Genomic DNA, 230,686 nt, shown 5'->3' with positions numbered 1-230,686 from the left:
GACCCGGCCGACCCGGTACGCGGGGGCCTGACGCTCGTCGCAGTGGAAGCGGGACATCCAGCGGGCGTCCCGCATGCCGTAGTCGCGGCCGAGCGCGAGCCGGGTGATCTCCCTGACCTCGTCGAGGTCGAGCGGCTCGCTGTCGGGGACGTCACGGCCCCGGTGCCAGCCGATGACCCGGTGGTAGCCGTCGCCGAAGGGCGCGATGAAGGCAAAGGCGTCGCCGACGGCGTTCGCGGTCAGCACCTCCTCCGGCTGTTCGTCGAGCCGTACGTCCGCGAGAACCACGGAACGGATGACGGACTTCCCCGGGAACGGCAGCCCCACCGCCTCGCGGACCGCGCTGCGGTGCCCGTCCGTCCCGACGACGTACGCGGCGGTCAGCCGGTCGGTGCCACCGTCCGCCGTCCGTACGTCGACCGCGACACCGTGCGTGCTCCCGGCGCCGCCCGCGCCCTCGCCTTCGCCTTCGCCTTCGCCCTGCTGGATCGCCGTCACCTCCGTCTCGTACCGGAACCGCACCCCGGCCTCCACCGCCCGCCGCTCCAGGACCTCCTCGACCTCGTACTGCGGGATCACCAGGAGGTGGTTGAAGCGGGAGGGGAGGGTGTCGAGGCGGACGGAGAGGCGCCCGAAGAGGGCGATGCGGTCGAGGCGCCGGCCCCTGGCCTCCAGCTCGTCGGCGAGGCCCCGGGCGTCGAGCTGCTCCAGGGTGCGGGCGTGTGCGACGAAGGCCCGGGAGAGGTTGCTGATCCGGTGCTCGCGCTTCTCGACGAGGGTGACGGGGACGCCGGCGGCGGCGAGGTCGCCGGCGAGCAGCAGTCCGGTGGGACCGGCGCCCACCACGACGACGCCGCGGGGGTCGTGAGCGTCCTGGGCGACCTGGGCTTTCTGGGGGCGAAGGGTGCGGGTGGTGGTGTCGTCGTCGCGCTTGCCGTTCATGGCGGCCTCCTGCCAACACGTGTTGGTCAACGGTTGTTGGCCAACGCTTGTTGTCAAACGTAGGGACGCGACCCTGGACTGTCAACAGCTGTTGGCCTACGTTTGTTGGCATGAACGACACGGCACCACCCGCACCCCGCCGGTCCGACGCGACCCGGCACGCGATCCTCCGGGCGGCGCGCGAGCGGTTCGCGGCCGACGGGTACGACGGGGCCACCATCCGGGCGATCGCCAAGGACGCGCGGATCGATCCGTCGATGGTCATGCGGTACTACGGCTCGAAGGAGGGGCTGTACGCCGCCGCGCTCGACGTCGACCTGCGGCTGCCGGACCCGGGCGCGTTCGACGCGCGGGAGGTGGGCCGGGTGCTGGTGAGCCATTTCCTCGACCTCTGGGAGGAGAACGAGATGCTCACCGCGATGCTCCGGGTCGGCACCACGAACCAGGCGGGCGCCGAGCGGATGCAGGGGGTCTTCCGGGACCAGTTGCTGCCGCTCGCCCGGCATGTGTGCCCGCGCCCCGAGGAGGCGGGGACCCGGGCCGCGCTCTGCGCGTCACAGGTGCTGGGGCTGGCTCTGACGCGTTACGTCCTGCGGTTCCCGCCGACCGTGGCACTGAGCCGCGAGGAGATCGTGGAGTGGATGGGGCCGACCGTGCAGCGGTATCTCACGGCTCACCGGGCGTAGAACGCGACGAGGGCACCCTCGGCGCACTGGTGTGCGGAGGGTGCCCTCGGCGATACGTGTTGAGGAAGGTGGGGCGGAGGCGGTCAGGCCTTCGCCTTGGCCTTCGGCTGACGGTCCGTGGACCCGTCCAGGACCATGACGAGGCCGGTGATCACCGCGAACAGGGCGAGCGGCGCGACGACGAAGAGGCCGAGCGTCTCGATCACGCTGAGGCCCGGGCCCGGGTCGTCGCCGTCGTCGGGCACCAGCGCGAGGGCGGGGGACGACATGAGCAGCATCATCAGCGTCGTACCGGCAGCCAGGGCGCCGGCGCGCAGGGCGTTCTTCTTGTCCACGCGCTAAAGGTAACGAACGCGGGTGGGCCGCGCGCGGGCGGGGGGGCGCCTTCTGACTCGGGCAGGGGGCGCCTAGTAGCTCGGGGGTACCGGTTTCGTGTGCGGGTGCGGGTGCGTCGTGGTTGCTCGCGCAGTTCCCCGCGCCCCTGGAAAAGCAGGGGCTGCGCCCCGTGCTTTTCCCCCACGGCCCCGGCGCCTTCCAGGCCCGCAGGGCCTGGTCCTTTAGGGGCGCGGGGAACTGCGCGAGAAGCCCCACCGGAGCCGCACCCGCCGACGAACCCGGCCCCCGAGCTATGAGGCGCCCCCACCCACCCCCCGCAGCACATCCACCAACGCGTGCAACCGGGGCGACGCAGCCAGTTCCTCCAGCGTCACCGGCCGCCCCGCCGCGTCAGCGATCGGCAGACGCCAGTTCGGATACTGATCCCACGTCCCCGGCAGATTCTGCGGGCGCCGGTCGCCGAGCGCGTCGGGGAGCCAGAGACCGATCATGCGCGCGGGGGTCCGGAGCAGAAAGCGGTGGAGGGCCTGGATCTGCGCTTCCTCGGAGGTCGTGGAGATACCCCCGCCGGCCCCGTCCAGCAGCCCCAGCCGGGCGAGGAGGGCCAGCCACTCCCCCGCGTCGGCGGCCGCCTCCGCCCGCTCCTCGTCCAGGGAGCGGGTCAGCAGACCCAGACCGTGGCGGAGGTCGACGTGGTCGCAGGTCAGCCGGGAGGCGGTCGGCGGCAGGTCGTGCGTGGTGGCGGTGGCGAGACAGTTCGCGCGCCAGCGTTCGGGCGGGAGGGGGCGGCCCGTGCCCTCCCAGTCGCGTTCGAACCAGAGCACGGACGTGCCCAGCACCCCGCGGGCGTCGAGGGCCTCGCGGACGCCGGGTTCGACCGTGCCCAGGTCCTCGCCGATCACCAGGGCGCCGGTCCGCTCCGCCTCCAGGACCAGGATCGCGAGCATGGCGTCGGCGTCGTAGCGGACGTACGTGCCCTCGGTCGGGGCCTCGCCCTGCGGGACCCACCAGAGGCGGAACAGGCCCATGACGTGGTCGATGCGGAGGGCGCCCGCATGGCGCAGCAGGGCGCGCAGGAGGCGCCGGTAGGGGGCGTACCCGGACTCGGCGAGGCGGTCGGGGCGCCAGGGCGGCAGGCCCCAGTCCTGGCCCCGGGAGTTGAAGGCGTCGGGGGGCGCGCCGACGGACATGCCGGCCGCGAAGTACTCCTGCTGGGCCCAGGCGTCGGCACCGCCGGGGTGGACCCCGACCGCCAGGTCGTGCACCAGGCCGATGGGCATGCCGGCGTCGCGCGCGGAGCGCTGCGCGGTGCCGAGCTGCGCGTCGGTGAGCCAGGCGAGGCGGGTGTGGAAGTCGACGCGGTCCATCAACTCGCCGCGCGCGCGGGCGGTTTCGGCGGAGCGCGGGTCGCGCAGGGCTTCGGGCCAGCGCGACCAGTCGGAGCCGTGGACCTCGGCGAGCGCGCACCAGGTGGCGTGGTCCTCCAGCGCCTGGCCCTCCTCGGCGAGGAAGTCCCAGTACGCGGCTCTCCGCCCGGGACCGAGCGGGACGGCCCGCACCAGCTCCAGGGCCTCCCGTTTGAGGTCCCACACCGCGTCCCGGTCGATCAGCTCACCCTTGGCGAGCACGGAGTCCCGCAGGCGCGCGGCCCGCTCCGACAGCGCGCCGAGGCGGTCGCGGTCGTCGGGGGACGAGGCGGCGGCCTCCGCGAGGGCGTAGGGGTACTCGGGGACGTCCTCGACGCGCAGGTGGACGGGGTCCGGGTAGCGGCGGGAGGAGGGGCGGTACGGGGAGGGGTCGGTGGGGGCGCCGGGTACGGCCGCGTGCAGCGGGTTGACCTGGACGAATCCGGCGCCGAGGGCGCGGCCGGCCCAGGCGGACAGCTCGGCGAGGTCACCGAGGTCGCCCATGCCCCAGCTGCGCCGCGAGAGCAGGGAGTAGAGCTGGACGAGGAGGCCGTAGGTGCGGCCGGGCGGGGCGGGCAGCCGGGCCGGGGCCACGACCAGGTGGGCCTCGGCGGTGCGGCCGTCGGGGGCGGTGGCGCGCAGGGCGTGCACGCCCGGGGGCAGCTTCTCCGTCGTCGAGCGGAGTTCGCCCTGTTCGGTCTCGACGCGCAGCCGGGTGCCCTCGGGGAGGGCGGCCAGCGCGGCCGGAGGCCCGCCGTCGGCCCACTGGACCAGGGTCGGCGGCAACAGCCGTGCGGACAGCTGCCGTTCGCGTGCGGCGAGGGCGGTGCGCACGGCCTCGGGGGTGCTCGCGTCGACATCGAGCGCGGCGAGGACGGCCACGACCGCGCCGTCCGAGGCCGCGACCGTACGGTCCGGTGAGGGGCTGTAGGAGGTGGCCACGCCGTGCAGGGCGGCTAGCCGGGCCAGCGGGGTCTCGGGCGCCGGGCCCGAACCCCCTGGGTCTTCTGTCATCTAGACCCCCGATGCGGCGCCGTGGGACGTGGGTTCACTGGTGAGGGGAGCCGCGTCGGCGAGGGGCGGCTCGCTGGTGAGGGGAGCCGCGTCCGGGAGCGGCGGTTCGCTGGTGAGCGGGACGTCGGCGCAGGGCCCTTCGGCGCTGAACACACAGACGTGCGGCTCGTGGAGCTCGTAGGGCTCCGCCTCGCGTTTGGAGCGGGCCTGGGTCGGCAGGGGGGTGGTCGTGGCCACGGGGGCCTCCTAGTCGTCGTACGGCGATGGGGTGCGGGTCCGGGGTACTCCAGCCCTACCCAGCGCGCGCCGCCGCAGACGTGGGCGGGCGGACATCGTGGGGTTGTTCACTTCCTCGCCGGATCCGGAACATACTCCGGGGCCGCTCCAGGGCCAGCTATTCACTCAGTACATATACTCAGTGCATACTGGGGGCATGAGCACCCGTCACATCCTGTTGGGGCTGCTCGCCGGCGGGCCGAGCCATGGCTACGACCTCAAGCGACGCCACGACGAACGCTTCCCGCAGGCCCGTCCGCTGGCGTACGGGCAGGTCTACACGACCCTGCAGCGGCTGGTCCGCGACGGGCTCGCCGAGGTCGACGGCACCGAGGCGGACAGCGGCCCGGAACGGACGATGTACCGCTCGACGGACGAGGGGGCGCGCGAGCTGGCCAGGTGGGCCGGGGAGATCACCGCGCCGGCGCCGTTCGTGACGAACGAGATCTTCGCCAAGCTCGTCGTCTCGATCCTCACCGACGGCGACCCGGCCGCCTACCTGCGGGGGCAGCGCACGGCGCACATGGCGCGCATGCGGGAGCTGACCGCCGTGAAGACCGCGCCGGGCGCCGACCTCTCGACCGTGCTCGCGGCGGACTACGCCCTCAACCACCTCGACGCCGACCTCCGCTGGATGAACACCACCGCGGCCCGGCTGACCACCCTGACCGCGGAGGTCGACGCAGCATGACCGAGAAGAACACCCGTCCCTCGCCGGTGCTCACGGCCCGCGGACTGGTCAAGGAGCACGGCAGGACACGGGCGCTGCGGGGTGCCTCGCTGGAGCTCCGGGAGGCCGAGATCCTCGCCGTCACGGGGGCCAGCGGCAGCGGGAAGTCCACTCTGCTGCACTGTCTGGCGGGGATCGTCCGGCCGGACGAGGGCTCGGTGGCGTACGCCGGGAAGCGGCTCGACCAGCTCCCCGAGAAGGAGCTGAGCGAACTGCGCCGGACGGACTTCGGGGTCGTCTTCCAGTTCGGCCAGCTGATACCCGAGCTGACGGCCGTCGACAACGTCGCACTGCCGCTGCTGCTGGCCGGCACGGATCGCCTGACCGCGCGGGAGCGGGCCGGCGAGTGGCTGGAGCGGTTCGGGGTGCGGGGGCAGGAGGACCAGCGGCCCGGAGAGATGAGCGGCGGCCAGGCGCAGCGGGTGTCGCTGGCGCGGGCGCTGGTGACCGGGCCGAGGGTGGTGTTCGCGGACGAGCCGACCGGGGCGCTGGACTCGCTGGCGAGCGAGCAGGTGATGGCGGCGCTGACGCACGCGGCCCGGGAGTCCCGCACGGCGGTGCTGCTGATCACGCACGACGCGCAGACCGCGGCGTACGCGGACCGCGAGGTCACGCTGCGGGACGGGGTCGTGGTGTCGGAGGCGGACGCGGGCACGAGCGCGGGCGCGGGCGCGGGCGCGGGCGCGGGCGCGGAGCTGGAGGTGTCCCCGTGAAGGGGCTGGTGAGCGATCTGCGGCTGGCCCTGCTGCTGACGCGGGGTTCGGACCGGCGGGAGTGGTGGCGGACGGCCCTCACGGGGGCGGGGGCGGCGCTCGCGACGGGCTTCGGCCTGGCGGCGGGAGCGCTCGCCTCCCTGGCCGGTCACCATCGGTTGGGCCTGGCCGCCGGGCTGATGGACAACCCCGGTGAACGCGCCGGGGTGATCACCACCCTGCTGCTCCTGCTGGTGCCGGTCCTCGGGTTCCTCGGTCAGTGCGCCCGCGTGGGGGCCGTCCACCGGGACCGGCGGCTCGCCGGGCTGCGGCTGGCCGGCGCCTCGGCGGGCCAGGTGCGGCGGATCGCGGCGCTGGAGACGGGGGTGGCCTGTCTGGCGGGTTCGCTGGTCGCGACCCTCGCCTTCGTGGTGTTCCTGGTGAGCCGGTGGCACAGCCCCGGCCCGGTGACGTGGCTCGTGATCGTGCTGGTGGCGCTCGGCGTGCCCGCGTCCGGCGCTCTCGTGAGTGTGCTGGCGCTGCGCCGGGTCGTGGCCTCGCCGCTGGGCTGGGTACGACGGGTGCGGCCGGGCTCCGGCCGGGGGCCGATGTGGGTGTTCCTGGGTGCGATCGGAGTGCTGGTGCTCGCGGCCCTCCTCGCCGTCGCCGGCACCACCCGGAACATGCCCGACCAGAAGGCCGGGCAGGCCCCGCTGACACTGTGCGGCGCGCTGCTCGCGGTGGGCGCGGGCGCGGTGCTGCTGTCCGGCGCCGTCTCCAGGGTCACCGGCCGGCTGCTCGCCTCGCGCACCGGGAACCCGGCGGTACTGATCGCCGCCGAGCGGCTGCGCGACGACCCCTGGGCGGCGGCCCGCACCCATGCGGCCGTCCTCCTGGGGGTCGTGGTCGGCAGCGGGTACCTCGGCGTACGGCAGGCGCTGCTCGCGCACATCGAGGGACCGGCCCAGCTGGCCGGGAGGGACGACTTCTACCTCGCCGGTCTGAACTTCACCGCCGCAGCCATCGTCGTCGGCTTCGCCATCACCCTCTTCGGTCTGGCCGTCGGCACCGCCGAGTCCCTCGCCACCCGCCGCCGGGGCCTGGCCGCGCAGGTCGCCGCCGGGGTGCCGTACGAGGTGCTGCGCCGGGCCCTGCTGCTGGAGACGGCCCTGCCCCTGGCGCCGTCGATACTGGTCGCCGGCCTGGGCGGCACGGCGATCGCCGTCACGTACGCCACCTACGTGGGCGGTGCCCTGTCCATCCCCTACGGCGCACCCCTGGTCCCTCTCGCGGTGTACGGCGCCTGTCTGCTCGCCGCGGCCACCACCCTGCCTCTGCTCCACCGCACGATCCGGCCGACGGAACTGCGGTACGTGTAAGGCCGAAGGAACGGCGTCCCAGGAGACACGGGGGTGCTCCTGGGGAACCGGAGGAGGCAGGAAGAAATGGGGGCGTCCGGAGAGATCCGGGCGCCCCCGCAGTCACGCACGCCCCCCCCCCGCGCGCCCTCGCTCTACTTGGGCACGGCCGAGGGCGCGATCGGTGTCGCCCGTTCCGACTGGGGCGAGGTCGTGTTGGCGTAGACGGACGGGGCCGACACGCCGGCCGTCGGGTCGGCGTCCTCGTCGGCCGCGGGGGCCGGGCCGCCGCCCACGATGCGGATGTCGGCGGCGTCGAAGGCCTTCTTGATGCGCCAGCGCAGCTCCCGCTCGACCGTGAGGGCCTTGCCCGGCATGGTCTTGGCGGAGACGCGGACGACCATCGAGTCCAGGAGCACGTCGTCGAGGCCGAGGACCTCGATGGGGCCCCACAGGAGCTCGTTCCAGGGCTCCTCCTTGCTCATCGCCTCGCCGACCTCGGCGAGGGTGCGGCGGACCTTGTCGAGGTCCTCGTCGTAGCGGACGGTGACGTCGACGCCGGCCGTGGCCCAGCCCTGCGACAGGTTGCCGATGCGCTTGACCTCGCCGTTGCGGACGTACCAGATCTCGCCGTTGTCGCCGCGCAGCTTGGTGACGCGCAGGCCGACCTCGATGACCTCGCCGGAAGCGACGCCCGCGTCGACGGTGTCGCCGACGCCGTACTGGTCCTCCAGGATCATGAAGACACCGGAGAGGAAGTCCGTGACCAGGTTCCGGGCGCCGAAACCGATGGCGACGCCCGCGACACCGGCGGAGGCCAGCAGCGGGGCCAGGTTGATCTCGAAGGTGGCGAGGACCATCAGGGCGGCCGTGCCCAGGATCAGGAACGACGCGACCGAGCGCAGCACCGAGCCGATGGCCTGGGAGCGCTGGCGGCGGCGCTCGACGTTGACCAGCAGACCGCCGAGGGTGCCCCCCTCGACGCCCGGCACGGAGCGGTTCATCCGGTCTATGAGCTTGGTGATGGCCCGCCGGACCACCACTCTCAGCACCGCCGCTATCACCACGATCAGCAGGACACGGAGACCGATGGCCAGCCATGTGGACCAGTTCTCCTCCACCCAGCTGGCGGCGTTGGTCGCGCTCTCCTGTGCGTCCTCCAGCGACGGCACGGCCGGTGTCGTCGCCGTCTCCGAGGGGGACGGCGACGGCGCGGCGGCGGCCAGGAGGAGGGACAGGGAAGAAACGGACGGCACGGCAGGAACCTCCAAGGTGCGTTATCTGCCCTCCGGCACGGCGGTCAAGATCCGTCGGGTCACGGAAAGGTCACCGGACGGGCAGGTCCACCACACTAACGGGGCATTGTGTGGAGGTCGCCGCCATGTTCGAGGGAGACAAGGCGCTCACCAGGGAGTGAAGGGCGCACACGGCGGGGGATGAATGAGGTGTGGTCGAAAACACTCCCAGCCCGTTACCGGGACATGGTGGCGCTTCCACCAGGCCTGAGGGGAGACTGACTACGGATCGTCCACGGCGCGAGCCACGCGCCGCCGGCGTACAAGGAGGCATCCGTGCCGCACGTCCTGGTCCTCAACGCGTCGTACGAGCCGCTCGGCGTCGTACCGCTCCGCCGCGCGCTCGTCCTCGTCCTGGAGAACAAGGCCGTCTCCCTGGAAGAATCCGGCGCCTATCTGCACAGCGCGACCGTCACAGTCCCCGCACCCAGCGTGGTCCGGCTCAAGCGATTCGTCCGGGTTCCCTATCGGGGGCCCGTTCCTCTGACCCGTCGGGCGCTGTTCGCCCGCGACGGGGGCCGGTGCATGTACTGCGGTGGCGTCGCAACCAGCGTCGACCACGTCATCCCGCGCAGTCGCGGGGGCAAGCACGTCTGGGACAACGTCGTCGCGTCGTGCCGCCGCTGCAACCACGTCAAGGCCGACCGCCATCTCGTCGAGATCGGCTGGCGGCTCCGCCACAAACCCGCACCGCCCACCGGGCTGGCCTGGCGCATCATCGGCACGGGGCACAGGGACCCACGATGGCTGCCCTACCTGCAGCCGTTCGGCGCGGACGACGCGTTGGCCCGGATCGACGGCATCTCCGCCTGACGGTCCGGGTTTTTGCATGGCCGGGTGCCCTCGCCGCAGGGGCACCCGGTACGCGTCGCAGGGGCACCTGGCACGTATCTCTGGGGGCGCCTGGAACGCTCACATCCGCTTGACCTGCGCCTTCGGAACTGTCTTCACAGGTACCCCGCATTCCCTTCGCACACATGATCGCTTAGTGTCACCCCCACAGCGGGCCCTTGTTCTGGAGCGCAACGCCCAGGGGCCCGCCACGAATGTGGGGACTCATGCGCAAGCTCGCCATAGGCGCCGCCGTGTCCGGCGCCCTGGCTCTCACCGGCCTCGCCGCGCCCGCCGCGCTGGCCGAATCGCCGGCTCTGACCTTCGGCACCATCACGGTCAACAACGGCAAGCCGATCACGGTCGGCACCAAGGCCGCGGTGACCGTGCCGGTGACGTACAGCTTCACCCGGCCGACCGATCTGGTCATCGACTACAAGAACAACTTCCTGATCGTCGCCCTCTACCGGGGTTCGCTGGCGGAGACCGACAACGCCATCGAAGCGAACTCGATGCCCGTCTGCACCACGACCGCGACGACCGACACCACGGTGACCGAGTCCTGCGCGGCGAAGCTCACCATCGACCCGCGGGACAACCTCTACACCGCCGCGGACGCCACCACCTGGAAGGCCGCCGCCCTCTACAGCGAGACGGCGATCGACCTCGACGAATCCGACGACCACATCAGCGCGCACACCGGCCTCGACATCTGGGGCAGCCTCGGCACCGCCAAGCTCCAGCGGGTCTCCAAGGTCACCGTGAACGCCACCCCCGAGCCGGTCGTCAAGGGCAGGACCCTGACCGTCAAGGGCGCGCTCACCCGCGCTGACTGGAACACCGGCAAGTACGCCGGCTACAAGGGCCGGCAGGTCACCCTCCAGTTCAAGGCGAAGGGCGCCGCCGCCTACACCGACGTGAAGACGGTGACCTCCGGCACGGGCGGGGCTCTCGCCACCACCGTGAAGGCGTCGAAGGACGGCTCGTACCGCTACAAGTTCGCCGGTACGTCCACCACCGCGGCGAAGACGTCCGCGGCGGACTTCGTCGACGTGAGGTAACGGCACCGCAGCCCGGCCCCCGGACGGTGACTCCGCCGCCCGGGGGCTTTTTTCATGGCCGGTTATTGACGCTCGCCTGGTCTAGTCCTATCGTCCTGGCATCCGATAGGAAACTTTCCTAACAGTTGGGCAGGTGGCGGACCCATGGCAGGAACCCCTCGCGTACTGCGCGCCATGAACGACCGCGCCGCACTCGATCTGCTGCTGGAGCACGGCCCGCTCTCCCGGACCCGGCTCGGCAGGCTGACAGGGCTGTCCAAGCCGACCGCCTCCCAGCTCCTGGCGCGCCTCGAAGCCGCCGGCCTCGTGGTCGCCACCGGCACCGGCGCGGACGGACCCCGCGACGGCGACCCCGGCACCGGCGGGTCCGGTACGGGCCGACCCGGCCCCAACGCCCAGCTCTACGCGGTCGACCCGACCGCCGCGTACGCCGCCGGCCTCGACGTCACCCCCGAACGGGTCCTGGCCGCCGTCGCCGACATCACCGGCCGCACCGTCGGCGAGCACGCCGTCCCCACCCCCGGACGCCGTGCCGCCCAGCCGGTCGTACGGCAGGTCACCACCGCCCTCGACGGGGCGGTCAAGGCCGCCGGACTCACCCGGTCCGACGTGCACCGGCTGGTCATCGGCACACCGGGCGCCTTCGACCCCACCACCGGACGACTGCGGTACGCCTCGCACCTGCCTGGCTGGCACTCCCCCGCACTCCTCGACGAACTCGCCGCCGCGCTGCCGATGCCGGTGGAGTACGAGAACGACGTGAACCTCGCCGCGCTGGCCGAACAGCGACTGGGCGCGGCCAAGGGCCACGCCGACTTCGTACTGCTGTGGAACGAGGGCGGTCTCGGCGCCGCGGTCGTCCTCGGCGGACGGCTGCACCGGGGGTTCACCGGGGGCGCCGGCGAGGTCGGCTTCCTGCCGGTCCCGGGCGTGCCCCTGGTCCGCCATGTCACCAAGGCGAACAGCGGCGGCTTCCAGGAGCTCGCCGGCTCGCAGATCATTCCCCGGCTCGCCCGCGAGCTGGGGATCTCTCCGGTGCCGGAGGGGCCGTACGCCGAGGTCGCGGCGGCGCTCGTGGCCCGGGCGGCCGAGGTCGACTCCGGGGCCCACCGGCAACTTCTGGCCACGTACGCCACGGGGCTCGCGACAGGTATCGCCTCACTCGTGGCCGTACTCGATCCCGAACTCGTCGTCCTCAGCGGTACGGCACTGACCGCCGGCGATGAGCCGCTGCGGGCGCTCGTCGAGGCCGAGTTGGCCGAGCTGGCGGCTTCCCGGCCGCGGCTCGTGCTCGGTGACGTGCGTGAACACCCTGTGCTGCGGGGCGCGTTGGAGAGTGCGCTCGCGGCGACGCGTGACGAAGTCTTCAACACGTTGACGCTCCGCTGAGTTCGGCCGTCTTTCAGGTCGTTTGAACACTGCCGGCCCGTCGTGGCTGGTCGCGCAGTTCCCCGCGCCCCTGGGGTTGCCCGGGCGCGCCCCATTCCTCGCAGATCCCCATTCCTCCCTCAGGAGACCCTGCCATGTCCGGAATATCCAAGAACGCGGCGGTCGCCCTCGCCGCCACCGCCTCCCTCGCCCTGCTCGCCACCGCCTGTACGGGGCAGTCCGGGGCCACCGCCTCCGACGACCCCAACGCCAAGACGACGATCACCTTCTGGCACGGGTGGAGCGCGCCCGGCGAGGTGAAGGCGATCCAGGCGAATGTGGACCAGTTCGAGAAGGAGCACCCGAACATCACGGTGAAGGTCGTCGGGAACATCAACGACGACAAGCTCAACCAGGCGCTGCGTGCGGGCGGTTCGAAGGGGCCGGACGTGGTGTCCTCGTTCACCACGTCCAACATCGGCAAGTTCTGCTCCTCCGGGGCCTTCGCCGATCTGAAGCCCTTCGTCGAGAAGTCGAAGCTCGACCTCGACAAGATCATCCCGAAGCCGATGCTCGACTACACGCAGTTCGAGGGCACCCGGTGCGCGCTGCCGCTGCTCGGGGACGCGTACGGGCTGTACTACAACAAGGACGCGTATCGGAAGGCCGGCATCGAGGCGCCGCCGAAGACGTGGTCCCAGTTCGCCGAGGTCGCGAAGAAGCTGACCAAGTCGAAGGGCGACAGCTACTCCCAGCTGGGCTTCATGCCGAACTACCACGGCTACGAGACGGTCGTGGACCACTACATGTCGCAGTGGGACCACGCCTACTTCGACGCGGACGGCAAGTCGAACATCGCCAAGGACCCGGCGTTCGCGGAGATGTTCACGTACCAGAAGAAGCTGGTGGACTCCCTCGGCGGCTTCGCGAAGCTGGAGAAGTACCGCAACACCTTCGGCGACGAGTGGGGGGCCAAGCACCCGTTCCAGACGGGTCAGGTGGCCATGCAGCTGGACGGCGAGTGGCGGCTCGGAATGGCGAAGGCCGCCGGGACCGACTTCGAGATCGGCACCGCGCCGATGCCCGTGGCCGACGACGAGGTGGACGAGTACGGCAAGGGCTTCCTCTCCGGCACGATCATCGGCATCGCCCCGCAGAGCAAGAAGCAGAACGCGGCCTGGGAGCTGGTGAAGTACCTGACGACCGACACCGAGGCCGTCGTGTCCTTCGCCAACGCCATCCACAACGTGCCGTCCACGTTCGCGGCCCTGAAGTCGCCCGACCTGAAGGTGGACGAGGGCTTCCAGACCTTCCTGGACATCGCGCAGAACGAGCACTCGAACACCCCGCCGGCCTCCGTCAACGGCTCCACGTACCAGACGACGCTGCAGGACTTCGGCTACCAGTACGAGTCCGGCAAGGTGACGGACCTGCGGAAGGGGCTGGAGAAGACCGCTCAGCAGATCGACACCGACATCGCGCAGGCGAAGTAGCGGCAGCGGTATCCGTCGGATGTCCACGCACTCTCTGCGCGTGCCCTCGCACACGCTCCGTTCGAAGCGCCGCCGGTCGGCGCTTCGGACGGTGGCCTTCCTGTCCCCCTGGCTGATCGGGTTCGGCGTCTTCTTCGCCTACCCGCTGGTGTCCACCGTGTACTTCTCGCTGATGAAGTACGACGGATTCGGCACCCCGGTCTTCCGCGGCCTCGGCAACTGGTCCTACGTCTTCGACGACTACCCGATGTTCTGGCCCGCGCTGCGCAACACCCTCTGGCTGGTGCTGGTCATGGTCACCTGCCGGGTGCTCTTCGGGCTCGGCGTCGGTCTGCTGATCACCAAGATCAAGACCGGGGCGGGGGTCTTCCGCACCCTCTTCTATCTGCCGTACCTCGCCCCGCCGGTCGCCGCGACCCTGGCCTTCGTCTTCCTCCTCAACCCCGGGACGGGCCCGGTCAACGCGATCCTGGGCGACCTGGGTCTGCCGACGCCCGGCTGGTTCACCGACCCCGCGTGGTCCAAGCCGGCGCTCACCGCGCTGGCGCTGTGGGGCGTGGGCGACCTGATGGTGATCTTCATGGCCGCGCTGCTCGACGTACCGAAGGAGCAGTACGAGGCCGCCGAGCTGGACGGGGCGTCGGCCTGGCAGCGGTTCCGGTACGTGACCCTGCCGAGCATCTCGCCGATCGTGATGTTCGCCGTGGTCACGGGCGTGATCCAGACCATGCAGTACTACACGCAGCCCCTGGTGGCCGGGAAGGTCGCCTCCGGCATCATCGGCGGCTCCGGGCAGCAGTTCGAGCCGGGCTACCCGGACAAGTCGACCCTGACCCTGCCCCAACTCGTCTACAACCTGGGCTTCCAGCGCTTCGACTACGGCTCCGCCTGTGTGGTCGCCCTCGTGCTGTTCGCCCTGTCGATGCTGTTCACGGCGCTGCTGATGCGGCGCCGGGGCGGACTGATCGGAGCGGGTGACTGATGACCCAGGTACTGGACGTGCGCGAGGAACCCCTCGCGACGGTGGCCGCACCGGACAGCGGGCGTACCGCCCGCCGCCGGGCCCTGCTGGAGTGGATCGCCGTCCACTCGCTGGGCGTCGCCGCCGCGCTCTTCTTCACCCTGCCCTTCGTCTTCGTCGTGCTGACCTCGCTGATGAGCGACCAGCAGGCGCTCACCCGCGATCTGCTCCCGGACACCTGGGAGTGGGGCAACTACCGCCAGGTCCTCGACACCCCCGGTTTCCTGACCTGGTGGCGCAACACCCTGGTCTACGCGGGGCTCGGCACGGTCCTCACCGTCGTGTCGTCCGTCCCCGTGGCGTACGCGCTCGCCAAGTTCCGCTTCCGCGGCCGTAATCTGGCGCTGATGCTGGTCATCTCGATGATGATGCTGCCGCCGCAGGTCGTGGTGATCCCGATGTACCTGTTCTGGGCCAAGCAGATGGACCTGTCCGGTTCGCTGTGGCCGCTGATCATCCCGATGGCGTTCGGGGACGCGTTCTCCATCTTCCTGCTGCGGCAGTTCCTGATGACCATCCCCAACGAGTACCTGGACGCGGCCCGGGTCGACGGCTGCGGCGAACTGCGCACCCTGCTGCGGGTCGTCCTGCCGATGGCGAAGCCCGGCATCGCGGCCGTCGCGCTCTTCCAGTTCTTCTACGCCTGGAACGACTACTTCGGACCGCAGATCTACGCCTCCGAGAACCCGGCCGCCTGGACGCTCAGTTACGGCCTGGAGTCCTTCAAGGGCGCGCACCACACCGACTGGAACCTGACCATGGCCGCGACCGTGCTGGTCATGGCCCCGGTGATCCTCGTGTTCTTCTTCGCCCAGAAGGCGTTCGTCGAAGGCGTCACCCTGACCGGAGTAAAGGGTTGATACGGCTATGAAGCTCACTGTGGTCGGCGGAGGCTCGACCTACACACCCGAACTCGTCGACGGGTTCGCCCGGCTCAGGGACACGCTGCCGATCGAGGAGCTGGTGCTCGTCGATCCGGCCGCCGACCGGCTGGAGCTGGTCGGCGGCCTGGCCCGGCGGATCTTCGCCCGGCAGGGACACTCCGGCCGGATCGTCACCACCGGTGACCTGGACCGGGGCGTCGAGGGCGCGGACGCCGTGCTCCTCCAGCTCCGCGTCGGCGGCCAGGCCGCCCGTGAGCGGGACGAGACCTGGCCGCTGGAGTGCGGCTGCGTCGGACAGGAGACCACCGGCGCGGGCGGCCTGGCCAAGGCGCTGCGCACGGTCCCGGTCGTCCTGGACATCGCCGAGCGGGTGCGCCGGACCAACCCGGACGCCTGGATCATCGACTTCACCAACCCGGTGGGGATCGTGACCCGCGCGCTGCTCCGGGCCGGTCACAAGGCGGTCGGTCTGTGCAACGTGGCGATCGGCCTGCAGCGGAAGTTCGCCGCGCATCTCGGCGTGGCCCCGGCCGAGGTCCACCTGGACCACGTGGGCCTCAACCACCTCACCTGGGAGACCGGGGTCCGCCTCGGCGGCCCCTCCGGCGAGGACGTCCTGCCGAAGCTGCTGGCCGACCACGGCGACACCATCGCCGCCGACCTGCGGCTGCCCCGCCCGGTCCTGGACCGGCTCGGCGTGGTCCCGTCCTACTACCTGCGCTACTACTACGCCCACGACGAGGTCGTACGCGAGCTGGGCACCAAGCCCTCCCGGGCTGCCGAAGTGGCCGCGATGGAGCGGGAGTTGCTGGAGATGTACGCCGACCCGGCGCTCGACGAGAAGCCCGCGCTGCTCGCCAGGCGGGGCGGGGCCTTCTACTCGGAGGCGGCCGTCGACCTCGCCGCGTCGCTGCTGGGCGACGGGGGCAGCCCGTATCAGGTGGTGAACACCCTCAACGGGGGCACGCTGCCGTTCCTGCCCGCCGACGCGGTGATCGAGGTGCAGGCGGCCGTGGGTCCGGACGGCGCGGCCCCGCTGCCGGTCCCGACCGTGGACCCGCTGTACGCGGGCCTGATGGCGAACGTGACCGCGTACGAGGACCTGGCCCTCGACGCGGCCCTGCGCGGCGGCCGGGACCGGGTGTTCCGGGCCCTGCTCTCCCATCCCCTGATCGGCCAGTACGAGTACGCCGAGGCCCTGACCGACCGGCTCCTCGCCCACAACCGGGAGCACCTCGCGTGGGCATGAGCGACGGCGTGCGCGAGGGGTCGACCGCGGGTGCCCAGGCCGATTCGGGCGCGGGCGTGCGCGGGCATGGCGCCGGGTCCGGCAGTGTGCTCGCCGTCGACGCGGGCAACAGCAAGACCGACGTCGCGGTGATCGCGCCCGACGGGGAGGTGCTGGGCGCGGCGCGCGGCGGGGGGTTCCAGCCGCCGACGGTCGGGGTGACCACGGCGGTCGACGGCCTGGCGGAGGTCGTACGGCGGGCGTTCGCCGAGGCCCGGGTCGCCTCGGTCGACCATGTCTCGGCCTGCCTCGCGAACGCCGACTTCCCCGTGGAGGAACAGGGCCTGGCGGCGGAGTTGCGCACGCGCGCGTGGGGCACGACCGTCGAGGTCCGCAACGACACCTTCGCGATCCTGCGGGCCGGTGTGGCCGAGCCCCGGGGCGTGGCGGTGGTGTGCGGTGCCGGCGTGAACTGCGTCGGCATGCGCACCGACGGCCGCACCGCCCGCTTCCCCGCGCTGGGGCGCGTCTCCGGTGACTGGGGCGGCGGTTGGGGCCTCGCCGAGGAGGCGATGTGGCACGCGGCCCGCGCCGAGGACGGCCGGGGCGGCCCCACGGCACTCGCCCGGACGCTGCCCGCGCACTTCGGCCTGGACTCCATGTACGCCCTGATCGAGGCCCTGCACCTGGGGCACATCCCGGCGGTCCGCCGGCACGAGCTGACCCCGGTCCTCTTCGCCACGGCGACCGGCGGCGACCCGGTGGCCCGCGCACTGGTGGACCGGATGGCCGAGGAGGTGGTGGCCATGGCGACGGTCGCCCTGACCCGCCTGGACCTCCTCGGCGAGGAGACTCCCGTCCTCCTCGGCGGCGGGGTCCTCGCCGCCCGGCATCCCCTCCTCGACGCCCGGATCCGCGAGGCGCTGGCCGCCGCCGCGCCCAAGGCCGTCCCCCGGGTGGTCACGGCCGCCCCGGTGCTGGGCGCGGCGCTGCTCGGCCTCGACCACGTGGGCGCGCCGCGCGACGCGCACGCGCGCGTGCGGGCGCACTACGAAAGAGGCTGACCCCGCCCCGCGCCACCCCCGGATCTCCCCCTCGAACGCGTTCGAACCCCCAGGGAACCGAACCCGAACCAACCGCGTATTCATGGGCAGGGGGTGGTGCGGGAAGCCTTGTGCTACGCCGGAATTCGACCCGCACGGTGCCTACGGACACGATCGGGGAACAAGATCGAGTCAGGGTCTGTGCGTCGTCAGTCCCGACGGCGATACTTGCGGCCGTGCACCTCTGTCCGCGCGAGCGGGCGGTAGCGATGGACGGATGACCAGGGGGAGGTCAGGTGACATTCACGCCGGAGGGCAGCGCGGCACCGACGGCACCACCCACGGGCCCGGGCCCCGCCGTGCCGTCGCAGGCCGCACCCGTACCGAGGTCCCCCGAGCCGGCCCCGGCCCCGGACGGCGGGCCGCCGCGCCGGACGGCGTTCGCCGAGGGCGTCGACCAACTGCGCGCGGCCGCGACGACCGAGCCCGGCCGGCTGCGCATCATCGGCGCCGTCCTCGCCCTCCTGGTCGTCGCGTTCGGCTCGGTCACCGCCTGGCAGATGAACGACCGCGCGGCCGCCGCCGACGACGTCCTCCACGGCAGCCAGCCGCTCAGCTCTGCGGCGGCGGAGATCTACAGCTCCCTGGCCGCCGCCAACACGGCGGCCTCCAGCGGGTTTCTCGCGGGTGGGCAGGAGACCCCCGAGTCGCGCAAGGTGTACGAGCGGGAGATGAGGGACGCCGCGAAGAAGCTGGCCTTCGCCGCGACCGCGTCTGAGTCCGGCTCCGACTCCGAGCAGCGCATCGCCAAGCTGAACGCCCTGCTGCCCGAGTACAAGGGCCTGGTCGAGCGGGCCCGCGCCAACAACCGGCTGGGCTACCCGCTGGGCGGCGCCTATCTGCGCTACGCGAACGACAAGATGCAGAACATGCTCGGCGAGGCACAGAGCATCTACGACAACGAGAACGAGCGGCTCCGCGACGACTACGCGGACGCCACGGCGTATCCGTGGGCCGCGCTCGGCCTCGGCGCCCTCGCCATCGGCGGCCTCGTCTGGGCCCAGCGGCGCAACTACCGGCGTACCAACCGGGTGTTGAACCACGGCCTGGTCGCAGCGACGGCCGCCTCCACCGTGGTCCTGTTGTGGCTGGCCGGGGGCCACACCCTCGCCCGTGCGGGGCTGAACGACTCCTACGAACACGGCGTACGGTCGCTGACCGTCCTCAACGACGCCCGCATCGCCTCCCTCACCGCCCGGGGCAACGAGAACCTGACGCTGATCAGCCGGGGTGCTCAGTCGATCAAGATCATGGTCGACGGCGAGGAGACGAGCGTGGACGAGTTCGACCACAACTTCAAGAAGGAAATGCGCAACCTCGAGGACCGGTTGGCCGCCGCCGAGCGGCTGGCCGACGACAGCGGCGGTGCGAAGCCCGTGCGGGCCGCGGGCCTCGCCATGGAGGAGTGGAAGGCGCGGCACGACAAGGCCCGCGACGCCGATGACAGGGGCGACTACCAGTGCGCTCGGGACCAGGTGATCGGCGGCAAGGCCACGGACGACTGCCCGGACGGTGACAGGCCGACAGGGCAGTGCTTCGACCAGGTCGACACGAATCTGGGCCTCGCGAGCGCTTACGAGTGGAACGAGTTCAAGACCGCTGCCCAGAGTGGCCGTGCCGCCATGCTCGGACTCCCGGTGGGCGCCGCCGTACTGGCCGTGCTGGGCGCGGCCGGCGCGGTGCTGGGGATCGGACGCAGGCTTTCGGAGTACCGGTGACGGCGGCGGGAGGAGGCACGGTGGAAGGGCTCGCGACACATGCGGTACGGCGCCTGCGGGCCGGCCTCAGGGGCTGGGGCGGCGTGGGCGCGATGGCGGTCCTCTGCGCCCTGACCCTGGTCTTCGCCCTGGTGCTGCCGGTGAAGAGCACACGCGGGGACGGCGGAACGGGCACCGGAGGTCAGGGCATGGCCCGGGGTACACAGGTGCGGGCCGACGACTGCAAGACCATGAAGGACCCGGAGAACAAGAGCCTGCGGCCCTCCTCCGACGCGTCCGACAAGGCGATCGAGCGCATCGAGAGGAACGACTACATCACGGTCGGCGTCGACCAGAACAGCTACCGCTGGGGCTACCGCGACCCGAACAGCACGAACGACGACGCCCAACTGGAGGGCTTCGACATCGACATCGCGCACCGCATCGCCGAGGAGATACTCGGCGACCGGGAGAAGGTGCGATTCAAGGCGATTCCCACCAGCCGACGCATCCCCGCGCTCCAGGAGAAGGAGGTCGACATGGTGGTCCGCACGATGACGATCAGCTGCGACCGCATGCAGCAAGTCGCCTTCTCTCAGCCGTACTTCGAGACCGGGCAGCAGATCCTGGCCCCCAAGTCGACGACGATCGAGGGCTACGGCAAGACGCTGGCGGACAAGAAGATCTGCACGGCGGACACTTCCACCGCCTGGTCCACCCTGAAGGCGGGGAAGGAGTCGGGCAAGCTGCCCGACTCCACCGACATCTCCCTGACCGTTCCCAACCAACTCGACTGCCTGGTAAGGCTCCAGCTCGGCCAGGTGGACGCCGTGGTCACCGACGGTGCCCTCGCCGCGAGCCAGGCGGCGCAGGATCCGACCGTGAAGCTGGTGGGCGAGCCGTTCACCACCGAGTACTACGGCGTGGCGATGCACCAGGAGGACACGGATCTGGTACGCCGGGTCAATCAGGTGCTGGTGGAGTACCTCAAGGGCGGCTGGCAGGACTCCTACGACAAGTGGTTGTCCGAGACCCTCGGGCCGGACTTGGCGCGGTCCAAGCCACCCGCCCCCCAGCAGTACCGAGACTGACGTGCCGGGACCGACGTACAAGGACCGCATTCAACTGACGGACACCGACAGCAGCGAGAGGTGATCGATGGGCGTCGCGGGATCCACCGGGCCGGTGATGGACCGGGACGAGGTGGACCGTGCGCTCGCGCGGCTCGGCGCGGAGCACGAGGCCATCGAGACCTCGCTGCTCGCCCTCCAGGACCACGCGGGCCGCAGGCTGCTCGAAGGCGCCGAGCTGACCGGCGTCACCAAGGAGCGCTGGACCGCCGCCGACGCGTCGATCACGCTGCTGTGGGCGTACTTCGACGCGTACACGGACGCGTTGCACAGCGCCCGGCAGATCCGTTCGCGGCGCCGCTGGTCCAGCCGTGAGGACCTGGTGGAGCTGACCGAACTGCTGCGCGGCGAGGCGGTCACGGTCGCCGGCTCCGCGACGGCGATGGCGAACGCGCCGACACTGCAGGGCACGAACCGGCTCAGCGAACAGTTCTCGCTGGTCACGCTCGTGGACCGGATGAACGACCTGTACGCGTCCTCGCTGGACATGGTCGTGGCCGCCGACGCGGTGTGGTCCGCGCTGCCCGCCAGAATCGATCTACTGGCCGCCGAGCTCCAGCGCACCCGTCAGCTCGCGCACTCCGTGGGCGTACGCCCCGGCGAGCATCCGGCCGGGGACGACCTGGAGCGGATCACCCGCACCCTGACCCGGCTCCGTGAGCAGGTCGTCTCGGACCCGCTGGCCTTCTGGGTGCCCGCGCCGGGCAGTTCGGCGCCCGGTGGCGGCCGCCCGGACACCTCCACGTACGACCGTGAGGCACGGGCCCTGGAGGACGTGCGGCGGGAGATCGAGGCCGTGCTGACGGTCCGGCAGGACGCGGAGGCCCGGTTGGTGAAGCTGCGGGACGTCCTCAGCCGTGCGGACCGCACGCTGGCCGAGGCGCGCAGCGCGCGCGGTGAGGTGCTGGCGAAGATCGCCGCGACGGAGGTGCCCGTGGTGAGCGGCCCGCCGACGGTGCTGCAGGAGCAGTTGGCGATGGCGGCCGAGTACCGCAGACACGCGCAGTGGCACCGGCTCTCCCCGCTCCTGGAGTCGTTGGAGCAGAAGGCGGACGACGAACTGCTGCGGGCCCGCGAGTCGTTGACGGCGGTCACCGCGCCGCTGGCGGTCCGCGCGGAGCTGCGCGGCCGCCTCGACGCCTACAAGGCGAAGGTCGCGCGGCACGGCTTCGCGGAGGACTCGCTGCTGGTGGAGCGATACGACGCGGCACGCCGCATGCTGTGGAGCGCCCCGTGCGACCTGCGGGTCGCCGAGATGGCGGTGCTGCGCTACCAGCAGGCGGCCACCGAACTGCTGGGCCAGTCGGTGCCGGTCCCACGTGCGCCGCAGGACCGGAGGGAGGAGCAGTCGTGAGTCAGACGCAGGAGAGCCCGGCGGGTGAGGAGACGCCGCGGCAGTCGTGCCAGCGGCCCGGTTGCTCGGGTGCGTACGAGGACGTGGGCGGCGGCGAGCTGTACTGCGACGAGTGCGGTCTCGCGCCGGTCGTCTCGGCGAGCGGCATGGTCAACTCCCCGCCCACCGGCATCACCGGGGGCGGGCGCGGCTCGCGCGGCTCCGGTTCCAGCAGTTCGCGCTCCTCGCGCACGTCCGGGCGCTCCTCGCAGTCCCGGCGCTCGGTCTCCGGGCGGCTCTCCCGTGCCCTGTCGGGGCGGTCGACGGGCCGTTCGGTGTCGGTGCGCAGCTCCGGCAAGACCTCCGGCACCTCGGGGCGGGCGCGGCTCGGCGTGGGTCTCGTCCAGGTCCCGGACGTGCCGCGTCCCGACCCGCGTTCGATGGTGCTGGAGACCGCCGAGGTGCCCGAGCGGAAGCGGTTCTGCTCGCGCTCCGACTGTGGGGCCCCGGTCGGCCGGTCGCGCGGTGACCGGCCCGGGCGCACGGAGGGCTTCTGCACCAAGTGCGGCCACCCGTACTCCTTCGTGCCGAAACTGCACGCGGGCGACATCGTGCGCGGCCAGTACGAGGTGGTCGGCTGTCTCGCGCACGGCGGTCTGGGCTGGATCTATCTGGCCATAGACCGGGCGGTGTCGGACCGCTGGGTCGTGCTGAAGGGCCTGCTGGACACGGGCGACCAGGACGCGATGGCCGCAGCGATCTCCGAGCGCCGCTTCCTCGCCGAGATCGAGCACTCCAACATCGTCCGCATCTACAACTTCGTCGAGCACCTCGACCAGCGCACCGGTTCGCTGGACGGGTACATCGTCATGGAGTACGTCGGCGGCAAGTCGCTGAAGGAGATCGCCAACGGCCGCCGCACGGCGGACGGGCGTCGCGACCCCCTCCCGGTGGAGCAGGCGTGCGCGTACGGCATCGAGGCCCTGGAGGCGCTCGGGCACCTGCACAGCCGGAACCTGCTGTACTGCGACTTCAAGGTCGACAACGCGATCCAGACCGAGGACCAGCTCAAGCTGATCGACATGGGCGCGGTGCGCCGGATGGACGACGACGAGTCGGCCATCTACGGCACTGTCGGCTACCAGGCTCCCGAGGTCGCCGACGTGGGCCCGTCGGTCGCCTCCGACCTGTACACGGTCGCCCGCACGCTGGCGGTCCTCACCTTCGACTTCCAGGGCTACACGAACGTGTTCGTGGACTCCCTGCCCGACCCCGACAACATCGAGGTCTTCCGTCAGTACGAGTCCTTCTACCGGCTGCTGGTACGTGCCACCGACCCCGACCCGGCCCGCCGGTTCGCCTCCGCGCAGGAGATGTCGGAGCAGCTGACGGGTGTGCTGCGGGAGGTCGTCTCCCTCCAGACGGGCCGGGCCCGGCCCGCCCTGTCGACGATCTTCGGGCCTGAGGTACGGGTCACGGACACGGAGTTGTTCGCGAAGCTCGACGGGGACGTGTCCCGGCTGGGGGTGCGGCGCGACAAGGTCACCGGGAAGAACGGCGGTTCGCCTTCCGGTTCCCTTGCCGGGAACGGCGGTTCGCCTTCCGGTACGCCCGCCCTGCTGACCGGCGGCGCGGCCGTCCCCGCCCGGCTCACCCGGCAGCTCGACACCGCCGCCGCGGCCCTCGCGCTGCCCGTGCCGCGCGTGGACCCGGGGGACCCGAACGCCGGGTTCCTGGCGGGACTGATGACCTCCGCCCCGACCGAGCTGATCACGGCGCTGCACGCGGCCCCCAGCGGCTCGCTGGAGCTGCGGCTGCGCGAGCTGCGGGCCCGGCTGGAGATGGCCGAGTTCACGATCGCCCTGGCCACCCTGGACGCCCTGGAGCGGGACCACCCCGACGACTGGCGGGTCGTCTGGTACCGGGGCGTGGCCGCGCTCGCCACCGGCGACCACGAGAACGCCGCGCTGTCCTTCGACGCGATCTACGACGCCTTCCCGGGCGAGCCGGCCCCCAAGCTGGCCCTCGGCCTGTGCGCCGAGGTGCTGGGGCAGTTGGACAACGCCGCCGAGTACTACCGCCTGGTGTGGACGACCGACCCCAGCTTCGTGAGCGCCGCGTTCGGGCTCGCCCGGGTGCGGCTGACCGCCGGGGACCGGCAGAACGCCGTGCGGACCCTGGAGTCCGTACCGGAGGCGTCCATCCACTACACCGCCGCCCGGGTCGCCGCCGTACGGGCCCGCCTCAGACACCGCGCCGAGGCGACGCTCGGAGCGGGGGCCGGGGCGGTCGGAACCTTGGCGGGCGGAACCGTGGCGGCGGGGACGGTGACGCCGGGGACCGTGACGGCCGGGACCACGCCTCCTGGGGCCGACCCGTCCGCAACCGCCCGGTCTGCGGCCGGAGCGTCCGGAGCCGTCCCGACCGGGGCCGTGCCGACCGGAGCCTCGCCCGAAACGGCCTTCCTGGACGACCTGACCGCGGCCGCCGGGCAGGTCGAGGCGCTCGGCGGGTACGGTCTGGACGCCGTGCGCCGCGAGCAGTTGTCCACAGAGGTCCTCGGCTGCGCCCTGGACTGGGTACTCTCCGGAGGCCAGGGCGCCCGCCCCCCGGCCGGCGAGCGGGTGCTGCTGGGCAGCACGCTGGACGAGCGCGGCCTCCGCTTCGGACTGGAGCGGTCGTACCGCACACTGGCCCGGCTCGCCCAAGGCGGCGAGGAGAGGATCGACCTGGTGGAACGTGCCAACCGTTACCGCCCCCGGACGTGGGTGTAGTTGATGTCGCAGATGCCCCAGCCGACCGCGCTGACGAAGTGCCCGATCTGCGAGTGGCCCCTCGCATCGGACGACCGCTTCTGCGGTGCGTGCGGCCATGACCTCTCGGCGGCCCCCGCACGGCCGCAGGACCAGCCGACCCTCACCATGAACGGGACGTCGGGCGCCGCGCCCGACGAGGTGGCGCCCGTGGACTGGCCCGTCGCCTCCGAACCCAGCACCGACACACCCCCGCCGGTGGTCCGCCCCACCGACATCCAGGGCACCGACTCCGGCGGTGGCGAACTGCCCGGACCGGGACGGGGCGTACGGTTCGACCGGCCCCGCGAGCCCGACGAGTACCCGCTGGCCGCGCCCCAGCCGCCGGACCCGCGCACCACCGACCTCGCCACCCCGCCGGCCGGCATGAAGGTGTGCGTGGCCTGCCGCGCGGGCCACGTCGACCGGGACGGCTACTGCGAGAACTGCGGCCACGCCCAGCCCCGCGAACGCGACCACATGGAACTGGAGTTGGGCGCGGTCGCCGCGGTCAGCGACCGGGGCCTGCGCCACCACCGCAACGAGGACGCGTTCGCGATCTCCTCGACCGCGCTGCCCGACGGCTCCCCCGCGGTCGTCGCGATCGTCTGCGACGGCGTGTCCTCCGCGACCCGCCCCGACGACGCCTCGCTCGCCGCGGCCCGCGCCGCCAACGAGACGGTCCTGGAGTCGCTGCCGCGCGGCACCCACCCGCAGCAGGCCATGCACGACGCGATCGTCGCCGCCGCGAGCGCCGTCAACGCGCTCGCGGAGGAGCCGGAGACAGCCCAGGAGCATGCCCCGCACCAGAACGCGCCGGCCTGCACCATCGTCGGCTCGATCGTCACCCCGAGTCTGCTCGTCGTCGGCTGGGTCGGCGACAGCCGCGCCTACTGGGTGCCGGTGGACCGCAGCGCGCCCCCGGCCCGGCTCACCGAGGACGACTCGTGGGCGGCGCAGATGGTGTCCGCGGGACTGATGAACGAGGCCGAGGCGTACGCCGACGAGCGCGCCCACGCGATCACCGGCTGGCTCGGCGCGGACGCGTACGAACTGGAGCCGCACACCGCTTCCTTCAAACCGGACCGGCCGGGTGTAGTGGTGGTGTGCACCGACGGGCTGTGGAACTACGCGGAGGCCGCCGAGGAGATGGCCCAGGCCGTGCCGCTGGACGCGGCCGCGCGGCCGTTGCGCTGTGCGCAGGTCCTGGTGGGCCGTGCTCTCGACGGAGGTGGCCACGACAACGTAACAGTGGCGATCCTGCCGTTCCCGGCCCCTCCTCAGGGGGCAGGATCGGCCTGAGGGTGCGCGCGGGCCGGATGTTCGCGGGCGCCCCGGTGGCCGGACGGGAAGGGCCGACGGACCGGAGGGGACCGGTCCGGGTATGGGCACGCACGATCATCACCCCACGTGCTGTGGGGCCGCTAGGGGGATCAGAGTAGGCATGGCCAATTTCTCGAAGTCGAACGTGCCGCAGTTCTCGGTCGAGGTGTACCAGAACGAGTACCTGCCCGAGGGCGGCCGCGAGGTGAACGCCATCGTGACGGTCAGCGCGACCGGCGGCGGCACCATCGGCAGCGCGGTCGCCGCGCCGCACCTGTACTCGCCCGGGCAGGGGCCCTCCGCCGCCGTGGCGCTCATGGTCGACTGCTCGGGGTCGATGGACTACCCGCCGACCAAGATGCGCAACGCCCGGGACGCCACGGCCGCCGCGATCGACACCCTGCGCGACGGCGTCCACTTCGCGGTGATCGACGGCACCCACGTGGCCCGGGAGGTCTACCCCGGCGGCGGCCGACTCGCGGTGGCCGACTCCGCCACCCGGGACCAGGCCAAGCAGGCTCTGCGCAGGCTCAGCGCGGGCGGCGGCACCGCCATCGGCACCTGGCTGAAGCTCGCCGACCGGCTGCTCGCCTCGGCGGACGTCGCCATCCGTCACGGCATCCTGCTCACCGACGGCCGCAACGAGCACGAGTCGCCCGAGGATCTGAAGGCCGCGTTGGACGCCTGTGCCGGACGGTTCACGTGTGACGCGCGTGGAGTGGGCACCGACTGGGAAGTGAAAGAGGTCACGGCCATCGCCTCCGCACTGCTCGGCACCGCCGACATCGTGGCCGACCCGGCCGCCCTGTCCGCGGACTTCACACAGCTGATGGAGGCGGCCATGGGCAAGGAGGTCGCCGACGTCGCTCTCCGGGTCTGGACCCCGGTCGGGACGAAGATCAAGTTTGTGAAGCAAGTGGCTCCCACGGTCGAGGAGTTGACCGATCGTCGCACCGAGGCGGGACCGCGTGCCGGGGACTACCCGACCGGCTCGTGGGGGGACGAGTCCCGCGACTACCACGTGTGCGTCGAGGTCCCGGCCGCCGACCTCGGCCAGGAGATGCTGGCCGCCCGGGTCTCCCTCGTCATTCCCCAGCCCGACGGAAGCGCGCAGAACCTCGGCGCCCAGGGTTTGGTGAAGGCCGTGTGGACCGACGACATGGTCGCGTCCACGTCGATCAACCCCCAGGTCGCGCACTACACGGGTCAGGCCGAACTGGCACAAGTCATCCAGCAAGGTCTGGATGCCCGTAAATCCGGCGATTTCGACGGAGCAACGGCCAAGCTGGGGCGGGCCGTTCAGCTCGCCAGCGCCTCGGGGAACGCGGATACTGCGAAACTGCTTGCGAAGGTGGTGGACGTGGTCGACGCGGCGACAGGTACTGTGCGACTGAAGGCGAAGGTCACAGAGGCCGACGAGATGACTCTCGAGACACGGTCGACAAAGACTGTTCGTGTAAAGAAGTAGCTGCAAGCAAACAGGAAACACCCGGAAACACCGCTGCCCAGAGCCTGGCTCCCCCACCGGGGATCCGGACGGAAGCGGCCACACCGGCCCGTCGCGGCCACAGGAACCGGCCGTGAGGCCGGAAAGGAGAGGGGGAAGCGCCGACATGCCGACCTGCCCGAACGGACACCAGTCGGGTTCCGACGACTGGTGCGAGGTCTGCGGTCACCGTATGGCCGGTGCCGTACCCCCGCCGCCTCCACCGCCGCCCCCGGGCGCCGGTTACGGTTACCCGCCGCCCGGCTCCCCTCCCCCGCCTCCCGGCGCGGGCGGCCCGGGGGGTCCCGGCGGCTCGGGGGGTCCCGGCGGCCCGGGACCTGGCGGTCCAGGGGGCCAAGGGGGTCCCGGTGGACGCCCGCACCTCGCCGCCGAGCCGGAACTCTGCCCGCAGTGCCGCACGCCCCGCGAGGGCGGCGCGCCCTTCTGCGAGGAGTGCCGGTGGAACTTCCTGACCAACACGGCGACGACGTACACGCCTGCCGCCCCGAGGCCCCCGGCTCCCGGGCCGGGTCCTGGTGCCGGCGGTCCCGGTCCCGGCGGTCCCGGCGCCGGTGGGAACCCGGCGCTCCGCTTCCAGCAGCCGCCTCCGCCCTCCTACGGCGGCGGTGACGGGTACGACTACCAGAGCTCCCGCCCCTCCCAGGTGAACCGTCCCGCCGAGCCGATCCCGCCGGGACCGCCGTTCGGCGGCGAGCCGTCGGGCCAGGGTGGGCACGGCGGGCCCGGCGGGCACGGCGGGCCCGGCGGGCACGCCGGTCAGGGTCCCGGTGGACCCGGACGACCGGGTGGTCCCGGTGGACCGTCGGGGCCGGGAGGCCCCTCCGGGTTCGGCGGCGGGCCTTCGGGCCAACCGGGTCCCGGCCAGGGCGGTCCGTCCGCGTTCGGCGGGGACCCGTCACGCCCCGGGGCCTCGGCCTTCGGTGGTGACCCCTCGCGGCCCGGCCCCTCGGGCTTCGGCGGCGATCCCTCCCGTCCCGGGCCCTCCGGCTTCGGCGGCGACCCCTCACGACCGGTTCCGCCGCCGCCCGGGCCCACGCCGGGTGGCCCCGGCGGACCTGGCGGACCTGGCGCTTCCGGTTTCCCCGGCGGCCCGGGTGGTCAGGGGCCCGGTGGCGGTCAGGGCCCCGGTGGCGGTCCCGGCGGCGGCGCGCCGCAGGCGTTCCAGCAGGCAGGAGCCACCGCTCCGCCCGCCTTCCCGCAGGAGACCCGGCGCCCTCAGCCCGGCGGCCCGGGTTCCGGTGGCGGCCCCTCGTTCGGCGGTGACGACGACTGGGTGATCTCCCCGCCGTCAACCGGCCCGGGCGGATCCGGCGGCCCCGGCGGTGCGGGTGGCCCCGGCGGTCCCGGTGGCGCAGGTGCCCGTCCGGGTGGCTACGGCTATCCGCAGCCCGGTGCCACCCAGGCCCCGCCCGGCCCCGCGTACCCGCAGGCGCCGACGACCTGGAGCGCGACCATCGGCCCCGACCGCGACTACTTCATGGCGATGATGCAGCGCTCGGGCCCGGAGGCCGCGGGCCTGAACCTGCCCGCGTACTCCCCGGAGCAGCGGCGCGCCCTCACCGGCAACCAGATCACCATCGGACGGCGCCGCCACTCCACCGGCGACACCCCCGACATCGATCTCTCGGTGCCGCCGGAGGACCCGGGCGTCTCCCACCAGCACGCGGTACTGGTGCAGCAGCCCGACGGCAGCTGGGCCGTCGTCGACCAGAACTCCACGAACGGCACCACGGTCAACGGTTCCGAGGACCCCATCCAGCCCTTCGTCCCGATCCCCCTCCAGGACGGGGACCGGGTCCACGTGGGCGCGTGGACGACGATCACGATCCGCCGGGGCTGACCCGCCCCACCGACAGTGCGACACCGCTCAGGGCCGACCGGACACTTCGGTCGGCCCTGAGCCGTCTGCGTCGACCCGGCGACGGCCACCGGCCGTCGCCGCCCCCCGGGATGCCGGTCAGGGCAGCGGCCAGGCGTACGGGCCCTCCGGGTCGTCCAGCCAGGCCCAGGCACGGTCTCCGCGCACCGTGATGCCGTACCGCTCGCGGGACGGCATCCCCTCGCGCTGCCACAGGGCGAGTGCCTCGTGCGGGTCGAGGCTGGCCGCCGTGAGGGCCAGCAGGAACCGGAAGAGCTCGTGGTCCCTGGCCCGGTGCGGCAGGCCGCCCAGATGCGGATGGACTGCTTCCGGTTCACTGCTGCCGCGCAGGGGCACGAAGTACGCGGAGGTGTGCAGGAAACGCCCCTCCGCGGTCTCGGCGTCCTCGACCCGAAGCCGCACCAGCCCCGTGGCCAGCGGCGACAGGATGCGCGCGCCGGGGGTGCACTGGGCGAGCCAGGCGCGCGGGATCGAGTGCAGCGTGCAGGTCGCGATGATCCGGTCGTACGGCGCCCGCTCGGGCACTCCGCGTGCGCCGTCCCCGGTGACGACGGTCGGGTGGTAACCGGCGGCGTCCAGGTGCCTGCGCGCCGCCTCGGTGATGTCGGCGTCCAGATCGACGGTCGTGACCCGGTCGTCCCCGAGCCGGTGCGCGAGCAGGGCGGCGTTGTAACCGGTGCCGGCGCCGATCTCCAGCACGCGGTCGCCGTCCTCCACCTCCAGCTCGGCCAGCATCTTCGCCATCAGCGACGGCTGGCTGCTGGAGGAGATCAGCTCCCCGTCCCGCACCCGCGTGGCGAGCGGCGTGTCCGCGTACGCGCCCCGCACCCAGCGCTCCCGCCGCCTGGGGTCGCGTTCCTCGCCCCACAGCCGCTCGAAGCCGCCCAGGGCACCCACGTAGTAGTACGGGACGAAGAGATGCCTGGGGACGCTCTCGAACGCCTTCCGCCACTGAGGGTCGGCGTCCCAGGCCCCGCTCGCCTCGATCTCCCGCACCAGCGCCGATCGGGCCTCGGCGGCGAGGCGTTCCAAGTCGTGGTCCACAGTGTGCGTGCCCATAACTCCACTGTGCGGCCGGACGCCCCCGGAGGCGAGCACCCCGGCGCTTCGGACCGGAATCAGCCGGTCCGCGCCCTTTCGGGATGGTCCTAAGCCTCAAGACCTCCGCCGCCGCGTCTGAGACCATGGGGAGCGTGAATGAGATTCGGCGCGGCACGCTGCAGGAGCAGACCTTCTACGAGCAGGTCGGTGGCGAGGAGACCTTCCGGCGCCTCGTGCGCCGTTTCTACGAGGGTGTCGCCGAGGACCCGATCCTGCGGCCCATGTACCCCGAGGAGGACCTGGGCCCCGCCGAGGAGCGCCTCACCCTGTTCCTGATCCAGTACTGGGGTGGCCCCACCACGTACAGCGAGAACCGGGGCCACCCCCGGCTCCGCATGCGCCACGCCCCCTTCACCGTCGACCGCGCCGCCCACGACGCCTGGCTGAAGCACATGCGCGACGCCGTCGACGACCTCGACCTCTCCGAGGAACACGAGCGCACCCTGTGGAACTACCTCACCTACGCGGCCGCCTCGATGGTGAACGCCCCGGGCTGAGCGGGTTCAGCGGACGCTGACGCCCAGCGTTCCCAGTCCCGCCCTGCGCACGGCGATCGACCCGTACGGTGTGCGCAGGCGGAGCCACGCGCCGGACGAGAACAGTCCCGGTGTCGCCATCCCGGTCGTGCCGGCCGCGCGCGGGGGGCGGAGGAAGCCGAGTGACTGTGCCGCGTGCACGGCCCGCACCGGCAGCGGCGTGTCCCCGACCGTCCGGGACCAGATCTCCCGCCCGATGGCGTCCAGCTCGGCCCTTGTACGGCGCTCGGGCGGCAACTCCTCGGTGCGGGACCGGAATTCACGTACCGCCGCGGAGACCATCGCCGCCAGCGCGTCCGGTGCGGGCAGGCCCGCCTCAGGCCGCCAGCCGCCGCGCGGGGGGAGCACCCCGGCCCACGGCGGTCCGGTCACCGCTGCCGGGACGACCGCCGTGGCGCCCGGCTCGTCGATGGACTCCAGGAGTTCACCGGCCGACACGGTCACGTCGAGGGTGACGTCGAGCCCGCTCTCGTAGGGCTTGGCGAGGCGCACGGCCCGGATCGCCAGGACCTCGAAGGACGGTGGCCGACCGAAGACGGCCAGGGCGGTGCCGGCGGCCTGGAGGCGCACCGCGGCTCCACGGTCGTAGTGGAGCAGCCGGGAGAGGAAGGCCGCGAGATCCGCCGCCTCCCCCTCGTCGGCGAGGTGGAGCACCGTCATGCGGCGACGGCCTCCTCCTCGTCATCCCTGTACCCCTCCAGGAACTCGCGTTCCTCGGAGGTGATCCGGCGGGGCCGCTGCGTCGCGAAGTCGAACGGCACGATCACCGTGGAGGCCCGGACGTAGACCTGGTCCGGGTCCTTGACCTCGTAGGTGATCGTGAACGACGCCGCTCTTATCTCCGTGACCCACAGCTCGATGTCCACGGGCTGGTGCCGGTGGACCAACTGCCGCTTGTAGTCGATCTCATGGCGTGCCACCACGGACCCCTGCTTGAAGTCCCTCTCCGGACGGAACAGGAAGTCGATACGGGCTTCCTCCAGGTAGCGGAGGAAGACCACGTTGTTGACGTGGCCGTACGCGTCCATGTCCGCCCAGCGCAGTGGGCAGCGGTAGATGTGCCGCAAGATCGATCAGCCCCGGGTCAGCTTCTTGTAGGTGGCGCGGTGCGGACGGGCGGCGTCCGGACCGAGACGCTCGATCTTGTTCTTCTCGTACGACTCGAAGTTGCCCTCGAACCAGAACCACTTGGACTCGCCCTCGTAGGCGAGGATGTGCGTGGCCACCCGGTCCAGGAACCAGCGGTCGTGGGAGACGACCACGGCACAGCCGGGGAACTCCAGGAGCGCGTTCTCCAGCGACGACAGGGTCTCGACGTCGAGGTCGTTGGTCGGCTCGTCGAGGAGCAGCAGGTTGCCGCCGAGCTTGAGGGTGAGCGCCAGGTTGAGGCGGTTGCGCTCACCGCCGGAGAGCACCCCGGCCGGCTTCTGCTGGTCCGGGCCCTTGAAGCCGAACGCGGAGACGTAGGCGCGGGAGGGCATCTCGACCTGGCCGACGTTGATGTAGTCCAGTTCGTCGGAGACGACGGCCCACAGCGTCTTCTTGGGGTCGATGTTCTCGCGGCTCTGGTCGACGTAGGAGATCTTGACGGTCTCGCCGACCTTGATCGAACCGGAGTCGGGCGTCTCCAGACCCTGGATCATCTTGAACAGGGTCGTCTTGCCGGCGCCGTTAGGGCCGATGATGCCCACGATGCCGTTGCGCGGCAGCGTGAAGGAGAGGTCGTCGATGAGGACCTTCTCGCCGAAGGCCTTGCTGAGGTTGTTGACCTCGACGACCACGCTGCCCAGGCGGGGGCCCGGCGGGATCTGGATCTCCTCGAAGTCCAGCTTCCGCATCTTGTCGGCCTCTGCCGCCATCTCCTCGTAGCGGGCCAGACGCGCCTTGGACTTGGCCTGACGGCCCTTGGCGTTGGAGCGGACCCACTCCAGCTCTTCCTTGAGCCGCTTGGCGCGCTTGGCGTCCTTCTGGCCCTCGACCTTGAGACGGGTCTGCTTGGTCTCCAGGTACGTGGAGTAGTTGCCCTCGTAGCCGATCGCGCGGCCGCGGTCGAGCTCCAGGATCCAGCCCGCGACGTTGTCGAGGAAGTACCGGTCGTGGGTGACGGCGACGACGGTGCCGGGGTACTTCGCGAGGTGCTGCTCCAGCCACTGCACGGACTCGGCGTCCAGGTGGTTGGTGGGCTCGTCGAGCAGCAGCAGGTCGGGGGCCTCCAGCAGCAGCTTGCACAGGGCGACGCGGCGGCGCTCACCACCGGACAGGTTGGTGACGGGCCAGTCGCCGGGCGGGCAGCCCAGGGCGTCCATGGCCTGCTCCAGCTGGGTGTCCAGGTCCCAGGCGTTCGCGTGGTCCAGGTCCTCCTGGAGCTTGCCCATCTCGTCGAGGAGCGCGTCCGAGTAGTCGGTCGCCATGAGCTCCGCGACCTCGTTGAAGCGCTTGAGCTTGCCCATGATCTCGGCGGCGCCGTCCTGCACGTTCTGCAGGACCGTCTTGGACTCGTCGAGCGGGGGCTCCTGCAGGAGCATGCCGACGGTGTAGCCGGGCGACAGGAACGCGTCACCGTTGGACGGCTGCTCCAGGCCCGCCATGATCTTGAGAACGGTGGACTTACCGGCACCGTTCGGGCCGACCACACCGATCTTCGCGCCGGGCAGGAAGCTCAGCGTGACGTCGTCAAGGATCACCTTGTCGCCGTGCGCCTTGCGTGTCTTGCGCATCGTGTAGATGTACTCAGCCAAGAGAAACCGTCCGGCAACTTGAGATCTGGCAGTGGGCAGTACCACCCATCTTGCCGCACGGCCAGCCCTCGACGGAAACCGGATGGTGAGCCCCCCTCATGAGCGACGCGGCCCCGGCGCCTGGGAGGCGTACCGGGGCCGCGTAGAACGCACGTGTCACCGCGCGGTCACTCACTGTCGAGTTGTCAAGGAGCTCTCTTTCTCCGACAGACCGCTCGCCGTTCCGCGACAGACCGCTCGCCGTTCCGCGACAGACCGGCCGCCGTTCCGCGACGGGCCTGCCGCCGTTCAGCGTCCGGCGACCCCTCAGGGGTTCCGCTTGCGGATGAGGATCATCACAGCGCCGCCGATCACGACCAGCCCGATCGCGATGCCGCCGATCACCGGCGTCGCGCCGGAGCTACCGGTCTCGGCGAGGTCGTTCCCGGTGTCGGTCACCGTGCCTCCCCCGACAGTCGCCGGGCTCGGCTCGCTCAACGTCTGGACCGAGTCGCCGCCCACCCCGGCCTCGGTCTCGGTGCGGCAGTCGAGCACACCCCGGAACTGCTTCGCGTAGCCGTTGGGGCCCTCGATCGTGAAGTCGTACGCCTGGTCCTCCTGCAACGGGATCGTCACCGTCCGGGTGCCGCCCGCCTCGATGGTGTACGTGATTCCCATCAGGTCGAAGGTGAAGGGCTTGTCGCCCTCGTTGGCGGCCGTGATGTCCAGGCCGCCCTCGGCGCAGTTCTTCTCGGCGGACAGTGCGGGTATCGCGCCCTTCTCGGCCCAGTGCGCGGTCGCCGTCGCGGAGACCGTGGACTCGCTGGAGCCCGCGAGGATCTGGGTCTGGCTGCGGGTCTCGGACGCGAAGGCACGGCCGACCGGGACGGTCGTGGAGGCCTCCACGGTCAGCTCGGCCGTTCCGTCCGCGGTGTCCTCGGGAACCTCGAAGTACAGCTCGCTGCCGTCCCCGGCCGAGGTCACGGCCTCACCCTCGGCGTCGACGACCTTCACACCGTCCGCCGTCGCGTCCGAGGGCGGGGTCACGGTCACGCCGTCGGCGTTGGTGTGCACCGTGACCGGGCCGAGCCGCTCGCCGGCCCGACCGGAGACCGCCGGCGGGTCGAGGGTGAGGGAGGCGGTCGGCTCCTGCAGGTTCCGCGCGTTCTTCTGCAGATAGTCCGCGAGCTTCTCCGCCTCCGGGTCCAGGGCCGTCACATCGGCTCCGTCGGAGTACCGCCAGATCGCCACCTGGGTACCGGTCGCGGCGTCCTGTTCCGTGAGGCCCTTGGCCCCCGCCTTGTCGGCGAGCGCCGCGAGGTCGTTCACCTGTGGGTAGGAGTTCTGCAGGATCCAGCGGATTCTGCCCGCGTCCTTGTTGACCCCCAGCGAGGTGCCGCTCCAGGGGGTCTCCTGGTACTTGGCGTCCTTCTGGGTCGGGTTCTGGACGTCGACGCAGTAGGTCTGCAGGGTGCCGCCGCCGTCGACGAACATCTCGAAGAGCCCTGCGGGGAGCTGCTGTTCCTGGCCTTCGTCGGTACGGAGCACGGCCGTCCCGTACGTCTTGAGGCCGCCTATGGTCGCGGTCGCCCCACCGGAGCTCTGCGGTGTCTCGTCGGCGGCGGCCGGGCTCGTGGTGGCGATCGCGCCCGCGACGACGAGGCCGGACACGAGCGACACGGCGGCGATTCGGCCGGCCTTTCGCCTGCGTGCGGCCCGCCCGGACCCACCGGAGATCGACGCCGAGAACCAAGAAACCACAGAAATTCCCTTCGAGCAGGACCCGTTGACGTGGGGGGTGTGGTCCCACCAGCAGAATCAGAAGCCCCGTGAGCTATGCCCGGCATCCTAGGGATGCGGCGCACCACTCTTCCCAGTCGTATCGCCGGACAACCGATCCGAATCGGAATCGTTATCGGTCGCACAGCTCGCGAACAGCATTTGTCGACAAGTCGATGAGAGGTGCACACAGGCTCTTCACAGCGTGTCCGTCGATGGACGACGGGACCGATGTACCGACCCGCCACGCCTGTTCCGCGAGTGCGATCCGACGTCACGTCACCCCTGCGGGTTCCGGGCGCAGTTCGGTGGCTGCGTCGAGCACGCTGCCGGGCGGCGGGGTCTCCCAGGCCGGCTCCGGCCGGGACGGGGAGTGGGCCGCGATCGCCACCTCGCCCCTGACCGTCCGCCGGAACGCGGACGTCCCCCGCGACAGATCGTGGCCGACTGCGACCGCGTCGACATCCGCCGAGACCCGGCTCTGCCCGTCGCGCTGTTCGGTGCGCACCTTCAACCGGCCGTGCACCACGACCGGATCACCCAGTGCGACGGACGACGCCACGTTCGCGGCGAGCGCCCGCCGGGTCCACACCGTGAAGAAGTTGGTGTGCCCGTCGGTCCACTCGTTCTTCTCCCGGTCCCAGTGGCGCGAGGTCACCGCGAGCCGGAAGCGGGCCGACGATCCCGTCGCCAACTCCTTGCAGACCGGCTGGGTCGCCACGTTCCCCACCACGCACACCATCGTCTCGTTCATCTCGCGAACCCCTCCTTCACACCGGCGTCGGACGCCGCCGGCATCGGACACGCGTACGGGCCCGTCCCGTACGGCTGCTGCGTCCGTCGTGCGGCGGTCCTGCGATCGCCGCGAATCCAGACTGCCGCCGCCGGGTCGAGCCCGCTGAGCCCTGTGTGCTACTCGCCGGTTGTGGAAAACTCCGTCACCCGAGGGGGTGAAACGCCGAGCTCGTCTCACCTCACCTCACAGGCGCCGCCCCCAACACCCGTCCGTACTGCTCCCGTACCTCCCGATACCGCAGCAGTTCGGCGGCCACCGGATCCAGCACCCGGGCCCGGCCGCACCCGGCGGCGGCCTCCCGCAACCGCCGTTCCGCCTCATCGCCGTAACGCCGTGCCGGACCGCGTGCCGCCAGCCGGCATCCCCACTCGACGGCCGGACCGCCGACGATGCCGATCACCATCAGCAGCACCGGCACCCCGAGATTCGGTGCCATGAACCCAATGATCTGCCCCAGCAACCACAGCCCTCCCACGACTTGGACCAACGTCATGGAGGCCTGTGCGAGCACCGCCGCCGGCCACCAGCTCGGCCGCGGCGGCCGCTCCGTCGGAGCCCCGGCCCGCACCGCCAGCTCGTCCAGCGCCTCGGGCAGCCCCTGCGCCCCCCGTACGGCCGCCTCGCGCACCGCCTGGGCCCAGGGCTCGGGCAATCCCGTCGCCGCGCGCTCGGACAACGTACGTACGGCCTGTTCGACGCGCTGTCGGGCGGTGGCCTCCTCGTCCACGGGCGTCTTCAGGGCGAGCCGCCCCGTCGGGGGTTCGCTCAGGTCCTGGTACCAGCGCCACAGCCGCAGCCAGGGCGTCCCGCATGCGCGGTTGGCGTTGCGCAGCCAGGCACGCTCGGCGGCCTCGCCCGCAGCGGTGGCGCCGACAGCGTCCGCGAGGCGCCCGGCGAACTCGTCGCGCGCCCTCTCGCTGAGCCCTGCGCGCCGCTGATTGGCGTACACCGGCCACAGCCGCGCCGCCGCTGCGTCCAGATCGGCGCGGACCCGGCGGGCGGGGGCGCCCCGCTCGGCCACGAACTGCTCCAGCGCGTCCCGCAGTTCGCCCACGCCGTCCCCGGTGAGCGCGGACAGCGCGAGCACGGTGGCCCCGGGTTCGCCATGTTCCCCCAGTGCGACGCCGTCCTCGTCGAGCAGGCGCCGCAGATCGTCGAGCACCTGGTGGGAGGCCTCCCCCGGGAGCCGGTCCACCTGGTTGAGGACGACGAACATGACCTCCGCGTGCCCGGCCAGGGGCCGCAGGTAGCGCTCGTGGAGGACGGCGTCGGCGTACTTCTCCGGGTCGACGACCCAGATGACGGCGTCCACCAGCGCCAGGATCCGGTCGACCTGTTCGCGATGCTGCACGGCCGCCGAGTCGTGGTCGGGCAGATCCACGAGGACGAGGCCGCGCAACTGCGCCTCCGCCTCGGCGCTCTGCAACGGCCGCCGCCGCAGCCGTCCCGGAATCCCCAGCCGGTCGATGAGGCTCGCCGCTCCGTCGCTCCAACTGCACGCGATGGGCGCGGCCGTGGTGGGCCGCCGGACGCCCGTCTCCGAGATCGCCACTCCCGCGAGCGCGTTGAACAGCGTCGACTTGCCGCTGCCGGTGGCGCCCGCGATGGCGACGACCGTGTGCTGCCCGGAGAGCCTGCGCCGCGCCGCCGCCTCGTCCAACACCCGCCCCGCCTCCGCGAGGGTGGCGCTGTCCAGCCGGGTGCGGGACTGTCCCACCAGCTCGCGCAGCGCGTCGAGCCGCGACCGCAGTTGCCCGTCGTAGGCGAGTGGGACGACCGATTGCGCGACCGGGACCCTGGTCTCCACTGCCGTGATCCGCTCGGCGGGCCCCGCCTCGGTCGCACGCCGGGCGATGAGCCCGTCGTCCCAGGGGTCACCGGACTCCGTAGGCACGGCGCCCGATTCCGCACGCGCGGACGCGCCCCGGAACCCGTCACCGGGCGTTCCGGGGAGTTCACGGCGGGACGCGCCGCCACCGGAACGGTCGTCCACGCGCGCGTGGAGGTCGTTCTCGCCGTCCCCCGGACGCGGCTCACGGTGCGGGCGCACCGACGGAGCGGCGGTGGTCCTCTCCCGCCCTCCGATCGCGCCCCGTTCCCCGGCCCCCTCCGAACGCTCGGCCCCGGCGGCAAGGCCGTTGGCCCGGTCCTCGCCCTTCTCATCGACCATCTTGCCGACCTTCTTGCCGAACTCCGCGCCGACGTCGTAGCCGAAGTCCTTGCCGAACTTCCCGTCGATCTCCTTGCCGAACGCCTTGCCGAACTCCCTGCCGGGCTCCTGACGGGCCGGTCTGACGTCACCCTTCTCGGGAAGGTCGTCCCCGGTCTGATCCGTGTGATCAGTGACGGCGGTCACGACGGTCACCTCTCCTTCTGCAGTACGGACAGGGCGGCGATGAGTTCGGCCTGCGGGTCGGGGTGCACCTCGAGGGCGTCGAGCGGGGCGAGCCGGCGGTCGCGCTCGGCATCGAGCGCCCGTTCGAGGTAATCGGTGAGCAGCCGTCCACCGCGGTCGCGCAGCCGCAGCGCGCCGTGCGCCCCGATCCGTTGTGCGAGCCCCTCCCCGGCGGACCGGGCCCGCCGGCCGCCCAGCAGGGCCGTGGCGCCCAGGGCGGCCACCACCTCCGTGTCCGGGGCGACGCTCCGGTCGAGGTCGCGCACCTCTTCCTCGGCGTACTCCTCCAGGACGCGCCGCCAACGCCGTACGGTCATCCCGATGCGGTGCTCGACGCTCTCCCCCGTCGTGTCACGCTCCGTCAGTCCAGCTGCCACGGCCGCCGGTTCGCGGCTCCATGCCTCGCTGATGCGTTCGTCGGCGGCGGTGACCGCGCACAGCAGCAGGGTGCCGAGGCTCTCGCCCAGGGCGTCGAGCAGTTCGCCGGCGGTGCAGTCGAGGGGGTAACTGCGCCATCGTTTGAGGGCGTCACCCGCGAGCACGGCCCCCGCCTGCAAACGGCCCTTCACGCGCGTGTGCTCGCTGTCGTACGCCGTGTCGACGGCGGCGGTGAGCCGGAGGGCGGCGGAGTACTGCTGGGCCGCCGCGCTCGCCAGCTCGGGCATCCGGGACCGCAGCGAGTCGAGGACCCCGTGCGCGGTGCGGGCCATGGCCTGGTGACGGGCCGCCGGATCGGTCGCCTGCTGGATGAGCCAGGTCCGCAGCGGCGCGACGGCGGTGCCCGGCAGCAACCCGCCGCCCCAGGCGGACTCGGGGAGTTCGGGGACGGTGAAGCGGGGTACGTCGCCGAGTCCGGCCTTGGTCAGCAGCGCCCCGTACTGGCGGGAGACCTCGGAGACGACCTGGTGGGGCACCCGGTCGAGCACGGTGACCAGGGTCGCCCGGTGTTCCTTCGCGGTCCGCAGCAGATGCCACGGCACGGCGTCGGCGTAGCGGGAAGCCGTGGTGACCATCACCCAGATGTCGGCGGCGCAGATGAGTTCGGCGGCGAGGACCCGGTTGTCGGCGTCCAGGGAGTCGACGTCGGGTGCGTCGAGGAGGGCAAGACCGGGCGGCAGGCTGTCGGCGGTCTCGATGCGCAGGAAGCGCTCGCCCCTCTTGCCGCCGCCACCGTCGCCGTCCGGCGGGAACGCGTCGTCGTTCGAGTCCTGACCGGGGTCCCGCGGCGGCGCCCAGGCGCGCGTGAGGTTCGGCAGGACCCGCATGCCGCTGAACCAGTGATGGTCCTCGGGATGGCAGATCAGGACGGGCGTGCGGGTCGTCGGCCGCAGTACGCCGGCCTCGCTCACCTTCCGTCCCACCAGGGAGTTCACCAGCGTGGACTTGCCGGCTCCGGTGGACCCGCCGACCACCGCCAGCAACGGTGCTTCGGGTTGTCGCAACCGGGGCACCAAGTAGTCGTCGAGTTGCGCGAGCAGTTCGTCGCGGTTGGCACGCGCGCGCGGGGCTCCTGCCAGGGGCAGCGGGAAGCGCGCGGCGGCGACACGGTCGCGCAGGGCGGAGAGCGCGTCGAGCAGCTGAGGCCGTACGTCCAAGGTCACCACATGCGAAGAATGCCCAATTTTGTGGACTTTCTGAAGCATATAAGTACGTCTGCGCGCCGACAGGACACACGGGACGGACGGGACGAGAGGGGCGCAGGCATAACGAGTGCACAACACCCGGGGTCCGAGGCGGCAAAAGAGGTGCACGATTCGTACCTGCCTGCGATTATCAGGACCGCTTCACCGAACCTCCACATTGAGCCACGGAGGCGAAGCAACAGGGACAAGGACTCGGGAGCCCTATCCTTGTCCCCGGCAACGTCACGGATCAGCCCACACCCGGGCACCAAGACAGAGGCCACCACACCCGGCCCCCGTAGCTCAGTGGATAGAGCAGGCGCCTTCTAAGCGCTTGGCCGCAGGTTCGAGTCCTGCCGGGGGCGCCCACACCCCGCCCTCCTCCGGGAGGGCGTTTTTGCTGGTCAGACGCCATACCGGGATCCGACAGAAAGCCCCGGAGACCCCTGCATGGCCGAGGGTGGGATTCCGGGGCTGTACGGCTGTCAACGGGATTCTGCGGGTTGCCGTGTCGAATACGTGTCGAAGTTCTGGGCTCCGATCAGGACGACTTCCGGCGAGCCCCAGGGGAATCAGCGCACTGATCTTCGACAGGATCCGGCAGGTCTCCAGAGGTTTCGAGCCGCCGTTTCAGGTCAGGCAGCTGCCCGTCGACGCACCGGGCGTAGGTGGCCAGCAACACGGGCACGCTGTTGCCGGCCCACTCGGCGACCTGAGCGGGCGGTATTCCGCCGTTGAGCCACTTGGTGAGGCGTGTGTGGCGATTGTCGTAGACCCGCCTGCCCGTCGGCGAGTCGAAGACGTGCGGTGGCAGCACGGCTTGCCGAGCGCCGCGCCAGGCCCGGCGGATGACGGATCCCGCGAGGATGCCGCCGTTCTCCCCTGGAAGAGGAGGCCGGGCTTCAGCTGCGCGTCCTCGATGTGCTGGCGCAGAATGCGGGTCAGGGCGGGGTGCCCCGGCACCGTGCGTGTCTCACCTTCGGCCCGGCCCTTGAGGTCGCGCCGTTCGTGGATGTCCCCCTTGTCCGTCCACTGCTTGCCGACTTCCGGAGTCGCGCTGTGGATCACCAGTTCGCTCCACTGGTCGGCGGCATCGCTACCGGGCAGCTTCACATCGGCCACGCGCATGGCCACGGCCTCTTCCGGACGCGGCCCGCAGTAGTACAGCGTCGCGAAGAACGCGTGCAGCCGCTTGCCTCCCCGGGACCGCTTCCAGACGTGGCCGAGGAGTGCCGGCGCTTGATCGGCGTTGAGGAGGCAGCGCTTGTCCACGGCATAGCTCGTCCTGGTGACGGCCTTCGCCTCCTTGCCCTTGGGTAGAGGGTTGTCCCGGAGGAGGCCGCGCCTGATCGCGTGCTTCATGGCGAGGTCGAGGATCCTGCGGTGCCGCTTGCGGGGCCAGGCCGCCGCCCTCAGCCCCGTTACCGCGACAAGCCGTCCCCGGTGGCCGCGCTCGTGGCGGGCCAGGGGCGGCAGGCCTTCACCGAGGTGACCTGGCGGGAAGGCTCCTGCGGGCCGATGCGTTCGCATTTCCTGATCCCTGCGGGTGCGACCGGCCGGGGTCAAGTCCCGACGCCTGGCCCAGGCCGGCGCCACAGACGAAGACTGCTGGGACGGCGTCCTGCCCGACGTCAGGCTGCTGGTCGAATGACCTGCCGGCGCCGAGGCGCACACCGGCTACTGGCTGTCCAACCTGCCCGACACACTCTCCCTCGCCGAACTGGTCCGACTGGCGAAGATCCGCTGGCGCATCGAACACGACTACCGCGAACTCAAGCACGGCCTCGGCCTGGACCACTTCGAAGGCCGCTCCTGGGCGGGCCGGCATCACCACGTCACCCTGGTCACCGCCGCCCACGCCTTCCTCACCGAACAGCGCCTGACCCCAAAGGCCTATACAGCAGGCTCACCCTCTACCAGATCCTCGACACCATCCAGGACCTGCTGAACTGCTGGACCGGCACCTGCACCACCTGCCACCGCCCCATGCCCAGAACGTCCACCACCAACCCGAACCCAAGGGCCAGAGCAACTTAACGAAGTCCTACTAGAACCCGCGAATTACGTCGAACCCGGGACAACCTGACGAGACAGAACACTCGTCGGGTGCCGTGGCGTTGCCGGCTTCGTTCCGCTCGACAGACCCCGGCGCGGGCCACGGCGCGCCATCGGCCGCGCCTTGGATGACGCGGTTGTCACCACCCCGTCCGGCCTCGCGCGAAGCGGAGCCAGGACAGATCAGGCCCGTGAGAGGCCCACCCGCAGGCGGTCGCGTCTGCTACACGTAGCGGTAGACCGCGCTGTGATCCTCCAGTTCGTCCGGAGTCACGTCCCACGGCGGCATCCTCTCGTGCCGCGCGACGATCCGGCCGTGCTGGGCGTCCTTCGGGCCGGGGGGCTTCGCGGGGAGATAGCGGGCGTTCCGGTGCCGCCGCTGCCAGCGGGACCACACCAGGTCGACGAAGGCGTGGTGCATCCAGAAGACGGGGTCGTTGACGGAGGCGCCGCTCACCATGTGGCCGCCGACCCACCGGTGGACCCGGTTGTGGTTGCGCCAGGACACGGCGCCGCGCCCCTGCCCCCACCCCTCCAGCTTGTTGCGGAACCCCTTGGCGGACGTGGAGTTCCAGGGGGCGGTGTCGTAGACCGGGTCCGCGAGCGCGTCCTCCACGTCCCGGGCCGTGGGCAGGGCCATCGGGTCGCGTGGACGGCCCAGGTCCCGCATGAGGTACTCGACGTCGGTGATCCCCTCATTGATGGTCCACCGGCCGTGGCGATAGGCGAAAGGACCGGTCATGACCTGCCGGTCGGAAGGCCGCCCGGTGCCGCCGAGAAGGTCCTCGGTCCACGGCACGGCCGTCGAGGCACGGTCGCGTGTCCAGTCCCAGTACGGCACGGTCACCGACTCGTCCACGCGACGCAGCGCCCTCTCCATGTCCAGCACGAACCTGCGGTGCCAGGGCAGGAAGGAGGGTGCCATGTGAGCCGTGCGCGGGCCGTTCTCACCGTCGGGAAGGAAGTACTCGATGTGCATACGGACGAACTCGTCGTACTCACCGCGGCGTTTGACCTCGATCAGCGCGGCGACGAACCGGCGCCGCTCGGCAAGGGTGAGTGTGCCGACGTCCCTACGCGTGTACACCATGTCGGTGCTCCCCCTCGATTCCCTGGCCGCCGTGCGGCGTACCGCCGGCGTCCGTGCGGCCGGCGGTTGCGTTTGCCGCGCCCAACTGCGCGGTGGGGCCGAGTTCGTCCACGGCGGCGCGCGCCGCGGCGAGTGGCGTCGGATACGACTGGTAGTGGTCGACCATGGTCATCCAGCTGCCGTCGACACGGCGCATGAGGTGAAGCGGCCGCCCGTCCACGGTGACGTGCCACCCGCCGGAGGTGTCGTCGCCCAACAGCCCGGCGCCGTCCGGGACGACGACGATGCGCCGTCCGCGATACGTCTCCCGGAAACTTGCTCTCTCCGGCCCGGCCGTCCCCGAGGCCACCAAGAAGGGAGCAAGTGCCATCCCGGCCACTGACGCGGACAACCCCCGCAGCATGTGCCTCCGCCCGGCGAACTCCGTGGAGTCGACGGCGAGCGACGAGCAACCGGCCGCGGTGTCCACCGACCCGGTCACGGCCTTTTCGGGGACTCTGTCGGAGATTCTCATTCTGGACCTCCTGCTCGACTTGCACGTCGGCATCAAAATTCTCCACCACATCCAATTCTCCCCGGGCTCCTTGCACATCACCTGAACAAGAGATTTCAGCATCGCGATTGCAGTCACACGGGCAACACGGAGGCCGACACCGCACGCGCGGAATCGGCCTCTGTTGAGCAACCACCGGGTAATGCCAGAAACGCCGGTCAAGACGCGGCCAGCATCGCGGCTGGAGACGTTCTCACTTCTGCTGCGGCAGACCGCCCAGCAGTGGGGTGCCGTTTCCCAGGGCGGTGGACGTGCGCTCGACCGTGGTCAGCAGTGCCCCCTTCTTCTTTCCCTTCCCCTTGGGGTCGAGCGCGCCCCCCCTCAGCGGCTGCGTCTGGACGGGGCCCTTGTCGAGCGTCCTCACCGCATCGTTGAGGTTCTTGTGCACCACCTCGGTGGCGCTCTGGGCGAACGCGGGCGCGGCGGCACCGGCGATGATCAGGGACCCAGTGACGACGGCAGCAGCTTTCAGCGACTTCATGTGCGTTCCTTCCTTCGGCAACCTGGGTAGCCGGGGTGGATTCTGACATCGAGCACAACGAGCGCCGACCGGTCTGGAAACCCGCGTGCGGGAGATCGCCGAGTACTCATATGAAACCTCTGAAGGATTTGCCTCCGAAAGCCGGGAGGGGCCACCAGTAAGAGCGGAAACCTGCGCCGACGCGGTTCGTCCGGTGGCCCCCACCCGCGCCACCGAACCTGCCGAACTGCCGAGGCGTGCGGACGCGACACGCCGTGGCTTCAGGCCATGCGCCCAGGGCCCGTCAAGCGGCAGGGCCGCTCCGGCGGGGTACCCGACGTCGCGTCGGACACGGCGCGTCCCGGGGGGTACGGCCGGTGAAGAGAAACCAGAAAGCTCCCTACTTCACCAATCCGACACACTTGCACCATTTGATTAGTTTATGTCCCACGAAGGCTAGAGTTTGCGCACGCCTGGACGCGTCCCGACAGCACGCACATCGCTTCTGGCTCCCCCTGGCACTTCCGCCTTCCCGAAAGGACAGCGCCGGTCATGCGCTACTCCCTAGCCCTTCTGCTGCGCCGTACGACGGTGGGCGCCCTCGCGCTCGCCGGGATGTGGGCTCCCACCGGTGCCCTGGCGCTCGCGCCTGTGGCAGCCTCCTCGCAGGAGGCCGGCAGTATCCCCTTCGCCCAGCGGTACCACGCCCTCCAGCACGGCGGGATCGTCCGTGCGGCCAACGTCTCCATCACCTGCCGTTCACCACTGCCGAGCCACCGGTTCCCGCCGTCCACAGCACCTTCCTGCCCAGCCGCCCGGGAGGGCGCGACCGGGGTGAACGGTGACTTCGACATGACGTACGTCGACGTCGACAAGGACCCGAACACCTACAACTCCTCCCGCGCGGAGGTCCGTGTACCCGAGGGCTCACGGGTCAGCTACGCACGGCTGTACTGGGGCGGCAACCTGCGCGTCGGCGAACAGAAGCCGCCCAAGGACAATGGACGGGTGCTGGTCGCCGAACCAGGCGGTGAGTACAAGGAGGTCCTCGCGGACACGGTCGTCGGCCACCGTGTGGCACACGGTGCGGACGCCTTCCAGGCCTCGGCGGACGTCACGAGACTGGTGCGGGAGAGCGGGCCCGGTCTGTACACCGTGGCACAGGTCAACGTGGCGATGGGAAGGTCGACGGCCGGTGCGTGGGGTGGCTGGACACTGGTGGTGGCGTACGAGAACCCGGAGCAGCCGTTGCGACACCTCGCCGTCTGGGACGGCTTCGACGAGCTGAAGTCCGGTGCGGGGCAGGAGATCCGGCTGCGCGGGATGCGTTTCCCGGCAGGGGCGGGCGGCCGAGCGGGCCTGGTGACGTACGACGGCGACCAAGGCGCGACCGGCGACACCCTCACCCTCACGACCGCCCGCGCGTCCTCCGCCCCACACCGCACCGAGGTCACCGCCCTCACCGACTCCGCCAATCCCCGCGACGACGTCCTGAACTCCACGATCAGTGAACCGGGAGCGTCAGGGCCGAAGCGGGTGCCGGCGTACGCCCGCACCCTCGGCTACGACTCCGATGTGTTCAATCTCGGAACTGGCCTACGCCGCGGCGGCGATCAGCTGACCTTCCGAGTCGTGTCACAGCGGGACCGGGTCTGGGCCGGCGTGCTCTTCGTCGCCGTCGACGCCCTGCGGTAAGGCGCCTTCCTCCCGTCCCGAGCGTCCCGCGCGCGAGGAGATCACGCATGCACACGTCAACAACTGCCTGTCGGCCGCGGGTCCTGCACCTCACCCAGCCCGTGGAGGCCGGAGTCGCCCGCGTCGTGACGGACCTGGTGCGGGCGCAGCTCACGGCCGGCCTGGCCGTCACGGTGGCCTGCCCCGACGGGGCACTCACCACAGGCCTCCGGCAACTGGGGGCGGACGTACGGCACTGGCACGCGACGCGGTCACCGGGTCCGGCGCTCGTGCGGGAGGTACGACATCTCGCACGCGTGATCGATGACGTACGCCCTCACCTGGTGCACGCGCACAGCGCGAAGGCCGGGCTCGCCGGACGGCTCGCCGTCCGGGGGAGGATCCCCACCGTGTTCCAGCCGCACGCCTGGTCGTTCGAGGCCACCGGCGGGGCCGCCTCGGCGCTCGCGCGGGCCTGGGAGCGGTGGGGGGTGCGTTGGGCCTCCCAGGTGGTGTGCGTGAGTGAGGCGGAGCGCATGACCGGCATGCGCGCCGGGATCAGCGGACGGTGGTGCGTCATCCCCAACGGCGTCGACCTACAGCGCTTCCGCCCCGCGTCCGCCGGTACCGTACGGGCCGGCCTGAGGCCGTTGCGCGAGGTCGATCCCGCCGCGCCGCTCGTGGTCTGTGTGGGGCGGCTGTGCCGGCAGAAGGGCCAGGCCGTACTGCTGAGAGCGTGGAGTTCCGTCGCCCGGCGGGTGCCCGGCGCGCGTCTCGTCCTGGTCGGCGACGGGCCGGACCGCGACCGGCTTCGGGCGTGCGCGCCGGAATCCGTGCTTTTCACGGGTGCAGTCGCCGACGTCGTCCCCTGGTACCAGGCCGCGGACCTCGTCGTCCTGCCGTCCCGTTGGGAGGGCATGGCGCTGGCCCCGCTCGAAGCGATGGCCTGCGGCCGGCCGGTGGTGACCACAGACGTCGACGGTGCCCGCGAGAGCCTGCCCCTCTCCCTCGCACCCCACTGCCTGGTCCCGCCCGAGAACCCGGCGACGCTTGCCAGGGCACTTGCCGACCTTCTGCTCGACCCGCCGCTGCGCGCATCGCTCGGCCGCCAGGGGCTCCAGTACGTCCTGTCCTCGCACGACGTGCGGCACACCGCCGAGGCAGTTACGGACGTCTACCGCCATCTGATCGGCGTGCGACCCGATCCCCGCGTCGCACCCCCGCAGCATAGGGAGTCCATCCACTCGTGACCGCGGACAGTACCATCTCCTCCCCCGCCACACACCCCCACGAACACGGAGCCCCGCCCGTCTCGGTCATGCCGACGCGCGAGGCCGTCCCGAGCGCCCTGCGACCCGCCGGCAGGCCGCGGCCCCCGGGGTCGGCGTCGCCGGTATCCCTGCTCGTCGCGGACGGCACGGCCGCCCTGCTGGGTGTCCTGACCCTGACCGGGCCTCAGCTCCATCCGCTCGCCTTGGCCTTGCTGGCCGCGTTTGTGCTGCTGCGCCCACATCGCACGTGCCTGCCGCTACCGGGCGTCCTCGACGAACTGCCCGCTCTCTGTGGCCGGACCGCGGTGGCCTGGCTGGCGCTCGCCGCGCTGGCGGCGGCCCACCGGCCGGAGCACGCATTGTCCGCCGGCACCCTGTTGGTGGGCTTCGCCGTGCAGGCCGCGGCGAGTTGCGCGCTACGCGGCATCGTGCACGCGTGGTGCCGCTCCGCGCTGCTGCGCAACCCCGGCGCCGCGCTCGTCATCGGCCCGGCGGCGACCGCGCAACGCGTGGCCGCCGCCCTGCTGCGCCACCCCCGGTGCGGGCTACGGCCGGTGGGAGTCGTGGCCGAACAGCAGGACGGCGCCGGGGGCCTGCCGGTTCTGACCACCGGTGAAGAGGTCGCGAGGGCGGTCGTCCAGAACGGCGTTCGGGCGGCGCTGGCCGTCGACCCTTCCGTACGGTCCCAGCAGGGACCGCTGCTGAGCGCGCTGGCCGAGTGGGGCTGCGCGGTGTGGGAGGTGGACGCGGACTCTCCGTCGTACGCGACGAAGGAGCAACTGGCCGGGTTCTCCTGTCGGCTTCTGCAGAGGTCCGCGACCCCACTCGCCAGTGCGGGCAAACGGGCATTCGACGTCCTTGTGTCGGCGACGCTGCTGCTGCTGGTCAGTCCCCTGTTGCTGGTGTGCGCGGTGGCACTGCGGATCAGCGACGGGCCGGGCGTGGTGTTCCGGCAGGAGCGCATCGGCAAGGACGGAAAGCCGTTCACGCTGTTGAAGTTCCGCACCCACCGTCCCCTCGACGAGCACGAGGCGGCGACCCGGTGGAGCGTGGCGAACGAACACGAGATGCGCGGTTTCTGCCGCATGCTGCGGCGCACCTCGCTCGATGAGCTCCTCCAGCTGTGGAACGTGCTGCGGGGCGACATGAGTCTGGTAGGGCCTCGGCCGGAGCGCCCCTACTTCGTCGGACAGTTCAGCGAGTCCTACCCCGGCTACGCGGCTCGCCACCGTATGCGGACCGGCATCACCGGCCTCGCCCAGGTCCATGGACTGCGTGGCGACACGTCCATCGAGGACCGCTTCCGGTTCGACAACGTCTACATCGACAACTGGTCGCTGTGGCAGGACGTGTGCATTCTGTTGCGCACCGTGGGCACGCTCACGCGCCCGACAGGAAGCTGAGCGCATGAGCCTCGCAGTGGCACCGCTCGCGCGCCGCGGCGCCGTCCTGACGCCGGTCCTTCCCGTGGTGGCCGTGCTCGCCCTGCTGGCCTTGCCGCTCGACCCGAGCGGCGAGGGCGGCCCTGGTCCAGCCGACGCGATGTCCGGATTCCTGGTGCTCTTCTGTGTGATCCGCCTCGTACGCGACCGGCGACGCCCCTTGCCACGTACGGCCGCCGTGGTGCTGGGCCTGCCGGTCCTCGGGCTGGCCGTCGCTGCCCTGGGGGCATACTCACCCGAGGCCGGGGTCACCGGCATGGGCCGGTATCTGCAGATCTTCGTGCTCGTCCCGGCGGCGGTCCTGCTGCTGATCCGCGGCCTGGGCGACTTCCGGCTGCTGGCCTGGTCGTTCGTAGCGCTCGCGGGCTGGCAGGGGGCCGTCGGGGTGCACCAGTACGTCACCCGGACCGGCGCCTCCTTCCAGGGCGAGCAGATCCGGGCCGTCGGCACGTTCGGGCCGCAGGACGTGATGGGGATGGCAACGGTGGTGGGCCTCGGCCTCGTGTGCGCGTTCGCCCTCGCGCTCGGGCGGACCTCCGTACGAGAACGGGCAGTCGCCCTCGCGTGCGCGTTGGCGCTGCTGCTGCCGCTCGCGCTGTCCTTCAGCCGGGGCGCCTGGATCGCGACGGCTGTGACCTGCACGGTGCAGCTGATCCTGGCCGGGTTGCGGCGCGCGCTCAAGGTGGCTGCGGCCGTAGTCGCGGCGGGCGTGGTCCTGGTGGGCGGACTCGGTGTCGGCACAGCGCTGCTGGAGGAGCGGATCGAGAGCATCACGCAGGTCGCCGACGCCCCCGACCAGTCCGTCGCCGACCGGTACACGATGTGGGCGGCCGCGACCGACATGTGGCGCGAACACTCACTGACCGGCGTCGGGTTGAAAGGGTTCCCCGAGTACCGGGACACGTACGCCTCGCTGACGCTGTCGTCGGGCAGCGACACCGACGGCGCGGGGGCCGCGTACCGGAGGCAACCGCTGCTGTCACCGCACAGCATGTACCTGCTGGTGCTGAGCGAACAGGGCCTGCTCGGGCTGACGGCGTTCGCCGGAAGCTGGCTGACGCTGCTGGTGTGTGCGCTGCGGGCGACCGTGCGGGCACGCGCGTCGGGGCCGCACGGCCTCGGCTGCGGGCTGGTCGCCTGCGGACTGCTGGTCTGGCAGCTCACCGACTTCGCGTACGCCGACATCGGCGGCCCCTCCACCGTGCTGGCCGCCGTGGCCCTCGGGATGGTGGCGTGGTGGGCGCTGGCCGGGAACGGCAAGGCGCAGGCCGCCCCGGCGGTTCCGGTACGCGCGAACGCGCCTGAGAGCGTGACGCGATGTCCATGACGCCGCAGACTCCGCCTGCGCCCGTTTCCGGGACCGACGCGGCGGCCGTACCCGCGGCACGGGCGGCCACGCAGGGCGCGGTCGGCACCGACTCCCCTGCGGCCTCGGGGAAGTTCATCGCGAGGGCCACCCTGATCACGGCGTCGCTGTCGGTCGCCGGGGCACTGCTCGGTCTGGTGCGGGATCAGGCACTGGCCCAGCTCTTCGGAGCGGGCATCGAGACGGACGCCTTTCTGGTCGCGTGGACCGTACCGGAGTTCGCCGCCACGCTCCTCATCGAGGACGGCCTGGCCATCGCGATGATCCCGGCTTTCAGCCTGGCCCTGGCCCGGCGCGCCCAGGGTGTCTCCGGCGACCCGGTCCGCTCTCTCGTCACCGGCACCCTGCCCCGCCTGGCCCTCGGCTTCGTCGCCGTATCCGCGCTGATCATCGTGGGAGCCCGCTACCTGGTCGAGGCGCTGGCACCCGGGCTCCCCGACCCCGGTCTCGCCGCCGACTGCACCCGGCTGACAGCGACCTGTGTACTGAGCTTCGGGCTCGCCGGGTACTGCAGCGCGGCTCTGCGGGCGCACCGTCGCTTCCTGGCCCCGGCCACGATCTACGTGGCGTACAACACCGGCATCATCACCGCGATGTTCCTGCTCGGCGAGCGCTGGGGCGTGCGATCGGCGGCGGCCGGTGTGGCGATGGGCGGCTGCCTGATGGTCGCGGCCCAGCTGCCCTCCCTGCTGCGTCTGTTCAGGACTCGCGGCCCGGCCGCTTCCGGCAGCGGCGTCGAAGTATGCCCGATGAACCTCGCCCTGATCAGCAGCGTTCTCATCTTCGCCATGTGCCGCCAGTCCCAGGTACTGATCGAACGCCTCCTCGCCTCCACCCTTCCCGCCGGGGCCATCTCGCACCTCAACTACGCGCAGAAGGTGGCCCAGATCCCGATGACGCTGTCGCTGATGCTGTGCACCGTCACCTTCCCGGTGATCGCGCAGGCGCTCGCCGACGGCGACACGGAGCGGGCCCGCGCCCGCGTGGAGCGGGACCTCGCCCTGGCTTGCCGCCTGGTGCTCTTCGGCGCGGCCACAGTGGTCGCCTGTGCGCCGCAGATCATCGAGATCCTGTTCCAGCGGGGTGCGTTCACCGCACAGGACACGGTGGCGACAGCGGAGGCCCTGCGTGTGTACGCCCTCGGGCTGCTCGGCCAGACGTTGGTGGGTGTACTGATCCGCACGTACTTCTCGGCGGGGCGGCCCACCTGGTATCCGATCGGCGCCATGACCGCGGGTGTCATCGCGACCACCTGGATCGGGGTGGCGACCGTGGACTCCGGAGGTGTGCTGGCGATCGCCGGCGCCAACGCCGCCGGCATCACCGTCACGGCCGTTCTGCTGCTCGTCGGCCTCGCCCAGAAGCGGGACGGGTGCGCCCGTCCCGAGAGCACACGGCGAGCCGGAAGCGCCACGGGACCGAGTTCGTTCGCCTTCTCGACTTGGACCGCGGCCCGTCGGCGTCGGCCCGCGCAGCACGGCGGGCCACTCGGGGTCCGCCTCCGTACCCGGCACGTGCTGTCCGACCTGGGCGGGCCGCTGCGGGCGGCGGTGACCGCCACTGCGGCGGGCTGGTACGCCTCCGGCGTGCCGGGGTCCCCGATGCTCGGTCTCGCGGTCGGCTGCGTGACCGTGACCGCCGTCTTCCTCCTGCTCGACCTGGCCATGGACACCCAGGGCCGCACATCCGCGCTCCATTCCGTAGGTGCCGTCACTCGGAGGCTGAGGCATGGTCGTTCCAGTTGAATCAATCGGCACGGGCAGACGCTCGGCCGGGCGCCCCCGTCCCGTCCCGTGGGTGGCGATGTACCACTCCGTGGGCGACTGCTCCGACGACCCGTACCGCATCACGGTCACGCCCGAACGGTTGGAGCGGCAGCTGGCCTGGCTGCGCCGGCACCGGCTGCGCGGTGTGTCGCTGCGCGAACTGCTCGCCGCCCGCGCCCGGGGCAAGGGGAGGCGCCTGATCGGTCTCACCTTCGACGACGGGTACGCCGACTTCCTGGGGCACGCGCTGCCGGCGCTGCGCCACTGGAACTGCGGTGCCACCCTCTTCGTCCTGCCCGCCCGCCTCGGGGGCGTCAACGAATGGGACCCGCTCGGCCCGCGCAAGCCGCTGCTGTCAGCGGACGGTGTCCGGCGGGCGGCCGACGCCGGCGTGGAGATCGGTTCGCACGGGCTGACACACGTCGATCTCACCCGGGTCGACGATGCCACTCTGCAGGCCGAGGTCAGCGGCAGCAAGGCACTGCTGACGGAGCTGATCGGTGCTCCGGTCGACGGCTTCTGCTACCCGTACGGCACGATCGACCGCCGCGCCGTGGCCGCCGTACGCGAAGCCGGATACACCTACGCCTGCGCCATCGATCCCGGCCCCCTGACCGGCCCGCACGCCCTCCCCCGTCTGCACATCGGTCAGAACGACACAACCTGGCGGCTGCACCTCAAACACCGGCTGCATCGGCTGCGCCGGCGCCGAGTGGAGGGTGTGTGACATGAAAGCGCTGCACGTCATCACCGGTCTGGGCGTCGGCGGCGCCGAACAACAGCTCCGCCTGCTGCTGCGGCACCTCAGCATCGACTGCGAGGTGGTGACCCTCACCAACCCGGGCGCCGTCGCCGACGGGCTCGCTGCCGACGGAGTGCGCGTGCACCACCTCGGTATGGGCGCCAACCACGACCTGTCCGCACTCCCCCGCCTGACCCGACTGATCCGCACCGGTGGCTACGACCTGGTCCACACCCACCTCTATCGCGCCTGCGTCTACGGCCGGTTGGCCGCCCGACTCGCCGGCGTCCGGGCCGTGGTCGCCACCGAACATTCCCTCGGCGACTCCCAGATGGAAGGCCGGAGGCTGACGGCGGGCGTCCGCGCGCTCTACCTCGCCAGCGAGCGCCTCGGCTCCGCCACCGTCGCCGTCTCCCCCGCGGTGGCCGACCGTCTCGAACGCTGGGGCGTGCCCTCCCCACGCATCGAGGTCGTTCCCAACGGGATCGACCTGGCTCGTTTCCGCTTCGACGCCTCCCAGCGCCACCACACCCGCCGACGCCTCGGACTGCCGGAGGACGCCTACGTCGTCGGCGGGATCGGCCGCCTCACCGCGGGCAAGCGCTTCGACGTCCTCATCCGGGCGATGGCCCTGCTGCCGGCCGACCACTGGCTGTTGCTGGTCGGTGGCGGCCCGGAGGACAACGTCCTGCGCCGTACCGCCCACGAGGCGGGCGTGGCCGACCGCGTCCTGTTCACCGGCGAGCGCCCCAACGTCCCCGACGCCTCCTCCGGCCCCGACGTGCCCTCACTCGCGTTCGCCATGGACCTGCTCGCCTCACCGTCCCCGGAGGAAGCCTTCGGGCTGGCGGTCGTGGAGGCCCTGGCGGCCGGCCTGCCCGTGCTCTACACATCCTGCCCGGCGATGGAGGACCTGCCCGCGCAGGCCGCCACCGGTGCCCTACGCGTGCGTGGCGGCCCCGTGGCGTACGCCCGTGCCGTCGCCGCAGTGCGCGCGGCCGGCCCGCGGCCCCGTACGGCTGCGGAGGCCGCGCACCACTACAACATCTCCCACAGCGCCGCACAGCTGATGAACGTGTACACGGCAGCGATGTCCCACTCCATGCCCACCTCACTCCAGGAGGCCGGTTCGTCATGACCGACAACCCCACTCGATTTCGCCGGCAGCCCGGCCAAGCGGGCCGCGCCGGCCTCCTGCGGCCCTGGTTGCTGCTCGCGACCGGCATGCTCGTCGGCGGCCTGGCCGGCGGTGCCTACGGCGCGCTCAAGGCCCCGACCTACACGGCGACCAGCTATGTCGTCGCCGTACCCAGCAAGAATTCCGACCCGACCTCCACACTCGGCTTCGCACAGGCGTACGGCCGTGCCTCCACGCAGCTCGCGGTGCTCGGGGACGCGCAGTCGTCGGCGGGCGTGTCGGCACGGACACTGCGGCGGAATGTGCGGGCCGCCACCTCGCCGGACGCGCCGATGATCGCCGTCTCGGCCACCTCTCCTCGACCCGGCCTCGCCTCCGGCATGGCCAACGCGGTCACCAGCGCGCTGACCCGCCACGCGAACAGGACCAAGGACAGCACCCACGTCGAACTCGTCCCGTTCTCACCGGCAGTGCGGCCGACCGAGCCGTCGTCCGCGTCACCGGTGGTGACCGGTCTGGTCGGCACGAGCGCGGGCGGCCTGCTGGGCGGCCTGGCGCTGCTCGTGCGGCCGAAGCGGACGGAAAGCGACGACACCCCCATCCTCCCCGCGGCGGTGCCCGGCCCGGCCGTCGCCGCCGACGTACACGGACAGCTGTGACGACGCCGTACACCACGGAACTCGTCACCGACGCGCGTGCCTTCGCCGAAGTGGCCCCCGGTTGGGGGCGACTGTACGAGCGGTGCGGTGCGGCGACCCCGTTTCAGAGCCACGCCTGGTTGCACTCATGGTGGCTCTCGTACGGCAGGCCCGGCCGGCTGCGTCTTGTGCTCGTGCGCGAGGGCAGCGAACTCGTGGCCGCCGCGCCCTTGATGCTCCGGCGCGGCCCGGTGCCCAGGCTCGTACCGCTCGGCGGGACGATCTCCGACTACGGGGACGTCCTCATCGACGACGAACGCGCGGACCGGGCGGCCGCCGTGCTCGCCAAGGCGCTGTCGTCCGCGGCCCGCACCGCGCTCATCGACTTCCGCGAGGTGCGGCCGGGCGGAGCGGTCGAGCACGTCTACGAGCGCTGGAGCGGGCCGCGCCACCGGCTCCAGGACTCGCTGTGCCTGGAGCTTCCCGCCGTGCCCATGGACGAACTGGTGTCCCGGCTGGCGTCCGGCAAGGCCCAGCGGATCCGCGCCAAGCTGCGCAAGCTGAGGTCGCTCGGCGTGGAGCGGCACGTCGTAACGCCGGACCGGGTGGGCCCGGCGCTTCAGCGGCTGCTCGAACTCCACCGGCTGCAGTGGCAGGACCGGAACGTGACGCCGGAACACCTGCAGACACGCTTCTGCGAGCACCTGACGCGCTCCGTGGGGCCGATGGTGAGTTCCGGCGACGCCGTGGTCACCGAGTTCCGGCTCGACGGCGACGTGGTGGCCGTGGACCTGACACTGCTGTCGCGCCGACTCGCGGGCGGCTACCTGTACGGCGCCCACCCACGCCTGCGGGAACGCAAGGCCGACGTGGCGGTGATACTCCTCGACGCCTGCACTCAGCACGCGGGTAACCGGAGACTGCACACACTGAGCCTGCTGCGCGGCGACGAGCCCTACAAACACCACTGGCGCCCCGAATCCATCACCAACCGGCGGCTGCTGCTGGCCCGGCGGCGCACGGCCCCGCTGATGTCGGCGGTGGTCGGCGACGTGGCCGTGCGGCGGCGGGGCAAGGAGTTGCTGCGTCGCTTCCGATAGCGACCACGGACGGCGGGGCCCGCGTGGGTCCCGCCGCCAGTGGTCACTAGCGAGCCCTCCACCACAAGTCGAGACGCAGGCACAGCCGTCCGCCGAGCCAGTACTCGCCCCAGTCGCCGAGGCGCAGCGGCGGGCAGTTCCTGTGGGGCGACGGCGCGGTGGGCGCGGTGGGCGCGGTGGGCGCGGTGGGCGCAGTGGGCGCAGTGGGCGCAGTGGGCGCGGTGGGCGCGGGCGGCACGGACGGCTCGGGCAGGGTCGCCGGTTCGTCCGCACGGCCGAAGAGGGCGGACCGGTAGACCAGGGAAGATCTGGGATTGCCCGCACACTGCCAGACTCCGTGCGGGCAGTAGTCGGTCAGCGTGTTGTACAACGGCTTGTGCTCGTCGATCCAGGCGAGCATCCGCCGCATGTATTCGGCGTTGTCACCGTTGCGGAAGAGTCCCCATTCGGGATAGGAGATGGGCTTGTTATGGGATTTCGCGAAATCCACCTGCGCTTGCAGCCCGTACGGTTCTTTCACCTGCTCGTCGAAGGTGACTCCTCGAGGCTGGTCGTACGAGTCCATTCCGATGATGTCGACCGTGTCGTCCCCGGGGTAGCACTGCGTCCAGGGAACGGCGTCCCGGCCCCGGCTCGGCGTGAAGTCGAACCGGAATTCCTGGCCCGGCACCGAACGCATGGTGGTGACGATCCTGTTCCAGTACGACTTCCATGCCGTCGGGTCGGGTCCACAGCGATGGGTGTAGGTCGTGCCGTTCATCTCCCAGCCGAGCACCAGTACCGTGTCCGGCACGTCCAACGCGACCAGCCGCTCGGCGAGTGCACGGAAGTGATGGTCGAAGTGCCCGGCCGCGCCCTGCCGCAGCAGCGACCTGACCTCGGCGTCGGAGACGCCCTCCTCGTTGCGCTCCTGCATGGGCACGTTGAGGACGAAGATCCGGTCGTCCTTCGCCGTGCGCCAGCGCGCCCACGGCGCGAGGAAGCGGTGCGTGCCCTCGATGTTGCTCCAACGGTCCCCCGGCAGATAGGTGTGGCCGACGCGCAGTTCGGCGCCACCCAGCCACCTGCTGAGTCCCGTCATGGCGTACACGCCCCGGACTCCGGAGTCGAGGAAGGCGCCGAAGGCGGGGCGCTCACTGCCGGGCGACGAGGTCGTCGGCGCGGCGGCCGAAGAACTCGACGGGGCCGGCTTCGACGGCTCGGTGAGAGGTGCGGGCGTGAGGTCCGGAGCGACCGCGGATGTCTGCGGTGACTTCGGCGACGACTGCGCGGCCGGTGGGTCGACCGGCAGCGTCGACACCGTCGGTGCCGGGGTGGCCGCCATCGGAGCGGGAGGACCGGCGATGGGCCCCGTCCCCGCTGCGAAGCCGGTACCGGAGGCCAGCGCGGCCGAAATGGCCACCACCGCCGCGACGACCGCCGGCCGCCTGGTCCGGGCCCGACATTGCTGTAGAAACATGTCTGCTCCGCTCTCCGCACTCCTGCTGTTTCAGCCCTGGTGTTCCCGCTGCCGCTGTTGGTCTTCTGCGTCGCTTTCCGTATTACTGACACTCCGTATTACTGACATCCAGTCACATGAAATGGCGTGACGCCACTGTGGTTACGACTTCCGAGTGCCTCGCTCGCCCGCACGGGTGAGCCGATCCGAAGGAGTGAGGTCCGTGCAGCTGCTCGACACCCGCGTCCCCGCCGTTGTGCTGCGGATCGACCGGAATATCTTTCACCACGGAACGCTGGGTGCTGTTCGTTCGCTCGGCAGAGCGGGAGTGGAGGTGCATGTAGTCGCCGATTCCACGGGAAGCCCCGTAGCCAGATCGCGATTTCTACGGGAAATGCATCCCCCGCCGCCGCCCGGGTCGTCCCCCCGCGAGATCGCCGCCGCGCTGCGCCGGGTGGCCACCCGGATCAGGCGCCCCGCCGTCCTGGTGCCGATGGACGACGCAAGCGCGGTCGCCGTGGGCCGTATGCGTGAGGAACTCGCCCCCTCCTATCTGCTGCCCTCGCCCGGCACTCTGCCCGAACGCGCCGCCGACAAGGCCGACCTGGCCGCCCTGTGCGCGTCCTTGGACATCGCGCACCCGGTGACCCTGGTCCCGGACAGCCCGTCGGAGGCCTCCGACGCCACCCGGCGGCTGGGACTTCCGCTGGTGGCGAAGTGGAGCCGGCCCTGGCTGGTGCCCGCCGGCAGCACGCTGCGCAGCACGGTGCTGGTGAACTCCGCTCAGCAGGCCCGGGAGCTGTATCTGCGCACCGAGGAGGCCGGCAGCCCGCTGCTGCTGCAGGCGTATCTGCCGCCGGGTCCGGACCGCGACTGGTTCTTCCACGGATACGCCGACCGCTCCGGTGCTGTGCGCGCGGGCGGGTCGGGCCGCAAGCAACGGGCGTGGCCACGCGGGGCGGGCCTGACCGCCGTCGGCTGCTGGACGGCCAACCCGCAGGTGCAGGCACTCGCCGAGCGGCTCACCGGTGAGCTCGGCTACCGCGGCATCCTCGACCTCGACTTCCGCCGTTGCGGTGCGACGGGCCTCTACCACCTGCTCGACTTCAACCCGCGCCCCGGCGCCCAGTTCCGGCTCTTCTCAGACTCCGCCGGGCTGGACGTCGTACGCGCCCTGCATCTCGACCTGACACACCGTCCGCTGCGGGCGGCCGCACCTCTGTTGGGGCGGTCGTTCGTGGTGGAGAACTACGCGCCGCTGGCCGTGCTGCGGCCCGCGCCGCGCGGACGCGAACTGGCCTGGCACGACACGGACGATCCCGCTCCCGGCAGGGCGATGTGGTCCCTTTGGTGCCGCCACGTGTCCCGTCGACTGGGGGAGCGGCTGCGCGCGGTCCGGTCGGCACCCGCATCGGCACGCGTGGCCCGTCAGGCGGCCGCACAGCCCCTCATCGACGAAGAGAAAGCGAGCAGTTGCTGATGCACGACCTGCTGGTGGTGGGCGCAGGCCCATACGGCCTGTCCATCGCGTCGCACGCCGCGGCCGCCGGGCTGGACCTGCGCGTCCTCGGGCGGCCCATGGCGTCCTGGCGGGCCCACATGGCTCGCGGCATGTTTCTGAAGTCTGAGCCATGGGCCTCCAACCTCGCCGCCCCTGAGGGCCGTTGGCGTCTGGACGCGTACTGCGCGGCCTCGGGGCTCACGGCGCGTCATGCGGAGCCGATCCCGGTGGAGACGTTCGCCGCGTACGGCCTGTGGTTCGCGCGCAACGCCGTGCCCGAGGTCGACGAGCGCATGGTGAGCCGGGTGTCGGCCGGTCCGGTCGGCTTCGAGGCGGTCACCGAGGACGGACAGGTGCTGCGCGCCCGGACGGTGGCACTGGCGGTCGGCGTCATGCCCTTCACGCAGGTGCCTTCCGTCCTGCGCGGCCTGCATCCCGCACTCGTCACGCACAGCAGCGACCACCGTGACCTCGGCCGTTTCCGCGGCATGGACGTCACGGTGATCGGTGGTGGCCAGGCAGCCCTGGAGACTGCGGCGCTCCTCGCCGAACAGGGCACGCGCGTACGGCTGCTGGCTCGGGCACAACGACTGCGCTGGAACGACGTACCGCCGCCCTTGCAGCGCCTGTGGTGGCAGTCGGCCCGCACCCCGCACAGCGGTCTCGGCTGCGGCTGGCGCAACTGGTTCTACGCCGAGCGTCCCGACCTCTTCCGTCGCCTCCCCGAGGCGACCCGCACCCGTATCGCGGCCACGGCGCTGGGGCCGGCGGGTGCCTGGTGGGTGCGGGACCGGGTCGAGCCGGTGGTGGAGACGATGCTCGGCCGCGAGGTCGTCGCGGCCCGCGCGGTGCCGGGTGGCGTACGGCTGGAGACGATGAGCCGGGCTGGGGAGCTGAGCTCCGTGGATACCGAGCACGTGATCGCGGCCACGGGGTTTCGCGCGACCCGCGACCGGCTCGGCCTGCTCTCCGAGGAGCTGCGCGCGAGTCTCACCACGACATCCGACGGGTCCCCGGCTGTCGGCCGGACCTTCGAGTCCTCGTGTCACGGACTGTTCCTGGCAGGCCTGTTGACGGCCTCCACGTTCGGCCCCGCCATGCGCTTCGTCCACGGAGCGACCTTCACGGCGACAACGCTCGTACGAGGAGTACGCCACCGACTGCGCACCGCCGCCCCGCCCGCCCGGGCGATCCCCGTACCGGTGGGCCGCGGGCACGCGGAAACACCCTGAGAGACGCACCGTCGCCGAAGGGGATGCCGGGTGCCGGAGGTACTTCCTCCGGCACCCGGAGCGGGACGCTATCGGCCGGACCCGGCCCGGCCCCGTCGATACAGGATGGCGCCACTCGTCAGCAGCAGCGCGGCGATGCCCGATGCCGCCAGTACCTGCTCACCGGCGCCGGTCTCGGGGAGGGCGGGCGGTCGTGCCGGGGGCGAGACCGGTGGCTTCCGTGGCGGGACGCCGACCGAGGGGGGCTGGTGCGGTGACCCAGGCGGTGACATCACCGGCGGCGTGGTGGCGGGCGGTGACGTCGGCGGCGTGGTGGGTGGCTTCGTAGGAGGTGTGTCGCCGTCGTCACCGTAGCCGCCGTAGCCGCTGTCGTCGTCACCGTAGCCGCTGTCGTCGTCACCGTAGCCGCCGTACCCGGCAGCCTCGCCATGACGCCAGTGGTCGACGACGCCGCCATCACCGCCGTCGTCGCCGTACCCGGCAGCCTCGCCATGACGCCAGTGGTCGACGACGCCGCCATCACCGCCGTCGCCGTCACCGTAGCCGCCGTCGTCGCCGTACCCGGCAGCCTCGCCATGACGCCAGTGGTCGCCGTGCTGACGGCCGTCAGCCGGGGCGAACTCACGGGCCGCAGCCCGCGTCCCGCTGAGGTCGGGGCCGCTGATGCGGGACTTCACGGTGGACAGGTCGGGCGCGGTGCTCTTGTCGCTGTGCTTGGGGCTGGCGCTTGCGGGACCGCCCTCCTGGGTGCGGAGGGCACTGTCGCCGGGCAGAGCAGCAGGCGCGCCGGGTGAGCCCCCCGGGGTCTTCTCGGAGGGCGCGTCCGCGAGGGCCGGCGTGCCGTACAGGGACAGAATGCTCGTCGCGGCGGCGGCCACGACCATTCCCCTGCTCAGGTTCTGTCGCAATCTCTTGTCTTCCTGGTCGAGCCATGTGGAAATGCCCGCTCTGGAACCGGAACGGGTCCAGAGCCGGCCCGTGCCGCAGCCGTTCCGCTGGTGGTGCGCGGCTCCTGTTCGAGTCGTCGCACCGGACGCGCCGACGCCGACCGCGGGACCGCGGCGGGACGAGGTCCGGCGACGACTGCACACGTGGGCGACGCCGACCGCGTACGCGTCAACTCCTCTCCCTCTTCCCGCGACTGCGTCGGGGAGCGGCTTCACGCCTGCCGTGGTTTCTCCGCCGCTTGATTTTCTGACTGGTGAGATGATGGGATCCTGTGAAGTGCCAATACCGACAGCCGGGGCACCGGTAGATCCGGTCCGGAATCTTTTCGATCAGCGGTTGCCTGACAATCCAGAGACGCGCCTCACCCTCACTACGAAATGAGGCTTTCCCTGTATCCGGACAACGCGGCAGGACGCTCATGTCACTCATTCCGCTCCGATGGACACGATTTTCCGATCACCTGCGGTATGACTATTTTTCGATGATCGAATCTGAATCAGAGAAAGAGAAAGCGCCTCTCCCGTGGTGGATGAGAATGTTTCCTCATCCGCCCTTCAGGGAAAGACGCTTTCAGGATGGAACACGATCCCTCAGGGAATCGAGAACGGGTACCCCTGACTGCCGCACCGGATTTGGACGGTCACGAAGCGGAACCGGGGACTCCGTTCAGTCCCTCGATGTCAGGCGACGGGAAGGATTTCCTCGATGGCGTCCCCGAGGAGAGAGAGGTCCCCACCCTCGTTGTCGTCGCTCTCCGAGTTGTTGTTGTAGATGTTGGTGTAGCCGACCTGGCAGTTCGGCACCGGGCCGTTGCCCGTCGCCGACGCCTGCGCGTCCGGGCCCTCAGCCCCGGTCTCGGCCACGGAGTTGCCGCAGATGTACGGGTCGTCCGGGTGGCCCCCACCGAAGGCGGTCGCAGCCGTGGCGGAACCCGCAACCAGGGCCACCGCAGCGAGGGTCGAGGCGGCGCCCAGCTTCATGGTCTTGCGCATTTATATCTCCGTTTCTCGGTTCTTTCCGTTCGGAAGAACGGGACCGATACTGCCCCAACCACCCGAGCCCGCACCACTTGAGAGGGCTCCGGCCCCGGATATTCATCCATACGGCCCCGAATGGCGATTGATATGAATTACAGAATGCCCAGGTCAGGCCGGACCGGCCATCGAGTGGAGTAATGGCACAGCACCTGGGAATCGAGCTGAACAACCATTCAATCCCGATCCCCCGACCGAATATGCATACAAACGAGCGCCGCCGCCCGTCCGGGTCCCGACATTGGGGGGACGGGCGACGGCGGCCGTTTCGGTCAGGCGGGTGCCGGCAGACGAACTGCGGCAGGGACGCAGACGGTGGTGGTCTGGCCGTTGGCCAGCAGCGCGGCACAGACCTGGGGGACCCTGGGCACCGTGACGGTGACCGCCTGCCGGACATCCGCCTGAACGGTCTGCTGCAGGCTTGCGAGCTCGACGCCATTCGCGGTGATGCTCACACCGACGGTCTGCGTCTCCTGGCAGTGGACGCTGACGGTGATCGCACTGGTCGCCGCGTCGTCGACCTTCTGCAAGCCGACCGAGCAAGGGAAGGCTGACTGCTGTGCGGCGGCCTGAGCCGGCGCGGCGGCGAAGAGCGAAGCGGACGCCAGCAGCACGGTGGCCGCTGAGCTGAGCATGCGGTGAGACAAAGGTCCTCCCAGGTACTGGGGCAGCCGCCAACGGGCAGCCGGCCCTTGATCGCGGCACCTGAATGCCCTTTAGGTGCCTTTCCTGGATGATGCGACCATAGGGCCCTGAACCACGCAAAGCGGGTGCTCCGGTCAGCCGAAGAGCCGACGCCGGTCCCGAGGGTGTCAGCCGCGGTAGAGCGCCTCGATCTCCTTCGCGTACGCCGCCGTGACCGCGTGACGCTTGACCTTCATGGACGGGGTGAGCAGTCCGTTCTCCTCGCTGAACTCGCCCTCGACCAGCTTGAACTCACGGATCGACTCGGCGCGGGAGACGGCCCGGTTGGCGTAGTCCACGGCCTTCTGGACCTCGGCGCGCATCCCGGGGTCGGCGACGACCTCGGAGAGCGGGGTGTCCGGGGACATCCCGCGCACGTGCAGCCAGTGGCTGACGTCCTCGGGATCGAGGGTGATCAGGGCGGCGACGAAGGGCCGGTTGTCGCCGACCACGATGCACTGGCCGACCGGCGGGCGGCTGCGGAGGCGGTCCTCCAGGACGGCCGGCGAAACGTTCTTGCCGCCGGAGGTGACGAGGATGTCCTTCTTGCGGCCGGTGATGGTGAGGTAGCCGTCGTCGTCGAGGGCGCCCAGGTCACCGGTGGCGAACCAGTCGTCGGTGAGGGCGGCGTCGGTGGCGACCGGGTCGTTCCAGTAGGCGCCGAAGACGATGCCGCCCTTGATGAGGACCTCACCGTCGTCGGCGATGCGGATCGCGGTGCCGGGCACCGGCCGGCCGACTGTGCCGGGGCGGGGCCCCAGCGGCGGGACGATCGTGGCGGCCGCGGTGGTCTCGGTGAGGCCGTAACCCTCGTAGATGATGATCCCGGCGGCGTAGAAGAAAAGGTTGAGGTCGCGGTCCAGCGGGGAGCCGCCGCTGATGGCGTAGCGCATACGGCCGCCCAGCTCGCTCCGGATGCGACGGTAGACCAGCGTGTCGTACAGGGCCCAGGCGGCGTACAGGCCGGGCGTGGGGCCGGGGCCCCGGTCGAGGAACTTGTCCAGGTAGGCCTTGGCAAAGCGGACGCCGACGCGGTGGGCGCGGTCGAAGGAGGCGCCACGGCCGATGCGTTCGGCGGTGGCGCGGCCGGTGGCGCGGATCCGCTCGAAGAGGTACGGGACGCCCACCAGGAAGGTGGGCCGGAACTTCTTGAGCGCGGGCCGCAGTTCGTCGGGCGTGATGCTCGGGCAGTGGCCCAGCTCGATCCGGGCCAGCAGGCAGGCGATCTGGATGGTGCGGCCGAGGATGTGGGCGAGGGGCAGGAAGAGGAGCGTCGAGGCGACCTGGCCGGTGATCTCCTTGAAGATCGGGTGGAGCAGCTCGACCGTGTTGGCGGCCTCCGCGTACAGGTTGGCGTGGGTGAGGACGCAGCCCTTGGGACGGCCGGTGGTGCCGGAGGTGTAGCAGATGGTCGCGGCCGTGTCCGGGGTCAGGGCGGCGCGGCGCTTGGCGACCTCGTCCTCGGGGACGCTCCGGCCGAGGTCGGCGAGGACGTCGAGGGCGCCCTCGTCGAGCTGCCAGACGTGCGGGGGCCGGGAGTGGCGGGCAGTGGCGGTGGCGACGGCGGCCGCGTTCTCGGGGGTCTCCACGATCACGAAGTGGGAGCCGGAGTCGCGGACGATCCACTCGATCTGTTCCGGTGAGGACGTGGCGTAGATCGGGACGGACTGGCCGCCGGCCGCCCAGACGGCGAAGTCGAGGACGGTCCACTCGTAGCGGGTGCGGGACATGACCCCGACCCGGCCGCCCGGTTCGAGGCCGGCCGCTATCAGCCCCTTGGCGGTCGCGGTTACCTCGCGGGCGAAGTCGGTCGCGGTGACGGGGTGGAACGTGCCGTGGGCGTCGGCGCGGCGCAGGATCACCGCGTCCGGGGCCTCGGTCGCGTTGCGGAAGGGGAGGTCGGCGGCGCTGCCGCCGGCCTGCCGGGGCGCGAGGGCGGGGGTGTGGGCCTCACGGACCACGCCCTGTGCGTCCCTGATCACCTCGACCGTGACGCGGTCGGCGAGGTCCGCGCGCCGCTTCGCCTGGTTCAAGTCCTTGCGTACACCCATCACGGCTCCCCGAGGCCGGCCACCGATTCATTACCGACGAGTCAACTTACCGGTAAGTAAGGATTTTTCAATGGTTCGGATTTACTTCGGTGAACCGTCGGGTTCGCGTGGTAGGCGTGGATCATGCGCCCCCACCGCCTCAGGTCCGTCCTGATATCCGTCTGTGTCACGTCCGCAGTGGCTCTCTCCGGTGCCGTACCGGCCGCCGCCCGGTCACCCGACGCTCCCCCTCGTACGGTTGCGGGGGCCCGGTCGCTCACCGTGCTGACCGATCTGTTCGCCGAACGGCTGCTCGTCGCTGACAAGGTCGCGGCGGCCAAGTACGGCACGAGCACGCCGATCGACGATCCGGTGCGGGAGAAGGCGATCCTCGACGACGTGGCCGCACGGGCGGTCGGGCTCGGCCTCGATCCGGACGCGGTGACCGCGGTGTTCCGGGACCAGATCGAGGCGAACAAGCTGGTGCAGCGCGGCCTGTACGCCCACTGGGACGCGCACCCGGAGGAGCGGCCGACCGAGCGGCCGGACCTCGTGAAGGAGGTACGGCCGGTCCTCGACCGGATCACCACGCAACTGCTGACCGCGCTGGCGGACACGGAACCGCTCCGGGCCGGGGCCTCCTGCGAGCCCCGGCTGCGGCTCGCCGCGATCCGCTCGACGTACACCCACCACCTGGACCTGCTCCATGGGGAGGGACTGGTCCGGGCGCTGCCCTCGGTGTGCGGGGAGCGGTCCTAGCCCATCAGGGTGCGGGCCGCCGCTATCGCCTCGGACAGGTCGTTGAGCTGCTTGTCCTCCTTGTGCCTGTTCAGTTCGCGGACGCGGGAGGACAGTTCACCCAGAGTGGGGGCGGCCGGGAGGTCGGTCCAGCGGGTGTCGTCGCGGCGCAGGGCGTCGGCGAAGTAGGCGGCCGCAGCGGCGACCTTGAGGCCCCGCGGGGCGGTGGACCACAGGTCGCCGTGGAGGGCCGACGCCTCGATGTCCGCGGACTCCTCGTGCGGGGTGCGGCTGTCGGGGTCGAGCCAGCGGACGGTGGCCGTCGCGAGGTGGCCGGCCTCGGTGCCGGCCCGGGTGCGGACGGCGTAGAGGGCGGTGACGGTGTGGCCGGGGCCGACCTCGCCGCCGTCCACGCTGTCGTCGCGGAAGTCCTCGTCGGCGACCTGCCGGTTGTCGTAGCCGATCAGGCGGAACTCCTCCACCGTCGCCGGGTCGAAGGAGACCTGGACCTTGGCGTCGCGGGCGGTGAGGTCGACGTGGCGCGGGAGTTCCTCGCAGAAGACCTTCTCGGCCTCCTCCTCGGTGGAGACATAGGTGGTGTGGCCGTCGCCCCGGTCGGCGAGCTGTTCCATGAGCTCGTCGCCGTAGTCGCTGCCGACACCGACGCCGAAGAGGGTGATGCCGTGTTCGCGGCGCTCGCCGGCGATGCGTTCGAGGATGGTGTCGGCGTCGGTGGCGCCGGTGTTGGCGAGGGCGTCGGACAGCAGTACGACCCGGTTGGTGGCGCCGTCGCGCAGGCCGTCGACGGCGGTCTCGTAGCCGGTCTCGACGCCCGCCGCGAGGTTGGTGGAGTCGGTGGGCTCCAGACGGTCGACGGCGTCCAGGACCTCGTCCCGGTCGTCGTCGAGGCGGGTCATCGGCAGGACGGTCTCGGCCTCGTCGCTGAAGGTGACGATGGCGACCGAGTCGTCGTCGCGCAGCCGGTTCGTCATCGTGCGCAGGGCGTCCTGGGCGAGGTCGAGGCGGCCCGGTTCGGCCATGGAGCCGGAGACGTCGATGACGAAGGTGAGGGCGGCGGGCGGGCGTTCGCTGTCGCCGCCCGCGGCCCGGGTGGCGAGTCCCACGCGGACCAGGGACCACGCGTCGTCGCCGGTGCGGGCGCCGTCGACGGACACCGAGAAGCCGTCGCCGTCCGGGCGTGCGTAGTCCTGGCGGAAGCTGTTGACGAATTCCTCCGGGCGGACGGTCGACGGGTCGGGCAGGCTGCCGTCGTCCAGGGTGCGGCGGGCGTAGCCGTAGGAGGCGGTGTCGACGTCGAGGGCGAAGGTCGACAGGAAGTCGTCGGGCGTCGGGGCGATGTCCCGGGACTCCTCGTCCGTCTGCCCCTCGCGCTGCTCCCGGGGGCCGGTGCCCTCGGGTGCGGGAGCCGGGAAGCCGTCCTCGGGGCGGCTCTCGCCCCTGCCCCGGTCGTACGAGGAGGAGTCGCCCTGCCCGTCGGCGCCGCCGCTGCACCCGGCGAGGAGGAGGGCGCCGGCCGTGCCCAGGGCGAGGAGCGCGGTGCCGAGTCGTCTCCGGGGTCGTGGTGTCGTCGGCCGCGGCCTCGTCGTCGGACTGGTCCTGCGATACGTGTGCATCCGGGCCCCCTAGCCACGTCATCCGTCGCCTTTCCGTGGGCGACTGTTGTGACTGTGACGGCGCGGGGGGCCCGGATGTGCGCTACGGGGAGTTGCGGATGCGTCTCGAAGCGGCCACGGCGGGGGCCCGTCGAGACCGGTGGGTGATCTTCCGTTGACCTAGGAGACGACGTCCTTGCGGCCGAAACCCCGGAAGGCCAGGGCGAACAGGATGAGGGCGTACGTTATGGAAATCGAGACGCCCTGGATCATGTCGGTGTACTCGGGCTGCGGGCGGACGACGTCCAGCCAGGCGTACTGCCAGTGCGTGGGCAGGAAGTGGCGCCAGTCGCCGAGGGCGGTCACCTCGTCGAGGACGCTGCCGACGATGGTGAGGCCGACGGCGCCGCCGACCGCGCCGAGCGGCGCGTCGGTCCTCGTGGACAGCCAGAACGCCATGCCGGCGGTGACCAGTTGGGACACGAAGATGTACGCCACGGTGATCACCAGGGCCTGCGCGGCGGCACCGGCGGCGAGTTCGCCGCCGGTGGGCAGCTCCAGCGGGCCCCAGCCGTAGGCGGCCGTGCCGACGGCGAGGGCGACGACCGGCAGCAGCACCAGCGCGGCGAGGCTGAGGGTGAGGCCGACGACGAGCTTGGACCACAGCAGCCGGGCGCGGGGCACGGGCGCGGCGAGGAGATAGCGCAGGGAGGACCAGCTGGCCTCCGAGGCGACCGTGTCGCCGCAGAACAGCGCGATGGGGATGACCAGGAGGAAGCCCGCCGCGGCGAAGAGGTTCACCGCGGCGAAGTTCGCGCCGGACGCCGTCGCCGTGTCCATCAGGTTGACCCGGGTGTTGCCCTCGCCCGGTGTGCCGCCGACCTGGAAGGCGATCAGCAGCACCAGCGGCAGGGCGAACAGGATGCCGAACATGACCATCGTGCGGCGGCGCTTCAGCTGGCGGACCAGCTCGACCCTCAGGGGGAGGGTGCGGCCGGCGCGGTAGCCGTCGGCGACCTCGACGGGCCGCGTGGTCCCGGGTTCTGCGTGCTCGGCACGCTCGGTCAGCGTGCTCATGCGTGCTCTCCGATCAGGGTGAGGAAGGCGTCTTCAAGGCGGCGGTGGGGGCCGACCGACGACACGGGGACCTCCAGCCGTACGAGTTCGGCGACCAGGCGCTGGGCACTGCCGTCGGCGTCGAGGCGGACCACCAGGCCGTCGTCGGTGCGGACGGCCGAGTCGACGCCCGGCAGGGCGGCGATCTTCTCGACGACCGGCTCGTCCACGGGCTCGTCCGTGCCGACCAGCAGCGTGTCGCCGGAGCCGACGATCTCGCTCACGGGGCCCGCCTGGACGAGCTGTCCGTGGTCCATGACGACCAGATGCGTACAGGTCTGCTCGACCTCCGCCAGCAGGTGGCTGGAGACGATGACCGTGCGGCCGGCGGCCGCGTACCGGATCATGACCTCGCGCATCTCGCGGATCTGTGGCGGGTCGAGGCCGTTCGTCGGCTCGTCGAGGATCAGCAGGTCGGGCAGGCCCAGCATGGCCTGGGCGATGGCCAGGCGCTGGCGCATGCCCTGGGAGTAGGTGCGGACCGCGCGGGCCAGCGCGTCGCCGAGGCCGGCGATCTCCAGGGCCTCGTCGAGGTGCGCGTCCTCGGCGGGGCGGCCGGTGGCGGCCCAGTACAGCTCCAGGTTCTCGCGGCCGGACAGGTGCGGGAGGAAGCCCGCGCCCTCGACGAAGGCGCCGACCCGGGAGAGGACCGGGGCGCCCGGCACGATCGCGTGGCCGAAGACCCGGATCTGGCCGCCGTCCGGCTGGATGAGGCCCATCAGCATGCGCAGAGTCGTCGTCTTGCCCGCGCCGTTCGGTCCGAGCAGACCGAGAACCTGGCCCTTCTCCACGCGGAAGGAGAGGTCGCGGACGCTGTAGCGGTCGCCGTTCTTGTACTTCTTGCTCAGGTCGGTGATCTGGAGGGGGACCTCGGCGAGCACCGGGTCGGGGGCCGGGGTGACGATCCGGCGTCGGCCGGTGACCAGCAGGATCGCCGCGATCACGGCGCCGGCGATCGGCAGGTACCAGACCCAGGCGGGCAGCACGTCGCCGCGGTCGGCCCGGCCGAGCGGCGTGGGCACCGCCAGGTCGCTCTTGAGGGAGACGGTGTACGTCGCCGGCGTGGTCGGGGAGGCGTAGCCGAGGTCGGTGGAGGCGAGGACCAGGCGGAGGCTGTGACCGTCGTCGAGTTCGTGGTCGACGGCGGGGAGGGTGAGCGTCACGTCCTTGCCGGACTCGGCGCCCTCGACGCGCAGCGGCTCGACCAGCTGGGACGGGAGGACCTGGGACCTGCCGTCCGGGCCGACGTCGTACACCTTGGCGAAGAGGACGGCGTCCTCGCTGGTCGACTTCACATGGACCGTCGCCGTGGGCGAACCGGTGATCTGGAGGTCGTCGGTGACGGGCTTCGACTGGAACGCGGCGAACTGGCCGGGGAAGTCCAGGGAGATGCCGACGCCGAGGGAGGAGAGCTGGGCGAGGCCGCCGGCCGCACCGAGGCCCGGCAGGGCCGAGATGCCGGGCGGGTTGGCACCGGCCGGGTTCTCGAAGCTCTGCTCACGGCCGGCGAGGGCGATCTTCGTGGGGTCGTCCTCCAGGCCCGGGTAGGTGTCGTCGGTGGTGCCGGCGAGACGGGGTTCGCCGTCGCCGGAGCCGGTGCCGAGGGTGCGGGTGACGCGGAACGCGGAGCCGGTGTCGACACCCTTGTCGTCCTTGAGGTAGCGGTCGAACCAGGCCTCCGTCCGGGCCTGGATCCGGCTCGTCTCCATGTCGCCGCCGTCGTGGCCGCCTGCGATCCAGTCGACGTCCACGGGCGCGCCGTTGGCCTTGATCGCCTTCGCGGCGGCGTCGGCCTGGCCGAGCGGGAAGAGGGAGTCGGTCTGGCCCTGGCTCAGCAGGGTGGGCACCTTGATGCGGTCGCCGACGGCCTCGGGGCTGCGGGCGTCCAGCAGCTTCACGGCCTCCGCGTCGGGCTCACCGGACTCGGCGACCCGCTGGTACATCTCGCACAGCTGGGTCTCGAACTTCTCGCAGCCGCCGCCGGTGTTGACGAAGAGCCCGGCCCACAGCTTCTTGAAGACGCCGTTCGGGAAGAGGGCGTCCGCCAGGTTCCAGTACGTGATCGCGGGCGCGATGGCGTCGACGCGGTCGTCGTACCCGGCGGTCAGCAGCGCGATCGCCCCGCCGTAGGAGGCGCCGGCCATGCCCAGGCGGGGGTCGCCCTTCTTGTCGAGCTGTACCTCGGGGCGGGTCGCGAGCCAGTCGATCAGCTTCGAGACGTCGGCGACCTCGCCCCGGGGGTCGTTCAGACCGATCTTGCCGGTCGATCTGCCGAAACCGCGGGCGGACCAGGTCAGCACCGCGTAGCCGTCGCGGGCGAGGTCCTCGGCCTGTGCACGGACGTCGTTCTTGCTGCCGCCGAAGCCGTGACCGAGCAGCACGGCCGGGCGACGGCCGTCACCGCCGGAGGTGAAGTACGAGGTGTCGATGCGCACGCCCTCGGCCGTCCCTATGGCCCGGTCGGTGCGTTTCACCGGCGCCGCTTCGTCCGAGGCGGTGGCCGTCCAGGTGCCGGCCCCGGCGAGCACGACGACGGCGGCCGCGGCCGCGACGGTCCGCCGCGGCCTCCGCCGCAGCGCTCCGCGCAGGCGCGGGCCGGTCAGTCGAAGATCCATGCGTCAACGGTACGGGGCCCTGCCGGTGCCCCGAGGCCCTCTCAGGGGGGAGGAGTGGGGCATCCCACGGTCGTACGGGAGGAATTCGGCATACAGCGGGTGCGGTACGTCGTTGGCTGACAGCAACCTGATAAGTCGCCCCCTGCCGCCCCTACCCGTCCCTTCCCCCAGGAGCTGCGCCCCTTCGACCCCCTTTCGCGCTCCGCGCGGGGTGGGTGGGGACGTGCGGGTTCGGTGGGGGCTTGTCGCGCCCACGCGGCGGAGCCGCACGTCGACAACAGCCCCGCGCCCCTGAAAAGCGGGGGCTGCGCCCCTCGCTCTTCAAGGACCGGTGTGCGGCTCAGTGGTTGCGCGGGAAGCCCAGGTCCACGGCCGACGGGCCGTCGGCCGGGTCGGGCCAGCGGGTGGTGACGACCTTGCCGCGGGTGTAGAAGTGGGTGCCGTCGTTGCCGTAGATGTGGTGGTCCCCGAAGAGGGAGTCCTTCCAGCCGCCGAAGGAGTGGTAGCCGACGGGGACCGGGATCGGGACGTTGACGCCGACCATGCCCGCCTCGACCTCCAGCTGGAAGCGCCGGGCGGCGCCGCCGTCACGGGTGAAGATCGCGGTGCCGTTGCCGAACGGGGAGGCGTTGATGAGGGCGATGCCCTCGTCGTAGGTGTCGACGCGCAGGACGGTCAGCACCGGGCCGAAGATCTCGTCCTGGTACGCCTTCGCCGTGGTCGGGACCTTGTCCAGCAGCGAGATGCCGATCCAGTGGCCGTCCTCGTAGCCGTCGACCGTGAAACCGGTGCCGTCGAGGACGACCTCGCAGCCCTCGGCCGCCGCGCCCGTGACGTAGGACGCCACCTTGTCGCGGTGGACGGCCGTGATCAGCGGGCCCATCTCGGAGGTCGGGTCGTTGCCGGGGCCGATCTTGATCTTCTCGGCGCGCTCGCGGATCTTCTCGACGAGTTCGTCGCCGATCGCGCCGACGGCGACCACGGCGGAGATCGCCATGCAGCGCTCGCCCGCCGAGCCGTACGCCGCCGAGACCGCGGCGTCCGCCGCCGCGTCGAGGTCGGCGTCCGGGAGGACCAGCATGTGGTTCTTGGCGCCGCCGAGGGCCTGGACGCGCTTGCCGTTCGCCGAGGCCGTGGTGTGGATGTAGCGGGCGATCGGCGTCGAGCCGACGAAGGAGACCGCCTTGACGTCCGGGTGCTCCAGGAGGCGGTCGACGGCCACCTTGTCGCCGTGGACGACGTTGAAGACACCGTCCGGCAGGCCCGCTTCCGCGAGCAGCTCGGCGATCTTGATGGAGGCCGACGGGTCCTTCTCGGACGGCTTCAGCACGAAGGTGTTGCCGGTCGCGATGGCCATCGGGAACATCCACATGGGGACCATCGCCGGGAAGTTGAACGGCGTGATGCCGGCGACGACGCCCAGCGGCTGGCGGATGGAGGAGACGTCCACGCGGCTCGCGACCTGCGTGGACAGCTCGCCCTTCAGCTGCACGTTGATGCCGCAGGCCAGCTCGACGATCTCCAGGCCGCGCGCGACCTCGCCGAGCGCGTCGGAGTGCACCTTGCCGTGCTCGGCGGTGATCAGCTCCGCGATCGCGTCGCGGTTGGCGTCGAGCAGCGCGCGGAACTTGAACAGGATCGAGGTGCGCTGCGCCAGCGAGGACTGCCCCCAGGTGAGATACGCCTCCTTGGCGGTGCGGACCGCCGCGTCGACCTCGTCGACGGTCGCGAAGGCGACCTTGGTGGTGACCGCGCCGGTCGCCGGGTCCGTGACCGGCCCGAACGTACCCGACGCGCCCTCGACGGTCTTGCCGCCGATCCAGTGGTTGACGATCTTCGTCATTCCAGAAACTCCTTGCTTACAGATGGCGGCGTCGGGTTGAGACGTGCCGGTCGTACTCCTCGCGTGCCTTGACCGCCGACGCGCGGGTCGCGGTCTCGGCCACAGGTACATCCCACCAGGCCTGCGCGGGAGGCGGGCCCGACACTGTGTCTGCCGTTTCGGTCTCCACGTAGACACAAGTGGGAGTGTCGGCCGCCCGTGCCTCGGCGAGGGCGGCGCGCAGGTCACGGACCGTCTTGGCGCGCAGGACGCGCATGCCGAGACTGGCCGCGTTGGCGGCGAGGTCCACGGGCAGCGGGGTGCCCGTGAACGTGCCGTCGGCGGGGTTGCGGTGCCGGTAGGCGGTGCCGAACCGCTCACCGCCGACCGACTCCGAGAGGCCCCCGATGGAGGCGTACCCGTGGTTCTGCACCAGCAGCACCTTGATCGGGACGTTCTCCTGGACCGCCGTGACGATCTCGGTCGGCATCATCAGATACGTGCCGTCGCCGACCAGCGCCCACACCGGGCGCCCCGGGGCGGCCAGCCGGACACCGATGGCGGCCGGGATCTCGTACCCCATGCAGGAGTAGCCGTACTCCAGGTGGTACTGGTCCCGCGACCGGGTCCGCCACAGTTTGTGCAGGTCACCGGGGAGGGAACCGGCCGCGTTGATGAGGATGTCGGACTCGTCGACGATCTCGTCGAGGAGGCCGAGGACCTGGGCCTGGGTGGGCCGGGTGTCCGGTTCGTCGGCCTCGTAGCAGGCGTCGACGCGGTGCTCCCAGCGCTGCTTGTCCTCCGCGTACTCGGCGGCGTACGCGTCCGCGACCCGGTGGCCGTGCACCTCCAGCGCCTCGGCGAGCGCCTCCAGACCCGACCGCGCGTCCGCGATCAGCGGCAGGCCGGAGAGCTTGTGGCCGTCGTAGGGCGCGATGTTGAGGTTGAGGAAGCGGACACCGTCGGCGGCGAAGAGGGTGTTCGAGGCCGTGGTGAAGTCCGTGTAGCGGGTGCCGACGCCGATCACCAGGTCGGCGGTGCGGGCCAGTTCGTTGGCGGTCGCCGTGCCGGTGTGGCCGATGCCGCCCACGTCCTGCGGGTGGTCGAAGCGCAGCGAGCCCTTGCCGGCCTGGGTGGAGGCGACGGGGATGCCGGTGGCGTCGGCCAGCTCGGCGAGCGCCTCCTCCGCGCGGGCGTGGTGGACGCCGCCGCCGGCGACGATCAGCGGGCGGCGGGCCGCGCGGATCGCGTCGAGCGCGCCGGCCAGTTCGGCGACGTCGGCCGCCGGGCGGCGCACGTTCCAGGTCCGCTCGGCGAAGAACTCCTCCGGCCAGTCGTACGCCTCCGCCTGCACGTCCTGCGGCAGGGCGAGGGTCACGGCGCCCGTCTCCACCGGGTCGGTGAGGACGCGCATCGCCTGGAGTGCGGCCGGGATCAGCGCCTCGGGGCGGGTGATCCGGTCGAAGTACCTCGACACCGGACGCAGGGTGTCGTTGACGCTGATGTCGCCCGCGTACGGCACTTCGAGCTGCTGGAGGACCGGGTCGGCCGGCCGGGTGGCGAAGATGTCGCCGGGGAGCAGCAGCACCGGCAGGTGGTTGATGGTGGCGAGGGCGGCGCCGGTGACCAGGTTGGTCGCGCCGGGGCCGATGGATGTCGTCACGGCGTGCGTGGAGAGCCGGTTCGACTGCCGGGCGTAGCCGACGGCCGCGTGCACCATCGACTGCTCGTTGCGGCCCTGGAGGTAGGGCATGTCGTCGGCGTACTCGACCAGCGCCTGACCGAGGCCCGCGACGTTGCCGTGGCCGAAGATGCCCCAGGTGGCGCCGATCAGCCGCCGCCGCTCGCCGTCGCGCTCGGTGTGCTGGGCGGAGAGGAAGCGGACCAGCGCCTGGGCGACCGTGAGTCGGGTCGTGGCCGGGGTCCTGTTCGAGGTCGGGGTCGTGTTCGAGGTCGGGGTCGTGTTCGAGGTCGGGCTCATCGGTACCCCTCCGTGTGGTCGGGGTGGAAGCAGATCTGCCACTTCCGCTCGGGGCCGGGGCCCGCCATCACGTTCAGGTAGTACATGCTGTGGCCGGGCTGCGCGATGGACGGGCCGTGCCAGCCGTCGGGGACCAGCACCGTGTCACCGGAACGGACCTCGGCGAGCACCTCGGAGCCGCCCTCGCGGGAGGGCGACACGCGCTGGTAGCCGAAGCCGTTCGGGCCGTCGATCTCGAAGTAGTAGATCTCCTCCAGCTCGGTCTCCTCCCCCGGCCGGTTCTCGTCGTGCTTGTGCGGCGGGTAGGAGGACCAGTTGCCACCGGGGGTGATGACCTCGACGGTGATCAGCTTGTCGCACTCGAAGGCATCGGCGGAGGCGAAGTTGCGCACCTGGCGGGCGCAGGTGCCGCTGCCCCGGTCCTCGACGGGGACCTCCGGCGCGGGGCCGTAACGAGCGGGGAGTCGTCGCTCGCACTTCGCTCCTGCCAAAGCGAAGCGGCCTCCCGCGCCGGAGGCGATCTGTACCCGGGCGTAGCGGGGCGCGTACACGAAGTCGGAGACTCCGGCGAACACGCTCTCCCTGCCCAGGATCTGAAACTCCGTGACGCCGCCACCGTCTGAATTGCCCGGTTCCTCCGACACCTGAACCGTACAACCGCCGCCCAGGGACAGCACGATCCACTCACTGTCCCCGGTCGTGAACGTGTGCGAGCCGCCCGGCTCCAACTCCACGATCCTGAGGCTGCTGTGGGTCCATCCGGCCCGCTTCGGGTCGATGTCCACGGCGTATCGGGCGTTCGCGGTGGCGCCCTTGGGTACGTACAGCTCGGTCTTCTGTGTCATGCGGCCCTCACAGCAGTCCTACGGCGGTGTCCACGGCGGCGGTCACGTCGTCGTCCGCCGGGTAGAGCAACGAGCGTCCGACCACCAGGCCCTGCACGGTGGGCAGTTGCAGCGCGCCGCGCCACTTCTCGTACGCGCCCTCCTGGTCCTCGCCGACGTCTCCGCCGAGCAGCACGGCAGGCAGCGTCGCGGTCTCCATCACCTGGGCCATGTCGTCGGGGTTGTCGGTGACGGGCACCTTCAGCCAGGTGTACGCCGAACTGCCGCCCAGCCCGGCGGCTATGGCGATCGACTTGGTGACCGCCTCGGCGCTCAGGTCGTTCTTGACCTTGCCGGTGGCCGGGTCGCGGCGGCTGATGAACGGCTCGACGAACACGGGGAGTCGGCGCTCGGCCATGGCGTCCACGGCACGGGCGGTGGACTCCAGGGTGGTGAGGGAGCCCGGGTCGTCGTAGTCGACGCGCAGCAGGAGCTTGCCGGCGTCGAAGCCGAGGCGCGCCATGTCCTCGGGGCGGTGGCCGGTGAAGCGGTCGTCGAGCTCGAAGCTGGCGCCCGCGAGGCCGCCCCGGTTCATCGAGCCCATGACGACCTTGCCGTCGAGCGCGCCGAGGAGCAGCAGGTCGTCCAGGATGTCGGCGGTCGCGAGGACGCCGTCCACGCCGGGGCGGGACAACGCCAGGCACAGCCGTTCGAGGAGGTCGACGCGGTTCGCCATGGCGAGCTTGCGGTCGCCGACGGAGAGGGCGCCACGGGCCGGGTGGTCGGCGGCGACGATCATCAGCCGGCCGGAGTCACCGATCAGGGGGCGCCGGGTACGACGGGCGGCGGCCTCGGCGATCGCCTCGGGGTGGTGCACCCGGGTGCGGACGAGGGCGGAGACGTCGACGGGGCCGAGGGGGCTCGCGCTGTCGGACATGGGGTGCGTGGGCTGCGTGGGGGTCACAGGACCGCTCCCGCCGCGACCGCGGTCTCGATCTCGTCGACGGTCGGCATCGCGGAGGAGCACTCCAGGCGGGAGGCGACGATCGCCCCGGCCGCGTTGGCGTGCCGCATGATCTTCTCCAGGTCCCAGCCTTCGAGCAGGCCGTGGCAGAGGGAGCCGCCGAAGGCGTCACCGGCGCCGAGGCCGTTGAGGACGTCGACGGGCAGGGGCGGGACCTCGGCGGACTCACCCTTGGCGTTGAACGCGAGGACGCCCTTGGGGCCCTGTTTGACGACCGCCAGTTCGACGCCGGCGTCGAGCAGCGCGCGGGCCGCGGCCTGCGGTTCGCGGACGCCGGTGGCGACCTCGACCTCGTCCAGGTTGCCGACGGCGACGGTCGTGTGCCGCAGGGCCTCCTCGTAGAACGGGCGGGCCTCGGCCGGGTCGTTCCAGAACATGGGGCGCCAGTCGAGGTCGAAGACCGTCGTGCCGGCCTTGGCCCGGTGGGCGAGCGCCGCGAGCGTCGCCGTACGGCTGGGCTCCTCGCTCAGGCCCGTGCCGGTCACCCAGAAGATCCGGGTCCCGGCGATGGCGTCGAGGTCCAGCTCATGGGCGTCGATCTCCAGATCGGGCGCCTTGGGCCTGCGGTAGAAGTACAGCGGGAAGTCGTCCGGCGGGAAGACCTCGCAGAACGTGACCGGGGTCGCGAGGCCCGGGACCGGGGTCACCCAGCGGTCGTCCACCCCGAAGTCGCGCAGAGCCTGGTGCAGGTAGTCGCCGAAGGGGTCCTCGCCGGTGCGGGTGATGACGGCGGTGGAGCGGCCGAGTCGGGACGCGGCCACCGCGACGTTCGTCGCCGATCCGCCGAGGAACTTGCCGAAGGACGTCACCTGCGGCAGCGGGACCCCCGTCTGCAACGGGTAGAGATCCACACCGATCCGCCCCATGGTGATCAGGTCGTACGCCATCGAGTTCCCTTCACGCGCCGGTTCCCGTCAAGGTCTAGTCCCGTCGGAGCGACCCTGTCAATACTTTGTCCAGACATTCGGACTACCTATTGACACCCTCCACTTCGAGGCTGAAGCTGACTCCCATGACGTCGTTGTCACCTCAGTCTCAAGTTTCCGGGGTCTCGCGCATCCGAGTCGGCTCGGCGCCCGACTCCTGGGGCGTCTGGTTCCCCGACGACCCCCAGCAGGTCCCCTGGCAGCGCTTCCTCGACGAGGTCGCCGCTTCCGGCTACGAGTGGATCGAGCTGGGCCCGTACGGCTATCTGCCGACCGACCCGGCGGTCCTCGCCGAGGAGACGGCCAAACGTGGCCTGAAAGTGTCGGCCGGCACCGTCTTCACCGGCTTGCACCACGGTCCGGACGTCTGGGAGAAGACCTGGGCGCACGTGGCCGACAACGCGGTTCTCGCGCAGGCCATGGGTGCCAAGCACCTCGTCGTCATCCCGTCGTTCTGGCGGGACGACAAGACGGGCAAGGTGCTGGAGCCCAGCGAACTGACCGTCGAGCAGTGGCGTCACCTCACGCAGCTGACCGAGCGGCTCGGGCGGGAGGTGCGGGAGAAGTACGGCCTCCAGATCGTCGTCCACCCGCACGCCGACACCCACATCGACAGCGAGGAGAACGTCGTCCGCTTCCTGGACGGCACCGACTCCTCGGTGGTCTCGCTCTGTCTCGACACCGGGCACTACGCCTACTGCGGCGGCGACAGCGTCAAGCTGATCGAGACCTACGGCGAGCGCATCGGCTATCTGCACCTCAAGCAGGTCGACCCCGAGATCCTGGCCGACGTCCGCGCGAACGAGATCCCGTTCGGGCCGGCCGTGGCCAAGGGCGTCATGTGCGAGCCGCCGAAGGGCGTGCCCGAGCTGGGGCCGGTGCTGGCCGCTGCCGCGAAGCTGGACGTGGATCTGTTCGCGATCGTCGAGCAGGACATGTACCCCTGCGAGCCGGACGCTCCGCTGCCGATCGCTCAGCGGACGCGGGCGTTCCTCAGGTCCTGCGGGGCGTAGCCGCTCCGCCGAGAACCGCACCGGGAAGCGTCGGGGAACTGCGAGTCGCGGCGGGCCGCGGGTGGTTCGTGGCTGGTCACGCAGTTCCCCGCGCCCCTTTTTGGGGCGCGGCTGCCCGACTTTTTGGGGCGCGGCTGCCCGACCCCGGTTACAGGGCGCTCCAATTCATCACCGGTGTCACAAAAGTCACCCTTCTGTCACGTGCGTCACGCGTACGCGGGCCTTCCGTCACACGTGATCCACAGGGCCTCGCGGCGATCGCTGAGGGTCGTTGACCGGTCACAGCTTTGTGATCGCCAGCGCAGTGCCCGGCTCCCCCTGCGGTCTTCCCGGCCGCCGCCGTGGTGCGCGCGCAGGGAGGTGCCACAGATGACGACCGACCGGCTTCTCTGGTCGTACAAGGACATCGCGGCGCACATCCGTGTGCAGCCCGACACCGTCCGCTCGTACCGCAAACACGGGCTGCTGCCGTCGCCCGACCACGTCGAGAGCGGCAAGCCCTACTGGTACGCCGACACCATCCGCACCTGGGTCGCCTCCAGACCGGGCAACCGGGGGCGCAAGATGGAGTGACCCCCCTCTCTCACCACGCCTAGCTCCACGGTTCGATGACCGTCACCCCACCGCCCGGGGCCGTGCCGAGCGCCGCGAGTGCGGACGGGGCCTCGTCCAGCCCGATCGTCGAGGACACCAGGAGGTCGGGGCGGAGGACGCCCGCCTCGACCAGCTTCAGCATCGTGGGGTAGGCGTGGGCCGCCATGCCGTGGCTGCCCAGGAGTTCGAGTTCGAGGGCGATCGCCCGGGCCATGGGGACGGGGGTGGTGCCCGCCTCGGAGGGGAGCAGGCCCACCTGGATGTGGCGGCCCCGGCGGCGGAGGCCGTTGACGGAGGCCGCGCAGGTGGCCGGTGAGCCGAGCGCGTCCAGGGAGAGGTGGGCTCCGCCGCCGGTGAGGTCACGGACCGCTTCGGCCGTGTCGTCGACCGCCAAGGCGTCCACGCACTCCACCGCCCCGAACTTTCGGGCCAGGTCCAGGGCCCGGGCCGATACGTCGACGGCGATCACCCGGGCCCCGGAGGCCGCCGCCACCATCACCGCGGACAGGCCCACACCTCCGCAGCCGTGGACGGCGACCCACTCCCCCGCCGCCACCCGGCCCTGCGCGACCACCGCGCGGAACGCCGTGGCGAAGCGGCAGCCGAGCGAGGCCGCCGTGCCGTACGACAGCTCGTCGGGCAGCGCCACGAGGTTCACATCGGCGTGGTCCAGCGCGACGTACTCGGCGAACGAGCCCCAGTGCGTGAAGCCCGGCTGGGTCTGCCGCTCGCACACCTGCTGGTCGCCGGCCGCGCAGGCGGCACAGGTGCCGCAGGCACAGACGAACGGGACGGTGACCCGGTCGCCGGGGCGCCAGCCCGTCACCGCCGCGCCGGTGGCCTCCACGACCCCGGCCAGTTCATGGCCGGGGACGTGCGGGAGCGTGATGTCCGGGTCGTGGCCCTGCCAGCCGTGCCAGTCGCTGCGGCACAGGCCGGTCGCCTCGACGCGGACGACGACACCGTGGGGGGCGGGCGTGGGTGGAGGAAGCTCCTTCACCGTGGCCGGCTCTCCGAACCGCTCGAACACCACCGCGCGCATGTGTCGCCCTCCGCTCCACTCATCGGCCTACGGCCTACGGACCGTCTTCTGCCTACGGTCTACCGACCGCCTGCTGCCCACGGCCTGCCGACCGTCCTCTTCGGAGCGAACGCTAGCCAGAGATCTCCACCTTGTCGTCGTCGCGCTGCTTGCCCGGAGCAGGCACGTCGGGTGTGGCGGTCTCGGAGTCCGTACTCCCCGTCGCGTTCGCCTTCGCCGCGGGCGCCGACTCCCCCTCGCTCAGGCCGAACCTCTCGTGGAACCTCCTCAGCGGAGCCGGGGCCCACCACGTCGCGCGGCCCGTCAGGCGCATGACCGCCGGGACCAGGAGACTGCGGATCACCATGGCGTCCATGAGGACGGCGAGGGCTATGCCGAGGCCGAGCATCTTCGTGTTGGTGACCCGGGAGGTGCCTATGGCGATCATGACGACGGCGAGGATGACGGCGGCGGCGGTGATCAGGCCACCCGTGCGCTGGAGCCCGAAGCGGACCGAGGCTATGTGGTCGCCGGTGTGGTCGTACTCCTCCTTGATGCGGGAGAGCAGGAACACGCCGTAGTCCATGGAGAGCCCGAAGGCCACGCAGAACATCAGGACCGGGAGTGTCGTCTCGATGGAGCCGGGGCTGGTGAAGGCGAGCAGGCCCGAGAGATGGCCGTCCTGGAAGACCCAGACCAGCGCGCCGAACATCGCCGTCAGGCTGAGGGCGTTCAGCAGGACCGCCTGGAGCGGGATCAGCACGCTGCCGGTGAGGAGGAAGACCAGGATCAGGGTGACGATCGCGATGAAAGCGAGGGCCCAGGGAAGGCCGTCCCCTATCGCCGCCTTGGTGTCCACCAGGACGGCCGCCGTGCCCGTCACCGAGGTGTCGAAGGGAGCGTCCGTCGCCCGGATCTCCTTCACCAGGCGTTGGGCGCCCTCGTCGACCGCCTCGCCCTTCGGCTGCACTGTGAAGTAGGCCCAGTCGCCCTTGACCAGGGGTCCTTCCACCCGGAGCACCTCGGGGAGGTCCGCCAGCCGCTCCTTGTAGGCGGCGTACTCCGCCTTCGTCGCCTCGCCCTCCGCCAGGACCTCAAGGCCGCCTCCGGGAGTGCCCGGGAAGCCCTCGCGCAGGTGCTGTTGCACGACGTGGGACTCGGCACTGGCCGGGAGTTGGCGGTCGTCGGCCGTGCCGAACTTCACCCCCAGGAAGGGGAGGCCGAGCAGGAGCAGACCGGCGGTCGTGGCGACGGCGAAGAAGGGGGCTCGGCGCATGACGAGGGCCGCCGTACGGCCCCAGGCCGCGCCCTCCTCCACGGCCGGCGAGCCGTCGCCCGTGGTCTTCGCCTTGCGACGCTTGAACAGTTTGCGCAGGTCCAGGGAGTTGACGCGGTCGCCCAGGAGGACGAGCGCGGCCGGGAGGAGGATCAGGGCGGCTGCCGCCGCCAGGAGGACCACGGCGATGCCCGCGTAGGCGAACGACTTCAGGAAGTACTGCGGGAAGACCATCATCGCGGCCAGGGAGACGGCGACCGTGAGGGCGGAGAAAAGGACCGTGCGGCCGGCCGTGCGCAGGGTGGTGGCGACGGCCTTCAGGGAGTCGGCGCCGGTGGACAGCTCCTCGCGGAAGCGGCGCACGATGAACAGGGCGTAGTCGATCGCGAGGCCCAGACCCATGGCCGTGGTGAGGTTCAGGGCGAAGACCGAGACGTCGGTGACCTCGGTGAGGCCGCGCAGGATCGCGTTGGTGCCGAGGATCGCGACGACGCCCACGCCGAGCGGCAGCAGGGCGGCGACCGCGCTGCCGAAGACCATGACCAGCAGCACGAGGGTCACCGGCAGGGCGATCATCTCGGCCCGCAGCAGGTCCTCCTGGATGATCGTCTGCATCTCGTGGCGCACGGCGAGGATGCCGCCGACCTTGACCTCGACCGGACCGTGCGTGCCGCGCAGTTCGGGGGCGATGCGGTCCAGGGTCTTGTTCACGGCCGTGTCGTCGCCGGTGAGGCGGGCCGCTATCAGCGCCTCGCTCCCGTCCTCCGAGCGCAGGGTCGGTGTTCCGGTCCGCCAGTAGGAGCCGACGCCCGTGACGCCCTTCTCGGCGGCCAGCCGCTCGGTCAGCTTCTTCGCCTCGGCGGCGACGGCCGGGTCGTCGACCGAGGCCTCGCCCGCGTCGACCAGCAGCAGGAAGTTGGGCTGGGAGTCGGGGAACTCGCGCTCCAGGGCCTTGGTCGCGTAGGTGGACTGGGCGGCCGGATCCTCCCAGCCGCCGCTGCCGAGACGATCGGCGACATCGCTGCCCGCGACGACCGCCAGGGCGGTGAGCACCAGGGCGACGAGCAGGGTGAGCCGGGGGCGGGCGGTCACGAACCGGGTCCAGCCTCCCCGGCGGGGCGGCTGGTTGACTTCGGTCATGGTGCGGTGTCCCCTTCACTCTGATCACTGTGGTCCGTGCTGTGCGCGGCCGGGCAGCATGGAAGCGCCAAGCCATACACTGGCAAACACGAGAGATCGCTCGCGTTTCTCCAGAATGCGAGCGACCACTCGCGTTTGTCAATCACGTCCGGAAAGCTGGGGATAACCGCGTGCCCACCCACCAGGAGAAGGAACAGCCCCAGGCCGCAGAGCAACCCCCGCCCCCGGCCGGTGAGCAGCCCCAGACCAAGGAGCAGCCGCGCCGTCGCCAGGCCCGTGGCGAGCGCCGTATCGCCCAACTCCTCGAAGCGGCGGCCTCCGTGTTCTGCTCGACCGGGTACACCGCGGCCAGCACCAACGCCATCGCCCGCGAGGCAGGGGTCTCGCCGGGCACGCTCTACCAGTTCTTCCCGAACAAGGAAGCGATCGCGATCGAGCTGAGCGAGCGGCTCATGCTGGAGATGCGCGAGACGTACGGCGAGGCGCTCGCCCCGGTGGACCCGGCGACCCCCCTGGAGACGGCCGTGTCCGCCGCCGTCGACCGTTTCATCGACTTCAACTGCCGCCACCCCGTGGTCTACACGCTGATGCACGGCCCGGACGCCCCCGGCCGGATCGCCGAGCAGCACGACGCCCTGCAGACGGCCCTGGTCACCCGGATCGAGGCCCTGCTCACCCCGCTCCTGCCCGGCGCACCGGCCGCCGACATCACCCGCACCGCACACGTCTGCATGGCCATGTACAAGGCGGGCCTGGAGCTGACCCTCGGCCGCGAGGGCGAGGAGCGCGAGGCCTACGTCCAGGAGCTGAAGAACGTCCTGCTCCGCTACCTGGAACCCTTGGTGGGCGACCGCCCGCCGGTGGACCCCTAGCGCCCCCGGCGCCCCACCTCCCCACGCGGACCCCTCTTGGATTTATACCCCTAGGGGGTATAAGATGGATGCCCTGAAGGGGTACCCGACCCCGACGCAGTCCCCACACGCCCCGATGAGGAGTACGACATGACCACCGACACCGACACCCAGGGCTCCGTCACCGCCGTCTACAAGGTGAGCGGCATGAGCTGCGGGCACTGCGAGGGCTCCGTCTCGGGCGAGATCAACCAGCTCGACGGCGTGTCCTCGGTGAAGGCCGTCGCCTCCACCGGCGAGGTCACCGTGGTCTCGGCCGCCCCGCTCGACGAGGAGGCCGTACGCGCCGCCGTCGACGAGGCCGGCTTCGAGTTGGTCGGCAAGGCCTGAGACCAGGCACGGCCACGGACGTACGGGCACGGACATGACGAGCACCACCGCGGCAGCCGCCACGAGCGACACCGTCCACGAGGTCGAGCTGACCATCGGCGGGATGACCTGCGCCTCCTGCGCGGCCCGCGTGGAGAAGAAGCTCAACCGCATGGACGGGGTCACCGCCTCGGTGAACTACGCGACGGAGAAGGCGAAGGTCACCTACCCCTCGGGGACGGAGGTCGCCGACCTCATCGCCACCGTGGTGAAGACCGGCTACACGGCCGAGGAGCCACCGCCCCCGGCCCCGCCGCGGTCCGAGCAGGCAGCCGTCGCCGCGGAGGAGACGGACCCCGAACTCGCCTCGCTGCGGCAACGGCTCACCGTCTCGGCGCTGCTCGCGGTACCCGTCGTTCTCATGGCCATGATCCCCGCCCTCCAGTTCGACAACTGGCAGTGGCTCTCGCTGACGCTGTCCGCGCCGGTCGTCGTCTGGGGCGGGCTGCCCTTCCACCGGGCCGCGTTCACCAACCTCCGGCACGGCGCGGCCACGATGGACACCCTCGTCTCCGTCGGCACGCTCGCCGCCTTCGGCTGGTCCCTGTGGGCTTTGTTCTTCGGGCACGCGGGCATGCCGGGCATGCGGCACGGCTTCGAGTTCACCGTCTCCCGCACGGCGGGCTCGTCGACGATCTATCTCGAAGTGGCCGCAGGGGTGGTCGCGTTCATCCTGCTCGGCCGCTATCTGGAGGCCCGCTCCAAGCGCCGCGCGGGCGCCGCGCTCAAGGCGCTGCTGAGGTTGGGCGCCAAGGACGTCTCGGTGCTCCGGCAGGGGCGGGAGGTGCGCGTCCCGGTCGGGCAGCTGGCCGTGGGCGACCGTTTCGTCGTGCGCCCCGGTGAGAAGTTCGCCACCGACGGCACCGTCGTGGAGGGCGCCTCCGCCGTCGACGCGTCGATGCTGACCGGCGAGTCGGTGCCGGTGGACGTGACCGTCGGCGACGCCGTCACGGGCGCGACCGTGAACGCCGGCGGGCGGCTGGTCGTCGAGGCGACCCGGATCGGCGCGGACACCCAGCTGGCGCGGATGGCGCGGCTGGTGGAGGACGCGCAGAACGGCAAGGCGGAGGTGCAGCGGCTCGCCGACCGCGTCTCGGCGGTGTTCGTGCCGGTCGTCATCCTGATCGCGATGGCCACCTTCGGCACCTGGCTCGGCGCCACGGGCGACGCCACCGCCGCGTTCACGGCGGCCGTCGCGGTGCTGATCATCGCCTGCCCGTGCGCGCTCGGCCTCGCCACCCCGACCGCCCTGCTGGTCGGCACCGGTCGCGGCGCCCAGCTCGGCATCCTCATCAAGGGCCCCGAGGTCCTGGAGTCCACCCGCCGCGTCGACACCGTCGTCCTCGACAAGACCGGCACCGTCACCACTGGCCGGATGACGCTCCAGCGGGTGTACGTCGCCGGGGCCGGCATCGACACCGAGGCCGAGGCCGGCCTCCTGCGTCTCGCCGGCGCCGTCGAACACGCCTCCGAACACCCGGTGGGCCGGGCGATCGCCGCGGGCGCCGAGGAGCGCGTGGGCGCCCTGCCGCCCGTGGAGCGCTTCGAGAACGTGCCCGGGAGGGGCGTGCGCGGCCTGGTGAAGGGCTACGACGTCCGGGTGGGCCGATTCCACGACGAGCCGCTCCCCGAGGCCCTGCGGCGCGCCAAGGAGGCCGCCGAGGACGAGGGGCACACGGCGGTCGTCGTCCTCCGCGACGGTGTGGCACTCGGTGTCGTCACGGTCGCCGACGCGATCAAGGAGACCAGCGCCGAGGCGGTACGGCGGCTGCGGGCGCTCGGACTCACCCCGATGCTGCTGACCGGGGACAACGAGCGCGTGGCCCGGTCCGTGGCCACGGCGGTCGGCGTCGCCCCCGAGCATGTGATCGCCGAGGTGCTGCCCGAGGACAAGGTCGACGTCGTACGCCGCCTCCAGGGCGAGGGCCGTACGGTCGCGATGGTCGGCGACGGCGTCAACGACGCCGCCGCGCTGGCCGTGGCCGATCTGGGGCTCGCCCTGGGCACGGGGACGGACGCGGCGATCGAGGCGGGCGACCTGACGCTGGTGCGCGGGGACCTGCGGGTGGCCGCCGACGCCATCCGGCTGTCGCGGCGGACCCTGTCCACGATCAAGGGCAATCTGGCCTGGGCGTTCGGATACAACGTGGCCGCGCTGCCGCTGGCCGCCGCCGGATTGCTCAACCCGATGATCGCGGGGGCGGCTATGGCCTTTTCGTCCGTTTTCGTGGTAACGAACAGCTTGCGACTCAGGACATTTTCGTGACCGCCGGGCAAAAGTCCCTCTAGAGTCCGGAAGTAGCCTCACATAAGCTCTTCACAAGGCTCGCGCATCATCCTTACGCTGGGGCCTCGGTCGCTGAATCAGGTCTCTTGCGCATCTTCAGGACATTTCGCAGGAGACGCAGATCACAGTGATGTGAACGTAACCACTGAAGGGGTTCGTGAGTCTAAGTTGGCGATGTCAGAAGCGTCTTGGGGGGCGTGACTGGCATCTGGGGATGTCTTGGGGGACGTTCCCGGAATTGCGTTGCCGGGGCACGTGCACCGGGGAGCTTTGAGCGGCCCTCCCGTACGTACGCGTCCCGGCAGACCGCACACCGCCGCTCTTCAACCGCATACAGGTAGGACGACGAGTTCTGCTCGTCGAGCTCAGCGATTCAGGCGCTGTGCCCACCAGACGCCCGGCCGGATCCCGTGGGGGGAATCCGTACCGGGACATGGGAAGGCGCCCTGCTCGCCGGCCCGTGGGGGGACCAGCGGCGCAGGGCGCCTTCTCGCTATTTTTTTGGGCTCGGTTCGCCTCCGGGGCGCTTGTGCCTGTGTCGAGAGCCCGACCGTGCTCGACCCTTCGGGCCTCCGCGCGGTCGGGCTCTCGACACAGGCGCGCCCCTTCGGCTCACTCGCCGCAGGGCGCCCTCTGCTGCCGTGAGGCAGTGAGGAGGCCCAGAGGCAGAAGCCGTGCGGCAGTGAGCGGGCCCCAGAGGGAAAAGCAGTGGGCCCGTGCGGACGGCTCTCCGTACGGGCCCTTGCTACGCGTACTCGGTCAGCGCGCCTCGACCGGGACGAAGTCGCGCTCGACGACGCCCGTGTAGATCTGGCGGGGGCGGCCGATGCGGGAGCCCGGCTCCTTGATCATCTCGTGCCACTGGGCGATCCAGCCCGGAAGGCGGCCGAGGGCGAAGAGGACCGTGAACATCTCGGTCGGGAAGCCCATGGCGCGGTAGATCAGACCCGTGTAGAAGTCCACGTTCGGGTAGAGGTTGCGCGAGACGAAGTAGTCGTCGGAGAGCGCGTGCTCCTCCAGCTTCAGCGCGATGTCCAGCAGCTCGTCGGACTTGCCGAGGGCCGAGAGGACGTCGTGCGCGGCGGCCTTGATGATCTTGGCGCGCGGGTCGAAGGACTTGTAGACCCGGTGACCGAAGCCCATCAGGCGGACGCCGTCCTCCTTGTTCTTCACCTTGCGGATGAAGGAGTCGACATCGCCGCCGTTGGCCTGGATGCCCTCCAGCATCTCAAGCACGGACTGGTTGGCGCCGCCGTGCAGCGGGCCCCAGAGCGCGGAGATACCGGCGGAGATCGACGCGAACATGTTCGCCTGGGACGAGCCGACCAGGCGGACCGTCGACGTCGAACAGTTCTGCTCGTGGTCGGCGTGCAGGATGAGGAGCTTGTCGAGCGCCGAGACCACGACCGGGTCGAGGTCGTACTCCTGGGCCGGGACCGAGAAGGTCATGCGCAGGAAGTTCTCGACGTAACCGAGGTCGTTGCGCGGGTATACGAACGGGTGACCGATCGACTTCTTGTACGCGTACGCCGCGATGGTCGGCAGCTTGGCGAGCAGGCGGATCGTGGAGAGGTTGCGCTGCCGCTCGTCGAACGGGTTGTGGCTGTCCTGGTAGAACGTCGACAGGGCGCTGACCACGGAGGAGAGCATCGCCATCGGGTGGGCGTCCCGGGGGAAGCCCCGGTAGAAGTTCTTGACGTCCTCGTGCAGCAGGGTGTGCTGCGTGATCTCGTTCTGGAACGTGGAGAGCTCGTCGACGGTCGGAAGCTCACCGTTGATCAGCAGGTACGCCACCTCGAGGAAGGTGGAGCGCTCGGCCAGCTGCTCGATCGGGTAGCCGCGGTACCGAAGGATGCCCTGCTCACCGTCGAGATAGGTGATGGCGGATTTATAGGCAGCGGTGTTGCCGTAGCCGCTGTCCAGGGTGACCAGACCGGTCTGGGCCCGGAGCTTCCCGATGTCGAAGCCCGTGTCGCCGACGGTGCTGTCGATCACCGGGTAGGTGTACTCGCCGTCGCCGTACCGCAGTACTACAGAGTTGTCGCTCACGTCATCCCTCACCGACGTAGTGCCTCTTCTTCGAGGTGCCCTGACTGTCTCTACCATCCCCCAATTGGCTCTGGAGAGTGCACTCGGGGTCGACCATCGGGCCCATCGGCGGCACTCAGTGCCGCCAACTTGCTCATCCTGCCCCCTCCGTCCGACATCTGGAAGGGCTGTGTGACCTTTACGACTCATTTGATCGATCAAATTTCACTCACGAGCCGCCGGAACGACGCGAGAGGTTCCCCCGAAGTGGGCCCTGGACCTACAAAACCCGTGGTGCGAGCCGGAAGTCGAGGGCCGTGCACCGGCGGCCGGCGGAGACCGTGCGGACCGCCTGGCCGATCGCCTTGCGGGAGCCGACCAGGACCACCAGTTTCTTCGCCCTGGTCACGGCCGTGTAGAGGAGATTGCGCTGGAGCATCATCCAGGCTCCGGTGGTGACCGGGATCACCACGGCCGGGTACTCACTGCCCTGGGACCGGTGGATCGTCACCGCGTAGGCGTGCGCCAGCTCGTCCAGTTCGTCGAACTCGTACGGCACCTCCTCGTCCTCGTCGGTGAGGACCGTCAGCCGCTGGTCGACCGGGTCGAGCGCGGTGACCACGCCGACGGTGCCGTTGAAGACGCCGTTCTCGCCCTTCTCGTAGTTGTTGCGAATCTGGGTGACCTTGTCTCCGACGCGGAAGACCCGGCCGCCGAACCGCTTCTCGGCGAGGTCGGGGCGGGCGGGGGTGATGGCCTGCTGGAGCAGACCGTTGAGGGTGCCCGCGCCGGCCGGGCCCCGGTGCATGGGCGCCAGCACCTGGACGTCCCGGCGCGGGTCGAGCCCGAACTTGGCCGGAATACGACGGGCCGCGACGTCGACCGTGAGCCGCCCCGCCTCCTCCGTGTCGTCCTCGACGAAGAGGAAGAAGTCCTTCATGCCGTCGGTGACCGGGTGCTGCCCGGAGTTGATCCGGTGCGCGTTGGTCACCACACCGGACTGCTGGGCCTGGCGGAACACCTTGGTGAGACGGACGGCGGGGATCGGGCTGCCGTCGGCCAGGAGATCGCGGAGGACCTCGCCGGCGCCGACGCTGGGGAGCTGGTCGACGTCCCCGACGAAGAGGAGGTGCGCGCCCGGCGGCACCGCCTTCACCAGTTTGTTGGCGAGCAGGAGGTCCAGCATGGAGGCCTCGTCGACGACCACCAGATCGGCGTCCAGCGGGCGGTCCTTGTCGTAGGCCGCGTCGCCGCCGGGCTTCAGCTCCAGGAGGCGGTGGACGGTGGAGGCCTCGGCGCCGGTCAGCTCGGCGAGACGCTTGGCGGCCCGGCCGGTGGGGGCGGCGAGCACGACCTTCGCCTTCTTGGCGCGGGCCAGCTCCACGATCGAGCGGACCGTGAAGGACTTGCCGCATCCCGGGCCACCGGTCAGCACGGCCACCTTCTCGGTCAGCGCGAGGCGTACGGCCGCCTCCTGCTCCGGGGCCAACTCCGCGCCCGTGCGCCCCCGCAGCCATGCCAGTGCCTTGTCCCAGGCCACGTCGTGGAAGCCGGGCATACGGTCGCCGTCGGTGCGCAGGAGGCGCAACAGCTGGGCGGAGAGGGAGAGTTCGGCGCGGTGGAAGGGGACGAGGTAGATGGCCGTGACAGGGTCTCCCCCGTCCTGGCCCGGCACCTTCTCGCGTACGACGCCGGGTTCGCCGGACTCCTCGTCGGGCAGGGCGAGTTCGGCCAGGCACTCGATGACCAGGCCCGTGTCGACCTGGAGGAGCTTGACCGCGTCGGCGATCAGACGTTCCTCCGGGAGGAAGCAGTTGCCCTGGTCGGTGGCCTGCGAAAGGGCGTACTGCAGGCCCGCCTTGACGCGCTCCGGGCTGTCGTGGGGGATGCCGACGGACTGGGCGATCTTGTCGGCGGTGAGGAAGCCGATGCCCCAGACGTCGGCGGCGAGCCGGTACGGCTGGTTCTTCACGACGCCGATCGAGGCGTCGCCGTACTTCTTGTAGATGCGGACGGCGATGGACGTGGAGACCTCGACCGTCTGGAGGAAGAGCATGACCTCCTTGATCGCCTTCTGCTCCTCCCAGGCGTCGGCGATCTTCTTGGTGCGCTTGGGGCCGAGACCGGGGACCTCGATGAGGCGCTTCGGCTCCTCCTCGATGATCTGGAGCGTGTCCAGGCCGAAGTGCTGGGTGATGCGGTCGGCGAAGATCGGACCGATGCCCTTGACGAGGCCGGAGCCGAGGTAACGGCGGATGCCCTGGACGGTGGCCGGGAGGACGGTGGTGTAGTTCTCCACCGTGAACTGCTTGCCGTACTGGGGGTGCGAGCCCCAACGGCCCTCCATCCGGAGGGATTCGCCGACCTGTGCGCCGAGGAGGGCACCGACGACGGTCAGAAGATCGCCACCGCCCCGGCCGGTGTCCACGCGCGCGACCGTGTAGCCGTTGTCCTCGTTGGCGTACGTGATCCGTTCCAGGACGCCTTCGAGCACGGCTAGTCGCCGTTCACCGGGGGGACTGCCCGCCTGTTGAGCCATGATCCGACGGTACCGGGGAGGTATGACAGGCCACCGCCTGCCGAAGAGATGCTAATGTCACTGATCGCATATATATGGTCTCAGGCAGTGAAGTCGGCTGCCGCGGCACGTCGATGACAGGAGCCGACTTGACGCCTCGTAAGCGAACCGGCCGGTGCGCCGCCCTTCTGTTGACTGCCGCGCTGGCGACCGGAGCGCTCACCGGGTGCCGGCCTCTCGCGGATGCCGCCTCCGCCTCGTGCGAGGACACCGGGAGCCGCGTCGATGCGCTGAAGTCGTACGACGTTCTCGATTCCCGGCCCCCGGGGACGATCGTGCCCCAGGGCTTCGAGGACCTCCAGGCAGGCTGCTGGGAGGACAGCGGCGAAGCGTGGCTGTACGCCGACCGGACCTACGTCTTCCCCGGCGACAAGGCCGAAGTGATCCAGTACTACGAGGCCGCGGCGGAGCGCGAGGGGTGGAAGCCGTCCAAGGCCACGCGACAGGCGCTGAAGGAGAACCGCTCCGCGAGCCTGTGCTTCACCCGTGGCAAGACGGACGACGCCACGACGCTGGACGTCTACTTCCTGACCAAGGAGATCCTGGACGCGGAGGAGACGAAGACCGGGCCCGACTTCGACGCCGGGTTCGGCTACCGCGTGGCCGTCAACTCAACGGCCGACGGCTCCGCGGCCAGTTGCTCGGACTGAGGCCGCCCGGACCGAGTGGCGATGGCTGGTAGCCGGTAGCTGGTAGTCAGCTCACTTGCTTTCCGCCAACTTTGGCTGGAAACAAGCGCTTTGCATGCGGCGGATTGACTTCCGTGAGGACCTCATGAAGATCTTCAGGTTCTTGCGGGAAGATTCCGCACCGTTGCAAGGAGTGAGCTTGATAGCCACCTTCCTCAGACAAGGGTGGAGATCGGACAGACCGTCCGTCCAGCCCTTCCTCCCACCGGCCCGGCGAAGACGCCTGCGCTCGGTGGCGGCGACCGTCGTCCTGGCGATGGCGTTCGAGACCGCCGTGATCGTGGGAACCACCAACGTGGCAGTGGCCTCGGGCCGCGAAGCCCCGGCTGCCGACCGGAACAAGCCGGCGAAGGACCTCGGGTCCGCGACCGCCGGATCGGTGGCCGCCGCCCGACTGAAGGCGAAGATCCAGAACCGTCGGATCGAGGCGCTGGACGCCCGCACGGAGACGTCCACGACCTACGTCAACCCGGACGGTTCGGTCACCCAGACCGCGTATGCGGGACCGATCCGGTTCCAGGACGACCAGGACCGGTGGCAGGACGTCGACGTCTCCCTGCGGAAGCTCTCGGACGGCTCGCTCGGCGCCCGGCGGCATCCGCACGGACTGCGCCTCGCCGGAAAGAGCAAGGCCCCCAAGGGGCTGAAGGATGTCGGGGAGAGCACCGGTTCGGCCGGCGTCCCCCTCGTGACCCTGGAGGGCCGGACCGGGCAGCGGATGGAGCTGGGCTGGTACGGGACCCTGCCCACGCCGGAGATCGAGGGCGCGGAGAAGAACATCGCCCGCTACCGGAGCGCTCTGCCCTCGACGGACCTCCTGATCGAGTCGACCCGTACCGGCTACGAGCAGTTCCTGGAGCTGAAGGATCGTTCCGCCGTCGACGCGAGCGGGGCGATCGCCTACAGCCTGACCGCCAAGGGGCTGACCGCGAAGGAGAAGGCGGACGGCTCGGTCTCCTTCTCCGACGCCAAGGGCAGGACCGTGGGGGTCCTGCCCGCGCCGGTGATGTGGGACGCGCAGGTGGACGCCAGGTCCGGTGAGCACAAGCGCACCGCGCCCGTCGCGGTGAAGGTGGCCCAGGACGGCGACACGGTCACCCTGACCCTGACACCGGACGCGAAGTTCCTGGCCGACGACGCGACGCGGTTCCCGGTGACGATCGACCCCGCGATCAACGTGGGGGCCAGCTTCGACGCCTTCGTGCAGGAGGGTCACACCGCCGACGAGTCCGCCTCCACCGACCTCAAGCTCGGCAACAACGGTTCTTCTCAGGTGGCGCGGTCGTTCCTGTCGTTCCCGATGAAGAACATCACGGGCAAGCAGGTCTCCGCGGCGAAGCTCAATCTGTTCGCCTACCACTCGTGGTCCTGCACCCCGAAGAGCTGGGAGGTGTGGTCCACCGGAGCCGCGAGCACCGCCTCGCGCTGGACCTCGCAGCCGGCCTGGGAGACGAAGCACGCCACCAGCACCCAGACCAAGGGCTTCTCCAGCGCCTGCAACGACGGGTGGGTGTCCGCCGACGTGACCTCCCTGGCGAAGGCCTGGGCGAGCAGCGGCAACGGCACCAACCACCTGGGCCTGCGGGCCACGGACGAGACGGACCCGTACGGCTGGAAGCGCTTCAACTCCGGCAACGCGGCCTCCAACACCCCCTATCTGTCGGTCACCTACAACTCGATTCCCGAGCAGCCGACTCTGCTGGCCCCGCTGAGCGCGGCGGCCACCAACGACACCACGCCGACCCTGTCGGCGAAGGCCCTGGACGGTGACGGCTCGCAGGTCACCCTCGACTACGAGGTGTGGACGTCCACCGGAACCTCCGCTCTGCGCACCGGTTCCAGTGCGGCGGTCGCCTCCGGAGCACAGGCCAACTGGACCCCGGCCGCGCTCGCGGCGGGCTCCTACAAGTGGCGGGTCCGCGCGGGAGACGGCTCCGCCACCAGTGCCTGGTCGGCTTTCCGCACCCTGACGGTGGACACCACGTCCCCCGCCGCGACCTCGATCGCCTCCGGCGACTTCCCCGCCGGGCAGTGGTCCGGCGCTCCCAACGGCAGCGGCGACTTCACCGGAAGCTTCACCCTCACCCCGCCGTCGGCGGACGTGAAGGAGGTCCAGTGGCAACTGGACGGCGGAGCCTGGCAGACGATCGCCACCGCCGGCGCGGCGGTGACGGCCAAGCCGGTGTTCCGCGCGGGCAAGCACATCCTGACCGCCCGCACGAAGGACGCCGCCGGCAACGCCTCCGCCCAGACCACCTTCACCTTCTACGCGGGCTCGGGCGCCGCACTGCTCTCCCCGGCCCAGGGGGACCGCCCCGCGCGGCGGACCGTCCTGTCCGGCCAGGGCAAGACCGCCGACACGGGGGTCCGCTACCAGTACCGGCGCGGTGAGACCGACACCTGGAAGGACGTTCCCGTCGCCGATGTGCGACGCAAGTCGGACGACACGGCCGTCGCCACCTGGCCGGTGAAGGTGACCGGTGGCGTGCCGGACGAACTCGTCTGGAACATCACCGGCACCCTCGGCGAGGACGGTCCGCTGGACCTCCGCGCGGTCTTCACCGACGGCTCCAGCACCGACGCCTCCCCGGCCACCTCCATCACCGTCGACCGCGACGCGGGCGCCGCGCCGACCCAGGCCGCCGGCCCGGGCGACGTGAACATGCTCACCGGTGACTACACGGTGTCCGCGACGGACAGTTCGTCCTTCGGGCTGACCGCGAGCCGCACCGCCTCCTCACGCCGTCCCACTGCCGGTGGGCAGCAGGAGGGGCAGGTCGCCATCTTCGGTCCGCAGTGGACCGCGGGTACCGCCGCGGAACTCAGCGACTCCCAAATGCTGTACATCCGCAAGACGTCGAGCACCTCGGTCGCGTTGGTGGACGTCGAAGGGGAGGAAACCGGGTTCACCGCGACGAGCGGCGGCGGGTGGAAGCCCGAGGAGGGGGCCGAGTCCCTGACCCTCACCGGCAGCCTGACGGGCTCCTTCACCCTGAAGGACACCGAGGGGACCACCTCGCAGTTCACCAAGATCGACACGGCCGCGACGACCTGGCAGCTCTCCAAGAGCTCGCTGTCGACGGAGAACTCCACCACCTCGCTGATCTCGGAGAAGGTCACCGTGGGCGGAGCCGTGCTGGCCCGGCCGAAGTACGCGATCGCTCCCTCGTCCGCCGTGAGCAACGAGACCTGCGCGAACGCCCCTTCGACCAAGGGCTGTCGGATCCTGGAGTACCAGTACGCCACCACGACCACGGCGACCGGCAGCACGCTGGGCGACTACGCCGGGCAGGTCTACCGCATCCGCCAGTGGTCCACCAACCCGGGCGCGGCGAACGCCACCGCCACCGTGGTGTCCAGTTACGCGTACGACGCCTCGGGCCGCCTGCGTGAGCAGTGGGATCCCCGGATCTCCCCGGCGCTGAAGACGACCTACACCTACGACAGTGCGGGCCGGGTGGTCACCCAGACCCCGCCGGGCGAGTTGCCGTGGACGTTCGAGTACGGCAAGGCGGGCGCCAGTTCGGTGGCCGGTGACGGCATGGTGCTGTCCGTGTCGCGGCCCACGCTGAAGCCGGGCAGCAAGGACGAGCCGGACGGCGGCAGGGCGACGCTCTCCCTCGTCTACGACGTTCCGCTCTCCGGCACCAAGGCGCCGAACCAGGTGGCCCCGGTGGACACCAGGACCTGGGCGCAGACGGACGCGCCCACGGACGCCACCGCCATCTTCCCCACCGATCAGGTGCCCGCCTCGCACAGCGGGAACGATCTCGCCGCGGGGGACTACGACAAGGCGACCACCACCTACACCAACGCCTCGGGGCTCCAGGTCAACACCGGTCTGCCCGGTCGGCACCTGACCACCACGCAGTACGACGCGTTCGGCAACATCGTCTTCGAACTGGGGGCCACCAACCGCGAACTCGCTCTCGGCAGCGAGGAATATCAGGTCAACACCCAGAGCGAACTCGGCATCCGCTCCGATTCGACGGCCGAGCGTGCCCAGAAGCTGGCCACCGTCGCGAAGTACTCCAGCGACGGCAGGCGGATGGTGGACCAGCTCGGACCGCTGCACCTGGTCACCCTGACCAAGCAGCTCCAGGGCGACGCCGACAGCCCCGACATCCCGGCCCGCACCCTGGTGCCCGCGCGGGAACACACCGTCACGCGGTACGACGAGGGCCGCCCCACCGACGGGTCCGCTCTGGTCATGGACCAGCCGACCACGACGTCGACGGGTGCTTTCGTCGAGGACTACCCGGCCGACGGCGACGTGCGTACCAGCACGACCGCCTACGACTGGGCCAAGGGCCTGCCGGTCAGCAGCGTCACGGACCCGACCGGGCTCAAGCTGACCCGGGCCTCCGTCTACGACGCCCAGGGGCGCATCACCAAGAACAGCCAGCCCAAGTCCAACGGGTCCGACGCCGGAACGGTGGTGTCCCAGTACTGGTCCGCCGGCGGGACCGGCGCGTGCGCGGGGCGCCCCGAATGGGCCGACCTGCTGTGCTCCAGTGGCCCGGCAGGAAAGATCACCGGGGGCGGCTCGAACCCCGACGAGCTGCCCACCAAGACCCTCGAGTACGACCGCTGGGGCAACGCCACCAAGGTCACCGAGACCGCCAACGGGGTGACACGCACCACCGTCACCACGTACGACGCGGCCGGCCGGGGCAAGCAGATCCAGATCAGCGGGGGCGTCGGCACGGCCGTACCCACGCAGACGATCACCTTCGATCCCGCCAACGGCCAAGTGGCCACCATGTCCGACGGCGCCACCACGATCCGCCACGGCACCGACAAGCTCGGCCGCGAGATCTCGTACGACGACGGCGCGGGCAACGTCACGCGCACCGAGTACGACGCCCGCGACCGTGTCACCAGGCGATCCGACTCGGCTCCCTCGGAGACCACGTACGACTACGACAGTCTGACGGGCCTGCCGACCCGGATGCACGACTCCGTCATGGGCGGCATCGGCGACGTCACCGGTTCCTACGACTCCGACGGGCGCCTCTACAAGCAGAAGCTGCCCTGGAACATGGACGTCGAGTTCAACCTGGACCCGACGGGCAGTGAGACCTCGCGCTACTGGCACTGGGAGTCCGGCTGGACGGTCCAGGGCGAGTCGATCAGTGAGAACATCCACGGTCAGGTCGTCTCCCGCACCACGTACACGGGCGGTGGGGCGTACCAGGAGTACTCCTACGACGCGGCCGGTCGCCTGACCAAGGCCGACGACACCCAGACGGGTGTCACGACCCACCGCGGGTACGGGTTCGACGACAACACCAACCGCACGTCCCTGGTGACCACCGTCGACGACGTGGACGGGGGTGCCCCCACCAGCAGGACGGTCAACTCCACCTACGACAGCGCCGACCGGCTGATCGGGACCGGCACCGCCTACGACGCCTTCGGCCGCACGACCACCCAGTCGAGCGGCGCCCAGTACTCCTACTACGCCAACGATCTGGTCCGCCAGATCACGGCGCGTGGCGAGCGCACCACCTGGAGCCTCGACGCGGCCGGGAGGCTCGCCTCGTCCACGACCGAGAGTCAGGACGAGGGCGGGACCTGGGCCACCACGGCGACCGTCCGCAACCACTACGGGGCCGACGGGGACAATCCCACGTGGTCCGGCGAGAGCAACAACAAGATCACCCGCAACCTGTCGGACCTGACGGGGAGCCTGATCGCCACCACCGGCGCCGCAGGTGACGTGGTTCTCCAACTCACCAATCTCCACGGCGACATAGCCACCCAGATCCCCCTGGCGGACGCCACCACTCCCGTGGTCAACACCTACGACGAGTACGGCAAGCTCCTGCCGGGAACGGACGCGTCCCGCTACGGCTGGCTCGGCGGGGAGCAGCGCTCGTCCGAGACGCCCAGCAGCGTCACGCTCATGGGGGTCCGCCTCTACGACGCGGACACGGGGCGGTTCCTCTCCGTCGACCGGATCGTCGGAGGCAACGCCAGTTCGTACGACTACTGCTTCGCCGACCCGGTGAACTGCTACGACATCAGCGGGAACTACAGCATCAACGGCCTCGTGCCGGAGGCCGCGATCTGCGCCCTGTTCCTGCTGTGGTGCGCGGACATGGCCTACATCACCTACTGGGCCCTGGGAGAGGCGAAGAAGCGGTACTCGCACGGGGCGAAGCAGAACGCCTACCGCCACTGCATCTGGCAGGCGATGCTGACCTGGGCCGTCGGTTCCAGCCTGGCCAAGGCCCTCGGGAACGCCCATGAGAGGAACGCGGGAAGCTCCGCGGCGGCGAAGCGCGACTCCAAGGCCGACCAGTACAACAACAAGATCGGAAGAAGTCTGGGAGGGAAGATCACGGCCTGGACGTACAAGAAGGCGAAGGAGACCGCCTGTCGCTTCTGCAAGGACAAGGTCAAGAAGCACAAGCTGAAGTCCAACGCGGCAGGCAAGACCTGGGTCTAGGCCGTCTCTGACGGCTCCTGGACCCCTGCCCGGACGGATCGGGGTCGAGCGGGGTGGTGCGCGGGTCGCGCGCCACCCCGCTCGGCGCGTCTCGGGTCGGCCCCGCGGTCACGTGGAATTTCGGCCACTGCCCCCTCCTTGCCCGGGCGGCGATGGCGGGCATCAAGGATGTCGCGGCCGAGGCGGGAGTGTCCGCCGCCACCATGTCGCGGATCGATGCCTTCAGGGACGCCCTGGGCGAGCACGGGCTGCCGCTGCCGGACGACTGCACAGGGGCAGGGCGACATCCAGGCCGAGAACGGGCACCGGGTGACCGAGGGGTTCCTCGACCTGGCCGAGCCGCCCGAGGTCGTCTTCGCGGCGGACAACCTGATGGCGCTGGGTGCGCTCGACGCCATCCGCGCGAGAGGGATGCGGGCTCCGCAGGACGGTGCGACGACGCGAAGCGGGCAGCGTCGGGGGACGCGCATAACTGGGGGCTCGTCCCCCATGTCCCTTCACCGCCTGGCGCGGACGCTGAACCCATGCGCCGCCGCTTCGACCAGCGGTCGGCACGAGCGTTCCAACGACAGGAGCAGCATGGCTATGTCAACCCGCAGGGGATTACAGGCGGCAGCGGCGGCAGCGGGTGCCGCGCTGCTGGTGTCCACCGGCCCGGCGTCTGCCGCAACGGGGGCGGTGCAGGCAAGCGCGACGGTGGTGCAGGCCAACGACGCGTTCATCTTCGTCAACGCGGCGGCCGGGGAGAGGAACAGGATCTTCATCAACCCGTCCGGGAGCACCGTCACCGTCATCGACACCGGGGCGTCCACTTCCGCGGGAGTGGGGTGCACGCCCAACAGTGACGGTTCCGTCTCCTGCCCGGCCGGCACCCGGACGATCCTCGTCGTGGCCGGCGACCAGCAGGACACCATCGCCCAGAGAACCGGCCTGCGTGCCTCGCTCGACGCCGGACCGGGCAACGACACGGTGTACGCCCAGGACGCCACCGGCCGTCAGTCCATCGCGGGCGGAGAAGGACGGGACACCCTGTTGAGCGGCAGCGGCGCGGACGTCCTCGTCGGGGGACCGGGCGTCGACCTTCTGAGCGGCGGGGCGGGCAACGACATCCTGGACAACGTCGATCAGGCTCCGGGCGACTCCGCCCAGGGAGGGGACGGCAGCGACAGCTGCACGTCGGACTCCGGAGACCAGGAGCTCGGCTGCGAGTCCTGACCTGGCCTCCGGCCGGTCCGGACCCGCGCCTGTGACAGCACCTGACGGCATTCGCTGAACCCGCCGTCAGGCCTCATGCCCTGCCCGAGATGGGCCGTCCGCTCCGGCTGGCGGCCCATCTCGTCGGGGCGTCTGCGGGGCGGCGCGCCGCGGTACGACGGAACTCGTTGACAAGGGCCCGCTCCGGCACCCCTGGCCAGGCTGAGGCCCACCCTTGTCCGGGGGGGGCCTACACGCTCCTTGTCGACCTCTTGAGGGCACTGATGAACGCGGTGAAGGAGGGGGCGAGGAAGGTGAGGGTGGCCCGCGCTGGAGCCTTGGAGTCTCGGACCGCTGTGTGGGTGGGGGTGACGGCTATCTCCACGCAAGTGTCGCCGTCACCGTCGCCGGAGTAGGACGACTTTCGCCAGTTGCTGGGGTCGGTCATGAAGTGCCTCACAGCTCCTTTGCCAGACGCCTGATGAATTCGTGCGACTGCTCGGGGTCGAGCGCCCTCGCGCTCACCTGTCGGAAGCGAGCGCGATATGTGGCCAGTTGGTCCTCCGCATCAATGTGGAGCGCACCCGTGGGGCCGTCTCGGATCACCGTGTCCAGTCTGGTCACGCTGCCGCCCACGTAGGTCATCGAGCTGCCGGCCCAGGAGAAGCCCTCCATGTCGAAGGGGACGACCCGCACACCGATGTGCTCCGCTTCGGACACTTCCAGGAGGTGGGTGAGCTGTCCTCGTGCTGTGGCACGAGTGCCGACCATGATGCGGAGCGCCGCTTCATGGACAACGGCGTCGAGGCGGATCGGTGAGGGGCCTTCGAGGATCGCACGACGTGCCATACGGTGGCGCACACGCAACTCCAGCGCCTCTTCCGTCAGTTCGGGAATTCGTGTGGCGTATACGGCACGAGCGTAGGCCTCGGTCTGCAGGAGACCCGGCGCATACAGGATGGCCAGGTTGTGCTGGAACCGGGAGTGATGCTCCAGCTCAGCCAGGTCCAGGAACGACGCGGGCAGCAGATCCCGGTACTCCTCCCACCATCCACATGTCCGTTCCGTGGCCATCTTGACCAGAGCTTCGATGAACTCCTCATCGGTACAGGCGTAGTGGGATGCGAGGTGCCGGAGTCGTCGCTCACTGACGCCCGTGAGTGCGGACTCGATGTGGCTCAGCTGGACGCGTCCCACACCGAGCCGCGCCGCCGCCTCGGTCGCACTGAGCCCGGCCGCATCACGAAGCCTGCGCAGTTCGGTCGCCAGGCGCATCTGACGTGCGGTTGGCTCGCGCCTCAGAACCACTGCTCACTCCTTGGTCCAACTCCCGCCGAGGCGGCTCGTTCGGAGCCAGATTACGCGATCAGGTTGCTTGGGATGAATTGTTAGGCCTACTGTCGGTGACGCAGAGAACACGCTACGGAAGCGCACCGCCCCGTCCCGCCATGACGGCGCCGGCAATGCCACCGTGCGCGAAATCCCCCCTCAGCCAACGGAGTTGACGACCCGTGCCCGAAACCTGGGACTACACCCTCCTGATCCCCAACGACCTCAGAGCCGTGACCATCTGCCGTCGCACCCTGCGGCTGATCCTCACCATGCACGGTCTCATCGGGCTGGTGGACACGGCGGAGTTGCTCGCGACCGAGCTCGTCTCCAACGCCGTACGGCACACGAAGGGGCCCGCCGCTCTCCGGGTACGGCGGTCGGCGGAGGGAGTGGTGTGGATCGGGGCATGGGACGCCGATCCCGAACCGCCGCAACCGCCACAGCCGCTGGAGTCGGTGGGCGAGCAGGAGGACGGACGCGGCCTGGGTCTCGTCGTGGCCTGCACGAAGTACTGGGGGTGGATGCCGTCGGCCAGGTTCGGCGAGCGGGGCAAGTACGTGTGGTGCGAGCTGGCGGCGGCGTAGGGCCATCGGCGCCCGCACCCTCCATCACGCGGCCTGTCGACCCCACCACCCTCCCGGTCACGATTGGATTTCGGCCACTGCCGACCCCTTGCCCCACCCTCGTGTAATCGATTCCAATCCTCCCGTACACATCGATGTAATCGATTCCACGAGGAGGTGGGCCGGCGATGGCGAGCATCAAGGATGTCGCGGCCGAGGCGGGGGTGTCCGTCGCCACCGTGTCCCGGGTGCTCAACGACCATCCGTCGGTCAGCGCGGAGGCGCGGGCGCGGGTGATGGCCGCCGTCGAGACGCTGGGGTACCGGCCGAACGCCGTCGCGCGGTCGTTGCGTACGGATCAGACCCACACGCTCGGGCTCGTCATCAGTGACGTGATGAACCCGTACTTCACCGAGCTGGCGCGGTCCGTCGAGGAAGAGGCGCGGGCGCTCGGGTACAGCGTGATCATCGGGAACGCCGACGAGCGGCCCGAGCTTCAGGATCACCATGTGCGGAATCTGCTCGACCGGCGGATCGACGGCCTGCTCGTGTCGCCGACCGACGGTGGTTCGCCGTTGATGCTGGACGCCGTGCGGGCCGGGACGCCGATGGTGTTCGTGGACCGGTGGATCCCGGGCGTGGACGTGCCGGTGGTGCGGGCGGACGGGCGCGCGGCCGTGCGGGATCTGGTCGCTCATCTGTACGGGCTTGGGCACCGGCGGCTCGCGATCATCGCCGGGCCGGCCGCGACCACGACCGGCCGGGAGCGGGTCGAGGTCTTCCGGGAGGCGCTCGCCGAGCACGGGCTGCCACTGCCGGACGCGTACATAGGTCAGGGCGACTTCCAGGCCGAGAGCGGGCGGCGGGTGATGGAGGGGTTCCTCGATCTGTCCGAGCCGCCGCAGGTCGTCTTCGCCGCCGACAACCTGATGGCTCTCGGTGCGCTGGACGCCGTCCGCGCGCGCGGGATGCGGGTTCCTCAGGATGTCGGGCTGGCCGCGTTCGACGACATCCCGTGGTTCGTGCACACCGATCCGCCGATCACGGCGGTGGCCCAGCCGACGGGCGAGCTGGGGCGGGCCGCCGTGCGGGCTCTGGTCGACCGCATCGAGGGGCGGCCCCCGCAGTCGGTCACCCTCCCCGCCCGTCTCGTCGTACGCCTCTCGTGCGGCGAGGAACACGCACAGAACAGGAGCACGTCGTGAGCGACCCTGACGAGTTGCTGCGCATCGAAGGCATACGCAAGACCTTTCCCGGTGTGGTCGCGCTGGACGGCGTCGACTTCGAACTGCGCCGGGGCGAGGTGCACGTCCTGCTCGGTGAGAACGGCGCGGGCAAGAGCACGCTCATCAAGATGCTCTCCGGCGCCTACACGCCCGACGCGGGGCGGGTCCTGGCAGCCGGCGAGGAGGTGCGCATCCATGGTGCGCAGGACTCCGAGCGGCTCGGGATCGCCACCATCTACCAGGAGTTCAACCTGGTGCCCGATCTGACCGTCGCCGAGAACATCTTCCTGGGGCGGCAGCCGCGCCGCTTCGGGATGATCGACCGGAAGCGGATGGAGGCCGACGCCGCCGAGCTGCTGGAGCGGGTGGGGGTCAACGTCTCGCCACGCGCGCGCGTGCGTGAACTCGGGATCGCCCGGCTGCAGATGGTCGAGATCGCCAAGGCGTTGAGCCTCGACGCGCGTGTGCTGATCATGGACGAGCCGACCGCCGTGCTGACGACCGAGGAGGTCGAGAGGCTCTTCGCCATCGTGCGACGGCTCCGCGAGGACGGGGTCGGGATCGTCTTCATCACCCATCACCTGGAGGAGATCGCCGCCCTGGGGGATCGCGTGACCGTCATCCGGGACGGGAAGAGCGTCGGGCAGCTGCCCGCCACCACCCCGCAGGACGAGCTCGTACGCCTCATGGTCGGGCGGTCCATCGAGCAGCAGTACCCGAGGGAGCGGGCGGACTCCGGCGAGGCGTTGCTCGTCGTCGAGGGACTCACACGGGACGGCGTCTTCCACGACGTCAGCTTCGAGGTGCGGGCCGGTGAGGTCGTCGGCATCGCGGGGCTCGTCGGGGCCGGTCGTACGGAGGTCGTGCGGGCCGTGTTCGGCGCAGATCCGTACGACGAGGGGGCTGTGCGGGTCGGTGGCTCCGCCGTGCCCAAGGACGACGTGGTCGCCGCCATGGCCGCCGGGATCGGGCTCGTGCCCGAGGACCGCAAGGGCCAGGGGCTGGTGCTGGACGCGTCCGTGGAGGAGAACCTCGGCCTGGTGACGCTGCGGGGCGCCACCCGGGGCGGGTTCGTCGACCTCAAGGGGCAGCGGGCGAACGCGGCCGGGGTCGCCGAGCGGCTCGGGGTACGGATGGCCGGGCTGCACCAGCACGTCCGCACCCTCTCGGGCGGCAACCAGCAGAAGGTCGTCATCGGCAAGTGGCTGCTGGCGAACACCAAGGTGCTGATCCTCGACGAGCCGACGCGCGGGATAGACGTCGGCGCGAAGGTCGAGATCTACGAACTGATCAACGAGCTGACGGCCGCCGGTGCCGCCGTGCTGATGATCTCCAGTGACCTGCCCGAGGTGCTCGGTATGAGCGATCGGGTGCTGGTCATGGCCCAGGGGCGGATCGCGGGTGAACTGCCCGCCGCCGAGGCCACCCAGGACGCGGTGATGGCACTCGCCGTCTCCCACCCCACCACCCCTGCGACGGAAACGGAGGCCCCCGATGGCCGCTGACACGCTCAAGAGCACGACGGGCGCGAGTGGCGCCTCGGGAGCATCGGGGCTGCGCCGGCTCCTGCTCGACAACGGCGCGCTGACCGCGCTGATCGTCCTCGTCGTCGGGATGTCGGTGCTGTCCGGCGACTTCCTGACGACCGACAACCTGCTCAACATCGGTGTCCAGGCCGCCGTCACCGCGATCCTCGCGTTCGGTGTGACCTTCGTGATCGTCTCGGCGGGCATCGACCTGTCGGTCGGCTCGGTGGCGGCGCTGTCGGCCACCGTGCTGGCCTGGAGCGCGACCTCGGAGGGCGTACCCGTCCCGATAGCCGTGCTCCTCGCCATCGTCACCGGCATCGCGTGCGGTCTCGTCAACGGCTTCCTCGTCTCGTACGGGAAGCTGCCGCCGTTCATCGCGACGCTCGCCATGCTGTCGGTGGGCCGCGGTCTGTCGCTGGTGATCTCGCAGGGCAGCCCGATCGCCTTCCCCGAGTCGGTGTCGCACCTCGGTGACAACCTCGGCGGCTGGCTGCCGGTGCCGGTCCTGGTGATGCTGGTCCTCGGTGCCGTCACGGCCGTGATCCTCGGGCGTACGTACATCGGGCGTGCCATGTACGCGATCGGTGGCAACGAGGAGGCGGCCCGGCTCTCCGGGCTGCGGGTGAAGCGGCAGAAGCTCGTCATCTACGCGCTGTCCGGGCTGTTCGCCGCCGCCGCGGGCATCGTGCTCGCCTCCCGGCTCTCCTCCGCGCAGCCGCAGGCCGCGCAGGGCTACGAGCTGGACGCGATCGCGGCGGTCGTCATCGGCGGTGCCTCGCTGGCCGGCGGTACGGGCAAGGCGTCGGGGACGCTGATCGGCGCGCTGATCCTGGCGGTGCTCAGGAACGGCCTCAACCTGCTGTCCGTGTCCGCCTTCTGGCAGCAGGTCGTCATCGGTGTGGTGATCGCGCTGGCGGTGCTGCTGGACACGGTGCGGCGGAAGGCGGGGGCGACCCCGGTGGCGGCCGGTGCGGGCGGCTCCGGGGACCGGAAGAAGCAGGCGGTGACGTACGTGCTGGCCGCGGTGGTCGCGGCGGCGGTCGTGGGCGCGACCTCGTTCCTGCACACCGGGTCCTCGGCGGCGAAGAGCGAGAAGATCGGGCTGTCGCTGTCGACGCTCAACAACCCCTTCTTCGTGCAGATCCGGGCGGGCGCCCAGGACGAGGCGAAGAAGCTGGGCGTGGACCTGTCGGTCACGGACGCGCAGAACGACGCCTCGCAGCAGGCCAACCAGCTGCAGAACTTCACCAGTGAGGGCCTCGGCACGATCATCGTGAACCCGGTGGACTCCGACGCGGTGACCCCGGCGGCCAAGGCCGTCAACAAGGCGGACATCCCGCTGGTGGCCGTCGACCGCGCGGTGAACGGCGCGAACACGGCCGCGCTCGTGGCCTCCGACAACGTCAGCGGCGGCGAGCTCGCCGCCAAGTCGCTCGCCGAGAAGCTGGGCGGCAAGGGCGAGATCGTCATCCTCCAGGGCCAGGCGGGCACCTCCGCCAGCCGGGAGCGCGGCGCCGGCTTCGCCGAGGGGCTGAAGGCCTACCCGGGCATCAAGGTCCTCGCCAAGCAGCCCGCCGACTGGGACCGCACCAAGGGCCTCGACGTGATGACGAACCTGCTCCAGGCCAACCCCGACGTCGACGGTGTCTTCGCGGAGAACGACGAGATGGCGCTCGGCGCGATCAAGGCGCTCGGTGCCAAGGCCGGGAAGTCGGTCCAGGTCATCGGCTTCGACGGCACCGCCGACGGGCTGAAGGCCGTCGAGGCGGGCACGCTGTACGCGTCGGTGGCGCAGCAGCCCGCGGAACTCGGCAGGATCGCGGTGCGCAACGCCGTCGAGGCCGCCAAGGGCGAGAAGGTCGAGAAGTCGGTGATGGTGCCGGTGAAGGTGGTCACGTCGGAGAACGTGGCCGAGTTCAGCGGCTGACGGCGGCGGCGAGCCGGCCGCGCATACGGTCGAAGGCCGCGTTCGGCGGCTGACGGCGGCGGCCGGATCCGCGGTTGACCACGAGGACGCACGAAGGAGCACGCATGTACGACTACGACCTGCTGGTCGTGGGATCGGCCAACGCCGACCTGGTGATCGGTGTCGAGCGGCGGCCGGGGGCCGGGGAGACCGTGCTCGGCTCCGACCTGGCCGTCCACCCCGGCGGCAAGGGCGCCAACCAGGCGGTGGCGGCGGCCCGGCTCGGGGCGCGTACGGCGCTGCTGGCGCGGGTCGGCGACGACGGCAACGGCCGCCTGCTGCTGGACTCGCAGCGGGCGGCCGGGGTCGACACGGCCGGGGTGCTGGTCGGCGGGGCGCCCACCGGGGTCGCGCTGATCACGGTGGACCCGTCGGGCGACAACAGCATCGTGGTGTCGCCCGGCGCCAACGGGAAGCTGACCCCCGGGGACGTACGCGCGGCGGAGGGCCTGCTGCGCGCGTCCCGGGTCGTCTCCGCGCAGTTGGAGATCCCGTTGGAGACGGTCGTGGAGGTCGTGCGGCGGCTGCCGGAGGGGACCCGTTTCGTCCTGAACCCGTCGCCGCCGAGGGAGTTGCCCGCGGAGGTGCTGGCCGCCTGTGATCCGCTGATCGTCAACGAGCACGAGGCCCGGGTCATCGTCGGGGGCGAGCTCGCGGGGTCGCCGTCGCCGGAGGACTGGGCGCGGGCACTGCTGGCGCTCGGGCCGCGTTCGGTGGTCGTGACGCTGGGCGCGGAGGGGGCGTTGGTCGCGACCGCCGAGGGAAGTGCGCGGGTGGCGGCCGTGAAGGTGGACGCCGTGGACACCACGGGTGCCGGGGACGCGTTCACGGCGGCGCTGGCGTGGCGGCTGGGGGCGGGCGCGGAGCCCGCCGAGGCCGCCGCGTACGCGGCCCGGGTGGGGGCCGCCGCCGTCACGAAAGCCGGGGCGCAGGTCTCGTTCCCGACCGCCGAGGAGGTCGCGGCGCTGTGAAGCGGGCCGGGATACTCAACCGTCATCTGGCGGGCGCCATCGCCGAGTTGGGGCACGGGCACGGGGTGCTGGTGTGCGACGCGGGGATGCCGGTGCCCGAGGGGCCGCGCGTGGTCGACCTGGCATTCCGGGCCGGGGTGCCGTCCTTCGCGGAGGTGCTGGACGGGCTGCTCGACGAGATCGTGGTCGAGGGGGCGACGGCCGCGTACGAGGTGCGTGAGACGAATCTGGAGGCGACGGCGCTGCTGGAGGACCGCTTCCCCGAGCTGGAGCTGGTCCCCCACGAGGAGTTGAAGGAGCTGTCGGCGGGCACGCGGCTGGTCGTACGGACCGGGGAGGCGCGGCCGTACGCGAATGTGCTGCTGCGGTGCGGGGTGTTCTTCTAGCGACCCTTGCGGGTGTTCTGCCAGCGACCCTGCCGGCGAGTTCTGGCGATCCTGTCGGCGAGCACGCCGGAATGTTTCGAGGGGCCCGGTCCAGTGGACCGGGCCCCTCGGGTTTTCCCCTCCGTACCAGAACCCCCGCGATCCCCCCAGATCCCCCTCCGAGAAGTCCTGATGCCAAGTACGACCCGCGAGGTGGGGGGAGGGTTGCACGGCGGTTCAGGAATTTTTCTCGGCAGCGGTGAGGCGCCACAAGGGTGTTCGAGTTGTGTTCCGATGGTGTCACCGGCCCGGCAAGCGCGTTGCGGGTGCAACGCGTTGTGGGAGACCATGTTCGAGACGTAGGTGACCCAGACACACGGGGGTGGACACGACGTGAAGTTCGACATGGGGGCGACGACCCTGGCGGAGCTCGGGAAGAGCACGCTCGGTTCGAGCGACGACCTCGGGACGCTGATCCAGCTGCTGATCAGCGCGGCGGAGCCGCTGGAGGGCAAGTTCAACGGCGCGGGCAAGGTGGCGTTCGACTCGTTCAAGAACCGCGCGGACGAGATCACCGCCGACCTGAACGGCTCGCTCGCCGCGATCCTGGGCGGCCAGTCGGGCATGGACAACGCGTTCGGCACCGGTGACGTGGAGTCCCAGGACAACGCCAACCAGAACATGGGCCTGGCCAACTTCGACGCGGCCCGCTTCGGCGCCCGATAGGCAGCGACGAGCAGGAACGAGTAGGAACGAGGGGGAAGTACTCATGGCTCAGAACCAGGACCGCCGTTCGTACGACACCGGGGCCTCCGGCGAGGTGCAGACCGCGCTCGGCACGATCGTGGGGCAGCTGGAGCGGGTGCTCGGCGACCGTGACGCCGCCGTCAAGGCCGCGATGACCGAGTTCCAGGCGGACGGTGTCTCGGACGACTACCACGGCAAGGAAGAGCGCTGGAAGAAGGCGGCGGGCGAGGTCCGCGAGATCATCCGCCTGGTGCGCACCACGCTCGAACAGAATGACGGCACGGCCCAGTCGACGCTGGCCAAGGCCCGCGCGGCGGTCGACCAGATCGGCTGACGGGCCGGCTCCGAGAGACGAAGTGAACGGGGTCCCGTAGCCGTGGCAGCGCAGGAGTACGACAGCCAGTTGCTGGAGTCGGTGTCGGTGCGGCGTCGACGGCTGCGGGACGCCCTGCTGTTCGGGGCGCAGCGGCAGCGGCGCTCGGTGGACGAACGGGTCGGGAAGGTCTTCGCCGGGATCGTCATCGCGGCGGTGTTGTGCGCGGGGTGTGTGGGGTGGTCGTTCGTGTCGAACCGCATCATCGGCAAGAGTCCGTACGGGGGTTCGGTGCAGCCGTCGTTCACCCCGTCCGCCACCCCGTCCTCCACGTTTTCCACAGGGTTTTCCACAGCCCCGACCGGCAAATCCACCCGGTGATAGGTTCGATCACGTGATGGCTACGGGGACGTTGGGGCAGGTCACGGGTGGTGCGCGGACGGCGCTCAGCCGGGTCACGCTGGTCGGTGAGCGGCGGCGGGTGGACCTCGTGCTGCCGTCGCGGGAGCCGGTCGGGCTGCTGCTGCCGGAGATCATGCGGCTGCTCGACGACCGGGTGGGCGAGCGGCCCGAGTTGCGGCATCTCGTCACGGCGGACGGATCGGCGCTGGCGCACGACAGCACCCTGGAGACGGCCGGAATACCGGACGGCGCGGTACTGCGGCTCGTCCGGGCCGAGGACGCGCCGTCGGCGCCCGTCGTGCACGACGTCACGGACGAGGCCGCCGAAGATCTCGATGCCCGGGGCCTGCGCTGGGGGCCGGCCACACGCCGGATCACCGCCGGGCTCGCCACGGTCGGCTGGGCCGTCGCCGCCGGACTGTTCGCACGGGACGCGTACGAGCCCGGGGTCGTCGCCGGCACGCTCCTCGCTGTTGCGCTGGTGGTGGCGCTCGCGGGCGCGCTGCTGGGGCGGGCGGGGAAGCGGGGGCTCGCCACGACGCTGATCGTGACGGCCGGTGCGCTGGGGCTGCTGGGTGCGTCGACGTGGGCGGAGGCGGAGCGGTGGACCGGGATGCCGCAGGTCGCGGCCATGGCTGCCACCGGGGTCGGCACGCTCGCGCTGCTCGGGCCGTTCACGCCGCTCGGGCGGGGCGGGCTGGTCGGGGCGGGGGCGCTGGCCGGGGTCTCGGTGTGCTGGCTGGGGGTCGCCGTCGCGGTGTCGGGGACGGTGTCGTCGTCGGTGCCGGAGCAGGCCGAGGTGGGGGCCGTGCTGGCCGTGGTCTCCGTGGTCGTGCTCGGGCTGCTGCCCAGAATGGCGCTGATGGCGTCGGGGCTCTCCGGGCTCGACGACCGGCGCTCCGGGGGTGCGTCCGTGAGCCGCTTCCAGGTGTCGGCGGCCCTCACCGCCACGCACCGGGGGCTGGCGCTGGCGACGGTCACGATGGCCGTGTCGGCGACCGCCGCCGGAGTTTTCGCGCTGCGGGCGCCCACCAAGTGGACCGTGCTGCTGGCCGTCGTCACCATGGTCGTCCTCGCGTTGCGCGCACGGGCGTTCCCGCTGGTCGTCGAGGTCGTGGTGCTGCTCGGTGCGGCGGCCGTGCTCGCCGTGCGGCTGGTGTCGGCGTGGCTGGACCACTCCGGCGAGGCGGCCGGTCCGCTCGCCGTCCTCGTCCTGCTCGCCGCCCTGCCGCTGCTGGTGCTCGCCGTGCAGCCCGCCGAGCACGTCCGCGTACGGCTCCGGCGCTTCGGCGACACCCTCGAATCGATCGGCGTCATCGCCCTGTTCCCGCTGCTCATCGGGGTGTTCGGCGTGTACGGACGACTGCTCGACACGTTCGCTTAGGAGCTGGGGGCCGCACATGGCGCAGGCAGGGGACTGGCAGCGGGATGTGCTGCGCGAGCTGGGCCGAGAGGAAGCGGTCGACGGGGGCGACCAGGCAACCCCCGAGCCACCACACCCACCGACCCGCCGGGCCGAGCCGACGCTGAGGTTGGTGCGCTCGGTACCGTCGGAGCCGGCGGGACCTCCGGAGCCTCCGGAACAGCCGAGCACAGCGGGCACGCCGGGCACGCCGGAGGGCGGCATGCCTGTGGGCAGGCCTGAGGGGCCCGAGGCGCCCGCCCAGGGCATGCCGGCCGCGCAACCGCCGGTGCAGGCCGTGCCCGGAGCGCAGCCGCCGGTGCAGGCAGCACCCTTCGGGCAACCGCCGGTGGAGCTCACGTCCGGCGCGCAACCGCCCGGCGTAGGGCCGGCGGTGCCGCACGCCCTCACGGTGGATCCTCGGACCGGGCTCCCCCTGGCGGCTGCCCCGTCGTCGGCAGGCGCGCCCGGTGGGTGGGCCGGTGACGCGGCTGGACCAGGGCTGCCCGGTGGAGTGGCCGGGCCGGGCCGTCCCGGTGTATCGGCCGGGTCCGGACAACCCGGCAGTCAGCCTCGCTTCGCAGCCGAACCCGCCGGGGCCCGGCGCCCCGCCGAAGACCCCTACCCGATCCCCGGGACCTCCCCCGCGCCCGGAGAGCACACCGCACCCGGGGGCTCCCCTGCCCCCCGGACCCCTCACACCCCGCAGACCCCCCTGCACGCCCCCGATTCCGTGCCCACCATCGATCCTCGGCTGGCGCATGCGCTCGGGCGGCCTCAGCACGGGGAGTCCGTGGCCCGGCGGACGGGGCGGTCCCTTCGGAAGCTGGCCGGGTCGGCCGCGCAGGACGTCGCCGAGGAGACGCGGATCGCGCGGGAGTTGCAGCAACCGGTGACCACCGGGCGGGTGATCGCGGTGACGTCCATCCGGGGCGGCGTCGGGAAGTCGACGATGGCCGCGCTGCTGGGCCGGACGTTCAACCACTACCGGCACGACCCGGTGCTGACGCTGGAGGCCGACGCCGCGCTGGGCACGCTGCCGGTGCGGATGGGCGCCGACTCGGTGCGCTGGGCGGCGGCCGACCTCGCGCGGATCCTCAACCCGGCCATGCAGCTCACCGATGTCACCGGTTACCTCGTGCCCGTCTCGGACGGCGGCTGGCTGCTGCCCGCCAGCCAGGGCCGGGTCGGGGCCCCGCTGGACATCCGTACGTACCGCACGGTGACCCTCGCGCTGCGGCGCTACTTCGCGGTGACCGTGGTGGACTGCGAGACCCTGCCGGGCGAGGTGGCCCGTACGGCGATGGACACCGCCCACGCGCGGGTGGTCGTCGCGCCGATGACCGCCGAGGGTGTCAACGGCACCCGCCAGGTCCTGGACTGGCTGGGCCAGTTGCCGCACTCCGCGCTCTCCTCGACCGTCGTCGCACTGACCGCCAACTCCCCCGACGTCACGCTGGACCGCGCCACGGCCGTCGCCCACCTCAAGGAGTCCGGCGTCCATGTCGTCACCGTCCCCTACGACCGTCACCTCGCCCAGGGCGGCCCCATCCGCACGGCGCTGCTGGGCCAGGAGACCCGCGCGGCGGCGATCACCCTGGCGGCGGAGGCGATGACCCGCGCGGTGAGGATGCGATGAACGACCAGTCGTGTGCGGAAGGGGCCCGTCCGTGACCCAGGAGTTGATTCACCGGCCCGCTCGCAGCACCCGGCCGCTCGGTGCCGCCGGTGCCCGCACCATCGAGCCACCGCCGAACCTCCCGGAGGGCAAGGCGGGGACGGCCGCCACGGCGCTGCTGCCGATGGCGGGGGTGATGGGCTCCGTCGTGATGATGACCGTGATCCGCAACAGCCAGTTCGCGGCCATCGGCGCGATGGTGCTGGTCATCGCGCTGCTCGGCGCGGTCGCCCTGTTCCTCTCCCAGCGCGGCAAGGCCCAGCGCACCCGGCGCACCCAGCGCGAGCGGTACCTGGAGTATCTGGAGGAGCTGCGCGAGGAGTTCGGGGCCGAGGAACGGGAGCGGCGGGCACTCGCGCGCGTGCTGAATCCGCCCCCGGAGGCACTGTACGACCTGGTGCGCGACCCCGCCCGGCTCTGGGAGCGGCGGCGGCAGGACGTGGACTTCCTGCGGGTACGTGTCGGCACCGGTGACGTACCCGTGGCGGGTGTGGCCATCGGGCAGAACCAGGGCGGGGTGATGACCCCGCCGGACCCGTTCATGCTGAACGAGGCGCGGGCACTGCTGGCTCGCTACTCGGTCGTGGGCGGCTGCCCGATCACCGTGCCGTTGGACCGCGCGGGCAACGTCAGCGTGGTCGGCGACCGGGAGGGTGTGCTGCGGGTGGCCCGCGCGCTCCTCGTCCAGGTCGCCGTCTCGCACGCGCCCGACGACGTGGCGGTGGCGCTCGGTGTGCCGGGTGAGCGGCTGGCGGACTGGGAGTGGGCCAAGTGGCTGCCCCATGTGCTGGACGGACAGGAGCACGACGGCCCGGTGGCAGCCCGCCGGATCGCGCCGAGCCTGCCGCAGCTGGCCCGGCACTTCCGGCACGAGCTGGGCCGGCGCGCGTCGTACGCGGCGGAGGTGCGCCGGGGGCTCGCCGACCGCAAGGCGCTCGGGCTGGCGTCCCGGATGCTCGTCGTGAGCGACGAGTACGGGGAGACGGCCGTCGAACTGCCGCGTCCGGACACGGCGGTGGGGCTCGCGGACATGGGCGTCACCGTGCTGCACCTGCTTCAGGAGCAGGTGCACGAGCCCGATCAGGTGTCGGTGCGGATCACCGTGCGGGGCGACCGGGTCGTGGTGGAGGACCTGCGCGCCCCGGACCCCTTCGCGACGGCGGAACCGCACACCGTCCCGGCCGCGCACGGTACTTCCGACCAGGTCACCGCCGCCGGTGCCGAGGGGATCGCCCGGCTGCTCGCGCCGCTGCGGCTGTCCGCCGAGTCGGCCGCCGAGGGCACCCCGGTCACCGGGCCCGTCGACTTCCCGGGCCTGCTCGGCATCGACGACCCGGCCCTGCTGAACCTGCACGACCTGTGGGCGCCGCGCGGCGAGCGGGAGTTCCTGCGGGTGCCCATCGGGGTGACGGACCGTCATGAGCCGGTGCTGCTGGACCTCAAGGAGTCCTCGGAGCTGGGCATGGGCCCGCACGGCCTGTGCGTCGGCGCGACCGGCTCCGGCAAGAGCGAGCTGCTGCGCACCCTCGTGCTGGCGCTGGCCGCCACCCACTCCCCCGAGGACCTGGCCCTGGTCCTGGTCGACTACAAGGGCGGCGCGACCTTCGCCCCGTTCACCGAACTCCCGCACGTGGCCGGTGTGATCACCAACCTGGAGAACCAGGCGGGGCTCGTCGAGCGCGTGCACTCCAGCCTCGCGGGCGAGGTCAAGCGGCGGCAGCAGGTGCTCAAGGACGCGGGGAACGTGGCCGACATCGGGCACTACGCCGCCCTGCGCGCCACCCGGCGGCCCGACCTCGAACCGCTGCCCCACCTCTTCGTTGTGATCGACGAGTTCGGTGAACTCCTCACCGCCAAGCCGGACTTCATCGACCTGTTCCTCTCCATCGGGCGCATCGGCCGGTCCATCGGCGTGCACCTGCTGCTGTCCAGCCAGCGCATCGAGGGCGGCAAGCTGAAGGGGCTCGACACCTATCTCTCGTACCGGCTGGGGCTGCGCACCTTCTCCGCCGACGAGTCGCGGACCGTCCTCGACACCACCGACGCCTTCCATCTGCCGCCGCTGCCGGGCTTCGGCTATCTGAAGGTGGACACCTCGACGTACGAGCGGTTCAAGGCGGGGTACGTGTCGGGCGCGTACCGGGGTCCGGCGCCGGCGGCGCAGGACGACGACACGCCGCTCGCCTGGCCGTATCCGACGTACAACACGCTGGAGAGCGCACCCCCCGCCGGCGAGGTCGCCGACGAGCCGAAGGCGACGAAGCGGGAGACCGGGCCGACCGTGATGTCGGTGATGGTGGACCAACTGGCCGCCGCCGCCCGCCCGGTGCGGCGGATCTGGCTGCCGCCGCTGCCGGACGCGATCACGCTGGACGCGGCGGCGGGCCCCGTACGGGTGGACGAGCGGGGGCTGCGACTGGCCACCGCGGAAGGCCCTTTGCGGGTGCCGCTCGGCGTGCTGGACGACCCGGCGAAACAGTGGCAGGGGCACTGGGTGCTCGACCTGACGGTCGCGGGCGGGCACGCGGCGGTGATCGGCGGCCCGCAGTCCGGCAAGACGACCCTGCTGCGGACGCTCGCGCTGTCGCTGGCCACGACGCACACCCCCGCCGAGGTCGGCATCTACGGCCTCGACCTGGTCGGTGGCGGGCTCTCGGCCCTTTCCGGGCTGCCGCACGTCGGCGGGATCGCGGGGCGGGCGGACCGGGAGCGGGCCGCGCGGACGGTCGCCGAGGTGCGGACGATGCTGATCGAGCGGGAGGAACTGTTCCGCGAGCACGGCATCGACTCCGTCGACCAGCTGCGGCAGCTGCGCCGGCAGGGCCGGCTGCGGGAGCTGGGTTCGACGGACATCGTCCTGCTCATCGACGGGTTCGGCGCGCTGCGCGACGAGTTCGCCGAGCTGGACGACACGGTCGTGGAGCTGCTCAAGCGCGGCGGCGGGTACGGCATCCATGTCGTCGGGGGCATGCTGCGCTGGAACGACGTGCGGATCGCGACGCAGTCGATGTTCGGGACACGGGTGGAGCTGCGGCTCAACGACCCGAGCGATTCGAGCGTGGACCGCAAGCTCTCCGAGACGCTGTCGCCGGACACCCCGGGGCGCGTGCTGACCGACGGCAAGCTGTTCGCGCAGGCGGCCCTCCCCCGCCTCGACGGGCGGCCGTCGACGGGTGATCTCGCCCCGGCGCTGGAGGACGCGGCCCGCACGATCCGCTCGACCTGGCACGGTGAACTGGCTGCTCCGGTACGGGTGTTGCCGACCAGGCTGCCCTCGGACCGGCTGCCGTCGGTGGTCGCCGAGCCGCACCGGGTGCCGATCGGGGTGGACCAGGACGCGCTCGCGCCCGCGCTGCTCGACCTGTTCGGCTCGGACCAGCACCTGCTGATCCTCGGCGACAACGAGTGCGGCAAGACGAACCTGCTGAAGCTGGTCGCGGCGCGACTCGTCGAGCGGTACTCGGACGAGGAGCTGGTCTTCGGGGTGTTCGACCCGAGGCGCGGACTGCGGGGCGTGATCCCGGAGCCGTACCGGGGCGGGTACGCGCACAACGCGAAGCTCGCGGCGGGGCTGTCGAACGGGATCGCGAGCGAGCTGGAGAAGCGGATGCCGGAGAGCGCCGACCCGGACGCGCTGACCGACGAACCCGCGTTCCAGGGCCCGCGGATCGTGATCCTGGTCGACGACTACGACATCCTGACCACCGCCGGGCAGCAGCCGCTGGCCCCGTTCCTGCCGTATGTGTCGTCGGCGCAGGACATCGGGCTGCACTTCGTGATCACGCGCCGGGTGGCGGGCGCCTCCCGGGCGATGTACGAGCCGCTGCTGCAGACCCTGCGCGAGACCGGTACGGCCGCGCTGCTGATGACCGGCGAGCGGAGCGAGGGCCAGCTCTTCCCAGGCCTGTACGCCTCGGCGCAGCCGACCGGGCGGGGCACGCTGATCCGCCGGGGCCGGCCGCACCAGCTCATCCAGACCGCGCTCGACAGCGCTTCCGACAGCGAGGAGGGCCACCGCCCGTGACCAGGGACGTCATCGCCCTCACCCCGAAGATGCCCGACGTCTGGGCCCTCATGGCGAGCCTGTACGCCGGCGGCTCCGACCTGGACCTGTCGGCGGCGGCCGAGGGCGCGGTCGTCCAGTTGCACGGGCCCGGTGGCCGCCCGCTGGTGTCCGTGGAGTCGCCGGTGCTGGTCCAGGTCCCCGGTGAGGCGGAGCGGCTGCTCGGGCAGAGCGCTGCGCCCCCGTACTGGTGGACGGAGGCGCGGGCCTCCACGGCCGTCCCGGAGGCGGAGCGGCTCGCGGGAGTGGTGTGCGGGCGGCTCAACGCCCTGCTGGGCGGCTCGACCTGGCCGCCCGGGGCGGCGAGCACGAAGGTGGTCGACGTGTCCGCCGTGCCGTCGGCGGGGTCGGGGCAGCCCGCCGTGGACGTGGTGACGGAGAACGCGGCCGTCGTCCTCATCGACCGGCCGGTGGTGGCGCTGACCAGCTGGCTCGCGGAGATCATGCGGACGGCGGTGGTGTCCCGGAGGTCCCTGCAGATCGTCACGCCGGGCGGCGTACGGCTGACCCCCGCCGCCCGTACGACGCTGGCGCGCGTCCCCAACCGCTGGGTGGTCCAGGACCCGGAGTGCGGGTACTACGACGGGCTGTCGGGGGCGGTGCTGCGCTGGCGGGACGGCGCGTTCTCGCCCGCGTTCGCGGAGGACGGGACGGCGGCGGTGGCGGCGGCGTTCACGCGCGGGACCCGGGGCGCGGCGGGCGCCCCGGCGAACCGGACGGCGGACGACCGGACGGGAGGCCCGACAGGAAACACGAGCGACGCGACGGCAGTGGCCCCCCACAACGCCCCGGCGGACGAGGACGCTCCCGGCCGACAGCTGATCGTCGCCCTCCGCACCGTGCACCGGGCCGACGAGCATCTCCTGCTGGGCGGCGCCCTGGAGGCGGCCTGGAAGGCGTTGACCGGCACGGCACCGGCGGGCTGGGGCACGGCCGAACCGGTCAACCTCCCCTGGTCGCCACGGCAGTTGACGGATCTGGCCCGGGAGCGGGCGCCCGAGCCCTCGCAGCTGCTCGTGGTCGGCACCCCGGACCGGCCGGCGATGGCGACGGTCCGGGTGACCCGGACGACGAAGGGCGTGGAGGAGGACACGGTCCTCACCCTCGGATACGCCGCCGACGAGGACCCGCCGCTGGACCGGATCGAGGCGCTGGCCGACACCCTGGTCCGCGAGCACGGGCTGCGGACCATGCTGACGTCGGTGCGCGCGGCCCGCGCCGACCTGACGACCGCGCCCCGGTTGGAGGGCCCGCCGATCCCGCACGCCTTCACGCTCGGCCCGGACGATGTCCACACCATCGGCCTGGACCGTGCGCGCCGGCCACCGGTCCAGGTGCTCCCGAAGCACCTCGGCCCGACGACGCGTCCGGCGTTGCACTACCCCCTCGGGGACGGGACGGACCCCGGGGCCTGGGAGCGGCTCCAGCAGCTCACGGCACATCTCAAGGGCGATCATTCTCGGCCAGCCACCCCTGCTCAGCGAGGGTGACTCGCGTCACTAACTCAACGACCAATACGAGCAGTAAGAGCTCTGACGGGTGAAGGATTTACCGGCCTGACCTGGATCCCTAACCTCCCGGCAACAGCTGCCACACGGCACGCGCCAGGAGGAGAACCATGGCCAGATCCAGCCAGACCAGCACTCGACGCATCGTCGTCACCGCGTGCGCCGCGACGCTCGCCCTCGGCACCCTGGCCGCCTGCGGCGGTGGCGAGACCGACGCGCCGAAGGTGGCGGAGAACAAGATCTCCGCGGGCAAGGTGCCGGACTACTACCCGGCGGACTACGCCGACCTGATCGCGGCCGCGGAGAAGGAGGGCGGCAAGCTCACCGTCTACTCCAACCTCGGCGACGAGAACATGGCGCCGATCGTCCGGGACTTCAAGAAGAAGTACGACTTCATCAAGACCGTCTCCGTCAACGAGCTGGACAGCGACGAGCTGTTCCAGAAGACCCTGTCGGAGAACGCGGCCGGTTCCTCCCCGGCGGACGTGCTGATCTCCAGCGCGGCGACCGCGTGGTCGAACTTCTCGGCCCGCAAGGACACGGTCCTGGAGTACAAGTCGCCCGAGCTGGAGGAGCTGGGCGAGAGCGCCGAGCTGCTGCCGAGCGTGTACTCGCTGTCGCAGGACCCGATGACCATCGCGTACAACACCTCGCTGATGGAGACGCCGCCGACCACCCTGACGGACTTCGCGAAGATCGTGACGGGGGACGAGGCCAAGTACAAGAACAAGGTGACGGTCCGCGACCCGGAGGGCTCGTTCGGCTTCACCATCACGCGGGCGCTCACCGAGGGCAACCCGGAGGCGTGGAACGACCTGGAGAAGATTCTTCCGCTGACCCGCCCGGAGACCTCCTCCGGCACCCAGCTGGAGAAGATCGTCGCCGGTGAGTACACGGCCGGCTTCCTGATCAGCGCCTCCCCCGCCTACCCGGTCGTCGAGGACAGCGCGGGCCTGGTGAAGATCGTCTTCCCGAAGGACGGCACGGTCGTCCTGCCGCGCGGCATGGGCATCTCCGCCGAGGCGCCGCACCCGGCCACCTCGAAGCTCTTCATGGACTTCGCCCTCTCCGAGGAGGGTCAGCGCGCGGTCGCCGAGGGCGGTCTGGCCTCGTACCGCGACGGCGTGAAGGGCGAGGGCCTGCACACCTACCAGGAGGTCGTGGACGCCGTCGGCGAGGAGAACATCATCCACGTCAAGTACGAGCAGGTCTCCAAGGACGACGCCGCGGCCTGGCTGGAGCGCTTCGACGGACTCCGCAAGTAGCCGGACTCCGTAGGCAGGCAGCTTTCAAGGACGATCGGAGTCAGCTCAGATGTCAACCCTCACCCAGCAACCCCGCACACCGGCGGACGAGACACCCGCGGAGACGTTCCGGCCACCGCGCTACCGCCGCCCCTTCGGCATCGGACGGGACACGGCCGTCCAGTACGCGGTCCTGGCGTTCCTCGCCGTGCTGGTGCTGGCCCCGATCGTCCCGACCCTCTACCAGAGCATCCGCAACCGCCCGCTCTACGAGGCGGGCGGGGCGTTCACCCTCAGCGGCTACACCGACCTCTTCACCAAGGCCGGCTTCGGTGAAGTCGCCCTGAACACCCTGCTGTTCGCGTCGCTGACCACCATCCTCAGCCTGGCGATCGCCATCCCGATGGCGATCGTGGTGGTCCGTACGAAGCTGCCGGGCGGGCGGCTGATCGCCCTCGCCATGCAGTGGCCGTTCTTCATCTCGTCGCTGATCCTCGGCTTCGGCTGGATCATCATGTACGGCCCGGCCGGGTTCGTCAGCGTCAAGGTGCAGCAGCTCTTCGGCTCGGTGCCGTGGAACCTGTACTCGATCCCCGGCATGGCGCTGACGGAAGCCGTGGCGCTCGCCCCGATCGCGTACGTCTTCTGCGCCAACGCGCTCAGGCAGTCCGACGCCTCCCTGGAATCGGCCGCCCAGGTCTGCGGGGCGGGCCCCTTCCGGATCCTCGCGCAGGTGATCGTGCCGCTGCTGCGGCCGCCCATCGTGTACTCGGCGATCCTCGTCTTCTCCGTCTCCATCGAGACGCTGAGCGTGCCGCTGCTCTACGGCCAGCCGGTCAGCATCGACGTCTTCTCAACTTTCCTCTACCACAACGGACTTCAGTCCGTGGACCCCGACTACACCATGCTGGGCGCCGCCTCGACCGTGATCCTCGTGGTCACCCTGAGCCTGGTCGCCGTGCAGGCGAAGCTGCTGAAGGACGCGGCCCGGTTCGTGTCCGTGCGCGGCAAGGTCACCCGGCCGCGCAAGCTGGACCTGGGCTGGCTGAAGTGGGTCAGCATCGCGTGCATCTGGTTCTACGTGATCGTGGGCGCGCTGGTTCCGATCGCCGGCCTGGTGATGCGGTCCTTCACGCTCGTCTTCACCCCGCTCCAGTCCCCGTTCCGGACGGTGACGACGAAGAACTACGAGATCGTCTTCGACTCCGACAACTACGTGCAGTCGCTCTACAACAGCATGATCGTGGCCGGTGTCGGCTCGGTCGTCGTCTCCGCCCTGGCCGTGTTCGCGGTGATGGTGGCCCGGCGCTCGACGTTCCGCTTCGGCCGCGCGGTGGAGTACCTGGCCCTGATCCCGCAGTCCCTGCCCGGCATCATCATCGGTATCGGCTTCTTCTGGGCCTTCGCGCTGGCGCCCTTCGGGATGGGATCGGTCCTCCAGGGCACGATCTACGCCGTCATCATCGCCTTCGGCATGCGGGCGCTGCCCAGCGCGTTCGGCTCGGTCGCCCCGGCGATCATGCAGATCGGCGGTGAGCTGGACAACGCGGCCCGCGTCTCCGGCGCCGACTGGCTGATGACGTTCTTCCGCGTCCTGCGGGCCCTGATCACACCGGCGTTCGCGGGCGCGCTGATCCTCACCTTCGTGATCATGCTCAAGGAGTACTCCCCGGCCGTCTTCCTCTCCTCGGCCGACAACAACATCCTCGGCACCACCATGCTCAGTCTCTGGACGCAGGGCAGGGCCGGATCCGTCGCCGCGCTGGCCACCCTCCAGATCGGCATCACCGCGGTCTTCGTCGCACTCGCTGGACTGCTCATGAAGGGAAAGCACCATGCCTGAGGTGACCGTCAAGAACCTCGCCAAGACGTTCGGCGACAACTCCGTCCTGCGGGACGTCACCTTCACCATCAAGGACGGCGAGTTCTTCACGCTGCTCGGCGCGAGCGGCTGCGGCAAGTCGACCACGCTGAACTGCATAGCGGGCCTGGAGCAGCCGACGGAGGGTTCGATCGCGGTCGGCGGCCGGCCGTTCGTGGACGCCGCCGCCGGGGTCTTCCTTCCGCCCGAGGAGCGCAACCTCGGCATGGTCTTCCAGTCGTACGCGCTGTGGCCGCACATGACCATCGCGAAGAACCTGGCCCTCCCCCTCAACATCCGCAAGGTGCCCAAGGAGAAGCAGAGGACGCTGATCCACGACGCCCTGGACAAGGTGGGCCTCGCCGCGCTCAGCGGCCGCTACCCCCACCAGCTCTCCGGCGGCCAGCAGCAACGCGTCGCCCTGGCACGGGCGTTGGTGTACTCCCCGACGGTCCTGCTCCTCGACGAGCCCCTCTCCAACCTGGACGCCAAGCTGCGCGAGCAGGCCCGTGCCTGGCTGAAGCGGCTCCAGGAGGAGCTGGGCATCACCACCGTCTACGTCACCCACGACCAGGACGAGGCGCTCGCCCTCAGCGACCGGATCGCCGTGATGGAGGGCGGCAACATGATCCAGATCGGCACGCCGCACGAGATCTACGAGAAGCCCGCCGCGCCCGCCGTGGCCGCGTTCGTCGGCCGCTGCAACTTCCTCACCGGCAAGGTGGTGAGCGTGGACGGCACCCGGCACACCGTGCTCCTCGACGCGAGCGGGGAGGTCGTACGGGTCGACAGCGACCGGCGCGTCCCGACGGGCGACTCGGTCACGGTCGCGGTCCGCCCCGAGCGCCTGGAGGTGGTGGCCTCCACCGAGACCCCGGCGGGCATGAACCGCCTCGACACCCAGGTCATCACCAGCTCCTACGTCGGCTCCCGCTACGAGTACGACGTCCGCCTCGGCGACCAGGTGGTGCAGGTGCTCAGCTCCAACGGCGGCCTGGCGGGCGAGGTGGCCCTGGTCTTCGACCCGGGGCACGCGCTGCTGTACGCGGACAAGGTCGAACTTCCGGAGGACCAGCGGGACTTGCTGACGGTGACGTCGTAGCCGCCTGCTCCGTGCTTCGCTGCCGGACCCCCGCAGCGAAGCACGGAGCGAGGCTGCCCGACGCCTCCGTTGTCTGCCCGGTCGTCGCCGCGTGAAGCTGTGGCCATGAGAATCGGCGCGACACTGCTCACGTTGTCCCTCGCCCCGTTGCTGGCCTGCGTCCTGGTGTTCACCGTGTGGCTGCCCCGGGACAGGGATCGCTACGAGGCGTACGGGGCGGCCGTGCCGTGTGCCGCCGGGGTCCCGGCGGCGGCGTGGGAGGACTGTCTGCGGACGCTCCCGTTCACCGTCGACGGCACCCGCAACAAGCCGGGCAGAGGCAGCAGTTACGAGGCGACGCTGTCCGGCGCGCCCTTCTGGAACGGAACCGTGGCATTCGGCGACCCTGACCCCCTGCTGGAGCGACTGCGGCCCGGGGACCGGGTCACCGGCACCGTCTGGCGCGGGGACGTCGTGGTGCTCAGCCGCGGAGACAACCGGCAGAGCACCTCCGACGAGCCTCGCGACGAACCCCAGATGACGGCCGCGATCGGCACGTTCGCGGGACTGCTGGCGGCCCTGGGGTTCTGGCTCGGCGCGATGCGGCTGACCGGCGCCCGCGAGCACCGTACGTGGGCCGCGTACGGCAAGCCGCTGCTCCTCGCGCTGCTCGTCGCGTGCTTCGGTGTGGGGCTGCCGTCCGTGTGGCTCGGCCTCCCGTGGTGGCTGGTGCCCGCCGTCGTCGTCCCCGTCATGGTGTACACGTCCTGGCAGCTCCACCGGTACCGCGTCGCTTCGGCGGCCGGCGCTCCGGAAGGCGCTTGACCAGCGTCAGCCAGCGCGGCAGGTCGATCTCCACCAGCACCGTCTTGCCGGGCGGCACACGGTCCTGGACCTCCCAGCGGTCGGCGAGGGCGTCGACGAGGATCAGGCCGCGCCCCGATGCGGCGAGGGGCCGGGGCGGCGGTACGGCGCCGGGGCCCGGCGGCAGGCGTTCCGCCCGGGTGTCGGTGACCTCGATGCGGAGGGAACCGGTGGGCAGGGACAGGCGGAGTTCGAAGTCCCGGCCGGGGACGCGGCCGTGCGTCACCGCGTTCGCCGCCAGCTCCGCCACGACCACCGCCGCCCGCTCCGACGCCTCCGAGCCGTAGCGGATGCCCCAGGCGTGCAGCTGGTTCAGGGCCAGATGTCTCGCGAGGCGCGCGCCCAGCGGGGTCGAGCTGAAGCGTTGCGTGAACGTCGGTGCCGTGAGCGGGTGTCGCGCGGCGGGCGGTGCAGTCATGCCGCCAATGTGACCTGCGAGGACGCCCGTTCGCCAGCTCCGCGCCGCGTACGCTGCGCGAGCGTACGTGGTTACGCACTGGATACGGTACTGGTTACGTGCCGTAATCATGAGCGTTGAACGGTGTGGTCCGGTGGGCGGGTGCGCGGGAGGTGGCCGATGGCGGCCGACAGCGGCGGCGTGGTGGGGATCGGCGGAGTTGCCGGGGGCGGCGAGCCGGAGTCGTCCGACAGTCTGCGGACCTTCGGGGCGATGGTCCAGGCGTTGCGGGAGCACGCGGGGCTCAGCCGGGAGGAGTTGGCCGAGGTCATCGGCTACTCCAAGCACATGGTGGCCTCGGTGGAGCTGGGGAGGAGGATGCCGGACGCGGCGTTCGTGGAGGGGGTGGATCGGGCGCTGGGCGGTACGGGTGCACTGCTTGCGGCGGCTCAGCATCTGGGACGCCAGCCTGGGTTGGCGGCTTGGTTCCGGAAGTGGGCGCGGTTGGAGGCGGGCGCGATCGTGCTCTATACGTACGAGTGCCGCCTCATTCCTGGGCTGTTGCAGACGGAGGGCTACGCCCGAACGTTGTTCAGGAACCAGCTGCCGCCGCTGGGGGACGAGCAGATCGAGGCGCAGTGGGCGGCGCGGTCGGAACGACAGCGGCTGCTGAGGGAGCGACCGAACACGGCGTTCGGGTTCATCCTGGAGGAGGGCGTGTTCCTTCGGCGAACGGGCGGGGCGGAGATCACGAGGGAACTCATTGATCACGTACTGGAACTTGGCGAGTTGCGGAACGTCGAGATTCAGATCATGCCGCAGATGCAGGAGACTCACTCCGGCCTCGACGGCCCCATGCAACTACTGGAAACACCAGAAAATCGCCACCTCGCCTACTGCGAGGGGCAGGAAAGCGCCCAGCATCCCTGACCGCAAAGTGGTCAGCATGCTGCAGATGCGGTATGCCAGGATGCGCTCACAGGCTCTCACTCTCACAGACTCCAAGAGCCTGTTGCAGCGGATGCGAGGGGACCTATGAGCACCACCGAACTGGCATGGTTCAAGAGCAGCTACAGCAGCGGCGGCTCCGGTGACTGCGTCGAGGTTGCCTGGTCCAAGTCCAGCCACAGCAGCAGCGGGGACGGCGACTGTGTAGAAGTAGCCGCCGCCCCCTCCGCCGTCCACGTCCGCGATTCAAAGAACGTGGCCGGGCCTCAGCTCACCCTCTCCCCCGGGGCCTGGGCCGACTTCATCCCGTACGCCTCCCGGGGCTGATCCCGCGCCGGCGCATCCACCACACCAGCCCGCCGCCCACGGCGGCCAGCGCTGCCGCGAGCGCCGCGAAGAGGCCCACCGGGGTGTCCGAGCCGGTGTCGGCGAGGTCGCCGCCCGGGGGCTTCGGCTTGTCGCCGGTGTCGCCTGGGCCCGGGTCCTGTGACGGCGTCGGGTCCGGCTTGCCCGGGTCGGTGGGCTTGTCGGTCGGAGTCGGGTCGGGGTCCTGGGTCGGCGGCGGCTCGGGGGTGTCACCACCACCGGAGCCGGTCACCTTGCCGCCGCCGAGATAGAGCGTGTCGGTGTCCCGGTAGGACGTGTCGTCGGACTTCCGGGAGTTGACGGTGGTGTTGTCGAGGTCCCGGTTCTCGACGTTGAACTGCGTGCGGGTGATGTTCCGCTTGGGCTGCTTGGAGAAGTCCACGCCGCCGACGATGTAGACCCGGACGCCCTGCGCGGTGTCCACGTCGTACGTGAACTCGCCCTCGGTGTAGATCTTCCGGTACTTGCGGAACAGCTCGTCCTTGTCCCAGTTCTGGTGGGGCTCGCGCAGCGGCCACGCCTTGACGTCGTCGCTGTTGATGATCGACCGGAAGTCGGTCGGGTTCTTCGCGTCCTGCTGCCGGATGTACTCGGCGGCGACCCGTGAGGTGTAGACGCGGCGCAGGTCGGCGTACTGCGGGGCCGTGTTGATCTGCTTCTCGACCTCGGGGACGATCATCGAGTCGATGACCGCCTGGGCGGCGGCGATCTCGGCGTCGTTCGGGTCGCAGATCGGCTCGCCCGGCCCCTCGGTGACGGTCTCCTGCGCGGTCGACTTCAGCGCGAGGGGGGCGTCGAGGATGTAGATGCCGCCGTCCTGCTCGCGCACCTGCGCGGGCTTGGGCTCGATCCAGTTGCGCAGGCCCGGCATGCACGGGTTGCCGTTCTGCTTGGGCAGGGCCGCCCAGTACCGCCTGCCGAGGTCGGTCTCGGGGTCCATGGCCTTGTAGAAGTCGTGCTTCATCTGCAGGTCGGCTTCGAGCAGGATGCGCCCGGCGTCGGTGGAAGCGAACTTGGAGTCCATGACGCGGTCGGGCTCGTCCGGGTTGAGGTTCACCCAGAACTTGTCCGGCGTGAGCGCGAGCCAGGTGAACATGGCGTCGGAGGCGAGCTGCATCTTGGCCTCGCCGCCCCAGCCGGGGTTGTTGTCCGGGTCGGGCATCTGGTCGGCGCGCATGCTGTACTGCATGCCCTTGCCCTTGCCCAGGCCACCGACGTAGCGCAGTTCGAGGCTGGTGAAGTCGATGCCGCCGGGGCCTCCCCTGGGGAGGGTGCCGCGGGTGTCGAGGCGGCGGGCCTCGGCCTGGATCTGCTTGGCCTCCGCGGGTGTGCGGCCTGATTGCAGGGCCCGCTGGTTGGCCGGGCCCCGGGTGCCGCAGCTGTTGGCGGAGGCGACCATGGTCTGCGCGCCGCCGCCTGTCTGGCAGCCGGGGGCGAACCAGCGCTGGTGGTCGGAGTACCCCTTGATGGGAGTGGTCCTACCGACCGGGTTGTAGATGCGCTGGTTGCCGCGTACCTGGTTGGGCTTGCCCCGCTCGCGTTCGAGTTCGCGGTTGAAGTCGTCTACCAGCCCCTGCTGGCCGGTGGTGAACTTCTTCGCGCCGGTGAAGCGGAAGGTGTGGTCAGGCATGGAGCGGGCGACGACCCGGTCCTTGGCGATCTGGTCCGCCCTCGGCTTGGAGTTCGACTTGAACTCGTTGAACTCCTTGGTTCGCTTGTTGTAGGCGTCGTAGCGGCGCTCGCCGACCTTGTCGCCATTGGCGTCGAAGAGCTCGACGTAGACCTCACACAACCAGTCGGGGCCGACGAGCTTGTAGTCCCGCACGAGCTGGCGCTCGAACCCGGCGCCCTTGTTCACGTTGGTCTGGTTGCGGATGTAGACCTTGTCGAACCACGTCTTGAAGGGCCGCTTCTTGCCGGTGTTCAGCCAGCGGGCGTAGATCTCCATCGCCCGGTCGGCGGGCTTGCCGGAGGCGTCGGCGATCTTCCGCCAGGCAGTGACGTTCTTCTCCGTGTCCCCCGGGACCTTGGAGAGGGCCTTCTCCTCCTCGGCCGCCGTGGGGGCCTGAAGCCCGTCGTACGCCAGGCCGGGAAGGTCGAACTCGTAGTTCCTCGGAAGGTCGTCGGCCTTGTGGAAGTTGCCGAGCGGGCTGTTGGGGAAGCCGGAGTTCGCCGGAGTGCTGCCGGCGGCAGGCAGCTTGTTGCGGACGTCGCAGCGGCGGTCGCGCTTGTCCCAGCCGGGCTTGAGTTTGGCCGACACCGCCGGACCGGCGGAGGCGGTGTCGACGGGTATGCCGGGCAGGCCGGTCAGGGTGACGGCAGCGGCCAGACCCGCGGCGGCCGTGAAACGCGCAGTGAGCCGCCACCGTCTGGGCATCTGGAGAGCTCGATTAAAGATGACGTCTTCCCTCGTTGTGGGGGGCACTGAGGGGGTGTGGGTGGCGCGCGAGGCCCCCGTGACGTGTACGCGCCGGGGCTCACCATAGGACCCGAAGTCGGCGTAATCAGGGGTTTGTTGGCGTTGACGGCGTTGATGATGTTGTCAGCGGAGCGTCAATTGTGAGCGAAGGGTGGGGAGTTGACTTCACCGGACGTTGTGGTCCGGCAAGAGGTGCCTCGTCAGGGGCATCCGCCCGGTGCATCGGGTGAATACACCGGGCATCACAGCTGCCACACAACACTCTTACAGGACCGGACTGCCGCAGGGCCCCGACTACTGACCGTCGACGAAGTACAGCTCTTCCATCCTGGACGTGGCGGACTCGCTGTGCCGTACGCGGAAGGCCGTGATCCCCAGGTGCTTCTTGCCCCAGGGGTCGGCCTTGCCCAGGGCCAGGGCGGCGAAGCCGGACCATTCGATGTCGGCCGGGTCCTCCTCGTCCAGGCCGAGTTCCTCCAGCGTCTCGGCGGGGATGCCGAGGGCGGCGGCGATCACGGCCGGGTCGCCCGTCACCTCGAACGGATCGTCCCCGGGCCAGCCGGTGGCGTGGAACAGGGCCCCGTCCGGCAGCCAGACGAGGTCCTCGGTGTGGTCCGCGCCCCCGTGGAAGTGGGCGCGGCCGACGATACGGGCCTCGGGATGGCGCTCCCGCAGGCGGCGGGCCTCGCGCAGGACGGGGGTGTCGTTGCCGTTGTCGGCCAGTGCCGGGCCGCTGAAGCCGAGGACGTGGCCCCACGCGCCGGCGTGCACGATGTCCAGGTCGGCCCGGGTGTCCGTATAGGGCGGCACTTCGATGACGGGCCGGGGCCCGATCTCCTCCAACACCTCGTCGACGGTGCCGAGGGAGGCGGCGAACTCGGCTGCCCGGACCGGGTCGTTGACGGGCAGCGTGAGCGCGTCCACGTCGAACGGCGGGAGCAGGACGGTGATGTCGCAGTGGCCCATGGATCCGCGCACCACTCGGTCGGGCGGGAGGGTCCAGAAGCTGTCGTCGGTCATGCGGGCCACCGTAGAGGGTGCGCGGGACGGGCTTCGCAGGTGCACCCGGAGGTGAACCGGACCCGCTCGTGGGGCGCTGTGCCAGGATGCGGGCATGCGCGCCGACGAGCTGAACCGGGGGCTGCGCCCTTGACTCGACCGGGAGTCGGCCCCGCACGATCGGAACGGAGTTCCGGAGCGACGACGTGCCGGTGAAGCACCGGTTCGACTCCTGGTGCGAGTTGATGCACCGGGCGATCCCGCCCAGCCTCATGAGCAGCGAGTTCGCGGACGACTTCTGGGCGCGGCAGCGGCTGATGGAACTGGGGCCGGTGCTGGTGGGCGACGGCGCATCTGGCGACGGGGTTCCGGCGCACCGAAAGCTGGTGCGGCAGTCCGACCCGGAGATGTACCACCTGTCGCTGGTGCTCGGGGGCGGGCGCTGACCACCCGGATACGGGCGTTCGTCCGGCAGAACCTGCACGACCCGGAGCTGACGCCGCCGGTGATAGCGGCGGCGCACCACATCTCGCTGAGCTATCTGCACCGGCTGTTCCAGCAGGACAGCCCCGGGGAGACGGTCGCGGCCTGGATCCGCGCCCAACGCCTCGAAGGCGCCCGCCGCGACCTGGCGGACCCGGCCCTCGCCGCCACGCCCGTCCACACCATCGCCGCCCGCTGGGGGATGCCCCGCCCCTCCGACTTCACGCGGGCGTTCCGGTGGGCGTACGGGGTGTCGCCGACGGGGTACCGGGTGCGGGAGCGGGCGTCCCGGGGGCCGGACCGGGCCCACCCGCCTGCATGATGCGCCACCACATCCGCCGGTCAGCGTCTCAGGTCCATGACCCCGACACCGAGTCCGTCGTACGCGTGCGGCTCCACTGTGGCGATCAACGCCCCCGCCGGAATCATCTGGTTCGGCTTCGCGGCGTGAACGGCGGCCGAGGCGTCCTGGCTGACCCCCGCTCGTCCCAGTTCGGCCACCGTCACGGCCATGGCGTAGTCGTCGTCGATCACGGACAGCACGTCGACCAGGACACCCACGTGGTCGACCATGCCCGGACGACGGCGCTCGGCCTCCAGCAGACACAGGACGGGCACCCACAGACGTACGTCGTCGCTCGCCGCCGCCGCGTGGATGAGGCCGGAGACCTGCTTGTCACCGCCCAGCGCCACGAGGGTGGGCGCGTCGAGGACATAGTGTTCGATCTGGCTCAAGGTGACGGCTCCACCTGCGCGAGGGCGGCCCTGTGGGCAGCCGTGGCCTCCCGCATCTTGCGCCGCATCTCCGCCGACTCCTCCTTGGACACCTCGTGCCCGAAGCGTTCGGCGAGCAGGGCCCGGGTGCGGTCGGCGCGTTCCCTGATCTGCTCGGGTGTCAGTGTCTGAGCGGCTATGTCCTGCATGAGGGCGCGAAGACTCGTCCCCCGGGCCTCGGCCACGGCGGCGAGCTGGTCACGGACTTCGGCGGGCACACGGATCATGACGTCGGACATACAGCGAGTATACGTGACGTATACGCCCACGTTCGTCGGCGGCGAGCCGGGCGCCGACCTACCACCCGGCTCGCCGCCCGGGTGTCAGGCCGCGTGCTCCACGAACCGCTGTGCCGTCTGCGCGAGCAGCTCCCGGCCGTCGCCCGCCCACAGCTCGTCGTTGAACAGCTCCACCTCGATGGGGCCCGTGTAGCCCGCCGCCTCGACGTAGGACTTCCACTCGCGCATGTCGATCGCGCCGTCGCCGATCTGACCCCGGCCGGTCAGGACGCCATGGGGCAACGGGGTGATCCAGTCGGCGAGTTGGAAGGTGTGGATGCGGCCGGCGGCGCCCGCGCGGGCGATCGCGGCCGGGGCCGTGTCGTCCCACCAGATGTGGTAGGTGTCCACGGTCACGCCCACCTGCTCCGCCGGGAAACGTTCCGCGATGTCCAGCGCCTGCGAGAGCGTCGACACCACGCAGCGGTCCGAGGCGAACATGGGGTGGAGGGGTTCGATGGCCAACCTCACCCCGTGCTCCGCCGCGTACGGGCCCAGCTCCGCCAGCGCGTCCGCGATGCGCTCCCGGGCGCCGTGCAGGTCCTTCGAACCCTCCGGGAGGCCGCCCGAGACCAGGACCAGGGTGTCCGTGCCGAGCGTTGCCGCCTCGTCGATCGCCTTGCGGTTGTCAGCCAGCGCCGCCGACCGTTCGGCCGGGCCGATCGCCGTGAAGAAGCCGCCCCGGCAGAGGGTGGTGACCGACAGACCCGCGTCGCGGACCAGCTTGGCCGTCGCCTCCAGGCCGTGCTCGGCCACCGGCTCACGCCAGAGGCCCACACCCGGGATGCCCAACTCCCCACAACCATTGACCAGTTCGGGGATCGACAGCTGCTTGACGGTCATCTGGTTGATGGAGAAACGCTCAAGTCCGGTACTGGGACTCGTACTGGTACTGGTGCTCACTGGGCCACTCCGTACAGGGAGAGCAGGTTCTTCATCCGGGTCTCCGCCAGCGCCGGGTCCGGGAACAGGCCCAGGCCGTCAGCGAGTTCGTAGGCGCGGGCGAAGTGCGGGAGGGAGCGGGCCGACTGGAGGCCGCCGACCATCGTGAAGTGCGACTGGTGGCCGGCCAGCCACGCCAGGAAGACGACACCCGTCTTGTAGAAGCGGGTGGGGGTCTGGAAGAGGTGGCGGGACAGCTCGACGGTCGGGTCCATGAGGTTCCGGAAGCCCTGCACGTCGCCCGTGTCCAGGACGCGGACCGCCTCGGCCGCCAGCGGGCCCAGCGGGTCGAAGATGCCGAGCAGCGCGTGGCTGAAGCCCTTCTCGTCGCCGGCGATCAGCTCGGGGTAGTTGAAGTCGTCACCCGTGTAGCAGCGGACGCCCTGCGGGAGCCGACGCCGGATGTCGATCTCCCGCTGGGCGTCCAGCAGGGAGACCTTGATGCCGTCGACCTTGTCGGGGTGCGCGGCGATCACGGCGAGGAAGGTCTCCGTCGCCGCGTCCAGGTCCGACGAGCCCCAGTAGCCGTCGAGGGCCGGGTCGAACATGGGGCCGAGCCAGTGCAGGACGACCGGCTCGGCGGCCTGGCGCAGCAGGTGGCCGTAGACCTCCAGGTAGTCCTCGGGGCCCCGCGCGGCGGCGGCCAGCGCGCGCGAGGCCATCAGGATCGCCTGGGCACCCGACTCCTCGACGAGCGCCAGCTGCTCCTCGTACGCCTTGCGGATGTCCGGCAGGGAGGCGGGGCCCGTGAGCTGGTCCGTGCCGACGCCGCACGCGATGCGGCCGCCCACGCTCCGAGCCTCCGCCGCGCTGCGGCGGATCAGCTCCGCCGCGCCCGCCCAGTCGAGGCCCATGCCGCGCTGCGCGGTGTCCATCGCCTCGGCGACGCCCAGGCCGTGCGACCACAGGTGGCGGCGGAAGGCGAGGGTGGCGTCCCAGTCGACGGCGGCGGGCGAGTCCGGGGACACGTCCGCGAAGGGGTCCGCGACGACGTGCGCCGCCGAGAAGACCGTCCGGGAGGTGAGCGGGGTGCCGGGGGACACCGCCAGGGGCTCGGTGCGCGGGGTGTAGGCCCGCAACTGCCCTGTGGCCCCGGGGAGTCGGATCGTCACAGCTGGATCTCCGGTACGTCGAGACGGACGCCCTCGGCGGAGGACTTCAGGCCCAGCTCGGCGAGCTGGACGCCGCGCGCGCCGGCCAGCAGGTCCCAGTGGTAGGGCGCGTCGGCGTAGACGTGCTTGAAGAACAGCTCCCACTGCGCCTTGAAGCCGTTGTCGAACTCGGCGTTGTCCGGCACCTCCTGCCACTGGTCGCGGAAGGAGTAGGTGGCGGGGATGTCGGGGTTCCACACCGGCTTGGGGGTGGCGGAGCGGTGCTGGACGCGGCAGTTGCGCAGACCGGCCACCGCCGAACCCTCGGTGCCGTCGACCTGGAACTCCACCAGCTCGTCGCGGTTGACGCGGACGGCCCAGGAGGAGTTGATCTGGGCGATCGCGCCGCCGTCCAGCTCGAAGATGCCGTACGCGGCGTCGTCGGCCGTGGCGTCGTAGGGCTTGTCCTGCTCGTCCCAGCGCTGCGGGATGTGCGTGGCGGTGAGCGCCTGCACGGACTTCACGCGGCCGAACAGCTCATGCAGGACGTACTCCCAGTGCGGGAACATGTCGATGACGATGCCGCCGCCGTCCTCCGCGCGGTAGTTCCAGGAGGGACGCTGGGCCTCCTGCCAGTCGCCCTCGAAGACCCAGTAGCCGAACTCGCCCCGGATGGAGAGGATGCGGCCGAAGAAGCCGCCGTCGATGAGGCGCTTGAGCTTCAGCAGGCCCGGGAGGAACAGCTTGTCCTGGACGACGCCGTGCTTGATGCCGGCGGCGTTCGCGAGCCGGGCCAGCTCCAGGGCGCCGTCGAGACCGGTGGCGGTCGGCTTCTCGGTGTAGATGTGCTTGCCCGCCGCGATCGCCTTCTTGATCGCCTCTTCGCGGGCCGAGGTGACCTGGGCGTCGAAGTAGATCTCGACGGTCGGGTCCGCGAGGACCGCGTCGACGTCGGTGGAGATGTTCGCCGGGTCCAGGCCGTGCTGCTCGGCGAGCGCCTTGAGCGCGTGCTCGCGGCGGCCGACGAGGATCGGCTCCGGCCACAGCACGGTGCCGTCGCCGAGGTCGAGACCGCCCTGCTCGCGGATGGCGAGAATCGAGCGGACGAGGTGCTGGCGGTAGCCCATGCGCCCCGTCACGCCGTTCATGGCGATCCGAACGGTTTTGCGTGTCACGGCCGGTCCCTTCGTTGGTGTGCGTTCGTTTGTGCGTACGCGTCGGGCGCCGCGTACGCCCGACGAAAGGGTGAGCGTCACAGCAAGCGCTTTCTATTCGATAAGAAGCTAGCCTCTGAGCAGCGGTCCGGACAAGACCGCGAGGGGGTCGAGTTGTTCGAGGGGGCGAACGGCGATCGCGGTCGTATGGTTCCCCGACAGCCCGAACGAGACGCGCACCGGAGGACGAGAAAACGATGACTGTGACCCTGGCGGACGTGGCGGCCCGTGCGCAGGTGTCGCCGGCGACCGTCTCCCGGGTGCTCAACGGGAACTATCCAGTGGCCGCGTCCACGCGCGAGCGGGTGCTCAAGGCCGTCGACGAGCTGGACTACGTCCTCAACGGTCCCGCCAGCGCGCTCGCCGCCGCCACCTCCGACCTGGTCGGCATCCTGGTGAACGACATCGCCGACCCCTTCTTCGGGATCATGGCCGCGGCCATCCAGTCCGAGATCGGCGGGCCGGGCGGGCGCGCGGGCGGGGAGCGGCTGGGTGTGGTGTGCAACACGGGCGGCTCCCCGGAGCGCGAGCTGACCTACCTCACGCTGCTGCAGCGGCAGCGGGCTGCTGCCGTGGTGCTGACCGGCGGGGCCATCGAGGACCCGGCGCATCTGGCCGCCGTCGGCAACAAGCTGCGGAAGCTGGCGGAGGCCGGGACGCGGGTGGTGCTGTGCGGGCGGCCGCCGGCACCGGAGGCCATCGCGATCACCTTCGACAACCGGGGCGGCGGTCAGCTGCTGACCGAGCACCTGATCGGGCTGGGGCACCGGCGGCTCGGGTACATCGCCGGGCCGGAGGAGCGGACGACGACACGGCACCGGCTGGAGGGGCACCGGGCGGCGCTGGCCGCCGCCGGGATCGAGGACGATCCCCGGTGGACCGTGTACGGCCGCTACGACCGGCTCTCCGGGTACGAGGCGACGCTGGAGCTGTTGCGCCGGGACCCCTCGCTGACGGCCGTGGTCGCCGCCAACGACACGGTGGCGCTGGGGGCTTGTGCGGCGCTGCGGGACTCCGGGCTGCGGATCCCGGACGACGTGTCCGTGGCCGGGTTCGACGACCTGCCGTTCAGCATCGACGCGGTGCCGGCGCTGACGACGGTGCGGTTGCCGCTGTCGGACGCGGGGGCCCGGGCCGGGCGGATCGCGATGGGGCGCGAGGAGCCGCCGCCGGGTGGGATCGCCACGGTTCGGGGGGAGTTGATGGTGCGGGGGTCGAGTGGGGTGCCTCGGGAGGGGTGACGGGGGCTCCGCCGGGGGGTGGGGGTTGGGGGTTGGTTGGGTGCCTGCGCCTCGGCCGGGTTCGCTGTTCGGGTGCGGGGTCGGTGGGGGTTCTCGCGCAGTTCCCCGCGCCCCTGAGAGGGCGGACCGTACCTCCGCAAGGTCGTGGGCGGGCGCGGCTTCGGTGGGGGCTTTCGCGCAGTTCCCCACGCCCCTGAAAGACCGGAACGTACCCCGGCAGGGGCTCGCGGTCCGGTGCGGGTCGGTGGGGGTTCTCGCGCAGTTCCCCGGGGCGCCGTGGCTGATGTCCCTGGAGGACGGCCGCGTCGGCGCCGCGCAGCTGAGAGAAGTCGAGCGCATGGGGTTCGGCTGAGCACGGGGTTTCACGGAACGTGACGCTTCGACGCGCGAGCGTCACCGGACGGTCGTACGTTGGGCGGGAAAGTCACCCCCCACCAAGGAGGAAACCATGGCTGCCAAGAACAAGGGCAACATGGACAAGATCAAGGGCAAGGCCAAGGAGATGACCGGGAAGGTCACCGGCGACCGCGCCCAGCAGGCCGAGGGCAAGATGCAGCAGGCCCGCGGCGAGGCGAAGAAGATGAAGGGCAAGGCGCAGGAGCGCGTGCAGGAGCGCACGCGCGAGTCGCAGCGCCCGGCGGGACGCGCCGGCATCTGACACCGCCGCCCGAGCGCGACCGGCGGAACCGGTGCGAGGCCGCGGCCCGCGGGCACGCCCCGCGGCCTGCGGCCCCTGGCCTCCGGTGGCCGGTGGACGGCGGGCATCGCCCATGGGCTGCGCCCCTTGGCCGACGGCCGGTCGGCATCAGCCCTGGGCCAACGCCCCTGGGCAGCGCCCCTGGACTACGGCCCGTGGCCAGCGACCGGTGGGCATCGCCGACCTACGGTTCTCGGCCGACAGCCGGTCGCACCGGGCCCTGGGCCAACGCCCCTGGCCTGCGGCCTGCGGCCAGTGCCTGGTTCTGCCACACCCGTGCCCCGGAGGCTCCGGTCCCTGGGTCGTCGGCCTTGGTCGCGGGGCGGGTGTGGAAGGGGGCTCCCCTCCGAGGGGAGCCCCCTTCGCTCGGGCTGCCGGTGAGTAGCTCGTGGTTCGCGGGTACTCGGCGCGCATGGAGACCCAGGTGGCAGGGCCGGTGTTGCCGGAGAGCAGGGGGGCGGTCTCGGCTGCCGTCACGCGGTTCCTGCGGGGCGAGGGGGCGCCGCCCGGGAGCCGGGAGATCGCCGGGGCCGACCCCTTCGGCGACGACCTCCAGCTCGCCCTCTACCTCTGCTACGAACTGCACTACCGAGGCTTCGCCGACGTCGACGCCGACCTCGAATGGGACCCGGAGCTGCTGCGCTGCCGGGCGGCCCTGGAGTGGCCGTTCCTCGAAAGCCTGCGCGACCGGGCCACCCGGCACGTGAGTGCCCGGGAAGCCCTGGACGAGCTGCTCGTGGAACCGGCGGGCGGCGACGGCGGCGGGGTCGGCGACTTCCTCCAGGACGAGGGCGAACTGTGGCAGGTGCGCGAGTACGCGGCGCAGCGGTCGCTGTACCACCTCAAGGAGGCCGACCCGCACGCCTGGGTGCTGCCCCGGCTGTGGGGGCGGGCCAAGGCGGGCATGGCCGCCGTCGAGTTCGACGAGTTCGGCGGGGGCCGCGCCGAACGCGTGCACGCACGCCTCTTCGCCGACCTCATGACCGATCTCGGGCTCGACCCGACGTACGGCCGCTATGTGGACGCCGCCGGGGCCGAGGCGCTCGCCCTGGTGAACCTGATGTCCCTCTTCGGCCTGCACCGGGCCCTGCGCGGCGCCCTGGTGGGCCACTTCGCGACGGTCGAGATCACCTCCTCCCCCGGCTCCCGCCGGCTCGCTGGCGCCATGCGGCGGACGGGGGCCGGCGCCGCCGCCGAGCACTTCTACGACGAGCATGTCGAGGCCGACGCCGTGCACGAGCAGGTCGTACGGCGGGAGGTCGTCGCCGGGCTGCTGGAGGAGGAGCCACAGCTGGACGCCGACGTCGCCTTCGGCGTCGACGCCACCAGCCACCTGGAGGACGCCCTGGCCGACCGTCTCCTCGGAGCGTGGCGAGCGGGCCGGTCGTCACTTCGTACACCGGTCTGAGGAGGACGGATCATGCCCCCCAGGGGGCGGAGGGCCACGTCGATGGCACGACGGTCGACGGTACGGCGGTACGGCGGTCGACGGGCGGGTCTCCGGGAGTGTCCGTGAGAAGGAAGAGTTGGTGATCATCCGTGTCGAACGTTCCCGCCGGACGCCGCCGCGTCACCCTGCAGCGTGGTCCCGGTCCGCTTCTCGTCGAAGGGCCGGTCGAGGTCACGCTGGAGGACGGGAAGACCGTGTCGTCCGACCGCTTCTGCGTGGCCCTGTGCACCTGCTGCCGCAGCCGTATCTACCCGTGGTGCGACACCAGCCACCGGCGCCGGACCGCCGCCGCTGAACGCGGGCCCACCAAGGGCACCGCCCCCACCGGCACCGACCCCACCGCAGACTCCGCAGCCTCCGCCGACGACCAGCGCCGTACCCAGCCGCCGTCCGACTGAAGGGCCCCCGAGTCATGCAGCACAAGCAGCAGCCGGAGCAGAAGTCGTACTGGATCGAGAGCGCCCCGCAGGAAGGCGCGTACCCGGCGTTGGACGGGGAGCTGGTCGTCGACGTGGCGGTGGTGGGGGCGGGGATCGCGGGGATCAGTACGGCGTGGGAGCTGGCGCGGCGGGGGCGGCGGGTGGCCCTGCTGGAGGCGGACCGGGTCGCCGCCGGCGTCACCGGGCACACGACCGCCAAGGTGACCGCCCAGCACACGCTGATCTACGACCGGCTGCGGCGGACCCGGGGCGCGGAGGCCGCCGCGCTGTACGCGCGGTCGCAGACCGAGGCGATCCGGCACGCCGCCGAGGTGGTGGAGGAGCTGGGGATCGCCTGCGACTGGGAGGACGCGGCGTCCTACACGTACGCCGAGGACGAGGGGGGCGTCGCGGAGCTGCGGGCCGAGGCGGAGGCGGCTCGGGAGGCCGGGCTGCCGGCCGAGTTCGTGACGGAGACGGGACTGCCGTTCCCGGTCGCGGGGGCGGTGCGGGTCGCGGAGCAGGCGCAGTCGCTCCACGCCGTCTCCGCCCGCTGTACGCACATGGGCTGCCTGGCCGGCTTCAACCGCGCCGAACGCGCCTGGGAGTGCCCCTGCCACGGCTCCCGCTTCGACACCGAGGGCCGCATCGTCCAGGGCCCGGCGACGAAGCCGCTGGAGCGGCGGGACATCTGAGGCGGCCGGGCATGCGGGCCACACCGCGTGAGTGCGTGCGGGGGCCTCTCGCGCAGTCCCTCGCGCCCCTGAATGCGTCGGGCCCGGCGGCAGTTCGGCCGGCGCCGAACACCTGCGCGCCCACCGCCCGCGCGACAGCGGTGTCCGCCGTACGGCGCCCCTCGGCCCGCCCACCCCCGGCGGGGTGCCGCACCGTACCGGCCGGCGTGTACGGTGCGAAGGCATGAAACTCGCGTTTTCCACCCTCGGTGTTCCCGGTCTTCCCATCGCCGACGTCGTGCGGCTCGCCGCGACGCACGGCTATCACGGTGTCGAACTGCGTGCCCATCCCGAGGAGCCGGTGCATCCGGGCATCGGGGCCGGCGAGCGGGCCGAGGTGGTGGCCGAGTTCAAGGCGGCGGGCGTGGAGATCCTCGGGGTCGCCGGTTACGCGCGGGTCGCCGCGCCCGGCGAGGACGGTCCCGTGCTGGACGAGATCCGCGCCCTCCTCGACCTGGCCCGGGACCTGGGCGCCCCGTTCGTCCGTGTCTTCCCCGGCGCCGACCTGGCCGGCGGTCAGAGCGTGGAGGAGGCCGACGCGATCGCCGCACGGCGGCTCGGCACGGCGGCCGAGGACGCCGCCGACCGGGGCGTACGCGTCCTGCTGGAGACCCACGACTCGCACCGCACCGGCGCCGACGCCATCCGGGTGCTCGGTCCGGTCGGCCACGGCAGCGTCGGCTCGCTCTGGGACGTGATGCACACCTGGCTCGGCGGCGAACAGCCCGCCGAGTCCTACGCCGCCCTCTCCCCCTCCCTCGGCTACGTCCAGGTCAAGGACATCGCCTCCGCCGACGACACCACCCCGCTCCCGCTCGGCGCGGGCGTGCTCCCGCTCGGCGAGTGCGTCGAGCTCCTCTCCCGCAAGGAGTGGGACGGCTGGCTCTGCTGGGAGTACGAGAAGCGGTGGTACGAGGCGGCCGCGCCGCTGCCGGAACTCCTTGCGGCGGGACGGGAGCACCTCGGGCGGCTCCTCAACGACGCGGCGTAACACCGACCACCCGCCGTCAAGCCATGGCCTGAGCTTGAAAAATCAAGCTCAGGCCATGTACGTCGCGGATTTTGACCGCGAATCAGTATCGAGTCACCCAAAGCCGATCACCCGCCGAGCAGATACCGACAGTAACTCTTGGAAAACAGAGCGCTCCGGTACGCGCTTGCAGCAGACTTGCCTCCCGCAACCAGCCACTGCGCAACTGGCCATGTATCGGGGGAATTTGGCATATGCAAGGCACGGTCGACGGTTTCAGCTACGGTGCGGCCACCCCGGTGGCCGCCTATGTCATGGCCTGCCTGGGCGCCGCGCTCGGACTGCGCTGTGTGGTCAGGTCGGTCTACAACGAGCGCTCCTGGAAGCCCGGTTGGCTGGCCCTGGGGGCCGCGAGCATCGGCTGCGGCATCTGGACGATGCACTTCATCGCGATGGTCGGCTTCCGGGTGAAGGAGAGCCCCATCCACTACGACGTCGGACTGACGGTGCTCAGCCTCGCCGTCGCCATCACCGTCGTCGGCATCGGGGTGTTCGCCGTGGGCTACCGCGGCGTCAGCAGGTCCACCCTCTGCACGGCGGGATCCGTCACGGGCCTCGGCGTGGCTGCCATGCACTACCTGGGCATGGCCGCCATCCAGTTGAACGGCTACATCCAGTACGACATCGCCGTCGTCGCCCTCTCCGTGGGCATCGCCATCGTCGCCGCGACCGCCGCGCTCTGGGCGGCCGTGTCGATCCGGGGCTTCCTGACCAGCCTGGGGGCCAGCCTGGTGATGGGGGTCGCCGTGTCCGGCATGCACTACACCGGGATGGCCGCGGTCGGGGTGCACCTCCACGGCACGACCGGCGGCACGTTCACCGGCGAATCACCCACGTCGATCCTCCTGCCCATGCTCATCGGGCCGGTCATCTTCCTGCTCCTCGCGGGCGTCGTCGTGATGTTCGACCCGCTGCTCGTGCTGGGCGAGGGCGAGTGGGACCGGTCGGCCGGCCGGCAGCGGGAACGGGAACGCGAGCGGCCGGAGCCCCGGGAATCCCGGCACCCCCGGCAGTCCTGGCGGGCCGACCGCCCGGACGTTCCCCTCCAGCACCCCGACGACTCCGCCCCCGCGTCCCTCTTCGAACCCCAGCCCCGCCGCCCCCGGGAGCAGCCGCAGGGCGCGGGGCGCCGGGTACGGGAGTGGTGAGGCAGTTTCATGACCGGGTGGTGAGGTCCTCGTCCGTGATGGCGCGGACCACCCGGCACGGTGTACCCAGCGCGACGGTCATCGGCGGAATGTCACGGCTGACGACGCTGCCGGCGCCGATGACCGAGCCGTAGCCGATCCGGACGCCGGGCAGGACGACCGCATTGCTGCCGATCCAGACCTTGTCCTCGATCACGATCGGCTCCGAGAAGCGTCCGAAGTCGGCGCGGCGCGAGGGGTGCACGGGGTGCCCCGTCGTCGTCAGCGTCACGCTGGGCGCGATCATGACATCGTTGCCTATGCGGATGTCCACGTCGTCGACGAACGTCAGGTTCACGTTCCCGAAGAAGTCGTCGCCGATGTGCACGTTGCTGCCGAAGCCCGCGTGGAACGGCGGCAGCAGCACCGTGCGCTCACCGATCGACCCGAAGATCTCGACGAGCAGCGCGCGACGCCGCTCCGCCTCACCCGGTGGGGTCTGGTTGTACGCGAAGATCTGATCCGTACGCCGTCGGGACGCCTGGAAGGCCGCCTCGGACTCGGTGTAGACGAGGCCCCCGGCAATCCGGGCCAGAACTTCTTCCTCACGAGAACCCGACACCGCTGGGCACTCCCTTCCTCGACGTGCTGCTACGACCGACGCGGCTCGGGCAGGAGCCGCGGCGTGACTCGTTCCTCCACCACCGTGTCGCCGTCGCGGTGGACCATGTACGCCCCCTTGTCGGGGAGTTCGGCGACCGCCTCCACCAGGCGTGTGCCCCGGTAGACGAGCCCGACCCCGTCGTCCGTGCAATGGGTCTCCGGCAGCGTGCCGTCGGCGACGAGGCGGTGCACCAGGGGCCGCCGCCCCTCGTCGCTGTCGTAGTGCACGCCGTTGCCGTACGGCAGGTACGCCAACGCGTCCGTCACCGGGCGGAGTCGGGGGCCGAAGGAGTCCGTCGTCCCGCCCCGGAACCAGCAGATGGAGCCCGCGCTGACGCCGCTCAGGACGACGCCCGACCGCCAGGCGCGGCGGAGTATCCGGTCGAGGCCGTGGACGCGCCAGACGGCCAGCAGGTTGGCGACCGAGCCGCCCATGACCCACACGACGTCCTGTTCCAGGACCGCCGACTCGATGTCCTCGATGTTGGGCATCGGGAAGAGCGCGAGCGGGGTCAGATCGAAGCCCGCGACCCGCGCGGCCTCGCTCATGCGCGCGGTCATGTGCTCGGAGTCCCCGACCGCCGTACCGACGTACATGACCTTCGGCCGCCGCCCGTTCACCCCCGACAGTTCCACGGCGTGGTGCACGAGCGAATGGAAGGTCACCCGGGTGCGGTCACCGATGCGGTGGCCGCCCGAGGTCGCGACGATGGTGGGTTCGGGGGCGGTCATGCCCCGGAGCGTAGCGGCAGGGCCGCGAAGGTCCCCTTCTCCCCCGCCCCGTCGTCTTCCAGGCCCGCAGGGCCTGGTCCTTCAGGGGCGCGGGGAACTGCGCGAGAAGCCCCACCGGAGTCGCACCCGCCCACCGAACCGCACCCCCAGAGCTATGAGGCACCCCACCCACCCCACCCGCACCAACTTCCGAAATCGCCCCCTCCCCGGGAACCCGAACCCACCCCGCCCCGTCCAACCCCCATGCCGCCGGATGAGTCTCCGCAGTGCGGTGTCGGCCTCGCTGCTGGCTGCGAACGCTGACCAACCCTCTCCGCCGCCTGCGGCCGGCCGCACGCCGTCACCGGCGCGCCCCCTCCACAGCGCCGGTGACGGCCCCTCAGTCCCCGCCACCCGCCCGCGTCGCGTTCCCTTGACCGGAAGAAACTTCCCGGATAATCGTGACACCTTGGAAGTTTCCTTCAGTCCTCCGGATCTCCGGAAGGAGCGACGCACGTGCCCTCCAGACGTACCGTTCTCGCCGCCACCGCAGGCGTCACCTCGGCCCTGGCCCTCGGCACCGACGCACAGGCCGCCTCCCCCCACCGCCCCGACAAGAGACTCCGCGCTCTCATCGCGCGCATGAGCCTGGAGGAGAAGGTCGGCCAGCTCTTCGTGATGCGGGTGTACGGGCACTCGGCGACCTCACCGGACCCGGCCGACATCGATGCCAACCTCCAGGAACTGGGCGTGCGCACGGCCGCCGAGCTGCTGGCGAAGTACCGGGTCGGCGGGATCATCTACTTCTCCTGGGCGCACAACACCCGCGACCCGCACCAGATCGCCGCCCTCTCCAACGGCATCCAGCGTGCCTCCCTCGCCCTCCCCCGGGGCCTGCCCGTCCTCGTCTCCACCGACCAGGAACACGGCATCGTGGCCCGCGTCGGCAGGCCCGCCACCCTGCTGCCGGGTGCGATGGCCCTCGGCGCGGGCGGCTCCCGCACGGACGCCCGCGAGGCCGGACGCGTCGGCGGGGCCGAGCTGCGGGCGCTCGGCATCCGGCAGGACTACGCCCCGGTCGCCGACGTGAACGTCAACCCGGCCAACCCCGTCATCGGCGTCCGCTCCTTCGGCGCCGACCCGCAGGCGGTCGCGGGGCTGGTCGCCGCGCAGGTGCAGGGGTACCAGGGGGCGGGGGTCGCGGCGACCGCCAAGCACTTCCCGGGTCACGGGGACACGGCCGTCGACAGTCACTACGGCTTCCCGGTGATCGAGCACACCCGGGAGCAGTGGACGGCCCTGGACGCCCCGCCGTTCCGGGCCGGGATCCGCGCCGGCATCGACTCGATCATGACCGCGCACATCATGGTCCCCGCGCTGGACCCCACCGGCGACCCGGCCACCCTCTCCCGCCCGATCCTCACCGGCATCCTGCGCGAGCAGCTGGGCTACGACGGGGTCGTGGTCACCGACTCGCTCGGCATGCAGGGCGTACGGGAGAAGTACGGGGACGACCAGGTGCCGGTGCTGGCGCTGAAGGCGGGCGTTGACCAGCTCCTCAACCCACCCTCGATCGACGTGGCGTGGAACGCGGTCCTGGCCGCCGTACGCTCCGGCGAGTTGACCGAGGCTCGGCTCGACGAGTCGATCCTGCGGATCCTGCGGCTCAAGGCGAAGCTCGGGCTGTTCGAGCGGCCGTACGTGAGTGAGGCCGGGGTCGACCGGGTCGTGGGGATCCGGCGGCATCTCGACGCCGCCGACCGGATCGCGGAACGGACCACCACGCTCCTGGTCAACGAGGGCTCGCTGCTGCCGCTGTCCCGGCGTACGCACCGCAATGTGCTGGTGGTGGGCGCCGACCCGGCCTCCCCGTCGGGCACCACGGGACCGCCCACGGCCGTCCTCGCCGCCGAACTCACCTCGCTGGGCTTCTCGGCCACCAGCCTGTCCACCGGTACGGCCCCCACCCCGGCCCTCGTCGACCAGGCCGTGGCGGCGGCCCGGGGCAAGGACGCCGTGGTCGTGGGGACGTACAACGTGACGGCGGACAGTACCCAGCGGACCCTGGTCGCACGGCTGCTGGCCACCGGGGTGCCGATGGTGGCGGTCGCGATCCGCAACCCGTACGACGTGGCCCAACTGCGGGACGTGAAGGGCTACTTGGCCTCGTACTCCTGGACGGACGTCGAGGTCCGGGCGGCCGCGCGCGTGCTGGCCGGGCAGGTGGCGCCGCGCGGGAAGCTGCCGGTGCCGGTGCAGCGGGCCGACAAGCCGGCGGAGGTGCTGTACCTGATCGGACACGGCCTGACGTACGGACCGGCCTGACGTACGGATCCGGCCACGGACCCTGACTACGGACCCTGGTGTAAAGCTCCTGACGTACGGGGCCTACGCCGCACACCTCGCGCACCACCCCCAAGTGGCGCAAAGCACACGGTATGTCTGACGTGGCCCTCGGCACGGGGTCACGCTGGACGGGGGTTCATCGGGGGGTGTTCATGCGGCGTGTGTGTCTCGTTCGACAGGTGTGCACAGGGGTGCTCGCGGTCGCCGTCCTGCTCGCCGTCGCGGCGCTCGCCGGGTGTCAGGCCTGGTCGGGCGGGGTCGGCGAGGAGTCCGGGGAGCGGGCGGCCGCGACCGCGACGGCCGCGCCGACCCGGCCGGCCGGGTACGGGACGGTGTTCCTCGGGGTGGACGAGTGCAGTTCGTTCGGGACGACCAGCTTCAGCGAGGTGCCCTGTGCGAGCGAGCGGGCCGCCGCCCGGGTCGTGGCCCGGCACGACGGCCGGGTCGGGCAGGGGCCGTTGTGCCCGCCGACCACCGACTTCGTCCTCCACATCAGCGAGTCCGCCGACGACCGCAACGGCTACGACGAGGACGGCGACGGTTCCGTCCCGCAGGGCTACGCCTGTATGCGCAAGCTCCAGCCGCCGCATCCGGGCGATCCCGGCGGCGGGGGCGGCCCCCGCACCATCGTCGGCGACTGCGTCTACGGCGCCGGGCGGGGCGAGGTCCGTGAGACCGCCTGCGACGGCGGGGGCAAGCACGCTCCGGAGTACGAGGTGACCACGGCCGTCGACAGTGAGGCACGGTGTCCGGCCACGACCGACCTGTACGTACGGCTGGGCGGCAGCCGACCGGTGGGGTGCGCGGTGCCGGTGTGACAGGGGTCGAGCCCCGGTGCCGCTGTTCGGCGGCTCCGGGGCTCGGCTCACTGTGACGCTCAGGCGCTTGGCGCGCTACGGCCTCAGCGCGGGCTCCCGCTCGACGTCACGCTTGTCGAGCTTGGAGTCGAACTTCGCCAGCGGCTTCGCCTTGCTCGGGTCCGCCTGGACGGCGGCCGGGGCGACACCCGCCCACTTCAGGATCCGGGCCGTGGCCAGGTCCTTCTGCGCCTCGACGAGACCGGCGACGTTGGCGCCGTGGTTGGCGCCGGGGGCCGTGAGCACGTACGAGTCACGGGCCTTCTTGCCCAGGTGGAACGGCTCGGCGCCCCACGGGTCGTTCTGCCCGTAGACGAAGAGCATCTGCTTGGCGTTGTTGCGGACCCAGGTGTCGACGTCCCGCATCGCCTTCGGCTGGAACTTCATCTTGATGTCCCGGGGGACGAAGTTCCGGGGCGGCTGGTAGCCGTAGCGGATGTACTTCTTCTCGATGTGCGGGAACTTGATCGTGGGCGCGCCCAGCTGCGTACCGGCCTGGTAGAAGTACGGCGTGTACGGCGCGAGGCCCTGGTCGGCGTAGAAGGAGAAGCCGGAGATCGTGTCGATCGACGTCCAGATCTCGTCGTCCGTGGCCTTCTTGGCGTCCTTCGGGATGACGTCGCTGTCGCAGTCGGCGAGTGTGCTGTACTGCCAGAAGCCCCAGACGTAGTCGAGGACGACCGCCTCGTACGCCTTGTCGAGGCTGCCGACCGTCTGGAAGGTGAAGCCCTCGGCGGCGGCGACCTCCGCGTACTTCTTCTCCAGCGGCTCACGACGGACGAGGGCCTCGCGCTGCACGGCGTTCAGCCGGTCGCGGCACTCCTTGGTGCCGACCTTGGCGAAGAACCGGTCGTACGCCGAGTCCTCCTTGTTGACGACGTCGTTGGGGGCGACGTACGCGACGACGCCGTCCATGTCCTTCGGGTAGAAGCGCTCGTAGTAGGTGGCCGTCATACCGCCCTTGGAGCCACCGGTGGAGATCCACTTCTTGCCGTAGATCTTCTTCAGCGCCTTGAAGATCCGGTGCTGGTCGCTGGCCGCCTGCCAGATGTCGAGCTTGGACCAGTCGGCCGGGTCGGGCCGGGACGGGTTGAAGAAGCGGTACTCCATGGAGATCTGGTTGCCGTCCACGATCTGCGTGGGTTCACGGCGGCCGGGGTTGGTGGAGACGTTGTAACCGCCGGTGTAGAAGACCGTCGGTCGGGCCGTGTCCTTGTGCAGCACGGTGATCCGCTGCTTGAACGTCCCCTTCTTCGGGTTCCTGTGGTCCACCGGCTGGGTGAAGCCCAGGACGAAGAAGCGGTAACCCGGGTACGGCTTCTCCTCGATCAGGCTCACCCCCGGTATCGCGAGCAGCCGGTCCTTGATGTCACCGGCGTCCGACCCCGCGGCGTGGGCCGTCCCCGCCGTGCTCAACGTGCCGATGAGCACGACGAACGACAGCACCCATCCGAGTGCTTTGCGCATGCGTTCTCTCCCCTATGCAGCGGCTGTGCGCCGGAAGCTATCGGAGCGAGTGCCGGGGCACCAGGGAAGAAAGGGGCCAACTGGACTGCTTTCGGCCGCAGATGGGAGCGATAGGGAAAACCCTGTGCGGCGGGGGATGTTCAGCGCAGGATCCAGCCCGAGTCGAAGGTCTCGCCGCCGGCGCGGGCCTTGATCCGTACGGCGCGGCGGCCGGCGTGGACCGTCACGGGGCCGGCGGGGCGCTTCTTGTTGAGGACCCACTGGCCGCCCCGGGCCCGGATGCGGACGGTGCCCTTGCCGGCCTGCTTCCTGGGCACGAGGACGGCGCAGACGTAGCGGCTGCCCTTGCGGTAGACCTTCACGGTGCCGGTGTCGAACGTCAGGGTCCGCACCTTGCGCCCGGGGCACGACGCGGCGGCCTCCGCGCCGGCCGCCGGGCCCGCCAGGGTCAGCAGACCGGCGATCGTCAGTACGGCCAGCACGAGCGCCGTCGGCCGACACGTCCCCCGTCTGCTCACCCGCTGCCCCTCCCGTCACATGGCCGTACTGATGTACGGACGCACGCCCCCAGTCGAACGGTTGCGCGCGCGGGTCGAAACACCCCGAAGGTCCCCTATGGCCGCAGTTATGAGCGCAGCGCCGGCTCGCCCACGAAGGTGCGCCAGAGGGCGGCGTACCGGCCGTCGCGGGCCAGCAGTTCGTCGTGGGTGCCGTCCTCGGCGACCCGGCCGTGGTCCATCACGACGACGCGGTCGGCGCGGGCGGCCGTGGTGAGGCGGTGGGCCACGACCAGGGTCGTACGGCGGCCGGCGAGGCGGTCGGTGGCCTGGCTGACCTGCGCCTCGGTGGCCAGGTCCAGGGCCGCCGTCGCCTCGTCGAGGAGCAGGATGTCGGGGTTCACCAGCTCCGCGCGGGCCAGCGCGATCAGCTGGCGCTGGCCGGCGGAGAGGTTGCGGCCGCGTTCGGCGACCCCGTGCAGATAGCCGCCGTCGAGCGTGGCGATCATGTCGTGGGCGCCTACGGCACGGGCGGCGGCCTCCACCTCCGCGTCGGTGGCCTCGGGGCGGCCGTAGGCGATGGCGTCCCGGATCGTGCCCTGGAAGAGGTACGCCTCCTGCGGGACGACGCCGAGCCGGTGCCGGTACGAGGTGAGGTCGAGGTCGCGCAGGTCGGTGCCGTCGACCGTGACCCGGCCGCCGGTGGGGTCGTAGAAGCGGGCGACCAGCTTGACCAGCGTGGACTTGCCGGCGCCGGTCTCGCCGACGAAGGCGACGGTCTGTCCGGCGGGGATGCGCAGGGCGACCCCCCGCAGAGCCGCTTCCTCCTCGCCGGAGCCCCCGTACGCGAAGTCGACGTCCTCGAAGGCGATCTCGCCGCGCAGGGAGAGCACCTCCAGGGGTTCGGGGGCCGCCTTCGTCGAGGTCGGCTCCTGGAGGAGCTCCTGGATGCGGCCCAGGGAGACGGTGGCCTGCTGGTAGCCGTCGAAGACCTGGGAGAGCTGCTGGACGGGGGCGAAGAAGAGGTCGATGTAGAGGAGGTAGGCGACCAGGGCGCCGGTGGTGAGGGTGCCCGCGTCGACCCGGTGGGCGCCGACGATCAGGACGGCGGCCGCGGCGGCCGAGGACAGGAACTGCACGAACGGGAAGTAGACCGAGATCAGCCACTGGCCGTGGACGCGGGCCCGACGGTAGCTGTCGCTGCCGGCCGCGAACCGCTCGCCGCCCTCGCGCTCGCCCCGGAACGCCTGCACGATCCGCAGCCCGGCCACCGACTCCTGGAGGTCCGCGTTGACCACGGACACCCGCTCGCGGGCCAGCTCGTACGCCTTCACGCTCGCCCGGCGGAAGTAGACCGTGCCGACGATCAGCGGCGGGAGCGTGGCGAAGACGACGAGGGCGAGCTGTACGTCGATCACGAGCAGGGCGCCCATGATGCCGAAGAAGGTGACGACGGAGACGAACGCGGTGACCAGTCCGGTCTGCAGGAAGGTCGAGAGGGCGTCGACGTCCGTCGTCATCCGCGTCATGATGCGGCCGGTCAACTCCCGCTCGTAGTAGTCGAGTCCGAGGCGCTGGAGCTGGGCGAAGATCTTCAGGCGCAGGGAGTAGAGGACGCGTTCGCCGGTACGGCCGGTCATCCGCATCTCGCCGATCTGCGCCGCCCACTGGGCGCCGACCGCGAGCAGCCCGAGCAGGGACGCGGCCCAGACCGCGCCGAGGGCCGCCTGGGAGACGCCGTCGTCGATGCCGTGCCGGATCAGCACCGGCAGCAGCAGGCCCATGCCCGCGTCGACGGCGACCAGGGCGAGACTGAGGGCGAGGGCCGCGCCGAAGCCGCGCAGCAACCGCTTCAGGCCGTACGACTCCTCCGGTGCGACCGCGCGGGCCTCGTCGATGCCGGGGGTGTCGGTCGCCGGGGGCAGCGCCTCCACCTGGGCGAGGAGTTCGGGGGTGGCGGGGGTGCCGTCGAACGCGGTGTCCCGGGGCTCCCGGTCGCCCGTCCACAGCCGGGGGGTGATGCCGCGCTCGGCGTCGAACTCGGCGTCCAGCTCGTCCCGTATCGAGTCGCGGACGGTGGTGTCCTCGGCCTTGGTGAGCGAGGTCGGCGGGGTGTGGCCGGGTGAGACGCCGCCCAGTTCGTCGGGGTCGGTGAGCAGCCTGCGGTAGAGGGCGGAGCGGCGCTCCAGCTCCTCGTGGGTGCCCAGGTCGGCGAGGCGGCCGTCGTCGAGGACGGCGATGCGGTCGGCGAGGCCGAGGGTGGAGCGGCGGTGGGCGATGAGGAGGGTGGTGCGGCCCTCCATGACGTGCTTGAGCGCCTCGTGGATCTCGTGCTCCACGCGGGCGTCGACCGCCGAGGTCGCGTCGTCGAGGACGAGCAGGCGCGGGTCGGTGAGGATGGCGCGGGCGAGGGCGACGCGCTGGCGCTGGCCGCCGGAGAGGGTGAGGCCGTGCTCGCCGACCTTGGTGGCGTAGCCGTCGGGCAGTTCGTCGATGAAACGGTCCGCCTGGGCGGCGCGGGCGGCCGTCCGGATCTGTTCGTCGGTGGCGTCCGGGCGACCGTACGCGATGTTGGCGCGGACCGTGTCGGAGAAGAGGAAGGAGTCCTCGGGGACCAGGCCGATCGCGGCGCGCAGCGAGTCGAGGGTGAGTTCGCGGACGTCGTGGCCGCCGATGAGGACGGCGCCGCGCGTCACGTCGTAGAAGCGCGGCAGGAGGAGCGAGACGGTCGACTTGCCGGAGCCGGAGGAGCCGACGACGGCGAGGGTCTCGCCGGGCCGGATCTCGAAGCTGAGGCCGTCGAGGACGGGGCGGATCTTGCCGGAGGCGTCCTCATATCCGAAGGACACGTCGTCGAATTCGACGGTCGCGGGCGCGTCGGCGGGGAGCGTCTTCCTGCCGTCGGCGAGCGTCGGCTCGGTGTCGATCAGCTCCAGGACGCGTTCCGTGCCGGCGCGGGCCTGCTGGCCGACGGTGAGGACCATGGCGAGCATGCGGACCGGGCCGACCAGCTGGGCCAGGTACGTGGAGAAGGCCACGAACGTACCGAGCGTGATGTGGCCCCGGACGGCCAGCCAGCCGCCGAGCGCCAGCATGGCGACCTGGCCGAGGGCGGGGACGGCCTGGAGGGCGGGGGTGTACCGGGAATTGAACCGGATGGTGCGCAGCCGCCCGGCGAACAGCCTCCGTCCGACCTCCCGGAGCTTGCCGGTCTCCTGCTCCTCCTGCCCGAACCCCTTCACCACGCGTACGCCGCTGACGGCGCCGTCGACCACGCCCGCGACGGCGGCGGCCTGGGCCTGGGCGTACCAGGTGGCGGGGTGCAGCTTGGTGCGGCTGCGCCGGGCGATCCACCACAGTGCGGGGGCGACGGCGATCGCGACCAGGGTGAGCGGGACGGACAGCCAGGCCATGATCACGAGGGAGATCAGGAACAGCAGGATGTTGCCGATGGTCATCGGCAGCATGAAGAGCAGGCCCTGGATCAGCTGGAGGTCGCTGGTGGCGCGGCCGACGACCTGGCCGGTGGACAGCTCGTCCTGGCGGCGGCCGTCGAGGGCGGTGATCGTGCCGAACATCTCGGTCCGCAGGTCGTGCTGGACGTCGAGGGCGAGGCGGCCGCCGTAGTAGCGGCGGATGTAGGTGAAGACGTACACGAGGAGGGCAGCGCCGATCAGGGCCGCCGCCCAGGGGGTCATGTCCCGGGTCTTGTCCCCGATGACGTCATCGATGATCACCTTGGTGATCAGGGGGACCAGCGCCATCACGGCCATACCGGCCAGGGACGAGCCGAGGGCGAGGACCACGTCCTTGGGGTAGCGCCAGGCGTATCCGGCCAGTCTGCGCGCCCAACCTCGGTCGCCCCCCTGTTGCGCTGCCACGCCGGTGCCCTCCGTTCGTCCTGGTCTCCGCAAGTGACCAACACGGCGGGAGTGGGATTTCATCCCGCCGCGATATTTGGGGCCGGGGCGCCTAGTAGCTCGGGGCCGACTGTTCGGAGGGCGGGTGCGGGTGCGTGGGGCTTCTCGCGCAGTTCCCCGTGCCCCTGAAAGACCAGGCCCTGCGGGCCTGAGAGTCGACAAGGCTGCCGGGTGAGAAGCACGGGGCGCAGCCCCTGCTTTTCAGGGGCGCGGGGAACTGCGCGAGAAGCCCCACCGGAGCCGCACCCGCCCTCCGAGCAGTCGGCCCCGAGCTATGAGGCGCCCTACGCCGCAGCCCCCTCCCGCTCCTCCTCCGCGGTCTCGACGGCGGCAGCCGTCTCGTCCCCGCTGAACAGACAGATCGCGGCGCACCCGGCGGCGATCAGCGCGGCGATGTACCAGTTCGCGCTCGGGACGTCCCAGGACAGGGCCAGGTCGAAGAGGATGCCCGCCAGCAGGGAGCCGATCATGTTGCCGGCGCTGCGGAAGAAGTGCATCGCGCCCATGGCCTTGGCGAGGCGGTCCGCCGGGACCTTGCGGGCGACCCAGATGTCGAAGGAGGGGACGAAGAGGATCTCGCCCAGCACCACGGTGAGGCAGCCCACGGCCACCCAGGGGACGGTGCGGCCCGCGCCGAACGCGGTGAAGGCGACCGTCACGCCCGCCAGACCGAGCGCCGTCACGGCCCCCGGGCGCAGGTGCTTGATCAGGAACTTGAACAGGGGGTACTGGAGCACCAGCACCGTCAGCCCCGTGATCCAGAAGGGGGCCGACGGGGCTCACCCGGACGCGTACTCCTCCATGTGCAGCGGGATGCCGACCATGAAGCCGATGGAGAGGAACCAGACAGCAACAGCCGTGCCCAGCTCGCCTATCTCACGGCGAGGAGCGGGCTGCTGGAGGACGGCGCGACGACCGACTGCGGCTGCGAACAGCGGAGTTGACGGCCCGACGCCGGTGGCGGAGCCGGGCGCCGAGGATCCGACCGCCGGCGCGCGTCACCCACACCGGCGTCCGGGCGTGCCTCAGACGGTCCGGATCCGGAGGGGGAGCGAGAGGGAGAGGGAGTAGAAGCGGGTGGTCTGGACGGTGTTCTGGTTGTCGTCGCTGACCAGCAGCACCTCCAGCCGCCCGCCGGGCCGTGCGGCCCCGGTGACGGTCATGCCCTCGATGTTGTCGAGCAGCGGGTTCGGCTGGGGCTGCTTGGCCGTGGCGCCGAGGCTGGGGCAGTCCACGAGATCGGCGAGCAACGTCTTGCGGACGAGCCGCACGCCGTCGGTGTCGGTCACGCGAAGGGTGCTGCTCGTCCGACCGGTGGCGGTCGTGCGGCGAAGGTCGATCGCGCGGCGCGTGTCGGCGGCGTAGAGGCGGACCGTGTTGCCGACCCCGGCGGTGAATCCGCGCTCCAGCACGAGCAGCCGTCCGCCCGGGAGGCCGGCCACCTCGACGACCCCGAGGCCGGCGTCCACTCGGTAGCCGTACTGCGCGGAGAGCCTGAACTCCGCTGCGCCGCCGTGCCGTTGCCATGTCTGCAGACGGACCACCCCGGCGGTGTCCCCGGTGAGGGTGCCCTCCATCGAGGCGAGCAGGGTGCGTCCGCCGGGCAGGAGGGTGAGCCCCTCGAAGGTCTGGTTGGCGACCGCCCGACCGGCCGGGGCGACCGCCAGCTCGTCGGGCACGGGCAGGCTGCCCAGGATCCGCCCCCGCCGGTCGTAGCGCCGTACGGTCGGCTCGGTCTCGGAGGCGACGAGCAGGGTGCCGTCCCGGTCGACGGCGACCGCCTCGGAGTCGAGTGCGGCGTCGCTCTGTGTGGCGAGCGGCAGGACGCCCTCCGGTGCGAGCGTGCGGCGGTCGAGGGTGAAGAGGGCCGACCGGTCGGAGACGGCGAGGAGCGAGCCGTCGCGGTCGACGGCGAGGCCGGAGAGGTTCCCGACGAAGGTGCCCGCGTACGTCGTCTTGTCGAGGGCGTCGGAGTACTTCTCGATCGACACGGACGACGAACAGGCGTGGCCGCGCGCCGAGTCGGCGTGGACGGGTCCGGCGGCGGCGAGCGTGGTGGCCGCCGCCGCCAGACCGGCGGTGAGGGTCGCGACGAGGCTTCTCAGAGGCATGGCGTCACGGTAGGGCGACGCCGGTGAGCCGCGGATGGCCTCGCCGTGAACGTCCGGATGTCATCGGGCGCTGCCCCCTGGAAAGGCAACGGGCGCAGCCCCTGCCTTTCCAGGGGCGCGGGGAACTGCGCGAGAAGCCCCACCGGGCCCGCAGCCGCCGACGCGCCCGCAACCCCGAGCTATGAGGCGCCCTCCGGCACCGGCACCGTCGCTTCCTGCGGCCGATCCGTGGGCTCGTACCGCTGCGCACTCGCCGTGCCCGAGGAGCTCTTCGGGGCGGGCACGAGATCCTTGTGGATGGCCTTGGAGACGGCCTGGATCGTGTTCACGCCGTACTGCATGTCGGGGTTGCCGTGGGTGAGGACGGTGATCGTGTAGTCCCGTCCGCCGCCGTTGAACGTGCCGACGCTGTGCACCCGCCAGCCGTGCGTGGCGCGGGACAGCCACCCGTTCTTGACGTGCACCTTCACGGTCGAGGGCGCCCCGGCCGGGGTGCCCCAGCGCTGCGAGGAGACGACCTTGTTCATCAGCTTGAGGACGTACGCGCGCGCGTTGTCGCTCAGGACCGTGTTCTTCGCGGTGAGCAGGGCGAGCAGCCGCTGCTCGTCGCGGACGGTGATCTGGGTGAGGCCCCAGTAGTTGTTCGCGCCGGGCTTGGTCTGCGTCATCTTGGCGACCGTGAGGAACGCCTTGATCTTCTTGACGCCGAGCTGCTTCCACAGGGTGCTGGTGGAGGCGTTGTCCGACTTGGTGATCATGGCGGTGGCGAGCTTGGTCTCACGGTCGGTGAGATACCTGTTCGTCTTCTTGGCGTCGTACAGCAGCGCGGCGAGCACGGTCACCTTCACGACGCTGGCCGAGTCGAAGGCGGTGTCCCCGCGCAGCGTGCAGGTGGTGTTGGTCGCCCGGTCGTACAGGCCGACCGCCACCGTGCCCTTCCGCTTCGCCAGCGCCGCCGTGATGTCCTTCTGCAGCTTCTCGGCCAGCCCGGCCTGCTTCGACGTACACGTGACCTGCGGTGCGGCGACCGCGGCGGGCGCGAACGCCGCCGCCGCCGACGTGAGGACCATGCCGGCCCCGAGCCCCGCCGCGACCACACGCGTCCGCCTGGACGCCGGCGACACCCGGGATACCCCCGATATCCGGTGAGTCATCAAACCTGTCCCATCCCCCTGTGCGACTGGAACCCGCTTCTGACGGATTCACCCCAGTCGACTCGCGACGACGATCGATAGTTGTACATCAGTTCCCTTGCCCCCGGTTCCCCTGCCCCCAGTTCCGTTGTCCCCGGGTCGGGGTAGGGAGGGGGGGAGAAGCCCGTCGGGCCCGATGGAGAAGGAGAGCCGGATTGGCCGACACACAGCCCTCCCCCGCCTACCTGTGCGGTCAGCTCTACGCGACGCTGCACACGCTGCAGGCCATCGGCAAGCGCGACCGGCGGCTGGGGAACGACAGCTTCCTGAGCCAGGCCAAGCAGCGTCCCGGCCCGGCGTTGCGTGAACAGCTGAAGAAGGCGGGTGAGCAGTTGCTGGCCGCGCGCACCCGTGGTCCCAAGCACGGGAAGGCCGCCGGCGAGGTGTTCCGCGCGATAGCGGACTTCGTTCCGCCCAGCGGCAGGTTGCCCGACTATCTGGACACGAGTTCCCAGCTCGATTTCCTCTCGGGGTACCACACCCAGTCCGCCGCTTACGCCGCCCACGACACGCTGATGAAGTGACAGTAGCCTCGCCCCATGACCACCACCCTGCAGACGATCCACGACGTGCCCGTGCTGATGTGTGACGCCGAGGGTGGGGTGATCGGGGGTGAGGGTGACGCCCTGGACCTCGTCGGTGATGCCGGGTACCAGGGCGCCGCATGGGTCGCCGTCCCCGTCGAGCGGTTCGACGAGCGGTTCTTCCGACTGAGCACCCGCGTCGCGGGCGACATCATCCAGAAGTTCGTGCAGTACCGCGTCGGCCTCGCCGTCGTCGGCGACATCTCCCGGCACACGGAGGCCAGTTCGGCCCTGCGCGACTTCGTCCGGGAGTGCAACCGGAACCGTCAGACATGGTTCCTCACCGATGTCGACGAGCTGCGGGAGCGGCTCAAGGGCTGAGCCCTCGCCGGGGCCGCCGCTCCCTCCGCCCGCTCACACCAGCTCAGGATGCCGTTCCGCCCGCCGCTCCGGCTGTCGCGGCGACGCGGCTTCCGGCGTCCAGCGTCGGTCGACACGAACGTAGCCGTATACGACCGAGCCCATCACCATAAGGAGAAGCGGCCCGTACACCCACGGGTGTCGGGCCATTTCCACCGGCAGATAGCGATACGCCAGCAGAAGCCCCACGAACACGGCCGCACCATGGACGACGAGCGCGATTCCCGCCCGGTCCCAGCCGCGGTCGTACGCCCGCAGCGCCGCCTCGATCGTGAGGGTGAAGACGACACCGGCGATGAGATCCACGCCGTAGTGATATCCGAATCCCAGCGTCGCGGAAAGCGTGGCGATCAGCCAGAAGGTTCCCGCGTATCGCAGAGCGCGCGGGCCCCGGCGCGAGTGGATGAATATCGCGGTGGCCCACGCCGTGTGGAGGCTGGGCATGCAATTGCGCGGGGTGATCTCGTCGTACACCATCGGGTGCGGCGTGGTGAGCGACGGTGGCGTGTCGGGCCAGATGTCGGCCAGGGCCCAGTGCTCGCCGCCGGTGCCGAACGCGCCCGTGCCGTAGGCGAAGACCGGTCCGACCACCGGGAAGATCATGTAGATGCTCGGCCCGAGGAGGCCGATCACCAGAAAGGTGCGCACCAGGTGGTGGCGCGGGAAGCGCCGTTCGGCCGCCACGTGCCGCAGCTGGTAGAGCGTCACGATGACCGCCGCCACCGCGAGCTGGATGTAGACCCAGTCGAGCAGATGGGTGCCGACGGGCCCGGTGGCCCTGACCAGCCGGCCCACCAGCCACGAGGGGTTGCCCAACGCGTGGTCGGCGGTGGCGAGGTACTGGTCGAGCACCATGGGCCGCGTCTTGGACGTGATCAGCAGCCAGGCGTCGCCCGTCTTGCGGCCGGCGACCAGGAGCAGACCGAGCCCGACGCCTTTCAGCAGGAGCGCTCGTTCACGGCCGGTGCGGCGGGTGACGGCGACGACCGCGCAGCCCAGGATCACCCACAGCGCGCCGTTGCCGAACATCATTTTGGCGTCGAGAAACCATCTGACCAGAAAGAAGACGATATCGATTCCGACGGCGACACCCGCCGCGATGAACCGTTCGCGCCAGGTGAGCACCACCATCGTCAACGCCATACTGGCGTAGAGCAACGGCCCTGATTTCGGGGCGAATATCACCTCGCCCGCCTGATTGGTGATCGGCCCCGGCACACCGTATCCCCGTGCGGCGACCTCCAGCGCGAGCATGAATCCGATTCCCACGACCACCGCCGCGATCCACAGAATCACCCTCGGCCGACGCCACTTGACGGACGCGACCGTGCTGCGTATTCGCGGGAGCGCCCGCGAGAATATGGATATCAATTATCCGGCCGTCGTCTCGTGCGAGCGGCCGGATCTCTTCTTGGTGGGCAACATGACTTTCCGGTGTGGGTGCCGACGGGTGGACGACGGACGGGACTGACGGGACGGAATGGACCCGCAAACGGACAGACGGACGGGCGGACGAACGATCGGACGGACGGACGGGCGGACGGGCGGGCGGGCGGACGGACGGACGGACAAGTCGACGGGCAGGTGGGCGTGCAGGTGGGCGGGCCGGTCGGCAGACCGGGATCACACCAGACGTCACCCCCCTGAAGAAGACCGTTCATCCCCCGTTGAGGTTGCTCTGCACCCGACAACTACGCAAGACCGCTCACCGACCCAGCACGCCGAAATCCGCACGTCAATGAGGGTCTCCCCTTGAATCGAGGCAGGTGAAGGGGGGTTGAGGCACAAGAGTTGCCCCATTGGCCGAATCGTCATCGGATCGCCTTCCACTTGTAACACCTCGACTGACCCGTCCATGCCAATCTCTCGGTTACCCACACAGTCAACCCGCGTAGAACGAGACTCCCCGAACCAACTCCTCGTCCTGCGCGGCCCTCTGGGAAGGGACACCCCTCATGCCCGCTGCGCGGATACGCAGTTGGAAGTCGGTCGCTCTCGCGACGTCGGCCGTGCTCGTCGGTATCGTCCTCCCGGCAGCCACCGCCACCCCCGCCTCGGCGACGACGACCGCGTACGACGACACGTACTACGCGAGCGCGATCGGCAAGTCCGGTACGGCCCTGAAGTCCTCGCTGCACTCGATCATCGACGGTCACACGACCATCTCGTACTCGGCGGTCTGGAACGCGCTGAAGGTCACCGACCAGGACCCCAACAACAGCAACAACGTGAAGCTGCTCTACAGCGGCATCTCGCGCAGCAAGTCCCTCAACGGCGGCAGCTCCGGCAACTGGAACCGCGAGCACGTGTGGGCCCAGTCGCACGGCGACTTCGGCACCTCCGCCGGCCCCGGTACCGACCTGCACCACCTGCGCCCCGAGGACGTGGCGGTCAACGCCCGACGCGGCAACCTCGACTTCGACAACGGCGGCAGCAGCTTCACCAACAGCGGCGGCAGCCTCGTCGACTCGAACTCCTTCGAGCCCCGGGACGCGGTCAAGGGCGACGTGGCCCGCATGATCCTCTACATGGCCGTCCGGTACGAGGGCGACGACGGCTGGCCCAACCTGGAGCCCAACGACTCCGTCAACAACGGCGGCACCCGCTTCCACGGCCGCCTGTCCGTCCTGAAGGCCTGGAACGACGAGGACCCGCCGGACTCCTTCGAGGAGCGCCGCAACGACCTCATCTACAGCGACTACCAGGGCAACCGGAACCCGTTCATCGACCACCCGGAGTGGGTCGAGGCGATCTGGTAGCCGCACGCCGAGCGCGGTGAGCACGGTGAGCCCCCGGACCGCACGGGCCGGGGGTCCGCCGTTCAGTTACGTACTCATGACATTCGGACGCACAACCGACGAACTCCTTGTCGAGTCGGACTACATGGACGCGGCGGTTCCGCCCGCCGGAGCAGGATCTCCACCGACCCGAAAGGCACGTGCATGTCACGAGCACGAGCAGCAGCACGACGCACCCGTACGGCACGCGTGAGCGCCCCCTTGGCAGCGGTGGTACTGCTGGCCGGAGGCCTGACCGCACTGTCGCTGGGCACGGCCTCGGCCGCCCCCGCGGAGGTGGGTGTGGCGGACGACTTCAACGGTGACGGGTACGCCGACCTGGTCGTCGGCGCCCCGAACGCCACGGTGTCCTCGAAGGCCAAGGCGGGCTACGTGGCCGTCCTGTACGGCTCGAAGAGCGGCATCTCCCCCACCAAGAAGAAGCTGATCAGCCGCTCGACGAGCGGTGTGCCCGGCTCCGCCACCGCCAACCAGCGCTTCGGCTCGACCTTCACCAAAGGCGACCTGGACGGGGACGGCTACGGCGACCTGGTGATCGCGGGCGGCACGGCGGGCTCGGTGGTCCTCTGGGGTTCGTCGACCGGGCTGACCGGCGGGACGAGCATCGCCCAGTACGGGGCGGCCCCGCAGGCGGGCGACTTCGACGGCGACGGCAAGACCGATCTCGCGCTGTTCTCGGCGCAGTCCGTCGGCGGCGACGACCCCGAGGGCGCGCCGGCGGCCCTGTGGAAGGGCCCGATCTCCCGCGCGGGCAAGCCGGCCGCCGTACTGAACCTCCTCGACAAGTCCCTGTGGTGGGGCTGGGAGGAGGACGACGCGTCCTGCGCGACCGGCGGGGGCTGCGAGGACGGGCCGTCCTCCATCACCGGCCCGGTCGTCTCCGGCCAGGTCGGCGACGTCAACGGCGACGGCCGGGACGACATCGTCCAGTGGCACTACACGGGCGACGGCACGTGGGGCAACCGCCTGCTCCTGGGCGGCGCTTCGGGCTTCACCCGCGGCTTCACACCCGGTGACGACACGAGCCGCGACCCGGCCGGCACCGGCATCGGAGACGTGAACGGTGACGGCTACGACGACGTGGTCGTGGGCGCGGACGGCTGGTCCGACCAGGTCCGCGTGGCCTACGGCTCGCCCACCGGCACGTCCGAGTCGAACGTCCAGACCTTCGACCAGAGCCTGCCCGGCTTCCCCGGCGCGCAGGAGGACGGCGACCTGGTGGGCTCGGCGGTCTCGGTCGCCGACGTCACCGGCGACGGGTACGCCGACATCGCGCTCGGCATCGCCTACGAGGACGTCACGGACATCACCAACGCGGGCTCGGTCGCCCTCGTCCCCGGCACCGCCTCCGGTGTCACGGGCGCCGGCACCAAGGTCTTCCACCAGAACACCGCCGGGGTCCCCGGAGTCGCCGAGGCGGAGGACAAGTTCGGCACCACGACGGCCCTGCTGGACTTCAACGGCAACGGTCACCCCGACCTGGCCGTGGGCGCCCCCGCCGAGAACAGCGACAACGGCGCCGTCTGGGTCCTCCCCGGCACCACCACCGGCCTGACCACCACGTCGGCCCTCGCCTTCGGTCCCGGCGACGTGGCGGGCCCGGTCACGGACGCGATGTTCGGAGCGACACTGCGCTGAGCGTGCCGCTCCGCGCGGGGACCGGTCGCCGCGCGCTGGGCCTGTCGCTGGGCGCCGGGACCGGCCGCCATGCGTGAGGACCGGTCGCTCCGCGCCGAGGACCTCGGCCCGCGCCGGGACCGACAGCGGCGCGCGTGCCCGGCGGTGCCGGGTACGCGCGCCGCACCACGTACAAGATCACGACCGAATGTCGCCCATCCAGAGTCGCCGCCCCAGCTCGTCGAGGTCTGCCCGCCGCTCTTCGTACTCGGGCAGCGCGGTCCGCAGCAGCCGCCAGAAGTCCTCCCGGTGCCCGGACACTTTCACGTGGGCCAGTTCATGGGCGATGACGTAGTCGATCAGGTGCATGGGCAGCTGGAAGAGCGGCCACCCGAGACTCATCAGCCCCTTGACGCCCGCCCCGGCCTGCGGCGGCCGGTATGAACCCCACCGGTCTCCCAGGTCCCGTACGTCGAGTTCCGGCTCGGTCACCCCCATGCGGGCCGCCCAGGGCTGAAGCCGCTGTCCCGTCCAGTTCCGGCCGGCCCGGCAGTACCAGTCGACCAGCGCCGCCCGACCCGCCTGCGGCTCCGCCGCCAGATCCAGGCCCATGACGAGCCGCCCCGCGATCAGCCGGACCCCTCCGCCCGCCCCCTCCTCACCGGAAACGGCCAGCCGATACGTCCGCCCCAGGTAGCGGAAGACCTCTCCGTCGGCGAGCTGCTTGACGGGGCTGAGCGGGCGAGTGCGCTCCCGCTCCCGCCGCTTGGTCAGCAGCCAGTCCCGGTGCGCGCGGACGAACACCGGGGGAGATGACGGGAACGAAGTCGATCCGCCGCAGCAACGCCCTGAACTGGTAAGCCTGGTGGAGATAGCGCTGCCTGACGGACAGCTTCTCCAGTGGTGTACCCGTCACCGACTCCGGGTCGAACTCGGCCAACTGCGCCAGCAGTTCGTCACGCGCCTTGCGCAGGGCGTGGTGGTACTGCACGGCCGCCTTCCGGCTGACGGCGGCGACCTGTGCCTTGAAGCCGCCGGGCAGCACCGTGGTCACCCAGTGCTCCAGCATGTCCTCGGCCTTCGCCTCGATCATGGGAACGGACTCGGCGACGTCCCGCTCGGTGGGCCACTTCGCGAGAAGCTCGGCCTCCTCCTTGAGGGTGCGGTCCCGGACGAGGTCGGCGAACTTTTCGTCGAGGACCTCCCCGTCACATCCATTCTGCGTCCAGGGGGCGGGGTGAGGGGAAGGGAGCGAGGCACGGGACGTGCACGATCGTGCGGACGTACGGAACTTTGCGCCGGTACGTCCGCACGCTCGGCGGAGGTGGGTGGTCAGGCGCCGGAATCGTCCTCAGAAACCTCGTCGTCATCGTCGTCCGGGACGGGAAGGCGGGCGCCCCGGCTGCGGGCGATGCGGTGCACGTCGTGCAGGGATTCGGTCAATCGGGCCGTGAGGAACCGGAGTTGAGGCGCGGTGGCCTTGGCGTCGTCCAGGAGATCGGCGGCATGGCCGAGAAGGTCGCCGGCCATGCCGAGCTGGACGGCCTCGACGTTGTCGGCGACGCGGGAGAGAGGACCGGTGCGGGAGGCGTCGGCGACGAGGTAGCAGGGGTTGCCGTCGGGGCTGGACCAGGGGAGGAGGCGGGGGCGGGTGGTTGTGGTGGCGGCGATGTCGTGGCTCTCGTAGATCATGCGGCGACCACCTTGTCGCCCCGGATTCGGCGAGAGCCCACGTCGACACCATGGATGTGCCGTGGCCCTACGTCGATACCGTGCACGGCGAGCCACAGGGTCCGACGGCGGGCGCGTTGCTGCTTGGCCTGCACGCGTTGTTCGTGGGCGAGGAGGTAGGGGCGAACGAGCGGGGAGTCCTCGCCACGGAGGATGGCCTCGTGCGGGGAGGGGCGACGGCGGGGTGCGACGGGGGTGGCTGGTACGGGGTTGGCCCGCACCCCTTCCCCTGCGCGGTGCCGGTTCCGCTGGCGTTGGCGGTGCCGCCCGGAGGGGGGCCACAGCAGTCGCAGCAGCGACTCGACGAAGCGAGCGATAAGGTGCAACACGTTCTCAACTCCACAGTGGTTGAGGGCCATGCCCCCGGGCCGTCGCAAGCGGTCGCGGGGGTCCTTGCTTTCGGCCGAGATCACTCGGCGCATGTGCAAGAGGTAACCGCTCGGACACCCTCCGCAGGTACCGTTGAGAGACGGTGGGACCGTGAACACCGTGAACGCCGTCGTTGAACACCATGCAAGCCGTCGGGAGTTGAGGACATGGCACGGAAGCGCACCCCCAACCGCGCCCTGGACAACCTGCTTGACCAGGCACGATGGACCAGGACCCAGCTCGCACAGCAGGTGAACCGCCTCGGCCCTCAGGCAGGACTCGACCTCACGTACGACCGCACCGCAGTCGCACACTGGATTGCAGGGGTCCAGCCAAAACCTGAGGCCAGGGCGCTGATCGTCGAGGCCCTCTCGGCACGGCTGGGACGCCCCGTCACCCACGCGGAAACCGGCCTGGAACCTGCACCGTCACTCATGGGCTCCCAAAGCGCTGACACTGTCGAGGAGTTGATCGACCTCGGAAGGGCAACCATGGATCCGTCCCGCCGCAGCGTGCTGGCTGCCACGGTCTTCTCCGCCGCACTGTCGGTTCCGGCATTCGCCCTCCCCGCACGAGCGGCGGACGCATCGGTGACGCCTGGCAAGAGAACCGTTCGCATCGGCTCTTCACAAGTGCAGTCGATTCGCACCATGACCGACCGGATCGCGGACATCCTCGACGAACTCGGTGCCGGGCACGCGATGCCCATGGCGTCCGCGTTCCTCGTCAACACCGTCGGCCCCTGGCTCCAGGCACAGGCCACGGAACCGGTCCGCAGGGACATGCTGGCCGCCGCGTCCGACCTCACGTATCTGACAGGCTGGATGGCCATGTACGAGAAGGCCCACGGTCTCGGACAGCGCTACTACGTCCAAGCCCTTGGCCTGGCGCGCGAGGCGGAGGACCACGTCACCTACTGCAGGACCCTACGCGGCATGTCCCTCCAGGCCTCCAACCTGGGCTACGGCCCCAAGGCCTTGGAACTCGCGGACTCTGCAGCAGAAGCAGCCCCCTCTGCGGGTCCACGTCTCGTGGCGTTCCTACGCGGCCAGCAGGCCCACTCCGCGTCCATGGTGGGGCTGAAGCAACAAGCCCACGCCCGCCTGAGGGAAGCGGAGGACGCACTGTCGAAGGCTGACAACAACAGGGATGCGATCGGCGGCTACGACCAGACCGCCTACCTCTTCCACGTCTCGCACGTCCTGTACGAGGAGAAGGATTTCGCAGGCTCGATCAAGGCCCTGAAACAGTCGATCCGACTCCAGCCGAAACAGGAACGCCAAGGCCGCGTACACGCCTACGCGCTCCTAGCGCAACGTCAGCTACGTGTCGGCCACTTGGACGCGGCCTGCGAGAGTTGGTCACGTTTCCTGGACGAGTACGAACACGTCTCATCCAATCGCGGTGACGACCACTTCCGGGCGATGAGCGCGGAACTGCGCCGACACCCAACTGCCGTGCCCGTGCGGGAGCTTGCGCTTCGTGCGCGGGGCGTGGCCGCGGCCAAGGCGGCGTGAGCTCGCAGAACTTGTCGAGAGGGTCGGCACATTTCGCGGGCGATAGTGCAGGCTCGCCCATAGCGAGGCCCTGATGTTCCTTCGTTCAAGCCGCCACAGTAGTTGCCGCAACCCGTCCGGACAGCGGGTCATCCGTAAGCTCCTGCTTGAGGCTACGAAGCTTGACCGACTCGTCCTTCATCGCGGCAACTTGGTCTCGATAGGTCTCCCATAGACTCACCAGAGCAGCCTGAGCGCTACGGGAGACATCGGGTACGGTCAAAGGTCGCAGATCTTGAAGGTTGATATTCCGCTGAGCGCTCTGAGGTGCCTTCCCTTCCAGGTCGCTCTTCACCCGATGCAAGCAGATTTCGAGAAAACGAGGATCAACACCATCGTTGGCCACCACGCCCACGACGCTGCCAGGAAAGCACATAGGCAGCCCCAAAATGGCCGTTTCTCCAATGGTTGCCGCAATGGTCACAACAACCGTTCCTGCTGGAAAGACCCTACTCACGGCCAGTCCAGCGTCATTCAGGTGCTGAGAAGCACGCCAAATCACGCCACGCCGAGCCGAGGACACGTCACCTGTAGTGCGCGAGGCGCCACACCTCGAAGCACGGATGCGAGAAAGCGACTCCGATGCCCGCCGCCTTCGCCTGCTCCAGTGCGTCGCGGACGTACTTGTAGTTGTCGTGGTCGAAGAGGCACCAGACCTGAGGCAGGTACTTCGCCTCCAGCTTGGCCCGCTTCGCCTTGCGATCCTCTTCGCGCTTCAGACTGATCGCCTGCTCGACGAGGTCGAGCGGCTTGCGTCCGCTGTCGGCCCTGCGGTTGGCGATGTGCATCTCCACCGGGACTTCGCCTGCGAGAGGGACGCCCTGGTCCTTGAGGATGTCGAGATACGAGGGCTCGGTCACCTTGCCCTCGGTGAAGATGAAGACCTGGCGCTTGCGCTGTCCACCCCGCCGGGCCGGACGCTCCCACGAGTCCCTGCCCTTTTGCGCCCGCCCCATCAGTCGCGCCCCGCCCCGTCCGCTCGCTCGCCTGTCTCGTCGTACGTGCCGGCCTCGCGCGCCACCAGCAGCCGTCGCGCGATCTGCCCCTCCAGAAGGGCCGGAACCCCGCCGAAGGCCCCCGCGAGATAGGACTGCGTGAGGTCCTCGTCCTCGCCCGGCTCCGCATCGGTGAGCGGATACAGCGCGGTTGCCCCGTCCTTGTCTTTCTCCGTCAGCCACACCTGCGCCGGGTCGAGGAGCCGCTCACCGCTCGGGGTGGTGAGCACCGTCGCGTCGTGCGACGTGAAGACCAACTGAGCGCCCTTGGGATTCGCGTACGGGTCGTGGAAGAGCCGGACGACCTCGGCTGCGAAGCGGGAGTGCAGGCTGGCGTCGAGTTCGTCGACGAGCAGGACCGCGCCTTCGTCGAGGGCGAGGAGCAGCGGACCGAGGAGGGCGAACCAGGACCGGGTGCCGTAGGACTCCTCCTGCCAGTCGAAGGACACGTCCCCGGCGGCCGAATGGTGCGTCAGCTTCACCGCGTCCTGACCCGGGCCGTCCTGGACGACCGTCGCTCCGGTGATGCCGAGGTCGGCGACCCTCAGCAGCTCCTGGATCCTGGTGGCCCTCGGACCGGACAGTTCCCTCGTGGTGTACCGCGCGCGCTCGTCCCGCTCGGCCTCCGGGTTGATCATCCAGAAGTTGCGGCGGAACCAGTGGAAGAGCGGGGAGAGCTGGGGTGGTTGTCCGTGCCGGCCGTGGAGAGCAGCAGTGCGTTCGGCCGCGTACGCCGTACGAGCTGGGCTCGGTCCCTGACCCGTCCGCCGGGCCACCTGAAGACATCCGACCGGGAGGCGTCGCGGTCGAGCCATTCCTGGCGGCGGCCGAGCGGGTAGCTGTGCAGCCATTCGGACTCGACGCGGGTGGCACTGAGCTCAAAGCCGTACGTCCAGCGGACCGAGTCGATGACGACGTCGACCTCGAAGAAGGCGGGTTCGCTCTCGCTCTTGGGGTCCAGGGCGAAGACCTGGCGCGGGATGCCGTCGTAAGAGGCCCAGCGCGCATAGGAGTTGAGGACCGCGTTGCGCATGTCGGTCATCGCGGTCAGCACGTTCGACTTACCTGAGGCGTTGGCCCCGAAAATGCCGATCAGGGGGAGTACGGAGACGGATCCGCCACCCGCGAGATCCACCGGGTTCGCCGATCCACCCTGCTCGTCGCCCGGCGCGACGAAGGACAGCTCCTGCTCGTCTCGCAGGGACCGTACGTTCGCGACGCGGAACCTCAGCAGCACGCTGTCCTCCTCTCCGGGCTCAGAGTAGTGGCCGCTTCTGACATCGGCCCGACCGGAACGCCTGTGACCGCACGGAACATATCCCGTGCAGGTCACCGCGAACAGCCGATCGGGTGATCAGCCCGAGCCCAGGTGAGTCGGCGCGAACATCCGCAGCACCGCCGGCAGGACCAGCACCGACGGGCCCGGGGAGGTCAGGGCCTTCGCCAGGTCCGTTTCCAGGGTCTCCGGGGTCGTCCGTACGCCCGGCACCCCGAACGACTCCGCCAGGGCCACGTAGTCGGGGCGGGACAGCTCCGTGCCGGTCGCCTCGCCGTACGCGTCGGTCATGTACTCGCGCAGGATGCCGTAGCCGCCGTCGTCGACGATCAGCCAGGTGACGTTCAGGCCGTACTGCCGGGCGGTGGCCAGCTCGGCGATCGAGTAGAGCGCGCCGCCGTCGCCGGAGACGGCCAGCACCGGGTGGGTGGGGTCGGCCGCCGCCGCGCCGAGGGCGGCCGGAAAGGCGTAGCCGAGGCCGCCCGAACCCTGGGCGGAGTGCATGGTGTTGGGGCCCTCGGGGTCGAACGCGGCCCAGGCCCAGTAGGACAGGATCGTCATGTCCCAGAAGGAGGGCGCGCGGGGCGGCAGGGCTCGGCGGACGGACGCCAGCAGGTCCTGTTCCAGGGTGAGTTGCTGCGCGTCGATGCGCTCACGGACCTTCCCGAGCACTTCCCGTACCCGCTCCGGCGCCGACGCGTCCTCCCGCGGCTCCTCGATCGTCTCCAGCAGCGCCGTCAGCGCCAGGCGCGCGTCCGCGTGGATGCCGAGCGCCGGGTGGTTGGACTCCAGCTTCCCGAGGTCCGCCTCGATCTGGATCACCCGGCCGCGCGGCGCGAACGTGTGGTAGTTCGAGGACAGTTCACCCAGCCCCGAGCCGACCACCAGCAGGACGTCCGCGTCCTCCAGGAAGTCGGTGGTGTGGCGGTCCTCGATCCAGGACTGGAGGGACAGGGGGTGCGTCCACGGGAACGCGCCCTTCCCCCCGTACGTCGTCACGACCGGCGCCGACAGCCGCTCCGCGAGCTGCCGCAGCTTGCCCGAGGCGTCGGCCCGGACGACCCCGCCGCCCGCGATGATCGCCGGGCGGGCGGCGGTGGACAGCAGGTGGGCGGCCAGCGCGGTCAGTTCGGGGCGCGGGGGCAGCTCCTCAGGGAAGGCGTCGCCGCCCGTCACCACCGGGATCAGGGTCTCGGCCGTCAGCACGTCCTGCGGGATCTCCACCCACACCGGGCCGTGCGGGGCCGACAGCGCCGACTTCCAGGCCGCCTCGATCGCGGACGGGATCTGCGACTGCGTACGGACCGTGTGGACGGACTTCACCACGCCCCTGAACGAGGCGGCCTGGTCGGTGAGTTCGTGTAGGTAGCCGCGGCGGCCCCCGCCCAGGCCGGCGGTCGGAACCTGGCTGCTGATCGCCAGCACCGGCGCCGAGGCCGCCGCCGCCTCCTGGAGCGCGGCCAGTGACGTCAGCGCGCCCGGCCCGGTCGACAGCAGCAGCGGGGCCGCCTCGCCGGTGATTCGGCCGTACGCGTCCGCCGCGAACCCGGCGTTGTTCTCCACGCGGAGCCCGAGGTAGCGCAGGTCGGAGCGGCGCAGCGCGTCGAACAGCGGCAGCGCGTGCTGGCCGGGCAGCCCGAAGACCGTCGTCGCGCCGAGCCCGGCCAGCGTCTCCACGACCAGGTCCCCGCCGTTGCGGCCGGGGGGAGGGTTCAGCGCGGCCTCCGTCTGGGCGGCCGACGGGCGGAGTACCAGGTCGTGGTCGTGGGTCACTGCGCTGCCTTCTCCTTCTTCTCCTTGTCGCGGATCACTGGCCCGCGTTCTCCGTACGGGCCGCGGCGATCTGGCGGGACATGATGGTGGTGAGTTCGTACGCCGTGTGCGAGGCGGCCACCGCGGTGATCTCGGCGTGATCGTACGCGGGCGCCACCTCGACCACGTCGGCGGAGACCAGGTGGCAGGAGGCGAGGCCCCGCAGGATCTCAAGGAGTTCGCGGGAGGTCATGCCGCCCGCCTCCGGGGTCCCCGTGCCCGGCGCGTGGGCCGGGTCGAGGCAGTCGATGTCGATGGAGATGTAGAGGGGGCGGTCCCCGATCCGCTGCCGCAGCTGGTCGGCGATCTCGTCCACCCCGCGCCGCATCACGTCCGCCGACGTGACGATGCCGAAGCCCATCTTCTCGTCGTCGGTGAGGTCCTGCTTGCCGTACAGCGGCCCGCGCGTGCCCACGTGGGAGAGGGCGGACGTGTCCAGGATCCCCTCCTCGACCGCCCGCCGGAACGGGGTGCCGTGCGTGTACTCGGCGCCGAAGTACGTGTCCCAGGTGTCGAGGTGCGCGTCGAAGTGGAGCAGCGCCACGGGGCCGTGCTTCTTGGCGACCGACCGCAGCAGCGGCAGGGCGATGGTGTGGTCGCCGCCGAGGGTCATCAGCCGGGCCCCGGTCCCGAGCAGCTCGTCCGCGGCCGCCTCGACCGTCTCCACCGCCTCGTTGATGTTGAACGGGTTGGCGGCGATGTCACCGGCGTCCGCGACCTGGGCGAGGGCGAAGGGGGAGGCGTCCTGGGCCGGGTTGTAGGGGCGCAGCAGCCGGGACGCCTCACGGATCGCGTTGCCACCGAAGCGGGCGCCCGGCCGGTAGGAGACACCCGAGTCGAAGGGCACGCCCACGACCGCGACGTCGGCCCGGCCCACCTCGTCCAGGCGCGGCAGCCGGGCGTAGGTCGCGGGCCCGGCGTACCGGGGGACACGGGAGGAGTCGACGGGGCCGCGGGGCGTCTGGGCACTGCTCATGGGGTGAAGCCTTCTTTCCTACGCTTCGTCGCGTATGTGGTGCTTGCTGACGACTCTACTGGTGAGTCGGTACGGGTTCGGTCACAAGTTCGGGGGTCCGCCCGGCCAGACGCTCGCGCCAGGCGTCGAGCACGGCGGCGTCGGTCGCCGGGGTCGCCAGGGAGACGGCGACGTACGCGGCCAGGGAGGAGAGCAGGCCGTAGTAGACGGGCTCGTTGGCGAGGATGCCGTAGGACGCCATCAGGCCGATGACCGCGAGGCCGCCGACGACCACCGAGGCGAGGGCGCCCTGAGCGGTGCCGCGCCGCCACAGCAGCCCGCCGAGGATCGGCACGAGGAGTCCGCCGACGAGGAGGTTGTACGCCACCGTCAGCGCCTCGACGACGTTGTTGAGGGCGATCGCCGTGGCGATGACGGCGAGCCCCATGACGAGGATGAAGGCGCGGTTGCCCCGTACCTCGTCGTGGTCGCCGTCGGCGGTCCGCCCCCGCAGCCGCGACCAGATGTCGTTGTTGGCGACGGTGGCGCAGGCGATGAGGGCGCCGGAGGAGGTCGACATCACGGCGGCCAGGGCGGCGGCGAGCACCAGCCCCCGTACGCCGAGCGGGAGTTCCTCCTTCACGACGGTCGCGAAGGCGTCGTCGGCGTTGGCCAGGTCGGGGAACAGCACCTTGGCCGCCGTGCCGATGACGGCGCCGGCGAGGGCGTACGCCAGGCAGTAGGTGCCCGCGACCGTGCCGCCCCACTTGGCGGTCCGGTCGCTGCGGGCGGTGAACACGCGCTGCCAGATGTCCTGTCCGATGAGCATGCCGAACGTGTAGATCAGGACGTAGGTGAAGATCGTCTCGCCGCCGATGCCCAGCGGGTCGAAGTACGAGGTGGGGAGCGCGTCCCGCATCTCACCGAACCCACCGGCCTTGACGACCGCGATGGGGAGCAGGAGCAGCAGCACACCGACCGTCTTCACCACGAACTGGACCATGTCCGTCAGCGTGATCGACCACATGCCGCCCAGCGTCGAGTAGGCGACGACGATCGAGCCGCCGAGGACGATCGCGAGCGTGCGGTTCATGTCGAACAGGACGTCGAAGATCGTGGCGTAGGCGATGGTGGAGGTGACGGCCAGCATGAGGGTGTACGCCCACATGACGAGCCCGGAGATCACGCCCGCCCGGCCGCCGTAGCGCAGGTCGAGCATCTCGGAGACCGTGTAGACCTTCAGCCGGGCGATCCGGGCCGAGAAGAAGACGGAGAGGGCGAGCAGCCCCAGCCCGATGGTGAACACCATCCACGCGCCGGACAGCCCGTACCGGTAGCCCAGCCCGACCCCGCCGATGGTGGAGGCGCCGCCGAGGACGATGGCCGCCATGGTGCCGGAGTACATCGTGGGGCCGAGCCGGCGCCCGGCGACCAGGAACTCGCTCTTCGACCTGGCGCGGCGCATGCCCCACCAGCCCATGGCCAGCATTCCGGCCAGATAGAGGACGATCACGGTGTAGTCGACGGCCATGGTGAGAGGCCTCCTTCGCGCACGCTCGGTGGCGGGTGATGGGCACTGACACTAGGTGGCCGGAAAGCGACTGCGAAGTGTACGTTTCATCCATTGGAGCCGTGCCGGATGGAAGGAACGCACACCATGCCGGACCCGTCCGCCCCACCGGCCCCGTCGGTCCCGCCCACCCCGCCCGTCCTCCTCTCCGCGCTGCTGGCCCGCGACGACCTGGGCCTGCGGCAGATCGCCGGGCCGGTGGACGCGGGCGCGGCGGTCCACTGGGCGCACACCTCGGAGATGTCGGACCCGTATCCGTATCTGCTCGGCGGCGAGCTGCTGCTCACAGCCGGCGTCCACATCCCGGAGGCGGCCGGGTCGGGCACCTACTTCGACGACTACGTCTCACGCATCGTCGCGGCGGGCGGCGCGGCCCTCGGCTTCGGCGTCGCCCCGGTCCACGACAGCGTCCCCAGAGCCCTGGTCGCGTCCTGCGACTCCTACGGCCTGCCCCTGATCGAGGTCCCGCCGCGGACGACCTTCTCGGGCGTGGCCCGCGCGGTCTGGCAGCTGATGGCCCTCGCCCGCCACGCCGAGCTCCGCCGCGTGACAGAGGCCCAGCAGGCCCTGGCGGCAGCCGCGTCCCGCCCCGACCCGGTCCACGCGGTCCTGCGCCAACTGGCCCGGCGCGTCTCGGGCCGAGCGGTCCTGTACGGCCCGGAGGGCACGGAACTGGCAGCGGCAGGGCGGGAGTACGGCGAACCCGTCCACCAAGGCCTGGCAGCCCTGGCAACCGTGGTCCGCCCCGGCCCACCCAGGGGCGCGGGGCCGCGTCATATGCGGCTCCGCCGCGTGGGCGCGACCAGCCCCCACGCACCCGCACCCGCCAACGCACCCCAGCCCCTCTCCCCCTCCCCCTCCCCGCGCACGCCACCCCCCACCTCCGCGACCGACACGGTCAACGGCACCCACCTCGCCGCCTACACCCTCACCACCGGAGGCAACGGCTTCACCCTCGGCGTGGCCACCGCGCACCGGGCCCCCGGCGACCACACCATCGCCTCGGTCGCCGCCGTGCTCCTCTCCCTCCTCACCGGCGAACGCCAGATCGGCACCGGCGCGGCCCGCACCTCGGCCCTGGTCCGACTCCTGCTCGGCGCCGAACCGCAGGAGGCCGCGCCCCTCCTGGGCCCAGGCACCCACTGGCACGTCGTCCACGCCCGCCTCACCGACGGCACCCCCCGGCCGGAGGCCCTCGCCGCGGCCTCGCTCGGAGCCGCTCTCGGCTCGCCCCTGGTCGACGCCCACGGCGACGTCGTACGCGTCCTCGTCCCCGCCGACCGCGAGATCGCCGAGCAGCCGGGCTGGATCTGCGGCGTCAGCGCCCCCGCCGAGCCGCACGCGTGGCCGACCGCCGACGTGCAGGCGGCCCGCGCGCTGGCCCGCGCCAGGGCCACCCGGACGGCGCTGGTCCGGCACGGCCTCCCGACGACGCTGGCCCGACTCGTGCCGCCGGACGAGGCGACCGCCCACGCCGAGGCCCTGCTGGCCCCGGTCACCGCCGCCCCGGGCGCCGCCGCGCTCACCGAGACCCTGCGCACCTGGCTGTCCCTGCACGGCAGTTGGGACCGCACGGCCGTCGCCCTGTCCGTCCACCGCAACACGGTCCGCCAACGCATCGCCCGCTGCGCCACGTTGCTGGCGGCGGACCTCGACGACCCGGACGTCCGCATGGAGTTGTGGTTCGCGCTGCGCGACGGGTGAGACGAGAGCCGCGTGCGGCGAGCAGCCGCGGCCGAGGGGAACCTAGCCTGGGCGGCATGCGCAGATACGTACTCACCGGCACTCCCGGCGCGGGCAAGACGACCCTCCTGCGGGGCCTGGCCGCATGCGGTCACACGGTCGTCGAGGAGGCCGCCACCGATGTCATCGCGTGGGCGCAGGCGCGCGGCGAGGACGAGCCGTGGACCCGGGAGTCGTTCGTCGACGAGATCGTCGCGCTGCAGAAGCGGCGGCAGTTGACGGCCCCGACGGCCGACGCCGTGCAGCTGTACGACCGTTCGCCGCTGTGCACGCTCGCGCTCGCCACCTACCAGGGCCGGGTGCCGTCCTCGGCGCTGACCGCAGAGGTCGAACGGGTCACCACCCAGGGTGTTTACGAACGGCAGGTGTTCTTCGTCCGCAACCTGGGGTTCTGCGAACCCACCGCCGCACGCCGCATCAGTTTCCGGCAGTCGTTGGAGTTCGAGCGGATCCACGAGGACACCTACCGCGCCTTCGGCCACGAGCTGGTCGACGTTCCCGCCGGTGACCTCGCCCGACGGATCGCCACGGTCGAGGCGGTGCTCCCCGAACGCCGTGCGGAGTGACGCGGGTCGCAGCGGGCGGGACGCCCGCGACTCCCGCTGTCGTCTGCCTCACAATGGACGCATGCCGATATCCGGGACCCCCAGCCGCGCCGAGCTCGTCGAGCACCTCGTACGGACGCGTATCGCGGGCGACGTCGCCACGCCGCGCGAGAACAACCTCTCCCACTACCGCGAACTGGCCAACGGCAACCGCCACTACTGGCTCGGCCTGGAGCTCGGGGACCGCTGGACCGATGAGCAGGACGTGCTGGCCGTGATGGCGGAGCGCGTCGGTGTGAACGACGACCCGGGGCACCGCTACGGCCAGGACACCATCGACCCGGATCTGACGGTCGACGCGCTGGAGCGCATGGCGGCGCGGCTGCGCAAGGCGGCGGAGGGCGGGCAGCGCGTGCTGCTGGCCACCGGACACCCCGGCGGCCTGCTGCAGGTGCACAGCGAGACCGCGCGGGCACTGCGCGCGGCCGGCTGCGAGATCGTCGTCATCCCGGACGGCCTGCAGACGGAGGAGGGGTACGTCATGCAGTTCGCGGACGTGGCCGTCCTCGAACACGGCGCCACCCTGTGGCACACCCACTCCCCCGAGCCGATGCGCGCCATCCTGCGGGGCCTGGAGGGCGCCGGGCACCCGCTGCCCGACCTGGTCGTCGCCGACCACGGGTGGGCAGGCTGCGCCGGCCAGCTCGGCATCGATTCCGTCGGGTACGCGGACTCCAACGACCCGGCCCTCTTCCTCGGCGAGTCCGAGGGCACCCTCCAGGTCGTGGTGCCCCTGGACGACCACGTGGTCAGCCCGCGCCACTACGACCCGATGTCGGCGTACCTGCTGGAGCAGGCGGGGCTCAGCGGGGAGTAGCCCCGGGCTCCCCCGGCTCCCTCGGCTCCGCCGGCTCTTTCGGCCGCCCTCTCGGGACGCGGACGACACCCTCCTGGATCACGGAGATCGCGAGTCGGCCGTCCTGGGTGTAGATCCGGCCCTGGCCGAGGCCCCGGCCGGCCGCCGCCGACGGTGACTCCTGGTCGTACAGGAGCCATTCGTCGGCGCGGAAGGGCCGGTGGAACCACATGGCGTGGTCGAGCGAGGCGCCGACGACGTCCCCGACGGCCCAGCCGCCGCGTCCGTGCGCGAGCAGGATCGAGTCGAGCAGCGTCATGTCGGAGACGTAGGTGGCGAGCACGACGTGCAGCAGGGGTTCGTCAACAACACCGTCGAGCTTGCCGTTGGCGCGGAACCAGACCTGGGAGTGGGGTTCGCGGGGCTCGCCGTAGCGGCCGTAGGGCGGGTCCTCCACGTGACGCAGGTCGACGGCGGCGCGGGCCTCCAGCATCTTCTCCACCACGGCCGGGTCGAGGCCGTACGCCGGGAGGCGTTCCTCGGCGGTCGGCAGGGTCTCCGGGTCGGGCGCGGCGGGCATCGGGGCCTGGTGGTCGAGGCCGTCCTCGTACCGCTGGAAGGACGCGGAGAGGGCGAAGATCGGCTGGCCGTGCTGGACGGCGACGACGCGGCGCGCGGTGAAGGAGCGGCCGTCGTTCATCCGCTCCACGGTGTAGACGATGGGCGCGCCGGCGTCGCCGATGCGCAGGAAGTACGCGTGGAGGGAGTGCGGCAGTCGGTCGGCGGAGACCGTCCGGCCGGCGGCGACGAGCGCCTGGGCGGCGACCTGCCCGCCGAAGACCCGGGGGACGATGGCGGGCCGGGACTGGCCGCGGAAGATGTTCTCCTCGATCTGCTCCAGGTCGAGCAGATCGAGGAGAGACTGAAGTGCTGGCTGACTCATGGGGTCAGTTGTACTGTGCAGCGGTTTCCGGTGCTTTACAGACCCGGTCCCTACAGACCCATGTCCTTGGCGATGATCGTCTTCATGATCTCGCTGGTGCCGCCGTAGATGCGGTTGACGCGGTTGTCCGCGTACAGGCGGGCGATCGGGTACTCGTTCATGAAGCCGTAGCCGCCGTGCAGCTGGAGGCAGCGGTCGATGACGCGGTGGGCGACCTCGGTGCAGAACAGCTTGGCGCTGGCGGCCTCGGCGGGTGTCAGCTCACCGGCGTCGAGGGCCTCCGTGGCGCGGTCGGCGACGGCCTCGGCCGCGTCGACCTCGGCCTGGCAGGCGGCCAGCTCGAACTTGGTGTTCTGGAAGGCGGCGACGGGCTGGCCGAAGACGACGCGCTCCTGCACGTACTGCTTGGCGAACCGTATGGCCGCCTTGGCCTGCGCGTAGGCGCCGTAGGCGATGCCCCAGCGCTCGGAGGCGAGGTTGTGGCCGAGGTAGTAGAAGCCCTTGTTCTCCTCGCCGAGGAGGTCCTCGACGGGCACCTTGACGTCGACGAACGCCAGCTCGGCGGTGTCGGAGGTCTTCAGGCCGAGCTTGTCGAGCTTGCGGCCGACCGAGTAGCCCTCGGCCTTGGTGTCCACGACGAAGAGGGAGATGCCGTGGCGGCGGTCCTCCTTGGTCGGGGAGGACGTACGGGCGCACACGATCATGCGGTCGGCGTGGACGCCGCCGGTGATGAAGGTCTTGGCGCCGTTGAGGACGTAGTGCGTGCCGTCCTCGGAGAGCTTGGCGGTGGTGCGCATGCCCGCGAGGTCGGAGCCGGTGCCCGGCTCGGTCATCGCGATGGCCCACATCTCCTCGCCGGAGCAGAACTTCGGCAGGTAGCGCTTCTTCTGCTCGTCGGTGGCGAGCAGCTTGATGTAGGGCAGGCCGAGCAGCACGTGCACGCCGGAGCCGCCGAAGGTGATGCCCGCGCGGGCGGTCTCCTCGTACAGGACGGCCTCGAACTTGTAGGAGTCGATGCCGGCGCCGCCGTACTCCTCGTCGACGCGGATGCCGAAGACGCCGAGCTCGGCGAGCTTGTAGTAGAACTCGCGCGGCGCCTGGCCCGCGGCGAGCCACTCGTCGTAGACGGGCACGACCTCGGCCTCGATGAAGGCACGGAGGGTCTCCCGGAACGCCTCGTGATCCTCGTTGAACACCGTACGGCGCACGCCGTCACCTCCACCTGAGTGCTTTCGGATGTGCCCAGCGCCCCACCGGACGCATCCGAGTCGGCTAAGCGCTTGCTCAGGCAACCGTACCGGCGGGTAGGGAAGCCCGTCCAGACCCCTCCCCCCGTAACGCTCGTCACTCCTGCGCAGCAGCGGCCCCGAAGGCCCCCCTCGCCATCCGGTGCAGCAGCTCCGCCATGGCCGTCCGACCCGGGAGGGAGCCGGGGCGGCCAAGGTGCGGCGTGGAGTTCAGCAGGCCGAAGACCGAGTGCACGGCCGAGCGGGCGGCCGGCTCCGTGAGGCCCGGGTGGACTTCGCGCACCACCTGCACCCACAGCTCGACGTACTGGCGCTGGAGCTGGCGGACCAGCTTGCGGTCGCTGTCGCGCAGGCGGTCCAGCTCACGGTCGTGCAGGGTGATCAGGGGGCGGTCGTCCAGGGCGAAGTCGATGTGCCCCTCGATGAGCGAATCGAGGACCGCCTCGGGCGGCCCCCCGTCGGCCTCCGCCAGCCGCCGCTTCGCACCCGTCAGGAGCTGCCCACTGATGCCGACCAGCAGCTCGGCGAGCATCGCGTCCTTGCCGGCGAAGTGCCGGTAGAGACCGGGACCGCTGATCCCCACGGCGGCGCCTATCTCGTCGACGCCGACACCGTGGAAGCCGCGCTCGGCGAAGAGCCGCGCGGCCTCCTTGAGGATCTGCTCGCGACGGGTGGGGGCGTCGGTTCTGGTGGTCATGGGAGCAATTCTAGACAGGGAGGTTAGCGGTCGTTAACCTGAAGGAAATGCGTTAACGCTCATTAACAAGGTGAGGGGTTCGCAGGATGCACGAGGCACCGGAGCTTCACAGCGCGGACGATCCCGCGTCGGAAGCCTGGCGGGCCAACGAGGAGGCCCACCGCGCGCTGGTGGACGAGCTGCGCGGCAAGCTCGCCGCCGCCCGGCTCGGCGGCGGCGAGAAGGCGCGCGCCCGGCACACCGCACGCGGCAAGCTGCTGCCGCGCGACCGGGTCGACACCCTCCTCGACCCCGGCTCCCCGTTCCTGGAGCTGGCGCCCCTGGCCGCCGACGGGATGTACGAGGGGCAGGCACCGGCGGCGGGGGTGATCGCCGGGATCGGGCGGGTCGCCGGCCGCGAGTGCGTGGTCGTCGCCAACGACGCCACCGTCAAGGGCGGCACCTACTACCCGATGACGGTGAAGAAGCACCTGCGCGCGCAGGAGGTGGCCCTGGAGAACCGGCTGCCCTGCCTCTACCTCGTCGACTCCGGCGGCGCCTTCCTGCCCATGCAGGACGAGGTCTTCCCCGACCGGGAGCACTTCGGCCGGATCTTCTACAACCAGGCCCGGATGTCGGGCGCGGGCATCCCGCAGATCGCCGCCGTGCTGGGGTCGTGCACGGCGGGCGGCGCGTACGTCCCCGCCATGAGCGACGAGGCCGTGATCGTCCGGGGGCAGGGCACGATCTTCCTGGGCGGTCCGCCGCTGGTGAAGGCCGCCACCGGCGAGGTCGTCACCGCCGAGGAACTGGGCGGCGGCGAGGTGCACTCCCGGGTCTCCGGAGTCACCGACCACCTCGCGGAGAGCGACGCCCACGCCCTGCGCATCGTGCGGACCATCGTCTCCACCCTGCCCGCCCGGGGCCCGCTGCCCTGGTCGGTCGAGCCGGCCGTCGAGCCCAAGGTCGACCCGTACACGCTGTACGGCGCGGTGCCGGTCGACTCCCGCACCCCGTACGACGTCCGCGAGGTCATCGCGCGCGTGGTCGACGGCTCGCGGTTCGCGGAGTTCAAGGCGGAGTTCGGGCAGACCCTGGTCACCGGTTTCGCCCGGATCCACGGGCACCCGGTCGGGATCGTCGCCAACAACGGCATCCTCTTCTCCGAGTCCGCCCAGAAGGGCGCCCACTTCATCGAGCTGTGCGACCAGCGCGGCATCCCGCTGGTCTTCCTGCAGAACATCTCCGGCTTCATGGTCGGCCGGGACTACGAGGCCGGGGGCATCGCCAAGCACGGCGCCAAGATGGTGACGGCGGTGGCCTGCACCCGCGTCCCCAAGCTGACGGTCGTGGTCGGCGGCTCGTACGGCGCGGGCAACTACTCGATGTGCGGCCGGGCCTATTCGCCGCGCTTCCTGTGGATGTGGCCGAACGCCAAGATCTCCGTGATGGGCGGCGAGCAGGCCGCGTCCGTCCTCGCGACCGTGAAGCGGGACCAGCTGGAGGCACGCGGCGAGGAGTGGACGGCCGAGGACGAGGAGTCCTTCAAGGACCCGATCCGCGCCCAGTACGAGCGCCAGGGCAACGCCTACTACGCCACCGCCCGGCTCTGGGACGACGGGGTCATCGACCCCCTCGACACCCGCCAGGTCCTGGGCCTCGCCCTGACCGCCTGTGCCAACGCGCCCCTGGGTGACCCCCAGTTCGGCGTCTTCCGGATGTGAGGGGACGGACGAAGATGTTCGAGACAGTACTGGTGGCGAACCGCGGCGAGATCGCCGTCCGCGTCATCCGCACCCTCCGCGCGCTCGGCGTCCGTTCCGTCGCCGTGTACTCCGACGCGGACGCCGACGCCCGGCACGTCCGCGAGGCCGACACGGCGGTACGGATCGGCCCGCCGCCGGCCGCCGAGAGCTACCTGTCGGCGGAGCGGCTGCTGGAGGCCGCCGCCCGCACCGGCGCGCAGGCCGTCCACCCCGGGTACGGCTTCCTCGCCGAGAACGCTGCCTTCGCGCGGGCGTGCGCCGACGCCGGCCTGGTCTTCATCGGTCCGCCCGCCGACGCCATCTCCCTCATGGGCGACAAGATCCGCGCCAAGGAGACGGTCCGGGCGGCCGGCGTGCCGGTGGTGCCGGGCTCCAGCGGCAGCGGCCTGACCGACGGGCAACTCGCCGACGCCGCACGGGAGATCGGCATGCCGGTGCTGCTGAAGCCCAGCGCGGGCGGCGGCGGCAAGGGCATGCGGCTGGTCCGGGACACGGCCGTGCTGACCGACGAGATCGCCGCCGCCCGGCGCGAGGCACGCGCCTCCTTCGGCGACGACACCCTGCTCGTGGAGCGGTGGATCGACCGCCCCCGGCACATCGAGATCCAGGTCCTCGCCGACGGCCACGGGGGCGTGGTCCACCTCGGCGAGCGCGAGTGCTCCCTCCAACGCCGCCACCAGAAGATCATCGAGGAGGCGCCCAGCGTCCTGCTCGACGAGGCGACCCGTGCGGCGATGGGCGAGGCGGCCGTCCAGGCGGCCCGCTCCTGCGGCTACTTGGGCGCGGGCACGGTCGAGTTCATCGTCCCCGGCGGCGACCCGTCCTCGTACTACTTCATGGAGATGAACACCCGTCTCCAGGTCGAGCACCCGGTGACCGAGCTGATCACCGGTGTCGACCTGGTGGAGTGGCAGCTGCGGGTCGCGGCGGGCGAGCGGCTCGCCTTCGCGCAGGAGGACGTGACGCTGACGGGGCACGCGGTCGAGGCCCGCCTCTGCGCCGAGGACCCCGCGCGCGGCTTCCTCCCCTCCGGCGGCACGATCCTGCGCCTGCGCGAGCCCCAGGGCGACGGCGTCCGCACGGACTCCGGCCTCAGCGAGGGCACGGAGGTCGGCTCGCTGTACGACCCGATGCTCTCCAAGGTCATCGCGTACGGCCCCGACCGCCCCACCGCCCTGCGCCGGCTCCGGGCGGCCCTCGCGGAGACAGTCACCCTCGGCGTCCAGACGAACGCGGGGTTCCTGCGGCGGCTGCTGGCCCACCCGGCGGTGGTGGCGGGCGAGTTGGACACGGGGCTGGTGGAGCGGGAGGTGGCGGGGCTGGTCTCCACGGAGGTCCCGGAGGCGGTGTACGAGGCGGCGGCGGCCGTACGGCTCGACGAGCTGCGGCCTCGCGCGAGCGGCTGGACCGACCCCTTCTCCGTCCCGAGCGGGTGGCGTCTCGGCGGTGAACCCCTGTCGCCGGCCTTCGACCTGCGCGTGACGGGACTCGAACCCGTCACCCACCGCCCGCGCGGCACCCACACCGTCACCGACGACCGGGTCGCCGTGACGCTGGACGGTGTCCGCCACACCTTCCACCGCGCCGCCGACTGGATCGGCCGCGACGGCGACGCCTGGCACGTGCGCGACCACGACCCCCTGGCGGCGTCCCTGAGCCGGTCCGCGCACGCGGGCGCCGACTCGCTCACCGCTCCCATGCCCGGCACCGTCACCGTGGTGAAGGTGGCCGTCGGGGACGAGGTGACCGCCGGTCAGAGCCTGCTGGTGGTGGAGGCGATGAAGATGGAGCACGTCGTCTCCGCACCACACGCCGGGACGGTCGCCGAACTGGACGTCACCCCGGGCACGACCGTCGCCATGGACCAGGTGCTGGCCGTCGTCGTACCCCACGCGGAGCACGAGGAGCACGAGGAGGGGGCGCGGTGACCCTGCCCATGACGGTCCCCGAGGCCGGCCTGCCGGCCCGCGTCCGCATCCACGAGGTCGGCGCCCGGGACGGCCTGCAGAACGAGAAGTCGACCGTGCCCACCGAGGTCAAGGCGGAGTTCGTCCGCCGCCTGGCCGACGCGGGACTCACCACGATCGAGGCCACCAGCTTCGTCCACCCCAAGTGGGTTCCCCAACTGGCGGACGCGGAGGCCCTGTTCCCGCTCGTGAGCGACCTGCCGGTGGCCCTGCCCGTCCTCGTCCCCAACGAGCGCGGCCTCGACCGCGCCCTCGCGCTCGGCGCCCGCCGCGTCGCCGTCTTCGCGAGCGCCACCGAGTCCTTCGCCAAGGCCAACCTCAACCGCACGGTCGACGAGGCGCTGGCGATGTTCGCACCGGTGGTGGCACGGGCGAAGGCCGAGGGCGTCCACGTCCGCGGCTACCTCTCCATGTGCTTCGGCGACCCCTGGGAGGGCGCGGTCCCGGTCCCCCAGGTCACCCGGGTCTGCCGCGCCCTGCTCGACCTGGGCTGCGACGAGCTCAGTCTCGGCGACACGATCGGCGTGGCGACCCCGGGCCATGTCCGGGCACTGCTGACCGCACTCACCGCGGACGTCCCCGTCGAGAAGCTCGGCGTGCACTTCCACGACACGTACGGCCAGGCCCTCGCCAACACCTACGCGGCGCTCCAGCACGGCGTCACCACCGTGGACGCCTCCGCGGGCGGCCTCGGCGGCTGCCCGTACGCGAAGTCCGCCACCGGAAATCTCGCCACCGAAGACCTCGTGTGGATGCTGCGCGGACTCGGCATCGACACCGGCGTCGACCTCGGCCGTCTAGTCGCCACCAGCGCGTGGATGGCCGAACACCTGGGCCGACCCAGCCCGTCCCGCACCGTACGCGCCCTGTCCCACGAGGACGACAAGGGCCACGAGGACCCAAGGAGCACTGACGTCTCATGAACCACCGCCTCTCCCCCGAGCTGGAAGAACTCCGCCGCACGGTCGAGGAGTTCGCGCACGAGGTCGTCGCGCCCAAGATCGGCGACTTCTACGAGCGGCACGAGTTCCCGTACGAGATCGTGCGCGAGATGGGCCGCATGGGGCTGTTCGGACTGCCGTTCCCCGAGGAGTACGGCGGCATGGGCGGCGACTACCTTGCGCTCGGTATCGCGCTGGAGGAGCTGGCCCGGGTGGACTCGTCCGTGGCGATCACCCTCGAAGCGGGGGTGTCCCTGGGCGCGATGCCGATCCACCTCTTCGGCACACCGGCGCAGAAGGAGGAGTGGCTGCCGCGGCTCTGCTCCGGCGAGATGCTCGGCGCGTTCGGCCTCACCGAGCCCGACGGCGGCTCGGACGCGGGGGCGACCCGGACGACGGCCCGCCTGGACGAGTCGACGAACGAATGGGTCATCAACGGCAGCAAGTGCTTCATCACCAACTCGGGCACGGACATCACGGGGCTGGTCACGGTCACGGCGGTCACCGGCCGCACCCCGGACGGCAAGCCGCTGATCTCCTCGATCATCGTCCCGTCCGGCACCCCGGGCTTCACGGTGGCCGCCCCCTACTCCAAGGTGGGCTGGAACGCCTCGGACACACGTGAACTGTCCTTCTCCGAGGTCCGGGTCCCGGCGGAGAACCTCCTCGGCGAACAGGGCCGCGGCTACGCCCAGTTCCTGCGCATCCTCGACGAGGGCCGGATCGCCATCTCCGCGCTCGCCACCGGCCTCGCGCAGGGCTGTGTGGACGAGTCGGTCAAGTACGCGAAGGAGCGGCACGCCTTCGGCCGGCCGATCGGCGCCAACCAGGCGATCCAGTTCAAGATCGCCGACATGGAGATGAAGGCCCACACGGCCCGCCTCTCCTGGCGTGACGCCGCCTACCGCCTCGTCGCCGGTGAACCCTTCAAGAAGGAGGCGGCCCTGGCGAAGCTGTACTCGTCCACCGTGGCCGTCGACAACGCCCGCGACGCCACGCAGATCCACGGCGGCTACGGCTTCATGAACGAGTACCCCGTCGCCCGTATGTGGCGCGACTCCAAGATCCTGGAGATCGGCGAGGGCACGAGCGAGGTGCAACGGATGCTGATCGCACGGGAGTTGGGGTTGACAGGGTGATATCTTCCGCGTTCGCCCGCGCGGGGTCAGCCGAACCAGCTCACCTGTACCAGCACGATCCGCTAGCCCCGCACGTCCGTCAGACAGGTGAGCATGAGCAGACCTCGGCTCTCGGTCCGCACGCCAGGCCCCGGTCCGGTGTAGGCGGCCCCTTCCAGAAAGACCATGGATTCGCGTACGGCGATTTCGTTGGCCAGCCGCTCGGTCTCGGCACGGGCGGCTTCGGGAAGACCGTCCAGCAGATCGTCGCAGAACAGCTCCCAGTGCCAGTCAGCCACCGGCAACGTCACGATGCGCGGCGCGCACGATGTCACCGGCTTCACGGATCGCGCGCTCCCGCACGACGGGATCCGGACTGCTGATGGCCTGTTCGGCGGCGGGCAGTCCCGGGGTGCCGCTCGATCTCGACGACGACGGCCCAGTGCCGGTAGAACATCCGGATCGGTACGACGCCGTCCTCGTCCCCGGCTCTGACGAAGGCCTTCTGAAGGTCCTCGAAGAACTCGGGAAGCCGGGAGGGGACAACCGTGGCGACGGCCTGTCGCAGGTTCGGCAGAGCGAGCTCGGGTCAAGGAATGAGCGGACCGTCCCCATCCGCATACGGCATGGTCATCGGCCATCCCTTCCATTGATCCAGCGCCCCACCGGCACATGCCCACGCTAGCGCCACTCCCGTCACACCTTCACGTCCACGTGCGGAACGGACGCGCCCCTCGCCCGTTCGCCGGGCAGAGCCCGGGGGTGAGCCTGATGACGGTTAAGGTCGGTACGGATCCGAGTACGCGAGCGGGCCAGGGGGTCGTCCACCGGCGGGGCGCAGCTCATGTGGAAGCTCACGCGACGCCCCGCCTCTCGACCTTGTCCGTGACGAGCCTCTCCAGCAGCGCTTCGACCTCCGGGTCGGGCACGGCCTCCAGCATCCAGTGCCGCATGAAGGCGCTGATCTCCTGCACACCGGCCTCGTTGATGGCGTGGTCGAACGCCTCTCGGCGCTCTGCGGGGAGGGTGGCCCTGATGGCGGGGATGCTGTCGGCAACTGGTTCGCAATGGTGACCTGCTGTGGCTCTACTTCGGAGCGCCCGACAACCGACTCGACAGCGACCGGGAACCCCTGCTGATCGGCACCGAGGGCTGGGCGAAGTCCACGCTCATCGCCCCCGGCAACGTGCGGGGGGACGAGCGGGTCGACCTGATCTCCCGCAACACCGAGACCGGCGACCTCTACATCCACACCGGCACCGGCGACAACGGTGACGGCCTCGCGGACCAGTCGACCAAGATCAAGACCGGATACGGGTTCACCGCTGGGAGGGCCCCACTGGTGACCTCTCCCGGGGACGCCGACCACGACGGAGTCCCAGACCTGTGGACCGTCCTTGAGACGGGCCACCTGTGGTTCGTACCCCGGATCTCCAAGGGCGACCTGCCCCTCAGGGATCTGGGTGCCGGTTGGAGCGGCTACCAAGCCCTCAGCTGAACCACCGGCGCCGAGCGGCCGGGTTCCGGGGTCGGTTCCTCCTGCGGCTCCGGCCCACGGACGCCGGTGACATACACAACGTTTGAGCCGACGCCAGGTGGGTGACTCCCACTTGGCGTTCGGCCGAACCGCCGGGCGGAGCATGCGCGCAAGATGAGTTGCTTTCGGCCACCGACGGACGGGGCCGTTCGATTGTCCGAACACCCGAGGGGCCCCAAAGGGGCATCGGCTGCGGGTAGTTGGGGCTGCCACCGGTCTTGGGGCCGTTCGGGGCAGACCTTCCCTTTCGCGAGGCGAATGACCGATTCAGGGGCCCTCACCCTCCCGCGCACCCACCCAACCTTCGATTCACAGGAAACTCAAAGGTCGCAGCGGCAGTGGCTCCAGGCATTCCGCTACCCGGAACACCCCCCTGGACAACCAGTGAGGTTAGGCTAACCTACCTTCGAACTCGCCCTCGGGCGGCACTCCGCCCCGTTCGAAAGTAGCCATACACATGTCCAACGCCAGAGCCGCTCACCTCACCCGCCGTGGCATCCTCGCCGCCGGTGGCGCACTCGGTCTCGGTGCCGTGCTCGCCGCCTGCGGGGACGAGAGCTCGACGAGCAGCGGCACTGGCTCCGACAAGGAGACGGCCGCCGCGAAGGGCCCCTGGTCGTTCAAGGACGACCGCGGCGAGACCGTCAAGACCGACAAGGTGCCGTCGAACATCGTCGCGTTCGTGGGTGTCGCCGCCGCACTCCACGACTACGGCATCGGCGTCAAGGGCGTCTTCGGCCCGACGAAGACGACGGACGGCAAGGCCGACGTCCAGGCCGGCGACCTCGACATCAGCAAGGTGGAGATCCTCGGCAACGTCTGGGACGAGTTCAACGTCGAGAAGTACGCCGCCCTCGCCCCCGACGTCCTCATCACGACGCTGTTCGACGACGCCGGCACCCTCTGGTACGTGCCCGAGGCATCCAAGGACAAGATCGCCAAGCTCGCGCCGAGCGTCGGCATCTCCGTGTACGACCGTCAGCTGACCGAGCCGCTGCAGCGCATGCTGGAGCTGGCCAAGTCGCTCGGCGCGGACACGGAGTCCGAGAAGATCACCGCCGCGAAGAAGCGGTTCGAGGACGCGGCCGCCCGGCTGCGCGCGGCCACCAAGGCCAAGCCCGACATCAAGGTGCTCGCCGGCTCCGCCAGCCAGGACATCTTCTACGTCTCCGGTTCGAACCTCTCCATCGACCTGGAGTACTTCAAGGCCCTCGGCGTGAACTTCGTCGAGCCGAGCGCCGCCGCGCTGAAGGCCAGCGGGGGCTGGTTCGAGAACCTCAGCTGGGAGAACGTCGACAAGTACGACGCGGACGTCATCATCATGGACAACCGCACGTCGGCGATCCAGCCGGACGCGATCGAGGAGGCGACATGGAAGAAGCTTCCCGCGGTGAAGGCCGGCCAGGTCATCGGGCGTAACCCCGAGCCGATCCTGTCCTACGACAAGTGCGCGCCGCTCCTGGAGGAGCTGGCCGAGGCGATCGAGAAGGCGAAGAAGGTCAGCTAGGGCGAAGGCCCGGGGGGGGCGGGTGCGGCTCCGGTGGGGCTTCTCGCGCAGTTCCCCGCGCCCCTGAAGGCAACGGCCCCTGCGGGCCGTTGAAGAAAGCACGGGGCGCAGCCCCTGCTTTTCAGGGGCGCGGGGAACTGCGTGACCAGCCCCCACCAGACCCGCACCCGCCCACGAACCCCCACACGCTCCCGCCCCCCTACCCAGGAGCCCCCATGACGACGGCCGTAGCCGCCCCCTTCCGTTTCTTCTCTCTTCAGGTCGTGCGGACGGAGCGGCTGGGGCCGTCTCTCGTGCGCGTCTCGTTCGCGGGGGACGATCTGCGGTTCTTCCACTCCGACGGCAGGGACCAGTCGCTGTCGTTGTTCCTGCCGCATCCGGGGCAGGAAGTCCCGGCCGTCCCCTACGAGTTGGGCGACGGCTGGTGGCAGGCGTGGCGGGAACTACCGGACGACGTACGGGCGGTGATGCGCTCGTACACCCTGCGGGGGCTGCGCTCGGACGTCCACGGGGACACCGTCGAGATCGACATCGACTTCGTGCTGCACGGGGTCGAGCCGGGTGCCGCCGTGCCCGCCGGACCGGCCTCCCGGTGGGCCGCCCAAGCCGCCCCCGGCCACCGGGTCGTGCTGCTCGGGCCCGCGATCGCCGACAACCGCGCGATCCGCTTCCGGCCGCCGGCGGACGCCGACGCGGTGCTGATCTGGGGTGACGACACGGCGCTGCCCGCCGCCTCGGCGATCCTGGAGTCGCTGCCGGCCGGCACACGGGCCCGGGTCTGGCTGGAGGTCCACCACGCGGGGGACATCCAGGACCTGACCACCGCGGCCGATGCCGAGATCACCTGGCTCGTGCGGAGCGAGGGCGCGCCCACCGCCCTCGACGCCATCCGCGCCGCCCGACTGCCCTCCAGCGAGGTGCCGTACGCCTGGATCGCCGGCGAGTCCGGCCGGGTGAAGGAGCTGCGCCGCCATCTCGTGCGGGAGCGCGGGATCGACAAGCGGCGCGTCACGTTCGTCGGGTACTGGCGCGAGGGTCTGACGGAGGAGCAGTTGCGGGAGCGGGGCGAGTAGTTCGCGGCAGCGGAGACGCCGGAGCGCCGGAGCCGGCCCCACTGGCGTGCCCAGAGTCAGTGAAGTGACCACGGTCACGGACGAGCCCGGAGCCCCCTCAAATTAATTAGGTTAGGCTTACCTAAGTTGGACGATGTGATGTCACCCCCCCCACTCACCTCTCCGTCCCACCCGGACCGCCCCGCTCGGAGGACCTCCCCATGCGCTCGCACCTGCTCAATGACACGACCGCGGAGCGGTACCGCCGCACCGTGACCGAAGGCGTGGAGCGGGTGGCGGCCAAACTCGCCACCACCGACCGACCGTTCACCGGTGTCACCGTCGATGCCCTCTCTCCCCTCATCGAGAAGATCGACCTCGACAAGCCGCTGCACGACACGGCCGCCGTCCTCGACGAGCTGGAGGACGTGTACCTGCGCGACGCGGTCTACTTCCACCACCCGCGCTACCTCGCCCACCTCAACTGCCCGGTCGTCATCCCGGCCGTGCTCGGCGAGGCGGTCCTCTCCGCCGTCAACTCCTCCCTGGACACCTGGGACCAGTCGGCCGGCGGCACCCTGATCGAGCGCAAACTGATCGACTGGACAGGCGAGCGCATCGGCTTCGGTCCGGCCGCCGACGGCGTCTTCACCTCCGGCGGCTCGCAGTCCAACCTCCAGGCCCTGCTCCTCGCCCGGGAGGAGGCCAAGACCGACAGCACCGCCACACTGCGGATCTTCGCCTCCGAGGTCAGCCACTTCAGCGTGAAGAAGTCCGCGAAACTGCTGGGCCTGGACCAGGACGCGGTCGTCTCCATCCCGGTCGACGGCGACAAGCGCATGCAGACCCTGGCACTCGCCCGGGAGCTGGAGCGCTGCAGGAACGACGGCCTCGTCCCCATGGCCGTCGTGGCCACCTCCGGCACCACCGACTTCGGCTCCATAGACCCGCTGCCCGAGATAGCCGAGCTGTGCGCCCAGTACGACACCTGGATGCACGTCGACGCGGCCTACGGCTGCGGCCTCCTCGTCTCACGCAAGCGCCGGGACCTGCTGAACGGCATCGAGCGCGCCGACTCCGTCACCGTGGACTACCACAAGTCCTTCTTCCAGCCGGTGAGTTCGTCCGCCGTCCTGGTCCGTGACGGGAGCACCCTGCGCCACGCCACCTACCACGCGGAGTACCTCAACCCGCGCCGCGCGGTCACCGAGCGCATCCCCAACCAGGTCGACAAGTCCCTGCAGACCACCCGCCGCTTCGACGCGCTCAAACTGTGGATGACGCTGCGCACCATGGGCGCCGACGGCATCGGCCAGCTCTTCGACGAGGTCTGCGACCTGGCGGAGGAGGGCTGGAAGCTGCTCGCCGCCGACCCGCGCTACGACGTCGTCGTCGAGCCCCGGCTCTCCACGCTGGTCTACCGCTACATCCCCGAGGCCGTCACCGACCCGGCGGAGATCGACCGCGCCAACCTGTACGCCCGCAAGGCCCTGTTCGCCTCCGGCGACGCCGTGGTCGCGGGCACCAAGGTCGGCGGTCGCCACTACCTGAAGTTCACCCTGCTCAACCCCGAGACCACGGCCGAGGACATCGCCACCGTGCTCGATCTGATCGCCGGCCATGCCGAGCAGTACCTGGGAGAATCCCTTGACCGCGTCGCTTCCTGAACCCGCCGTGAAAACAGCTGTGAAAACCTACGACTTCATCGGCATCGGACTGGGACCCTTCAACCTCGGCCTCGCCTGCCTCACCGAGCCCATCGCCGAACTCGACGGACTCTTCCTGGACTCGAAGCCGAACTTCGAGTGGCACTCGGGGATGTTCCTCGACGGTGCCCACCTCCAGACCCCGTTCATGTCGGACCTGGTCACCCTCGCCGACCCGACGTCCCCGTACTCCTTCCTGAACTACCTGAAGGACTCGGGCCGTCTGTACTCGTTCTACATCCGCGAGAACTTCTACCCCCTGCGGGTCGAGTACGACGACTACTGCCGCTGGGCCGCCGGCCGGCTGAGCAACGTCCGCTTCAGCACCACGGTGACCGAGGTGACGTACAAGAACGACGTGTACGCCGTGCGCACGGCCGACGGGGACGTCCTGCGCGCCCGCCGGCTGGTCCTCGGCACCGGTACCGTCCCGTACATCCCGGAGGCCTGCCAGGACCTGGGCGGCGACTTCTTCCACAACGCGCAGTACATGCACCGCAAGGCGGAGCTGCGGTCGAAGAAGTCGATCACGATCGTCGGCAGCGGCCAGAGCGCCGCAGAGATCTACCACGAACTCCTCTCCGAGATCGACGCCCACGGCTACCAGCTCAACTGGGTCACCCGATCCCCGCGGTTCTTCCCCCTCGAATACACCAAGCTGACGCTGGAGATGACGTCCCCGGACTACATCGACTACTTCCGCGCGCTGCCCGAGGAGACCCGCTACCGGCTGGAGAAGCAGCAGAAGGGCCTGTTCAAGGGCATCAACGGGGATCTGATCGACTCGATCTTCGACCTGCTCTACCAGAAGAACGTCACCGCCGGCGGCCGTCCGGTCCCGACCCGGCTGCTCACCAACTCGTCCCTCAACAGCGCCACCTACGAGGACGGCCGGTACACCCTCGGTCTGCGCCAGGACGAGCAGGGCAAGGACTTCGAGATCGAGACCGAGGGCCTGGTCCTGGCCACCGGCTACCACTACCGGCCGCCGGCCTTCCTCTCCTCGATCAACGACCGGCTCGTCTTCGACGGCCACGGCCGCTTCGACGTGGCCCGCAACTACGCGATCGACACCACCGGCCGCGGGGTCTTCCTGCAGAACGCGGGCGTCCACACCCACAGCATCACCTCGCCCGACCTGGGCATGGGCGCGTACCGCAACGCGTCCATCATCCGCGAGCTGCTCGGCACCGAGTACTACCCGGTCGAGAAGACCATCGCCTTCCAGGAGTTCGCCGTATGAGCCCCGTCAGCGCCATCGGCGGTGGGCACTTCACCTTCCGCCCCCTGGACCCGCTGAGCGACGCCGAGCTGCTGCACCGCTGGGTCACGCACCCCAAGGCGGCGTACTGGATGATGCAGGACGCCCGGCTGGAGGAGGTCGAGCGGGCGTACATGGAGATCGCGGCCGACCCGTACCACCACGCCCTGCTGGGGCTGCTGGACGGCGAACCCGCGTTCCTCATGGAGCAGTACGACCCCGCCCACCGTGAACTCGTCGGCCTGTACGAGCCCGAGCCGGGCGACGTCGGCATGCACTTCCTGGTGCCGCCGACGGACACCCCGGTGCACGGCTTCACCCGGTCCGTCATCACCGCCGTGATGGCGCACCTCTTCGAGGACCCGGCCACCCACCGGGTCGTCGTCGAGCCGGACGTGTCCAACAAGGCGGTCCACGCCCTCAACGAAGTCGTCGGTTTCGTCCCCGACCGCGAGATCGACAAGCCGGAGAAGCGCGCACTGCTGAGCTTCTGCACGCGAGAGCAGTTCTTTCGCAGCCAGAGCCTGGCTGCCCGAGGAGTAGCCGTATGACCCTGTCCGACGCCGTAGCGCATCTGTCCCCCCACCGCTGGGCACGGGCCAACCGCCTGCTCGTCCGCAAGGCCCTCGCCGAGTTCGCCCACGAGCGGCTCATCACGCCTGAGGCCACCGCCGACGGCCGCTTCGAGGTCCGCAGCGACGACGGTGCGACCCGCTACGGGTTCACCGCCGTCCGGCGCGCCCTCGACCACTGGCAGGTCGACGCCGACTCGATCACCCGTCGACGGGACGGCGTCGACCTCCCTCTGGCCGCCCTGGACTTCTTCATCGAGCTGAAGCGGTCCCTCGGCCTGAGCGACGAGATCCTCCCGGTCTACCTGGAGGAGATCTCCTCCACCCTGGCCGGCACCTGCTACAAGCTCACCAAGCCGCAGACGCCGGTCGCCGAGCTGGTGGACGCCGGGTTCCAGGCCATCGAGACCGGGATGACCGAGGGCCACCCCTGCTTCGTCGCCAACAACGGCCGCCTCGGCTTCGGCGTCCACGAGTACCTGGCGTACGCCCCCGAGACGGCGAGCCCCGTCCGCCTGGTCTGGCTGGCCGCGCACCGCTCACGGGCGGCGTTCACGGCGGGCGTCGGCATCGATTACGAGACCTTCTTGCGGGACGAGCTGGGCAAGGAGACGGTCGACCGCTTCCACTGCGTCCTCACCGACCTGGAACTGGACCCCGCCGACTACCTCTTCATCCCCGTCCACCCCTGGCAGTGGTGGAACAAGCTCAGCGTCACCTTCGCCGCCGAGGTCGCCCAGCAGAACCTGGTGTGCCTCGGTGAGGGCGACGACGAGTACGTGGCCCAGCAGTCGATCCGCACCTTCTTCAACAGCTCGGCCCCCGAGAAGCACTACGTCAAGACGGCGCTCTCCGTCCTCAACATGGGCTTCATGCGCGGCCTGTCGGCGGCGTACATGGAGGCCACTCCGGCGATCAACGACTGGCTGGCCGGTCTCATCGACAACGACCCGGTCCTGAAGTCCACCGGCCTGTCGATCATCCGCGAGCGGGCGGCCGTCGGCTACCGGCACCTGGAGTACGAGGCCGCCACCGACAAGTTCTCCCCGTACCGCAAGATGCTGGCCGCGCTGTGGCGCGAGAGCCCGGTGCCGTCCCTCCAGGAGGGCGAGTCCCTGGCGACGATGGCCTCCCTGGTCCACGTCGACCACGAGGGCAGGAGTTTCGCGGCGGCACTGATCGCCCGCTCGGGCCTGACCCCCACGGAATGGCTCCGCCGCTACCTTCGGGCCTACTTCACCCCCCTCCTCCACAGCTTCTACGCCTACGACCTCGTCTTCATGCCGCACGGCGAGAACGTCATCCTCGTCCTGAAGGACGGTGTCGTCGAACGGGCGATCTACAAGGACATCGCCGAGGAGATCGCGGTCATGGACCCGGACGCGGTCCTCCCGCCGACGGTCGAGCGCCTCCGCGTGGACGTCCCCGAGGACAAGAAGCTCCTCTCGGTCTTCACGGACGTCTTCGACTGCTTCTTCCGCTTCCTGGCCGCGAACCTCGCCGAGGAGGGTGTCCTGGACGAGGAGGAGTTCTGGCGCACGGTCGCGGAGACCGTCCGCGACTACCAGGACGCGATGCCCGAACTCGCCGACAAGTTCGCCCAGTACGACCTGTTCGCCCCGGAGTTCGCGCTGTCCTGTCTCAACCGCCTGCAGCTCCGCAACAACAAGCAGATGGTCGACCTCGCGGACCCGGCGGGCGCGCTGCAGCTCATCGGCACCCTGCGGAACCCCATCGCGGGCCTGTAGCCCCCGGCACGGCCCCACCCGGACAGACGGGCACCTCGGAGTACGGTCCTCCGAGGTGCCCGTCGCTGTCCCGCCGATCGCTCAGCTGCGGCCCGGTGGGGGCTGGTCGCGCAGTTCCCCGCGCCCCTGAAAGCAACGGCCCCTGCGGGCCGAAAAGCACGGGGCGCAGCCCGGCTTTTCTGGGAACTGCGGGAGAAGCCCCACGCACCCGCACCCGCCGACACACAGGCACCCCCACCCCCTACCGCGCCGCAGGCCACGGCACCCCGGGCGCCCGGAAGTACCCCACCCCCAGCGCCTCCCACCGCGGCCCCTGCGCAGCAAGCCTCCCCCGATACCCGTCCCACCCGTGCGTGGACACCGGCGACCACCCCAACTCGGCAACCCCCGGCAACCGCGGAAACACCATGTACTCAACATCCGCAGAGGAGGTGATCGTCTCCGTCCACAACGGCGCCTCGACCCCCCGCACAGCCGCCGCAGGCACCCCCGCCAGATACGTCCCCGGATCCCAGTCGTACGCCCGCCGCACATCCACATACCCGGCCCAGTCGAGCCCGAGCGGCGTGTCCTTGTCGTACTTCATGTCGAGGTAGATCCGGTCCGCGGGCGACAGCACGACCCCCGTCCCGTTGCGCGCGGCCGCAGCCACCCGCTCCTTCTCCTCCGCGCCCGTGCTGTCGAGTCCCCAGTACTGCGCGAGAGCGCCCCGCGTCGGCGTCGCCCCGGTCAACTGGTGCCAGCCGACCACGGTCTTCCCGTACCGCTCGACGACCGGCTGCACGCGGTCCATGAACTTCACATAGTCCTCGTGGCTGGTGGAGTGCGCCTCGTCGCCGCCGATGTGCAGATACCGGCCCGGTGTCAGCGCGGCCAGTTCCCGTACGACGTCGTCGACGAAGTCGTACGTCACGTCCTTGCCGACGCACAGCGAGCTGAAGCCGACCTCGGTGCCGGTGTAGAGCGGGGGCGCGACGCCGTCGCAGTTCAGCTCGGCGTAGGAGGCGAGCGCCGCGTTGGTGTGGCCCGGCATGTCGATCTCGGGGACGACTTCGAGGTGGCGCGAGGCCGCGTAGCGGACGATCTCGCGGTAGTCGGCCTTGCTGTAGTGGCCGCCGGGGCCGCCGCCGACCTGGGTGGAGCCGCCGTACGAGGCGAGACGCGGCCAGGAGTCGATCGCGATGCGCCAGCCCTGGTCGTCGGAGAGGTGCAGATGCAGCTTGTTGAACTTGTAGAGCGCCAACTGGTCGATGTAGCGCTTGACCTGGTTCACGGTGAAGAAGTGGCGGGAGACGTCCAGCATCGCGCCGCGCCAGCCGTAGCGCGGAGTGTCCTCGATCGTGCCGCCCGCGATCAGCCAGGGGCCCGGCCGCACGGAGTCCTCCTCGACGGCGGCGGGCAGCAGTTGGCGCAGGGTCTGGACGGCGTGGAAGAGCCCGGCGGGCGCGCGGGCGGTGAGGGTGACGCCGGACCTCCCGCTCCGCAGCCGGTAGCCCTCCTGGCCGAGACCCGTCTCCCCCGCGGCCAACCGGAGGCGGATTCCGGCCTCCTGACGTTCGGTGACCGGCAGCCGGTACCCCGTCGAGGGCCGCAGGATCCCGGCGAGGTACTCCCCCACCCGACGGGCCTCGGGCCCGCCGTCCACGACGATGCGCGTACCGCTCGTCAGCCGGTACGGCGATCCGTCGGCCCGGACCGAGGCGGGAGCCGGGATCACCTGCCCGAGCGGAACCGGGGCGGCGTCGGCAGGGGCGTTCTCGGACACGGGTGCGGCTCCCACGGCGAAGATCCCGGCCGCCACCAGCAGCAGCGAGCCGAGAAGGCGGGTCGATCTGTGGTGCGATCTCACGACGAGCTCCCTCCACGTATCGAACGATGCGCTCCCCACCATCGCCCCTCCGCCCCCTCCAGGTCTAGACCACCTCTCCCCGTGGCCGGTGAAAGAATCCCCGCATGGCGGAAATCCTCCAGCGGGACGGCACGTGGACCTTCGACGGCGACACACTGCGGCTGACCCCCGGCCGCGACAAGAGCGTGAGCCTGCTCCGCAAGACCCTGGGTGAACTGGCCGTCCCGCTGGGCGCGTTGGCGGGCATCTCCTTCGAGCAGGGCAGGAGGTCGGGGCGGCTGCGGCTCCGACTGCGCGACGGCTCCGACCCGCTCCTCCAGGCGACCGGCGGCCGGCTCACCGACACCAACGACCCGTACCAGCTGAGCGTCGACGCCGACCGGTACGGCGTCGCCGAGTACTTCGTGGACGAGATCCGGAGCGCGCTGCTCCTGGACGAGGTCCCGACCGACGCGGTCGACTCCTACCTCCTCGCCGGCCCGGCCGTCCCGCTCTCCGTCTCCGCCGGGGACGGCACCGCGAGCTTCGACGGCGACCACGTACGGCTGGAGTGGAACTGGAAGACGGAGGACGCGAAGGCCGCCGCCGGGGCACGCACGCTCTCCCTGGCGGACATAGCGGGCGTCGAGTGGCACCCCTCGGTCGGCCTGGAGAACGGCTACCTCCGCTTCACCGTGCGGAACGCGCCGACCAAGGCCCCGCCCAAGTACGACCCCAACTCCGTGGAGCTGTGGGGATTCAAGAAGGACCCGCTGATGGCCCTCGTCGCGGCGGCCGTGCAGGCGCGGCTCCCGCACCCGGCGGCTGCGGCGCCGAAACAGCTGCCCGCGCCGGCCGCGGACCGGCCCGCCCCCGAGGAGGACCACGACGCCCTGCTGCGCCGCCTGCGCGAGCTGGGCGACCTCCACCGGTCCGGAGTACTCACGGACGAGGAGTTCACCCTGGCCAAGCAGGCGGTCCTCAAGCGCCTCTGACGTGCGCGAGGACCGCCCGCCCGGTCACCGGGGTCACCTGGCGCGGCATGCCGCCGCCGGGGTGCGAGGAATGTCCATGGTGTCCAAAAGTCGTCGCCTCGGGCGACGGGCTGCGGGACCCCGGGGGGCGGCACGCGAACAGCCCCTCATAACACGATCAGCGTTCCCTCAGGGGTCGGTAACAGCACCCTGCCCGATATCGGGCAGGATTCTTGCGAAACGCCCTCCGGTACCCCAGGATCTACCGAGTGCACGACGAACTCGTTGATCACCTGACGCGATCCTCGCCCCTCAGCCGGGGCGAGGCGCTGCGTGTGATCCAGGACGTGCTCGCCTACTTCGACGAGACGACCGAGGAGTACGTCCGTCGCCGCCACCGCGAGCTCCAAGCCCAGGGCCTGGTCAACGCGACGATCTTCGAACAGATCGAGGCGGACCTGAAATACCGGGCGGTCGCACCACCGGAGCTCACGCTCAGGCAACTGCGCCGCATCGTCTACGGCTGAACATCCACAGCTAGGGGATACGTATATATGTGCGGGATTGTCGGTTACATCGGCAAGCGCGACGTCGCGCCGCTGCTCCTGGAGGGCCTGCAGCGCCTGGAGTACCGGGGCTACGACTCCGCGGGCATAGTCGTCACCTCGCCCAAGACGGCCGGCCTGAAGATGGTCAAGGCCAAGGGCCGGGTCCGTGACCTGGAGGCCAAGGTCCCCGCGCGCTTCAAGGGCACCACCGGCATCGCCCACACCCGCTGGGCCACCCACGGCGCCCCGTCCGACGTGAACGCCCACCCGCACATGTCGGCCGACAACAAGGTCGCCGTCGTCCACAACGGCATCATCGACAACGCCTCCGAGCTGCGGAAGAAGCTCGAAGCGGACGGCGTCGAGTTCCTCTCCGAGACCGACACCGAGGTCCTCACCCACCTCATCGCCCGCTCCCAGGCCACCACCCTGGAGGAGAAGGTCCGCCAGGCGGTGCGCATCGTCGAGGGCACCTACGGCATCGCCGTCATGCACGCCGACTTCAACGACCGCATCGTCGTCGCCCGCAACGGCTCCCCCGTCGTGCTCGGCATCGGCGAGAAGGAGATGTTCGTCGCCTCGGACATAGCCGCTCTGGTCGCCCACACCCGCCAGATCGTCACCCTCGACGACGGCGAGATGGCCACCCTCAAGGCCGACGACTTCCGCACCTACACCACGGAGGGCACCCGCACCACGGCCGAGCCCACCACCGTGGAGTGGGAGGCCGCCTCGTACGACATGGGCGGCCACGACACCTACATGCACAAGGAGATCCACGAGCAGGCCGACGCCGTGGACCGCGTGCTGCGCGGCCGGATCGACGACCGCTTCTCCACCGTGCACCTCGGCGGCCTCAACCTGGACGCCCGTGAGGCGCGCCAGATCCGCCGCGTCAAGATCCTCGGCTGCGGCACCTCGTACCACGCGGGCATGATCGGCGCCCAGATGATCGAGGAGCTGGCCCGGATCCCCGCGGACGCCGAGCCGGCCTCCGAGTTCCGCTACCGCAACGCGGTCGTCGACCCCGACACCCTCTACATCGCCGTCTCCCAGTCCGGCGAGACCTACGACGTGCTGGCGGCCGTCCAGGAGCTGAAGCGCAAGGGCGCGCGGGTGCTGGGTGTGGTGAACGTCGTCGGTTCGGCGATCGCCCGTGAGGCGGACGGCGGCATCTACGTCCACGCGGGCCCCGAGGTCTGCGTCGTCTCCACCAAGTGCTTCACCAACACCACGGTCGCCTTCGCCCTGTTGGCGCTGCACCTGGGCCGCACCCGCGACCTCTCCGTCCGCGACGGCAAGCGGATCATCGAGGGCCTGCGCAAGCTCCCCGCCCAGATCTCCGAGATGCTGGAGCAGGAGGAGGAGATCAAGAAGCTGGCCGAGCAGTACGCCGAGGCCCGCTCGATGCTCTTCATCGGCCGCGTCCGGGGCTACCCCGTCGCCCGTGAGGCCTCGCTGAAGCTCAAGGAGGTCTCCTACATCCACGCGGAGGCCTACCCCGCCTCCGAGCTCAAGCACGGCCCGCTGGCGCTCATCGAGCCCGCCCTCCCGACGGTCGCCATCGTCCCCGACGACGATCTGCTGGAGAAGAACCGCGCCGCCCTGGAGGAGATCAAGGCCCGCAGCGGCCAGATCCTCGCCGTCGCCCACCAGGAGCAGGAGAAGGCCGACCAGACGATCGTCGTCCCCAAGAACGAGGACGAGCTCGACCCGATCCTGATGGGCATCCCCCTCCAACTCCTCGCCTACCACACGGCGTTGGCCCTGGGCCGCGACATCGACAAGCCGCGCAACCTCGCCAAGTCGGTCACCGTCGAGTAAAGAGGCCGTACGACGAAGACGGACCCCCACGTGATGCCACCGCTCACAAGGGGGTCCGTTCCATGACGCCGGGGTCGCCCAACATCCCGGCGCCGCTGCCAACTACCGTGGCCGTCACACCACTCCGTGCGGCATCACGCGGGTTATGCCCTTCACAAGGCCACAAACACCCCTACGCGCCAGTAGACTTGCGCGTTCTCGAACTCGAACTGGTCAGGGAATGACGATGACCGGCCGCTGCGCCCGCTTGGCGAGCCGCCCGGCGACGGACCCGAAGATCCGCCCGACGATCCCGTGCGTCGACCCGACGACGATCGCGTCGGCCTCGTACTCCCGCCCCACCTCTTCGAGTTCGTGGCAGATGTCGCCACCGCGCTCGACGAGGATCCAGGGCACTTCGACGAGGTAGTCGGCGCAGGCGAGCTCCAGCCCCAGGACCTCGGTCCGGTGATCGGGTACGTCGACGAAGACGGGCGGCTCGCAGCCGGCCCACACGGTCGTGGGCAGCCGGTTGGCGACGTGCACGATGATCAGGCCCGAACCGGAGCGGCGGGCCATGCCGACGGCGTACGCGAGGGCACGCTCACTGGACGTCGAACCGTCGAAGCCGACGACGACGCCGTGCTTGAAGGCGGGGTCGCAGGAAGGACGCGCCTCTTCCGCCGCAAGGGGCTCTGCCGCCGTGGGATCGGCGACGGGCCGCCGCTTGCGGTCCGCGGAGTCGAAGAATTCGTGACCGGCCATGGGTGTCTCGGCGTTCGGATCCTCGTGGATGGGACGACGTGGATGGGACGTCGGTGCGCGGCGGAGCCGTGTCCGGGAAACATCTTCCCAACCCCATACCCTCAAGGGTACGACCGCACGCCTCCTCCGCCCAGACCCCGCACCGGCTGCGCGGGGTTCCAGGGAGCATGCACGAGCACCGCCCCGTAACGCAATGGTTGCTGCCACGTACAGCCGGTTTGGACAGGAAGGCGGCTGCCGGGCGCGGGCGGCACCGACGGGGCCCGATGAGGCAGCGCCGACGGCAATCCGATCAGGCAGCATCGACGACAACCCGATCAGGCAGCACCAGTGACCGACGGGTCGAACACGCGTTGAACCCCCGTAAGCCGACCCCGAGGGAGCCAGGAGGGAGCCCGCAGTGCCCGCCCACCGCACAGCACACCGGACCGCACCCCGCACCCCCGCACCTCAGTCCGTCCGCCCCCCTGCCCCCGCCCCCGAGGCCGAAGCCGGACCCGACGGCACCGCCCGGGGCTCGATCCCGGCGCCGCCCCCGCCTCCCGCGCCCGTCCCCGCCGACACCGCCACGGACGTGGTCCGCTGGGCGGCGTTCAGCTGCGTCCTCGTCCCGGTCGTCCTCGTCTGGTACGGCACCTCGCTCGCCGGCGCGACGGGCGCGGCCCTCGGCCTCGCCGCGGTCACCGGCGTCTGCCGCGTCCTGCTCCGCCAGTCCGAGCGCGGAGCGGCCCTCACGTCCCGCACCACCGCCGCCCGTTCGATGGCCGAAGATCGCACCCCCGCACGCGGCCTACGCGGACACTCGACCTCAGGGGCGCACGGGGGCGGACGCAACTCCGGCACGAGTACGCCGGTCGACTGACCGGTTTCCGCGCACACCCCCGTATCTTTTCAGCCAACTTCGGCCACCTGCGCGTTCCTTGGTCGAACACCCCTCCACCCCCCGTTCGACCTGCACTGAAAGGGGTCCTGGGGCCTCGCGCACCCTACGTGGACCGGCCACTGGGACAAGGCGCACTTCCCTGCGCGGCCCACGAGTGCAACGCTTCGTGATCGAATGCTTTACGCCAAGTTGCCATGTCGACAATGTGCCGGTTGGCGATCTGGTCACGCCGGCACCACGGGACACAGTAGATTCGATCATGACTGTCTTACGGCGGGGGACTCGTGCAGGACCAAGGGGAAACGTGCAGGAGCGACACAACCGAGGAGCCGCGACCACCGAGGGGGGCTTAGCAGTATGAGCCACGACTCCACCGCCGCGCCGGAAGCCGCGGCCCGGAAACTGTCCGGGCGACGCCGCAAGGAGATCGTCGCGGTGCTGCTGTTCAGCGGCGGTCCCATCTTCGAGAGTTCCATACCACTGTCGGTGTTCGGGATCGACCGCCAGGACGCCGGCGTACCGCGCTACCGCCTGCTGGTGTGCGCGGGCGAGGAAGGCCCGCTGCGGACCACAGGGGGCCTGGAACTCACCGCACCGAACGGCCTGGAGGCGATCTCGCGGGCGGGCACGGTGGTCGTGCCCGCATGGCGTTCGATCACCTCACCGCCGCCGGAGGAGGCGCTCGACGCACTGCGCCGAGCGCACGAAGAGGGTGCCCGCATCGTCGGCCTGTGTACCGGCGCATTCGTGCTGGCCGCCGCCGGCCTGCTGGACGGCAGGCCCGCGACGACGCACTGGATGTACGCGCCGACGCTGGCCAAGCGCTATCCGTCCGTCCACGTCGACCCACGAGAGCTCTTCGTGGACGACGGGGACGTACTCACCTCGGCCGGTACCGCGGCCGGAATCGATCTCTGTCTGCACATCGTGCGGACAGATCACGGCAACGAGGCGGCAGGGGCCCTGGCCCGGCGTCTCGTCGTGCCACCCCGTCGATCGGGCGGCCAGGAGCGCTACCTCGATCGATCTTTACCCGAGGAGATCGGCGCCGACCCGCTCGCCGAGGTCGTCGCCTGGGCGCTGGAGCACCTCCACGAGCAGTTCGACGTGGAGACGCTCGCGGCACGGGCGTACATGAGCCGTCGTACGTTCGACCGCCGGTTCCGCTCGCTCACCGGGAGCGCTCCCCTGCAGTGGCTGATCACTCAGCGCGTGCTGCAGGCGCAGCGTCTGCTGGAGACGTCGGACTACTCGGTGGACGAGGTCGCGGGCCGCTGCGGCTTCCGTTCGCCGGTGGCGCTGCGCGGGCACTTCCGGCGGCAGCTGGGTTCGTCCCCGGCGGCGTACCGGGCGGCGTACCGGGCCCGGCGGCCGCAGAACGACAAGCCCGGCGACCACCACGACGGACCGCACGGCCTCCCGGGGGCGTCCTCGATGGCGCCGGAGCACGCGCCGGTGCCGCTGCAGGCGCGGCGCACGGCCGCGGCGAGCGCCCTGGCGCCGTCGGCGTCCATGTCCACGGAGGGCGCCAAGCCGGAGCTGTACGCGACGAGCCGCCTGCCGGGCCAGCGCAGCGCGCCGTAGCGAGGCAGCCGTGTGCCGCGTAGTGGTGTAGTTCACGTACCGGCCGTACGGCCCGGTCCCGCACCTGATCACGCCGTGATCACCCTGGTGCAGGACCGGGCCGTACGGCTGTCACGGGCCGTAAGGTGAGACACATGAACGATCGCATGGTGTGGATCGACTGCGAGATGACCGGCCTCTCGCTGTCGGACGACGCGCTCATCGAGGTGGCCGCCCTCGTCACCGACTCCGAGCTGAACGTGCTCGGCGAAGGAGTCGACATCGTCGTCCGCCCGCCGGACTCGGCGCTGGAGACGATGCCGCAGGTGGTGCGCGAGATGCATACCGCATCCGGCCTGCTGGACGTCCTGGCCGGCGGCACGACGCTCGCCGACGCCGAGGAGCAGGTCCTGGCGTATGTACGGGAGCACGTGAAGGAACCGCGCAAGGCACCGCTGTGCGGCAACTCGGTGGGCACGGACCGGGGCTTCCTCCTGCGGGACATGCCGACGCTGGAGGAGTACCTGCACTACCGCATCGTGGACGTCTCCTCGATCAAGGAGCTGGCCCGACGCTGGTACCCGAGGGCGTACTTCAACAGCCCGGAGAAGAACGGCAACCACCGGGCCCTCGCCGACATCCGTGAATCCATCGCCGAGCTCCGCTACTACCGCGAGGCGATCTTCGTCCCGCAGCCCGGCCCCGACTCGGACACGGCCCGCACGATCGCCGCGAAGCACGTCCTGCCCGGTCGGTAGCCCCGCCTCCCGGGGCCCGGGCGGCCCCGGAACCGCCCCCACCGAAACGCGTGCGCGGGCACCCCTTCGGACCCTGTACACTTTTTCTCGGCCGGTCGGTGAAACCTTCGGACGAACCGCCGGTCATGGTGGGTGTAGCTCAGCTGGTAGAGCACCTGGTTGTGGTCCAGGATGCCGCGGGTTCGAGTCCCGTCACTCACCCTGAACAACGAGCCCTCCGACCTGGGAACAGGTCGGAGGGCTCGTTCGTGTGCGCTGCACCACCATCGATGAGCAGAGCCGGCGGTTTCCAGCGGTCGTTGCAGCACGCTGGTAGTGGTGTGGCGCCGGCTGCGGAGTTCTTGCTTCACTTCCCGTCGGTGTCGGTGGGAAGTGAAGCGCCTTCGTGTGTCGGGTCTTCGGTGGAGGTGCGAAAGCGGCCCATGCTCGCCATGATCAGAACGGCTCCGGCCGGGGCCGCGAGGCCGTAGGCCAGGGGGAAGCTGTCTTTCACCAGGTTGAACAGAATGAGCAGGCCGGCGAGGCCGGTGATCAGCACGGGACGTCGGATGATGTGTCGCACGATGATCTTCAGGCGCCGGGTTCCGCGGGCGCGGGTGAGTCGTTCCCATTCTGACGCTGCCATGCCATCAGCTTAGGTCCGGCATGCGCGGCAGGTGCCTGATCTACCGCTCCGCCGGACGTTCAGAGGAGTTGACGCAGACGCTCGGCCGGGGTTTCCCAGCCGAGCGTTTCGCGTGGGCGGCCGTTGAGTTCGGAGGCGACTGCGGCCAGGTGTTCGTGGCTGTGGACCGCGAGGTCGGCGCCCTTGGGAAAGTACTGCCACGAAACCGCCTATCGGCTGAACCGGTTCGTGGCGGACCCCGCGCGTGTTGGACCGCGAGTACTCTGACCATTGATCTTGTGGCGGGTCGAGGCAAGTTGACGGAAGGACCTCAGCTACGCAGCCAGGCTTCCCTGAACTCCTTCACGCCCGCGAAGCGTTCACCGGGGTCGGGGTGCGTGGCCCGCTCCAGGACGCGCAGTTGAGCCACCGTGCCCCGCCAGGCGCGCTCCTCGTCGCCTGCGTCGAGCAGCAGGCGTGCGGTGCGGCCGAGCGCGTGGACCGTGGTACGGATGTCGATCGTCGCGCCGCGCTCGTACTCCTCCGGCGCCATGAAACGAGTCGACCCCGGCAGCCTCTCGGCATCCAGTACGAAGGGCCCCGGCCGGTACTCGTCGAGGTCGACCAGACTCATCTCTCCCGCCGCGAAGTCGTACAGCAGGGCCCCGTCGTAAAGATCCACGGCGCCGTACCCGGCGGCCTCGACTGCGAGGTGGGCGTCGAGGACGCGGGCGAAGGCCGCCTCGATCCGGTCGACGGACAGGGAGCGGAAGCGCGCCATCGGACTGTCTGGGTTCGTGCGGTCTCCTCTGCCGCGCTCGGCGGGGTCGTACAGCACCTCGCCGTCCCGCCAAGGCATGGCCACGGCCGACCCGTCCCGCAACGCGATCCGGTGCACCTGCGGAACGATCACCGGGTGCCGTACGGCCTGGTGGAAACCCCACGCCCGCTCCAGCGACCGCCGACCCACGGCAGTGACCGCCGTCTTCACGAACCACCGCTCATCGCGGTCCCGCAGCCGAACGCCGTAGGCCATGCACCCCGAGTCCTGTTTCCCGAACACCCGGAAGACGTCGCCGACCCGGGACAGGTAGGCCCCGAGGGGGCCCTCGACCCGGTCGACGTCCAACAGCGGGTGATGTCCCGTGCTTTCCCCGTCGCCGCCAAGCTTCTCCATGAGAGCCAGGCTGCCAGCAGCACGGGTCGGCTTCGCCGCCGCCTCGTGGGCCGACGGGCACGAGCCCACGCAGTCGCACAGGCCCGCGTCCACGGTGACCTCCCGTCAGGAAGAAGCCCGCGCCACCAGTTCCGTGGGCAGCACCACCTGCCGCCGTTCCAACCCCCGCGACACCGCCGGGCGGCGGTCCGCGATCTCGTCGAGGAGGAGGTCGATCATGGCGCGGCCCATCTCCTCGATGGGCTGGCGGACACTCGTCAGCGGGGGATCCATGTGGCGGGCGATCGCCGAGTCGTCGTAGCCGACGAGGGCGACGTCGTCCGGTATGCGGCGGCCCGCCTCGCGCAGCACCTGGCGGGCGCCCGACGCCATCACGTCCGACTCGACGAAGACCGCGTCGAGGTCGGGGCGGCGGGCCAGCAGTTCCTTCATCGCCCTGCGGCCGCCCTCCTCCGTGAAGTCACCGGGGACGATCAGCCGCTCGTCGACCTCGCGCCCGGCGTCGACGAGGGCCTCGCGGTAGCCGACGACGCGGCGCTGGGCACCGTAGACGTCGAGGCGCCCGGTGATCGTGGCGATCCGGGTGCGGCCACGAGCGATCAGGTGCTCCACCGCCGAGCGGCCGCCGCCGTAGTTGTCGGAGTCGACGGACGGGAGCGTCTCGTGCTCCGAGCGGGGGCCGCTGATCACCGCCGGGATCTCCAGTTGCGACAGCAGGTCGGGGAGCGGGTCGTCCGCGTGCACGGAGACCAGGAGGACCCCGTCGACGCGGTGCGCGGCCAGGTACTGGGCCAGCCGGCGGCGCTCCCGGTCGCTGCCAGCGAAGATCAGCAGAAGCTGCATCTCCGTGTCGGAGAGCTGGGCGCCGACGCCCTTGAGGATGTCGGAGAAGTACGGTTCCGCGAAGAAGCGGGTCTCCGGCTCGGGCACGACCATCGCGATCGCGTCCGTACGGTTCGCCGCGAGCGCGCGGGCCGCCGTGTTGGGGACGTAGCCGAGCTCCGCGACGGCCGCCTCGACCGCCGCGCGGGTCGCGTCACTGACCCGGGGCGAGCCGTTGATCACCCGGGACACCGTCCCCCGGCCCACACCGGCCCGTGCGGCGACCTCTTCCAACGTCGGCCGCCCACCGCTCCGGCCCCGTGCTCCGTGGCCTGCCACCATGGTCGCCTCCCGTTCACACCGCGCTGGCGTGGAATCTAACAGTCCTGATCCTCGTACGACGTCCGGAAGGCGAGCCTTCGGCTTTCGGCGCGACCGGCGAGACGACTGGTTACACGAGTCCAACGGTCCCACAGGTCCTTCACGCCAACCCCGCCCCCGCTCTCGTCGGCCCCCGCCCCCACTCCCATCGGCCCTCGGGTTAGTTAACAGCCCGATAACCGAAGACAAGTCTCCGCGCTCGCTCCCTTGACACCCCCGCAGGAACCGACGACTCTTCAACACATCACTTGTGGGAGCGCTCCCACGGTACCTGGCACTTACACAACCCGCACGTTCCCCGCCCGAGCCGCAGTATGAGATAACGGGCCCAACAACGCCGTTGGCCGGGGGGTCGGCACGTCAGGGCATCAGGAGGACGCAATGCGAGCACGTACCCGAACCGCCCGCAACACGGTGGTCCTGGCAGCCGTCGCCGCCCTGGGCGCCGGGCTACTGGCCGGCTGTTCCGAGGACCCGGACGACGGCACGTCGAACGAGGGCGGCGGCAGCAGCGGGGGCAAGACCACGCTGACGGTCGGCACCTTCGGTGTCTTCGGCTACAAGCAGGCCGGCCTGTACGACGAGTACATGAAGCAGAACCCGGACATCGTCATCAAGGAGAACGTCACCACCAAGACGTCGGTGTACTGGCCCAAGACGCTCACCCGGCTGCAGGCCGGCTCCGGCACCGACGACATCCAGGCGATCGAGATCGGCAACGTCACCGAGGCCGTGCAGACGCAGGGCGACAAGTTCGTCGACCTCGGCAAGGAGGTCGACAAGTCGCAGTGGCTGGACTGGAAGAACCAGCAGGCCACGACCAAGGACGGCAAGCTCATCGGGCTCGGCACCGACATCGGTCCGATGGCGATCTGCTACCGCAAGGACCTGTTCGAGAAGGCCGGCCTGGAGACGGACCGCACCAAGCTCGCCGAGCAGTGGAAGGGCGACTGGAGCAAGTACGTCGACCTCGGCAAGGAGTACATGAAGAAGGCGCCCTCGGGCACCAAGTACGTGGACTCGGCCTCCTCGGTCTACAACGCGGCCCTCGGTGGCGCGACCGAGCGCTACTACGACAAGGACGGCAACGCCATCTGGGACAAGTCCACGGGTGTGAAGGACGCCTGGGACGCGGCCATGTCCGTGGCGACCAGCGACATGTCGGCGAAGCTGAAGCAGTTCGAGGCGCCCTGGGACCAGGGATACGCCAAGGGCTCCTTCGCCACGGTGGCCTGCCCGGCATGGATGATCGGCTACATCCAGGAGAAGTCCGGTGACGCCGGCAAGGGCAAGTGGGACGTGGCGGCGGCGCCGACCGCGGCCAACTGGGGCGGCGCGTTCATCGGTGTGCCGACGGCGAGCAAGCACCAGAAGGAGGCCATCGCACTGGCGAAGTGGCTGACCGCTCCCGAGCAGCAGGCCAAGGTCTTCGCCAAGCAGGCCAGCTTCCCGTCGACCCCGTCGGCGTACCCGACCCTCAAGCCGAGCCCCGACACCACCTCGTACTTCTCCGACGCGCCGCTGACGCAGATCTTCTCCGACTCGGCGAAGACGATCCCGGTGCAGCAGTTCGGCATCAAGGACCAGCCGATCGGCACCGCGATCGCCGACATCGGCATCGTGCAGGTCGAGCAGAAGGGCAAGAGCCCTGAGGAGGGCTGGGAGGCCGCCAGCAAGGAGATCAAGGACGTGCTCGGCCAGTGACCAGCTCCAAAGAGGCACTCGCGCATTCCGCGGCGAGCGCCGAGACCGCGCCCGGCGATGAGCCGGGCGCGGTCCGGGGCGCTCAGGGGCGCGGTACGCCGCCGACCGGCACCGACTCATGGCGCAGCCGGCTGTACCGCTGGGACATGAAGGCATCCCCGTACGTCTTCATCTCCCCCTTCTTCCTGATCTTCGGGGCGTTCTCGCTCGTCCCGCTGCTCTACACCGGCTGGTACTCGCTGCACAGCGTGCAGCTGGCCGACCTGGACAACCAGACCTGGGTGGGCCTGGACAACTACCAGAACCTGCTGTCCTCGGACTTCTTCTGGAACTCCCTGTGGGTCACCTTCACCATCGGCGTGATCGCGACCGTGCCCCAGCTGATGGTGGCGATCGGTATCGCGCACCTGCTCAACTACCGGCTGCGCGGCTCGACCGTGTGGCGGGTCATCATGCTGACCCCGTACGCCACGTCGGTGGCGGCGGCCACGCTCGTGTTCGTGCTGCTGTTCTCGTGGGACGGCGGCATGGTCAACTGGCTGCTCGACTTCATCGGGATCGACCCCGTCAACTGGCGTGAATCCGACTGGGGTGCGAAGTTCGCGGTCTCCACGATCGTGATCTGGCGGTGGACCGGCTACAACGCGCTGATCTACCTCGCGGCGATGCAGGCGATCCCCTCCGACCTGTACGAGTCGGCCTCCATCGACGGGGCGAACCGCTGGCAGCAGTTCATCCATGTGACGATCCCGCAGCTGCGGCCGACGATCCTGTTCACGGCGGTCGTCTCCACGATCGGCGCGACCCAGCTCTTCGGTGAGCCCCTGCTGTTCGGCGGGGCCGACGGCTCCAAGGGCGGATCCGAGCACCAGTACCAGACGCTCGGCCTGTACATGTACGACCAGGGATTCATGATCGGAAACCTCGGCAAGGCGTCCGCCATCGCCTGGTCGATGTTCCTGATCCTGCTGATCGTGGCCGCGATCAACCTGCTGATCACCCGACGGCTGAGGAAGTCCCCATGACCACGAGCGAACTGACCCGCCCCGGGGCGACGAAGCGGGCCCCGGAGACGAAGGCCACGCGCCGCCGGGTGATGGGCGCTGGCAGGCAGATGCACGCGGGGCCGCTCACCTACGTCGTCCTGACCGTCTTCGCCGTGGGCTCGCTCGCACCGCTGGTGTGGACGGCGATCGCGGCCTCGCGCACCAACCAGCGGCTCGCCGAGGCCCCGCCGCCCCTGTGGTTCGGCGGGAACCTGTTCAAGAACCTGGAGACCGCCTGGGAGCAGGCCGGGCTCGGCACGGCGATGCTCAACACCACGCTCGTGGCCGGCACGATCACGGTCGGTACGGTGCTGTTCTCCACGCTCGCCGGGTTCGCCTTCGCCAAGCTGCGGTTCCGGTTCTCCAGCGTCCTGCTGCTGCTGACCATCGGCACGATGATGATCCCGCCGCAGCTGGCGGTGGTCCCCCTGTACCTGTGGATGAGCGACCTGAACTGGTCCAACCAGCTGCAGACGGTCATCCTGCCCACGCTGGTCAGCGCCTTCGGTACGTTCTTCATGCGGCAGTACCTGGTCCAGGCGCTGCCCTCCGAACTGATCGAGGCGGCACGGGTCGACGGCGCGAGCAGTGTGCGGATCGTGTGGCACGTCGTGTTCCCGGCAGCGCGGCCGGCGATGGCGGTGCTCGGACTGCTGACGTTCGTGATGGCCTGGAACGACTTCCTGTGGCCGATCCTCGCGCTGAACCAGCAGAACCCCACGGTCCAGGTGGCCCTCAACGCCCTCGGCACCGGCTACATCCCCGACCAGTCGGTGATCATGGCGGGTGCGCTGCTCGGCACGCTGCCGCTGCTGATCGCCTTCCTCCTGTTCGGCAAGCAGATCGTGGGCGGCATCATGCAGGGCGCGATCAAGGGGTGACCCGGCTCGCGCCGACCGCCCCACCACATGAACCCCCTCGGGGGCTGGGCCACCGCCGTCCCGGCCCCCGTTCTCTCCTCCCCCCACCCGCCACTGTCGGTCTCCACGACCACTATGGGAGCGCTTCCATGCCTGAACCCGTGAACCCGGCCACCCCGGTGACCTTTCCTCCCGCCTTCCTCTGGGGCGCGGCCACCTCCGCCTACCAGATCGAGGGAGCGGTGCGGGAGGACGGCCGTACGCCCTCCATCTGGGACACCTTCAGCCACACCCCGGGCAAGACCGCCGGTGGCGAGACCGGTGACATCGCTGTCGACCACTACCACCGCTACCGCGACGACGTGGCGATGATGGCCGACCTGGGCCTCAACTCGTACCGCTTCTCCATCTCCTGGTCGCGGGTGCAGCCGACGGGCCGTGGCCCCGCGATCCAGCGCGGCCTGGACTTCTACCGGCGGCTGGTCGACGAGCTGCTGGAGAAGGGCATCAAGCCGGCCGTGACCCTCTACCACTGGGACCTGCCCCAGGAGTTGGAGGACGCGGGCGGCTGGCCCGAGCGGGACGTCGTGCACCGGTTCGCCGAGTACGCGCGGATCGTGGGCGCGGCGCTGGGCGACCGCGTCGAGCAGTGGATCACGCTCAACGAGCCGTGGTGCACCGCGTTCCTGGGCTACGGCTCCGGGGTGCACGCGCCGGGCCGTACGGATCCGGTGGCGTCGCTGCGCGCGGCCCACCACCTGAACGTGGCGCACGGGCTGGGTGTCGCGGCCCTCCGCTCGGTGATGCCGTCCCGCAACGCGATCGCGGTGAGCCTGAACTCGTCGGTGGTACGGCCGATCACGAACTCCCCCGAGGACGTGGCGGCGGCGCGGAAGATCGACGACCTGGCCAACGGTGTCTTCCACGGTCCGATGCTGCACGGCGCGTACCCCGAGACCCTGTTCGCCGCGACCTCGTCGCTGACGGACTGGTCGTTCGTGCAGGACGGTGACGTGGCGACGGCCAACCAGCCGTTGGACGCGCTGGGGTTGAACTACTACACGCCCACGCTGGTGGGCGCGGCGGACGCGGACCTGAAGGGCCCGCGTGCGGACGGTCACGGGGCGAGCGCGCACTCGCCGTGGCCGGGCGCGGACGACGTCCTGTTCCACCAGACCCCGGGCGAGCGCACGGAGATGGGCTGGACCATCGACCCGACGGGCCTGCACGAGCTGATCATGCGGTACGCGCGGGAGGCTCCGGGGCTGCCGATGTACGTGACGGAGAACGGGGCCGCGTACGACGACAAGATGGACTCCGACGGCCGCGTCCACGACCCCGAGCGCATCGCCTACCTCCACGGCCACCTGCGCGCGGTCCGCCGCGCGATCGCCGAGGGGGCGGACGTCCGCGGCTACTACCTCTGGTCCCTCATGGACAACTTCGAGTGGGCGTACGGGTACGGGAAGCGGTTCGGTGCCGTGTACGTCGACTACGCGACCCTCACCCGTACGCCGAAGTCGAGCGCCTACTGGTACGCCCAGGCGGCGAAGACGGGCGCCCTGCCGCCGCTGGTGCCGACCTCGGCGTAACGGGCCACAGGGGTGGTGACGCGGCGGGAACCCTCCACGGGGTGCCCGCCGCGTTCATGGCCGAGGGAGCGAAGCGCTCAGCTCTCGCAGCTGTCCTCGCGGTCGTTGATGTCCCCGATGCAGGTGTCGTTGCCGGAGTCCCCGAAGGAGCGGTCGTTGCCCTGTGAGGAGTCGAGGGCGTCCAGGCGGTCGTTGCCGTTCCTGCCGAACATGACGTCGTCTCCGAAGCCACCGGTGATTCGGTCTGCCCCGCCACCGCCGAAGATGGTGTCGTGCCCGCCCTGACCGTCCACGGTGGTCCCCGCGGTGGCGGCGGGGTCGAGCGTGATGACGTCGTCGCCCGCGCCGGCGGTGATGTTGGCGGGCACGCTGCCCGTGATGGTGACTATGTCAGCGCGGTCCCCCGAGTCGAGGGTCAGGGTGCGACCGTCGAACGGGCACCGGACCGTGTCGACATCGACCTGGGTGCAGCCGGATCCCGCGGTGACGGTGTCGCCGTCGTCGCTGATGAAGACGGAGTTGTTGGACCGGGTGATGGAAAGAGTGTTCGCCTTCCCCGCTACGGCGTTGACGTAGATGCGAACCGTGTCCAACCTCACGCCGGTCGCCGCGTGCGCCTGTCCGGCCGACAGCACCGTCGCCGCGCCCAGCACCATGGTCGTCACGCCGGCTTGTACCGCTCTGCGCATGGACGTCTTCAATGCTCCTCCTCTTCTCCCTGATGGACACTGGCTGGTCTTGCCGTGATCCACCCTGGGGCCTGGGTGGTGACAGGGCATGGGGAGAGAACCCCCAATTATCTTCTGCCTTGCGGGAGTTCGGGGTGATGGTGGCGCCCCCGGGGGACATGAAGGGCGGGACACGGGGCGGCAGCGCGTCCTCACCAGCGGCTCACCGCTCACCTACCGCGCGTTCCGTGCCCCGGGCGCACAGGTCGGCGAAGGCGTGCTCGCACAGGGCGGTGCCGGTGCCGTCGCCGCGGTGGCGTTCGTCCGCGGCGAGCAGGGTGATCTCGCCGTGGTGGCGGGCGGGGTCGGCCTGCCAGGCGACGTGGCCGGCGATCAGGCCGTCGGTCTCGGCGACCGCGACGTACTTGTGCCGGTCGGGGTCGTGCAGGGTGGGGACGAGCGCGCGGTAGTCGCCACGCCGGTCGGCGTGCAGCGTGCCGAGGACGAGCCTGTCGAGCACGGGTCCGACGGAGTCCTCGAAGAACTACCGGAACGTGTCGATGGAGTGAACCTCTCGGAACCTGAGGGAGACGAGGGGGAAAGGACACCTCTGGCCCGCCGGTCGTCCATGACGCGCCGGCGGGCCGACCCTCAGTGGCGGGTACGCCAGGAAGCGAAGCACTCCATGCACGGCATGCTAGCGGCCTACGAGAGGACAGGTCATATGACTTTGCTGGTCGCCGCCGTCATCGTCCACGACCGGGACGCGGGGCGGGTCGCGCTCCTCCAGCGGGGCGAGAACGCCAGGTTCGCGCGGGGGAGATGGCATCTGCCGGTCGGCAAGAGCGAGCCCGGGGAGCCGATCACCCGGACCGCCGTGCGCGAGCTGTACGAGGAGACCGGGCTGACCGTGACACCCGAGGCGCTGGAGGTCGTGCACCTCGTCCACGCGGCCCGGGGCGTCGACGCACCCGACGGCTTCCTCACCGTCGTCTTCGCCACCCGCGAGTGGAGCGGAGAGCTGGAGAACCGGGAACCCCACAAACACGCCCAGGTCCGCTGGACCGACACCGGCGCGCTCCCCGATGACTTCGTGGAGGGCGACGCGGCCGCACTGCACGGCTATCTCGACGGCGGACCACGGCTGTCCCTGCACGACTGGGAGTAAGGCACGCGCAGGGCCGTGGCCCCCCCGGAAGGGGCCACGGCCCTGCGCCTCTGTGCATGCCCGGTTGCGAGGGGTCGGGCGTCACGGGTCGGCCCGGCGTCAGCGTGGTTCGCGGACGACCGCCACGTCCCCGGGCTCCACCCGTACCGTTGTCGAGTCGGCGTTCGTGGTGATGCCCTTGCCCGTCAGCAGTTCGGACGCGTCCGTGGAGATCGCGACCTCGGCCGCCGTCCCACCGTGGTTGATCAGGAAGAGGTAGTCCGCGTCGGGGCCCCGGCGCACCGCCGCCTCCACACCTTCCGGGGTCGTCCGGACCGGCTCCACGCCCGCCTCGGCGCGGATCCGGTCGAGCAGGGACGTCAGGGTCGTCGGGTCCGGGCGGGTGGCCAGGTACCAGGTCGTGCCCGAGCCGTGGGTGTGGCGGGTGACCGCCGGTACGCCCGTCAGGGGCCCAGAGGTGTACGTCGTGATCGGCTCGGCGCCTGCCAGGGCGACCCGTTCCGACCAGAGGGAAGCCGTACCGCCGTCGCTCAGGTCCACCGACTCCCCCGGCAGCAGCGGGAAGAGTTCGTCCGTGCGGACGCCCAGGGCTTCGCGGAACGCGCCCGGGTAACCGCCCAGCCGGACATGGCAGTTCTCGTCCACCGCGCCGCTGTGGAAGCCGACGGCCAGCGTGCCGCCGGCCTCCGCGAAGCCGGTCAGGTTGGCGGCGCCCGCGTCGTCCACCAGGTACAGGCTCGGCGCCAGCACCAGCTTGTACGAGGTGAGGTCCGCGTCGGGACGGACGAAGTCCACCGCCACGCCCGAGCGCCACAACGGCTCGTACCAGGCGCGGATCAGTTCCTGGAAGCGGAGTTCACCGCTCGGCTGGGACGGCAGCTCCACCGCCCACCACGCGTTCCAGTCCCACGCGATCGCCACCTCGGCGACGCCCGTGCTGCCCCGCACCTCCGCCAACGACCGCAGATCCGCGCCCAGTCGGACGACGTCCCGCCAGATCTGGCTGTCCGTGCCCGCGTGCGGCAGCATCGCCGAGTGCCACTGCTCGGCACCGGCCTTGGCGGCCCGCCACTGGAAGTACGCGATGCCGTCGGCGCCCCGGGCCACATGGGAGAGCGCGTTGCGGCGCAGCTCCCCCGCCGTCTTGGCCCGGTTGACCGGCTGCCAGTTGACCGCGCCGGTGGAGTGTTCCATCAGCAGCCACGGGCTGCCGCCCGCCAGGGAGCGCACCAGGTCGCCGCTGAGCGCGATGTCGATCTGCGACTCGGGGTCCGTCGACTGGAGGTAGTGGTCGTTGGAGACGATGTCCAACTCCGGCGCCCAGCGCCAGTAGTCGAGCTTGTCGAAGTTGAACATCACCATGAAGTTGGTGGTGGCGGGGGTGGCCGGGGCCGCCTCCAGCAGCACCTCACGCTCCGCCTTGCACAGCGACAGCAGCGCGTCGCTGCAGAAGCGGCGCCAGTCCAGCTGGTGGGTCGGGTTCGGGACCGCGCCCGTCGCACGGGGCGGGATGATCTCGTCCCAGTCGTAGTACCACTGGCTCCAGAACGTCGTGCCCCAGGCGTGGTTGAGCGCCGCCAGGTCGTCGCCGTACTTCTCCCGCAGCCAGACCCGGAACGCCGCCGCGCTCGTGTCGCAGTGGCACTCGCCGTTGTGGCAGCCGTACTCGTTGTGGACGTGCCACATGACGACGGCCGGGTGGTCGGCGTACCGCTCGCCCAGGGCGCGGGCGATCCGCAGCGCGGCCTCCCGGTAGGCGGGGCTCGACGGGCAGAAGGTCTGCCGGCTGCCGTACGAGAGGGTGCGGCCGTCCCGGTCGACGGGCAGCGCCTCCGGGTGCTTGACGAAGAACCAGGCCGGCGGGGCGGCCGTCGGGGTCGCCAGGTCGGCGGCGATGCCGTTCTCGTGGAGCAGGGCGAGGATCTTGTCGAGGCGGGTGAAGTCGTACTCGCCCTCACGGGGCTCCAGGAGCGCCCACGCGAAGATGTTGACGCTCACCATGTTCACGCCCGCCTCACGCATGAGGCGTACGTCCTCGGCCCAGACCTCCTCGGGCCACTGCTCGGGGTTGTAGTCACCGCCGTAGGCGATGCCGGGGACCTTCAGTTCGCGCTTCATTCGGCGGCCTCCAGGCCCTTGGTCAGCAGTCGGCGGGTCGTCTCCACGCCCCAGGTGTCGAGCGACAGCAGTCGGTCGCTGGACCCCATCAGGCCGCCCGTCGCCTCGACATGGGCCGCCCAGCGCTCACGGGTCTCCACGGCGGGGCGGGCCATCAGGCAGTCGGGGTCGTTCACCCAGAGGCGGCCATGCTGCCACTGGCGGCCCGCGCCCGTGAACTCGGCGGCGTCCTGGCCGGGCTGGCTGTGGTCGTCGGCCTCCGAGCGGCGATGCGGGGCCGTGTCGGGGCTGACCCGCATCGCGTCGAACAGGCCGATGGAGGGGAGGATCGGTGCGCCGCAGCCCAGGAGGTAGGCGTCGGGGCCGATGGCGGAGCGGATCAGTTCGATCCCGGAGCGGTACGCGGTGAGCGCGTCCACGTCGGCGTGGCGTACGCCGTCCAGCGCGCCCGCGTACAGGAAGTCGACCTTGAAGTAGTCGTAGCCCTCGGCGCGCAGGGTGGTGAAGACCTCGGTGAGGTAGGCCGCCGCCTCGGGGTGGGTGGTGTCGAGGACGTACAGGTCGTGGCCCCAGTTGCGGCCGGCGTGGGTGAAGCCGCCGTTGTCGTCGCGCACCAGCCACTCGGGGTGCTCGGCGGCCAGGGTGCTCGCCGGGTCGACGAGGAAGGGGGCCGTCCAGATGCCCGCGCGGCGGCCCCTCGCCCGGATGACCTCCGCGATGCCCGCGCGGGAGCGGAAGCGGCCGGAGAGGCTGAGCCAGTCGCCCAGGGCGTTCTGGTAGCCGTCGTCGATCTGGACGACGTCGATGGGCAGGTCGAGGGTGTCCATCGCACGGAGGTTCTCGTGGATGTCGTCCTCGGTGACGGAGGTGAAGTACTCGTACCAGGAGCACCAGACGGTGGGGGCCGGGCGGGGGGCCGCGAGGCCGAGGCCCGCCGCCCACTCGCCCAGCACCGCCTGGATGTCCGTGCCGGTCCACTCCTTCACCGGGCCGTCGGCGCTGACCTCGGCGATCCCGTCCCGGACCACCAGGCGGACGGACGGGACCTCGCGCACGGGGTCGGGGGCGGCCCACAGGCGGACCGGTGAGCCGTCGCCCGGGTCGAGGGCCAGCAGGCCCTCGCCCTGGAAGGTGCCGGCTGGGGCGGTGACCCCGGGGCGGTAGCAGACGGTCGCCCAGTTGTCGTTGGTCGGACGGTACGGGGTCGCGTCGAGGGCGTAGGAGCCGCTGGGGCTCCAGGACTGCCAGCCCTCCTCGTGGACCCGTGCCGTACTGGTGTCCACGGGCACGGAGACCACGGGGGTGAAGGGGTGGTGCACGAAAGGATCTCTCTCAGAAGTGGCCGGTCAGCCCTTGTTGGCGCCGAGGGTGAGGCCGCTGACGAACTGGCGCTGGAGTGCGAAGTACACGATCAGCGTGGGGATGGCGGTGAGCAGGGCGCCGGCGGCGACGAGGTTGGGGTCGGTGAAGTACTGCCCGGAGAGGTTGTTCAGGGCCGAGGTGATCGGCATGTTCTCGCCGGTGGAGATCAGGACCAGGGCCCAGAAGAAGTCGTTGTAGATCCAGATGGACAGCAGGGTCGCCAGGGCGGCCATCGCGGGCTTGCACAGCGGGAGCACGATCTGCCAGTACAGCCGCCACACCGACGCCCCGTCGACCAGCGCGGCCTCGGTCAGTTCGTGCGGCAGGGAGCGCATGTAGTTGCTCAGCACGAAGGCGCAGAACCCGGACTGGAAGGCCACGTGGATGAGGACGAGTCCGAGGGCGGAGTCGTACAGTTTGCCGCTCATGGTGATGCCGGGCAGGTCGATGAGCAGGTACATCCGGTACAGCGGGGTGATGATGACCTGCTGCGGCAGGAGGTTGCCGGCGGTGAAGACCAGGAGCAGGAAGAGGTTGACGCGGAAGTCGAAGCGGCTGACGTAGAAGGCCACCATCGACGACAGGAACAGGGTGAGCAGCACCGCGGGGACGGCGATGATCAGGGTGTTCACGAAGTAGTGCGTCATGTCCGACTGGGTGAACGCGTTCGTGAAATTGTCGAAGCCGAGGGTGTCGGGCCAGGAGACGTAGCCCTTCTCGGATGTCTCCCCGTAGGGGCGCATGGCCGCGTACAGCGCCCACAGCAGCGGCGCGAGCCAGGCCAGGGCCATACCGGCCAGGAACAGGTGCAGCAGGATCCGGGCGGGGCGGACGGGCGTGCGCTCCTTGCGGGCCCCGGCGGCGGGCGCGGTGGTGGTCTCGACGGTGGTGCTCATGCGCGCCGCTCCTTGCGGAAGGTCGCGATCAGGTACGGGATGATCACGGCGAGGGAGATGACCAGCAGGACGACGGCGATGGCCGAGCCGTAGCCGATGCGGCTGGACTCTCCGATGATGTTGTTGGTGACCAGGATCGACAGCAGCTCGGTGCCTTCGGCGCCCTTGTTGAAGACGAAGACGAGGTCGAAGGCGCGCAGGGCCTCGATGATGGTGACGACCAGGACGACGGTGTTGGTGGGGCGCAGGGTGGGGAAGATGACGTTCTTGAACGTCTGCCACTCGTTCGCGCCGTCCAGGGCGGAGGCCTCGCGCAGCGAGGGGTCGACGCCCTTGAGGCCGGCCAGGTAGAGGATCATCATGTAGCCGGTGTGGCGCCAGGACGCGGCGACGAGGATGGCCCACAGGTTCAGGTCCGGGTCGCCGATCCAGTCGATGTAGTGGCCGGGCTCGTTGGCGCCGATGAGGCTGTTGATCAGGCCGGTGTCGGGGTTGTAGATCAGCTGCCAGACGAAGCCGATGACCGCCAGCGACATCACCACCGGCAGGAAGAACGCGGTCTGGTAGACGCGGCTGAAGCGGATCTGCTTGTCCAGCTGCACGGCCAGGAACAGGCCCAGCGGTGTGGGGATCAGGATCAGCGCCACGAACCAGACGATGTTGTGCTCGACGGCGGGCCAGAACTGCGGGTTGTTGCTGAACAGTTCCTCGAAGTTGTGCAGCCCGACCCACTTGATGGAGTCGAAGCCGATGCCGTCCCAGGTGGTGAAGGCCAGCGCGATCGAGGCCAGCGCCGTCACCCACACCAGGGCGACATGCAGGAAGGTCGGAAGACCCGCCATCAACCCCAGCGTGAGCCGGTCATGGCGGGTCAGGAGCCGCCGGTGGCCCTGGGGCACCTTCGTGGCGGTCGTGGCGGTCTTTGCGGCAGGGCCGGAGCCCGGAGGCGGCGTGGCCGCCTCCGGGCTCTCGGTGGGGGTGGTCGTCATGTCAGGAGGTCATCCAGTCGTGAGGACGGTCGGTCGTGAGGACGGTCGGTCGTCAGGACGCGAAGATCGTCTTCTTCTGCCGCTCGATGGACGAGAGCAGGCTGTCGACGCCCTTGGGGTCGCGGATGAACTTCTGCAGCGCCGGCTGCATCACCGTGGAGGTGAAGTCCGGGCGGCTGTCGCGGTCCATGAACTGGGTGAGGCTCTTGGCGCCCGAGATCATCTCGTACGCCTTCTTCTGCAGCGGCGTGTACGAGGAGGTGTCGGCCTTGGTGGAGGCGGCCACCACGTTCGGGTCGGCCTTGAGGTAGATCTGCTCCGCCTCGGGGGTGCCGAGGAACTCCATGAGCTTGACCGCGCCGGACTTGTTCTTCGGGGCCTTGCTCATCATGAAGCCGTCGGTGGGGGCCTCGACGGTGTCCTGGCCGTACGCCGGGTCGATCTCCGGGAAGGCGAAGAAGTCGAGGTCGTCCAGGTCCGCCTTGTTGGAGAACTGCTGGCCCACGAACGAGCCCAGCAGGTACATGCCCGCCTTCTTCGACACCAGCGTCTGCGCCGCGTCCTGCCAGGTGCGGCCGACCGCGCCCTCCTGGTGGTACGGCAGCAGCTCGGTCCACAGGTCGAACGTCTTGCGGACCTTGGCGTCCGTCCAGGCGACCTTGCCCGCCATCAGCTCGACGTGGAAGTCGTAGCCGTTGGTACGGAAGTTGAGCTGGTCGAAGGTGCCCATCGCCGGCCAGGCGTCCTTGTCGCCGAAGGCGATCGGGACGAGCTTGTCCTTCTGCATCTGCTTGCACAGGGCGATCAGCTGGTCCCACGTGGTGGGAACCTCGTAGCCCTTCTCCTGGAAGACGCTCTTGCGGTAGAAGAGCGCCCAGGGGTAGGTGTACAGCGGCACGAAGTAGGACTTGCCGTCCTCGCCCTGGCTGAGCTTCTTCATCGCCTCGGGGAAGTTGCCCCCGATCTTGTCCCACACGTCGTCGATCGAGGTGGCGAGACCCTTGGCCGCGAAGAACTGCATGCGGTAGCCGGCGAACCAGTGGAACACGTCGTCCGGGGTGCCCTGGAGGTAGGAGTTGATCTGCTCCTGGAACGTGTTGTGGTCCTTGGTGTTCACGTCGACCGCGATCCCGGACTGCTTCTTGAAGGCCGCGTAGATCTCGGCGAACGCCTTCTTCGGCACCGCGTCCGACGCGTTGGAGCCGACGGTGACGGTCTTCGGGTCGGCAGCCGTACCGCTGCCGCCACAGGCGCTGAGCAGGGGGACTCCAGCGCCGAGTACCGCGGCCCCGCCTATGCCGCGCAGCAGGGTGCGGCGGCTCGTGCCGGGGACGGAGAGACCGGAAGGTGTGAGATGCATGTACGGCTCCCTGGGGACAGGTGGTTCGGTCTCAATGGCCCTCGCCGGCTACTGATCGAAAACAATCAGAAACCAACTCGACCGAACACGGTGGCCGCCATAACAGCTCTATGTCATGTCATGCGTCAAGACCTCTTGTCCCCCTTTGTTGAAACGTAATCCCTGGTTGTCGAAACGTGACCGTCACACACGTGAGCCACATCACCCACGGACATGCATCCACATACGGGACACAGCGCCCGAACAGGCGATCGCACAGGCCCGATCACGACGAGACGCGCGACTGCCCGGGGGCGAACAGGGCCCTGGTGTGTTTGCGCCGGCGTATGGACGCGCCCCGGTGTCCCCGGCGAGCCGACGGCCCGCCGTCCCGGCCCGCGCCCCCGTTCAGCTGGATCCAGATCCGCACCTCGGTCCCGCCCAGCACCGACGACCCGATCCGTACATCGCCGCCGGTCGACTCGGCGAGGCGGCGCACGATGTCGAGGCCCAGACCGGTCGAGCCGGCGCTGCCGGAGCCCCTTCCCCGGGCCATCGCGGCCTCCGGATCAGCGATCCCCGGACCGGCGTCGGAGACCAGAACGATCACCGCATCCTCGCCGTTGTGAACGTCGACCGCGAACGCCGTGCCTTCCCCCGTGTGCCGGAAGACATTGCCGAGCAGGGCGTCCAGGGCGGCGGCCAGGTCCGCCCGGGCCACGGGTATGCGCACCGGGCGCTCGACCCCGGCCACCCGCCACTTGCGGCCCTCGTCCTCGGCGAGCGCCGACCAGAACGCCATCCGCTCCCGGACCACCTCGGCCGCGTCGCACCCGGCGCCCGGCCCCGCCGCGGCCGTCTGCGGCTTGGCCTCCCGTGCCGTGCGGATGATCGTGTCGACCTCACGCTCCAACTGCTCGACCGCCGCCCGGGTCTGCTCGGCGGCCGGCCCGTCGCCGAGGGAGGCCGCGTTGAGCCGGAGCACCGTCAGCGGGGTGCGCAGCCGGTGCGACAGGTCCGCCGCCAGCTCCCGCTCGTTCGCCAGCAGCTGGACCACCTGGTCCGCCATCGCGTTGAACGCCACCGCCGCCAGCCGCAGCTCCTTCGGCCCCGTCTCCGGCACCCGCGCCCCCAGCTGCCCCTCCCCCAGCTCGTGCGCGCTCTCGACCAGCCGCCGCGCGGGCCGGACCATCCGTACCCCGAGCCGGTCGGCCACCGCGACCGAACCGACGATCAGCAGCACGCCCACCCCGGCGAGCACCGCCCACGCCGTGGCGACCCCGTTGCTCACCTCCGACTCGGACACATACACCTCGACGACCGCTATCTCGCCGGAGCTGAGCGCGGTGGGCTGCAGCAGCGTGGACCCGCCCCGCACCTCGGTGGTGGAGGCACGGCCCAGCTTCCGCACGGTCGCGATGTCCTCGTCGGAGGCCCGCTGCCGGCCCAGGTCGAGCGCGGCGGCCCCCGCGCCGTCCGCCGGTAGGTGCACTGCCATCCCGTCGTCCGCCCCGGCCGAGGCGACGACCCGCTCCAACTGCTCGCGGTCGGTGGTGATGGAGAGCGCCGGGGCGATCGCGGCGGCCTCCCGCTCGGCGCCCGAGAAGGCCCGGTCCCGCGCCATCTCCTTGACGACCAGCCCCAGCGGCACCGCGAAGGCCACCACGACCATCGCCGTCACCGCCAGGCACACCTTGACCAGCGCCCACCTCATGGCCGCACCGCCCCGCACGTCCCGACGGGCGCCCGCCTCATGACCGCGCCCCCGGCGGCTCCAGCTTCACGCCGACGCCCCGCAACGTGTGCAGATAGCGGGGCCGCGCCGCCGTCTCCCCCAACTTCCGGCGCAGCCAGGACAGATGCACGTCGATGGTCTGGTCGTCGCCGTAGGACTGCTGCCACACCTCCGCGAGCAGTTCCTTGCGCGCGACGACGACACCGGGGCGGCCGGCGAGGAACGCGAGCAGGTCGAACTCGCGCCGGGTGAGGTCGAGCCGTACGCCGTCCAACTCGGCCTGGCGGCGCAGCGGATCGATCGCGAGGCCGCCGACCCGGATCACCGTGGACGGCGGCACCTCGCCGGCCAGGGCCCGGGAGCGGCGCAGCACGGCCGCCATCCGGGCCGACAGGTGCTCGACCGAGAACGGCTTGGTCACGTAGTCGTCCGCGCCCGCGTTCAGCAGGCGGACGATCTCCGACTCGTCGTCCCGCGCGGTCGCGATGATCACGGGGACGTCCGTGATGCCGCGCAGCATCTTCAGTGCCTCCGAGCCGTCGAGGTCGGGCAGCCCGAGGTCGAGGATGACCACGTCGAAGCGGACGTGCGCGACCTCGCGCAGCGCCTCCAGTGCCGTACCGACGCTGCGCACGGTGTGGGCGGCGTCCGTCAGATGCCTGATCAGCGCCGAGCGTACGAACTGGTCGTCCTCGACCACGAGCACACTTGCCATGCGCCGCACCGTACGCCAAACGGGCCGGGCCGGTCGGGGCCTGTGGACAACTCACGCGACCCCGGCTCGGCCACGACACCACCGGGGCTGGTGGGGCAGTATGGCCGCGATGCGCAGCGGACTCCTACACGTACTGGCCTGGCTGCTCGCCACGGGCGCGGCGGTCACGCTGACGTGGTGGGCTGTCCACACGGTGATGACCGGCACCGCCTACGACCCGCCCCGCGCCCTGCCCATCACGGCCGCCGACACCCAGGGCCGGGGCGCGCCCGCGTCGATCACGCCGACCGCACTCCCGGAACCGTCGCGCAAGGCCGGCGAGCAGCGGCAGGACGACGGCGACGAGCCGTCCCCGACCCCGTCCGAACCGTCGAAGTCCGCGAAGCCCGGCCCCCGTCCGGGCACCGGAGCCCCGACCGGGTCGGGCAGCCCGGCCGACCCGGGTGAGGTCAGGTCCTACGACACCGAGGGCGGCCGGGTGGTGTTCTCGCTGGGCGAGGAGTACGCGACTCTCGTGTCGGCGACGCCCGGCTCGGGTTGGTCGATGCAGGTGTGGAAGACGGAGACGTGGATCCGGGTCGACTTCGCCGCCGGTGCGGACCGGGTGTCGGTGTTCTGCACCTGGCACGACAGCGCGCCCCGGGTGGACGTCCAGAACTTCTGAGAGCCCGTCGGGGCGGTGGCTCAGCGGAACACCGACGACGGCGGCGCCGGTGAGGCGGTCGCCGCCGCGTCCGTCACCGGCACCGCCCCGCCCGTGAAATCGGTGAGCGCGCGGCCGTGTTCGACGCGGCCGGGGTGCGGGTCGGAGGCGGCGCGGCGGGTCAGTTCGGCGACCGGGAGCGGTTGGTCGGAGGCGACGAGGACCGCGTTGCCGAATCGTTTGCCCCGCAGCACGGTCGGGTCGGCGACCAGCGCCAGTTCGGGGAAGACAACGGCCGCGGTGGCGATCTGCGCACGCAGATGGGCCAGCGGTGGGCCGTCGGCGAGGTTGGCCGCGTAGTAGCCGCCGGGCTTCACCACCCGCCGTACGTCCGTGAGGAACTCCGTCGTCGTCAGGTGCGCCGGGGTGCGCGCCGCGCTGAACACGTCCGCGATCACCAGGTCCGCCCACCCGTCGGGCACCTTCGCGAGCCCTTCGCGCGCGTCCGTCGACCGCACCCGGACCCGTGCGTTGGGATCCAACGGCAGCTCCCGCCGGACGAGTCGGACGAGAGCCGCGTCGCGCTCGACGACCTGCTGGGTGGAGCGAGGCCGGGTGGCGGCGACGTACCGGGCGAGGGTGAAGGCGCCTCCGCCGAGGTGCACGGCGTGCACAGGCCGTCCGGCCGGGGCGATCAGGTCGATCACATGCCCGAGCCGCCGCTGGTACTCGAAGGACAGATACGCGGGATCGTCGAGATCGACGTGCGACTGCGGCGCCCCGTCCACCAGCAACGTCCAGGCCCGGGCCCGCTCCCGATCGGGAAGCAGCTCGGCGAGCCCCCCGTCGACCTTCTCGACCACGGCGTCGGCATCCTGCCCCCGCCGCCCGCGCCCCTTCTTCGACCTGCCCACCAGTCCATTATCGGGCGTGGGCGGACCTGTGCGCGCCGGGCCCCAGGAGCGCCCCGACAGGGGCGCGGGGAACTGCGCGACAAGCCACGACGAACCCGCGGCCGCCGACGCACAGAACCCCTACGGCGACCGGGCACCACCTCACCGACGGTTGTCCGCGGCCTCGATCAACCGCGCCGCCTCACCCAGCGCGGCGCGCAGCACCGCCGGATCCGTCGCGAGGTCCACCTCACCCGGCGGTAACAACCACCCCGCTCCCTCCGGAGGAGCCAGCACGGCCCCCCGCCCGTCGCTCTGCGTGCACGTGCTCCCCGGCACGTCCCACGCGTCCGCCGTACCGGGCGGCACCAGGAACCCGAGGGTGTCGCACGTGTCGTCGTGGAGCACGGGCCCGACCGTCATGACAGGCCCCACCGCGTCGAGGGCGCCGCGGCGGAGGATGTCGACCGCCTCCAGTCCCTGCCGCGCGGGCACGGTCACCAGGTCGCAATCGGAACGAGGTTCGAGGTTCTTCATCCGGGCCTCCCACGCCTACCAGCGCCCTGCCCAACGCGCCGCCCTGTCAACGGCTACGGCGAAACTGCGCCGCAAAGGATGGCAGTTCATGGCAGATCCAGGATGAGATATCCGGTTTGTAGCCAAACCTCGCGTGGGGGCCCCGATGAGGCGGGTACGTTCTTGCCCCGCCGGACACAGCGGAACCAACCGTGCACCAGGCACATAAGTCCTACTGAATCCGGCACGGTTCGACGGTTCGCGAGAGAGGGCCCGGCCATGACGTCGTCATCGGTGACCTCGTCCCAGTCCCCCCGTCCGCAACGACCGAATCTCGTCTTCAGGCAGCTGCGCGGGCAGCGTTCGCCGGGCGAGTTCGCCGCTGCGGTACGACGGGCCGCGCGTGAGATCGGCGAGCGGGTGAGCTGTGACGCTCGGTACGTCGGACGGGTCGAGGCGGGCGAGATCCGCTGCCCCAACTACGCGTACGAACGGGTGTTCCTGCATATGTTTCCCGGCCGAACGCTGACCGACCTGGGTTTCGCGCCCCGCGCGGAGGTACGCGGTCGGGGGGCGCGCCCCACCGACGAGGCGCCCTCCCCTCGCAACAAGAGCCGCTCGCACTCCTCATACGGAACGGGGGGTGAGACGGAAGGTGCGTACGAGCCGTATGACACGCAAGAGATGTACGACATGCAGGACCCGCGGGGCGACACGGGCTACGTGCGCGGCCGGCGGGGCACGCAGCAGGCGTACCAGAACGACGAGGAGAGCGACGTGCAGCGTCGCGCGTTCATGACCGGAGGTACCGCCGCGGTGGCGGCCGCCTCCTTCGGCCCCTTCACCCTCGGCGGCGCGGCCTCGGCCGCGACCCGGCCCGTGCACCGGGCGGGCACGGGGGAGGCGGGGGCCCTCGAAGCGGCCGTGCGCAAGATCCGGCTGCTCGACGACCGGCACGGGGCGGACGGGCTGTACCGCAGGGCCTCGGCGCCGCTGCGGGCCGCGTACGCGCTGCTCGACGCGGGCACCACCCGGCAGACCACCGCCGACCGGCTCTACACGGGGGCGGGCGAACTCGCCATCTCCGTGGGCTGGCTGGCGCATGACTCGGGGCGGTTCGACGACGCCCGCTCGCACTACGCGGAGGCACTCGCCACGGCCCGGATGTCCGGGGACCCGGGTCTCGAGGCGCACGCGTTCTGCAACACGGCGTTCCTGGCGCGGGACGCGGGCCGCCCGCGTGAGGCGGTGCGGGCGGCGCAGGCCGCGCAGCGGGTGGCCCGGCCGCTGGGGTCTCCGCGGCTGATGTCCCTGCTGGCGCTGCGGGAGGCGGGCGGCTGGGCGGGGCTCGCCGACCGCACCGGGTGCGAGCAGGCGCTGGCCCGGGCGCACGCCCTGTTCGGGCGAGGGACCGCCGAGGCCGACCCGGAGTGGATGAGCTTCTACGGGGAGGCAGAGCTGGAGGGCCTGGAGGCGCAGTGCTGGTCCACGCTGGGCGACTGGCCCCGGGCGGCCCGGCACGCGCGCCGGGCGGCCGGTCTGCAGAACCCGCACTTCACACGGAACATCGCGCTCTACACCGCCGAGCTCGCGGACGACCTCGCGCGCGGGGGGCGTCCCGACGAGGCCGCGGCCGCCGGTATGCGGGTCCTGGACCTCCTCGACGAGGTCCAGTCCTCCCGCGTCCAGCAGATGCTGGCCGGCACGGCACGGGTGCTGCTGCCGCACCGGCGGGCATCGGGGGTGTCGGCGTTCCTGGAACGCCACGCGGGGGTCGCGCGCACGGCCTAGGGCGGGGAGGACTCCCAGGGCTACCGATGATCAGCCCGCCAGGTGCCCCGTGTCGTTCCAGGACTCGATCGCGGGGTCGCCGTAGGCCCAGCCGAGGACCGACAGGGATGTCGGGTTGAGGCGGACGCGGGCGGCGAAGTCGAGGTCCAGGCCCAGCCAGCGGGCGGCTATGGAGCGCAGCACATGGCCGTGGGCGAAGACGAGCACGTCACGCTCGGCGGACCGCGCCCACGCGACCACCTCGTCCGCGCGCGCGGAGAGCTGCCGAAGTGTCTCCCCCTCGGGGACGCCGTCGCGCCACATCAGCCAGCCCGGCCGGAAAGCCTGGATCTCGGCGGGGGTGAGCCCCTCGTACGCCCCGTAGTCCACCTCCATGAGCGTGTCCCACTCGGCGGCGCGGTCGCCGAAGCCGGCCAGTTCGCAGGTCTCACGCGCGCGCGAGAGGGGACTCGTACGGACGTCGACACCGGGCAACCCGTCCAGGGGCGCTCGGTGCAGACGCTCCCCGAGGAGCTTGGCGCCGCGCCGGCCCTCTTCGAGGAGCGGGATGTCCGTCCTGCCGGTGTGCTTGCCGAGCAGGGACCATTCCGTCTGTCCGTGCCGGGCCAGCAGGATGCGCGGTGCCATGAGCGACCTTTCCGGGGACCTTCTGCGAGAAGGGAGAAATGGGAGGCGGATGCTTCCATCATCGCTCACGCTGTCGTGGGGCAACCTGACAGGCGATCCCAGCGTCTTGGACATCGTCTTGCTCAAGGGCCACACCAGCACCACACACAGATGAACATCGACGCGTCGACGCGCACAGACGGGGGAGGACGTTCGGATGCCGCAGACCGAGGCGACCGAGGCACCGGTTACCAGAAGGACCGGTGCACCGGTTACCGAGGCGACGCCGGGCACGCGGCTCCGCTGGTGGACCGAGCTACCGCTGATCCTGCTGGTGTACGGGGCGTACTCGGCCGGCCGGCTGCTCGCCCGCGGCGACACCTCCCACGCCGTCGACCACGGTCTGGCGATCCTGCGGATCGAGAAGACGTTCCGGCTCAACGCCGAGCATCCGCTGAACCGGCTGTTCACCCGCGAGCCCTGGATCGGGATACCCGCCGACTTCTGGTACGCCTCGCTGCACTACCTGGTCACCCCCGCGCTCCTGGTGTGGCTCTTCCGGTCCCACGCCGTGCGCTACCGCGCGGCCCGCACCTGGCTGCTGACCTCCACCTTCATCGGTCTCATCGGCTTCACCCTGCTGCCCACCTGCCCGCCCCGGCTGCTGAACCCGGCCCACGGCTTCGTCGACACCATGGCGTACTACAGCTCGTGGGGCTGGTGGGGCGGCGAGGCCAGCGCGCCCCGGGGCCTGGGCGGTATGACGAACCAGTACGCGGCCATGCCGAGCCTGCACGTCGGCTGGGCCCTGTGGTGCGGGGTGATCCTGTGGCGCTTCGCGGGAAACTCCCGGCTCGTGCGGACCGCGGCTGTCGCGTATCCGCTGATCACCACGATCGTCGTGATGGGCACCGCGAACCACTACTTCCTCGACGCGGTGGCGGGAGCCGCCGTGATGGGGGCGGGCCTGCTGGTGACCCCGCTGGTGCTTCGGCTCGCGGACCAGTGGCGGGACTCGCTCGGCCTCTCCGCCGCGGCCGCGAGCCGGTTCGACGGCGGCGGCCCACGGCCCGTGGCGGAGCCCGCGGTTAAGGCCACCGCCGTCTCACGGGCCTCGGTTTCCCCGATTGTCAGTGGTGAGTGCCAGACTTCCCCGGGTGAGCGAATTCCACGGCAGCGGATCACCGACCCCGAGCCGGGTGCCGCCCCCTCGCAGACAGAGGACGGCGCTCCGGCAGCGGCTCGCTGAGCTGCGCGGACCCGAGGTCCCCCCGAAGTCGCTGGACGCGCGCGCCCTCGCCGCGCTCGCGGCCAACCCGGGCTGTGAGCGCCGCGCGCTGCTGGACGGCGCGGGGGTGAACAAAGCGGTGCTGGCGGACGCGCTCGGCTCGCCCTCCGCCTTCGGCCAGTCCCAGTTCGCCTTCATGCGGGGCAACGCCTTCGAGGCCCGGGTCAAGGCCGACGGCGGCGCCGAACTGCTGCGGCTGGTGCACGAGAGGCTGGACCCCGGTGCCGAGCCGCCGGTCTCGGCCTCGGTCCCCGACCTCGCCGCCGTCGGCCCCGAGGGCCGCGCCGCCCGTACGGCACTGGCGTTGCGCGACGCCACGGACGCCGGCGGCTGGACGCTGCTGGACCACCCCATGCTCGCGCTCGACGTCGCGGGCTCCCCCGCGTTCCTGGAACCGGACGCGGTGGTGGTCCACCCGGACGGCACCTGGTCGGTCGTCGAGATCAAGTCCTTCCCGATGCTGGACGGTTCGGCGGACCCGGCGAAGGTGGGCGCCGCCGCCCGTCAGTCCGCGGTGTACGTGCTGGCGCTGGAGGAGGTCGCCGCCCGGCTCGGCGGCGAGGCGCGCGGCGACGCCCCCGCGCCCGAGGTGCGCCACCGGGTCCTGCTGGTCTGTCCCAAGGACTTCACCAACCTCCCCACGGCCGCGGCGGTGGACATCCGCAAGCAACGCGCGGTCACCCGCCGCCAGTTGACCCGGCTGACCCGGATCGAGGAGATCGCGGACGACCTCCCCGAGGGCACCTGTTTCGCCCCCGACCTGCCCCGGGAGCAGCTGACCACGGCCGTCGAGGCACTGTCCGCGACCTACGCGCCCGAGTGCCTCGCCGCCTGTGAGCTGGCCTTCCACTGCCGGACCCGTTCCCGTTCCGAGGGTGCGGTGACGTCCCTGGGCCGGGCCGCGCGCGCGGAGCTGGGCGGTCTCACCACCGTCGACGACGTCCTGGCGGCGGCCCACGGCCTCGCCGGCGACCCGGACGACCCGGCCGTGGCCGCGCTGCGCAGAGCGGCGGAGCTGCGGGCGGAGGCGCTGGGGGCCGCGGCCGCGCGCGGGTCCGCCGCCGCGCTGCCCGGCTCGGCGCCCGAGGGGGTTCCGTGTCGCTGATCGCCACCCTCGCCCGTCTCGAAGCCGTCAGCTCGGGCCGCGCCCAGCCCGCCGCCACCGTTCTGCACCGGCATCTCTCCGCCCGCCCCCTCGTCCTCGTGCCGCTGACCACCGCCGGTGAGGCCGGGGCCCCGCTCGGCGCACTCGTCGGCACCGACCGGGACGCGCCCCGGCTGCTGGTGGTGCCCCAGCCCCGCGACCGTGACCTGCGCTTCGCGTTCCTCGCCGAACTGGCGGACATCGTCCTGCCGTACGTGGACGGCTACGCCGACGCGGTGGAGGCCGCCGAGCGCAACGAGACCGACCCGGAGACCGGCAAACGCGTCAAGGTCGAGGTCGAACTGTGCGCGGACGCCCCGCAGTTGATCCTGCCGAGCCGGACGGGCATCGACTTCGTACGGCTCCTCGGGCGTTCCATGCGGTTCAGGCGCACCGCGGAGCAGGACCCGGAGGCACCCCATCCGGCGCCTCCGCGCGTGCCGTTGCTCGGGCGATGGCTCACACACTTCGGGGAGCGGGCGCGGGTGCCGGGCTCCTCGCTGCTGCTCGCGCTCACCGATCTGTTGTCTCGGCACTGGGCCACCGGCCAGTCCGGGGTGGAGGACCAGCACCTGGCCTCGCTGCTCGCCTGGATCGACCCGCCGGAAGGGGAGTCGGGCGAGGCTGCGGCGCGGCGGGCCGAGCTGGCGCGGGACGCCGAGGGCCAGTTGCTGTGCCCGCCCGCCGGGCCCGCGACCGACCCGGCGTTCGACAACAAGCTGCTGGCCCCGGCCATCGAGCGGTACGACCGGGCGCGGCTCGCGCTGGCCGCCGCCGAGGACGGCCTGGAGGCCGACGACCGGCTGGGGGCGCTGACCGCCGCCGAGCGGGAGATCCGCGCCCTGGTCGAGAGCCGCACCCGGCCCACCTGGGACGCGGTCTGGCACGGCCTGGATCTGCTGCGCGCCCTGCCGGAGGGCGCCCACGCGGCCGACCGGTGGACCCGCGACCGCTGGTCCTTCACCGGCCACCGCGACCGGATCGTCGCAGGGGAGCCCCCGCAGCCGCGCGTCGACGACGCGGTCACCGCCGCGAACAAGCTGGCCGCGCGCGAGCGCGAACAGGCCCGCCTCGACGCCCAGGAGGCCCTGGACGACCCCCTCGTGATGGCCGGGCGACGGCTGGCCGGGGAGGCGTTCGCCGGCGAGGTCGTGGACGTCGCGATGGCGTACAGCGAGGGCAAGCGCCCGAGCCCGCGGCCGCTGGTGACCCTACGGACACGCGACCGGCCGCATCTCGGGGAGCGGGCGAAGGTGTACCGCTCGCTGGGCGGGAAGCCACAGACGGCGGAGTTCGTCGGGCACGAGCCGGGCGGGCCCGACGGGGCGGCCGACGCGGGCGAGACCCTGCTGGTGCTGCGGATCATGGACAAGATGGGCCGGGGCAAGGAGCCGGAGGTGGGGTCCGTCCCCGAGAAGGGGGACCGGCTCTGCTTCACCCTCTTCGAACACGACCAGCGGGGCGGGGCGAAGCTGCCGGACCCGGAGGAGACACCGTGGACGCACGGCGGGCCGCCGGGTGAACCGGACGCCGTACCGCTGCCGGACCCGGTGACCGAGGAGGACATCCTGTGACCCCCACCGAGGCCGTGCTCGATCCCGGGGCGGCGGCCGGCCGCGCGACCGACGCGATCCTGCGCGACACGCTGCACGGCGACGCGCGTGGGGTCGTCGTCGACTCGCCGCCCGGTGCCGGGAAGTCGACGCTCGTCGTCCGCGCCGCGCTCGAACTCGCCGCGGCCGGGCGCCCCCTGATGGTCATCGCGCAGACGAACGCGCAGGTCGACGACCTGGTGCTCCGGCTCGCCGAGAAGGACCCGGAACTCCCGGTCGGCCGACTGCACAGCAGCGACAGCGACCCGTACGACAAGGCGCTGGACACCCTGCCGAACGTACGGAAGTCGACGAAGGCCGCCGAGCTGGCCGGGCTGGACGTGGTGATCTCCACGGCCGCGAAGTGGGCGCACGTCAAGGGCGTCGAGCCCTGGCGGCACGCGATCGTCGACGAGGCGTACCAGATGCGGTCGGACGCGCTGCTGGCGGTGGCCGGGCTCTTCGAGCGGGCGCTGTTCGTGGGCGACCCGGGGCAGTTGGACCCGTTCGCGATCGTGGGCAGCGAGCAGTGGGCGGGGCTGTCGTACGACCCGTCGGCCTCGGCTGTGACGACGCTGCTGGCCCACAACCCCGACCTGCCGCAGCACCGGCTGCCGGTGTCCTGGCGGCTCCCGGCGTCGGCGGCACCCCTGGTCTCCGACGCGTTCTACCCCTTCACGCCGTTCCGCAGCGGCACGGACCACGGGGACCGGCGGCTCGGGTTCGCGGTGCCGGCGGACGGCTCCGGCCCGGACCGGGTCATCGACGAGGCCGCCGAGTCGGGGTGGGGGCTGCTGGAGCTGCCGGCCCGGCACACCCCACGGACCGACCCCGAGGTGGTACGGGCCGTCGCGCTGGTCGTACGGCGGCTCCTCGACCGGGGTGGGGCGGCGACCTCGGAGCGGTCCGAGGAGCCCGTGCCGCTGACCGCCGACCGGATCGCCGTCGGCACGGCCCACCGTGACCAGGCGGCCGCCGTGCGCTCCGCGCTGGCCGAGCTGGGGGTCGCGGACGTGGTGGTCGACACGGCGAACCGGCTCCAGGGGCGGGAGTACGACGTCACTGTCGTCCTCCACCCGCTGTCCGGGCGCCCCGACGCGACGGCGTTCCATCTGGAGACCGGGCGGCTGTGCGTCCTCGCCTCCCGGCACCGGCACGCCTGCATCGTGGTGTGCCGGGCGGGCGTGACCGACCTGCTCGACGACCACCCGTCCACCGAGCCGGTCCAGCTGGGGGTGACCGTGAAGTTCCCGGACGGCTGGGAGGCGAACCACGCGGTGCTGGCGACGCTGGCGGAGCATCGGGTGAGCTGGGAGCCCTAGGGAGCGGGGCCGGTCGGCGTGGGCCGGGGTGTCGCGGGGGCGCGGGTGTGCGAGGGCCGGCGTGTGGGGCGCCGGTCGGGCTCGATGCCCACTTGCGCGGTCACGAGAGAATGGACGGTGGCCCTCCACCCGGGACGCCCCGGGGGTCGGCCGACTGAACCGTCGTACGAGGAGGAGAAGACATGGCGGAGCCCACGTCGCGTCGGAACGAACCGCGGCTGCGGCCCGCGCCCCTGCTCTTCGAGCCGGCGGAGGCGGCCGGCGACCCCGAGCACTTCTTCGATCTGGAGTCGATCGACGATCCGCGGGCGCTGCTGTCGCGGGCGACGGAGTTGACGCAGGCGTTCCGGGCGGCGGCGGACCGGGCCGTGGAGTTCCAGGCGATCGCCGCGGCCCAGCTCGCCGATCCTCGGCGGCTCGATCGGCTGACCTCGGCGGACATCGCGGAGCGGGCGGAGTGGACCGAGGACTACGCCAAGAAGATGGTGGAGTTCGGGCGGGATCTGTTGCGGGGGCGGGATGTGAGCGGGCCGGAGTCCATCTGAGGGGCTGGGCGGGGGCCGCTGAGCTGGGCGGGGTGGGGGTGGCTTGCGCGTTGCCCGGGGTCGGGGGCCTGTTTCGCTCACCGGCGCTTGCACGGGTGCCGCTGCGCCCACCCTCCCCCATCGCCCCAGCGGCACGACTGCCCGCAGTCACCTAACCCGGCGGACCTGAAACACCGTCTGGCATATGCCGGGTGGGCAAGATACCCCACTTGCTTATCTCGTGTACCAGTTTCCGGTAACTGCTCGGGGGTGCGTGGTCACGGGCGGTAGACCTGGACGCATGAGCGGTGGAGTGGGGACGGGCAGGTATCCGGAGGACGGGGTCGATATCGCCGGCGTCACGGCGGAGGGGGCCGCTTGGCTCGCCTCGGCAGGAACGTATCCGCGGAGCACGCTGACGCTGTGGGAGGAGAGGCCGACCGCCCCCGTGGTGCTGCCGTGCGGCTCCGTCTTCGATGTCGTCAGCGTGCCGGCGCTCTTCGGGCGGCGCATGCTCGACCGGTTATGGGCCGAGGGCCCCGGCTCCGGACCGGTCGCCGTCTACCGCGGGCGCGTGCTCCTGTTCGGCGCCCCCGGCACCGCCCAGCGGCTGCCCACCCTCCTGGAGTGGGAGGAGTGGGGCTCCCCCGGCCGTACCGGTGCGGTCCCGCCCCTGCTCTGTCACGGCACCGGCGACGCGGTCACCGTCCCGCCCGTGCTGGCCCCCGAGGGCTCCCGCGGCACCGACGGTTCCCCGGCCGCCCGGACCTCCGACACCCCCGGTGTCACCCGCCTCGGCTCCCGCTGGCTCGTCGCCCCGGACACCCGGCGACCTTGGCTTCCGGGGCCCGAGGTACTGCTCTGGGCGGCGGTGCGGGCGGCCCGGTCGAGGGCCTCCGCGACCGTGCGTGTATCGATTTTTCCTCCCGCCGATCAGGGTGCTAAGGTCTACGACGTCAGCAGGCGCCGCTAGCTCAGTTGGTTAGAGCAGCTGACTCTTAATCAGCGGGTCCGGGGTTCGAGTCCCTGGCGGCGCACGACACGGAAGAAGCCCCTCGCGGAAGCGAGGGGCTTCTTCTCGTATGCCGCCACGCGGGCCCTCCGCCCCCATGCACAGCGCCTCACCGCCCCGTCGTGATCCGCACGGTCCACGCGCCGGACGCCGTACGCCCCTCCACGTCCACCCGCACGGCCTCCCCCGGCACCGTGAAGCTCTCGCCCACGCCGACCGGCGCGTCCGCGAGGGGCGGGTAGACGGACTCCTCCCAGCAGGCCTCGGTGCGCGGGTGGGCGTCGAGGACCTCCATGGGGCCGCCGCCGGACTCGGCCCCGCTGCGGATGCGGTAGACTAGGACGCCCTGCGTGCAGACGGAGGCGTCGTTCCCGACCGCGCCCCGCGCCTCGATACCGAGCGCGCTGTCGGGACCCGTACGCACGACCGCCAGCTTCACACCCCGGCCGGCGCCGAACCCTCGCACCCCGGCCGCCACGCCGGTGACACCTCCACCACTGGTGCCGACACCGGGACCGGGAGCCGCCTCACCGGCCTCGTCACGGGCACGGATATCGGCCCTGGAACCGGCACCAGCACCACGCCGCCCCCCTCCGCCCGCGTGCCCCACCTCGCCGGCACCGGTCTCCGCGCCCTCCTCCGTCTCCCCCTCGTACGCCCCCCGCGGGCCCGCCCCCACCGCCTCCAGCGTCAACCGGGTCGTCCCGGCGCCGTGCACACACGTCACCTGGTGGGGTTCCAGCCAGCCCAGCTTCCACTTGTGCCAGGCGAACAGGTCCGGGGCCAGGGCGAACTGGCTGCCCATGAGGTCCCAGTCGCCGACGTGGGTGTCCCAGTCACCCTTGCCGTCGGCGGGGCGGTGGTAGAGGTCGGGGAGGTCGAAGACATGGCCGGTCTCATGGGCGAGGACGAGGCGGTCCGGCGGATGCCGTTCGAACACGGTGACCACCCGGCGCAGACCCGTGCCGTCGACCTTCAGCGGGGTCTGGAGGTTCACCACCTTCGTCGCGTCCGAGTCGACGCCGGGCGCGTGCGGGTCGGCCACGAAGTACACGATGTCGTAGCGGGAGAAGTCGACGTGCGGGTCGGCCGTGGCGAGGGCGTCCCTGAGGTAGGCGGCCCGGTGCGTCGCATTCCAGTCACGGCGTATGGCGTACGCCGTCGACGGCTGGGGCATCTCCAGCCACTCGCGGCGCGGATGGGAACGGAGGGCGAACTTGCCGTACGACGCGCGTTCGAAGAACTCGCTGGTGGCCGGAAAGTGATCTGCGGTCAGCTCGGCCGGTGTGGTGAGAGGGGCCGCGTCCGGGAATGACAAGAATACGAGTACGGCGTCGAGGTCGCGGGTGGGGCGTGGATACGCGGAATTCCAGGTGTCGAGGCCCTCCGAGTGGTGTGCCTGGGTGCGCCGCAGGGTGCACGGCTCCGACAGCGGTACGGCGGAAGGAGCCGTGATCAGGGAGGTCGCGGCGAGTGCGGTGAGGGAGGTGAGCATGGCCGCTGTGCTGCGCAGCACGGGCGCCCGGTCGCCGAGGAGTTCCTTCCAGGGGAGCGGACGCTGCACGGGGACCTCCGGATGCGGATCTTGGGGACGCCGCGTCCAGATTTTCGGAATTTGTAGTACTACGCCCTGTTTGCCTGCACCAGAAGGGTGAAGAGCGGTCGCTCGACCCCGCCCGCCCGCGCCTCGGGGTACGGCCGCCGACACCCCGGGTGCTCACGGAACGTCACAAGCGATCCACGGAACGGGGAAGCCGTTCAGCTCGGGGCAGAAACGATCTGTCAGATCAGGTCGTTGTTCAGGGAGACTGGAGAGTGGCTAGAAGGCCCTGGGGTCAGCCTCTATGATCGGCACACTTTCCTGCACGGACACGGCTTGAGCGCCCCTACGTACCAGGTTCGGCCGCTCCGACGAGACATATGAGATCCGTACGAAAACGAGTGCACTGCGGGAGCGAACGGTGAGCGGAACGTCCCAAGGGCCGGCGCCCGCGGCAGATCTCGTCCGGCCGGCAATTACAGAGCGTCACGCCAATGCCTCAGTTCAGTCGTCT

The 230,686-nt window shown here is 71.0% G+C and carries 192 protein-coding genes, 3 tRNA genes and 6 pseudogenes (1 of these 201 running past the window's edge); 113 read left to right on the top strand and 88 right to left on the bottom strand.

The genetic code is table 11. The annotated features are described in order from the left end of the window. Positions 1-942: the 5' portion of an FAD-dependent monooxygenase gene (locus P8T65_RS30240; protein WP_316728345.1), read on the bottom strand. The gene continues 663 nt to the left of window position 1, outside the view; only the first 942 of its 1,605 coding nucleotides appear in the window; its start codon is at positions 940-942; its stop codon lies off the left edge, out of view. Between the two features lie 110 nt (positions 943-1,052). Between P8T65_RS30240 and P8T65_RS30235 the strand changes: the two genes are divergently transcribed. Beyond that, the gene (locus P8T65_RS30235; protein ID WP_316728343.1) at positions 1,053-1,628 is read left to right on the top strand and encodes a TetR family transcriptional regulator; all 576 of its coding nucleotides are present in this window, start codon (positions 1,053-1,055) and stop codon (positions 1,626-1,628) included. 83 nt (positions 1,629-1,711) lie between these two features. Here P8T65_RS30235 and P8T65_RS30230 read toward each other — a convergent pair whose 3' ends face one another. From P8T65_RS30230 to P8T65_RS30220, 3 genes are all read right to left on the bottom strand, one after another. After that, positions 1,712-1,963, bottom strand: coding sequence for a hypothetical protein (locus tag P8T65_RS30230; RefSeq protein ID WP_230211687.1), 252 nt, complete (start codon positions 1,961-1,963; stop codon positions 1,712-1,714). 291 nt (positions 1,964-2,254) lie between these two features. Continuing rightward, the gene (malQ, locus tag P8T65_RS30225; RefSeq protein WP_316728339.1) at positions 2,255-4,384 is read right to left on the bottom strand and encodes a 4-alpha-glucanotransferase; all 2,130 of its coding nucleotides are present in this window, start codon (positions 4,382-4,384) and stop codon (positions 2,255-2,257) included. Then, positions 4,385-4,621, bottom strand: coding sequence for a hypothetical protein (locus P8T65_RS30220; RefSeq protein ID WP_215455510.1), 237 nt, complete (start codon positions 4,619-4,621; stop codon positions 4,385-4,387). A gap of 196 nt (positions 4,622-4,817) precedes the next feature. On the opposite strand from P8T65_RS30220, the gene P8T65_RS30215 reads away from it, so the two are divergent. Genes P8T65_RS30215 through P8T65_RS30205 form a run of 3 tightly spaced genes read left to right on the top strand, consistent with a single transcriptional unit; the run spans position 4,818 to position 7,461 of the window. Continuing rightward, on the top strand, positions 4,818-5,351 hold the full coding sequence (locus P8T65_RS30215; RefSeq protein ID WP_184894027.1) for a PadR family transcriptional regulator: 534 nt from the start codon (positions 4,818-4,820) through the stop codon (positions 5,349-5,351). Further along, positions 5,348-6,103, top strand: coding sequence for an ABC transporter ATP-binding protein (locus tag P8T65_RS30210; RefSeq protein WP_316728335.1), 756 nt, complete (start codon positions 5,348-5,350; stop codon positions 6,101-6,103). The genes P8T65_RS30215 and P8T65_RS30210 overlap by 4 nt, the downstream gene beginning before the upstream one ends. After that, a complete protein-coding gene (locus tag P8T65_RS30205) occupies positions 6,100-7,461 on the top strand; it encodes an ABC transporter permease (protein WP_316728333.1) in 1,362 nt (453 codons plus the stop codon). The genes P8T65_RS30210 and P8T65_RS30205 overlap by 4 nt, the downstream gene beginning before the upstream one ends. Positions 7,462-7,595: 134 nt before the next feature. Here the strand turns inward: P8T65_RS30205 and P8T65_RS30200 are convergent, their stop codons facing one another. Further along, on the bottom strand, positions 7,596-8,696 hold the full coding sequence (locus P8T65_RS30200) for a mechanosensitive ion channel family protein (RefSeq protein ID WP_316728331.1): 1,101 nt from the start codon (positions 8,694-8,696) through the stop codon (positions 7,596-7,598). A gap of 315 nt (positions 8,697-9,011) precedes the next feature. On the opposite strand from P8T65_RS30200, the gene P8T65_RS30195 reads away from it, so the two are divergent. The 15 genes from P8T65_RS30195 to P8T65_RS30125 all read left to right on the top strand — a co-directional run bounded on the left by P8T65_RS30195 (position 9,012) and on the right by P8T65_RS30125 (position 29,346). After that, positions 9,012-9,548 carry an HNH endonuclease gene (locus tag P8T65_RS30195; protein WP_086753161.1) on the top strand — a complete coding sequence of 179 codons (537 nt, stop codon included), beginning with the start codon at positions 9,012-9,014 and terminating at the stop codon, positions 9,546-9,548. A 245-nt stretch (positions 9,549-9,793) separates the two neighbouring features. After that, the gene (locus tag P8T65_RS30190) at positions 9,794-10,627 is read left to right on the top strand and encodes a hypothetical protein (RefSeq protein ID WP_316728328.1); all 834 of its coding nucleotides are present in this window, start codon (positions 9,794-9,796) and stop codon (positions 10,625-10,627) included. Positions 10,628-10,771: 144 nt separating this feature from the next. Then, positions 10,772-12,016, top strand: a complete 1,245-nt coding sequence (locus P8T65_RS30185; RefSeq protein ID WP_316728327.1) for an ROK family transcriptional regulator — start codon at positions 10,772-10,774, stop codon at positions 12,014-12,016. Between the two features lie 134 nt (positions 12,017-12,150). Then, positions 12,151-13,488, top strand: a complete 1,338-nt coding sequence (locus tag P8T65_RS30180) for an ABC transporter substrate-binding protein (RefSeq protein ID WP_316728326.1) — start codon at positions 12,151-12,153, stop codon at positions 13,486-13,488. Between the two features lie 40 nt (positions 13,489-13,528). Further along, positions 13,529-14,470, top strand: a complete 942-nt coding sequence (locus P8T65_RS30175; RefSeq protein WP_316731789.1) for a sugar ABC transporter permease — start codon at positions 13,529-13,531, stop codon at positions 14,468-14,470. Beyond that, a complete protein-coding gene (locus P8T65_RS30170) occupies positions 14,470-15,369 on the top strand; it encodes a carbohydrate ABC transporter permease (protein WP_316728325.1) in 900 nt (299 codons plus the stop codon). Before P8T65_RS30175 ends, P8T65_RS30170 begins: the two co-directional genes overlap by 1 nt. Positions 15,370-15,376: 7 nt before the next feature. Then, complete coding sequence (locus P8T65_RS30165) at positions 15,377-16,642, top strand: 6-phospho-beta-glucosidase (RefSeq protein ID WP_316728324.1); 1,266 nt, start codon at positions 15,377-15,379, stop codon at positions 16,640-16,642. 86 nt (positions 16,643-16,728) lie between these two features. Next, positions 16,729-17,685 carry a BadF/BadG/BcrA/BcrD ATPase family protein gene (locus tag P8T65_RS30160; RefSeq protein WP_316731788.1) on the top strand — a complete coding sequence of 319 codons (957 nt, stop codon included), beginning with the start codon at positions 16,729-16,731 and terminating at the stop codon, positions 17,683-17,685. A 275-nt stretch (positions 17,686-17,960) separates the two neighbouring features. Beyond that, a complete protein-coding gene (locus P8T65_RS30155; protein WP_316728323.1) occupies positions 17,961-19,442 on the top strand; it encodes a hypothetical protein in 1,482 nt (493 codons plus the stop codon). A gap of 20 nt (positions 19,443-19,462) precedes the next feature. Then, the gene (locus tag P8T65_RS30150; protein WP_316728322.1) at positions 19,463-20,512 is read left to right on the top strand and encodes a glutamate ABC transporter substrate-binding protein; all 1,050 of its coding nucleotides are present in this window, start codon (positions 19,463-19,465) and stop codon (positions 20,510-20,512) included. A gap of 67 nt (positions 20,513-20,579) precedes the next feature. Further along, positions 20,580-21,905: a hypothetical protein gene (locus P8T65_RS30145; RefSeq protein ID WP_184894005.1), complete on the top strand. Its 1,326-nt coding sequence runs from the start codon at positions 20,580-20,582 to the stop codon at positions 21,903-21,905. Next, positions 21,902-24,658, top strand: a complete 2,757-nt coding sequence (locus P8T65_RS30140; protein ID WP_316728321.1) for a tetratricopeptide repeat protein — start codon at positions 21,902-21,904, stop codon at positions 24,656-24,658. The genes P8T65_RS30145 and P8T65_RS30140 overlap by 4 nt, the downstream gene beginning before the upstream one ends. Continuing rightward, positions 24,659-25,978, top strand: a complete 1,320-nt coding sequence (locus P8T65_RS30135; protein ID WP_316728320.1) for a PP2C family serine/threonine-protein phosphatase — start codon at positions 24,659-24,661, stop codon at positions 25,976-25,978. A gap of 142 nt (positions 25,979-26,120) precedes the next feature. After that, a complete protein-coding gene (locus P8T65_RS30130; RefSeq protein WP_316728319.1) occupies positions 26,121-27,467 on the top strand; it encodes a VWA domain-containing protein in 1,347 nt (448 codons plus the stop codon). Positions 27,468-27,612: 145 nt separating this feature from the next. Further along, the gene (locus P8T65_RS30125; RefSeq protein ID WP_316728318.1) at positions 27,613-29,346 is read left to right on the top strand and encodes an FHA domain-containing protein; all 1,734 of its coding nucleotides are present in this window, start codon (positions 27,613-27,615) and stop codon (positions 29,344-29,346) included. A 117-nt stretch (positions 29,347-29,463) separates the two neighbouring features. Here P8T65_RS30125 and P8T65_RS30120 read toward each other — a convergent pair whose 3' ends face one another. After that, positions 29,464-30,444 (bottom strand): methyltransferase domain-containing protein, encoded by a 981-nt coding sequence (locus P8T65_RS30120; RefSeq protein WP_316728317.1) that lies wholly within the window; start codon positions 30,442-30,444, stop codon positions 29,464-29,466. Positions 30,445-30,569: 125 nt separating this feature from the next. Here P8T65_RS30120 and P8T65_RS30115 point away from each other — a divergent pair, with 125 nt between their 5' ends. Next, positions 30,570-30,983, top strand: a complete 414-nt coding sequence (locus P8T65_RS30115; RefSeq protein WP_316728316.1) for a globin — start codon at positions 30,570-30,572, stop codon at positions 30,981-30,983. Between the two features lie 6 nt (positions 30,984-30,989). On the opposite strand, the gene P8T65_RS30110 is transcribed toward P8T65_RS30115, so the two are convergent. The 7 genes from P8T65_RS30110 to P8T65_RS30080 all read right to left on the bottom strand — a co-directional run bounded on the left by P8T65_RS30110 (position 30,990) and on the right by P8T65_RS30080 (position 40,352). Then, positions 30,990-31,682 (bottom strand): hypothetical protein, encoded by a 693-nt coding sequence (locus tag P8T65_RS30110; RefSeq protein ID WP_316728315.1) that lies wholly within the window; start codon positions 31,680-31,682, stop codon positions 30,990-30,992. Then, complete coding sequence (locus P8T65_RS30105; RefSeq protein WP_316728314.1) at positions 31,679-32,089, bottom strand: thioesterase family protein; 411 nt, start codon at positions 32,087-32,089, stop codon at positions 31,679-31,681. Before P8T65_RS30105 ends, P8T65_RS30110 begins: the two co-directional genes overlap by 4 nt. Before the next feature lie 6 nt (positions 32,090-32,095). Next, entirely contained in the window at positions 32,096-33,760 is a 1,665-nt protein-coding gene (ettA, locus tag P8T65_RS30100) for an energy-dependent translational throttle protein EttA (protein ID WP_184893987.1), read from the bottom strand. 306 nt (positions 33,761-34,066) lie between these two features. Next, positions 34,067-35,209: a TQXA domain-containing protein gene (locus tag P8T65_RS30095; RefSeq protein WP_399103263.1), complete on the bottom strand. Its 1,143-nt coding sequence runs from the start codon at positions 35,207-35,209 to the stop codon at positions 34,067-34,069. Positions 35,210-35,792: 583 nt separating this feature from the next. Then, entirely contained in the window at positions 35,793-36,272 is a 480-nt protein-coding gene (locus P8T65_RS30090; protein ID WP_316728313.1) for a single-stranded DNA-binding protein, read from the bottom strand. Between the two features lie 220 nt (positions 36,273-36,492). Continuing rightward, entirely contained in the window at positions 36,493-38,679 is a 2,187-nt protein-coding gene (locus P8T65_RS30085) for a GTPase (RefSeq protein WP_316728312.1), read from the bottom strand. Then, positions 38,676-40,352: a dynamin family protein gene (locus P8T65_RS30080; RefSeq protein ID WP_316728311.1), complete on the bottom strand. Its 1,677-nt coding sequence runs from the start codon at positions 40,350-40,352 to the stop codon at positions 38,676-38,678. The genes P8T65_RS30085 and P8T65_RS30080 overlap by 4 nt, the downstream gene beginning before the upstream one ends. Before the next feature lie 271 nt (positions 40,353-40,623). Here P8T65_RS30080 and P8T65_RS30075 point away from each other — a divergent pair. Then, a tRNA-Arg gene (locus P8T65_RS30075) sits at positions 40,624-40,696 on the top strand. Positions 40,697-40,961: 265 nt separating this feature from the next. Here P8T65_RS30075 and P8T65_RS30070 read toward each other — a convergent pair. Next, complete coding sequence (locus P8T65_RS30070) at positions 40,962-41,693, bottom strand: hypothetical protein (RefSeq protein WP_316728310.1); 732 nt, start codon at positions 41,691-41,693, stop codon at positions 40,962-40,964. 15 nt (positions 41,694-41,708) lie between these two features. Here P8T65_RS30070 and P8T65_RS30065 point away from each other — a divergent pair. Further along, positions 41,709-42,279 (top strand): annotated as a pseudogene (locus P8T65_RS30065) (transposase); the annotation flags it as partial. A gap of 330 nt (positions 42,280-42,609) precedes the next feature. Here P8T65_RS30065 and P8T65_RS30060 read toward each other — a convergent pair. From P8T65_RS30060 to P8T65_RS30050, 3 genes are all read right to left on the bottom strand, one after another. Beyond that, positions 42,610-43,476, bottom strand: coding sequence for a tyrosinase family protein (locus P8T65_RS30060; RefSeq protein ID WP_316728309.1), 867 nt, complete (start codon positions 43,474-43,476; stop codon positions 42,610-42,612). Next, positions 43,460-43,990, bottom strand: a complete 531-nt coding sequence (locus P8T65_RS30055) for a tyrosinase family oxidase copper chaperone (protein WP_399100777.1) — start codon at positions 43,988-43,990, stop codon at positions 43,460-43,462. Before P8T65_RS30055 ends, P8T65_RS30060 begins: the two co-directional genes overlap by 17 nt. Before the next feature lie 232 nt (positions 43,991-44,222). Continuing rightward, positions 44,223-44,510: a hypothetical protein gene (locus P8T65_RS30050; protein ID WP_316728308.1), complete on the bottom strand. Its 288-nt coding sequence runs from the start codon at positions 44,508-44,510 to the stop codon at positions 44,223-44,225. A 531-nt stretch (positions 44,511-45,041) separates the two neighbouring features. Between P8T65_RS30050 and P8T65_RS30045 the strand changes: the two genes are divergently transcribed. From P8T65_RS30045 to P8T65_RS30005, 9 genes are read left to right on the top strand one after another with little or no spacing between them, the layout of a single operon-like run. Continuing rightward, positions 45,042-46,184 (top strand): DUF3344 domain-containing protein, encoded by a 1,143-nt coding sequence (locus P8T65_RS30045; protein WP_316728307.1) that lies wholly within the window; start codon positions 45,042-45,044, stop codon positions 46,182-46,184. A gap of 47 nt (positions 46,185-46,231) precedes the next feature. Then, positions 46,232-47,413 carry a glycosyltransferase family 4 protein gene (locus tag P8T65_RS30040; RefSeq protein WP_316728306.1) on the top strand — a complete coding sequence of 394 codons (1,182 nt, stop codon included), beginning with the start codon at positions 46,232-46,234 and terminating at the stop codon, positions 47,411-47,413. Then, positions 47,410-48,837 carry an exopolysaccharide biosynthesis polyprenyl glycosylphosphotransferase gene (locus P8T65_RS30035; RefSeq protein ID WP_316728305.1) on the top strand — a complete coding sequence of 476 codons (1,428 nt, stop codon included), beginning with the start codon at positions 47,410-47,412 and terminating at the stop codon, positions 48,835-48,837. The genes P8T65_RS30040 and P8T65_RS30035 overlap by 4 nt, the downstream gene beginning before the upstream one ends. A gap of 4 nt (positions 48,838-48,841) precedes the next feature. Then, a complete protein-coding gene (locus P8T65_RS30030) occupies positions 48,842-50,203 on the top strand; it encodes an O-antigen ligase family protein (RefSeq protein ID WP_316728304.1) in 1,362 nt (453 codons plus the stop codon). Next, positions 50,194-51,987, top strand: a complete 1,794-nt coding sequence (locus tag P8T65_RS30025; RefSeq protein ID WP_316728303.1) for a lipid II flippase MurJ — start codon at positions 50,194-50,196, stop codon at positions 51,985-51,987. Before P8T65_RS30030 ends, P8T65_RS30025 begins: the two co-directional genes overlap by 10 nt. Beyond that, positions 51,971-52,735, top strand: a complete 765-nt coding sequence (locus P8T65_RS30020; protein ID WP_316728302.1) for a polysaccharide deacetylase family protein — start codon at positions 51,971-51,973, stop codon at positions 52,733-52,735. Before P8T65_RS30025 ends, P8T65_RS30020 begins: the two co-directional genes overlap by 17 nt. Position 52,736: 1 nt before the next feature. Further along, entirely contained in the window at positions 52,737-53,888 is a 1,152-nt protein-coding gene (locus P8T65_RS30015; protein ID WP_316728301.1) for a glycosyltransferase, read from the top strand. Further along, the gene (locus P8T65_RS30010; RefSeq protein WP_316728300.1) at positions 53,885-54,547 is read left to right on the top strand and encodes a lipopolysaccharide biosynthesis protein; all 663 of its coding nucleotides are present in this window, start codon (positions 53,885-53,887) and stop codon (positions 54,545-54,547) included. Before P8T65_RS30015 ends, P8T65_RS30010 begins: the two co-directional genes overlap by 4 nt. Beyond that, positions 54,544-55,626: a GNAT family N-acetyltransferase gene (locus P8T65_RS30005; protein ID WP_316728299.1), complete on the top strand. Its 1,083-nt coding sequence runs from the start codon at positions 54,544-54,546 to the stop codon at positions 55,624-55,626. Before P8T65_RS30010 ends, P8T65_RS30005 begins: the two co-directional genes overlap by 4 nt. Before the next feature lie 46 nt (positions 55,627-55,672). On the opposite strand, the gene P8T65_RS30000 is transcribed toward P8T65_RS30005, so the two are convergent. Then, positions 55,673-57,085, bottom strand: a complete 1,413-nt coding sequence (locus P8T65_RS30000; RefSeq protein ID WP_316728298.1) for a glycosyl hydrolase — start codon at positions 57,083-57,085, stop codon at positions 55,673-55,675. A 202-nt stretch (positions 57,086-57,287) separates the two neighbouring features. Between P8T65_RS30000 and P8T65_RS29995 the strand changes: the two genes are divergently transcribed. Together P8T65_RS29995 and P8T65_RS29990 are read left to right on the top strand one after the other, a co-directional pair. Further along, complete coding sequence (locus tag P8T65_RS29995) at positions 57,288-58,544, top strand: ATP-grasp domain-containing protein (RefSeq protein WP_316728297.1); 1,257 nt, start codon at positions 57,288-57,290, stop codon at positions 58,542-58,544. Continuing rightward, positions 58,544-59,797 carry an NAD(P)-binding domain-containing protein gene (locus tag P8T65_RS29990; protein WP_316728296.1) on the top strand — a complete coding sequence of 418 codons (1,254 nt, stop codon included), beginning with the start codon at positions 58,544-58,546 and terminating at the stop codon, positions 59,795-59,797. Before P8T65_RS29995 ends, P8T65_RS29990 begins: the two co-directional genes overlap by 1 nt. A gap of 68 nt (positions 59,798-59,865) precedes the next feature. Here P8T65_RS29990 and P8T65_RS29985 read toward each other — a convergent pair whose 3' ends face one another. The 4 genes from P8T65_RS29985 to P8T65_RS29970 all read right to left on the bottom strand — a co-directional run bounded on the left by P8T65_RS29985 (position 59,866) and on the right by P8T65_RS29970 (position 64,514). Then, on the bottom strand, positions 59,866-60,705 hold the full coding sequence (locus P8T65_RS29985) for an LPXTG cell wall anchor domain-containing protein (protein WP_316728295.1): 840 nt from the start codon (positions 60,703-60,705) through the stop codon (positions 59,866-59,868). A 720-nt stretch (positions 60,706-61,425) separates the two neighbouring features. Next, complete coding sequence (locus tag P8T65_RS29980; RefSeq protein ID WP_316728294.1) at positions 61,426-61,737, bottom strand: hypothetical protein; 312 nt, start codon at positions 61,735-61,737, stop codon at positions 61,426-61,428. A gap of 314 nt (positions 61,738-62,051) precedes the next feature. Continuing rightward, positions 62,052-62,414, bottom strand: coding sequence for a hypothetical protein (locus P8T65_RS29975; RefSeq protein WP_316728293.1), 363 nt, complete (start codon positions 62,412-62,414; stop codon positions 62,052-62,054). Positions 62,415-62,591: 177 nt separating this feature from the next. Continuing rightward, complete coding sequence (locus P8T65_RS29970; RefSeq protein WP_316728292.1) at positions 62,592-64,514, bottom strand: AMP-dependent synthetase/ligase; 1,923 nt, start codon at positions 64,512-64,514, stop codon at positions 62,592-62,594. A 123-nt stretch (positions 64,515-64,637) separates the two neighbouring features. Between P8T65_RS29970 and P8T65_RS29965 the strand changes: the two genes are divergently transcribed. Continuing rightward, a complete protein-coding gene (locus tag P8T65_RS29965) occupies positions 64,638-65,252 on the top strand; it encodes a chorismate mutase (RefSeq protein ID WP_316728291.1) in 615 nt (204 codons plus the stop codon). Here P8T65_RS29965 and P8T65_RS29960 read toward each other — a convergent pair. The 8 genes from P8T65_RS29960 to iolC all read right to left on the bottom strand — a co-directional run bounded on the left by P8T65_RS29960 (position 65,249) and on the right by iolC (position 77,113). After that, positions 65,249-66,865 carry a von Willebrand factor type A domain-containing protein gene (locus tag P8T65_RS29960; RefSeq protein WP_316728289.1) on the bottom strand — a complete coding sequence of 539 codons (1,617 nt, stop codon included), beginning with the start codon at positions 66,863-66,865 and terminating at the stop codon, positions 65,249-65,251. The two genes, P8T65_RS29965 and P8T65_RS29960, sit on opposite strands and share 4 nt — an antisense overlap. Positions 66,866-67,024: 159 nt before the next feature. Beyond that, positions 67,025-67,921 carry an ABC transporter permease gene (locus tag P8T65_RS29955; RefSeq protein WP_316728288.1) on the bottom strand — a complete coding sequence of 299 codons (897 nt, stop codon included), beginning with the start codon at positions 67,919-67,921 and terminating at the stop codon, positions 67,025-67,027. After that, a complete protein-coding gene (locus tag P8T65_RS29950; RefSeq protein WP_316728287.1) occupies positions 67,918-70,575 on the bottom strand; it encodes an alpha/beta fold hydrolase in 2,658 nt (885 codons plus the stop codon). Before P8T65_RS29950 ends, P8T65_RS29955 begins: the two co-directional genes overlap by 4 nt. 340 nt (positions 70,576-70,915) lie before the next feature. After that, positions 70,916-72,418: a CoA-acylating methylmalonate-semialdehyde dehydrogenase gene (mmsA, locus tag P8T65_RS29945; RefSeq protein ID WP_316728286.1), complete on the bottom strand. Its 1,503-nt coding sequence runs from the start codon at positions 72,416-72,418 to the stop codon at positions 70,916-70,918. A gap of 16 nt (positions 72,419-72,434) precedes the next feature. Beyond that, a complete protein-coding gene (iolD, locus tag P8T65_RS29940; RefSeq protein ID WP_316728284.1) occupies positions 72,435-74,378 on the bottom strand; it encodes a 3D-(3,5/4)-trihydroxycyclohexane-1,2-dione acylhydrolase (decyclizing) in 1,944 nt (647 codons plus the stop codon). Beyond that, a complete protein-coding gene (gene iolB / locus P8T65_RS29935) occupies positions 74,375-75,223 on the bottom strand; it encodes a 5-deoxy-glucuronate isomerase (RefSeq protein ID WP_316728282.1) in 849 nt (282 codons plus the stop codon). Before iolB ends, iolD begins: the two co-directional genes overlap by 4 nt. A gap of 7 nt (positions 75,224-75,230) precedes the next feature. Continuing rightward, entirely contained in the window at positions 75,231-76,139 is a 909-nt protein-coding gene (locus P8T65_RS29930) for a deoxyribose-phosphate aldolase (protein WP_316731785.1), read from the bottom strand. Positions 76,140-76,162: 23 nt separating this feature from the next. Then, positions 76,163-77,113 carry a 5-dehydro-2-deoxygluconokinase gene (iolC, locus tag P8T65_RS29925; RefSeq protein ID WP_316728281.1) on the bottom strand — a complete coding sequence of 317 codons (951 nt, stop codon included), beginning with the start codon at positions 77,111-77,113 and terminating at the stop codon, positions 76,163-76,165. A gap of 125 nt (positions 77,114-77,238) precedes the next feature. Here iolC and P8T65_RS29920 point away from each other — a divergent pair, with 125 nt between their 5' ends. Both P8T65_RS29920 and P8T65_RS29915 read left to right on the top strand, forming a co-directional pair. Next, a complete protein-coding gene (locus P8T65_RS29920; RefSeq protein ID WP_316728280.1) occupies positions 77,239-78,165 on the top strand; it encodes a sugar phosphate isomerase/epimerase in 927 nt (308 codons plus the stop codon). 369 nt (positions 78,166-78,534) lie between these two features. Next, a complete protein-coding gene (locus P8T65_RS29915) occupies positions 78,535-78,738 on the top strand; it encodes a MarR family transcriptional regulator (protein ID WP_316728279.1) in 204 nt (67 codons plus the stop codon). Positions 78,739-78,757: 19 nt separating this feature from the next. Here P8T65_RS29915 and P8T65_RS29910 read toward each other — a convergent pair whose 3' ends face one another. Together P8T65_RS29910 and P8T65_RS29905 are read right to left on the bottom strand one after the other, a co-directional pair. Continuing rightward, a complete protein-coding gene (locus P8T65_RS29910) occupies positions 78,758-79,801 on the bottom strand; it encodes a zinc-dependent alcohol dehydrogenase family protein (RefSeq protein WP_316728278.1) in 1,044 nt (347 codons plus the stop codon). 112 nt (positions 79,802-79,913) lie between these two features. After that, positions 79,914-82,196, bottom strand: a complete 2,283-nt coding sequence (locus P8T65_RS29905) for an MMPL family transporter (protein WP_316728277.1) — start codon at positions 82,194-82,196, stop codon at positions 79,914-79,916. Positions 82,197-82,486: 290 nt separating this feature from the next. Here P8T65_RS29905 and P8T65_RS29900 point away from each other — a divergent pair, with 290 nt between their 5' ends. The 3 genes from P8T65_RS29900 (at position 82,487) to P8T65_RS29890 (ending at position 85,742) form a co-directional block, all read left to right on the top strand. Continuing rightward, positions 82,487-83,068 (top strand): TetR/AcrR family transcriptional regulator, encoded by a 582-nt coding sequence (locus P8T65_RS29900; protein WP_316731784.1) that lies wholly within the window; start codon positions 82,487-82,489, stop codon positions 83,066-83,068. 129 nt (positions 83,069-83,197) lie between these two features. Continuing rightward, entirely contained in the window at positions 83,198-83,437 is a 240-nt protein-coding gene (locus P8T65_RS29895; protein ID WP_184893914.1) for a heavy-metal-associated domain-containing protein, read from the top strand. A 34-nt stretch (positions 83,438-83,471) separates the two neighbouring features. Further along, positions 83,472-85,742, top strand: a complete 2,271-nt coding sequence (locus P8T65_RS29890) for a heavy metal translocating P-type ATPase (RefSeq protein WP_316728276.1) — start codon at positions 83,472-83,474, stop codon at positions 85,740-85,742. A gap of 780 nt (positions 85,743-86,522) precedes the next feature. On the opposite strand, the gene P8T65_RS29885 is transcribed toward P8T65_RS29890, so the two are convergent. Together P8T65_RS29885 and P8T65_RS29880 are read right to left on the bottom strand one after the other, a co-directional pair. Next, entirely contained in the window at positions 86,523-87,812 is a 1,290-nt protein-coding gene (locus P8T65_RS29885; protein ID WP_184893910.1) for a citrate synthase, read from the bottom strand. A 259-nt stretch (positions 87,813-88,071) separates the two neighbouring features. Beyond that, positions 88,072-90,330, bottom strand: coding sequence for an ATP-dependent RecD-like DNA helicase (locus tag P8T65_RS29880; protein WP_316728275.1), 2,259 nt, complete (start codon positions 90,328-90,330; stop codon positions 88,072-88,074). A gap of 128 nt (positions 90,331-90,458) precedes the next feature. Here P8T65_RS29880 and P8T65_RS29875 point away from each other — a divergent pair, with 128 nt between their 5' ends. The 4 genes and pseudogenes from P8T65_RS29875 (at position 90,459) to P8T65_RS29860 (ending at position 98,727) form a co-directional block, all read left to right on the top strand. Next, the gene (locus P8T65_RS29875; protein WP_316728274.1) at positions 90,459-91,019 is read left to right on the top strand and encodes a hypothetical protein; all 561 of its coding nucleotides are present in this window, start codon (positions 90,459-90,461) and stop codon (positions 91,017-91,019) included. A 271-nt stretch (positions 91,020-91,290) separates the two neighbouring features. Then, positions 91,291-97,512, top strand: coding sequence for a DNRLRE domain-containing protein (locus P8T65_RS29870; protein ID WP_316728273.1), 6,222 nt, complete (start codon positions 91,291-91,293; stop codon positions 97,510-97,512). A 173-nt stretch (positions 97,513-97,685) separates the two neighbouring features. After that, positions 97,686-97,941: pseudogene (locus P8T65_RS29865) on the top strand (substrate-binding domain-containing protein); the annotation flags it as partial. Positions 97,942-98,091: 150 nt separating this feature from the next. After that, the gene (locus P8T65_RS29860; protein WP_316731783.1) at positions 98,092-98,727 is read left to right on the top strand and encodes a hypothetical protein; all 636 of its coding nucleotides are present in this window, start codon (positions 98,092-98,094) and stop codon (positions 98,725-98,727) included. 229 nt (positions 98,728-98,956) lie between these two features. Here P8T65_RS29860 and P8T65_RS29855 read toward each other — a convergent pair whose 3' ends face one another. Beyond that, entirely contained in the window at positions 98,957-99,154 is a 198-nt protein-coding gene (locus P8T65_RS29855; protein WP_316728272.1) for a DUF397 domain-containing protein, read from the bottom strand. 8 nt (positions 99,155-99,162) lie between these two features. Then, positions 99,163-100,014, bottom strand: a complete 852-nt coding sequence (locus P8T65_RS29850; protein WP_316728271.1) for a helix-turn-helix transcriptional regulator — start codon at positions 100,012-100,014, stop codon at positions 99,163-99,165. 203 nt (positions 100,015-100,217) lie between these two features. On the opposite strand from P8T65_RS29850, the gene P8T65_RS29845 reads away from it, so the two are divergent. The 17 genes from P8T65_RS29845 to P8T65_RS29765 all read left to right on the top strand — a co-directional run bounded on the left by P8T65_RS29845 (position 100,218) and on the right by P8T65_RS29765 (position 121,782). After that, positions 100,218-100,622, top strand: a complete 405-nt coding sequence (locus tag P8T65_RS29845; protein ID WP_316728270.1) for an ATP-binding protein — start codon at positions 100,218-100,220, stop codon at positions 100,620-100,622. A 167-nt stretch (positions 100,623-100,789) separates the two neighbouring features. Continuing rightward, positions 100,790-101,806 carry a LacI family DNA-binding transcriptional regulator gene (locus P8T65_RS29840; protein ID WP_316728269.1) on the top strand — a complete coding sequence of 339 codons (1,017 nt, stop codon included), beginning with the start codon at positions 100,790-100,792 and terminating at the stop codon, positions 101,804-101,806. Continuing rightward, positions 101,803-103,332: a sugar ABC transporter ATP-binding protein gene (locus tag P8T65_RS29835; RefSeq protein WP_316728268.1), complete on the top strand. Its 1,530-nt coding sequence runs from the start codon at positions 101,803-101,805 to the stop codon at positions 103,330-103,332. Before P8T65_RS29840 ends, P8T65_RS29835 begins: the two co-directional genes overlap by 4 nt. Continuing rightward, positions 103,322-105,283 carry a substrate-binding domain-containing protein gene (locus tag P8T65_RS29830; RefSeq protein ID WP_316728267.1) on the top strand — a complete coding sequence of 654 codons (1,962 nt, stop codon included), beginning with the start codon at positions 103,322-103,324 and terminating at the stop codon, positions 105,281-105,283. The genes P8T65_RS29835 and P8T65_RS29830 overlap by 11 nt, the downstream gene beginning before the upstream one ends. A 104-nt stretch (positions 105,284-105,387) precedes the next feature. Further along, complete coding sequence (locus tag P8T65_RS29825; RefSeq protein WP_217177784.1) at positions 105,388-106,293, top strand: ribokinase; 906 nt, start codon at positions 105,388-105,390, stop codon at positions 106,291-106,293. Further along, positions 106,290-106,679, top strand: coding sequence for a D-ribose pyranase (rbsD, locus tag P8T65_RS29820; protein WP_316728266.1), 390 nt, complete (start codon positions 106,290-106,292; stop codon positions 106,677-106,679). The genes P8T65_RS29825 and rbsD overlap by 4 nt, the downstream gene beginning before the upstream one ends. 372 nt (positions 106,680-107,051) lie before the next feature. Then, on the top strand, positions 107,052-107,384 hold the full coding sequence (locus P8T65_RS29815; protein WP_184893891.1) for a hypothetical protein: 333 nt from the start codon (positions 107,052-107,054) through the stop codon (positions 107,382-107,384). Between the two features lie 43 nt (positions 107,385-107,427). After that, positions 107,428-107,739 (top strand): pore-forming ESAT-6 family protein, encoded by a 312-nt coding sequence (locus tag P8T65_RS29810; RefSeq protein WP_005486398.1) that lies wholly within the window; start codon positions 107,428-107,430, stop codon positions 107,737-107,739. 42 nt (positions 107,740-107,781) lie between these two features. Further along, positions 107,782-108,099 carry a hypothetical protein gene (locus P8T65_RS29805; RefSeq protein WP_316728264.1) on the top strand — a complete coding sequence of 106 codons (318 nt, stop codon included), beginning with the start codon at positions 107,782-107,784 and terminating at the stop codon, positions 108,097-108,099. Between the two features lie 16 nt (positions 108,100-108,115). After that, positions 108,116-109,504: a type VII secretion integral membrane protein EccD gene (eccD, locus tag P8T65_RS29800; protein WP_316728263.1), complete on the top strand. Its 1,389-nt coding sequence runs from the start codon at positions 108,116-108,118 to the stop codon at positions 109,502-109,504. 811 nt (positions 109,505-110,315) lie between these two features. Next, complete coding sequence (locus P8T65_RS29795) at positions 110,316-111,161, top strand: type VII secretion protein (protein ID WP_230211623.1); 846 nt, start codon at positions 110,316-110,318, stop codon at positions 111,159-111,161. Positions 111,162-111,192: 31 nt separating this feature from the next. Continuing rightward, the gene (gene eccCa, locus P8T65_RS29790) at positions 111,193-115,224 is read left to right on the top strand and encodes a type VII secretion protein EccCa (RefSeq protein WP_316728262.1); all 4,032 of its coding nucleotides are present in this window, start codon (positions 111,193-111,195) and stop codon (positions 115,222-115,224) included. Continuing rightward, a complete protein-coding gene (locus tag P8T65_RS29785) occupies positions 115,221-116,753 on the top strand; it encodes a DUF6177 family protein (RefSeq protein ID WP_316728261.1) in 1,533 nt (510 codons plus the stop codon). The genes eccCa and P8T65_RS29785 overlap by 4 nt, the downstream gene beginning before the upstream one ends. Positions 116,754-116,881: 128 nt before the next feature. Then, a complete protein-coding gene (locus P8T65_RS29780) occupies positions 116,882-118,036 on the top strand; it encodes an extracellular solute-binding protein (protein WP_316728260.1) in 1,155 nt (384 codons plus the stop codon). 49 nt (positions 118,037-118,085) lie between these two features. Continuing rightward, positions 118,086-119,858 (top strand): iron ABC transporter permease, encoded by a 1,773-nt coding sequence (locus P8T65_RS29775; RefSeq protein WP_316728259.1) that lies wholly within the window; start codon positions 118,086-118,088, stop codon positions 119,856-119,858. Beyond that, entirely contained in the window at positions 119,851-120,978 is a 1,128-nt protein-coding gene (locus tag P8T65_RS29770) for an ABC transporter ATP-binding protein (protein WP_316728258.1), read from the top strand. Before P8T65_RS29775 ends, P8T65_RS29770 begins: the two co-directional genes overlap by 8 nt. Before the next feature lie 105 nt (positions 120,979-121,083). Next, a complete protein-coding gene (locus P8T65_RS29765; protein WP_316728257.1) occupies positions 121,084-121,782 on the top strand; it encodes a hypothetical protein in 699 nt (232 codons plus the stop codon). On the opposite strand, the gene P8T65_RS29760 is transcribed toward P8T65_RS29765, so the two are convergent. Beyond that, a complete protein-coding gene (locus P8T65_RS29760; protein WP_316728256.1) occupies positions 121,709-122,239 on the bottom strand; it encodes an ATP-binding protein in 531 nt (176 codons plus the stop codon). The two genes, P8T65_RS29765 and P8T65_RS29760, sit on opposite strands and share 74 nt — an antisense overlap. A gap of 159 nt (positions 122,240-122,398) precedes the next feature. On the opposite strand from P8T65_RS29760, the pseudogene P8T65_RS29755 reads away from it, so the two are divergent. Both P8T65_RS29755 and P8T65_RS29750 read left to right on the top strand, forming a co-directional pair. Then, a pseudogene (locus tag P8T65_RS29755) lies at positions 122,399-123,257 on the top strand (helix-turn-helix domain-containing protein). Then, positions 123,254-123,493 (top strand): DUF397 domain-containing protein, encoded by a 240-nt coding sequence (locus P8T65_RS29750; RefSeq protein WP_316728255.1) that lies wholly within the window; start codon positions 123,254-123,256, stop codon positions 123,491-123,493. Before P8T65_RS29755 ends, P8T65_RS29750 begins: the two are co-directional and overlap by 4 nt. Here the strand turns inward: P8T65_RS29750 and P8T65_RS29745 are convergent. Together P8T65_RS29745 and P8T65_RS29740 are read right to left on the bottom strand one after the other, a co-directional pair. After that, positions 123,468-125,909 (bottom strand): hypothetical protein, encoded by a 2,442-nt coding sequence (locus P8T65_RS29745; RefSeq protein ID WP_316728254.1) that lies wholly within the window; start codon positions 125,907-125,909, stop codon positions 123,468-123,470. The genes P8T65_RS29750 and P8T65_RS29745 overlap by 26 nt on opposite strands. A gap of 336 nt (positions 125,910-126,245) precedes the next feature. After that, positions 126,246-126,971 carry a DUF6333 family protein gene (locus tag P8T65_RS29740; RefSeq protein ID WP_316728253.1) on the bottom strand — a complete coding sequence of 242 codons (726 nt, stop codon included), beginning with the start codon at positions 126,969-126,971 and terminating at the stop codon, positions 126,246-126,248. A gap of 224 nt (positions 126,972-127,195) precedes the next feature. Here P8T65_RS29740 and P8T65_RS47405 point away from each other — a divergent pair. Then, positions 127,196-127,755: pseudogene (locus P8T65_RS47405) on the top strand (helix-turn-helix transcriptional regulator). A gap of 20 nt (positions 127,756-127,775) precedes the next feature. Here P8T65_RS47405 and P8T65_RS29725 read toward each other — a convergent pair. From P8T65_RS29725 to P8T65_RS29705, 5 genes are all read right to left on the bottom strand, one after another. Then, positions 127,776-128,168: a hypothetical protein gene (locus P8T65_RS29725; protein WP_316728250.1), complete on the bottom strand. Its 393-nt coding sequence runs from the start codon at positions 128,166-128,168 to the stop codon at positions 127,776-127,778. After that, a complete protein-coding gene (locus tag P8T65_RS29720) occupies positions 128,165-128,446 on the bottom strand; it encodes an Arc family DNA-binding protein (RefSeq protein ID WP_316728249.1) in 282 nt (93 codons plus the stop codon). The genes P8T65_RS29725 and P8T65_RS29720 overlap by 4 nt, the downstream gene beginning before the upstream one ends. A gap of 84 nt (positions 128,447-128,530) precedes the next feature. Further along, on the bottom strand, positions 128,531-129,328 hold the full coding sequence (locus tag P8T65_RS29715; protein ID WP_316731782.1) for a sugar phosphate isomerase/epimerase family protein: 798 nt from the start codon (positions 129,326-129,328) through the stop codon (positions 128,531-128,533). A gap of 56 nt (positions 129,329-129,384) precedes the next feature. Further along, complete coding sequence (locus P8T65_RS29710; RefSeq protein WP_316728248.1) at positions 129,385-130,539, bottom strand: dihydrodipicolinate synthase family protein; 1,155 nt, start codon at positions 130,537-130,539, stop codon at positions 129,385-129,387. Continuing rightward, the gene (locus tag P8T65_RS29705; protein WP_316728247.1) at positions 130,536-131,693 is read right to left on the bottom strand and encodes a Gfo/Idh/MocA family oxidoreductase; all 1,158 of its coding nucleotides are present in this window, start codon (positions 131,691-131,693) and stop codon (positions 130,536-130,538) included. The genes P8T65_RS29710 and P8T65_RS29705 overlap by 4 nt, the downstream gene beginning before the upstream one ends. A 236-nt stretch (positions 131,694-131,929) precedes the next feature. Here P8T65_RS29705 and P8T65_RS29700 point away from each other — a divergent pair, with 236 nt between their 5' ends. The 8 genes and pseudogenes from P8T65_RS29700 (at position 131,930) to P8T65_RS29670 (ending at position 138,451) form a co-directional block, all read left to right on the top strand. Continuing rightward, positions 131,930-132,973, top strand: coding sequence for a LacI family DNA-binding transcriptional regulator (locus tag P8T65_RS29700; protein WP_316728246.1), 1,044 nt, complete (start codon positions 131,930-131,932; stop codon positions 132,971-132,973). Between the two features lie 448 nt (positions 132,974-133,421). Next, positions 133,422-133,631 carry a CsbD family protein gene (locus tag P8T65_RS29695; protein ID WP_316728245.1) on the top strand — a complete coding sequence of 70 codons (210 nt, stop codon included), beginning with the start codon at positions 133,422-133,424 and terminating at the stop codon, positions 133,629-133,631. Positions 133,632-134,082: 451 nt separating this feature from the next. Further along, on the top strand, positions 134,083-135,078 hold the full coding sequence (locus P8T65_RS29690) for an iron-containing redox enzyme family protein (RefSeq protein WP_316728244.1): 996 nt from the start codon (positions 134,083-134,085) through the stop codon (positions 135,076-135,078). Positions 135,079-135,209: 131 nt separating this feature from the next. After that, a complete protein-coding gene (locus P8T65_RS29685; RefSeq protein WP_316728243.1) occupies positions 135,210-135,518 on the top strand; it encodes a CDGSH iron-sulfur domain-containing protein in 309 nt (102 codons plus the stop codon). Positions 135,519-135,532: 14 nt separating this feature from the next. Continuing rightward, positions 135,533-136,069, top strand: a pseudogene (locus P8T65_RS29680) (FAD-dependent oxidoreductase); the annotation flags it as partial. Beyond that, complete coding sequence (locus P8T65_RS47400) at positions 136,046-136,234, top strand: Rieske 2Fe-2S domain-containing protein (protein ID WP_399103258.1); 189 nt, start codon at positions 136,046-136,048, stop codon at positions 136,232-136,234. The pseudogene P8T65_RS29680 and the gene P8T65_RS47400, both read left to right, overlap by 24 nt. Before the next feature lie 223 nt (positions 136,235-136,457). Next, complete coding sequence (locus P8T65_RS29675; RefSeq protein ID WP_316728241.1) at positions 136,458-137,264, top strand: sugar phosphate isomerase/epimerase family protein; 807 nt, start codon at positions 136,458-136,460, stop codon at positions 137,262-137,264. Between the two features lie 233 nt (positions 137,265-137,497). After that, positions 137,498-138,451, top strand: coding sequence for an MHYT domain-containing protein (locus P8T65_RS29670; protein WP_316728240.1), 954 nt, complete (start codon positions 137,498-137,500; stop codon positions 138,449-138,451). Positions 138,452-138,458: 7 nt separating this feature from the next. Here the strand turns inward: P8T65_RS29670 and P8T65_RS29665 are convergent, their stop codons facing one another. Further along, positions 138,459-139,052, bottom strand: a complete 594-nt coding sequence (locus tag P8T65_RS29665; protein WP_316728239.1) for a sugar O-acetyltransferase — start codon at positions 139,050-139,052, stop codon at positions 138,459-138,461. 29 nt (positions 139,053-139,081) lie between these two features. Then, positions 139,082-139,825, bottom strand: coding sequence for a peptidase E (locus P8T65_RS29660; RefSeq protein WP_316728238.1), 744 nt, complete (start codon positions 139,823-139,825; stop codon positions 139,082-139,084). A gap of 495 nt (positions 139,826-140,320) precedes the next feature. Here P8T65_RS29660 and P8T65_RS29655 point away from each other — a divergent pair, with 495 nt between their 5' ends. Continuing rightward, a complete protein-coding gene (locus P8T65_RS29655) occupies positions 140,321-142,129 on the top strand; it encodes a glycoside hydrolase family 3 protein (RefSeq protein WP_316728237.1) in 1,809 nt (602 codons plus the stop codon). Between the two features lie 173 nt (positions 142,130-142,302). After that, positions 142,303-142,968, top strand: coding sequence for a hypothetical protein (locus P8T65_RS29650; RefSeq protein WP_399100721.1), 666 nt, complete (start codon positions 142,303-142,305; stop codon positions 142,966-142,968). A 75-nt stretch (positions 142,969-143,043) separates the two neighbouring features. Here P8T65_RS29650 and P8T65_RS29645 read toward each other — a convergent pair whose 3' ends face one another. The 6 genes from P8T65_RS29645 to P8T65_RS29620 form a co-directional block, all read right to left on the bottom strand. After that, on the bottom strand, positions 143,044-144,474 hold the full coding sequence (locus P8T65_RS29645) for a S28 family serine protease (protein WP_316728235.1): 1,431 nt from the start codon (positions 144,472-144,474) through the stop codon (positions 143,044-143,046). Positions 144,475-144,614: 140 nt separating this feature from the next. Next, positions 144,615-144,992 (bottom strand): hypothetical protein, encoded by a 378-nt coding sequence (locus P8T65_RS29640; protein WP_316728234.1) that lies wholly within the window; start codon positions 144,990-144,992, stop codon positions 144,615-144,617. A gap of 107 nt (positions 144,993-145,099) precedes the next feature. After that, positions 145,100-148,852: an ABC transporter ATP-binding protein gene (locus P8T65_RS29635; protein ID WP_316728233.1), complete on the bottom strand. Its 3,753-nt coding sequence runs from the start codon at positions 148,850-148,852 to the stop codon at positions 145,100-145,102. 323 nt (positions 148,853-149,175) lie between these two features. Then, positions 149,176-149,634, bottom strand: coding sequence for an MFS transporter (locus P8T65_RS29630; RefSeq protein ID WP_316728232.1), 459 nt, complete (start codon positions 149,632-149,634; stop codon positions 149,176-149,178). A 282-nt stretch (positions 149,635-149,916) separates the two neighbouring features. After that, on the bottom strand, positions 149,917-151,002 hold the full coding sequence (locus P8T65_RS29625; protein ID WP_316728231.1) for an esterase-like activity of phytase family protein: 1,086 nt from the start codon (positions 151,000-151,002) through the stop codon (positions 149,917-149,919). 179 nt (positions 151,003-151,181) lie between these two features. Continuing rightward, positions 151,182-152,156, bottom strand: coding sequence for a serine hydrolase (locus P8T65_RS29620; protein ID WP_399100713.1), 975 nt, complete (start codon positions 152,154-152,156; stop codon positions 151,182-151,184). Positions 152,157-152,350: 194 nt separating this feature from the next. On the opposite strand from P8T65_RS29620, the gene P8T65_RS29615 reads away from it, so the two are divergent. Next, positions 152,351-152,719 carry a type I-C CRISPR-associated protein Cas8c/Csd1 gene (locus P8T65_RS29615; RefSeq protein ID WP_316728230.1) on the top strand — a complete coding sequence of 123 codons (369 nt, stop codon included), beginning with the start codon at positions 152,351-152,353 and terminating at the stop codon, positions 152,717-152,719. Positions 152,720-152,734: 15 nt separating this feature from the next. After that, on the top strand, positions 152,735-153,100 hold the full coding sequence (locus tag P8T65_RS29610) for a DUF4180 domain-containing protein (protein ID WP_316728229.1): 366 nt from the start codon (positions 152,735-152,737) through the stop codon (positions 153,098-153,100). A 33-nt stretch (positions 153,101-153,133) separates the two neighbouring features. On the opposite strand, the gene P8T65_RS29605 is transcribed toward P8T65_RS29610, so the two are convergent. Beyond that, positions 153,134-154,393 carry a phosphatase PAP2 family protein gene (locus P8T65_RS29605; RefSeq protein ID WP_316728228.1) on the bottom strand — a complete coding sequence of 420 codons (1,260 nt, stop codon included), beginning with the start codon at positions 154,391-154,393 and terminating at the stop codon, positions 153,134-153,136. 701 nt (positions 154,394-155,094) lie between these two features. Here P8T65_RS29605 and P8T65_RS29600 point away from each other — a divergent pair. Continuing rightward, positions 155,095-155,898 carry an endonuclease gene (locus P8T65_RS29600; protein ID WP_316728227.1) on the top strand — a complete coding sequence of 268 codons (804 nt, stop codon included), beginning with the start codon at positions 155,095-155,097 and terminating at the stop codon, positions 155,896-155,898. A 183-nt stretch (positions 155,899-156,081) separates the two neighbouring features. Continuing rightward, the gene (locus P8T65_RS29595; RefSeq protein ID WP_316728226.1) at positions 156,082-157,575 is read left to right on the top strand and encodes an FG-GAP-like repeat-containing protein; all 1,494 of its coding nucleotides are present in this window, start codon (positions 156,082-156,084) and stop codon (positions 157,573-157,575) included. 177 nt (positions 157,576-157,752) lie between these two features. Here the strand turns inward: P8T65_RS29595 and P8T65_RS29590 are convergent, their stop codons facing one another. The 4 genes from P8T65_RS29590 to P8T65_RS29575 form a co-directional block, all read right to left on the bottom strand. Further along, on the bottom strand, positions 157,753-158,328 hold the full coding sequence (locus P8T65_RS29590; protein WP_316731780.1) for a YgjP-like metallopeptidase domain-containing protein: 576 nt from the start codon (positions 158,326-158,328) through the stop codon (positions 157,753-157,755). Further along, positions 158,213-158,647, bottom strand: coding sequence for a hypothetical protein (locus P8T65_RS29585; RefSeq protein WP_316728225.1), 435 nt, complete (start codon positions 158,645-158,647; stop codon positions 158,213-158,215). The genes P8T65_RS29590 and P8T65_RS29585 overlap by 116 nt, the downstream gene beginning before the upstream one ends. Positions 158,648-158,886: 239 nt before the next feature. Next, positions 158,887-159,246, bottom strand: coding sequence for a hypothetical protein (locus P8T65_RS29580; RefSeq protein WP_316728224.1), 360 nt, complete (start codon positions 159,244-159,246; stop codon positions 158,887-158,889). Continuing rightward, a complete protein-coding gene (locus tag P8T65_RS29575) occupies positions 159,243-159,614 on the bottom strand; it encodes a hypothetical protein (protein WP_316728223.1) in 372 nt (123 codons plus the stop codon). The genes P8T65_RS29580 and P8T65_RS29575 overlap by 4 nt, the downstream gene beginning before the upstream one ends. Positions 159,615-159,821: 207 nt before the next feature. On the opposite strand from P8T65_RS29575, the gene P8T65_RS29570 reads away from it, so the two are divergent. Continuing rightward, positions 159,822-161,171: a hypothetical protein gene (locus P8T65_RS29570; RefSeq protein ID WP_316728222.1), complete on the top strand. Its 1,350-nt coding sequence runs from the start codon at positions 159,822-159,824 to the stop codon at positions 161,169-161,171. Positions 161,172-161,256: 85 nt separating this feature from the next. Here the strand turns inward: P8T65_RS29570 and P8T65_RS29565 are convergent, their stop codons facing one another. The 7 genes from P8T65_RS29565 to P8T65_RS29540 all read right to left on the bottom strand — a co-directional run bounded on the left by P8T65_RS29565 (position 161,257) and on the right by P8T65_RS29540 (position 167,779). Next, the gene (locus P8T65_RS29565) at positions 161,257-161,634 is read right to left on the bottom strand and encodes a hypothetical protein (protein WP_316728221.1); all 378 of its coding nucleotides are present in this window, start codon (positions 161,632-161,634) and stop codon (positions 161,257-161,259) included. 100 nt (positions 161,635-161,734) lie between these two features. Continuing rightward, complete coding sequence (locus P8T65_RS29560) at positions 161,735-162,166, bottom strand: RloB family protein (RefSeq protein ID WP_316728220.1); 432 nt, start codon at positions 162,164-162,166, stop codon at positions 161,735-161,737. Then, on the bottom strand, positions 162,166-162,843 hold the full coding sequence (locus P8T65_RS47395) for an ATP/GTP-binding protein (protein ID WP_399100704.1): 678 nt from the start codon (positions 162,841-162,843) through the stop codon (positions 162,166-162,168). Before P8T65_RS47395 ends, P8T65_RS29560 begins: the two co-directional genes overlap by 1 nt. After that, positions 162,840-163,442 carry an ATP/GTP-binding protein gene (locus P8T65_RS47390; RefSeq protein WP_399100700.1) on the bottom strand — a complete coding sequence of 201 codons (603 nt, stop codon included), beginning with the start codon at positions 163,440-163,442 and terminating at the stop codon, positions 162,840-162,842. The genes P8T65_RS47395 and P8T65_RS47390 overlap by 4 nt, the downstream gene beginning before the upstream one ends. Positions 163,443-163,559: 117 nt before the next feature. After that, positions 163,560-165,254, bottom strand: a complete 1,695-nt coding sequence (locus P8T65_RS29550; RefSeq protein ID WP_316728219.1) for a thiamine pyrophosphate-binding protein — start codon at positions 165,252-165,254, stop codon at positions 163,560-163,562. A 34-nt stretch (positions 165,255-165,288) separates the two neighbouring features. Then, positions 165,289-166,269 carry an agmatinase gene (gene speB / locus P8T65_RS29545; protein WP_316728218.1) on the bottom strand — a complete coding sequence of 327 codons (981 nt, stop codon included), beginning with the start codon at positions 166,267-166,269 and terminating at the stop codon, positions 165,289-165,291. Between the two features lie 55 nt (positions 166,270-166,324). After that, entirely contained in the window at positions 166,325-167,779 is a 1,455-nt protein-coding gene (locus P8T65_RS29540; RefSeq protein ID WP_316728217.1) for a sodium:solute symporter, read from the bottom strand. Between the two features lie 108 nt (positions 167,780-167,887). Between P8T65_RS29540 and P8T65_RS29535 the strand changes: the two genes are divergently transcribed. The 3 genes from P8T65_RS29535 (at position 167,888) to P8T65_RS29525 (ending at position 170,983) form a co-directional block, all read left to right on the top strand. After that, positions 167,888-169,522 carry a PucR family transcriptional regulator ligand-binding domain-containing protein gene (locus tag P8T65_RS29535; RefSeq protein WP_399100694.1) on the top strand — a complete coding sequence of 545 codons (1,635 nt, stop codon included), beginning with the start codon at positions 167,888-167,890 and terminating at the stop codon, positions 169,520-169,522. A 56-nt stretch (positions 169,523-169,578) separates the two neighbouring features. After that, positions 169,579-170,127, top strand: a complete 549-nt coding sequence (locus P8T65_RS29530) for an AAA family ATPase (protein WP_316728215.1) — start codon at positions 169,579-169,581, stop codon at positions 170,125-170,127. Positions 170,128-170,188: 61 nt separating this feature from the next. Then, positions 170,189-170,983, top strand: a complete 795-nt coding sequence (locus tag P8T65_RS29525; RefSeq protein WP_316728214.1) for a phosphatase — start codon at positions 170,189-170,191, stop codon at positions 170,981-170,983. Here the strand turns inward: P8T65_RS29525 and P8T65_RS29520 are convergent. The 3 genes from P8T65_RS29520 to P8T65_RS29510 all read right to left on the bottom strand — a co-directional run bounded on the left by P8T65_RS29520 (position 170,970) and on the right by P8T65_RS29510 (position 173,849). After that, positions 170,970-171,905 (bottom strand): acyl-CoA thioesterase II, encoded by a 936-nt coding sequence (locus P8T65_RS29520; protein WP_316728212.1) that lies wholly within the window; start codon positions 171,903-171,905, stop codon positions 170,970-170,972. The genes P8T65_RS29525 and P8T65_RS29520 overlap by 14 nt on opposite strands. Before the next feature lie 50 nt (positions 171,906-171,955). Continuing rightward, positions 171,956-173,113 (bottom strand): acyl-CoA dehydrogenase family protein, encoded by a 1,158-nt coding sequence (locus P8T65_RS29515; protein ID WP_316728211.1) that lies wholly within the window; start codon positions 173,111-173,113, stop codon positions 171,956-171,958. 136 nt (positions 173,114-173,249) lie between these two features. Continuing rightward, the gene (locus tag P8T65_RS29510) at positions 173,250-173,849 is read right to left on the bottom strand and encodes a TetR/AcrR family transcriptional regulator (protein ID WP_316728210.1); all 600 of its coding nucleotides are present in this window, start codon (positions 173,847-173,849) and stop codon (positions 173,250-173,252) included. 86 nt (positions 173,850-173,935) lie between these two features. Here P8T65_RS29510 and P8T65_RS29505 point away from each other — a divergent pair, with 86 nt between their 5' ends. From P8T65_RS29505 to P8T65_RS29490, 4 genes are read left to right on the top strand one after another with little or no spacing between them, the layout of a single operon-like run. Then, positions 173,936-175,552, top strand: a complete 1,617-nt coding sequence (locus P8T65_RS29505) for a carboxyl transferase domain-containing protein (protein WP_316728209.1) — start codon at positions 173,936-173,938, stop codon at positions 175,550-175,552. A 14-nt stretch (positions 175,553-175,566) separates the two neighbouring features. Further along, positions 175,567-177,522, top strand: coding sequence for a biotin carboxylase N-terminal domain-containing protein (locus P8T65_RS29500; RefSeq protein WP_316728208.1), 1,956 nt, complete (start codon positions 175,567-175,569; stop codon positions 177,520-177,522). Further along, the gene (locus P8T65_RS29495) at positions 177,519-178,484 is read left to right on the top strand and encodes a hydroxymethylglutaryl-CoA lyase (protein ID WP_316728207.1); all 966 of its coding nucleotides are present in this window, start codon (positions 177,519-177,521) and stop codon (positions 178,482-178,484) included. The genes P8T65_RS29500 and P8T65_RS29495 overlap by 4 nt, the downstream gene beginning before the upstream one ends. Continuing rightward, positions 178,481-179,641, top strand: a complete 1,161-nt coding sequence (locus tag P8T65_RS29490) for an acyl-CoA dehydrogenase family protein (protein ID WP_230211555.1) — start codon at positions 178,481-178,483, stop codon at positions 179,639-179,641. Before P8T65_RS29495 ends, P8T65_RS29490 begins: the two co-directional genes overlap by 4 nt. Positions 179,642-179,703: 62 nt before the next feature. Here P8T65_RS29490 and P8T65_RS29485 read toward each other — a convergent pair whose 3' ends face one another. Continuing rightward, the gene (locus tag P8T65_RS29485) at positions 179,704-179,919 is read right to left on the bottom strand and encodes a hypothetical protein (protein ID WP_316728206.1); all 216 of its coding nucleotides are present in this window, start codon (positions 179,917-179,919) and stop codon (positions 179,704-179,706) included. Positions 179,920-180,474: 555 nt separating this feature from the next. Further along, positions 180,475-180,666 carry a hypothetical protein gene (locus P8T65_RS29480; RefSeq protein ID WP_316731779.1) on the bottom strand — a complete coding sequence of 64 codons (192 nt, stop codon included), beginning with the start codon at positions 180,664-180,666 and terminating at the stop codon, positions 180,475-180,477. Between the two features lie 140 nt (positions 180,667-180,806). Between P8T65_RS29480 and P8T65_RS29475 the strand changes: the two genes are divergently transcribed. The 7 genes from P8T65_RS29475 to P8T65_RS29445 all read left to right on the top strand — a co-directional run bounded on the left by P8T65_RS29475 (position 180,807) and on the right by P8T65_RS29445 (position 189,003). After that, positions 180,807-181,118, top strand: coding sequence for a hypothetical protein (locus tag P8T65_RS29475; protein WP_316728205.1), 312 nt, complete (start codon positions 180,807-180,809; stop codon positions 181,116-181,118). Between the two features lie 496 nt (positions 181,119-181,614). Next, positions 181,615-182,664, top strand: a complete 1,050-nt coding sequence (locus P8T65_RS29470; RefSeq protein ID WP_316728204.1) for an ABC transporter substrate-binding protein — start codon at positions 181,615-181,617, stop codon at positions 182,662-182,664. A gap of 215 nt (positions 182,665-182,879) precedes the next feature. Then, the gene (locus P8T65_RS29465; RefSeq protein WP_316728203.1) at positions 182,880-183,737 is read left to right on the top strand and encodes a siderophore-interacting protein; all 858 of its coding nucleotides are present in this window, start codon (positions 182,880-182,882) and stop codon (positions 183,735-183,737) included. A 200-nt stretch (positions 183,738-183,937) separates the two neighbouring features. Next, positions 183,938-185,383 carry a lysine decarboxylase DesA gene (gene desA, locus P8T65_RS29460; RefSeq protein WP_316728202.1) on the top strand — a complete coding sequence of 482 codons (1,446 nt, stop codon included), beginning with the start codon at positions 183,938-183,940 and terminating at the stop codon, positions 185,381-185,383. Beyond that, positions 185,337-186,665 carry a lysine N(6)-hydroxylase/L-ornithine N(5)-oxygenase family protein gene (locus P8T65_RS29455; RefSeq protein WP_316728201.1) on the top strand — a complete coding sequence of 443 codons (1,329 nt, stop codon included), beginning with the start codon at positions 185,337-185,339 and terminating at the stop codon, positions 186,663-186,665. The genes desA and P8T65_RS29455 overlap by 47 nt, the downstream gene beginning before the upstream one ends. Further along, positions 186,662-187,234, top strand: coding sequence for a GNAT family N-acetyltransferase (locus P8T65_RS29450; protein ID WP_316728200.1), 573 nt, complete (start codon positions 186,662-186,664; stop codon positions 187,232-187,234). The genes P8T65_RS29455 and P8T65_RS29450 overlap by 4 nt, the downstream gene beginning before the upstream one ends. Beyond that, positions 187,231-189,003 (top strand): IucA/IucC family siderophore biosynthesis protein, encoded by a 1,773-nt coding sequence (locus P8T65_RS29445; RefSeq protein ID WP_316728199.1) that lies wholly within the window; start codon positions 187,231-187,233, stop codon positions 189,001-189,003. Before P8T65_RS29450 ends, P8T65_RS29445 begins: the two co-directional genes overlap by 4 nt. Before the next feature lie 241 nt (positions 189,004-189,244). Here P8T65_RS29445 and P8T65_RS29440 read toward each other — a convergent pair whose 3' ends face one another. After that, a complete protein-coding gene (locus P8T65_RS29440; protein ID WP_316728198.1) occupies positions 189,245-190,852 on the bottom strand; it encodes a beta-N-acetylhexosaminidase in 1,608 nt (535 codons plus the stop codon). A 104-nt stretch (positions 190,853-190,956) separates the two neighbouring features. On the opposite strand from P8T65_RS29440, the gene P8T65_RS29435 reads away from it, so the two are divergent. The 3 genes from P8T65_RS29435 to glmS all read left to right on the top strand — a co-directional run bounded on the left by P8T65_RS29435 (position 190,957) and on the right by glmS (position 194,177). Further along, a complete protein-coding gene (locus tag P8T65_RS29435; protein WP_316728197.1) occupies positions 190,957-191,826 on the top strand; it encodes a DUF4429 domain-containing protein in 870 nt (289 codons plus the stop codon). Positions 191,827-192,074: 248 nt separating this feature from the next. Next, on the top strand, positions 192,075-192,332 hold the full coding sequence (locus tag P8T65_RS29430) for a hypothetical protein (protein ID WP_316728196.1): 258 nt from the start codon (positions 192,075-192,077) through the stop codon (positions 192,330-192,332). Between the two features lie 27 nt (positions 192,333-192,359). Further along, on the top strand, positions 192,360-194,177 hold the full coding sequence (glmS, locus tag P8T65_RS29425; protein ID WP_184893728.1) for a glutamine--fructose-6-phosphate transaminase (isomerizing): 1,818 nt from the start codon (positions 192,360-192,362) through the stop codon (positions 194,175-194,177). 213 nt (positions 194,178-194,390) lie between these two features. On the opposite strand, the gene P8T65_RS29420 is transcribed toward glmS, so the two are convergent. Beyond that, positions 194,391-194,921, bottom strand: a complete 531-nt coding sequence (locus P8T65_RS29420; RefSeq protein WP_230211544.1) for a universal stress protein — start codon at positions 194,919-194,921, stop codon at positions 194,391-194,393. Between the two features lie 520 nt (positions 194,922-195,441). Between P8T65_RS29420 and P8T65_RS29415 the strand changes: the two genes are divergently transcribed. The 4 genes from P8T65_RS29415 (at position 195,442) to P8T65_RS29400 (ending at position 198,326) form a co-directional block, all read left to right on the top strand. Further along, positions 195,442-195,783: a hypothetical protein gene (locus P8T65_RS29415; RefSeq protein WP_399103254.1), complete on the top strand. Its 342-nt coding sequence runs from the start codon at positions 195,442-195,444 to the stop codon at positions 195,781-195,783. Positions 195,784-196,161: 378 nt separating this feature from the next. Further along, positions 196,162-197,388, top strand: coding sequence for a helix-turn-helix domain-containing protein (locus tag P8T65_RS29410; RefSeq protein WP_316728195.1), 1,227 nt, complete (start codon positions 196,162-196,164; stop codon positions 197,386-197,388). A 134-nt stretch (positions 197,389-197,522) separates the two neighbouring features. Continuing rightward, on the top strand, positions 197,523-198,125 hold the full coding sequence (orn, locus tag P8T65_RS29405) for an oligoribonuclease (RefSeq protein ID WP_184893722.1): 603 nt from the start codon (positions 197,523-197,525) through the stop codon (positions 198,123-198,125). A 128-nt stretch (positions 198,126-198,253) separates the two neighbouring features. Continuing rightward, a tRNA-His gene (locus P8T65_RS29400) sits at positions 198,254-198,326 on the top strand. A gap of 145 nt (positions 198,327-198,471) precedes the next feature. Here the strand turns inward: P8T65_RS29400 and P8T65_RS29395 are convergent. The 4 genes and pseudogenes from P8T65_RS29395 to P8T65_RS29380 form a co-directional block, all read right to left on the bottom strand. Beyond that, positions 198,472-198,663, bottom strand: coding sequence for a hypothetical protein (locus P8T65_RS29395; protein ID WP_316728194.1), 192 nt, complete (start codon positions 198,661-198,663; stop codon positions 198,472-198,474). Positions 198,664-198,809: 146 nt separating this feature from the next. Then, positions 198,810-198,947, bottom strand: a pseudogene (locus P8T65_RS29390) (IS30 family transposase); the annotation flags it as partial. 113 nt (positions 198,948-199,060) lie between these two features. Continuing rightward, positions 199,061-199,906 (bottom strand): serine/threonine protein kinase, encoded by an 846-nt coding sequence (locus tag P8T65_RS29385; RefSeq protein WP_316728193.1) that lies wholly within the window; start codon positions 199,904-199,906, stop codon positions 199,061-199,063. Between the two features lie 105 nt (positions 199,907-200,011). Next, positions 200,012-201,067, bottom strand: a complete 1,056-nt coding sequence (locus P8T65_RS29380; protein WP_184898479.1) for a LacI family DNA-binding transcriptional regulator — start codon at positions 201,065-201,067, stop codon at positions 200,012-200,014. Between the two features lie 423 nt (positions 201,068-201,490). Between P8T65_RS29380 and P8T65_RS29375 the strand changes: the two genes are divergently transcribed. The 4 genes from P8T65_RS29375 (at position 201,491) to P8T65_RS29360 (ending at position 206,311) form a co-directional block, all read left to right on the top strand. After that, positions 201,491-202,813 (top strand): ABC transporter substrate-binding protein, encoded by a 1,323-nt coding sequence (locus tag P8T65_RS29375; protein ID WP_316728192.1) that lies wholly within the window; start codon positions 201,491-201,493, stop codon positions 202,811-202,813. Beyond that, complete coding sequence (locus P8T65_RS29370) at positions 202,810-203,838, top strand: sugar ABC transporter permease (RefSeq protein ID WP_316728191.1); 1,029 nt, start codon at positions 202,810-202,812, stop codon at positions 203,836-203,838. The genes P8T65_RS29375 and P8T65_RS29370 overlap by 4 nt, the downstream gene beginning before the upstream one ends. After that, complete coding sequence (locus P8T65_RS29365; RefSeq protein WP_316728190.1) at positions 203,835-204,740, top strand: carbohydrate ABC transporter permease; 906 nt, start codon at positions 203,835-203,837, stop codon at positions 204,738-204,740. Before P8T65_RS29370 ends, P8T65_RS29365 begins: the two co-directional genes overlap by 4 nt. A 128-nt stretch (positions 204,741-204,868) precedes the next feature. Continuing rightward, positions 204,869-206,311, top strand: a complete 1,443-nt coding sequence (locus P8T65_RS29360) for a GH1 family beta-glucosidase (RefSeq protein WP_316728189.1) — start codon at positions 204,869-204,871, stop codon at positions 206,309-206,311. 77 nt (positions 206,312-206,388) lie between these two features. Here the strand turns inward: P8T65_RS29360 and P8T65_RS29355 are convergent, their stop codons facing one another. Next, entirely contained in the window at positions 206,389-207,000 is a 612-nt protein-coding gene (locus tag P8T65_RS29355; protein WP_316728188.1) for a hypothetical protein, read from the bottom strand. A 202-nt stretch (positions 207,001-207,202) separates the two neighbouring features. Further along, positions 207,203-207,499, bottom strand: coding sequence for a GNAT family N-acetyltransferase (locus tag P8T65_RS29350; RefSeq protein ID WP_316728187.1), 297 nt, complete (start codon positions 207,497-207,499; stop codon positions 207,203-207,205). A 204-nt stretch (positions 207,500-207,703) separates the two neighbouring features. Between P8T65_RS29350 and P8T65_RS29345 the strand changes: the two genes are divergently transcribed. Beyond that, positions 207,704-208,147, top strand: coding sequence for an NUDIX domain-containing protein (locus tag P8T65_RS29345; protein WP_316728186.1), 444 nt, complete (start codon positions 207,704-207,706; stop codon positions 208,145-208,147). A gap of 99 nt (positions 208,148-208,246) precedes the next feature. Here P8T65_RS29345 and P8T65_RS29340 read toward each other — a convergent pair whose 3' ends face one another. The 7 genes from P8T65_RS29340 to P8T65_RS29310 all read right to left on the bottom strand — a co-directional run bounded on the left by P8T65_RS29340 (position 208,247) and on the right by P8T65_RS29310 (position 217,301). Then, on the bottom strand, positions 208,247-210,265 hold the full coding sequence (locus P8T65_RS29340) for a beta-galactosidase (protein ID WP_316728185.1): 2,019 nt from the start codon (positions 210,263-210,265) through the stop codon (positions 208,247-208,249). Next, positions 210,262-211,584 (bottom strand): alpha-galactosidase, encoded by a 1,323-nt coding sequence (locus P8T65_RS29335; protein WP_316728184.1) that lies wholly within the window; start codon positions 211,582-211,584, stop codon positions 210,262-210,264. The genes P8T65_RS29340 and P8T65_RS29335 overlap by 4 nt, the downstream gene beginning before the upstream one ends. A gap of 27 nt (positions 211,585-211,611) precedes the next feature. Next, positions 211,612-212,523, bottom strand: a complete 912-nt coding sequence (locus P8T65_RS29330; protein ID WP_316728183.1) for a carbohydrate ABC transporter permease — start codon at positions 212,521-212,523, stop codon at positions 211,612-211,614. Then, positions 212,520-213,512 carry a sugar ABC transporter permease gene (locus P8T65_RS29325; RefSeq protein ID WP_316728182.1) on the bottom strand — a complete coding sequence of 331 codons (993 nt, stop codon included), beginning with the start codon at positions 213,510-213,512 and terminating at the stop codon, positions 212,520-212,522. The genes P8T65_RS29330 and P8T65_RS29325 overlap by 4 nt, the downstream gene beginning before the upstream one ends. A gap of 52 nt (positions 213,513-213,564) precedes the next feature. Continuing rightward, positions 213,565-214,872 (bottom strand): ABC transporter substrate-binding protein, encoded by a 1,308-nt coding sequence (locus P8T65_RS29320; RefSeq protein ID WP_316728181.1) that lies wholly within the window; start codon positions 214,870-214,872, stop codon positions 213,565-213,567. Positions 214,873-215,137: 265 nt separating this feature from the next. Then, positions 215,138-216,565: a HAMP domain-containing sensor histidine kinase gene (locus tag P8T65_RS29315; RefSeq protein ID WP_316728180.1), complete on the bottom strand. Its 1,428-nt coding sequence runs from the start codon at positions 216,563-216,565 to the stop codon at positions 215,138-215,140. A 37-nt stretch (positions 216,566-216,602) separates the two neighbouring features. Then, positions 216,603-217,301: a response regulator transcription factor gene (locus tag P8T65_RS29310; protein ID WP_230211529.1), complete on the bottom strand. Its 699-nt coding sequence runs from the start codon at positions 217,299-217,301 to the stop codon at positions 216,603-216,605. Positions 217,302-217,401: 100 nt separating this feature from the next. On the opposite strand from P8T65_RS29310, the gene P8T65_RS29305 reads away from it, so the two are divergent. Further along, positions 217,402-217,965: a hypothetical protein gene (locus P8T65_RS29305; protein ID WP_316728179.1), complete on the top strand. Its 564-nt coding sequence runs from the start codon at positions 217,402-217,404 to the stop codon at positions 217,963-217,965. A gap of 20 nt (positions 217,966-217,985) precedes the next feature. Here the strand turns inward: P8T65_RS29305 and P8T65_RS29300 are convergent, their stop codons facing one another. Both P8T65_RS29300 and P8T65_RS29295 read right to left on the bottom strand, forming a co-directional pair. Further along, a complete protein-coding gene (locus P8T65_RS29300; RefSeq protein ID WP_316728178.1) occupies positions 217,986-218,858 on the bottom strand; it encodes a fused MFS/spermidine synthase in 873 nt (290 codons plus the stop codon). A 141-nt stretch (positions 218,859-218,999) separates the two neighbouring features. After that, positions 219,000-219,374 carry a hypothetical protein gene (locus P8T65_RS29295; RefSeq protein ID WP_316728177.1) on the bottom strand — a complete coding sequence of 125 codons (375 nt, stop codon included), beginning with the start codon at positions 219,372-219,374 and terminating at the stop codon, positions 219,000-219,002. Between the two features lie 258 nt (positions 219,375-219,632). Between P8T65_RS29295 and P8T65_RS29290 the strand changes: the two genes are divergently transcribed. Continuing rightward, the gene (locus P8T65_RS29290; RefSeq protein ID WP_316728176.1) at positions 219,633-221,144 is read left to right on the top strand and encodes a hypothetical protein; all 1,512 of its coding nucleotides are present in this window, start codon (positions 219,633-219,635) and stop codon (positions 221,142-221,144) included. 30 nt (positions 221,145-221,174) lie between these two features. Here the strand turns inward: P8T65_RS29290 and P8T65_RS29285 are convergent, their stop codons facing one another. After that, a complete protein-coding gene (locus P8T65_RS29285) occupies positions 221,175-221,771 on the bottom strand; it encodes a histidine phosphatase family protein (protein WP_316728175.1) in 597 nt (198 codons plus the stop codon). Positions 221,772-221,967: 196 nt separating this feature from the next. Here P8T65_RS29285 and P8T65_RS29280 point away from each other — a divergent pair, with 196 nt between their 5' ends. The 7 genes from P8T65_RS29280 to P8T65_RS29250 all read left to right on the top strand — a co-directional run bounded on the left by P8T65_RS29280 (position 221,968) and on the right by P8T65_RS29250 (position 228,657). After that, on the top strand, positions 221,968-222,999 hold the full coding sequence (locus tag P8T65_RS29280; protein ID WP_316728174.1) for a phosphatase PAP2 family protein: 1,032 nt from the start codon (positions 221,968-221,970) through the stop codon (positions 222,997-222,999). Then, positions 222,950-224,143, top strand: a complete 1,194-nt coding sequence (locus P8T65_RS29275; RefSeq protein WP_316731776.1) for a hypothetical protein — start codon at positions 222,950-222,952, stop codon at positions 224,141-224,143. Before P8T65_RS29280 ends, P8T65_RS29275 begins: the two co-directional genes overlap by 50 nt. Beyond that, complete coding sequence (locus P8T65_RS29270; RefSeq protein WP_316728173.1) at positions 224,134-225,756, top strand: hypothetical protein; 1,623 nt, start codon at positions 224,134-224,136, stop codon at positions 225,754-225,756. The genes P8T65_RS29275 and P8T65_RS29270 overlap by 10 nt, the downstream gene beginning before the upstream one ends. Continuing rightward, positions 225,753-227,096, top strand: coding sequence for an AAA family ATPase (locus P8T65_RS29265; protein WP_316728172.1), 1,344 nt, complete (start codon positions 225,753-225,755; stop codon positions 227,094-227,096). Before P8T65_RS29270 ends, P8T65_RS29265 begins: the two co-directional genes overlap by 4 nt. A 182-nt stretch (positions 227,097-227,278) precedes the next feature. Continuing rightward, positions 227,279-227,641 (top strand): hypothetical protein, encoded by a 363-nt coding sequence (locus P8T65_RS29260; RefSeq protein WP_316728171.1) that lies wholly within the window; start codon positions 227,279-227,281, stop codon positions 227,639-227,641. Positions 227,642-227,921: 280 nt separating this feature from the next. Then, positions 227,922-228,593, top strand: a complete 672-nt coding sequence (locus tag P8T65_RS29255) for a bifunctional DNA primase/polymerase (protein ID WP_316728170.1) — start codon at positions 227,922-227,924, stop codon at positions 228,591-228,593. Next, positions 228,584-228,657: transfer RNA gene (locus P8T65_RS29250), tRNA-Lys, on the top strand. The genes P8T65_RS29255 and P8T65_RS29250 overlap by 10 nt, the downstream gene beginning before the upstream one ends. Before the next feature lie 84 nt (positions 228,658-228,741). On the opposite strand, the gene P8T65_RS29245 is transcribed toward P8T65_RS29250, so the two are convergent. Further along, on the bottom strand, positions 228,742-230,196 hold the full coding sequence (locus P8T65_RS29245) for a M6 family metalloprotease domain-containing protein (protein WP_316728169.1): 1,455 nt from the start codon (positions 230,194-230,196) through the stop codon (positions 228,742-228,744). Between the last annotated feature and the right edge of the window lie 490 nt (positions 230,197-230,686).

This window comes from Streptomyces sp. 11x1 (assembly GCF_032598905.1).
Lineage (GTDB): Bacteria > Actinomycetota > Actinomycetes > Streptomycetales > Streptomycetaceae > Streptomyces.
This window is presented reverse-complemented; position numbering and strand designations above follow the sequence as displayed.

Coding starts and splice junctions, on each gene's coding strand:
- mmsA (WP_316728286.1), bottom strand. CDS start 72,418: ATGACGAAGATCGTCAACCACTGGATCGGCGGCAAGACCGTCGAGGGC.
- P8T65_RS29910 (WP_316728278.1), bottom strand. CDS start 79,801: ATGCGCGCGGTGGTGTTCGAGCGGTTCGGAGAGCCGGCCACGGTGAAG.
- P8T65_RS29595 (WP_316728226.1), top strand. CDS start 156,082: ATGTCACGAGCACGAGCAGCAGCACGACGCACCCGTACGGCACGCGTG.
- P8T65_RS29810 (WP_005486398.1), top strand. CDS start 107,428: ATGGCTCAGAACCAGGACCGCCGTTCGTACGACACCGGGGCCTCCGGC.
- P8T65_RS29285 (WP_316728175.1), bottom strand. CDS start 221,771: ATGGCACCGCGCATCCTGCTGGCCCGGCACGGACAGACGGAATGGTCC.
- P8T65_RS29420 (WP_230211544.1), bottom strand. CDS start 194,921: ATGGCCGGTCACGAATTCTTCGACTCCGCGGACCGCAAGCGGCGGCCC.
- P8T65_RS29560 (WP_316728220.1), bottom strand. CDS start 162,166: ATGGGGCGGGCGCAAAAGGGCAGGGACTCGTGGGAGCGTCCGGCCCGG.
- P8T65_RS29580 (WP_316728224.1), bottom strand. CDS start 159,246: ATGATCTACGAGAGCCACGACATCGCCGCCACCACAACCACCCGCCCC.
- P8T65_RS29330 (WP_316728183.1), bottom strand. CDS start 212,523: ATGAGCACCACCGTCGAGACCACCACCGCGCCCGCCGCCGGGGCCCGC.
- P8T65_RS30055 (WP_399100777.1), bottom strand. CDS start 43,990: ATGAGAATCTCCGACAGAGTCCCCGAAAAGGCCGTGACCGGGTCGGTG.
- orn (WP_184893722.1), top strand. CDS start 197,523: ATGAACGATCGCATGGTGTGGATCGACTGCGAGATGACCGGCCTCTCG.
- P8T65_RS30210 (WP_316728335.1), top strand. CDS start 5,348: ATGACCGAGAAGAACACCCGTCCCTCGCCGGTGCTCACGGCCCGCGGA.
- P8T65_RS29745 (WP_316728254.1), bottom strand. CDS start 125,909: ATGCCCAGACGGTGGCGGCTCACTGCGCGTTTCACGGCCGCCGCGGGT.
- P8T65_RS29660 (WP_316728238.1), bottom strand. CDS start 139,825: ATGACCGCCCCCGAACCCACCATCGTCGCGACCTCGGGCGGCCACCGC.
- speB (WP_316728218.1), bottom strand. CDS start 166,269: ATGAGCAGTGCCCAGACGCCCCGCGGCCCCGTCGACTCCTCCCGTGTC.
- P8T65_RS29340 (WP_316728185.1), bottom strand. CDS start 210,265: ATGAAGCGCGAACTGAAGGTCCCCGGCATCGCCTACGGCGGTGACTAC.
- P8T65_RS30080 (WP_316728311.1), bottom strand. CDS start 40,352: ATGCTTCAGAAAGTCCACAAAATTGGGCATTCTTCGCATGTGGTGACC.
- P8T65_RS29895 (WP_184893914.1), top strand. CDS start 83,198: ATGACCACCGACACCGACACCCAGGGCTCCGTCACCGCCGTCTACAAG.
- malQ (WP_316728339.1), bottom strand. CDS start 4,384: ATGACAGAAGACCCAGGGGGTTCGGGCCCGGCGCCCGAGACCCCGCTG.
- P8T65_RS30045 (WP_316728307.1), top strand. CDS start 45,042: ATGCGCTACTCCCTAGCCCTTCTGCTGCGCCGTACGACGGTGGGCGCC.
- P8T65_RS29890 (WP_316728276.1), top strand. CDS start 83,472: ATGACGAGCACCACCGCGGCAGCCGCCACGAGCGACACCGTCCACGAG.
- P8T65_RS29760 (WP_316728256.1), bottom strand. CDS start 122,239: ATGACTGCACCGCCCGCCGCGCGACACCCGCTCACGGCACCGACGTTC.
- P8T65_RS29535 (WP_399100694.1), top strand. CDS start 167,888: ATGGAAGGAACGCACACCATGCCGGACCCGTCCGCCCCACCGGCCCCG.
- P8T65_RS29255 (WP_316728170.1), top strand. CDS start 227,922: ATGAGCGGTGGAGTGGGGACGGGCAGGTATCCGGAGGACGGGGTCGAT.
- P8T65_RS30060 (WP_316728309.1), bottom strand. CDS start 43,476: ATGGTGTACACGCGTAGGGACGTCGGCACACTCACCCTTGCCGAGCGG.
- P8T65_RS29765 (WP_316728257.1), top strand. CDS start 121,084: ATGAGAATCGGCGCGACACTGCTCACGTTGTCCCTCGCCCCGTTGCTG.
- desA (WP_316728202.1), top strand. CDS start 183,938: ATGCGCTCGCACCTGCTCAATGACACGACCGCGGAGCGGTACCGCCGC.
- P8T65_RS29740 (WP_316728253.1), bottom strand. CDS start 126,971: ATGACCGACGACAGCTTCTGGACCCTCCCGCCCGACCGAGTGGTGCGC.
- P8T65_RS29610 (WP_316728229.1), top strand. CDS start 152,735: ATGACCACCACCCTGCAGACGATCCACGACGTGCCCGTGCTGATGTGT.
- P8T65_RS29930 (WP_316731785.1), bottom strand. CDS start 76,139: ATGTCCGACAGCGCGAGCCCCCTCGGCCCCGTCGACGTCTCCGCCCTC.
- P8T65_RS30170 (WP_316728325.1), top strand. CDS start 14,470: ATGACCCAGGTACTGGACGTGCGCGAGGAACCCCTCGCGACGGTGGCC.
- P8T65_RS29920 (WP_316728280.1), top strand. CDS start 77,239: ATGACGTCGTTGTCACCTCAGTCTCAAGTTTCCGGGGTCTCGCGCATC.
- P8T65_RS30015 (WP_316728301.1), top strand. CDS start 52,737: ATGAAAGCGCTGCACGTCATCACCGGTCTGGGCGTCGGCGGCGCCGAA.
- P8T65_RS29570 (WP_316728222.1), top strand. CDS start 159,822: ATGGCACGGAAGCGCACCCCCAACCGCGCCCTGGACAACCTGCTTGAC.
- P8T65_RS30130 (WP_316728319.1), top strand. CDS start 26,121: ATGGCCAATTTCTCGAAGTCGAACGTGCCGCAGTTCTCGGTCGAGGTG.
- P8T65_RS29585 (WP_316728225.1), bottom strand. CDS start 158,647: ATGATCGAGGCGAAGGCCGAGGACATGCTGGAGCACTGGGTGACCACG.
- P8T65_RS29540 (WP_316728217.1), bottom strand. CDS start 167,779: ATGGCCGTCGACTACACCGTGATCGTCCTCTATCTGGCCGGAATGCTG.
- P8T65_RS30050 (WP_316728308.1), bottom strand. CDS start 44,510: ATGAAGTCGCTGAAAGCTGCTGCCGTCGTCACTGGGTCCCTGATCATC.
- P8T65_RS29980 (WP_316728294.1), bottom strand. CDS start 61,737: ATGCGCAAGACCATGAAGCTGGGCGCCGCCTCGACCCTCGCTGCGGTG.
- iolD (WP_316728284.1), bottom strand. CDS start 74,378: ATGAGCCCGACCTCGAACACGACCCCGACCTCGAACACGACCCCGACC.
- eccD (WP_316728263.1), top strand. CDS start 108,116: ATGGCTACGGGGACGTTGGGGCAGGTCACGGGTGGTGCGCGGACGGCG.
- P8T65_RS30190 (WP_316728328.1), top strand. CDS start 9,794: ATGCGCAAGCTCGCCATAGGCGCCGCCGTGTCCGGCGCCCTGGCTCTC.
- P8T65_RS29325 (WP_316728182.1), bottom strand. CDS start 213,512: ATGACGACCACCCCCACCGAGAGCCCGGAGGCGGCCACGCCGCCTCCG.
- P8T65_RS29470 (WP_316728204.1), top strand. CDS start 181,615: ATGTCCAACGCCAGAGCCGCTCACCTCACCCGCCGTGGCATCCTCGCC.
- P8T65_RS29530 (WP_316728215.1), top strand. CDS start 169,579: ATGCGCAGATACGTACTCACCGGCACTCCCGGCGCGGGCAAGACGACC.
- P8T65_RS29880 (WP_316728275.1), bottom strand. CDS start 90,330: ATGGCTCAACAGGCGGGCAGTCCCCCCGGTGAACGGCGACTAGCCGTG.
- P8T65_RS29975 (WP_316728293.1), bottom strand. CDS start 62,414: ATGCTCAGCTCAGCGGCCACCGTGCTGCTGGCGTCCGCTTCGCTCTTC.
- P8T65_RS29260 (WP_316728171.1), top strand. CDS start 227,279: ATGGCGGAGCCCACGTCGCGTCGGAACGAACCGCGGCTGCGGCCCGCG.
- P8T65_RS29905 (WP_316728277.1), bottom strand. CDS start 82,196: ATGACCGAAGTCAACCAGCCGCCCCGCCGGGGAGGCTGGACCCGGTTC.
- P8T65_RS29510 (WP_316728210.1), bottom strand. CDS start 173,849: ATGACCACCAGAACCGACGCCCCCACCCGTCGCGAGCAGATCCTCAAG.
- P8T65_RS29840 (WP_316728269.1), top strand. CDS start 100,790: ATGGCGAGCATCAAGGATGTCGCGGCCGAGGCGGGGGTGTCCGTCGCC.
- P8T65_RS30185 (WP_316728327.1), top strand. CDS start 10,772: ATGGCAGGAACCCCTCGCGTACTGCGCGCCATGAACGACCGCGCCGCA.
- P8T65_RS30030 (WP_316728304.1), top strand. CDS start 48,842: ATGAGCCTCGCAGTGGCACCGCTCGCGCGCCGCGGCGCCGTCCTGACG.
- P8T65_RS29715 (WP_316731782.1), bottom strand. CDS start 129,328: ATGACCGTCAAGCAGCTGTCGATCCCCGAACTGGTCAATGGTTGTGGG.
- P8T65_RS29520 (WP_316728212.1), bottom strand. CDS start 171,905: ATGAGTCAGCCAGCACTTCAGTCTCTCCTCGATCTGCTCGACCTGGAG.
- glmS (WP_184893728.1), top strand. CDS start 192,360: ATGTGCGGGATTGTCGGTTACATCGGCAAGCGCGACGTCGCGCCGCTG.
- P8T65_RS29505 (WP_316728209.1), top strand. CDS start 173,936: ATGCACGAGGCACCGGAGCTTCACAGCGCGGACGATCCCGCGTCGGAA.
- P8T65_RS30215 (WP_184894027.1), top strand. CDS start 4,818: ATGAGCACCCGTCACATCCTGTTGGGGCTGCTCGCCGGCGGGCCGAGC.
- P8T65_RS30145 (WP_184894005.1), top strand. CDS start 20,580: ATGGGCGTCGCGGGATCCACCGGGCCGGTGATGGACCGGGACGAGGTG.
- P8T65_RS29770 (WP_316728258.1), top strand. CDS start 119,851: ATGCCTGAGGTGACCGTCAAGAACCTCGCCAAGACGTTCGGCGACAAC.
- P8T65_RS29435 (WP_316728197.1), top strand. CDS start 190,957: ATGGCGGAAATCCTCCAGCGGGACGGCACGTGGACCTTCGACGGCGAC.
- P8T65_RS30010 (WP_316728300.1), top strand. CDS start 53,885: ATGACCGACAACCCCACTCGATTTCGCCGGCAGCCCGGCCAAGCGGGC.
- iolC (WP_316728281.1), bottom strand. CDS start 77,113: ATGGCGTACGACCTGATCACCATGGGGCGGATCGGTGTGGATCTCTAC.
- P8T65_RS29355 (WP_316728188.1), bottom strand. CDS start 207,000: ATGCGCAGAGCGGTACAAGCCGGCGTGACGACCATGGTGCTGGGCGCG.
- P8T65_RS29410 (WP_316728195.1), top strand. CDS start 196,162: ATGAGCCACGACTCCACCGCCGCGCCGGAAGCCGCGGCCCGGAAACTG.
- P8T65_RS29695 (WP_316728245.1), top strand. CDS start 133,422: ATGGCTGCCAAGAACAAGGGCAACATGGACAAGATCAAGGGCAAGGCC.
- P8T65_RS30025 (WP_316728303.1), top strand. CDS start 50,194: ATGTCCATGACGCCGCAGACTCCGCCTGCGCCCGTTTCCGGGACCGAC.
- P8T65_RS29360 (WP_316728189.1), top strand. CDS start 204,869: ATGCCTGAACCCGTGAACCCGGCCACCCCGGTGACCTTTCCTCCCGCC.
- P8T65_RS29605 (WP_316728228.1), bottom strand. CDS start 154,393: ATGCTCGCGCTGGAGGTCGCCGCACGGGGATACGGTGTGCCGGGGCCG.
- P8T65_RS29780 (WP_316728260.1), top strand. CDS start 116,882: ATGGCCAGATCCAGCCAGACCAGCACTCGACGCATCGTCGTCACCGCG.
- P8T65_RS29500 (WP_316728208.1), top strand. CDS start 175,567: ATGTTCGAGACAGTACTGGTGGCGAACCGCGGCGAGATCGCCGTCCGC.
- P8T65_RS29490 (WP_230211555.1), top strand. CDS start 178,481: ATGAACCACCGCCTCTCCCCCGAGCTGGAAGAACTCCGCCGCACGGTC.
- P8T65_RS29670 (WP_316728240.1), top strand. CDS start 137,498: ATGCAAGGCACGGTCGACGGTTTCAGCTACGGTGCGGCCACCCCGGTG.
- P8T65_RS29310 (WP_230211529.1), bottom strand. CDS start 217,301: ATGGCAAGTGTGCTCGTGGTCGAGGACGACCAGTTCGTACGCTCGGCG.
- P8T65_RS30180 (WP_316728326.1), top strand. CDS start 12,151: ATGTCCGGAATATCCAAGAACGCGGCGGTCGCCCTCGCCGCCACCGCC.
- P8T65_RS30000 (WP_316728298.1), bottom strand. CDS start 57,085: ATGTTTCTACAGCAATGTCGGGCCCGGACCAGGCGGCCGGCGGTCGTC.
- P8T65_RS29860 (WP_316731783.1), top strand. CDS start 98,092: ATGGCTATGTCAACCCGCAGGGGATTACAGGCGGCAGCGGCGGCAGCG.
- P8T65_RS29600 (WP_316728227.1), top strand. CDS start 155,095: ATGCCCGCTGCGCGGATACGCAGTTGGAAGTCGGTCGCTCTCGCGACG.
- P8T65_RS29280 (WP_316728174.1), top strand. CDS start 221,968: ATGCCGCAGACCGAGGCGACCGAGGCACCGGTTACCAGAAGGACCGGT.
- P8T65_RS29855 (WP_316728272.1), bottom strand. CDS start 99,154: ATGACCGACCCCAGCAACTGGCGAAAGTCGTCCTACTCCGGCGACGGT.
- P8T65_RS29775 (WP_316728259.1), top strand. CDS start 118,086: ATGTCAACCCTCACCCAGCAACCCCGCACACCGGCGGACGAGACACCC.
- P8T65_RS29385 (WP_316728193.1), bottom strand. CDS start 199,906: ATGGAGAAGCTTGGCGGCGACGGGGAAAGCACGGGACATCACCCGCTG.
- P8T65_RS30125 (WP_316728318.1), top strand. CDS start 27,613: ATGCCGACCTGCCCGAACGGACACCAGTCGGGTTCCGACGACTGGTGC.
- P8T65_RS30110 (WP_316728315.1), bottom strand. CDS start 31,682: ATGACGGTGCTCCACCTCGCCGACGAGGGGGAGGCGGCGGATCTCGCG.
- P8T65_RS29960 (WP_316728289.1), bottom strand. CDS start 66,865: ATGCACACGTATCGCAGGACCAGTCCGACGACGAGGCCGCGGCCGACG.
- P8T65_RS29375 (WP_316728192.1), top strand. CDS start 201,491: ATGCGAGCACGTACCCGAACCGCCCGCAACACGGTGGTCCTGGCAGCC.
- P8T65_RS29365 (WP_316728190.1), top strand. CDS start 203,835: ATGACCACGAGCGAACTGACCCGCCCCGGGGCGACGAAGCGGGCCCCG.
- P8T65_RS29720 (WP_316728249.1), bottom strand. CDS start 128,446: ATGTCCGACGTCATGATCCGTGTGCCCGCCGAAGTCCGTGACCAGCTC.
- P8T65_RS29750 (WP_316728255.1), top strand. CDS start 123,254: ATGAGCACCACCGAACTGGCATGGTTCAAGAGCAGCTACAGCAGCGGC.
- P8T65_RS29650 (WP_399100721.1), top strand. CDS start 142,303: ATGCGGCGTGTGTGTCTCGTTCGACAGGTGTGCACAGGGGTGCTCGCG.
- P8T65_RS29620 (WP_399100713.1), bottom strand. CDS start 152,156: ATGACTCACCGGATATCGGGGGTATCCCGGGTGTCGCCGGCGTCCAGG.
- P8T65_RS29990 (WP_316728296.1), top strand. CDS start 58,544: ATGCACGACCTGCTGGTGGTGGGCGCAGGCCCATACGGCCTGTCCATC.
- P8T65_RS29825 (WP_217177784.1), top strand. CDS start 105,388: ATGTACGACTACGACCTGCTGGTCGTGGGATCGGCCAACGCCGACCTG.
- P8T65_RS30120 (WP_316728317.1), bottom strand. CDS start 30,444: ATGGGCACGCACACTGTGGACCACGACTTGGAACGCCTCGCCGCCGAG.
- P8T65_RS29305 (WP_316728179.1), top strand. CDS start 217,402: ATGGCCGCGATGCGCAGCGGACTCCTACACGTACTGGCCTGGCTGCTC.
- P8T65_RS29950 (WP_316728287.1), bottom strand. CDS start 70,575: ATGGATCTTCGACTGACCGGCCCGCGCCTGCGCGGAGCGCTGCGGCGG.
- P8T65_RS29700 (WP_316728246.1), top strand. CDS start 131,930: ATGACTGTGACCCTGGCGGACGTGGCGGCCCGTGCGCAGGTGTCGCCG.
- P8T65_RS29970 (WP_316728292.1), bottom strand. CDS start 64,514: ATGGGTGTACGCAAGGACTTGAACCAGGCGAAGCGGCGCGCGGACCTC.
- P8T65_RS30020 (WP_316728302.1), top strand. CDS start 51,971: ATGGTCGTTCCAGTTGAATCAATCGGCACGGGCAGACGCTCGGCCGGG.
- P8T65_RS29450 (WP_316728200.1), top strand. CDS start 186,662: ATGAGCCCCGTCAGCGCCATCGGCGGTGGGCACTTCACCTTCCGCCCC.
- iolB (WP_316728282.1), bottom strand. CDS start 75,223: ATGACACAGAAGACCGAGCTGTACGTACCCAAGGGCGCCACCGCGAAC.
- P8T65_RS29345 (WP_316728186.1), top strand. CDS start 207,704: ATGACTTTGCTGGTCGCCGCCGTCATCGTCCACGACCGGGACGCGGGG.
- P8T65_RS29830 (WP_316728267.1), top strand. CDS start 103,322: ATGGCCGCTGACACGCTCAAGAGCACGACGGGCGCGAGTGGCGCCTCG.
- P8T65_RS29320 (WP_316728181.1), bottom strand. CDS start 214,872: ATGCATCTCACACCTTCCGGTCTCTCCGTCCCCGGCACGAGCCGCCGC.
- P8T65_RS47395 (WP_399100704.1), bottom strand. CDS start 162,843: ATGATCAACCCGGAGGCCGAGCGGGACGAGCGCGCGCGGTACACCACG.
- P8T65_RS29315 (WP_316728180.1), bottom strand. CDS start 216,565: ATGAGGTGGGCGCTGGTCAAGGTGTGCCTGGCGGTGACGGCGATGGTC.
- P8T65_RS29625 (WP_316728231.1), bottom strand. CDS start 151,002: ATGCCTCTGAGAAGCCTCGTCGCGACCCTCACCGCCGGTCTGGCGGCG.
- P8T65_RS29445 (WP_316728199.1), top strand. CDS start 187,231: ATGACCCTGTCCGACGCCGTAGCGCATCTGTCCCCCCACCGCTGGGCA.
- P8T65_RS30090 (WP_316728313.1), bottom strand. CDS start 36,272: ATGAACGAGACGATGGTGTGCGTGGTGGGGAACGTGGCGACCCAGCCG.
- P8T65_RS29690 (WP_316728244.1), top strand. CDS start 134,083: ATGGAGACCCAGGTGGCAGGGCCGGTGTTGCCGGAGAGCAGGGGGGCG.
- P8T65_RS29295 (WP_316728177.1), bottom strand. CDS start 219,374: ATGAAGAACCTCGAACCTCGTTCCGATTGCGACCTGGTGACCGTGCCC.
- P8T65_RS29915 (WP_316728279.1), top strand. CDS start 78,535: ATGACGACCGACCGGCTTCTCTGGTCGTACAAGGACATCGCGGCGCAC.
- P8T65_RS29645 (WP_316728235.1), bottom strand. CDS start 144,474: ATGCGCAAAGCACTCGGATGGGTGCTGTCGTTCGTCGTGCTCATCGGC.
- P8T65_RS30235 (WP_316728343.1), top strand. CDS start 1,053: ATGAACGACACGGCACCACCCGCACCCCGCCGGTCCGACGCGACCCGG.
- P8T65_RS30040 (WP_316728306.1), top strand. CDS start 46,232: ATGCACACGTCAACAACTGCCTGTCGGCCGCGGGTCCTGCACCTCACC.
- P8T65_RS29290 (WP_316728176.1), top strand. CDS start 219,633: ATGACGTCGTCATCGGTGACCTCGTCCCAGTCCCCCCGTCCGCAACGA.
- P8T65_RS29965 (WP_316728291.1), top strand. CDS start 64,638: ATGCGCCCCCACCGCCTCAGGTCCGTCCTGATATCCGTCTGTGTCACG.
- P8T65_RS30115 (WP_316728316.1), top strand. CDS start 30,570: ATGGGGAGCGTGAATGAGATTCGGCGCGGCACGCTGCAGGAGCAGACC.
- P8T65_RS30165 (WP_316728324.1), top strand. CDS start 15,377: ATGAAGCTCACTGTGGTCGGCGGAGGCTCGACCTACACACCCGAACTC.
- P8T65_RS29525 (WP_316728214.1), top strand. CDS start 170,189: ATGCCGATATCCGGGACCCCCAGCCGCGCCGAGCTCGTCGAGCACCTC.
- P8T65_RS29465 (WP_316728203.1), top strand. CDS start 182,880: ATGACGACGGCCGTAGCCGCCCCCTTCCGTTTCTTCTCTCTTCAGGTC.
- P8T65_RS29675 (WP_316728241.1), top strand. CDS start 136,458: ATGAAACTCGCGTTTTCCACCCTCGGTGTTCCCGGTCTTCCCATCGCC.
- P8T65_RS29955 (WP_316728288.1), bottom strand. CDS start 67,921: ATGAGCACGCTGACCGAGCGTGCCGAGCACGCAGAACCCGGGACCACG.
- P8T65_RS30070 (WP_316728310.1), bottom strand. CDS start 41,693: ATGAAGCACGCGATCAGGCGCGGCCTCCTCCGGGACAACCCTCTACCC.
- P8T65_RS29455 (WP_316728201.1), top strand. CDS start 185,337: ATGCCGAGCAGTACCTGGGAGAATCCCTTGACCGCGTCGCTTCCTGAA.